Annotated in this window: 223 protein-coding genes, 1 tRNA gene, 2 rRNA genes, 2 pseudogenes and 3 riboswitches (1 of these 231 cut by a window edge); of the genes and pseudogenes, 71 read left to right on the top strand and 157 right to left on the bottom strand. The window is 46.6% G+C overall.

Annotated features, from left to right (window positions below):
- From D2910_RS09070 to D2910_RS09060, 3 genes are all read right to left on the bottom strand, one after another.
- On the bottom strand, window positions 1–341 hold the beginning of the coding sequence (locus D2910_RS09070; RefSeq protein WP_117313274.1) for an AAA domain-containing protein. The gene continues 3,427 nt to the left of window position 1, outside the view; only the first 341 of its 3,768 coding nucleotides appear in the window; it begins with the start codon at window positions 339–341; its stop codon lies off the left edge, out of view.
- 62 nt (window positions 342–403) lie between these two features.
- Complete coding sequence (locus D2910_RS09065; RefSeq protein WP_117313273.1) at window positions 404–610, bottom strand: hypothetical protein; 207 nt, start codon at window positions 608–610, stop codon at window positions 404–406.
- The gene (locus D2910_RS09060; RefSeq protein WP_117313272.1) at window positions 607–942 is read right to left on the bottom strand and encodes a hypothetical protein; all 336 of its coding nucleotides are present in this window, start codon (window positions 940–942) and stop codon (window positions 607–609) included. Before D2910_RS09060 ends, D2910_RS09065 begins: the two co-directional genes overlap by 4 nt.
- A gap of 194 nt (window positions 943–1,136) precedes the next feature.
- Here D2910_RS09060 and D2910_RS09055 point away from each other — a divergent pair, with 194 nt between their 5' ends.
- On the top strand, window positions 1,137–2,336 hold the full coding sequence (locus tag D2910_RS09055) for an MFS transporter (protein WP_117313271.1): 1,200 nt from the start codon (window positions 1,137–1,139) through the stop codon (window positions 2,334–2,336).
- Window positions 2,337–2,419: 83 nt separating this feature from the next.
- Here the strand turns inward: D2910_RS09055 and D2910_RS09050 are convergent, their stop codons facing one another.
- Window positions 2,420–2,656, bottom strand: coding sequence for a hypothetical protein (locus D2910_RS09050; protein ID WP_117313270.1), 237 nt, complete (start codon window positions 2,654–2,656; stop codon window positions 2,420–2,422).
- A 25-nt stretch (window positions 2,657–2,681) separates the two neighbouring features.
- Window positions 2,682–3,434 carry a DUF6920 family protein gene (locus tag D2910_RS09045; RefSeq protein ID WP_117313269.1) on the bottom strand — a complete coding sequence of 251 codons (753 nt, stop codon included), beginning with the start codon at window positions 3,432–3,434 and terminating at the stop codon, window positions 2,682–2,684.
- Window positions 3,435–3,606: 172 nt separating this feature from the next.
- On the opposite strand from D2910_RS09045, the gene D2910_RS09040 reads away from it, so the two are divergent.
- Window positions 3,607–4,086 carry a flavodoxin family protein gene (locus D2910_RS09040; RefSeq protein WP_117313268.1) on the top strand — a complete coding sequence of 160 codons (480 nt, stop codon included), beginning with the start codon at window positions 3,607–3,609 and terminating at the stop codon, window positions 4,084–4,086.
- Window positions 4,087–4,413: 327 nt separating this feature from the next.
- On the opposite strand, the gene D2910_RS09035 is transcribed toward D2910_RS09040, so the two are convergent.
- From D2910_RS09035 to D2910_RS09025, 3 genes are all read right to left on the bottom strand, one after another.
- Window positions 4,414–4,875, bottom strand: a complete 462-nt coding sequence (locus D2910_RS09035) for a hypothetical protein (RefSeq protein WP_117313267.1) — start codon at window positions 4,873–4,875, stop codon at window positions 4,414–4,416.
- A 135-nt stretch (window positions 4,876–5,010) separates the two neighbouring features.
- Window positions 5,011–9,186: a tetratricopeptide repeat protein gene (locus D2910_RS09030; protein WP_117313266.1), complete on the bottom strand. Its 4,176-nt coding sequence runs from the start codon at window positions 9,184–9,186 to the stop codon at window positions 5,011–5,013.
- Between the two features lie 117 nt (window positions 9,187–9,303).
- Window positions 9,304–9,870, bottom strand: coding sequence for a hypothetical protein (locus tag D2910_RS09025; protein ID WP_117313265.1), 567 nt, complete (start codon window positions 9,868–9,870; stop codon window positions 9,304–9,306).
- 331 nt (window positions 9,871–10,201) lie between these two features.
- On the opposite strand from D2910_RS09025, the gene D2910_RS09020 reads away from it, so the two are divergent.
- Window positions 10,202–11,029, top strand: coding sequence for an STAS domain-containing protein (locus D2910_RS09020; protein ID WP_117313264.1), 828 nt, complete (start codon window positions 10,202–10,204; stop codon window positions 11,027–11,029).
- Window positions 11,030–11,111: 82 nt separating this feature from the next.
- Here the strand turns inward: D2910_RS09020 and D2910_RS09015 are convergent, their stop codons facing one another.
- The 9 genes from D2910_RS09015 to D2910_RS08975 form a co-directional block, all read right to left on the bottom strand.
- On the bottom strand, window positions 11,112–11,981 hold the full coding sequence (locus tag D2910_RS09015) for a peptidylprolyl isomerase (protein ID WP_117313263.1): 870 nt from the start codon (window positions 11,979–11,981) through the stop codon (window positions 11,112–11,114).
- A gap of 145 nt (window positions 11,982–12,126) precedes the next feature.
- Window positions 12,127–13,632, bottom strand: a complete 1,506-nt coding sequence (locus D2910_RS09010) for a phytoene desaturase family protein (RefSeq protein ID WP_117313262.1) — start codon at window positions 13,630–13,632, stop codon at window positions 12,127–12,129.
- A 264-nt stretch (window positions 13,633–13,896) separates the two neighbouring features.
- Window positions 13,897–14,217 (bottom strand): hypothetical protein, encoded by a 321-nt coding sequence (locus D2910_RS09005; RefSeq protein WP_084242786.1) that lies wholly within the window; start codon window positions 14,215–14,217, stop codon window positions 13,897–13,899.
- A 107-nt stretch (window positions 14,218–14,324) separates the two neighbouring features.
- On the bottom strand, window positions 14,325–15,719 hold the full coding sequence (gene nhaC, locus D2910_RS09000) for a Na+/H+ antiporter NhaC (protein WP_117313261.1): 1,395 nt from the start codon (window positions 15,717–15,719) through the stop codon (window positions 14,325–14,327).
- Window positions 15,720–16,117: 398 nt separating this feature from the next.
- The gene (locus D2910_RS08995; protein ID WP_117313260.1) at window positions 16,118–16,933 is read right to left on the bottom strand and encodes an STAS domain-containing protein; all 816 of its coding nucleotides are present in this window, start codon (window positions 16,931–16,933) and stop codon (window positions 16,118–16,120) included.
- A gap of 189 nt (window positions 16,934–17,122) precedes the next feature.
- Window positions 17,123–17,683 (bottom strand): MEDS domain-containing protein, encoded by a 561-nt coding sequence (locus D2910_RS08990; RefSeq protein WP_117313259.1) that lies wholly within the window; start codon window positions 17,681–17,683, stop codon window positions 17,123–17,125.
- Between the two features lie 145 nt (window positions 17,684–17,828).
- Window positions 17,829–18,878, bottom strand: coding sequence for a hypothetical protein (locus tag D2910_RS08985; protein WP_117313258.1), 1,050 nt, complete (start codon window positions 18,876–18,878; stop codon window positions 17,829–17,831).
- On the bottom strand, window positions 18,865–19,215 hold the full coding sequence (locus D2910_RS08980; protein ID WP_117313257.1) for a PadR family transcriptional regulator: 351 nt from the start codon (window positions 19,213–19,215) through the stop codon (window positions 18,865–18,867). The genes D2910_RS08985 and D2910_RS08980 overlap by 14 nt, the downstream gene beginning before the upstream one ends.
- Before the next feature lie 189 nt (window positions 19,216–19,404).
- Window positions 19,405–20,469, bottom strand: a complete 1,065-nt coding sequence (locus D2910_RS08975; RefSeq protein ID WP_117313256.1) for a saccharopine dehydrogenase family protein — start codon at window positions 20,467–20,469, stop codon at window positions 19,405–19,407.
- Between the two features lie 135 nt (window positions 20,470–20,604).
- Window positions 20,605–20,704: riboswitch (purine riboswitch) on the top strand.
- A 70-nt stretch (window positions 20,705–20,774) separates the two neighbouring features.
- Here D2910_RS08975 and D2910_RS08970 point away from each other — a divergent pair.
- Window positions 20,775–21,950, top strand: a complete 1,176-nt coding sequence (locus D2910_RS08970; RefSeq protein ID WP_117313255.1) for an MFS transporter — start codon at window positions 20,775–20,777, stop codon at window positions 21,948–21,950.
- Between the two features lie 287 nt (window positions 21,951–22,237).
- Here the strand turns inward: D2910_RS08970 and D2910_RS08965 are convergent, their stop codons facing one another.
- Entirely contained in the window at window positions 22,238–23,173 is a 936-nt protein-coding gene (locus D2910_RS08965) for a nuclease-related domain-containing protein (protein WP_117313254.1), read from the bottom strand.
- Window positions 23,174–23,509: 336 nt separating this feature from the next.
- On the opposite strand from D2910_RS08965, the gene D2910_RS08960 reads away from it, so the two are divergent.
- Entirely contained in the window at window positions 23,510–23,761 is a 252-nt protein-coding gene (locus tag D2910_RS08960; RefSeq protein ID WP_117313253.1) for a hypothetical protein, read from the top strand.
- A gap of 64 nt (window positions 23,762–23,825) precedes the next feature.
- Here D2910_RS08960 and D2910_RS08955 read toward each other — a convergent pair whose 3' ends face one another.
- Window positions 23,826–24,710, bottom strand: coding sequence for a proline iminopeptidase-family hydrolase (locus D2910_RS08955; RefSeq protein ID WP_117313252.1), 885 nt, complete (start codon window positions 24,708–24,710; stop codon window positions 23,826–23,828).
- 182 nt (window positions 24,711–24,892) lie between these two features.
- Between D2910_RS08955 and D2910_RS08950 the strand changes: the two genes are divergently transcribed.
- Window positions 24,893–26,200, top strand: coding sequence for an acetamidase/formamidase family protein (locus D2910_RS08950; RefSeq protein ID WP_240633586.1), 1,308 nt, complete (start codon window positions 24,893–24,895; stop codon window positions 26,198–26,200).
- 56 nt (window positions 26,201–26,256) lie between these two features.
- Here the strand turns inward: D2910_RS08950 and D2910_RS08945 are convergent, their stop codons facing one another.
- Both D2910_RS08945 and D2910_RS08940 read right to left on the bottom strand, forming a co-directional pair.
- Window positions 26,257–27,243: an aldo/keto reductase gene (locus D2910_RS08945; protein ID WP_117313250.1), complete on the bottom strand. Its 987-nt coding sequence runs from the start codon at window positions 27,241–27,243 to the stop codon at window positions 26,257–26,259.
- 179 nt (window positions 27,244–27,422) lie between these two features.
- Entirely contained in the window at window positions 27,423–28,229 is an 807-nt protein-coding gene (locus D2910_RS08940) for an alpha/beta hydrolase (RefSeq protein ID WP_117313249.1), read from the bottom strand.
- A gap of 235 nt (window positions 28,230–28,464) precedes the next feature.
- On the opposite strand from D2910_RS08940, the pseudogene arr reads away from it, so the two are divergent.
- Window positions 28,465–28,881 (top strand): annotated as a pseudogene (arr, locus tag D2910_RS08935) (NAD(+)--rifampin ADP-ribosyltransferase).
- Window positions 28,882–29,277: 396 nt separating this feature from the next.
- Here the strand turns inward: arr and D2910_RS08930 are convergent.
- The 7 genes from D2910_RS08930 to D2910_RS08900 form a co-directional block, all read right to left on the bottom strand.
- Window positions 29,278–29,748: a DinB family protein gene (locus D2910_RS08930; protein WP_117313248.1), complete on the bottom strand. Its 471-nt coding sequence runs from the start codon at window positions 29,746–29,748 to the stop codon at window positions 29,278–29,280.
- 178 nt (window positions 29,749–29,926) lie between these two features.
- A complete protein-coding gene (locus tag D2910_RS08925; protein WP_117313247.1) occupies window positions 29,927–31,357 on the bottom strand; it encodes a carbon starvation CstA family protein in 1,431 nt (476 codons plus the stop codon).
- Between the two features lie 662 nt (window positions 31,358–32,019).
- Window positions 32,020–33,054 carry a zinc-binding alcohol dehydrogenase family protein gene (locus D2910_RS08920; protein WP_276310420.1) on the bottom strand — a complete coding sequence of 345 codons (1,035 nt, stop codon included), beginning with the start codon at window positions 33,052–33,054 and terminating at the stop codon, window positions 32,020–32,022.
- A 160-nt stretch (window positions 33,055–33,214) separates the two neighbouring features.
- Entirely contained in the window at window positions 33,215–33,493 is a 279-nt protein-coding gene (locus D2910_RS08915) for a toxin-antitoxin system YwqK family antitoxin (RefSeq protein WP_117313246.1), read from the bottom strand.
- Between the two features lie 106 nt (window positions 33,494–33,599).
- Window positions 33,600–34,571, bottom strand: coding sequence for an NAD(P)-dependent alcohol dehydrogenase (locus tag D2910_RS08910; protein ID WP_117313245.1), 972 nt, complete (start codon window positions 34,569–34,571; stop codon window positions 33,600–33,602).
- Between the two features lie 165 nt (window positions 34,572–34,736).
- Window positions 34,737–35,168 carry a hypothetical protein gene (locus D2910_RS08905; protein WP_117313244.1) on the bottom strand — a complete coding sequence of 144 codons (432 nt, stop codon included), beginning with the start codon at window positions 35,166–35,168 and terminating at the stop codon, window positions 34,737–34,739.
- Window positions 35,169–35,359: 191 nt separating this feature from the next.
- Entirely contained in the window at window positions 35,360–36,136 is a 777-nt protein-coding gene (locus D2910_RS08900; protein WP_117313243.1) for an Ltp family lipoprotein, read from the bottom strand.
- 198 nt (window positions 36,137–36,334) lie between these two features.
- Window positions 36,335–36,440: riboswitch (SAM riboswitch) on the top strand.
- 89 nt (window positions 36,441–36,529) lie between these two features.
- On the opposite strand from D2910_RS08900, the gene metC reads away from it, so the two are divergent.
- Together metC and D2910_RS08890 are read left to right on the top strand one after the other, a co-directional pair.
- A complete protein-coding gene (metC, locus tag D2910_RS08895; protein WP_117313242.1) occupies window positions 36,530–37,702 on the top strand; it encodes a cystathionine beta-lyase in 1,173 nt (390 codons plus the stop codon).
- A 45-nt stretch (window positions 37,703–37,747) separates the two neighbouring features.
- Window positions 37,748–38,875 carry a 5-methyltetrahydropteroyltriglutamate--homocysteine S-methyltransferase gene (locus tag D2910_RS08890; RefSeq protein WP_117313241.1) on the top strand — a complete coding sequence of 376 codons (1,128 nt, stop codon included), beginning with the start codon at window positions 37,748–37,750 and terminating at the stop codon, window positions 38,873–38,875.
- A gap of 175 nt (window positions 38,876–39,050) precedes the next feature.
- Here the strand turns inward: D2910_RS08890 and ystJ are convergent, their stop codons facing one another.
- The 3 genes from ystJ to D2910_RS08875 all read right to left on the bottom strand — a co-directional run bounded on the left by ystJ (window position 39,051) and on the right by D2910_RS08875 (window position 43,721).
- Complete coding sequence (gene ystJ, locus D2910_RS08885) at window positions 39,051–40,265, bottom strand: NADP-dependent malic enzyme (protein WP_117313240.1); 1,215 nt, start codon at window positions 40,263–40,265, stop codon at window positions 39,051–39,053.
- Window positions 40,266–40,466: 201 nt separating this feature from the next.
- Window positions 40,467–42,485, bottom strand: a complete 2,019-nt coding sequence (locus D2910_RS08880) for an alpha/beta fold hydrolase (protein ID WP_117313239.1) — start codon at window positions 42,483–42,485, stop codon at window positions 40,467–40,469.
- A gap of 435 nt (window positions 42,486–42,920) precedes the next feature.
- Window positions 42,921–43,721, bottom strand: a complete 801-nt coding sequence (locus D2910_RS08875; protein WP_117313238.1) for a hypothetical protein — start codon at window positions 43,719–43,721, stop codon at window positions 42,921–42,923.
- Window positions 43,722–43,911: 190 nt separating this feature from the next.
- Here D2910_RS08875 and D2910_RS08870 point away from each other — a divergent pair, with 190 nt between their 5' ends.
- Entirely contained in the window at window positions 43,912–44,424 is a 513-nt protein-coding gene (locus tag D2910_RS08870) for a site-2 protease family protein (protein WP_117313237.1), read from the top strand.
- A gap of 55 nt (window positions 44,425–44,479) precedes the next feature.
- Here D2910_RS08870 and D2910_RS08865 read toward each other — a convergent pair whose 3' ends face one another.
- From D2910_RS08865 to yiaA, 4 genes are all read right to left on the bottom strand, one after another.
- The gene (locus D2910_RS08865) at window positions 44,480–44,992 is read right to left on the bottom strand and encodes a plastocyanin/azurin family copper-binding protein (RefSeq protein WP_117313236.1); all 513 of its coding nucleotides are present in this window, start codon (window positions 44,990–44,992) and stop codon (window positions 44,480–44,482) included.
- Window positions 44,993–45,163: 171 nt separating this feature from the next.
- Window positions 45,164–46,129, bottom strand: coding sequence for a DMT family transporter (locus D2910_RS08860; RefSeq protein WP_117313235.1), 966 nt, complete (start codon window positions 46,127–46,129; stop codon window positions 45,164–45,166).
- Between the two features lie 68 nt (window positions 46,130–46,197).
- On the bottom strand, window positions 46,198–46,782 hold the full coding sequence (locus tag D2910_RS08855; RefSeq protein WP_117313234.1) for a hypothetical protein: 585 nt from the start codon (window positions 46,780–46,782) through the stop codon (window positions 46,198–46,200).
- Between the two features lie 90 nt (window positions 46,783–46,872).
- Window positions 46,873–47,331 carry an inner membrane protein YiaA gene (gene yiaA, locus D2910_RS08850; protein ID WP_084242828.1) on the bottom strand — a complete coding sequence of 153 codons (459 nt, stop codon included), beginning with the start codon at window positions 47,329–47,331 and terminating at the stop codon, window positions 46,873–46,875.
- Between the two features lie 200 nt (window positions 47,332–47,531).
- Between yiaA and D2910_RS08845 the strand changes: the two genes are divergently transcribed.
- On the top strand, window positions 47,532–47,729 hold the full coding sequence (locus tag D2910_RS08845) for a hypothetical protein (protein WP_117313233.1): 198 nt from the start codon (window positions 47,532–47,534) through the stop codon (window positions 47,727–47,729).
- A 107-nt stretch (window positions 47,730–47,836) separates the two neighbouring features.
- On the opposite strand, the gene D2910_RS08840 is transcribed toward D2910_RS08845, so the two are convergent.
- The 5 genes from D2910_RS08840 to D2910_RS08820 form a co-directional block, all read right to left on the bottom strand.
- On the bottom strand, window positions 47,837–48,124 hold the full coding sequence (locus D2910_RS08840) for a hypothetical protein (RefSeq protein ID WP_084242830.1): 288 nt from the start codon (window positions 48,122–48,124) through the stop codon (window positions 47,837–47,839).
- Window positions 48,125–48,239: 115 nt separating this feature from the next.
- Window positions 48,240–49,454: a DUF1572 domain-containing protein gene (locus tag D2910_RS08835; protein WP_117313232.1), complete on the bottom strand. Its 1,215-nt coding sequence runs from the start codon at window positions 49,452–49,454 to the stop codon at window positions 48,240–48,242.
- Window positions 49,455–49,802: 348 nt separating this feature from the next.
- Entirely contained in the window at window positions 49,803–50,060 is a 258-nt protein-coding gene (locus D2910_RS08830; protein ID WP_117313231.1) for a hypothetical protein, read from the bottom strand.
- A gap of 7 nt (window positions 50,061–50,067) precedes the next feature.
- The gene (locus D2910_RS08825; RefSeq protein ID WP_117313230.1) at window positions 50,068–50,877 is read right to left on the bottom strand and encodes a tryptophan-rich sensory protein; all 810 of its coding nucleotides are present in this window, start codon (window positions 50,875–50,877) and stop codon (window positions 50,068–50,070) included.
- A gap of 160 nt (window positions 50,878–51,037) precedes the next feature.
- Complete coding sequence (locus D2910_RS08820) at window positions 51,038–51,547, bottom strand: YfiT family bacillithiol transferase (protein WP_117313229.1); 510 nt, start codon at window positions 51,545–51,547, stop codon at window positions 51,038–51,040.
- A gap of 189 nt (window positions 51,548–51,736) precedes the next feature.
- Here D2910_RS08820 and D2910_RS16885 point away from each other — a divergent pair, with 189 nt between their 5' ends.
- Window positions 51,737–51,913 (top strand): hypothetical protein, encoded by a 177-nt coding sequence (locus D2910_RS16885; RefSeq protein ID WP_165850162.1) that lies wholly within the window; start codon window positions 51,737–51,739, stop codon window positions 51,911–51,913.
- A 56-nt stretch (window positions 51,914–51,969) separates the two neighbouring features.
- Here D2910_RS16885 and D2910_RS08815 read toward each other — a convergent pair whose 3' ends face one another.
- Together D2910_RS08815 and D2910_RS08810 are read right to left on the bottom strand one after the other, a co-directional pair.
- Window positions 51,970–52,632, bottom strand: a complete 663-nt coding sequence (locus D2910_RS08815; protein ID WP_205854602.1) for a Type 1 glutamine amidotransferase-like domain-containing protein — start codon at window positions 52,630–52,632, stop codon at window positions 51,970–51,972.
- A gap of 354 nt (window positions 52,633–52,986) precedes the next feature.
- Complete coding sequence (locus D2910_RS08810; RefSeq protein WP_117313227.1) at window positions 52,987–53,451, bottom strand: GNAT family N-acetyltransferase; 465 nt, start codon at window positions 53,449–53,451, stop codon at window positions 52,987–52,989.
- A 179-nt stretch (window positions 53,452–53,630) separates the two neighbouring features.
- Between D2910_RS08810 and D2910_RS08805 the strand changes: the two genes are divergently transcribed.
- Window positions 53,631–56,486: a hybrid sensor histidine kinase/response regulator gene (locus tag D2910_RS08805; protein ID WP_117313226.1), complete on the top strand. Its 2,856-nt coding sequence runs from the start codon at window positions 53,631–53,633 to the stop codon at window positions 56,484–56,486.
- Window positions 56,487–57,017: 531 nt separating this feature from the next.
- Here D2910_RS08805 and D2910_RS08800 read toward each other — a convergent pair.
- The 5 genes from D2910_RS08800 to D2910_RS08780 form a co-directional block, all read right to left on the bottom strand.
- The gene (locus D2910_RS08800) at window positions 57,018–57,374 is read right to left on the bottom strand and encodes a response regulator transcription factor (RefSeq protein WP_084242837.1); all 357 of its coding nucleotides are present in this window, start codon (window positions 57,372–57,374) and stop codon (window positions 57,018–57,020) included.
- A 19-nt stretch (window positions 57,375–57,393) separates the two neighbouring features.
- Entirely contained in the window at window positions 57,394–58,791 is a 1,398-nt protein-coding gene (locus D2910_RS08795; RefSeq protein ID WP_117313225.1) for a glycosyltransferase family 2 protein, read from the bottom strand.
- A complete protein-coding gene (locus D2910_RS08790; protein WP_117313224.1) occupies window positions 58,791–59,843 on the bottom strand; it encodes a HEAT repeat domain-containing protein in 1,053 nt (350 codons plus the stop codon). Before D2910_RS08790 ends, D2910_RS08795 begins: the two co-directional genes overlap by 1 nt.
- Window positions 59,840–61,006, bottom strand: a complete 1,167-nt coding sequence (locus D2910_RS08785; protein ID WP_117313223.1) for a response regulator transcription factor — start codon at window positions 61,004–61,006, stop codon at window positions 59,840–59,842. Before D2910_RS08785 ends, D2910_RS08790 begins: the two co-directional genes overlap by 4 nt.
- A gap of 172 nt (window positions 61,007–61,178) precedes the next feature.
- Complete coding sequence (locus D2910_RS08780) at window positions 61,179–62,060, bottom strand: amidase (RefSeq protein WP_117313222.1); 882 nt, start codon at window positions 62,058–62,060, stop codon at window positions 61,179–61,181.
- 45 nt (window positions 62,061–62,105) lie between these two features.
- Window positions 62,106–62,197, bottom strand: a riboswitch (cyclic di-GMP riboswitch).
- A gap of 509 nt (window positions 62,198–62,706) precedes the next feature.
- On the opposite strand from D2910_RS08780, the gene D2910_RS08775 reads away from it, so the two are divergent.
- Entirely contained in the window at window positions 62,707–63,753 is a 1,047-nt protein-coding gene (locus D2910_RS08775; protein WP_101803600.1) for an aromatic acid exporter family protein, read from the top strand.
- 57 nt (window positions 63,754–63,810) lie between these two features.
- On the opposite strand, the gene D2910_RS08770 is transcribed toward D2910_RS08775, so the two are convergent.
- A complete protein-coding gene (locus D2910_RS08770; protein ID WP_117313221.1) occupies window positions 63,811–64,605 on the bottom strand; it encodes a hypothetical protein in 795 nt (264 codons plus the stop codon).
- 220 nt (window positions 64,606–64,825) lie between these two features.
- Between D2910_RS08770 and D2910_RS08765 the strand changes: the two genes are divergently transcribed.
- Entirely contained in the window at window positions 64,826–65,818 is a 993-nt protein-coding gene (locus tag D2910_RS08765) for an MsnO8 family LLM class oxidoreductase (protein WP_117313220.1), read from the top strand.
- Between the two features lie 236 nt (window positions 65,819–66,054).
- Here the strand turns inward: D2910_RS08765 and D2910_RS08760 are convergent, their stop codons facing one another.
- Window positions 66,055–67,710 carry a hypothetical protein gene (locus D2910_RS08760; protein WP_117313219.1) on the bottom strand — a complete coding sequence of 552 codons (1,656 nt, stop codon included), beginning with the start codon at window positions 67,708–67,710 and terminating at the stop codon, window positions 66,055–66,057.
- A 183-nt stretch (window positions 67,711–67,893) separates the two neighbouring features.
- On the opposite strand from D2910_RS08760, the gene D2910_RS16880 reads away from it, so the two are divergent.
- The gene (locus tag D2910_RS16880; RefSeq protein ID WP_117313218.1) at window positions 67,894–68,148 is read left to right on the top strand and encodes a hypothetical protein; all 255 of its coding nucleotides are present in this window, start codon (window positions 67,894–67,896) and stop codon (window positions 68,146–68,148) included.
- Window positions 68,149–68,203: 55 nt separating this feature from the next.
- Here D2910_RS16880 and D2910_RS08750 read toward each other — a convergent pair whose 3' ends face one another.
- The 5 genes from D2910_RS08750 to D2910_RS16875 all read right to left on the bottom strand — a co-directional run bounded on the left by D2910_RS08750 (window position 68,204) and on the right by D2910_RS16875 (window position 73,507).
- Entirely contained in the window at window positions 68,204–69,382 is a 1,179-nt protein-coding gene (locus D2910_RS08750) for a M20 metallopeptidase family protein (protein ID WP_117313217.1), read from the bottom strand.
- A 205-nt stretch (window positions 69,383–69,587) separates the two neighbouring features.
- Window positions 69,588–69,914: a hypothetical protein gene (locus D2910_RS08745; protein ID WP_117313216.1), complete on the bottom strand. Its 327-nt coding sequence runs from the start codon at window positions 69,912–69,914 to the stop codon at window positions 69,588–69,590.
- A 536-nt stretch (window positions 69,915–70,450) separates the two neighbouring features.
- Window positions 70,451–70,906: a hypothetical protein gene (locus D2910_RS08740; RefSeq protein ID WP_117313215.1), complete on the bottom strand. Its 456-nt coding sequence runs from the start codon at window positions 70,904–70,906 to the stop codon at window positions 70,451–70,453.
- A 107-nt stretch (window positions 70,907–71,013) separates the two neighbouring features.
- On the bottom strand, window positions 71,014–72,849 hold the full coding sequence (locus tag D2910_RS08735; protein WP_117313214.1) for a tetratricopeptide repeat protein: 1,836 nt from the start codon (window positions 72,847–72,849) through the stop codon (window positions 71,014–71,016).
- Between the two features lie 487 nt (window positions 72,850–73,336).
- On the bottom strand, window positions 73,337–73,507 hold the full coding sequence (locus D2910_RS16875) for a hypothetical protein (RefSeq protein WP_165850161.1): 171 nt from the start codon (window positions 73,505–73,507) through the stop codon (window positions 73,337–73,339).
- An 87-nt stretch (window positions 73,508–73,594) separates the two neighbouring features.
- Here D2910_RS16875 and D2910_RS08730 point away from each other — a divergent pair, with 87 nt between their 5' ends.
- From D2910_RS08730 to D2910_RS08690, 9 genes are all read left to right on the top strand, one after another.
- Window positions 73,595–73,888 (top strand): hypothetical protein, encoded by a 294-nt coding sequence (locus D2910_RS08730; protein WP_117313213.1) that lies wholly within the window; start codon window positions 73,595–73,597, stop codon window positions 73,886–73,888.
- A 105-nt stretch (window positions 73,889–73,993) separates the two neighbouring features.
- Window positions 73,994–74,893, top strand: a complete 900-nt coding sequence (locus D2910_RS08725) for an oxidoreductase (RefSeq protein WP_117313212.1) — start codon at window positions 73,994–73,996, stop codon at window positions 74,891–74,893.
- 482 nt (window positions 74,894–75,375) lie between these two features.
- Window positions 75,376–75,624 carry an acyl carrier protein gene (locus D2910_RS08720; protein WP_117313211.1) on the top strand — a complete coding sequence of 83 codons (249 nt, stop codon included), beginning with the start codon at window positions 75,376–75,378 and terminating at the stop codon, window positions 75,622–75,624.
- Entirely contained in the window at window positions 75,617–77,011 is a 1,395-nt protein-coding gene (locus tag D2910_RS08715; protein WP_117313210.1) for an AMP-binding protein, read from the top strand. The genes D2910_RS08720 and D2910_RS08715 overlap by 8 nt, the downstream gene beginning before the upstream one ends.
- 147 nt (window positions 77,012–77,158) lie before the next feature.
- Window positions 77,159–78,559 (top strand): MBOAT family O-acyltransferase, encoded by a 1,401-nt coding sequence (locus D2910_RS08710; RefSeq protein WP_240633585.1) that lies wholly within the window; start codon window positions 77,159–77,161, stop codon window positions 78,557–78,559.
- A gap of 84 nt (window positions 78,560–78,643) precedes the next feature.
- Window positions 78,644–79,549: a hypothetical protein gene (locus tag D2910_RS08705; RefSeq protein ID WP_117313209.1), complete on the top strand. Its 906-nt coding sequence runs from the start codon at window positions 78,644–78,646 to the stop codon at window positions 79,547–79,549.
- 280 nt (window positions 79,550–79,829) lie between these two features.
- Window positions 79,830–81,260, top strand: coding sequence for an FAD-binding oxidoreductase (locus D2910_RS08700; protein ID WP_117313208.1), 1,431 nt, complete (start codon window positions 79,830–79,832; stop codon window positions 81,258–81,260).
- Window positions 81,257–81,811 (top strand): MFS transporter, encoded by a 555-nt coding sequence (locus D2910_RS08695; protein WP_117313207.1) that lies wholly within the window; start codon window positions 81,257–81,259, stop codon window positions 81,809–81,811. Before D2910_RS08700 ends, D2910_RS08695 begins: the two co-directional genes overlap by 4 nt.
- Window positions 81,812–82,433: 622 nt before the next feature.
- A complete protein-coding gene (locus D2910_RS08690; protein WP_117313206.1) occupies window positions 82,434–83,963 on the top strand; it encodes an FAD-dependent monooxygenase in 1,530 nt (509 codons plus the stop codon).
- 98 nt (window positions 83,964–84,061) lie between these two features.
- On the opposite strand, the gene D2910_RS08685 is transcribed toward D2910_RS08690, so the two are convergent.
- The 10 genes from D2910_RS08685 to D2910_RS08635 all read right to left on the bottom strand — a co-directional run bounded on the left by D2910_RS08685 (window position 84,062) and on the right by D2910_RS08635 (window position 95,782).
- Complete coding sequence (locus tag D2910_RS08685; RefSeq protein WP_084242860.1) at window positions 84,062–84,244, bottom strand: hypothetical protein; 183 nt, start codon at window positions 84,242–84,244, stop codon at window positions 84,062–84,064.
- Window positions 84,245–84,463: 219 nt separating this feature from the next.
- Window positions 84,464–85,816 (bottom strand): PQQ-dependent sugar dehydrogenase, encoded by a 1,353-nt coding sequence (locus D2910_RS08680; protein WP_117313205.1) that lies wholly within the window; start codon window positions 85,814–85,816, stop codon window positions 84,464–84,466.
- Window positions 85,817–86,143: 327 nt separating this feature from the next.
- A complete protein-coding gene (locus D2910_RS08675; RefSeq protein ID WP_117313204.1) occupies window positions 86,144–86,842 on the bottom strand; it encodes a DUF4085 family protein in 699 nt (232 codons plus the stop codon).
- 132 nt (window positions 86,843–86,974) lie between these two features.
- Window positions 86,975–87,568 (bottom strand): DUF4230 domain-containing protein, encoded by a 594-nt coding sequence (locus D2910_RS08670; RefSeq protein ID WP_117313203.1) that lies wholly within the window; start codon window positions 87,566–87,568, stop codon window positions 86,975–86,977.
- A gap of 153 nt (window positions 87,569–87,721) precedes the next feature.
- A complete protein-coding gene (locus D2910_RS08665) occupies window positions 87,722–88,198 on the bottom strand; it encodes a YkvA family protein (RefSeq protein ID WP_240633584.1) in 477 nt (158 codons plus the stop codon).
- A 557-nt stretch (window positions 88,199–88,755) separates the two neighbouring features.
- A complete protein-coding gene (locus D2910_RS08655) occupies window positions 88,756–89,349 on the bottom strand; it encodes a hypothetical protein (RefSeq protein WP_117313201.1) in 594 nt (197 codons plus the stop codon).
- A gap of 213 nt (window positions 89,350–89,562) precedes the next feature.
- A complete protein-coding gene (locus tag D2910_RS08650) occupies window positions 89,563–90,903 on the bottom strand; it encodes an MATE family efflux transporter (protein WP_117313200.1) in 1,341 nt (446 codons plus the stop codon).
- Window positions 90,904–91,430: 527 nt separating this feature from the next.
- A complete protein-coding gene (locus tag D2910_RS17030) occupies window positions 91,431–92,897 on the bottom strand; it encodes a TerD family protein (protein ID WP_205854601.1) in 1,467 nt (488 codons plus the stop codon).
- A gap of 566 nt (window positions 92,898–93,463) precedes the next feature.
- The gene (locus D2910_RS08640; protein WP_117313199.1) at window positions 93,464–94,813 is read right to left on the bottom strand and encodes a PIN-like domain-containing protein; all 1,350 of its coding nucleotides are present in this window, start codon (window positions 94,811–94,813) and stop codon (window positions 93,464–93,466) included.
- Between the two features lie 66 nt (window positions 94,814–94,879).
- The gene (locus tag D2910_RS08635; protein ID WP_117313198.1) at window positions 94,880–95,782 is read right to left on the bottom strand and encodes a hypothetical protein; all 903 of its coding nucleotides are present in this window, start codon (window positions 95,780–95,782) and stop codon (window positions 94,880–94,882) included.
- Between the two features lie 678 nt (window positions 95,783–96,460).
- Here D2910_RS08635 and D2910_RS08630 point away from each other — a divergent pair.
- A complete protein-coding gene (locus D2910_RS08630; protein ID WP_117313197.1) occupies window positions 96,461–97,450 on the top strand; it encodes a HEPN domain-containing protein in 990 nt (329 codons plus the stop codon).
- Between the two features lie 418 nt (window positions 97,451–97,868).
- Here D2910_RS08630 and D2910_RS08625 read toward each other — a convergent pair whose 3' ends face one another.
- From D2910_RS08625 to D2910_RS08605, 4 genes are all read right to left on the bottom strand, one after another.
- A complete protein-coding gene (locus tag D2910_RS08625; RefSeq protein ID WP_117313196.1) occupies window positions 97,869–98,315 on the bottom strand; it encodes a hypothetical protein in 447 nt (148 codons plus the stop codon).
- An 878-nt stretch (window positions 98,316–99,193) separates the two neighbouring features.
- Complete coding sequence (locus D2910_RS08615) at window positions 99,194–100,354, bottom strand: nucleotidyltransferase family protein (protein WP_117313194.1); 1,161 nt, start codon at window positions 100,352–100,354, stop codon at window positions 99,194–99,196.
- 494 nt (window positions 100,355–100,848) lie between these two features.
- A complete protein-coding gene (locus tag D2910_RS08610; protein WP_240633583.1) occupies window positions 100,849–102,069 on the bottom strand; it encodes a DUF2075 domain-containing protein in 1,221 nt (406 codons plus the stop codon).
- Between the two features lie 685 nt (window positions 102,070–102,754).
- Window positions 102,755–103,051 carry a TIGR04104 family putative zinc finger protein gene (locus D2910_RS08605; RefSeq protein WP_117313192.1) on the bottom strand — a complete coding sequence of 99 codons (297 nt, stop codon included), beginning with the start codon at window positions 103,049–103,051 and terminating at the stop codon, window positions 102,755–102,757.
- Window positions 103,052–103,700: 649 nt separating this feature from the next.
- Between D2910_RS08605 and D2910_RS08595 the strand changes: the two genes are divergently transcribed.
- The 3 genes from D2910_RS08595 (at window position 103,701) to D2910_RS08585 (ending at window position 106,259) form a co-directional block, all read left to right on the top strand.
- A complete protein-coding gene (locus D2910_RS08595; RefSeq protein WP_117313190.1) occupies window positions 103,701–104,189 on the top strand; it encodes a DUF2975 domain-containing protein in 489 nt (162 codons plus the stop codon).
- 96 nt (window positions 104,190–104,285) lie between these two features.
- A complete protein-coding gene (locus tag D2910_RS08590; RefSeq protein ID WP_117313189.1) occupies window positions 104,286–104,651 on the top strand; it encodes a PH domain-containing protein in 366 nt (121 codons plus the stop codon).
- A 132-nt stretch (window positions 104,652–104,783) separates the two neighbouring features.
- A complete protein-coding gene (locus D2910_RS08585) occupies window positions 104,784–106,259 on the top strand; it encodes an IS1182 family transposase (RefSeq protein WP_117313188.1) in 1,476 nt (491 codons plus the stop codon).
- Between the two features lie 145 nt (window positions 106,260–106,404).
- Here D2910_RS08585 and D2910_RS08580 read toward each other — a convergent pair whose 3' ends face one another.
- The gene (locus D2910_RS08580; protein ID WP_117313187.1) at window positions 106,405–107,622 is read right to left on the bottom strand and encodes an aminotransferase-like domain-containing protein; all 1,218 of its coding nucleotides are present in this window, start codon (window positions 107,620–107,622) and stop codon (window positions 106,405–106,407) included.
- A 337-nt stretch (window positions 107,623–107,959) separates the two neighbouring features.
- Here D2910_RS08580 and D2910_RS08575 point away from each other — a divergent pair, with 337 nt between their 5' ends.
- Both D2910_RS08575 and D2910_RS08570 read left to right on the top strand, forming a co-directional pair.
- Window positions 107,960–108,256, top strand: coding sequence for a DUF4190 domain-containing protein (locus D2910_RS08575; RefSeq protein ID WP_117313186.1), 297 nt, complete (start codon window positions 107,960–107,962; stop codon window positions 108,254–108,256).
- 45 nt (window positions 108,257–108,301) lie between these two features.
- Window positions 108,302–108,619 carry a DUF4190 domain-containing protein gene (locus D2910_RS08570; RefSeq protein WP_117313185.1) on the top strand — a complete coding sequence of 106 codons (318 nt, stop codon included), beginning with the start codon at window positions 108,302–108,304 and terminating at the stop codon, window positions 108,617–108,619.
- 483 nt (window positions 108,620–109,102) lie between these two features.
- Here D2910_RS08570 and D2910_RS08565 read toward each other — a convergent pair whose 3' ends face one another.
- Both D2910_RS08565 and D2910_RS08560 read right to left on the bottom strand, forming a co-directional pair.
- Window positions 109,103–109,387 carry a putative quinol monooxygenase gene (locus D2910_RS08565; RefSeq protein ID WP_117313184.1) on the bottom strand — a complete coding sequence of 95 codons (285 nt, stop codon included), beginning with the start codon at window positions 109,385–109,387 and terminating at the stop codon, window positions 109,103–109,105.
- A gap of 3 nt (window positions 109,388–109,390) precedes the next feature.
- Window positions 109,391–110,068 carry a type 1 glutamine amidotransferase domain-containing protein gene (locus tag D2910_RS08560; RefSeq protein WP_117313183.1) on the bottom strand — a complete coding sequence of 226 codons (678 nt, stop codon included), beginning with the start codon at window positions 110,066–110,068 and terminating at the stop codon, window positions 109,391–109,393.
- Between the two features lie 235 nt (window positions 110,069–110,303).
- Between D2910_RS08560 and D2910_RS08555 the strand changes: the two genes are divergently transcribed.
- The 3 genes from D2910_RS08555 (at window position 110,304) to D2910_RS08545 (ending at window position 111,992) form a co-directional block, all read left to right on the top strand.
- Window positions 110,304–110,498 carry a hypothetical protein gene (locus tag D2910_RS08555; protein WP_117313182.1) on the top strand — a complete coding sequence of 65 codons (195 nt, stop codon included), beginning with the start codon at window positions 110,304–110,306 and terminating at the stop codon, window positions 110,496–110,498.
- A 113-nt stretch (window positions 110,499–110,611) separates the two neighbouring features.
- Complete coding sequence (locus D2910_RS08550; protein WP_117313181.1) at window positions 110,612–111,118, top strand: hypothetical protein; 507 nt, start codon at window positions 110,612–110,614, stop codon at window positions 111,116–111,118.
- A 157-nt stretch (window positions 111,119–111,275) separates the two neighbouring features.
- Window positions 111,276–111,992: a 3-ketoacyl-ACP reductase gene (locus D2910_RS08545; RefSeq protein WP_117313180.1), complete on the top strand. Its 717-nt coding sequence runs from the start codon at window positions 111,276–111,278 to the stop codon at window positions 111,990–111,992.
- A gap of 72 nt (window positions 111,993–112,064) precedes the next feature.
- On the opposite strand, the gene D2910_RS08540 is transcribed toward D2910_RS08545, so the two are convergent.
- The gene (locus tag D2910_RS08540; protein ID WP_117313179.1) at window positions 112,065–112,682 is read right to left on the bottom strand and encodes a hypothetical protein; all 618 of its coding nucleotides are present in this window, start codon (window positions 112,680–112,682) and stop codon (window positions 112,065–112,067) included.
- A gap of 791 nt (window positions 112,683–113,473) precedes the next feature.
- Here D2910_RS08540 and D2910_RS08535 point away from each other — a divergent pair.
- Complete coding sequence (locus D2910_RS08535) at window positions 113,474–113,815, top strand: hypothetical protein (RefSeq protein ID WP_084242883.1); 342 nt, start codon at window positions 113,474–113,476, stop codon at window positions 113,813–113,815.
- 342 nt (window positions 113,816–114,157) lie between these two features.
- On the opposite strand, the gene D2910_RS08530 is transcribed toward D2910_RS08535, so the two are convergent.
- A complete protein-coding gene (locus D2910_RS08530) occupies window positions 114,158–115,057 on the bottom strand; it encodes a glycerophosphodiester phosphodiesterase (RefSeq protein WP_117313178.1) in 900 nt (299 codons plus the stop codon).
- Between the two features lie 271 nt (window positions 115,058–115,328).
- Here D2910_RS08530 and D2910_RS16870 point away from each other — a divergent pair, with 271 nt between their 5' ends.
- The 3 genes from D2910_RS16870 to D2910_RS08520 all read left to right on the top strand — a co-directional run bounded on the left by D2910_RS16870 (window position 115,329) and on the right by D2910_RS08520 (window position 116,304).
- Complete coding sequence (locus D2910_RS16870) at window positions 115,329–115,490, top strand: hypothetical protein (protein WP_158241158.1); 162 nt, start codon at window positions 115,329–115,331, stop codon at window positions 115,488–115,490.
- 24 nt (window positions 115,491–115,514) lie between these two features.
- A complete protein-coding gene (locus D2910_RS08525; RefSeq protein ID WP_117313177.1) occupies window positions 115,515–115,787 on the top strand; it encodes a hypothetical protein in 273 nt (90 codons plus the stop codon).
- Between the two features lie 127 nt (window positions 115,788–115,914).
- Window positions 115,915–116,304 (top strand): VOC family protein, encoded by a 390-nt coding sequence (locus D2910_RS08520; protein ID WP_101801886.1) that lies wholly within the window; start codon window positions 115,915–115,917, stop codon window positions 116,302–116,304.
- 333 nt (window positions 116,305–116,637) lie between these two features.
- Here the strand turns inward: D2910_RS08520 and D2910_RS08515 are convergent, their stop codons facing one another.
- From D2910_RS08515 to D2910_RS08495, 4 genes are all read right to left on the bottom strand, one after another.
- Window positions 116,638–117,003: a hypothetical protein gene (locus D2910_RS08515; protein ID WP_101801887.1), complete on the bottom strand. Its 366-nt coding sequence runs from the start codon at window positions 117,001–117,003 to the stop codon at window positions 116,638–116,640.
- A 150-nt stretch (window positions 117,004–117,153) separates the two neighbouring features.
- Window positions 117,154–117,633 carry a DinB family protein gene (locus D2910_RS08510; RefSeq protein WP_117313176.1) on the bottom strand — a complete coding sequence of 160 codons (480 nt, stop codon included), beginning with the start codon at window positions 117,631–117,633 and terminating at the stop codon, window positions 117,154–117,156.
- Between the two features lie 298 nt (window positions 117,634–117,931).
- Window positions 117,932–118,366 (bottom strand): DUF4181 domain-containing protein, encoded by a 435-nt coding sequence (locus D2910_RS08500; protein WP_117313174.1) that lies wholly within the window; start codon window positions 118,364–118,366, stop codon window positions 117,932–117,934.
- Window positions 118,367–118,669: 303 nt separating this feature from the next.
- Complete coding sequence (locus tag D2910_RS08495; RefSeq protein WP_117313173.1) at window positions 118,670–120,739, bottom strand: penicillin-binding transpeptidase domain-containing protein; 2,070 nt, start codon at window positions 120,737–120,739, stop codon at window positions 118,670–118,672.
- A gap of 171 nt (window positions 120,740–120,910) precedes the next feature.
- On the opposite strand from D2910_RS08495, the gene D2910_RS08490 reads away from it, so the two are divergent.
- Window positions 120,911–121,705 (top strand): DUF817 domain-containing protein, encoded by a 795-nt coding sequence (locus D2910_RS08490; protein WP_117313172.1) that lies wholly within the window; start codon window positions 120,911–120,913, stop codon window positions 121,703–121,705.
- A gap of 203 nt (window positions 121,706–121,908) precedes the next feature.
- On the opposite strand, the gene D2910_RS08485 is transcribed toward D2910_RS08490, so the two are convergent.
- Window positions 121,909–122,463 (bottom strand): hypothetical protein, encoded by a 555-nt coding sequence (locus tag D2910_RS08485; protein WP_117313171.1) that lies wholly within the window; start codon window positions 122,461–122,463, stop codon window positions 121,909–121,911.
- A gap of 123 nt (window positions 122,464–122,586) precedes the next feature.
- Between D2910_RS08485 and D2910_RS08480 the strand changes: the two genes are divergently transcribed.
- From D2910_RS08480 to D2910_RS08465, 4 genes are all read left to right on the top strand, one after another.
- Window positions 122,587–123,636, top strand: coding sequence for a hypothetical protein (locus tag D2910_RS08480; protein WP_117313170.1), 1,050 nt, complete (start codon window positions 122,587–122,589; stop codon window positions 123,634–123,636).
- A 113-nt stretch (window positions 123,637–123,749) separates the two neighbouring features.
- Window positions 123,750–124,019: a hypothetical protein gene (locus D2910_RS08475; RefSeq protein ID WP_165850160.1), complete on the top strand. Its 270-nt coding sequence runs from the start codon at window positions 123,750–123,752 to the stop codon at window positions 124,017–124,019.
- Entirely contained in the window at window positions 124,006–124,434 is a 429-nt protein-coding gene (locus tag D2910_RS08470; RefSeq protein ID WP_117313168.1) for an ester cyclase, read from the top strand. The genes D2910_RS08475 and D2910_RS08470 overlap by 14 nt, the downstream gene beginning before the upstream one ends.
- Window positions 124,435–124,469: 35 nt before the next feature.
- Entirely contained in the window at window positions 124,470–124,841 is a 372-nt protein-coding gene (locus D2910_RS08465) for a hypothetical protein (protein WP_117313167.1), read from the top strand.
- 422 nt (window positions 124,842–125,263) lie between these two features.
- Here D2910_RS08465 and D2910_RS08460 read toward each other — a convergent pair whose 3' ends face one another.
- Window positions 125,264–127,633 carry a M14 family zinc carboxypeptidase gene (locus D2910_RS08460; protein ID WP_117313166.1) on the bottom strand — a complete coding sequence of 790 codons (2,370 nt, stop codon included), beginning with the start codon at window positions 127,631–127,633 and terminating at the stop codon, window positions 125,264–125,266.
- Window positions 127,634–128,513: 880 nt separating this feature from the next.
- Here D2910_RS08460 and D2910_RS08455 point away from each other — a divergent pair.
- Complete coding sequence (locus D2910_RS08455; RefSeq protein ID WP_117313165.1) at window positions 128,514–129,320, top strand: alpha/beta fold hydrolase; 807 nt, start codon at window positions 128,514–128,516, stop codon at window positions 129,318–129,320.
- Window positions 129,317–129,949, top strand: a complete 633-nt coding sequence (locus tag D2910_RS08450; RefSeq protein ID WP_117313164.1) for a CPBP family intramembrane glutamic endopeptidase — start codon at window positions 129,317–129,319, stop codon at window positions 129,947–129,949. The genes D2910_RS08455 and D2910_RS08450 overlap by 4 nt, the downstream gene beginning before the upstream one ends.
- A gap of 26 nt (window positions 129,950–129,975) precedes the next feature.
- Here the strand turns inward: D2910_RS08450 and D2910_RS08445 are convergent, their stop codons facing one another.
- The 3 genes from D2910_RS08445 to D2910_RS08435 all read right to left on the bottom strand — a co-directional run bounded on the left by D2910_RS08445 (window position 129,976) and on the right by D2910_RS08435 (window position 132,232).
- The gene (locus D2910_RS08445) at window positions 129,976–130,281 is read right to left on the bottom strand and encodes an RNA polymerase sigma factor (protein WP_117313163.1); all 306 of its coding nucleotides are present in this window, start codon (window positions 130,279–130,281) and stop codon (window positions 129,976–129,978) included.
- Between the two features lie 187 nt (window positions 130,282–130,468).
- A complete protein-coding gene (locus D2910_RS08440; RefSeq protein WP_117313162.1) occupies window positions 130,469–131,125 on the bottom strand; it encodes a DUF4085 family protein in 657 nt (218 codons plus the stop codon).
- Between the two features lie 192 nt (window positions 131,126–131,317).
- Window positions 131,318–132,232, bottom strand: coding sequence for a TIGR01777 family oxidoreductase (locus D2910_RS08435; RefSeq protein ID WP_084242904.1), 915 nt, complete (start codon window positions 132,230–132,232; stop codon window positions 131,318–131,320).
- Window positions 132,233–132,417: 185 nt separating this feature from the next.
- On the opposite strand from D2910_RS08435, the gene D2910_RS08430 reads away from it, so the two are divergent.
- Window positions 132,418–132,639, top strand: a complete 222-nt coding sequence (locus tag D2910_RS08430; RefSeq protein WP_117313161.1) for a hypothetical protein — start codon at window positions 132,418–132,420, stop codon at window positions 132,637–132,639.
- 241 nt (window positions 132,640–132,880) lie between these two features.
- Window positions 132,881–133,618, top strand: coding sequence for a hypothetical protein (locus tag D2910_RS08425; RefSeq protein WP_117313160.1), 738 nt, complete (start codon window positions 132,881–132,883; stop codon window positions 133,616–133,618).
- 48 nt (window positions 133,619–133,666) lie between these two features.
- Here D2910_RS08425 and D2910_RS08420 read toward each other — a convergent pair whose 3' ends face one another.
- Window positions 133,667–134,212 (bottom strand): 2'-5' RNA ligase family protein, encoded by a 546-nt coding sequence (locus tag D2910_RS08420; RefSeq protein WP_117313159.1) that lies wholly within the window; start codon window positions 134,210–134,212, stop codon window positions 133,667–133,669.
- Between the two features lie 125 nt (window positions 134,213–134,337).
- Window positions 134,338–135,165 carry an undecaprenyl-diphosphate phosphatase gene (locus D2910_RS08415; RefSeq protein ID WP_117313158.1) on the bottom strand — a complete coding sequence of 276 codons (828 nt, stop codon included), beginning with the start codon at window positions 135,163–135,165 and terminating at the stop codon, window positions 134,338–134,340.
- Between the two features lie 195 nt (window positions 135,166–135,360).
- Between D2910_RS08415 and D2910_RS08410 the strand changes: the two genes are divergently transcribed.
- The 3 genes from D2910_RS08410 (at window position 135,361) to D2910_RS08400 (ending at window position 136,453) form a co-directional block, all read left to right on the top strand.
- The gene (locus D2910_RS08410) at window positions 135,361–135,579 is read left to right on the top strand and encodes a hypothetical protein (RefSeq protein ID WP_117313157.1); all 219 of its coding nucleotides are present in this window, start codon (window positions 135,361–135,363) and stop codon (window positions 135,577–135,579) included.
- A 104-nt stretch (window positions 135,580–135,683) separates the two neighbouring features.
- Window positions 135,684–135,986, top strand: coding sequence for a TIGR04104 family putative zinc finger protein (locus D2910_RS08405; protein WP_084242913.1), 303 nt, complete (start codon window positions 135,684–135,686; stop codon window positions 135,984–135,986).
- A 23-nt stretch (window positions 135,987–136,009) separates the two neighbouring features.
- Complete coding sequence (locus D2910_RS08400; protein ID WP_117313156.1) at window positions 136,010–136,453, top strand: HIT family protein; 444 nt, start codon at window positions 136,010–136,012, stop codon at window positions 136,451–136,453.
- A 33-nt stretch (window positions 136,454–136,486) separates the two neighbouring features.
- On the opposite strand, the gene D2910_RS16865 is transcribed toward D2910_RS08400, so the two are convergent.
- A complete protein-coding gene (locus D2910_RS16865; protein WP_165850168.1) occupies window positions 136,487–136,681 on the bottom strand; it encodes a helix-hairpin-helix domain-containing protein in 195 nt (64 codons plus the stop codon).
- 36 nt (window positions 136,682–136,717) lie between these two features.
- Window positions 136,718–137,161, bottom strand: a pseudogene (locus D2910_RS08395) (DUF4385 domain-containing protein); the annotation flags it as partial.
- A gap of 541 nt (window positions 137,162–137,702) precedes the next feature.
- On the opposite strand from D2910_RS08395, the gene D2910_RS08390 reads away from it, so the two are divergent.
- Window positions 137,703–138,263, top strand: a complete 561-nt coding sequence (locus tag D2910_RS08390; protein ID WP_133299088.1) for a maltose acetyltransferase domain-containing protein — start codon at window positions 137,703–137,705, stop codon at window positions 138,261–138,263.
- Between the two features lie 338 nt (window positions 138,264–138,601).
- Here D2910_RS08390 and D2910_RS08385 read toward each other — a convergent pair whose 3' ends face one another.
- On the bottom strand, window positions 138,602–139,027 hold the full coding sequence (locus D2910_RS08385) for a helix-turn-helix domain-containing protein (RefSeq protein WP_117313154.1): 426 nt from the start codon (window positions 139,025–139,027) through the stop codon (window positions 138,602–138,604).
- 170 nt (window positions 139,028–139,197) lie between these two features.
- Between D2910_RS08385 and D2910_RS08380 the strand changes: the two genes are divergently transcribed.
- Genes D2910_RS08380 through D2910_RS08370 form a run of 3 tightly spaced genes read left to right on the top strand, consistent with a single transcriptional unit; the run spans window position 139,198 to window position 140,053 of the window.
- The gene (locus D2910_RS08380; protein WP_084242917.1) at window positions 139,198–139,554 is read left to right on the top strand and encodes a DUF1801 domain-containing protein; all 357 of its coding nucleotides are present in this window, start codon (window positions 139,198–139,200) and stop codon (window positions 139,552–139,554) included.
- Window positions 139,555–139,566: 12 nt separating this feature from the next.
- The gene (locus tag D2910_RS08375) at window positions 139,567–139,827 is read left to right on the top strand and encodes a hypothetical protein (protein WP_117313153.1); all 261 of its coding nucleotides are present in this window, start codon (window positions 139,567–139,569) and stop codon (window positions 139,825–139,827) included.
- Between the two features lie 43 nt (window positions 139,828–139,870).
- Window positions 139,871–140,053 (top strand): hypothetical protein, encoded by a 183-nt coding sequence (locus D2910_RS08370; protein WP_117313152.1) that lies wholly within the window; start codon window positions 139,871–139,873, stop codon window positions 140,051–140,053.
- Between the two features lie 148 nt (window positions 140,054–140,201).
- Here the strand turns inward: D2910_RS08370 and D2910_RS08365 are convergent, their stop codons facing one another.
- The gene (locus D2910_RS08365; RefSeq protein ID WP_117313151.1) at window positions 140,202–140,540 is read right to left on the bottom strand and encodes a YobA family protein; all 339 of its coding nucleotides are present in this window, start codon (window positions 140,538–140,540) and stop codon (window positions 140,202–140,204) included.
- Window positions 140,541–140,642: 102 nt separating this feature from the next.
- Here D2910_RS08365 and D2910_RS08360 point away from each other — a divergent pair, with 102 nt between their 5' ends.
- The 3 genes from D2910_RS08360 to D2910_RS08350 all read left to right on the top strand — a co-directional run bounded on the left by D2910_RS08360 (window position 140,643) and on the right by D2910_RS08350 (window position 141,792).
- The gene (locus tag D2910_RS08360; protein WP_117313150.1) at window positions 140,643–140,939 is read left to right on the top strand and encodes a hypothetical protein; all 297 of its coding nucleotides are present in this window, start codon (window positions 140,643–140,645) and stop codon (window positions 140,937–140,939) included.
- A gap of 138 nt (window positions 140,940–141,077) precedes the next feature.
- On the top strand, window positions 141,078–141,557 hold the full coding sequence (locus D2910_RS08355; RefSeq protein ID WP_117313149.1) for a DUF2975 domain-containing protein: 480 nt from the start codon (window positions 141,078–141,080) through the stop codon (window positions 141,555–141,557).
- A 10-nt stretch (window positions 141,558–141,567) separates the two neighbouring features.
- Window positions 141,568–141,792, top strand: coding sequence for a helix-turn-helix domain-containing protein (locus D2910_RS08350; protein WP_117313148.1), 225 nt, complete (start codon window positions 141,568–141,570; stop codon window positions 141,790–141,792).
- A gap of 48 nt (window positions 141,793–141,840) precedes the next feature.
- On the opposite strand, the gene D2910_RS08345 is transcribed toward D2910_RS08350, so the two are convergent.
- The 6 genes from D2910_RS08345 to D2910_RS08320 all read right to left on the bottom strand — a co-directional run bounded on the left by D2910_RS08345 (window position 141,841) and on the right by D2910_RS08320 (window position 145,757).
- Window positions 141,841–142,599 carry a class I SAM-dependent methyltransferase gene (locus D2910_RS08345; protein WP_117313147.1) on the bottom strand — a complete coding sequence of 253 codons (759 nt, stop codon included), beginning with the start codon at window positions 142,597–142,599 and terminating at the stop codon, window positions 141,841–141,843.
- Between the two features lie 127 nt (window positions 142,600–142,726).
- Window positions 142,727–142,942: a hypothetical protein gene (locus D2910_RS08340; RefSeq protein ID WP_117313146.1), complete on the bottom strand. Its 216-nt coding sequence runs from the start codon at window positions 142,940–142,942 to the stop codon at window positions 142,727–142,729.
- Between the two features lie 137 nt (window positions 142,943–143,079).
- Window positions 143,080–143,367 carry a DUF5316 family protein gene (locus D2910_RS08335; RefSeq protein ID WP_084242925.1) on the bottom strand — a complete coding sequence of 96 codons (288 nt, stop codon included), beginning with the start codon at window positions 143,365–143,367 and terminating at the stop codon, window positions 143,080–143,082.
- 72 nt (window positions 143,368–143,439) lie between these two features.
- Window positions 143,440–144,477: an ABC transporter permease gene (locus D2910_RS08330; RefSeq protein WP_117313145.1), complete on the bottom strand. Its 1,038-nt coding sequence runs from the start codon at window positions 144,475–144,477 to the stop codon at window positions 143,440–143,442.
- Window positions 144,474–145,196, bottom strand: a complete 723-nt coding sequence (locus D2910_RS08325) for an ABC transporter ATP-binding protein (protein ID WP_117313144.1) — start codon at window positions 145,194–145,196, stop codon at window positions 144,474–144,476. Before D2910_RS08325 ends, D2910_RS08330 begins: the two co-directional genes overlap by 4 nt.
- A gap of 18 nt (window positions 145,197–145,214) precedes the next feature.
- The gene (locus tag D2910_RS08320; RefSeq protein ID WP_084242928.1) at window positions 145,215–145,757 is read right to left on the bottom strand and encodes a GNAT family N-acetyltransferase; all 543 of its coding nucleotides are present in this window, start codon (window positions 145,755–145,757) and stop codon (window positions 145,215–145,217) included.
- A 245-nt stretch (window positions 145,758–146,002) separates the two neighbouring features.
- Here D2910_RS08320 and D2910_RS08315 point away from each other — a divergent pair, with 245 nt between their 5' ends.
- On the top strand, window positions 146,003–147,481 hold the full coding sequence (locus D2910_RS08315) for a phytoene desaturase family protein (protein WP_117313143.1): 1,479 nt from the start codon (window positions 146,003–146,005) through the stop codon (window positions 147,479–147,481).
- 32 nt (window positions 147,482–147,513) lie between these two features.
- Here the strand turns inward: D2910_RS08315 and D2910_RS08310 are convergent, their stop codons facing one another.
- From D2910_RS08310 to D2910_RS08290, 5 genes are all read right to left on the bottom strand, one after another.
- Entirely contained in the window at window positions 147,514–147,906 is a 393-nt protein-coding gene (locus D2910_RS08310; RefSeq protein ID WP_117313142.1) for a hypothetical protein, read from the bottom strand.
- 777 nt (window positions 147,907–148,683) lie between these two features.
- Window positions 148,684–150,636 (bottom strand): bifunctional 2',3'-cyclic-nucleotide 2'-phosphodiesterase/3'-nucleotidase, encoded by a 1,953-nt coding sequence (locus D2910_RS08305; protein WP_117313141.1) that lies wholly within the window; start codon window positions 150,634–150,636, stop codon window positions 148,684–148,686.
- 1,610 nt (window positions 150,637–152,246) lie between these two features.
- Entirely contained in the window at window positions 152,247–152,954 is a 708-nt protein-coding gene (nagB, locus tag D2910_RS08300; protein WP_377280314.1) for a glucosamine-6-phosphate deaminase, read from the bottom strand.
- Window positions 152,941–154,110 (bottom strand): N-acetylglucosamine-6-phosphate deacetylase, encoded by a 1,170-nt coding sequence (nagA, locus tag D2910_RS08295; protein ID WP_117313139.1) that lies wholly within the window; start codon window positions 154,108–154,110, stop codon window positions 152,941–152,943. Before nagA ends, nagB begins: the two co-directional genes overlap by 14 nt.
- A gap of 30 nt (window positions 154,111–154,140) precedes the next feature.
- Complete coding sequence (locus D2910_RS08290; protein ID WP_117313138.1) at window positions 154,141–155,121, bottom strand: N-acetylglucosamine kinase; 981 nt, start codon at window positions 155,119–155,121, stop codon at window positions 154,141–154,143.
- A gap of 276 nt (window positions 155,122–155,397) precedes the next feature.
- On the opposite strand from D2910_RS08290, the gene D2910_RS08285 reads away from it, so the two are divergent.
- The 4 genes from D2910_RS08285 (at window position 155,398) to D2910_RS08270 (ending at window position 156,809) form a co-directional block, all read left to right on the top strand.
- Window positions 155,398–155,622, top strand: a complete 225-nt coding sequence (locus D2910_RS08285) for an SHOCT domain-containing protein (RefSeq protein ID WP_165850159.1) — start codon at window positions 155,398–155,400, stop codon at window positions 155,620–155,622.
- Between the two features lie 15 nt (window positions 155,623–155,637).
- Window positions 155,638–155,892, top strand: a complete 255-nt coding sequence (locus D2910_RS08280; RefSeq protein ID WP_117313136.1) for an SHOCT domain-containing protein — start codon at window positions 155,638–155,640, stop codon at window positions 155,890–155,892.
- A 113-nt stretch (window positions 155,893–156,005) separates the two neighbouring features.
- Window positions 156,006–156,332, top strand: a complete 327-nt coding sequence (locus D2910_RS08275) for a four-helix bundle copper-binding protein (RefSeq protein WP_117313388.1) — start codon at window positions 156,006–156,008, stop codon at window positions 156,330–156,332.
- 219 nt (window positions 156,333–156,551) lie between these two features.
- On the top strand, window positions 156,552–156,809 hold the full coding sequence (locus D2910_RS08270) for an SHOCT domain-containing protein (protein WP_205854600.1): 258 nt from the start codon (window positions 156,552–156,554) through the stop codon (window positions 156,807–156,809).
- Window positions 156,810–156,923: 114 nt separating this feature from the next.
- On the opposite strand, the gene D2910_RS08265 is transcribed toward D2910_RS08270, so the two are convergent.
- On the bottom strand, window positions 156,924–157,907 hold the full coding sequence (locus D2910_RS08265; protein ID WP_117313386.1) for a F510_1955 family glycosylhydrolase: 984 nt from the start codon (window positions 157,905–157,907) through the stop codon (window positions 156,924–156,926).
- A 163-nt stretch (window positions 157,908–158,070) separates the two neighbouring features.
- Between D2910_RS08265 and D2910_RS08260 the strand changes: the two genes are divergently transcribed.
- Window positions 158,071–158,832, top strand: a complete 762-nt coding sequence (locus D2910_RS08260; RefSeq protein WP_117313135.1) for an SDR family NAD(P)-dependent oxidoreductase — start codon at window positions 158,071–158,073, stop codon at window positions 158,830–158,832.
- A 59-nt stretch (window positions 158,833–158,891) separates the two neighbouring features.
- On the opposite strand, the gene D2910_RS08255 is transcribed toward D2910_RS08260, so the two are convergent.
- From D2910_RS08255 to xylA, 10 genes are all read right to left on the bottom strand, one after another.
- On the bottom strand, window positions 158,892–160,922 hold the full coding sequence (locus D2910_RS08255; protein WP_084242937.1) for a TRAP transporter permease: 2,031 nt from the start codon (window positions 160,920–160,922) through the stop codon (window positions 158,892–158,894).
- A complete protein-coding gene (locus D2910_RS08250) occupies window positions 160,919–161,344 on the bottom strand; it encodes a DUF1850 domain-containing protein (protein ID WP_240633596.1) in 426 nt (141 codons plus the stop codon). Before D2910_RS08250 ends, D2910_RS08255 begins: the two co-directional genes overlap by 4 nt.
- A 28-nt stretch (window positions 161,345–161,372) precedes the next feature.
- Complete coding sequence (locus tag D2910_RS08245) at window positions 161,373–162,362, bottom strand: TAXI family TRAP transporter solute-binding subunit (protein WP_117313133.1); 990 nt, start codon at window positions 162,360–162,362, stop codon at window positions 161,373–161,375.
- Between the two features lie 310 nt (window positions 162,363–162,672).
- Entirely contained in the window at window positions 162,673–163,992 is a 1,320-nt protein-coding gene (locus tag D2910_RS08240; RefSeq protein WP_117313132.1) for a short-chain fatty acid transporter, read from the bottom strand.
- 175 nt (window positions 163,993–164,167) lie between these two features.
- Entirely contained in the window at window positions 164,168–165,244 is a 1,077-nt protein-coding gene (locus D2910_RS08235) for an aldose epimerase family protein (RefSeq protein ID WP_117313131.1), read from the bottom strand.
- Entirely contained in the window at window positions 165,241–166,254 is a 1,014-nt protein-coding gene (locus tag D2910_RS08230) for a Gfo/Idh/MocA family protein (protein WP_205854599.1), read from the bottom strand. The genes D2910_RS08235 and D2910_RS08230 overlap by 4 nt, the downstream gene beginning before the upstream one ends.
- A 98-nt stretch (window positions 166,255–166,352) precedes the next feature.
- Window positions 166,353–167,450 carry an ABC transporter ATP-binding protein gene (locus D2910_RS08225; protein ID WP_117313129.1) on the bottom strand — a complete coding sequence of 366 codons (1,098 nt, stop codon included), beginning with the start codon at window positions 167,448–167,450 and terminating at the stop codon, window positions 166,353–166,355.
- 47 nt (window positions 167,451–167,497) lie between these two features.
- Entirely contained in the window at window positions 167,498–168,481 is a 984-nt protein-coding gene (locus D2910_RS08220; protein WP_117313385.1) for an aldo/keto reductase, read from the bottom strand.
- Window positions 168,482–168,564: 83 nt separating this feature from the next.
- Window positions 168,565–170,064 (bottom strand): xylulokinase, encoded by a 1,500-nt coding sequence (xylB, locus tag D2910_RS08215; protein ID WP_117313128.1) that lies wholly within the window; start codon window positions 170,062–170,064, stop codon window positions 168,565–168,567.
- A gap of 29 nt (window positions 170,065–170,093) precedes the next feature.
- A complete protein-coding gene (gene xylA, locus D2910_RS08210) occupies window positions 170,094–171,416 on the bottom strand; it encodes a xylose isomerase (RefSeq protein ID WP_117313127.1) in 1,323 nt (440 codons plus the stop codon).
- Window positions 171,417–171,984: 568 nt separating this feature from the next.
- Between xylA and D2910_RS08205 the strand changes: the two genes are divergently transcribed.
- Window positions 171,985–172,608, top strand: coding sequence for a YesL family protein (locus D2910_RS08205; protein WP_117313126.1), 624 nt, complete (start codon window positions 171,985–171,987; stop codon window positions 172,606–172,608).
- Between the two features lie 107 nt (window positions 172,609–172,715).
- Here the strand turns inward: D2910_RS08205 and D2910_RS08200 are convergent, their stop codons facing one another.
- From D2910_RS08200 to D2910_RS08190, 3 genes are all read right to left on the bottom strand, one after another.
- Entirely contained in the window at window positions 172,716–173,537 is an 822-nt protein-coding gene (locus tag D2910_RS08200; protein WP_117313125.1) for a carbohydrate ABC transporter permease, read from the bottom strand.
- A gap of 15 nt (window positions 173,538–173,552) precedes the next feature.
- The gene (locus D2910_RS08195; protein WP_084242949.1) at window positions 173,553–174,431 is read right to left on the bottom strand and encodes a carbohydrate ABC transporter permease; all 879 of its coding nucleotides are present in this window, start codon (window positions 174,429–174,431) and stop codon (window positions 173,553–173,555) included.
- Window positions 174,432–174,529: 98 nt separating this feature from the next.
- On the bottom strand, window positions 174,530–175,831 hold the full coding sequence (locus D2910_RS08190; protein ID WP_084242950.1) for an extracellular solute-binding protein: 1,302 nt from the start codon (window positions 175,829–175,831) through the stop codon (window positions 174,530–174,532).
- 515 nt (window positions 175,832–176,346) lie between these two features.
- On the opposite strand from D2910_RS08190, the gene D2910_RS08185 reads away from it, so the two are divergent.
- On the top strand, window positions 176,347–177,555 hold the full coding sequence (locus D2910_RS08185) for an ROK family protein (protein WP_084242951.1): 1,209 nt from the start codon (window positions 176,347–176,349) through the stop codon (window positions 177,553–177,555).
- 81 nt (window positions 177,556–177,636) lie between these two features.
- Window positions 177,637–179,247 (top strand): glycoside hydrolase family 43 protein, encoded by a 1,611-nt coding sequence (locus D2910_RS08180; protein ID WP_117313124.1) that lies wholly within the window; start codon window positions 177,637–177,639, stop codon window positions 179,245–179,247.
- Window positions 179,248–179,300: 53 nt separating this feature from the next.
- Here D2910_RS08180 and D2910_RS08175 read toward each other — a convergent pair whose 3' ends face one another.
- From D2910_RS08175 to D2910_RS08050, 25 genes are all read right to left on the bottom strand, one after another.
- Window positions 179,301–180,305, bottom strand: coding sequence for an LLM class flavin-dependent oxidoreductase (locus tag D2910_RS08175; protein ID WP_117313123.1), 1,005 nt, complete (start codon window positions 180,303–180,305; stop codon window positions 179,301–179,303).
- A gap of 239 nt (window positions 180,306–180,544) precedes the next feature.
- Window positions 180,545–181,597 (bottom strand): D-xylose ABC transporter substrate-binding protein, encoded by a 1,053-nt coding sequence (gene xylF / locus D2910_RS08165; RefSeq protein ID WP_117313384.1) that lies wholly within the window; start codon window positions 181,595–181,597, stop codon window positions 180,545–180,547.
- A gap of 2 nt (window positions 181,598–181,599) precedes the next feature.
- The gene (locus tag D2910_RS08160) at window positions 181,600–183,153 is read right to left on the bottom strand and encodes a response regulator (RefSeq protein WP_117313121.1); all 1,554 of its coding nucleotides are present in this window, start codon (window positions 183,151–183,153) and stop codon (window positions 181,600–181,602) included.
- Window positions 183,146–184,594, bottom strand: a complete 1,449-nt coding sequence (locus D2910_RS08155) for a sensor histidine kinase (protein WP_084242956.1) — start codon at window positions 184,592–184,594, stop codon at window positions 183,146–183,148. Before D2910_RS08155 ends, D2910_RS08160 begins: the two co-directional genes overlap by 8 nt.
- A complete protein-coding gene (locus D2910_RS08150) occupies window positions 184,591–185,571 on the bottom strand; it encodes a sugar ABC transporter substrate-binding protein (RefSeq protein WP_117313120.1) in 981 nt (326 codons plus the stop codon). The genes D2910_RS08155 and D2910_RS08150 overlap by 4 nt, the downstream gene beginning before the upstream one ends.
- 132 nt (window positions 185,572–185,703) lie before the next feature.
- Entirely contained in the window at window positions 185,704–186,879 is a 1,176-nt protein-coding gene (locus D2910_RS08145) for a sugar ABC transporter permease (RefSeq protein ID WP_084242958.1), read from the bottom strand.
- A gap of 13 nt (window positions 186,880–186,892) precedes the next feature.
- On the bottom strand, window positions 186,893–188,413 hold the full coding sequence (locus tag D2910_RS08140) for a sugar ABC transporter ATP-binding protein (protein WP_117313119.1): 1,521 nt from the start codon (window positions 188,411–188,413) through the stop codon (window positions 186,893–186,895).
- Window positions 188,414–188,497: 84 nt separating this feature from the next.
- Window positions 188,498–189,622, bottom strand: coding sequence for a sugar ABC transporter substrate-binding protein (locus tag D2910_RS08135; protein ID WP_084242960.1), 1,125 nt, complete (start codon window positions 189,620–189,622; stop codon window positions 188,498–188,500).
- A gap of 225 nt (window positions 189,623–189,847) precedes the next feature.
- The gene (locus tag D2910_RS08130; RefSeq protein ID WP_117313118.1) at window positions 189,848–190,948 is read right to left on the bottom strand and encodes an ABC transporter ATP-binding protein; all 1,101 of its coding nucleotides are present in this window, start codon (window positions 190,946–190,948) and stop codon (window positions 189,848–189,850) included.
- Window positions 190,949–190,978: 30 nt separating this feature from the next.
- On the bottom strand, window positions 190,979–193,252 hold the full coding sequence (locus D2910_RS08125; protein WP_117313117.1) for a glycoside hydrolase family 65 protein: 2,274 nt from the start codon (window positions 193,250–193,252) through the stop codon (window positions 190,979–190,981).
- Between the two features lie 31 nt (window positions 193,253–193,283).
- The gene (pgmB, locus tag D2910_RS08120; RefSeq protein WP_117313116.1) at window positions 193,284–193,967 is read right to left on the bottom strand and encodes a beta-phosphoglucomutase; all 684 of its coding nucleotides are present in this window, start codon (window positions 193,965–193,967) and stop codon (window positions 193,284–193,286) included.
- 27 nt (window positions 193,968–193,994) lie between these two features.
- The gene (locus D2910_RS08115; protein ID WP_117313115.1) at window positions 193,995–195,014 is read right to left on the bottom strand and encodes a LacI family DNA-binding transcriptional regulator; all 1,020 of its coding nucleotides are present in this window, start codon (window positions 195,012–195,014) and stop codon (window positions 193,995–193,997) included.
- 26 nt (window positions 195,015–195,040) lie between these two features.
- The gene (locus tag D2910_RS08110) at window positions 195,041–195,742 is read right to left on the bottom strand and encodes a YesL family protein (RefSeq protein ID WP_117313114.1); all 702 of its coding nucleotides are present in this window, start codon (window positions 195,740–195,742) and stop codon (window positions 195,041–195,043) included.
- Between the two features lie 24 nt (window positions 195,743–195,766).
- The gene (locus tag D2910_RS08105) at window positions 195,767–196,603 is read right to left on the bottom strand and encodes a carbohydrate ABC transporter permease (RefSeq protein ID WP_117313113.1); all 837 of its coding nucleotides are present in this window, start codon (window positions 196,601–196,603) and stop codon (window positions 195,767–195,769) included.
- Window positions 196,603–197,484, bottom strand: a complete 882-nt coding sequence (locus D2910_RS08100) for a carbohydrate ABC transporter permease (protein WP_084243020.1) — start codon at window positions 197,482–197,484, stop codon at window positions 196,603–196,605. Before D2910_RS08100 ends, D2910_RS08105 begins: the two co-directional genes overlap by 1 nt.
- A gap of 90 nt (window positions 197,485–197,574) precedes the next feature.
- Window positions 197,575–198,825, bottom strand: a complete 1,251-nt coding sequence (locus tag D2910_RS08095) for an ABC transporter substrate-binding protein (RefSeq protein ID WP_084242967.1) — start codon at window positions 198,823–198,825, stop codon at window positions 197,575–197,577.
- Between the two features lie 90 nt (window positions 198,826–198,915).
- Window positions 198,916–201,267: a glycoside hydrolase family 65 protein gene (locus D2910_RS08090; RefSeq protein ID WP_240633582.1), complete on the bottom strand. Its 2,352-nt coding sequence runs from the start codon at window positions 201,265–201,267 to the stop codon at window positions 198,916–198,918.
- Between the two features lie 49 nt (window positions 201,268–201,316).
- Window positions 201,317–201,538 carry a hypothetical protein gene (locus D2910_RS08085; protein ID WP_084242969.1) on the bottom strand — a complete coding sequence of 74 codons (222 nt, stop codon included), beginning with the start codon at window positions 201,536–201,538 and terminating at the stop codon, window positions 201,317–201,319.
- Window positions 201,539–201,554: 16 nt separating this feature from the next.
- Window positions 201,555–202,847: a sulfatase family protein gene (locus tag D2910_RS08080; RefSeq protein ID WP_117313111.1), complete on the bottom strand. Its 1,293-nt coding sequence runs from the start codon at window positions 202,845–202,847 to the stop codon at window positions 201,555–201,557.
- Window positions 202,847–203,812, bottom strand: coding sequence for a formylglycine-generating enzyme family protein (locus tag D2910_RS08075; RefSeq protein WP_117313110.1), 966 nt, complete (start codon window positions 203,810–203,812; stop codon window positions 202,847–202,849). Before D2910_RS08075 ends, D2910_RS08080 begins: the two co-directional genes overlap by 1 nt.
- 299 nt (window positions 203,813–204,111) lie before the next feature.
- Window positions 204,112–204,927 carry a hypothetical protein gene (locus D2910_RS08070; RefSeq protein ID WP_117313109.1) on the bottom strand — a complete coding sequence of 272 codons (816 nt, stop codon included), beginning with the start codon at window positions 204,925–204,927 and terminating at the stop codon, window positions 204,112–204,114.
- A gap of 162 nt (window positions 204,928–205,089) precedes the next feature.
- Window positions 205,090–205,599: a YehS family protein gene (locus D2910_RS08065; RefSeq protein WP_117313108.1), complete on the bottom strand. Its 510-nt coding sequence runs from the start codon at window positions 205,597–205,599 to the stop codon at window positions 205,090–205,092.
- A 118-nt stretch (window positions 205,600–205,717) separates the two neighbouring features.
- On the bottom strand, window positions 205,718–206,560 hold the full coding sequence (locus tag D2910_RS08060) for an ABC transporter permease (RefSeq protein ID WP_117313107.1): 843 nt from the start codon (window positions 206,558–206,560) through the stop codon (window positions 205,718–205,720).
- Window positions 206,557–207,552, bottom strand: coding sequence for an ATP-binding cassette domain-containing protein (locus tag D2910_RS08055; protein ID WP_117313106.1), 996 nt, complete (start codon window positions 207,550–207,552; stop codon window positions 206,557–206,559). The genes D2910_RS08060 and D2910_RS08055 overlap by 4 nt, the downstream gene beginning before the upstream one ends.
- A gap of 225 nt (window positions 207,553–207,777) precedes the next feature.
- Window positions 207,778–207,993, bottom strand: coding sequence for a hypothetical protein (locus D2910_RS08050; protein ID WP_112223318.1), 216 nt, complete (start codon window positions 207,991–207,993; stop codon window positions 207,778–207,780).
- Between the two features lie 243 nt (window positions 207,994–208,236).
- On the opposite strand from D2910_RS08050, the gene D2910_RS08045 reads away from it, so the two are divergent.
- Window positions 208,237–208,470, top strand: coding sequence for a hypothetical protein (locus D2910_RS08045; RefSeq protein WP_084242977.1), 234 nt, complete (start codon window positions 208,237–208,239; stop codon window positions 208,468–208,470).
- Window positions 208,471–208,558: 88 nt separating this feature from the next.
- Window positions 208,559–208,771, top strand: a complete 213-nt coding sequence (locus tag D2910_RS08040; protein ID WP_084242978.1) for a hypothetical protein — start codon at window positions 208,559–208,561, stop codon at window positions 208,769–208,771.
- A gap of 53 nt (window positions 208,772–208,824) precedes the next feature.
- Here D2910_RS08040 and D2910_RS08035 read toward each other — a convergent pair whose 3' ends face one another.
- The 7 genes from D2910_RS08035 to D2910_RS08005 all read right to left on the bottom strand — a co-directional run bounded on the left by D2910_RS08035 (window position 208,825) and on the right by D2910_RS08005 (window position 216,229).
- On the bottom strand, window positions 208,825–209,802 hold the full coding sequence (locus D2910_RS08035; protein WP_117313105.1) for a tRNA dihydrouridine synthase: 978 nt from the start codon (window positions 209,800–209,802) through the stop codon (window positions 208,825–208,827).
- Window positions 209,803–210,002: 200 nt separating this feature from the next.
- Window positions 210,003–211,106, bottom strand: a complete 1,104-nt coding sequence (locus D2910_RS08030; protein ID WP_117313104.1) for an ABC transporter permease — start codon at window positions 211,104–211,106, stop codon at window positions 210,003–210,005.
- Window position 211,107: 1 nt separating this feature from the next.
- Complete coding sequence (locus tag D2910_RS08025) at window positions 211,108–212,379, bottom strand: ABC transporter permease (RefSeq protein ID WP_117313103.1); 1,272 nt, start codon at window positions 212,377–212,379, stop codon at window positions 211,108–211,110.
- Window positions 212,380–212,392: 13 nt separating this feature from the next.
- A complete protein-coding gene (locus tag D2910_RS08020; protein WP_084242982.1) occupies window positions 212,393–213,325 on the bottom strand; it encodes an ABC transporter ATP-binding protein in 933 nt (310 codons plus the stop codon).
- Between the two features lie 118 nt (window positions 213,326–213,443).
- Entirely contained in the window at window positions 213,444–214,076 is a 633-nt protein-coding gene (locus tag D2910_RS08015) for a response regulator (RefSeq protein WP_117313102.1), read from the bottom strand.
- The gene (locus D2910_RS08010) at window positions 214,073–215,215 is read right to left on the bottom strand and encodes a sensor histidine kinase (protein ID WP_117313101.1); all 1,143 of its coding nucleotides are present in this window, start codon (window positions 215,213–215,215) and stop codon (window positions 214,073–214,075) included. The genes D2910_RS08015 and D2910_RS08010 overlap by 4 nt, the downstream gene beginning before the upstream one ends.
- Window positions 215,216–215,383: 168 nt before the next feature.
- Window positions 215,384–216,229 (bottom strand): DegV family protein, encoded by an 846-nt coding sequence (locus D2910_RS08005; protein WP_117313100.1) that lies wholly within the window; start codon window positions 216,227–216,229, stop codon window positions 215,384–215,386.
- A 235-nt stretch (window positions 216,230–216,464) separates the two neighbouring features.
- On the opposite strand from D2910_RS08005, the gene D2910_RS08000 reads away from it, so the two are divergent.
- Window positions 216,465–217,229 carry an SDR family NAD(P)-dependent oxidoreductase gene (locus D2910_RS08000; RefSeq protein ID WP_117313099.1) on the top strand — a complete coding sequence of 255 codons (765 nt, stop codon included), beginning with the start codon at window positions 216,465–216,467 and terminating at the stop codon, window positions 217,227–217,229.
- A gap of 71 nt (window positions 217,230–217,300) precedes the next feature.
- On the opposite strand, the gene groL is transcribed toward D2910_RS08000, so the two are convergent.
- The gene (groL, locus tag D2910_RS07995) at window positions 217,301–218,929 is read right to left on the bottom strand and encodes a chaperonin GroEL (protein ID WP_084242987.1); all 1,629 of its coding nucleotides are present in this window, start codon (window positions 218,927–218,929) and stop codon (window positions 217,301–217,303) included.
- 36 nt (window positions 218,930–218,965) lie between these two features.
- Window positions 218,966–219,250: a co-chaperone GroES gene (gene groES / locus D2910_RS07990; RefSeq protein WP_084242988.1), complete on the bottom strand. Its 285-nt coding sequence runs from the start codon at window positions 219,248–219,250 to the stop codon at window positions 218,966–218,968.
- Between the two features lie 348 nt (window positions 219,251–219,598).
- Between groES and D2910_RS07985 the strand changes: the two genes are divergently transcribed.
- The gene (locus D2910_RS07985; RefSeq protein ID WP_084242989.1) at window positions 219,599–220,417 is read left to right on the top strand and encodes a CPBP family intramembrane glutamic endopeptidase; all 819 of its coding nucleotides are present in this window, start codon (window positions 219,599–219,601) and stop codon (window positions 220,415–220,417) included.
- A gap of 64 nt (window positions 220,418–220,481) precedes the next feature.
- Here D2910_RS07985 and tatC read toward each other — a convergent pair whose 3' ends face one another.
- The 3 genes from tatC to D2910_RS07970 form a co-directional block, all read right to left on the bottom strand.
- Window positions 220,482–221,249, bottom strand: a complete 768-nt coding sequence (gene tatC / locus D2910_RS07980; protein WP_117313098.1) for a twin-arginine translocase subunit TatC — start codon at window positions 221,247–221,249, stop codon at window positions 220,482–220,484.
- Window positions 221,250–221,261: 12 nt separating this feature from the next.
- Complete coding sequence (locus D2910_RS07975) at window positions 221,262–221,456, bottom strand: twin-arginine translocase TatA/TatE family subunit (protein ID WP_084242991.1); 195 nt, start codon at window positions 221,454–221,456, stop codon at window positions 221,262–221,264.
- Window positions 221,457–221,547: 91 nt separating this feature from the next.
- Entirely contained in the window at window positions 221,548–222,183 is a 636-nt protein-coding gene (locus tag D2910_RS07970; protein WP_101801948.1) for a redox-sensing transcriptional repressor Rex, read from the bottom strand.
- A 129-nt stretch (window positions 222,184–222,312) separates the two neighbouring features.
- Here D2910_RS07970 and D2910_RS07965 point away from each other — a divergent pair, with 129 nt between their 5' ends.
- Window positions 222,313–224,253, top strand: coding sequence for an ABC-F family ATP-binding cassette domain-containing protein (locus D2910_RS07965; protein WP_117313097.1), 1,941 nt, complete (start codon window positions 222,313–222,315; stop codon window positions 224,251–224,253).
- Window positions 224,254–224,683: 430 nt separating this feature from the next.
- Here D2910_RS07965 and tsaD read toward each other — a convergent pair whose 3' ends face one another.
- From tsaD to D2910_RS07930, 7 genes are all read right to left on the bottom strand, one after another.
- The gene (gene tsaD, locus D2910_RS07960) at window positions 224,684–225,703 is read right to left on the bottom strand and encodes a tRNA (adenosine(37)-N6)-threonylcarbamoyltransferase complex transferase subunit TsaD (protein WP_117313096.1); all 1,020 of its coding nucleotides are present in this window, start codon (window positions 225,701–225,703) and stop codon (window positions 224,684–224,686) included.
- Window positions 225,696–226,151, bottom strand: a complete 456-nt coding sequence (gene rimI / locus D2910_RS07955) for a ribosomal protein S18-alanine N-acetyltransferase (protein WP_117313095.1) — start codon at window positions 226,149–226,151, stop codon at window positions 225,696–225,698. Before rimI ends, tsaD begins: the two co-directional genes overlap by 8 nt.
- Window positions 226,148–226,843 (bottom strand): tRNA (adenosine(37)-N6)-threonylcarbamoyltransferase complex dimerization subunit type 1 TsaB, encoded by a 696-nt coding sequence (gene tsaB / locus D2910_RS07950; protein ID WP_117313094.1) that lies wholly within the window; start codon window positions 226,841–226,843, stop codon window positions 226,148–226,150. The genes rimI and tsaB overlap by 4 nt, the downstream gene beginning before the upstream one ends.
- The gene (tsaE, locus tag D2910_RS07945) at window positions 226,840–227,292 is read right to left on the bottom strand and encodes a tRNA (adenosine(37)-N6)-threonylcarbamoyltransferase complex ATPase subunit type 1 TsaE (RefSeq protein WP_117313093.1); all 453 of its coding nucleotides are present in this window, start codon (window positions 227,290–227,292) and stop codon (window positions 226,840–226,842) included. Before tsaE ends, tsaB begins: the two co-directional genes overlap by 4 nt.
- Window positions 227,293–227,464: 172 nt before the next feature.
- Window positions 227,465–227,537: transfer RNA gene (locus D2910_RS07940), tRNA-Asp, on the bottom strand.
- A 13-nt stretch (window positions 227,538–227,550) separates the two neighbouring features.
- A 5S ribosomal RNA gene (gene rrf, locus D2910_RS07935) occupies window positions 227,551–227,667 on the bottom strand.
- A gap of 82 nt (window positions 227,668–227,749) precedes the next feature.
- Window positions 227,750–230,683 (bottom strand): 23S ribosomal RNA (locus tag D2910_RS07930).
- Window positions 230,684–230,686: the final 3 nt, after the last annotated feature.

Below are 230,686 nucleotides of genomic sequence, written 5' to 3'. Positions count from 1 at the left end.
GTAACTGATTCCTCACGCTGCCAGTTCGTGCCGACAGATTGAAAGGCCTTCCTGTGCGTCACATTCGTCACCAGCAATTGATGGTTTCGGAACACGCAGTGCAGCACGATCGAGCCTTCCTCCTCTTTCCCGGTCAGCCGCTCCGCTTCATCCGGTCCGAAAAACAGCGCAACCGAAAGCGAGCCATCCGCACCTGTCGGATAGCGTTCCATGAACAATTTGAACGGCTTTGTCCCATTAAAAAACGAGCGTTCGCTGATGCCGAACCCTCTCATTTTCTCTGAAGCGGTTTTGGTTATTCTGATAGACGTTTTATATGTAATTGCCTGTGCCTGAACCATTTGATCACCTGTTCTGAAATCTCAACATATCCTGTAATTATACCATCTATCGGGGTGCGCTATCACATGAAAATAAAAGTCGAAATCTTAAGTGAAGCAACTCCCGAGCCGCTACTTTTTCCGACTGATTTGATGGAATCGACGATATAACTAAAGAAATCGACGATAAAAGGCTGTAAATCGACGATAAATATAAAAAAATCGACGATAAACACCCGAAAATCGAAGATAAAAAACGCATTCCCTCGCAAGGAATGCGTCTGTTTCATTTCTCTTCGTCTTCCAGCTTTTGCTTCATTTCCTCTTCCGATAGCCGCTCAATCGGAAAATAAGTTTCCAGCCGCTCCAATTGGACCAGTGCGTCTTTATAAAAATCCATATCCTCGAATTCGTCTTCGTAGTACATAGAATCTTCCGTGGTCTCAAGCAACAGTCGAATCTTCTCTACGGCTTTGCCGCCGCTGGCATCTTCATCACTAAAGGACGGGCCTCCCTGCGCCGCTTCTTTCTGCTGAAGATAGACGGTCCCTTCCAAACCTTTTTGTTTCGATTCATCCGCAAATTCCACCACTTCCGATAAGGCTACAGCTGTGCTTCGCATTGCACCCACTCCTTTTTAAACTGAATAAACCTCTGTACAGTTGTTATTGACGCCCAGGGTCCATGCTAAACATCCATCACGAGTCACCGTTCACTGTTTGGATTCTGCAGACTTGTACTCCAATGGCTCCTCCGCTATAGTTATTCCCTGAAGAAGTTCAGTAAAATATATTTTGACAGACAAGGAGACACCAGGTGAATCAAACAAAACCAAAGCTCTGGACGAAGGAATTCATCCTTATATCCACAGTCAATTTTTTCTTGACGTTAGTCTTTTTCCTTTTGATCGTGACAATAGCTGTTTACGCTGTTGCAGAATATGGCGCAACCACCAGTCAAGCCGGACTTGTCACCGGTATTGCCATTATCGGGACCATGACAGGCCGGATCATCATCGGCCGGCTGATCGAAAACATCGGCCGAAAGAGGACCTTAGTCATCGGCCTCATTTTATTTGTATTGACCACCCTGCTTTATTTCGTGAATCTTAATCTCAGCTTTTTGCTGATGAACCGTTTCCTTCATGGCATGACGCTCGGCATGGCCAGTACAGCTGCAGGAACGATTGTTGCCCAGATCATTCCGATGACACGAAAAGGGGAAGGCATCGGCTATTTCAGTATGAGTTCGACTCTTGCAACGGCAATCGGTCCGTTCATCGGCCTCTATATGAGCCAGCATACAAGCTTTGATATGATTTTCACTCTTTGTGTCGTATTCGGGATTGTCAGCCTGACTTTTGCTCTGTTCACAAAAGTGCCGCCAGTGGATTATTCCATGAAAACCGGTCAGGCAAGAGGCTTGAAACTGGCTGATTTTCTGGAGCCGAAAGCTTTGCCTATCGCGATTATCACGTTGACATCCGCTCTATGCTTTTCCAGCATTCTTTCTTTCATCAATTTCTATGCGATTGAAATCGACCTGGTGGAAACGGCGAGCTTCTTTTTTGTGGTCTATGCGATTGCCGTTCTATTATCCCGGCCATTTACTGGCCGCTTAATGGACATTCGAGGGGCCAATTTTGTCATGTATCCTGCTTTCGCCTTTCTTGCGGCAGGTTTATTGCTTCTAAGCACCGCCAGCAGCAGCATCATCTTTCTGCTGTCCGCCGTTTTGATCGGCTTAGGTTTCGGTAATCTCCAGTCCACTACTCAGGCGATTGCCGTCAAACTGACTCCGCCGCACCGGATGGGCCTTGCGACTTCGACTTTCTTCATCTTTCTGGACGCCGGTCTGGGCTTCGGACCTTATGTACTCGGATTCATCATCCCGTTGACCGGCTTCAGTTCACTGTACGCCATACTCGGGGTTACCGCCCTCGCCGCTTCCCTCCTGTATTTTGTCCTGCATGGACGGAAGGAACGGGCTCAGCTTTCAGCCGCGTCCAATCAATGAAATCAAGGCTTCCTGATTATCGGGAAGCTTTTTTTAATTATTTCCCCACACAAAAAAGCGCTGCATCGTTATGCAGCACCCGTTTATTTCTTCGTTTTCTCTTTTATCTTATTCGCTACGTCATCTTTCATGACTATGGCTTTATCTTTATAGGTAGATGCTTTTTCTTTGTAATCGTCTTTGTTCTCTTCCCAGTGGGCCTTGCCTTTTTCGATCGACTTGTCTTTTAATGCGGTCAGTTTGTCCAAAAATGCCATTTCGATCATCCTTCCGTTCTTTCCGTCACTGTTGTGGCCGGCGAACTTTGTTAAGCATAACATTTCTACTGCCCCGCTGTCGAAAAGCCTACCTGTCATTAAATCGGATATCGCTGGCTCGGAAACGGTACCACGTAAATGTTCCGCTTTCGAGCAGCCAGCTGATTTCGATCTCCACGGGAACTTTCAAACCGCCGACGCGTTGCTGATCCTTGATCGTGCCGGTACACAACACGAGGCGTGAATCTTCATCGCTTTCTTTGTATCGCCATGCCTCCACTTTCACCAATTCATATTGTTCATCGAAATAAAACGTGGCGGTGCCTTTCAAGCCGGCATATTTCAGCGTAGCCATGGCCGTGTGGGCATCTTCTTCCTCCCAGGAAATATAGGGCCCGAGCGCGGCGGTCGGGTACCAGGCGAGTTCCATCAGGTAGCGCTGCAGCGACGACTGGTCGGTCTTTTCGTTTTCCATCGTTTTCGAAATGGGCATGATGCCGCCGAGCTTGATGCGCATGCTGCCTTTGCCGCCTTCAAAGCTGTCCTTTCCCGTGACATAGATGCCCGGGCCAAGTTTCATCTTCACATCCCAGCGGAAAGCGGGCGGATTGGTGTAGCTGATTTGTTCCGATTCGGAAGCGGTCCAATCCCGTTGCTCCGGTTTCAGCTTGATCGTCCCCGTCTGTTTCAGTCGAACGCTTCGGATCGGCTCATGGTCCAGTGCCCCCGTTGTCTGGAGCCAGTTTTTAACGGCGACCGGCAGTGATTCATGCATCTCCGCTCGTGTTTTATGCGGCAGGCCATGGCTCGCACCCGTTTCAAAATTCTCATCGTTTTTCATTTCCACTCCACCTTCCTGGTTTTCCCTGTTTCCGGAATCTTTATTGACATGAATAAAGGAGTTTGCGCGGGCGTATGGAAATAAGTAGGTATTAAAGAAAAGCCGTCTGGGCTCTCACTTACACAAGACATGGGCACACTTCGAAAAACTGAGTTGAATGGAGGCAGAGGTCATGAAGATTGGAATTATCGTACATTCACAGTCGGGACACACACTGCTGGTCGGTGAAAAGCTTCGCGAAAAACTGCAGAATGGCGGCCATGAGGTTACATTGGAAAGATTTCAAAACACCGAGCCCCCGGAAGGACCGCAAAAACCCGAACACATTCGGCTGGATCATATTCCCAATGCAGCTGGTTATGACGCGCTGATTTTCGGTGCATGGGTGCAGGCATTCAATCTCTGCCCCGGATTTCATCTGTATCTTAAACAAATACCCGATTTCGATACAAATAATGTTTCCTGTTTTGTGACTGAACAATTTCCATACAAATGGATGGGCGGCAGCCGGGCACTGTCCAAGATGAAACAATTTCTCGAGGAAAAAGGCGCAAAGATCAGCGCTTCGGGAGTCATCAATTGGGGCAATAAAAAACGGGATCAGCAAATCGATAAGCTGGTCGCCCGGTTCAGCAGCCAATACCAGACATGAGCTTTTCAAGCCATTTTTTCGCAGGAGGCTGTCAAAATGAATATACTCGAATATTTGCTGGGCAATGCCCCCGCTGTCAGGCGGCAAATCGGGCTGGATAGGAGAAACCCATACAAGGAGCAATGGATTCTACGGACCCAAATGGGTTTCGACATTCTACACGATGCGGGGATTGAGAGTGCTTAAGCATTATTAACAGGAGTGTTATGAAGAGATCTAAAAAAAGAGAATGCCGTTCTTTCAACACCAACCTCTTGAATTCATAATAAAGGCGCACTCTTATGCGAGTGCGCCTTTACAATGTAAAATACGATGCAGCTCTGGTGATTACGGCTGCTCGATTGGCAATTCGATGTCCACTTTGTACAATTGATCGAATTCCCAGTACCTGCCTGTAGTGCCGCCCTCGAAATTTTGGATTGTATTGCAATAGCCAATTTCATACAGAACTTCCTCTTCGTGTTTGAACAGTAATTTGTAATCAGGGCCAGCCCAATCAACGTTGCCGGTGTAATTTATTTCCGCATTTTCCAGTGCATAGACAAGGTCTTCTATTAACAGCTCATCCTCAATCGTCGTAATATATTGATCGCCTTCCCAAGTAAGCACTTCAATTTCCGTCACTTCTTTGCTGACTGCGAATTTTTTTTCGTCAATTTCAACTTCTTCTTTCACTTCTTCTTTTGACTTCTCTTCTTTTATTTCTTCGCTTCCATTTGCATTGCTCTGGCATGCCGCTAGACCAAGCGCCGAAATCAGCAGTAATAAAAGCCACCACTTGATTTTCAATAACATCTACTCCTCTCGAACAGTATGTCTCCACAGATAAGTTCATCTTATCATATACAAAAAAGAGCATAGCTAAAGCAGTGCTTCAGCTATGCGTTCCTCATTGTTACCGAACAGACCTGACTTCAGAACTTTCTAAACTAATTCTGCCACCAGCTCATCGATATCTTCATAAATCTCTTCAAACAACGGCTCTTCGCCGATAGCCATCACAAAGTTTACGCCATCTTCCTTACGGAACAGCTCACGCAATGTTCTGATCGCTCCCGTCTTATTGCCAAGAAGCATTTCGCAGCATGCCAATTCGTAAAAGGCCGGCGAGAAGTCCGCTTCTTCCTTAGTCAAAGCGGCCAAAAGCTCACGTCCTTTTGCCGCTTCTCCCATTTTGATGCAGCTCATCCCCCGAGCCATCCGAATCCACTCGCTGCTTTCGAGTTCCACTGGAATCCGCTCAAGCAATGCGGGCACTTCTGATTTTCTTTCATCAGACAGGATTTCAAGCATCCGGACATACGGTTCTCCGTTAAACGGTTCCAAACGGATGACATGATCGTATTTCTCAAGAGCCTCATCCGTCTCGTTGATGACAACCAGCGCATGGCCCCAATTCATCAATACAACCGCATCATTTGGCTGCTCTCCATGCAGCTTTTCTGCCAATTTGATCGCTTTATGGATCAGTTTTTCCGATTGTTTGTCGGCCGCCAGCTGCAGTGTCGCTTCCAATTGCAGGCTCGCTGCCTCGTAATTACCTGTTCGTTTGACAAATGGCGCGAGCTCTTCAACGGCTTCTTTGGCCATACCGCGTGACAGGCAATACATCGCATGGCGCAGAACTGGCACTTCATGTTTCGGCGCACGTTTCATCGCTTCACCGTAGAGGATGAAAATCGTTGTCGATACCCGTAACCGCTGCCCTGTGTGAAGCAGCTTGCCGAGTCCGCCTTTTTTCTCATGTTCGATTTCCGCTTCTTCTTCAGTCGCAGTAAACCATTGGCCCAGCGCATCTGCGCAAAAGGCTTGCGCAAGTCCGAGCTCTTCGCCCTTCAGAAGCTTTTTCAGGCGCTTATTGATGTCATGGGTTTTGCCCATTTCTGCATAGATTCGGACATATTCTTCGTAAAGGCGTTCGTCTTCCGGATGCTTTCCGATAAGCTCTTCCAACAGCAGCGCGGCGCGTTTCAATTGCCCTCTCCTCACGCAGAATTCGGCATGCTGGTAGTAGGAAGGAAACGCGCCGTTCAGCGCTTTAGCCTGTTCAAACAAGTCTTCCGCTTCTTTGATGCGCCCTTCTTTTTCCGCGCAATGCGCTTTTCCGACAAGCCACCATTCCTCCGGCACTTGTTCTGCCACCTGGTCCAAGGCTTTTGAAATTGCTTCGACAGATTCTTCCGTTACTGCCAGCTCGAATAATTCCTTGAAATCGAGTTCAAGCGGATCGTTCTGCAATAAAATCAGAGCCGCCGCAAAAGCCCGCGGAATGTCTTCCTTTTCCGTGTAAACTTTGACCAGCGCTTCCCGCACAGCAGAATTTTCAGGATCCAGTTCAGCACTGCGGACCAAATATGGAATCGCTTCATCCAATCTGCCTGCTTCCGCTTCAAGCAAGCCGAGTTGGAAATTAGCTTGCGCACTCGGTTCTTTCTCCGATGCCATTTCGTAAAGCATCCTCGCAAAAGGATGGTTCCCTGCCTGCTCATGCAATTGGCCTTCGATGCACAGCAAGGTCGCATCGCTCTCTGTCTCCCGCAATTTTTTGAATGTATTCAATACCCGGTTCCGGAAAAGCGGATTGCCGCCGAAATCCGCATACTGCACCGCCATATCCGCATAATCTTCGAGCTCTTTGTTTTCCAGCCCTTTTTCCAGCAGTGACAAAGCGTGCTGCTGCCCTGCGTATTCCGGCCACTCTTCCCATAGCATCGTCGATGAACGGATGAAATAACCGGTATCACCTTTTGCGCTGTACTGTTTCAAAAATGCAACGGCCTCTTCAAACCGTTCCTGCTTCACAAGTGTATGTGCGATGAACGTCACGGCAAACAAATCTTCCGAATCGAGTTCGAGCGCTTTGCGGTATTCGCTTTCCGCGTCAGCGAACTGATTCTGCTCTGCTGCGATATGTCCGCTGTAAACGTGGAGCACGTCTTTATTGTCTGCATGCTCTAATCCTTTGCTGACAATTACGGATGCCGCTTTCCAGTTTTCCGCCGCCATATGGATTTCGGCAAGACGCAGATAAGCATACGGCAATTCCGGCGCCATTTTGATATAACGTTCAAAAGCTGCGGTGGCTTCCGCCTCTTCGCCCAGCGCCAGCAGGCAACGGCCAATTTCATAGATGAAATAGCCATCTTTCGGATGCTCTTCACTCAGCTTACGGAACCTCTCCAAAGATTTTGCGTAAGCTCCGGATTCGTATTGGATCAGGCTGTGCGTAATTCTGGCTTGCGTATCCGATGGCAGCTGCTCAATAGCAATCAGCGACCATTTATACGCTTGATGAATTTTGCCCACCTCCATATAGCAGCGTGCCAAATGGCTGTAAGCCGCCGGCTGATAATGATCCAGTTCAATCGATTGCTTGAAATATGGAATTGCCTGAGTGTGGCTATCCTGGTTCATCAGGATGACGCCGCGTAAAAACAGCGCATACGGACTGTTCTTTTCATTGACTGCAGCGAGAGATGCCAACGCTTCCGGCAATTCATCCTTCTGGAAATGCAGATGGGCGATCAACAGTGCCAAATCCGAATCCTCCGGACCCAATTCCTGGCGCAGCCGCTCCACCCATTTATCATGAAGAGCTTTAGCCCGGTCGGAAAAAAGGATCGATATCCCGATTACAGCAGCATAGCGTTCTTCCGGATGCGCTTCCAGGAAAGCAAAAAATGCTTCACTTTCAAGCTCCTCTTCCTCATCCAAAAATTCATACATCTTTTCATAGAATTGATGCTCTGCCGGATTCAGCTCCGCCAATACATGTTCTTGCGCCTGATTGACGAAAATCATACTGAGTGAATCCGTCATCTTATAGACGTCTTTCAGTTCTGCGTAAGGAATCAACGATGGTGCCAAGTCATTCGGATCCTGGATGAGCATCACCTGCAGCCGGTCATCATAGCCGACCACCACCTGCACGTGGGCACTGTTCTCAATCATCATCGACAGCAGCACCGGCCGTCCTGCATCAATCAGCTTTTTATAAAGTTCAAGATTCCCTTTGAAATACTGTCCCTTTAAACCGAGCGACTCCATATACGTCATCGTTGTCCGAAGTTTCGAGCCCGTCACGTCAAACACATGCGACGCAATTTCGTCCTGACCGGTATCCATTCCATATGCTTCCAGCATAATCGACAGCGAAGCCGGCACGCAATAATCGAGCTTTTGGACTTTCGGCGTCAGTCTCAATTGTTTGTGAGTTGCTTCACGCTGAATCGTCGTTTTACCGTAGATCGTCTTTTCCAATACTTTTTGATGCTGTGAAATCCAAGCCTCGAGTGCGTCCCACTTCTCAAGCTTATACAGACATTCCGCTGTCAGAAACACGTAATAATCACGATGAGCGTGATACGGATTTTTCGCATTGATATCATTCATCAATGCAATTGTTTCTTCAAACCGATTCAGGTGGAACAGACGTCTTACCTGCTCCATACAGAATGACCAATTGTGCGGATAGAGCTTCTGACCTTCTTTCAGCACCTCAAGCGATTCGCTTTGGCGGCCTGCCATCGATAGATGATCGGCCAATAAGCTGCGGACATAATCACTGCGGTCTGCGTTCGGATCTATCAAAGCGTCTCTTAAAATCGCTTCGCCATCGTCCCATTTGCCGCTGTGAAGATGATAGAGTGCATCAAGATCCGCCCATGCGGCGCTTTTCACTTCTTTGATCTTCTCCAATTGTTCTTTCGCTTCCGGCATCCGGTTCAACTGGCAGAAGACGCGGAATAACAGCATATGCGCCGATACCCGTTCGTCGACCGTGAAGTTCGACTCCGGCACACCGTGCAGCCGCGCTGTCATTCTCTCTTCCGCTTCCAGGCTCTTGCCTGTTTCCAATAACCGTGTACAATGCCAGGAAAACGGACGCAGCGTGCCGAAACGTTTATAGGCATGTGACGCCAATAGATTGCTGTATTTATAAAGCTCTGCCTGATCCGCCATGCGAATCAGCCTGTAATAATCCGCTTCCGTCTCTAATTCCGCTAACCAAATGTGTAAGCGGCTAATTGACCGCTCTCCCCATAAACTACGAATCTCTTCTATCAACTGCTCGATCGTTTTGATCTCATTCGCTCTCATCTGCCGCGTGCCCTCTTTTCTCCCATGTCCCCCGTAAATACGGTTGATTTATTATATGTTGGAAAATTCTAGGGCGCAATGGTTTTCCCACAGATTTTTGCGGAATTTTTGCAATCTTTAAAGTTGCCGATTTTGGCTGTTTTCAACTTGCGGATCAGCAGCACCCGCTTTGCTTTGAAGTGCAGCTAAAAGCGCTCCCCCGATTCCTGCCCATATAAATCCGACTGCCATCATCAGTGAAATCAGCATCATCGTATAAAATTGTTCCTGAAATAAACCCGTTAAAAATGGTGACAGGCAAAAAAGCAGCGTCACCACGAATAATGTACGCGTCAGCCACAACAACACGCGGGGAATTTCTTTATGGAAGCTTATTCGCCTCATCAGCATAAAGGAACCAACCGCCAGCAATACCGTTCCTGAAAACAAAAACAGCAAACCGAACGGTATGCCGGTGTCCGGAAAATAAATCTCAAAAAAATGGAACAACCCATTAAACACGAGTGCCGCACTCAACAGGAGGAGTGGATTCTTCAGTTTCCTGCTATATAGAACATGAAGAACATAAATGCCCCCAAGACAAAGAAGCGGAAACACAAACTTGACGTAGTCCGTCCAATCGCTGGCGAAATATCCTGTGTTGATTTGCCTGCCGATCACCACAAAATCGTATAACGGTTTCATTCCCCAAAGGATTCCTCCAACAATACATAAACAGGCAGCCATGGTTTTCAAAGTGCCTTCTCCCTTTCAGCAATGGATTTGATAATTGTTTATTCCACATGAATCCTTAAACTCCTGCACATTAATAAGACAGCCGCTTCTAAGCGCTCCATAATTGAACTGCTGCTTATTTTTGCCGGGATTAAGGTTTCGCCAAAAAATAGCTTGGGTATAGTTAGAATTGTTCATTTTGTTAGACACAGGTTTACAATCTGAATTTCAATAATGCTATACTTAATTAAAGGTAATGGAAGTATTTATAAAAAATTACTTATCAAAGGAGAAAAAAGGAATGGCTGAGGCATTGCAAAAATCAGAAGAAATTAAGGTTTTCTTTGAAAAATACCGGGAAGCATTTGATGAAAAATTATTGGAAGAAGCCGTTAATGTAAAAGACCGGATTGATGAAATCCTGCGAATCGGCAATATCGATCTCGTTTCAAATGCCCACAAAGTTGTCGGCTATATAGTTGAAGGACAGGAAGAGGAGCTTAAATTATTCGCAAAGCAGGAAGGCATTGCCTGGGCGACGCATTCGATCGAACTTTCCTTTAAGCTGGAATGGATCCAGGCCATCCGCCGCACCCTTTGGACCTTCCTCCAGCAGTACAACGATGCTACATACAATAAATCCGGATTCGACTTCTTCTCCATGGAACAAGATGTGAATACACGCGTGGATACGTTCCTGAATCACTTTTTCATCAACTACTCCACCTATAAAGATTCATTGCTCATGGCACATCGCAAGCTTGTCGAAAATCTTTCGGTGCCGATCATTCCGATCAATGCAGCTGTTTCAATCTTGCCGCTGATAGGTTCAGTCGATTCTTTCCGTGCATCAATTCTGGAAGAAAAAGTGCTGACCGAGGTTGGAGACAGCCATATCGAAACTTTGATCCTGGATATGTCCGGTATTGCCGACATGGAACCAGAGGTCATCCATCACCTGATGAAAATCATCGATGGCAGTGCGATGATGGGCTGCAGAACCGTCATTACGGGCTTGCGGTCAGAAGTCGTCCGGAAAATGATCAATCTTGGTTTATCATTCGATCCTAAAACCAAAACGTTGGGAACGCTGCAGAACGCCCTCAGCGAATATCTTTCAGTCGAATAAAATCGATGCACATAGAAAAACCGTGATTTGGATCAATTCCAAATCACGGTTTTCATTTTCTACTATTCATCGGCAAAATCAATCAGTCTTGGTCTAGTTTGTTTTCAATATCATACGCCGCTTGTTTCTCGGCAATCCAAGCAGCATATTTTGCATTCAATGCTTCATCGAACAGGATCTCTTTGATCTGCTCTTTGCTGTCTTCGTGCGTTGCTTCAGAAGCTTTCGTTTTATCCGTCACTTTGATGATGTGATATCCGAAATCAGTTTGGACCGGATCGCTGACTTCACCCGGTTTCATCGCGAATGCCGCTTCTTCGAATTCAGGCGCCATTTCACCTTTTCCGAAGCTGCCAAGTTCACCGCCGTTTTCAGCATTGGCCGTATCAACGGAATATTCAGCAGCCAGTTCTGCGAAGTCTTCCCCATCCGCCAATTTCTGCGCCACTTCTTCCGCCTGTTCTTTTGTTTCAGTCAAGATATGGCTGGCTTCCACGGTTGCGCTTTGGCCAAGAGCTTCTTTATTCTCCTTGAAATATGTCTCGATCGCTTCATCTGTGATTTCGATTTCCGGACCGATCAATTTCTCGATTCTCAAAAAGTTCTTCATTTCCTCTTCCAGATCCTCTTTGGTTAACCCGCTTCCTTCAAGTGCAGCAGCAAGCCCTTCAGCACCGCCGTATTGCTCTTCGTATTCCGCGAGTTCCGCATCCAATTCTTCCTGGGTGATTTCAATGTCCGCTTTTTCGGCTTCCTGGCGGATGATTTCATTGGAAATCATGATATCCAACGCCTCTGCTCCACTTGTTTTCACCATTTGCTCATAAAGTGCATCCTGTTCGATTTCTGTGCCATCGACTGTCGCCACGACTTCTTCTTTATTGAATCCCACCATCAGGAAAATGGCTGAGGCAACGATAATTCCAATTGCAAAATAGATAGCCTGCTTCATTTTCATCCCTCTTTCTTTTTATCGATAACATCACTTTAGCAAGAGGATATGAACAAACTATGACCGGGACATTAATAATCGTGTAAGTTTTTGTTCAAGGCATTATAAAAAGGAGAAGCGATGAAGCTCCTCCTTAAATCTGGATTTACCGTTTTCCAGTCTGGTCACGTTTCACAATTTTATCGCTCACCTGCTGGCCGCTGAGTGTCACCATCGGCATGCCGCCGCCGGGATTGACGGTGCCGCCGACAAAGTAGAGGTTATCGTAAAGCTCACTTTGCTTCTTATGCTTGAATCCGCCATTGCGTTTCTTGTCCGAAACGGTGCCGTATATCGCCCCCCGGTCAGAACCATAGACCCGTTCAATATCATGCGGCGTCCATACATCACGCGTCACGATATTTTCCCGAAGTCCATCAAGGCCCATGCGTTCCAGCTTATCGATCACCCGGTTTTCAAAATCCAGGTACTGTTCCGGCGTGAATGGCTTGTCTTGAATATAGGGGATATGCGGAAGGATCTTGATGTTTTCGTGTCCTTCAGGAGCCTGTGTGGGATCTGTCTTATTGACATTGACCAGATAAATGGTCGGATCGTCCGGCAGCTCATGTTTTTCGAACACTTTTTCCATTTGTTCTTTCAGGTTTTCAGAGAAGAAAAAATTATGGTGATTCAGGAAAGGATATGTTTTCTTCACACCCAAATGCAGGACGAGCCCGGAACTTGCCGGCTCATATTTCTTCTCGAGCTTCTCGACAAACTTATCGTCTGCGTCCACCATTTTCCGGTAGAATGGAATCACTTCCATATTGGATACATAGTAATCAGCTGTTTTGAATGAACCATCTTCGAGTTCGACACCAGCGATTTTCTTGTTGTGATCAGTGCGGGCTCGGACAACGCCCATACCCGTGTGAATTTGAACGCCTTCTTCTTTTGCCAGTTTCGTCAGGCCTTCCGCAAGTTTATGCATGCCGCCCGGTACATACCAGCAGCCCTGCGCATGCTGCATATAAATCATCATGTTGAGAACAGCCGGCGCACTGTACGGGGAAGAGCCGACGTATTTGACGAAATACGATAGCATGTCACGCAAATGCGGATTACTGATGCGCTTGGAGATGCCCTCGTACATCGTAGAAGTCAAATCGAATCCTCTTAATGTCGCGATGATGCCGTTTTGAGCCACCGCTTCTTTCGGCGATTCGAAGCCTTCCGCCAAATAGCTGTGTTCCGTCGTCTTGTAGATACGCTGTGAATATTTCAGCAGTGAATAGTATTCTTTAATATCCTTTTTGGAAAGAGCAGGATTTGTCCGTTCCATTGTGTGTAGGTTGCGGTATAAGTCCAGTACGGTACCATCGGGAAAGAACGAGCGCCATTCCCGGTTGAGCCGTTTCATCTGCACATAATCTTCCATCCGCTTGCCGCTTCCCCGGAATAATTTATCGAATATATGCGGCATCGTCAAAATCGAAGGGCCAAGATCGAAACCGAACCCATCTTGCTCCAGACGGTTCACTTTCCCGCCAATATGATCATTCTTCTCATATAAAGAGACCGCGTAACCTTTCTGAGCTAGTGAAATAGCCGCTGACAGACCGCCAAGGCCTCCCCCAATCACGATTACGGATTTTCCAGCATTATTCATATATGTACCGCCTCTCTTCCCTACCTTATTTTATTCTATCCAGCCGGCTGAAGTTTGCAGGGACATCTCAGTAAAAGAGCTTTCTTCAGAACGTGGCAATACTCCTTCTTATTCCCTCAATTTTAAACTTGGAAACTCAGTTTGTATAGTTTTTGTGTAAGCGTCATAACTATGTGCTGCCGATCTAGCAAGGTCGCTGACTGTAAATAATAAAAGCAGCAAAACGGTCAGAAATGAAGCTGACTGTTTTGCTGCTTTTATTTTCTACTGAACGTTCCGTTCTTCTTGCCTACTTGAATGTTCATAAGCGAAATAGCCGCCAAGCAATCCAAATCCCGCCCCAAACGTAATGCCCGTCGACATGGCAAAGGGAAAGATCAGGCTTAATACCAGCCCCAGCGCACTGCCAAAGACCATCCCGAGAGGAATCAGACTGTCCAGTAAATCCTGGGCAGCTTTTGTTTCTTTCTTGCCGAGCGTCCCCCGCTTCTGTTTGCCTTTCAATCTGAGAATGACAAAAAGCGATATCGCTCCTACAAGCACAATCGGCCAGACGATGCTTAAAATTTCAATCGCCGATTCCATATGAAAACCCCTTTCATATTCGAATGGTGGATCCGTGCTGTTTACCTTCTGCTTTCAATGGTAAACGAACCCGAGCAAAACAGCCACCCCAAAGGCGTCTTCATTTTTTATGCAGCCTTAAGCTTTTTATTGTACGTCAATGTCTTCCCGCTGATTCCGAATAATACCGTCAATACAGGCGACAAGAGACAGAAGAACGCAAACGGCAAATATTCAAGCGTCGGGACGCCAAGCACGGATGTGATGAAAATCCCGCAGACACTCCACGGAACAAGTGGATTTACAACTGTTCCGGCATCTTCCATGACCCGGCTCAAATTCTTGCCCGCCAGCCCCGCTTTTTCGTATGGCCCTTGAAATGCCTGTCCCGTCAGAAGGATCGACAGATATTGTTCCCCGATCAGGATGTTGATGCCGATTGCCGTCAACGCCGAAGCCGCGATAACTGAAGATACTTTCTTCAGCAGGCTTTCAATTTTCATCAGCAGACATTGAACGATTCCTAAAGTGAATAATAAACCTCCCATGCTGAGTGCCAGCAGCACCAGGCCGATGGTGAAGAACATGCTTTCCATGCCCCCTCTTGACAGGAGTGCGTCGATTTCTTCGATGCCGGTTGCCGAGACATAACCGCCAAAAAGAACACCGAGCGTTTGAGGAACTGTAAGACTGATATGAAGCATCGAAACGGCGATAGCGGCTATCGAGCTCGCAGCAAGTGTCATCAGCGCCGGCACTTTCATGATTGTTAAAGTGATCAGGACGAGGAGCGGAATGATTGAATACCAATGAATCAAACCTGTCTGCAGCAGGCCTTCTTTGAACACCGCAATTTCTGCTGCATTGTCGAGTGTGATGGACGGTGACATGAGCCCGAAGAATATCAATGTCAGCACGAAAGCTGGAACCGTCGTCCAGCTCATGTTCCGGATGTGTTCAAACAAGTCCACACCGACAATCGACGATGCCAGATTGGTCGTATCCGACAGAGGTGACATCTTATCACCGAAAAATGCTCCGGAAACAATGGCACCTGCCGTAACAGCTAGCGACAGATCAAGTGCGCCGGCAATTCCGATAACCGCGACTCCCACTGTGGCAACAGTCGTCAGTGAACTGCCGATGGACAAACCGATGATTGACGTGACGATAAAGACGATGGCAAAGAAAAAGAGTGGTGTAACCAGATTAAATCCGGCAAAGATCAAAGTCGGAATGGTGCCGCTCAACATCCAGCTGCTGATGAGGATGCCGATGAAGAAAAACAGGAATACCGCGCTCATCCCTGCTCCCGCCCCTTCCACTAAACCTCGTTCCAGTTCTTTGTAGGAGATCTTTTTTACCAATCCATAGCAGATCAACAGTAAAATCGCCAAAAGAATCGGCACATGAGGAGGCGCTTCAAAAAAGATGATGCTTGAACTGATGATAGCTGCGATGATGGCTGTGAGCGCAAGCGCTTCTGGAAAACTCGGTGATAAAACTGCTTTGATACGAAACATTGATGATTCCTCCTGGATGCTAAAAAGTATGTGAAACGAAAAAAAGAAAGCCCGCGCCCCTGACAAAGGGACGAAGACTCTCTCCGCGTTACCACCCAATTTGATATTTCCGCCTGTGCCGAAATATCCACTTCATTCATCGCCGAAATTACAGATGGTGTAATTCACCTGAATTGCTGCCTGGATTTGCACCACTCATCCAGTCTCTTCCTGCTGCCCGCAATCAGCCTACTCAATCCATCATTCAACGTTCGTATAGCCGCTTTCAATTTTCATAATCTTAGCATGTTCCACAAACATGTCAAGCGTGTCATTCAAATTCCCCAAAATACTCCCCCTAAATTAGCAGCCGAGCAAAAAGAAAAACCGTCAACTGAGAGTTCAGCCGACGGTTTCCTTCAGTGTTCAGTTAACTCCAAGAATTCTTTTACAGTTCCATAAGTCTGCATGTCACTCATGTTGATCCCCAGGCTCACAGCAGTATGGGCAATCACTGGCCGGATTCCCGTCAATATCGGCTTTATGCCAAGCAACTGCAGAAGGTCCCGAATCTGAAAGATCTGCTGGGCCACATTGGTATCGAAATGATGAATTCCTGAAAAATCGATTACAAGTTGCTCGATATCCAAGTCCACGACCTTCGGAATGACTTCCGTCGACAGATATGCAGCCCTGGAATCGGTGAATTCACCGATGAGCGGCATGACACCGACCCCTCTTCTGATCGGAACAATCGGCGCAGCCAACTCCATGATCTCCTGCTCATTGGAATCCAGCAGTTTCTGATTTTCCAGATTGAAATTCGTTGTCGTTTTCCGAAGCGCATCATCAAAAATATAGATTACGTGATGATAAAGTTTAGAGAGTTCTGCTGCGCTGCTGTTCTCCAGAACGCCTCTCTCCTGCAGTTCATGCAAAAGCGAAAGCCGGAACGTGCTGATGATTTCAACTGTATTTTTCAAAAGCGTCCCGTCATAGTAAAAGTAATGGTCGATATCGTAATCCATTTCCATATCCAGGGTTTCCTGGCGGGTGCTTATTAGTCCCAGTGCCACCTTATCCAAAAGCCGTCCGATCAATTCACAATGTTTTGCAAGCTGTTCATCCGTCAAGTCCAATTGCAGTTCTTCCGTTGCCTGCATCAACAGATTCTTTGTTAAGGATTTATTTTCTTCTCTGATGAATTCCGCTACTTTATGAAGTATAATGTCCATTCCTCTCTCCTTGCAGTCCGTCTCCTAAGTCGTTATACAAAAGCTATATTTTTTATTATTCCCCCGCTTGACACAGATAAACCCTATGATGACCGTACACTTCAATTAAAACGGATTACTTCTTTCCACAATAAAAAAATGAAAGGCATCCCGCCTTTTCAGCGGAACGCCTTTCATTATCGATTACATTCAGGAAGCTGCAATTTCATTTATCCGGTCATCTTCCATCAAATAACTGTGTCTCGTACGCAATTTTTCCTGCAGTCCTGCAGAAACCCGGGTTAAATCATAGGCGCAGACAGCGATAAACTTATTTTCCGATATAAACTGGGTCGCGCTTTTATCGTAGAGGAGAATCTCATCTTCAATATCGTCTCCGCTGCCCCATTCGATATGGCCCCACGTCCGGAAAAACTTTTCTTCGCTAGTAGCCTCATTCAGCTTTGCCTTAAAGTATTCAATGATGGATACAGGCAGAAAATTGCCTTCACTCCAGTAAAACTCGAAGTTATTAGTGAACTGTACTGATTTCAATTCATCTTTGGTTACCAACTGCTCCAACCGCTGATAAATCGCGGGTGTTAGACGAGGATTTTCAACTATAAAAATATAATCGCCATTTTTGATACCATCCAAAATGAAAACTAAAATATTCTTGATATAGGCTTCTTCTTCTTCACTCAGGTAAAAGATATGAACGCCATCTTTTTCGCGAAGTGCAGATGTAAGTTCCGGAATTTTTTTCTCCATCTTATCGCCTCCCGCCTGTTCAGTTGCTCCCGAATTCTCAGAGAATGGGAGACCAATATATATAATTTAACTTACTGGCCTGCCTCAGTCTATTTTGAACCCTCAACTTGGCGAGAGAATCCGGTCTTTATTGCCGTAAAAAGAATCAGCTTGATCCTTTGCCCATTCTCCACTTTTTCAAGGAGGAACCTTCTTTCATGAACGTTTTCCTGAAACCTTGGATCACATCAATAACAGCAAACAGGGCAACGGTGAAAAGCAGTCCTCCGACAATCCAGTTCAATGCGTCCGCTGAGCCGAATATCCTTTCAAGCTCCAAAATGAAGCCCTCTGTAAAGATCTCCGCATTTGTGAATAACAAGATGAAAACCAGCACGGTCAGCGTCTGCAGGGCTAAATTATAAGTTGCCATCCTGAAATCCCATCTTCTGCGTGCCCACTTCCAGACATCCATGATGATTTGAAGGATGACTGTCAGCAGAACAAGCGGCCAATAGGACAACAGCACGGTTTGATTGAATGCCGGCGTCGTAAAGTCAAGGCCGGACGCACTGCCTTCATAGATGCCGATCAATTTATCCGCGTTGAAATAGACTGAAACCCATACAGCAGTCCAAATCAAATCAAAAGCAGGCTCACTTCGTGGAATAACCCGGTTTTTAGGCATCAGCTCCTGCTCGGAGGCCATATCATCCGGTGTCCATCCTTTTTCCGGCAGCACGATTGGCGTCTTTCCAGTTGCACGATTTGTCCGGTCGACCCATTCAATGATAAAGAAGACAAGAGTCACCCAGAAAAAGACATTCACCGCTGTATCAACCACAGCAGCAATCCCATCCGCAAAAAGGCCACCGACGACACTCGCCACTGATGCTTCCCCGGCACTCGAGAAGATGGTAGTAATGATCAGCACCATCAATACGACAGTGACGACGACTGGAATAATAATCTTCAGTAAAGTCACATAAGCATCAAAGAACGCCGGTCCGATCAAATACCTGGGCTGCGATCGATACTTGCTTGCCAATACAGCCGGATCGCCGAATTTCATAAGCAGTTCGCGCTCTTCTTTTTCCGCGTATCCCAGTGGCAATAAATCTTCCAGGGTGGCCCGCAATTCTTTTCCGATATCGTCCCTCTCTTTCGCCGGCACCCTGCGCACCACTTCACCGACATACCGGTCAATCAATGTCATCGGAACCATCCCCTTCAATAAGCTTTTGAAGTTCTTCCGCTACTTTCCGCCACTCCTCTGTCATCTGACTGAATGCGTCCGCTCCTTTTTCGCTTAACGTGTAATACTTTTGCGGCCTGTCTCCTGCCCCTTCCCAATCCCCCAACAGCAGCTTCTGCTTTTCAAGCTGCCGGAGCATAGGCGCCAATGTGCCGGGATTTTCCAACAATCCCCTTTGTTCCAAGATCCGGATCAGGTTTGCGCTGTTTCTCGGTTCATTCAATTGTGACAGCACGGCCAATGCCAGCACTCCGCTCCTCAGCTCGCCTGGCCATCCATCCATTGCTGATTTTCCCAATATTTCCACCTCCCGTAGCTCTTTTTTCGTCCTGAACTATACTCTTTATTTTAATCCTTCCAAATTATCCACACAATAAATAATTGATTATTTTGATAATAAAATAATTATTGTTTATAGAAGTGGATAAAAAAACACACCGAGGGTGCGTGGTGTGTTTGGTGTGGTTCACATATGCTATTCCATTTTTCATCCTGGATAAATCGTCTCTTCTTCAAAATTGCCGGATCCTGGCAACTCCTCTACCAATCCTGAGCCGAAAAGCATCGCCGGCGTGTAGCTTCCTTTCGGAAACTCTCCTTCGAGCAGGCGGCTGACGGATTCAAGTGCGCCATAAACCGTCAAATCGTAGACGTTCGCCGTTTTAATCCGAACCGTTTTTGCAACACCATCCTCATTGCGCGCTTCTCCCCAAATATAAGCGGGTGCTCCGGCGCGACGGGTTTCGTCTGGACCTTTCACACGTCGGTTCACTAAATTCTTGAGGGCTTTCTGGACAGCAGGCAAAGCAAGGATGGCTCCGGCGCTGCCGAAGATGCGCGCACCAAAAATGCGCGATTTTTTCATCGGAATCCAAGTGGCGATATTCGGAATCCCGGTTGTGTGGAATGCGGTCGACACGTCGCCCCAAGGGATGCCCATCGCAGAACGTGAGCCTCGGCCGAAATCGATCGTGCGATGCTGGCTTCCGATCGGCACCGGTATCAATTGGCCGTTCTGCCGCTCCGCACTGCCAGACCCCATCCCTTCGATCATCGTCTTGAATGTCCCCGGTGAAATGCCTGAATCCGAATCAAATCCGAGTGATAGACTGCTCGCATCCGGCAACAGTTCTTTCAATTTAAGCGCTGTGCAGTCTGTTGGAATCACATCAAAACCGACGCCTGAACAGATGGTGATGCCCGCTTCTTTCGCTTTCGCATCCTGCGCGAAGCTGTGTTCGAAAACGGAAATTTCGCCGGTGATGTCCATATAATCGGCACCCGCCTCAAGGCACGCCTTGATCATCGGTCCGCTCGTTTTCTGGAAAGGACCGGCGCAGTGCAGCACAAGGGCGATATCGCTCAGGTTTTCAGCAGCGGACGGTCCTACCGGAAAGACGCGCGTTTCCAGTTCCAGCTCTTTGCCCAGCGGTTTCAGTTTGTCTGGATTACGTCCGGCCAGCACAGGATTCCAGCCACGCTTTTTCGCTTCCCTCGCAATCAATTCCCCCGTATAGCCATAAGCTCCATAAATCAGCCATTTTTTCTGCACTTGCTCCACTTCCTTTTCTCGAAAATTAAGGTTTCTCAAATCATACCTTTTGTCAGGAACACGTTCAAATTTTTATTTCCACTCTTTTACCTGCTTGCACAAAAAAAATTTATGTAGTAAGATTTTCAAAGTAATCAATTGAACGACCATACTCTCTGTATAACCTTAAGAATACGGCTTAAGGGTCTCTACCAGGAACCGCAAAATCCTGATTACAGAAAACGACTACTCGTTTTCTGTAATCAGGATTTTTTTATTTTCTGACAAATAGAGCAATTTTTAATTGGAAAGGAAGCGTAATTGCAATGAACCTGAAAGTCTATATCTTAGCCTTATCCACGGTCGCAGTCGGACTTGTGGAATTGATTGTCGGAGGAATCCTGCCGACGATAGCCGATGAATTCGATGTATCGGTAAGTTCGGCTGGACAATTAATCACTTTATTCGCGTTGATCTATGCGATTGCCGGTCCGGTCCTGCTGGTGGCGACCAGCCGTTTTGAGCGCAAGAAAGTCTATCTGATCTCCTTGTTCATCTTTTTCCTCGGCAATATCATGACATTTTTCAGTCCTGATTTCACCTGGATGATGATTGCACGGATTTTGACGGCTGCGAGTACAGCGCTGATCATCGTGCTGTCGCTCACGATCGCTGCTAAAATCGTCGAACCGCCTTACCGCGCGAAAGCGATCGGCCTGATTTTCATGGGCGTCTCTTCGTCGCTCGTTCTCGGCGTTCCGCTCGGCATCCTCATCTCGGATGCATTCGGCTGGCGCTTCATCTTCCTTGGCATCGCCGCATTGTCCATCGGCTCAATGGCGCTGATCGCGCTTTACATCCAGCCGATTCCGGGCAGTACGGCCATTCCGCTGAAGCAGCAATTAAAAGCGGTTGCCAGCGCAAAAATCGGCACCGCTCACCTGGCAACGATGTTCATGCTGGCTGGCCATTATACCGTCTACGCCTACTTTACGCCGTTTCTCGAAACGACAATGAACTTGAATCCGTTCTGGGTCAGCGTCTGCTACCTCGTATTCGGCCTGGCTGCAGTAAGCGGCGGCGCAATCGGCGGCACCATGTCCGATTCGATCGGCTCGAAGAAAAGCATCCTGATCGTCATTTCCGCATTCGCGGTCTCACTGTTCCTGCTGCCCTTCAGCACATTTTCACTAGTCATCTTCCTGCCGGTGATGGTCATCTGGGCAGCGCTAAGCTGGGCACTCGCCCCGCCGCAGCAAAGCTACCTGATTGAAACGGATCCCACCACTTCCGACATCCAGCAGAGTTTCAATAATTCTGCCCTGCAAGTCGGCATCGCGCTGGGTTCCGCAATCGGCGGCTTCACACTCGCCCAAACCGGTTCCGTCACCAGCACCTCCTGGGTCGGCGCCGTCATCGTGCTCGGCGCACTCGGCTTTGCCGTCTTCTCGTTAACGCGTCCGGCGGTTAAGCGGAATGAAAAGGAAATAGAAAGTATGTAATATGAAAGACGGCCGCGAATGATTTCGCGGCCGTCTTTTTTGGTTTTGATCTTGATAAGGGGCTTTTCGCGAGCGAAAAGCTTCCTTCTTTGGGTTTGTTGGTGAGAGGTGGAGGCTGGGTTTTGGGTTTATCGGCGATTTTTGATGATTTATCAGCGATTTTCGATGTTTTATCAGCGATTTATTCCACTTTATCAGCGATTTTTCACCGTTTATCAGCGATTCTCATGATTTACTCAAAAACACCATTCAACTCTCACCAAAATTCATAAATAATAACGTATTTTTCATCTATTCTTTATTCTATAGACCCGTGTTTTTCTCTCGCCAGTTATCTCTAAGTCATATTTAGTTAAAACACGTCTTGCTGAGTCAGAATTATCAATTCCACTAAACTCCCGAAACTTCCTATTCGTCAGCTCTCCATCTATCAATGAAAAATATTCCTGCACCGCCAGTCGATCGGCACCCGCATCTTTATTTCCGCAGGCCGCACAGATCCAGGATTTCTTTATACGCCGCATGCCGAGGCTGGAGCATTTATTACAATAGACACCGGTCTTCAAGTCACGTAAGTCGATCTTATAAAACTTGCTCAAAGGGGATAATTTAAAGGGGACCTGGTTTGCCGCGATCAGCTTCCCGATGTCCTCAAGCGGACGGGAAACGGCGGTTAGGGGACTGTCCCGAAGAATTCGGTAGAGATATTGGTTCATCTGATACGTTTTGCAAATCAAAGCATCAGAAGGCTTCGTGTGGAATACACAACTGTTTGCAGTGTAAACAATCAAACCGGTGACGGGCAAATTGATATTGTGGAGCTTAAACCATTTCCGGATAAAATGAATATGCTTATTCAGCTGGAACACGGGATTATCCATAGTCAGGATTTCGCCACTCGGCAAGTCCTTCCTGTAATATTCCTCATTCACAAGGTCGTAATGGATTTCACCGCTGACATTCTTGGAATCCATCACTATGGCACAACGGTCAGTCAGCAGCAGACCATCAATCTGAACCGCCCACTCGCCCAACAGCATATTCAGATCCCATACAGGCAAATAATTACCTTCATATGAAAATTCCCGAAACTTCTTGACCATCTTGCCTTCGCCGCGAATTCCTGCAGCCGCTCGGTGCAACTGGTTTTCTAGGTATTCACGCTCCTTGTGGTTGGATGAAATACGCTTCAACAAACACTCAATCGCTAACGCTTTAGGCAATAAATCCAGTTCCGTTTTTATGCTTTACACCTCCCAAAAATTTTAAATTCCGCCTATATTTCTACTGTGAACGAAGCATTATTCACGCTTTAATCGTACCATATTACCAACAGTGTCAATATCAAATTCTGTTCCAAAACTTCAGAACAAAAACACTGGAATGGAACAGTTTGCCACGGCAAACTGCCGGGGCTCGTGAGCTGAGGAACGCTCACGAGCCCGAAAGACCAAACATCCCACTTTCTAGTAATTCCATTTAAACCCATAAAGTCCTGTGATAAGCTTAATCTAGAAAGTAACCAGACCCAGCTACACCTAAAATTTAGGAGGGATTCCTTGAAACTTTTTAAATTTATATCCTGGCTGATCGGCACCCTTTTCTTATTTGTAGCAGCCAATCATTTTTTCAACCCGAATTTCACAGGGAGCATGACTCTTTTTTTCACACTCTCTTTTTTACTGTTCACTTCTTCAGGCATCTATGAGTATCTTGATCAGCGCAAAAAGACAGCAATACTTTACTTCTTTACGAGTACTGTCTGCTTTTTCGCCTTAGTTGTAGAACTTTTCGGTACGAATCAAGTTTGATGATTTCCTTAACCCAAAAACCGTTAACCCTGATAGAAGGTTAACGGTTTTTCTATTACTTATTTTAAGCCCCCGGCTTCATCTCCTGCCGGTTCACCCATTCCCGCACCACTTCGACATACGCTTCCGGCTCCTCAATACCCGGCATGTGCGAGCTGTTTTCAAAGACATGAAATTCCGCATCCGGCACCAGACCCGCATAATACTCGGTGGCTTCTGGCGTCGCTTCATCGTAACGGCCGCATGTGAACAAAGCCGGAATTTTTATTTCGCCCAAACGGTCTGTTGCATCAAAATGCTTCAGCGTTCCGGTCACCGTAAATTCCGAAGCGCCCCACATATAATTGTAGACTTGGTGATTCATCTGCTTCATATCTTCCACCAGCTCTTCAGGCCACGGATCGACGCGGCACATATGGCGCTTGTAATAGGCTGTCATCGCCTCGTTGTATTCGGCAGAATCGGTCGTTCCTTCACGCTCGCTATGCTCAATCGTTTCCTGGATGTTCTTCGGGAACTCTTTCAAAAGATTCCGCTGATCCCGCTCCCAGCGCTGTGCATCGAGAGCCGGTCCCGAAAATATCACACTGCGGACGCCTTTCGGATTTTTGAATAGATAAGAAGCGGCAAGCATCGTGCCCCAAGAATGCCCGAGCAGATGGAATTCCTCCAAGCCCAGCGCCTCGACCACCTGCTCCAGTTCTTCAACAAAACGCTCCACTGTCCACAGCGAATTATCTGTCGGACGATCCGAATTCCCGCTCCCAAGCTGGTCGTATTGGATCACCGGCCGGTCCGTCCCGAGCTGGCGCAGCGGATCACTGTCGCTGCTTTTCGACCCCGGTCCCCCGTGCAGCACCAGCAGCGGAATTCCCGGCCCTTTCCCGGTAATCCGGTACCAGACGTTTCCTCCATTAACTTCAATATGCCCTACTGTAACATCCTCCATTTATATACAACTCCTTTTCGTGTATTCCTTTTATACCCTTTCTGTATAGGAATAAAAATCTCCTTTAAATGAAATCGAAAGTTACTTCAGTTAATTGCCAACCAATCCTCCAAATTGTGATTCCTACCCCCTTCCCACTATAATGAAAATAGTCAGACTATTATAAAATGAGGAGGATCTATGTGAATAAAACAGCTGTGGAGACTTTATTCGTAAATCATTTCGTTGATGGTATTTTGGATCCGGAAAAAGAAATGCTCGGGCCGGTGAAGGACGGCGGCACGATCATCGCCAATACGGCGCCGGGCTGCTGGGGGCCGATGATGACGCCGAGCATCATCGGCGGACATGAAGTGACGAAGCCGGTGTATGTGGAAGGGGCAGAGCCGGGAGACGCCATCGCCATCCGGATCCAGTCAATTACGGTGACATCACACGCGACGGCTTCCGGAAACGATAAAATGATCGAAGACCGGGCGGACGGCGACGGCTATGTGGCGGCGAAATGTCCGGAATGCGGCACGAAGAACCCCGAGACTGTCATCAGAGGCATCGGTATGGAAGCGATACGCTGCGCCAATTGCGGAGCAGACGCGACGCCTTTTGTCTTTACGAACGGCTACACGATTTTCTTTGGTGAAAAAGGCGATGTCGGTCTGACGTTGCCGCAGGAAGCTGCCGAAACGATTGCGCGCGACGGCCGCGCCTATATGAAAACACCGGACGAATCCGTGCAGAATCCGGTCGTGACGTTTGCGCCGCATGATCTGGTCGGCACCATGGCGCGCATGCGCCCGTTCCTCGGACAACTTGGCACGACGCCATCCCGCGCGACCCCCGATTCTCATAACGCAGGTGACTTCGGTTCATTCCTTGTCGGCGCACCGCATGATTATGCAGCCACACAGGAAGAATTGGAAACGCACCGCACGGACGGCCATTTGGATGTGAACCGTGTGCGCGCCGGAGCGGTGCTGATCTGTCCGGTGAAAGTGCCGGGAGGCGGCGTTTACCTTGGTGACATGCACGCCATGCAAGGCGACGGCGAAATCGCCGGCCACACAACCGACGTGTCGGGCATCGCTCATCTCCAGGTCAGCGTGCTGAAAGGGATGAACATCAAAGGGCCGATCCTGCTGCCGAATGTGGAAGATCTCCCTTACACGGCGAAACCTTTCACTGCGGAAGAAAAGCAGTCCGCACGACAAATTGCCGAGACCTGGGAAGTCAGCAAAATCGAAGAATCGTACCCGGTATCATTTATCGGCTCAGGTCCAAATCTCAACGACGCCACCGAAAACGGCTTGAAGCGCGCCGCTGATTTCTTCGGCGTCACTGTACCGGAAATCATGAACCGCGCGACCATCACCGGCGCTATCGAAATCGGCCGCCACCCAGGCGTCGTCACCGTGACGTTCCTTGCGCCTGAGCAGTATTTGCGGAAGACGGATTTATTTGAGATCGTGAGAAATCAATACGGGCAGCAATGACAAAAACCGCCACCCCTTTTATGGGATGGCGGGTTATTTTAATTTCGAATAGAATTTTATTTCCCGGGCAATACCGCTTTCGAAGAAACCAGTTTCTTCTCAACCAGCTCTTCCCAGAAAGCAACCGGAATATCTGCCTGCATCGCCTGCAAATCTTCCTTGATGTGCTCCGGCCTTGTCGAACCGACTACCACTGCTTTTACAGCTGGATGTGCTGCCGAGAACTGGAGTGCGGCATGCTTTAATTTGACATCATGATTTCCTGCCACATCAGTGAATTGCTCGACTCTCTTTTTGATATCTGGAGTGATTTCCTGATAATCGAAAAAGTCTCCGCCGAGCAATGCACCAGAGTTATAAGCCGAGCCGATGACGAGTCCGCCACCTTTTTCCTGCGCCAGCGGCATCATACGCTCAAGGGCGCGTTCGTGCTGAAGCAGCGTGTACTGCGTGGCAGACAGACTGAGATCCGGATGGGCTTCTTCCAGTTCAAGCGCCACTTCGATTGGCGTCGTTGTGTTGACGCCCAGTCCCCAAGCCTTTATGACACCTTCATCTCTCAGCCGGTCGAGTACTTTAAAAGCGCCTTTTCGCGCTTCATCGAATTTTGTAATCCATTCATCACCAAGAAAGTCCGGTGAGAGGTCATGCACATAGACCATATCCAGACGGTCGGTTTTCAGGCGCTTCAGACTGTCTTCAATCGATTGGAGTGTGCCGTCTTCCGTGTAATCTGTTCGGATTTTATTTTTCCGGCCATATTCAAACAAGCCTTCTTTTTCTTCTTCTTCGTCGAGAATGATCCGGCCGACCTTCGAACTCAGCAGGAAATCATCGCGCTTATGCGTGGACAGAATTTCACCTAAGCGGATTTCAGCCAGCCCTGCGCCATAAAACGGCGCCGTGTCAAAATAACGGATTCCTTCGTCCCACGCGGACTGAATCGTTTTCATCGCCTCTTCTTCCGGAACATCTCTGAACATATTGCCCAGCGGCGCGGTGCCAAAGCCCAATTTATGTTTTACCTTCAACTCGTTTTTCATCTGGCTCCACCTCTTTTAATTTTTTTTCATAACCCCTGTCTACCCGCTATGAAAATGGGTAAACGACGGAAACCGATCTGCATTCCAATAAAAAATCCCCCTGCAGGAAAGCAGGAGGAAAATCTTATTCTGTTTATTTTTCATCAATGGCGTGCGGCGTCTTCATAGAGCAATCCCATCTAAAGCCGTTCGTTCATCCACTCCACCACTTCATCATAAATCTTATACTTGGATGGCTCATTAAAGATTTCGTGCATCAACGACGCATAGATTTTCAACGTTTTGTCTGCAGAACCGATCTCTCCGTAAAAGTCGCGTGAATCTTTTTCAGCGACAAGCCCGTCTTCATTGCCATGCAGCACAAGCACTGGGTCCGTAAAATTTTTGGCATTCGCTTTCAGCCAGTCGATGCCGGTTCCAAACTGATTGATAAGGGCGACCGAAATCTTCTTTTCCACCATCGGGTCATTGGCATAGGCTTCGACCACAGCCGGATCGCTGCAGACGCCTTCGCCGAGTTCATTGTCCAGGTACATATCTTCCGGCAAGTCCATCGGCAGCTGACCGAACAGCTGATTGTTGTAGCGGGTCAGCGCACCGGATAAGACGATCCCCGCTGCATGTTCCGGATATTTCGTACCGAACGCTGCTGCTGTGAAGCCGCCCATACTGTGGCCGATGAGAAAAATCGGCGTATCTGAATTCTCTTCCTTAGCCAGGTCCATAATAGTTTTCAAATCATCCGGCATTTCATTGAAATCGTCAAAATGCGTACGCTTTCCGTCAGACCGAGCATGTCCGCGCTGTTCATAGCGGTAGACGGTGAAACCATTGCTCAGCAACGTTTCAGCCAGCGCATCATAACGGCCCAGATGCTCTGCTAAACCGTGAGAAATCACAGCCACTGCCCTTTGATTCTCAGCCGTATCCTTCCGGCTGAACAATTGCGTTCCATCAAAAGATTCAATCATTCGTTCTTCTGCCATCGAATTTCCTCCATTCAATTAAAACTTATCCCCTGTACCATTCTCCATGAAAATGAAAAAACCCTTCTGAAATGGCCGGCGCGCGGTTCATTCAGAAAGGTTTATAATTTTTTAGCTGCCGTTCTCTATACCTTTATTATACACCCAATAAAAAATGATTAACAGACTACTTTTTCGCGAATCCCTGTCCTATACTGTTACATAACCAAGTAAACCAAACAGGAGGCAGACTAATATGAATGAACAAAATGATGTCCTCGATCGTGGCCCTTTCTTCCACGGAACGAAAGCAGAATTAGCTCTTGGCAGCCTGCTCGAAGCGCAAAACCTCTCAAATTACCAGGACAAAAAATCGAATTACATCTATTTCACCGCGACATTGGAAGCGGCCAAATGGGGAGCCGAACTGGCAGCCGATGATGCCCGGGAACGAATCTATCTCGTCGAGCCGCAAGGCGAATTCTAGAACGACCCGAACCTGACCGACAAACGTTTCCCCGGCAACCCGACCCGCTCGTACCGGTCGAAGTCGCCGCTGAAAATAGTCGCTGAATTGGGTGCCTGGCAGCGTCATTCCGATGAAGAGATCGATCACATGCTGAACTCGCTGAAATCATTGCGTGGACAAGGCAAAGACGTCATCATCGATTGACTCGAAATAAAAATTGTCATGCTTGACCCGTTTTCTTCTTAATAGCGAGCAGATTGATAGGGTTTGACCTTTATAAGGGGCTTTTCGCTGGCGAAAAGCGTCCTTTTTTATTTTTTTGTCTTTTATGTTGGGTGGATTGCTGGTGAGTAATGAGGTTATCCGCGGCTGGGTGGCGTTTATCCGCGGCTACGGGACATTTATCCGCGCCTAGAAGTCTTTTATCCGCGCCTAGACATCATTTATCCGGGGCAAAACCCCGTTTATCCGCGCTAGCCTCAAAATCAGCAAAAAAATCCAAAAAAGCTGCCCGCTTCCCAACTAATCGGGAGCATGAGCAGCTTCTGATGAGATAATGACTCTTTCCAAAATAGTATGCAAGCCTGCGAAGCTGGCAATTCAGCTTTCTAGTTCAGTCGGCGGCCAGTCGCCTTTAATTTTCCGTGCAAACACCACTTGCCCGGCATGGTACGTATTGTGCAGAACGATTGTCTGCAAACAGTCGCCCCGGGTGTCTTCCCGTCCGGGAACCACTTTTTCCAGTAAATCTTTTGCGGATTCCTGCTCGGCTTCTTCCAATCCTTTCAAGAAATACGCAATAGCCGAATCCCACTCATCTTCGCTTTCCGGCGACGGCGTATGCGGCCAGGATTCCTCATCGGGATTCTGGCTTTTCGGCGTTTGGCCGTTCAGCAGATCTAGCATATAATCCTGCCAATAATTCATATGGAATAATAATTCCCAGATCGAATGCGGGAAATCACCCGATTTGTCCCCCGCCTCTTGCCAGTCTACCCCGTCAAATACCTTCGCCGTATCGAAGTGAGCCCCTTCGCCGTGCAGACTGTTTTTGAAAAATTGCCCGTTCATGAAATTCCTCCTTCTGTCATCAAATAAAGCTGTCTCCCTTATACTTACCTATTCCACGTTCCACGGAAACATCCTGTTTTCTATAGAAAGATTTTCAGCATTCAATAAAATAACTTTTCATAAGAAAAACCACACCGGATGCAAACATCCGGTGTGGCAGCATAATTTTTATTCCAAGTCAGTCCACCGCAACGACTGTCTCGACATCGTCGGCGCGATTCTTGCGGGCTTTCGCATAGAACAGTGCCACAGTGATGATGGTCAAGACCAGCCCGATTATGAACGACAGGTTGAGGTCAAGGTTAAAGCCGATTTTCTGATTGAGTATATAGACGAAAACCATATAGGTGATGAAGATTGCCGGCGCCAATGACACCAGGTAATTCTTGCCCTGGATATAGAGGTACATCGTCGCGATCCACAAAGCGATGGCGGCTGTCGCCTGGTTGGCCCAGGAGAAATAACGCCACAGCAAGGCGAAATCGATTTGAGTCAGTACCAATGAAACCGCAAATAGCGGAACAGCGATCATCAGGCGCTTCAACACTTTCTGCTGGTCCACTTTGATGTAATCAGCAATGATTGAACGCGCAGCGCGGAACGCCGTATCGCCTGATGTGATTGGCAGGACGATGGCACCAAGAACAGCGATCGTACCGCCGACTGCACCTAACAGCGTCATGGAGACTTCATTGACAACAGCAGAAGGAGTTCCTGAACTGATGATGCTTGAAAGCGTCTGGCCATCGAAGATGCTCATTGCGGCTGCAGCCCAGATCATCGCGATGATCCCTTCCGCAATCATCATGCCGTAGAAAATGTAACGGCCCTGCGATTCATTTTGCGTAGTCCGCGAAATGATCGGCGACTGCGTCGCGTGGAAACCGGACAAGGCTCCACAAGTGATCGTAAAGAATAGCATCGGGAAAATCGGCAAATTGTCCGGATGCAGATTCTCTAAGCGAAGTTCCGGAATTTTGTATTCAGAAAACAGCAATGCAATGCCGACGCCAAATGTTCCGATCAAAAGAACGGCTCCGAAATACGGATACAACCGGCCGATGATTTTGTCGATCGGCAAAATTGTCGACAGGAAATAATAGACGAAAATCAAACCGATCAGAATTCCGACTGCCACTTTTCCATCCAGCAGGATTGCGAGCAATGACGCCGGTGTTGTTACGAACACGGTTCCGACAAGCAACAGCAGCAATAACGCAAAGAAGTTGACGAGATGCTTGGATGCCGCACCAAGGAATTTACCGGCAAGCTCCGGAATATGTGCGCCTTTATTGCGGATGGAAATCATGCCCGTCAGGTAATCGTGCACCGCCCCTGCAAAAATACAGCCGATGACGATCCACAGAAATGCGACCGGGCCATACAGCGCTCCCATGATCGGACCGAAGATCGGGCCCGTCCCTGCAATATTCAGCAATTGGATCAGCGAGTTTTTATGCTTGTTCATCGGCACAAAATCAATGCCGTCCTGATTGGCGTAAGCCGGTGTTTTCCGACTAGTTATTGGACCAAATAGTTTTTCGATATACTTTCCATATGTAAAATAGGCTGCCACAAGCAACGCAATCGAAACGATAAATGTAATCATATTTTCTCTCCTCTTTTATGTAATCGCTTACAGCAGTAAACAAAACTATCCGCTATCCCTGTTTCATTTTTTTAAATGAAGCTACAAGGTAACCGTCATTTTAATACTGCTCTATAGAATATTACAATAATTTTAGAAAGTCAATTTGTTTTTTTGGCGCTTTGAGCTAAAACTTTTGGATATAGATTTTAGAATGTAATGGGATGTCAATTTCCAATTTTATGGATTTACTGTCCATTGGGATGCCGTTACTGTCCGCTATGAACCAAATACTGTCCATTAGAGCCCCAATACTGTCCGTTAGACATCGAATACTGTCCATTACGATTTCTGAACCTCAAAATAGAGCCTCTGAAGTTCGATTTCTGTTCGTGTGACTAGTTTCCAAGAATAATTATTTCCAGTATTAGGCGATACTTTCCAATTCCAGTGAAATACTTTCTTTTTTAACCTAGCGATTAACTAGAAAATATATTGTAAGTTATTTCAAATAAACCCGATGACCTCTCACCATTTTCGCATAAACATTAATTGCATTCTCTTGTACTTTCGCTTTTCGCCCGCGAAAAGCATCCATTCGTCTTTTGATCTTGGCTCTTAAAAAATGGAACAAAAAAACGCCGCCCTCTCTACAAAAAGAGAAGTCGACGCTTTATTTATTTTCACTCGAAAGGACCTTCCAGCACAATCTTTCCAATCGTCTTGCCCGTTAGCAGATTGGTATAAGCCTCTTTCAGATTTTCCACCGATATCGGTGAGAAATGCTGCGTCATCGTCGAGCGGATTTTATTGTCATCCACCCAGTCCGCCAAGTCGTTCAGCATCATGTGCTGATGCACCATGTCAGCCGTCTGGAAAACGGAGCGCGTGTACATGAGTTCGTAGACGAACGTGACACTTTTGCCGAACAGCGCGAGGTCGAGCGGCTTGAACGCCGGCAGGATCGAGCAAATTTTCCCTTGCGGCAGAATCACTTTCGCCATTTCAGCCATGTGCTCGTCGGGGCTGTTCAGGCAGAAAATATAATCCACGCCGTTGATGCCCAAGTTCTCCAGCTGTGGTCCGAACTCTTCGTGATGGTTGATGGTATGGTCGGCGCCGCGATCTTTCGCCCACTCGACCGTCTCGGTGCGGGAAGCTGTGCCGATTACCGTCAAACCGGCGAGTTTAGCGATCTGCACCGCAATTGAGCCGACGCCGCCTGCCGCTCCGAGGATCAGGATGCTTGTGCCGGTGTTGTCCGATGGATCTTTCGAAACGCCAAGCCGCTCGAATAACGCTTCATACGCCGTAATGCTGGTCAACGGCAATGCCGCTGCCTGCGCAAAGTCAAGGCTCGCCGGCTTGCGGCCCACAATGCGCTCATCCACGAGATGGAATTCACTTTGGCCGCCTGGACGATTGTTCGTGCCAGCGTAAAAAACTTCATCCCCGACATTGAAATAAGAACAGTCATCACCCGTCGCAACAACCACGCCAGCCACATCCCGGCCGACAACCGTCAGCGACTCATCGTCTTCTTTTTTGCCATCGCGTGTGCGAAGGTCTGTCGGATTCACCGATATCGCTTTTACTTCCACCAGCAGATCGCGTCCCGCCGCTGTCGGTTTTTCTTCCTCCACCAATTGAAAATCCATCGCTTCATCTTTCGATCCCGGTTTGTAAAAACCGAATGTCTTCATCGTTTCTGAACTCATGCTATTTTGCCTCCCCTTCGTTTGGATGCTCTTCAACTTATGAAACTCATTTTACACATCCTCCCAGATGCTTACAAAAATAAAGGACCGCCTCTTTTTTGAGCAGCCCTTTCCAAAAGCATAGAAAAACCGCCACCCCTCAAAAGGAATAGCGGCCGCCTCATTTATCGCGATTCGTCGTCTTGTAATGGTCGCCCTTACTGTCATAAGTGACCCACTCACCCACTGGCTCACCTTTTTCAAAATGCCCTGAGCGTTTCAGTGTCCCGTCCGTCCTGTACCATTCCCAATATCCTTCCGGCTGGTCATCAATGACTTTCCCTTTTGACCAAATCGTCTTTCCATTGGCATGGTATTTGATGGTCACACCATCAATGACTTCCAGCTTTTTTTCTTTCACATTCTTTGCCGGCTTCAAGTCGCTATTTCCGTCTTTCATAGTGTACCCTCCTGATTCAATTCATGGATTTATATTCTGCCATTTCCGCACATCGGTTCAACCGCTTCTTCTTATTATAGCTGACGTATTTACAGTGGCAGCTTTGTCATTGATTGCTGATTATAACATTCCCCTTTTTCACACCGCTTTCCACATAACGATGTGCATCGCTCAGCTCTTCCAAAGGAAATATTCGGTCAATGACCGGCCTGATCTTGCCGTCTGCAAGCAACCCGTCCAGATAACGTAAATCTTCGGCATTGTAACTGGCCGCTCCGGCTATGATTTTCCGGCTGCCTTTTTTAGTGTGGATGAGGCGTCTAAACATTTGGGAAATGTTCGGATTGCCCATCAGGTAAACGCCTTTCGGTTTTATTGCGTTGACCGTTTTTGAAAAAGGGCTCTTGCCCGCAACATCGAAAATCACGTCATAGGTTTCGCCCGTTACAGTAAAGTCTTCCTTGCGGTAATCAATCACTTTGTCTGCACCAATGGTTAACAGCATGTCCAATTTTTCTCCGCTGTCGACCGCCGTCACTTCTGCACCTGAATTCCTGGCCAGTTGAACCGCCAAGGTGCCGATGCTGCCGCCCGCTCCGATGATCAGCACTTTTTGACCTGCCCGGATTCTTGCTTTCCGCAGAAAAAATAAGGCGTTCATCCCGCCCGTCGGTATGGCTGCAGCTTCCTCAAAACTGACTCCATCCGCCATCCGGGTGAGTGCATAATCGGCGGGCAGACAGAGGTAATCGGCGTAGGCTCCAAGTTTCAATTCAGTTGAACCGAATACACGGTCACCTTCCACGAACAAGGTCTGCTCGCTTCCCGCAGATTCAACTTCACCCGCAAACTCCTGCCCCAGTACTTTCATCCTCGGTTTCCTTACGCCTAAATAAAGCCTCAGTGGAATCCACAACAGTACTGGAAATTTGAAGCTCCGCATTTCGCAATCCCCAGCAGTGACTGTGGAAGCATGGACTTTGATCAGGATTTCACCGGTTTTCGGCACCGGTTTATCAAGTTCCTGAAGCTCCAGCACTTCCGGGGGTCCATAACGGGTGCAGACCATGGCTCTCATTTTCCATCCTCCTTTTCGGTTCCGTGAAGAACCTGAGTTGCATATTGTTCAATCGAACAGATGAAAGAACTAACAACGAGTGTGATATTTCTTCCTTGTTATGTAAAACACAATTTTATTTTCGGCATAAAAGTATTGTTTATTAATTTTAAATAAACGACAAATCTATGCAATGTGCGCCCTTTTTAGTGATAGTAAAGTGGCAATAAATATAATTAAAGATACTGACGATATTGTGATATTTGTAAACAATAAATTTTCCGCAAATATTTCAATCCCATACCACTGAGGCAGCAAAAGTCCTACAAAAGGTATGGCCCAATTTGCAACGAAATACACGGTATTAATGTATACCGATAAGAGTGCAAAGAATAAAGTGAACAACCAGAAGACAGAGTAATATTTTAAAATTTTTCGCTCCTTATGCCTGGAAGCCAATGATAAAACGATAAGCCAAATTCCTATGTACAACACCGTAACGATTAAGTTCTTGATCGTTGCCGGGCTTCCTTTAAAGAACTCCGGCATATTCAGAACAATTCCAATGATAATTGTGAAAGCAGGTAAATAGATTAACACCTGAACTTTTCTTCTCACTTTTCACTCTCCTAACTTCTATATAAGAACTCGCTGCTACTAAATCAATAACTTTACCTTTAAGTATTCGCTGAAGGTTATGGAAAACCTTTTAGTTAGCGTAGTGAATAAAAAGAAAAACACCCGATGACTGAAGTCTCGGGTGTTGATAAGCAGAAATAATATATTGTGGTAAATCTTCATTTCTTATTTTATAATCCTGCAGCATCTACAGCAGCAGTGGCATCTGCATTGCTGAAGCCTTCATACAATAATTGATCAATCAAACCGGACCTTGAAAAAGCAGTATATTCAAGGTAGTCCCTGGCCATGATCACGGCTTGCGCGCTCCAGTCTGCATCGACTGCATCAACAGCGTATGTGGCATCTGCATTACTGAAACCTTCATACACCAGTTGCTCGATTAGCCCACTCCTTGAAAAAGCTGTGTACTCTAAATAATCTTCAGCCATTGCCACTGCTTGATTCTGTGAATTCGTGACTGCAGCAGCTGCTGCTTTTGCTTTAGCTTCTTCTTCAGCCTTAGCTTTTGCCGCTTCCTCGGCCTTCGCCTTTTCTTTCGCCTCGGCATCCGCCTTAGCTTTTGCCTCAGCATCGGCTTTTTCTTTAGCCGCAGCATCTTCTGCCGCTTTTTTAGCCTTTTCTTCATCTTCTTTTTTCTTCAATTCGGCTTCTTTCGCTTCACGTTCTTTCGCTTCCAGCAAAAAGAATGGTTCTGCTTCTTTCACTTTTGCTTCCAGTTCTTTGATTTTTGCCGCTGATTCTTCATTAGCTGCTTCCAGTGTTTTAACTTTCTCAGCCAATTCTGCATTGCTGACTTCAAGTTCTTCCTGAGCCTTTTGGCTGTCATTTGCTGAAGCATCCACATCAGACTGCGAAGGTCCAAAACTTGTTCCAATTATTAGCGCAATTACTGCCACCAATATGTATCTCCATCTTCGTTTAACAAAAGCTTTTATTTTATCCATCTGCTTTTCCTTCTTTCTCAGCTTATCTGCACTAATCATAATTTATTTAGGTCTAAATTCATATATGTTTTTAAAATAAACATGAAAAAATGCTTACATCCTTAAAGTGAAATAAAAAAGTTAAAATTGGCACTTGCATTTGTCTGAAAATTGTCTTATTGTTATCAACAATAACTGACTACCAACTTAATAATCTATTTCTTATCAAGAGAGACGGAGGGATTTGGCCCTGTGATGTCTCAGCAACCTGCCTGCGAAAGGCAAAGGTGCTAATTCCAATAGGTGCGAGCCTAGAAGATGAGAAGAACAGATCTCTTTCGAGGGGCTTTCTTCTTTATTGAAGAAAGCCCCTTTTCTATTGGAAAAGGAGTTCTGTCAAAGGAGGACTTTACAATGACCGACCGCTTAGAAACGAAATTCATCCATTCTGCCGGTGTCGATGCGCAGACCGGCGCCGTCAATGTCCCGATTTACCTGTCGTCGACGTTCCATCAGGAAAGCATCGACGAATTCGGCCCCTACGATTACAGCCGCTCCGGCAATCCGACGCGACGAGCGCTGGAGGAAACCATCGCGAAACTCGAGAACGGCACACGAGGATTCGCTTTCGCTTCCGGCATGGCCGCCATCTCGTCGGCGTTCATGCTGCTGGAATCCGGCGATCATGTATTGGTGTCAGAAGATGTGTATGGCGGCACGTACCGCTTCATTACGGAGGTGCTGGGTAAATTCGGAATCGATCATTCATTCGTCAATATGACGGACCTCGATGAAGTGGCGCGGGCTTTCCGGCCAAACACGAAAGTGATTTATATCGAGACCCCGTCCAATCCGGTGATGAACATCACCGATATCGAAATCGCCGCTAAACTCGCCAAAGCGAACGGTTGCCTGACATTTGTCGACAACACCTTCATGACGCCGCTGTACCAGAATCCGCTCGACCTCGGCGCGGATCTATTGCTGCACAGCGCGACGAAATTCCTTTCCGGACACAGCGATATCGTTGCTGGACTCGCCGTTACAAAAGACGCGGCACTCGGTGACCGTCTCGGCTTTATTCAAAATTCCTTCGGTTCGGTCTTAGGCGCACAGGATTCCTATTTATTGATCCAAGGAATCAAAACGCTCGGCGCACGGCTCAAGCAGTCGAGCGAATCCGCACAGAAAATCGCGAAATTCCTTCATCATCATCCGGTCGTTGAAGAAGTGTATTATCCGGGCTTCTCCTTCCATCCCGGCAATCCGATCCAACAGCGGCAGGCAAGCGGCTACGGGGCCGTCCTATCATTAAGGCTGCCAGATAAAAACGCAGCGCGCATCTTCAAGGACGCACTGCGGATTCCGGTTTTCGCCGTCAGCCTCGGCGCTGTCGAAACGATCCTGTCGTATCCCGCAACCATGTCGCACGCGGCGATGCCTGAGGACGAACGCAAGAAACGCGGCATCACCGACGGCCTGTTCCGCTTCTCCGTCGGCCTCGAGCACATAGATGACCTGCTCGAAGATCTGGAGCAGGCGTTGGAGAAAGTCCGTGTTAAAAGCAAGCTCAGCATTGCGAACTAATATTCACTCCAAATAAAAACTAAAAACAGAAAGCAGGAATTCCCCATGACAAACCCAATTACAGAAACAACGAAATCAGCAGTAAAAGCACCTTTCAAGGCAGATCACGTCGGCAGCCTGCTGCGTCCGGAAAGCATCCATCAGGCAAGAAAAGATTTCAAAGAAGGCGTTATCACTGCAGAGCAATTACGCGAAATCGAAACGACAGAAATCAAGCGCATCGTCGATAAGCAAATCGAAGTCGGCTTGAAAGCTGTGACAGACGGCGAATTCCGCCGCACGTTCTGGCATACCGATTTCATGGCTGGCATCAACGGCTTTGAAGGCTATACACCGGAACATGGCTATAAATTCAAACACGTTGAAACGGAAGCCTACGACGTCCGCAATATCGGCAAAGTCTCATTCAATGAAAACCATCCCTTCATCCAGGATTTTATTGAATTCAAAGAGATTGTCGGCGACCGCGCCATTCCGAAGCTGACGATTCCGAGCCCGAACCAATTCTTCAACCAGGGCATCCGCGACGAAAGCATTTATCCAGACATCGAAGACTACGCGAAAGACGTCATCCAGGCTTACCGCGACGCTTTTAAAACTTTCTATGATTTAGGCGCACGCTATATCCAGATTGACGACGTCTATATCGCCGGGCTGTCAGCGCCGGGCATCCCGTTCAACGACGGCAAGTATAATAGAGAGTTCCTAATCGATCTGGCGCTGCGCGTCGCAAACTGCGTGCTTGAAGACAAACCGGAAGATCTTGCGGTAACCACTCACCTGTGCCGCGGCAACTACCAGTCCGACTGGGCATTCGAAGGCAGCTACGCGCTAATTGCGCCAACCCTATTCGCCAAAGAAAAAGTCGACGGCTTCTTCCTCGAATACGACGACGACCGCTCCGGCAGCTTCCAGCCGCTCGAGCACATTCCAGCTGGCGGCCCGCGCGTTGTTTTAGGCGTCTTCACTTCGAAGAATGGTGAGCTTGAAGATAAAGATGCCATTAAGGCGCGCGTTGCGGAAGCCGCTCAGTATGTGCCATTAGAGCAGCTCTGTATCAGCCCGCAATGCGGCTTTGCGTCAACGCATCATGGCAATAAACTCACGGAAGAGCAGCAATGGGAGAAGTTGCGTTATATTGTGGAAGTTTCTGAAGAGATATTTGGGGAGTGAAATAATAAGGAAGGCAAGCGCTGGGTGCGCTTGCCTTCTTTTTATGTGTCTGGCGTTTTATCAGCGATTTTCATGAGTTTATCAGCGATTCTTCACCGTTTATCGGCGATTTTTTCGTGTTTATCAGCGATTTTTCACGGTTTATCAGCGATTCTCCTAAATCCACTCACATACTCTACTTCTCAGAAAAAACTTCCACCTTCTCAACCACAGGCTTCCTCGCCACCCCAGTTTCAACTGCCGCCCGCGCAACAGCGGCGGCTACGGCCGGCGCGACACGCGAATCGAACGGTGCAGGTATTACATAGTCATCGTGAAGTTCATCTTCACTCAATAATCCTGCAATCGCCCCAACAGCTGCAATCTTCATGGTTTCATTGATATCACTCGCCCGCACGTCAAGCGCCCCGCGGAAAATCCCTGGAAAAGCGAGCACATTATTGACTTGATTGGGGAAATCGGAACGGCCGGTACCGACAACGCGCGCGCCAGCTTCTTTAGCCAGATGCGGCAGAATCTCAGGATTCGGATTGGCCATCGCGAAAATGATCGGCTCGTCATTCATTGACCGGATCATGTCCTGCGACAGCGCCCCTTCAGCCGATACACCGATAAAGACATCTGCTCCCTGGATCACATCTGCCAGCTGGCCATCCTCTTTATTGAAATTGGTGATCTCCGCAACCAGCGCCTTATACGGATTCATGCCGTTCGGGCGACCTTCGTAAATCGCGCCTTTAGTATCACACATGATGATATCCGAAAAACCGTAGCCACTCAGCAGCTTCACGACCGCGATTCCGGCGGCACCTGCCCCGTTGACGACCACTTTCGTTTCCTCCACGGAACGGCCCGTTAATTTCAGCGCATTGATCAAACCGGCCAGCGTGACAATCGCCGTACCGTGCTGATCGTCGTGGAACACCGGAATGTCCATTTCCTGACGCAGCCGTTCTTCGACAATAAAACACTCGGGAGCTTTGATGTCTTCCAGGTTCACGCCGCCAAATCCAGGCTCCAGCAACTTCACCGTCCGAATAATCTCTTCCGGATCCTCCGTCTTCAAAGCGATGGGAAACGCATCCACACCGGCAAAACTTTTCAAAAGCGCAGCTTTCCCCTCCATGACCGGCATCGAAGCATCCGGTCCGATATTGCCAAGGCCAAGCACCGCCGTGCCATTCGTCAGCACAGCGACCGTATTGCCTTTCATCGTGTAATCGTAAGCTGTCGCTTTATCCCGTTCAATCTCCTTACACGGTTCCGCGACGCCGGGAGAGTAAGCCAAACTCAAATCATACTCGTTCCGCAAAGCGACTTTTGAAACAATCTCCAGTTTCCCTTGATGGTCCCGGTGCATTTGCAGCGCTTCCTGCTTCAGTTTCGTCATCGCTTCCACTCCCTCTTCCATAATTGTTCATTATAAAGAAATAAGGAAGGATTAGAAGTGTTTTAACTTAAATTAAAGAATATTCAGACTTTTGTATGAGAAGAATTGAATCGAATACCAGGATGTCGACTTCTTTCTCTTTATTCAAAATAAAAAAGGCTCAGGATTAAGTTCATCCTGAGCCCTCTTCTCGTTATACGATTAGAGGATCGTATAAAGAACCGTATTTGCTAAAGTAATTAACGTTATTAGAATCGTATTCAGGAATGCCCCTACATAGACATTTCCAGTTTTTCTGAAAAAGTAACGATTGTAAACTGCTGCTACCAAAAGGATCGGCACAAGCCCGATTACAATAATCGATGATAATGACTCTGCAGGATAGCCGCCTGTCCCTGTAATGAACAATAAGCCATAATGATAGATCAGATACAGGATCAGTCCACCGATAAAGTGGAGAATGGATATGCCGTAACCTTTCCAACCATCATAAAAACTGCTGGCTGTATTGACATTGACTGAGATACCCACGATGAAAAAGTAGATGAAGAATAATGGTGCATAGCGTAAAAGTGCCCATACATGCTGTTCTTCAAATGTTTTTACTGCTACTGTCCATAGACGGAAATCGACTTGGAAAATTGCATCCACTAAATAGAGGACCGCATAGCCGATAACGACAGCAAGGACAGCGGTAACAAAAGCCGAGATGATCGTTTTGATGTTAGCACGCAATCCATAATTTGCAAAACGTGCTCCTTCCGCTTTTTTCGAAACAAAGTGATAACCAACCAAAATTATCAACGTCACGATCGCAACATTGATCGCCCAGAAGAGAATTGGATTGACAGTAGCTCCGCCAAACCATTCTGTAGTCGCAAAGAATCGCTCCTGCTGACGGAGGAAAATATATTGTACGATACTTAGGCCAAGAATTAGCCCTGAGCCCATTTTTACTGACTTGGCAGAATTTTTTACAAAGCTGAACAATAAAATCAGGGCAGATAATGCAATGGTGATCATGCTGATCTGACGCAGCAAGGTCATCCCTGTTTCATTGGCGCTGTATAATGCCGTAAAGAATAGAGCCGGATAAAGAGCTCCCACAATAAGCAGTATATAACCAGCGAGTTTCGCACCATTTGATTTCGGTGCAGAAAGCGCTGCCGGACGCTCTGTGTAAACCCAATTGAAGAATGGCAGTTTCGTCAATAAGCTGATAACCGGAATGAACAGGAGGAAGAAGCCTATTAAAGCCACAAATGAAAACCATTCTTTCCACATCCACGTTTGTCCATCTTCTCCGATTGCCACTAAATTACCGTAATCCGAAAAAGCTGTATCATAGAAATCGATTGCATATTCAGTAGATTGCTGTGAAAAATGATTCCATGGATGTGTTTCGTTAGGCTGGTAAATAATTCGTTGGCCGCCATCCACTTCATAGAATTCACCAGCTTGCGCTGATTCAAGTCCGCCTAAAAACCCAAGGCCTTCAGCAGTGCTGACGTAGTCTTTCTTGACGACAGACTGGCCTGCCGCAGCTGCTTCTGCATTAAAGAAAAATTCATCATAAACACCTGCAATTTTTCCTGATGGACGCGGACCGTAAGAAGCATTGATTTGTTCGTCCGTGTAACCAAGTGTTTTCACCCACTGATAATCAGAACCCATCGTCAAGGAACTTTGAATTTTGCGGATACCTGATTCCTGGAAATCAACTTCATCCAACATCACTGCGTGCGTTGAAGAGAAGCCTCCCATAGAGTGTCCGGAAACAGCAATAATCCCATTTCCTTCATCATCTTTCAAAACATAATCCTGTTCATACATGTACTGTACCGCATCGTACATAGCTTGCGGCCAGAAAGAGAAGAACGGAATCGGCTTCTCCATCGTTCCGGTAGAATGTCCATGATCATACATATCCAAAGCCAGGACTACATAACCCCGCTTGGACATTTCGATGGCTTGAGCATCCTGCATTTCACCCGAGTTCAAATAACCGTGCGTGGCGATGATTGTCGGTCTTGCCTCTTCGTCTGCCCCTTCTGGTTTATAAAGCAAACCCGACAGCTCTCCCCGCTCAGTGTCAAAATAAATACGGGACACATCTACATCCCCGCCGGCGCTGTTAAAGCTGGCAGCAACTGCACTGCCGATACCAATAAGCAATAATGCAACTATCAATAAAATCAATGGCCTTTTCAAATTCTTCATGATTATCCTCCTTGTTATGTAAATCTCTTTATTTATTGACTCCTTACGATTTCCGGATTTGTTCCCCCTTTTTTATGTATGCCCTTAGCTCAAAAACATAAAAAGACACATCAAATACCTTTGGGGCATGCCCAAAGTACTTAATGTGTCTCCAAATCTCCTCACGAGCTATTAACATATGCCCAGTATAATTTTATATGAAAGCGTTGTCAATTTAATTTCGCTAAATTTACTAATTATTTTTACTTCTTATCCAGCAGCTCTAAACTTGTCTGCCTTCATAGATTGAGATATTTCTAACGAAGGAGGCTAGATTGTCGTAATTGGCAAATAAAAAACGCAACACCTGAAGAATTTACTCTTCAGCCATTACGACTTTATTTTAATCACTGCAGTTCTTCTTTCTCTGAAATCTTGCCCAACTATCGTTCTCTTCTAATTCTTAACCCGCATCATGAACAAATAGCCGATCACCGCAAGCAGACAAGCTTTTTCTTCTTCCGGGATTTCATCGGTCAGCTTCACAATATGATTATGCGAATCCTGAAACAAATCTGTGTACTCGTGCGGGAATATTCCATTGTAGAAATAAGCCCATTGCCGCTCTTTCTCATCGTTCCAGCTGAAATTGCCGGAGAAACCTGACGCTTTTATTGGCAAAATCAACTCGCCCTGCGCATTGAACATTTCGCCTCGGATATGAATAAGTGCTTTCAATTCTTCCTGTATGTATGTGCCGATTTTCCGCTGCTGTGCATCGAAAATTGTCAGCTCGACTTGCTTCAGCCATCCTTTTTTCTGGAACGTAACCAATCTTTCGCCGTTATGCGCAAAGAAACAGTAGGTCATTGGCAGCAATGTGAGGAAGACGGAATGTGCGGAAAGCAGTGTACGCATCCACCAACTGAGGTCCACGGGTTTCACTTCGCCAATAAACTCTCCGCTTTTCTCGAACAGGAACAGCCTCGGAAGGAGTGCTACATCTTTTTTGACGACTATTTCATTTAGCTCCAAAAGCTGCTTCTGCGATTCCGGAATTTCGATATCTTTCACTTTGTTATACTGCTGGCGGCTGATGAACATGATCGAGAGAACGAAACCGATTGGAAACAGGAAGAACAGCAGCTCCCACCGTTCCCGCTCCGTCGCTGGTGGCTGAATGGCCACAAACCCAGCAGCAGCGGCCAAAGTGAACAGCAGAAACAGCCAACTGAATTTTTCCCTTCTTTTATACATTTCAGCTAACAGGGGGCATCTTCCTTTCTTCCAAACAAAAATCCTCTTTCTTCAAGGGTACCATTGATTTCATGATACTGCTGTCAAATCTGGATAAAAATTACTTTAGCGAAATGAAACTTCTCTATGCCTTACTCCGTATTAAAGAAAAGGAATTTTTACACATCGGGAGATGGAAGGGTGCATTTATATGTTTCTTTTAGAAGTGGTTACAGTGCTGTTCGTTATGAATGCAGTACTCTTCATTCATGAAATTGGCCATGCAGTACCAGTGCTTATGCGCAATAAGAAAGCGAGAGTAGAAATTTATCTTGGGCCCAGAAATAAAGAACAGAAACTGGAGCTTCGTCTTGGGAGGCTGACATGTTATCTGACCATAGCCTTTTCAGGACTGTGTCGTGTAGCGAATTCGGATGAATTGCCGTCCGCGACTTCTAAACAAAATCTCTTATTTAGTGCAGGCGGGCCCATCGCTTCGTTAATTGTCTTTATTTTATTCTTGTATCTCTCTTCTATCATTCCAGGTATTCCAGGGAACATTTTTAACAGCGCAGCATTCATGAGTTTATCAGTATTTTTATTTACCGCTATTCCCATAACCTACCCTTCATTCTTCAAAAACCTAGGTGGACACAAGTCTGATGGTTGGTATATTTTAAAGAATATCAAAGAAATAAAAAATCAGGCGAAAACAATTGCATAAAAAGCAAAAAGGACTTCCGCAATTTCCGGAAGTCCTTTTGCCATTCTGCAATCACTTATTCGAAAGCGACATTATGTTGTGCTAAATCCTGATTTGTCCACGTGATCGTTGTACCAGGTGCTACGGTAATTGTCTCTTCACTAAATTCATAATCAGCGATGTCCAATGCCACTTCCCCTGAATTTTCTGCTCCTTCTTCAACTATGACAGTCATTTTCATAACAGGATGTGGTTCACAAAAAATTGAAAACTCACCTGTCTGATTGAAAACGAAACTGGTGCTGTCCCCTTCCGACAGGAGTTCAGAGGCTTCTCCGCTCATGGCTTCAGGAGCATCTGTTGCTGCAGGTGCCTCTTCTTCAGCTTTCTTTTCTTCAGCTTCCTCAGTTTCTTCAACGGCATCTGTTGCTTCCTCACTCGCTGCTTCTTCTGTACTCTCTTCCTGCTCTGCAACCGGCGTCTCTTCAGCCATATCATTTTGCTCTTCGCTTGCCTGATTGCCATCATTTCCGCAAGCTGACAAAATCAAAGCGCCACCTGCTAACAGTAATCCCAATTTTTTATTCATGATTAGTATGCCTCCTTTTCGTTCTTTTCATCTAAACGTTGAAAGAAGAAATTTAGATCATATTCCATGAATATCCGTAAAATTACTGACACTTATCAAACAATATTTTTGACTGAAAATAAAAAAGGCAAGCCCAAAGGATGAACTGACCAGACAATTTCGCCTGATCACCTACACGACCTGCTTAATATACCTTTCCGCCTTCACACCCGAAACATAGCTGTGCAAAATCATTCCCAGAATTACAATGACGATGCCGAGCCACGACATCGGTGACGGGAACAAGATGGACAGAAACAGCAGCTCACCCGCTAAGGCGAACAGAACTTCCATCGACTGCGTGGCTTCGACGGCTGCGAGTTTCGGCATGCTGCCCCTTACCATATCGGTCGCCATGAAGAATAGGACCGTGGCGATGACGCCAGAGAAAATGGCCACCAATAGCGATTGGAAAGCCTGGCTGCCGCTTGGCATGCCGACGGTGAAAATGCCGAATGCTGATAGCAGGAACCAGAGAGGCAGACTGGCGATCGTCATGCCGAGCACCCGTTGGTACGCGTCCAGCCGGCCTTCGCACACTTCCATCATTTTTCGGTTTCCGAGCGGATAGGCGAATGACGCGATGAGAATCGGAACGATTCCGTACAGGACGTTTTCCAATGACAATTGCTTGGCGTGCTCCATTTGCATGAGCGCAACGCCGAGCAGGATGATGAGCGACATGAGCAGCCCTTTGACCGGAATCTTCCCTCTTACTTTCCGTGTGCCGCCCGGTGTATGTATGGTTGTGAAAAATAATGGCGCGAGCAAGGTGCCTGAAACAATCGTGATCTGCCACGTTCCCGCAATCAGCCAGCCTGGTGAATAGGCCGCGGCAAAACAGAGAGGCGCATAGAACAAGCCGAATCCGACAAAGCTCCACAGCAGCCATTTTCCTGGCTGTTTTTTCATTTCACTGAAGACCGGCCGCAAATTTTTCCGCATGAGCACGATGGCGACCAAAAACGGCACCATGAAAAAATAGCGGAGCGACGCACTCCAGATCCAACTGCCTCCGGTGGCTTCCATCGACGCATTCAGGACAAATGTAAATGCGAAAAAGAAAGCTGAAAAGACTCCGATGATGATTGGCCGCAAGTGACTCCCTCCCGTTCCCATCTGTAAATCGCCAAGATGTTCTTTCTATAGTAATAGAACTTCCGATTTTATTCCATAACCGAATTTCCACTGATTTTAAAGTCGAATCCAGCACGCGTAAAAGTGTAGCTGGCGCTTTTGCCTTCGCCGCCGATCACCAAATCATAGGCATAGTATCTGCGCTTGAATTCCAGGATTTCCAAGTCTGCGACTCCGTCGGGACGCGAATTGACGCCATATAAACCCATCGCGTAGGCAGACTCTTTCACAGCAATTTCTTCCGCTTTTGCACGCAATTCGCTCTCGTCAAGATCCAACTCGGCCAACTCAAACAACTGCTCGACTTTCTCAAGACCCGCCGCTTTCAAATACTGCTCCGAATAAAAATGGGAAGCAAACATTTGGTAAGCGAAAAACAATGACATCAACAGGATTGCTGCGGATTGGATCGGAAATTCATACCGGCTTTCTGAAATGATGCGATCCAGTTTGAGCGCTGCCCAGATTGCACCGATAATTGCCACGATGAAAACAAAGGAGCCGGTAATGGAATGCAAAAATAGAAAGCTGACCAAATAACTGTACTTCATGAACAGGTAAAATATTGTACCGGCTCCCATCAGGATAAAAGCCGTCCTAATCGAATTCCTCAAAAAATCCTGCCTCCTTCCAGATAGAACAAAACGCCCGGCACGGACCGGACGCTTCTTCTGCTGTTATCGGATTTCAGCCGAAAGATCAGCTTAATCTTCCATGCTATTCGCTTCTTCGGTATCCCTTACGTTCTTCTGCACAGTTACCACAGCGAACAAACTCAGCACAAACGAAATGCCGTAAAAGCCTTTTTCACTCAAATCGATGCTGCCTGCGTTGAACAAGCCGATCGCCATGAGCGCAATCGCCGAAATCAGCGCGAACCAGCTGATGCCGTAGTAGAGGTTCGTGACTTTCATTCCTTCGTCGCGGTCCCGGACAGCTTTTTGCAGCGATACCGCCGAGTAGAGCCCGAGAATCAGCAACACGATGTAATAGCCTTTTTCGTTCAATTCCATGCCTGCATTATACAAACCGATCAAATATGACGAAACGCCGATCAGCAATGCTCCCCAGGCTGCCCCTTTGAACGCACCCGTCGGTTCACCCAGCCTGCGCTTCTCCGCCGGTTTCTTTACGAACACATCTTCTTCTCTTTCCCCCAACATACATCCAGCCCCTGTCTTTTCATAATGCATATCTTTATTCTAATAAAATTCATTATTACGATTATTCTACCATATGGATATGCCTTTAGAACGGCTGCGGAAAGGAAAATTTTTGCAAGCGGGAATACGGCGATTTCTGAACGTTTACCCTCACACTTACCGGGAATATGAATAAAAAACACCAGAAAGGAGCGATTCAGATGAGCGATCATAAATCATCCGAACACAATAAAAACGTCGATAAAATGAAGGAACTCCTGGACGAAAAGAATCAGGAAACTTCACAAAAACAGGATTTCGATCAGCAGGAGCAAAAGAATCAGTCGCTTAAAGATCGGGCACAGATTCCAGATGAAAACAATAAATTGACCAATGCAGATAATAACCGGAACCCTTAATTTCTAATCTAAAACAGCCAGCAGATCCCATTGTGGTTTGCTGGCTGTTTTTATTGGCATGGAAATCTAAAAAACCGCATCCGCCTTTTTGGCGGATGCGGTTCGGATCAGTTATTCCAGTTTTCATTAGCTTCGAGTTCACGGTGGGTCTGCGGATAGCCGATTGAAACCCATTCCGCGCGGTAGGCTGAATCCAATTCGCTGAGGCCTCTTTCGGCCGGATCAACATCGGCATTTGCACTTTCTCTCAAGTCTGCATCGTCGCTGTTGCGCAGGTCATGATCTTCATATACCCAATACGTATTTTGACGTTTATTGTAAGTTTTAACTAGCATGAACAGGCTGGCTGCAGTTGCGCCGGCATAAATGATCAATTCCAATGTATCTTTTCTCATAAAATCTCCTCCTAAGCGGCAAATGGTGTTTCGGTGTTATCATGTGTTTTCCCGTTTGGCGAAAATTTAATCTTGTCAAATGGATGACAAGTGTTTCAAATAAACCAATATGAAGTTATTTCGGCACATACGCATAGACTTTTTCATCCTCCGCCAGCTCCACCAGCATCTCGAATGGAACTTCTTGCTCTTTGGATTTTTGCTGGCTGATCCGCAGCGGAGCCACTTCTTTCAGGCTCTCCAGATTCCGGTATTTCAGCGCTTTTACACCGAAATTCAATTTCACTTTATAATTTTCTTCGATCTTCCCGACTTTATTTTCAATGATGCTGACAATGTGATTATTTTCGGCAATCACATCATTCAGCGTATCGGACTTCACGGTCGTGTCCTCGTAATTGCGCACGGTGGCCAGGTACGGCGAATAGCATTCTTCGATGAATTTGATGTTCAGCAGCACCAGCTCCTGCTTGCTGTTGAAGGCGTCGATCAGCTTACGGTAATCTTTGATAACCGCGGCTTCGCCCCATTTGCGGATCGTTTCATGCTCCTTTAAACGGTCGATGCTGTCGCCGATGCCTTTCAAATCTTTGTTCAATACCTTCAAATCCTGCAGCGCATCCGTGTAGAAATCCTCAATCTTCTGATCCTCCACTCCGCCCAGCATGATGCCGTTGGTCCGGAAGCGTCCGATGATTTCGCTGAAATAAATAAAACGGGATTCGGTCCTGCCAAAAAAATCGTTGTCGCGGTGCTGGATGAGCGTATCCAATTTCTCTCCCATATTCTTCAGCGAACTTTGGATCTCCATCAATTGCTGCTGGCCGACCACCGCCGTCAGCAGATTCGCGCTCGCCTGCACGACGAGCACCGGATTGGCGTGCTTCACCAGCGTCGCCTGCTTGTAGATGCCTGCCGCGCCTTCTTTCTTGACTGCCGGCAGAAAACCTTTGCCGTCTGCTTTTTGAATCAGCGTCATGCTTTTGTCCTTCAAGCCCTTCACCACTTCCGGGCTGAATTCCACTTTATACGTCTGGCGGTCACGCACAATTGCCGCACCAGCCGACAGCGTCTTCAGGATATCGGCTTTCAGGATGCTCGGAATCTCGATTTTCCGGTATCCGCTTTTAACGTCCTCACCGTTTTCCACTTCCGATACGTGCGGCATGTATTCGGCGTACGGGTCCGGCTCGTCGTCGACAACAGGTTCCGCTTCAGGCTGCTGTTCCTCAACCGGATCCGCAGACTTCCGGCTATTGAAATAAACCAGCAGCCCAACTCCCGCAATCGATAGGATCGCTGCTATTAACAGAATGATTTCCAGAGTCATATTCTCATCTCTTTCTTATGATTGTTTAATTAACCATACCCGATTTTATTGATTGAAAGCGGAAAGGAGAAGAGCCCGACTTGGCGGATGCGCCAGGTCGGGCTCTTGCATTTTGTGATGTGGGGTTTTATCGTCGATTTTTGAGGGTTTATCGGCGATTTTCGAGTGTTTATCGTCGATTTTTTGGGGTTTATCGGCGATTTTTTGGGGTTTATCGGCGATTTTTTGGGTTTTATCGTCGATTCTCGTTTTATCAGCGATTTTTGAGGGTTTATCAGCGATTTTCGAGGGTTTATCAGCGATTTTTTAACGTTTATCAGCGATTCTCTTAAATCGGCGGACTCCGTTTCATTTATAATCCGTCAAACGCTTTATATGTAGGAAGAACGCAAAAATCGCAAGCGGCATATACAATTCACCGGCCGCAGCACCAGTCTCCATATTCATCTGTTGCTTACTCAGCTGACTGCTCGGCAAATAATTCAGCACGCCTAAAATTGAGTAGTCATCTTCAAACGCCAACGCGAATGAAACAGCACCAATCGAAAAAACCACGCCAGATGCTGGTGCATCTGGCGTGGCGGGGCTTGCAGGTTTTATTGCCATAAGGATTTTAACTCGAATGCTGCTCAAACAGCGAATTGCCATTCCTGATAAAACGCCAAACGGCTGCGATCAATAGGATCACGATGCCGGCAATTAAGAACCATTGAATAGTAGTCGCTAATTCGGGATCGACGCGGCCGCTGGTATACGAACCGTAGATGCCGAAGAACGCCCACGCCAATGGAAGCGGGTAGGCCGCATTTTTATACTTGGAGATATAGATCAGCACGAATGCGACGGCGACCGCCAGTATGATCAGCGTCCACACCGAATAGGAAATGCCGAAACCGCCCCAGTCCAGCTGCACCAACAGCAGTGACGTATTGACGACGGTCGCGATGGTCACCCATGCGCAGTAGAGTGTGAAACTGAGTCCTGCCAGCGTTGACGGAACTTCAAAACGGTGCGTATAGATTTTCCCGATGATGAGGAGCAGCGAGAACAGCATGCCGATGATCAAAATCGTGGAAATGCCCAAGCGCTCATACGAGAAGGCCACGATCCAGCTCATATTGAACAGCGACAGCAGGATAAACCACGGCGAGATCAATAAAACCAGTTTGCTGACCCGCGCATCTTTCCGTTTGATGAACAGGTAGACCAAGGTGATCAGCACCAATGTGTAAATGACCCCCCAAATCGAAAACGTGAACGGCGCCGGCGAAATCAGCGTCATGTACTGGTCGGAGATGTCCGCCTGGCTCTGTCCGTTGAAAAATCCCGAAGACCCGAGGTAATTGACGCCAAGCGTCAGGAAATAAATCACCAGATTCACAATCGTGAAGATTTTCGTTTTCTTTAATGCGTTGTCATCCATTATGGATTCATCCTTTCGGTGGATCGTTGCCGTGCCGTGTAACTTGCTCTTCTTTATGTCTTCCCGAATTGACCGGGAGGCGAAACAGGTTTTTGAGAAATAATGCCAAATCAAAACCGCCGAACGGCATCACTCCCGTCGGCGGTTTTGTCGTTCTATTTCAATTCTCCAACGCAATCTGAATATGCGCCAAATGATGTTCTTCGTGCCAGCACAGTTTCGCAAGCTTCGTGGCGACTGTGATCTCCCCGTTCACTTCATGGGTGAAGACGCGGTACAGCACCTCTTCCGGCAGACGCTGCCCCAGCGAAACAATCCGCTCGTTCAGCCCTTCGAGTATCCGAATCGAACTTTCGACCGGCAAATCGTTGTCCGGAAGCGCCGACCATTTTTCCTGATCGAACGCGGGCACCGTCGGATTGTCATCTGTCAAAGCCAGCTTCAGGCGCTGATACATATTGAGCTGCGAATCCCCGACATGATGCACAAGCTGGCGCACCGTCCAGCTGCCTTCCCGGTACTTCTTCTCCAATTGTTCGTCATCCAATCCGTCGACCGCTTCACGCAGCCGCATCGAATAACTGCCGATTTTTTCCAGCCATTCCTGGATATGTTCAGCTTTCACGTCGTCAGGAACCTGCAATGGTCCAATAGGAAATCTCACATCCATTTTTCCAACCTCTTTCCCTAATCCGTATTTGGCGACTATCCTGTTCACGCTCAATATACCAATGCCGCCAGATTTTGTAAACTCGCAGTCCGAGCCCTTAGCTCCACTCCAAATAAAACCTTGTATGACGAAACCAAAACCATTCCTGCCCGTAGAATAAAACAACACGTTTTAAAGGAGCCGTTCAATATGAGAGTAAAAACAATTTATGCCTGGAGCGAAACAGGCATGGACCGCAAAGTGAACGAATTTTTGGAAAGCACGCCCGCAGAAGTCGTCGACATCAAATTCGGCACGCCGATTTTCTTCTTCAGCGCGATGATCATGTACAAGCCGGCTGATTCCAACAAGAGCATTTCGTTTTGATTTTCAGAAATAAGACCCGCCGATTCGGCAGGTCTTATTTTTTTCGACATATTCACTTACGACCAAAGCGTCTCATCCAATTTCTTAATTTCAGAATGTGCAATCAAATAGACATCACCTAAAATATCGAGATGATCTCCCTTTACCCGCAGTGCGCAATCTTTATTCGACGCGTAGACAGGCAGTTCTTCCGATAAAAGAGCCAGTTCGCTTCGGACCATTTCAATATTATTCTCAAGATCGAAGTGGGACAGGACCGAGAAATTGCCTAACCCGATTCCTTCATATAAATTGCTTTCCTCGACATCATAGCCAAAGTTTCGCGAGCACAGCCACTTCGCCGACATATTGATCGCACCGGCGCTCGCCCCTAATACGACGGCGCTGCTTTGCCGGATTGTGTCCGCCAAGCCATATTCTTTTAAAAAGACATTCTGCTCAACCGTATCACCGCCCAGCAGGAAAATGGCGGAAGCGTTTTGAATCAGCGATTGGGCGTCTTCTTTTTGGACGCGATAATTAATCAGGTGATATTCATCAAATTTAATGCCGGCGTGATCGAGCCACTCGCGTTCTGTCGAACCATCAATTTCATGTGTCGTGGGCATCGAACTGATCATCACCAGCGATTTTCGTTCGATTATGTCTTCCTGCAACGATTTCTCCAGTTTCACCGGAAAGTATTCGGTGAACCAGCCTAAATAATAATGAATCTTCATGTCTGCCTCCTGCAAATCACATTATTCCGCTTCTTTATCTAACTTCAAACCTGTTTTTAATCTTTCCGCTCAGAAAACTCTGCGTTTTGCGGCTGTTTCTCAGCTTTTTCTTCGAAATAAAGTCACGCAAGCCTTCTTTTATGGAACTCATCGTGCACGCGGCGGTTCTATGAGCAGTTTTGGCTGCTCTATGATCACTTATTGGATTCTATGATCATTTATCGGATTCTATGATCACTTTTTCGATTCTATGATCACTCAGGAGATTCTATGATCACTTATTCGATTCTATGATCACTTATTCGATTCTATGATCACTTATTCGATTCTATGATCATTCAGATGATTCTATGATCACTCAGCGCCCTGCACCTCAAAATCACGCCGCCACTCATATTTGATATCCGGCAAATTCTCTTCATTCTCATATCCCCGTCCGACTTCGACGAAACCGTGCTTCTCGTAAAAGCGTTGCGCGTTTTTATTCGTTTCAAAGGTATACAGGAACAGACTGCCGCCCGAATGCTCCTTGGCCAGCTTCAATAATGCCGCGCCAATCCCTTTTCCTTGCTGGTCAATGGCTACATAGAGCTGATTGAGCTCCTCCGCGTTGAAGACGGTGATGCCGACGACGCGGCCGTTTTCGAGCGCCAGGTAAATCTCGTAATCCTGCGGAAGAATATGGTTCAAGAAATGGATGTGGCTGTCGAAAGAGTGGATTTCCTTTTGCCCGATCGCCTCTTCTTTGCTGGCTCGCCACATCACCACCGCTTCCTCGGCGTATGAGGATTCATAACGACATATTTGAAAATCCGCCATTTTCTTCCCCTCCTCTGCCTGATGGATTCACTCCTGCCTCCCCCCAGCCTCTTCTACCTATTGAATTGATTATAATGCACAATAAAATAAAAAGCATAATCCTGTAAATTCGATTACAATATAAATACTATAAATCCAAAAATCGGGATTAAAGTAAATAGCATTCAGGAGGCACATGCATGCGGAAGCCAGCAGAAAAAGGGATACGGCGGAAATATTTACGACTGACCATTTCATCATTGATCATCTGTTCGATAGTGGTCGCGGGAATTTATTTTTTTATGAACAAGCAGCAAGACGAACACCGGGCTGAATACATAGAACTCCGGGAGAAACAGGAGATGGTGAAAGAACTGTCCGACTCAGTGAATGAGCTGTTTTTCCGGGTCAGAGGGTTTTACTCTTTCAAGTATGAGCAGGATCTGGAGATTGCTTTTGCAGAACTCGACAATCTGAAGAGCCTGATCGCACGGATGAATACCTTGTCGTTGTCGGAGGATGAGCGGCAGCCGATTGCAGAATTGAGCGAGTTCCTGGGAAGGTATGAAAGCGAATCGCTGCCGAGGTCGATTGCAGCGGTGCGAGCGGATGATTATGCGCTAGTGCGGGAGATTTCACGCAGCGGCACCAACTCGGAGGTCAACTCATTCATCGCTTTTGCCGAAAATTATGAGCGGGCATCTGAAAGAAGCCTGGAGCAATTGAACCAAAGCCTGTTAAGCGAAAGCCAGAACTTTTCCTTTGCGCTGATGCTGCTCTTTCTCCTGCTGTTCCTCATTGTCGCATTTATTATTTTGCGCGCATTGAACGATATCGTGAAACCGCTGGAAGGCATGCGCGAATCGATTGAAGGCTTTGTGGGCGGCGAAGATATCGCTTATAAGCCGCTCGAGCGTTCGGACGAGCTTGGTATTTTATCGAGGACTTTCCATAATATGATTCAGACTATCCGCGGGAATCAGGAAGAACTGACTGCGCAGAACCAGGCGCTGCTGCTGAATGAAGGCGAACTGCAGGAAAAGCAGACGAAGCTGGAAGAATCGCTGGAAGAAACAGAGAAGACCAAAGAGCAGCTGATTCGCTTCAATGACCTGAATCACATCCTGTCGTTCACCTTGGATAAGCAGAAATTGGCCAACGCGACACTCCAGTATTTTATTGATACCTACGAAATTGACAGCGGGGTGCTATGGCTGCCTGAGTCAGGGGAATTCGCGTTGGAAGGATTTACGGAAAGCATGTTCATGCAATTCCGGGAAGAGCGGACCCCTTACCTGTTGGAACGGCTGAAAGACCGCGAATCGTTCACCACCAAGCGGGAAGCAATGCATGAACAAGGGATCGCGCTGGAATCGGTATTTGTGAGCGATCTGTACGCTTCTGTGAAAAACGCAGAACAGGAAAATATCGCACTGATCGGTCTGTCGCGTGTAGGCCGGACTTTCTCGAAAGAAGAAGAGCTTGATATCAGCGGGCTGCTGAACCGCATCCATTTGGCGATCGATCGCATTCAGCTCTATGATGCCGCCATCCATGAGCGGACGTTGAACGAACGCATCATCAACAACATTAACGAAGGAATCCAGTTCATTTCGAAAAACGGCAATATGGTGCAGCACAATAAAACCATGTGCAACATACTGGATTGCGGCGGTATTCCACTGGATGCAAATGTGGAAGCGGAAGTCTGGATCCGCTATATGGCTGAACAGACAACCGATCCTGAAGCGATGCTGAAATTCCTGCACAAATGCATCGATGAAAAAAAGGTGGCTTCGAGCAGTTTCCAATACACCGTCAAAGACCCCGATGAACGCGTAATCGACGTTTACAGCACATCGGTCGTGGTCGACAAAGAGAAAACGGGAACGATTTTCGTACACCGGGACGTTACGCGGGAACGCGAAGTCGACAAGATGAAATCCGAACTGGTCAGCACTGTGAGCCATGAACTGCGGACACCGCTGTCGAGTGTCCTCGGCTTTACCGAGCTCCTGCTGAACAAACAGCTGAAACCGGAAAAACAGGAACGCTACCTGAAAACGATCTATAAAGAAGCCAAACGATTGACCAACCTGATCAATGACTTTTTGGACCTGCAGCGCATGGAATCCGGAAACCAAGTCTACCGAATGGGCAAATTGTCGATGAGCGAGATGATCATCGAGACGGCTGAGAAATTCCGTACGCAATCGACCCACCCGATCATCATCATCGATGATGCGTCCGATGTCGTCATCGAAGGCGACCGCGAACGCCTGGCACAGGTTTTGATGAATGTCATCGGCAATGCCATCAAGTTCTCACCGATGGGCGGCAATGTGACGATTTCCCTGAAGAATGACTCCAAAAATCTGCATGTCTCGGTAAAAGATGAAGGAATCGGCATTCCGACTGAAGATATTCCGAAGTTATTCTCCAAATTCCAGCGCATCGATAACAGCTCGCGCCGGAAAATCGGTGGAACAGGCCTCGGCCTTGCCATCTGCCAGGAAATCATCGGAAAACACGACGGGCGTATTTGGATAGAATCCCAGGAAGGGCTTGGCACATCGGTCCACTTTGAATTGCCGCTGCTGTCTGAAACGACCGAATACGTCTATCCCGAAGGTGCAGAAGGCAATCCGCCGGTGATGATCGTCGAAGACGACATAAGTCTTGCATTGCTGCTGTCTGAGGAATTGAAGCTGAACGGCTTCAAAGTGATCTATCATACGAGTGTGGAAGAAGCGTTCAACGAGGCCAAACGGTCGCGGCTTGTCGGCGCGGTGGTCGATATCATGCTCGGTGAGGAACTGACTGGCTGGGATCTGGTCGACATGATGAAGAAAGACGCGGATACGAAAGATATTCCGATTGTCATTTCGTCCGCCCTGGATCCGGTTTCGGATGAGCAGAAGTTCACCCAGATCAACCATTACTTGACCAAGCCTTATGCATCGGTCGACCTATCGAAATTAATGAAAAAACTGCTGAACGACCAGCACCAGGACGGCGTCATTTTCTATCCTGAGAAAGAAGCTGTGTCGGAGTGAATGGGATGGGAGAGAGTTTTTAAATACACTAAAAAACGAACAGGCCTGTTAGGGGCTGTTCGTTTTTTTTAGCATGTTGAGAAAGAAAAGTAAGGAATCGATATTCCGCAAAACAGCTTCGCTTGCCTGGGGGCTTGTACTGAGCTAACTCGGACTCGGTCCCCTTCGCCCGAGTGGATCTCAGCACTTCGCTCGAAAGGGAGTTGGAAGCCAACTCCCTTTCTACTCCCCTGGGCGTCTTCGCTGTTTTGCTCCATATCTTCAAATCACTTGCTATATAAATGTTTGAAGAAGAATGGTCTTTATACAGAAGCAGATGCTTTATCTCGGACCATCATTAGAATGGAGTTTAAGCCGGTGACTCCTGCAGGAGTAAGAGCGAGTCCTGAGACCCCGCAAGAGCGAAGCGATGAGGAGGCTCAGGCCGCTCCCTGCGGAAAGCATCCGGCTAAAACGGAATAATTATAGAAATTAAAGTTTCTCCACCAACCAAAAACGAACAGACCCGCTCCGGGTCTGTTCGTTTTTTCACTATGAAGCGACTATCTTCTCCACCAGCTCCAACAGTTCCATCGGGCTGAAGGGCTTGGACATGAAATGATTCGCCCCTTTCCGCATTGCATTTTCACGGTCTGCGTCTTGCGCTTTGGCCGTCAGCATCAGGACTTGCGTGTCGATCTGGTCATTCCGGACTTGCTCCAGCACCTCGAGGCCGGTCAGGTAAGGCATCATGTAATCCAGGATGATCAAGTCATACTCGTTCTCCCGAATTTTTTCAAGCGCCTCACGGCCGTCTTCCGCTTCTTCAATGTCAAAATCGTCTTCGAGCGTATCGGCAATCAGGATGCGAAGAATATCTTCGTCATCTGCCACTAATATTTTTTTCATTTATATATGCCTCCTAAAACTAAGATGAGATCCCTTTGCGTTTCATATCGCCCCAATGCGCTTTTTTGCGGAACGCGGCGAAAATTCCCTGGACTCTCCATAGGACCATAAGCGGTCGGTACCAGAACGTTTCGGTCAGCGCCCAGAAATAAAGACGCAGCAAGTGGGAAGCTTTCGGATATTTATGGAGCGTCAATTCTTCCAAGAGCACGGCCAGTGCAGAAATGAGTGAGCCATAAAAAATCGTCACTAAAAAGAGGATGCCTGCCGTGTAAGGATCGATGAGCGAAAAGAAGAAGCCGCCGAAAATCAGGAAATAGCCGACAAACTCGAATACCGCTCCGAGAAGCTCCACAAACAGAAAGTATGGCATAGAAAAAAGGCCGACAGAACCGTATTTGGGATTCAGCATCATCTTCCGGTGAGTCCACAGCGTTTCAAATAATCCGCGCTGCCAGCGGATCCGTTGCGAGCGCAGAACGTCCAGCGATTCTGGTGCCTCGGTCCAGCACACGGGATCGGGAACATATTCGATGCGCTGCTTCGACTTTTCTTCACGGAGAAGCCGGTGCAGCCTGACGACCAGTTCCATATCTTCCCCGACTGTGTTTTTATTGTATCCGCCCGCTTGAATGACGCGTTCTTTATTAAAGACACCAAAAGCGCCGGAAATGATGAGCAGGATATTCAGATGGCTCAATGCGAGCCGGCCGATCAGGAATGCGCGGAAATACTCTACGATCTGCATGAGCACAACCGGGCTTTTCGGCAAATCGATTGCTTCCACTTTGCTCCGCGAAATGGTGGAGCCGTTGGCAATGCGGACAGAACCGCCCGTCACTATGATTTGGCCATCCGATTCGATGATGGGTTTCATGGTTTTCAGGAGTCCGTCGTTTTCGACGATGGAATCTCCGTCGATTGCACAGAAATAAGGATAGGAGGACAGATTGATGCCCGCATTCAATGCGTCCGCTTTCCCGCCGTTCGCTTTCTTGATCAAGCGGATATACGGAAAAATGGACGACTGATAGATAGCCTCGACTTCAGCTGTTTCGATATGCATGCGGACAGCGAACGGAATTTGCTTCATCTGGAATTCTTCAATCATACGCTCGGACGTTTTGTCTTTCGACCCGTCATCAACGACAATGATCTCTTTTTCAGGATATTCCAGTGCCAGCAATGAACGGACCGTGCTGGTCACACCCACTTCTTCGTTATAGGCAGGAACAATGATGGAGACGGGATACGTATTCAAGTTGCCGATCAGGTCTTCAGTGGACTCCGTTTTGTCGAGCTGGTCCTCTCTCTTCACTTTCCTGAATGCCAGCATGAAAAAGCCCAGGTAACTCAGACTTGAAAAAAGCATATAAGCGATAACGATATAGGCTGTAAATTGAAAAAAGGTTTGCATCAGGTTTCACTTCCTAAAAGGGACGCTTTCCACTGGGACGCCATATCGCGGGCAAAGCGGTCTGGATGATTGGCGGACAAGTGGGACAGCAGGATATCGCCATCTGAAAACTGCACCAGCGCTTCTGCTGCCGAATAGCGGACCCACCAAACCGGATCGCCGAGCAGCGTGCTGAGCGTTTCTTTGAATCTGGACAATTGCAGCCTGCCGGCTATGCGGGAAGCATACATCCGCTCAGGCCATGACGATGACTCGAGGAACGGCAGCAATAAGCCGGGATCGGAAAGGTATTGCATATTAAGGATGGCTTTCAATGATTGGATGCGCATTTCGCCTTCCTGAACCCGTAATTCATTTTCAAGATACGGAAGGAATGAAGTCAAACCCGCCAGGCCGATATAGGAAATGGCCGCATGCTTCAATGCGCTATTGGTCTTTTCATTCCGCAATGCGGCATCCAATTCTTTCAATCGGGTACTTTCATCGAGCCGTTTGAACACATCGGTGTACAACCGGACCGGTGCATCTGGATACCGCGCCAATGCAGGGATGGTGGCCGTTTCGTCCAAAGAGGCCAAGGTGCGGATCAGCTGCTGGGTTTCCAGATCCAGCTGGGTGCTCTTATCAAGTTTTTCTTTCAGCACGGGCTTCAAGGACTCCATACGAAAATCTTCAATATAGTACAGTGTATTCATCCGCAGCGCCCAATTTTTGCGCGACAGCTGTTTGGCGTAATGCGCTGACAGGAACTCTTCCGACAATCCTTTGACCAGCGGAGAAGCGACGCCGCCTTTTGTCACTGAAACATAGCCGTTCAGCAAACGTTCCAGAACAACGATTTTATGCGGATTGCTGCGGATTTCCTGGATGAACCGGTCATCGGAAGGGTTCAGCATATAGGAGCTGAACACGTCGATCAACGCTTCATATTGCTGGGTGATCGCTTCCTCTTTAGCCGACAGCCGCTGCTTGCGCCAAGCTAATGCGAGCAACAGGATGAGCTGGCCGGCGAGCAGGGAGATGCTGAGGATCAAATAGAAAATCAGGCTCATTTGAACATCCTCTTAGTAAGCCGCTGGACGCGCGCCACCACTTCCTGGGCATAGAATGGTTTGACAATATAATCATCTGCGCCGCTTTTCAGCGCCAAGACAATATCGGCTTCATTGTTGCGGGAAGTCAGCATGGAAATGATGATATTGTCATGGGGGTACCGGCTGCGGACATGATTCAAGACTTCGAGGCCATCCATTTTCGGCATGACGCCGTCGAGCAGGATCATATAATTCTCTTCCGGTTTATACCAATCCGATTCCACGAAACTGGCGCCCTCAGGGTATTCTGCTATGTGAAGATCGAATTCTTCCGGTTTCCATCCGGCAAATTGCTTCGTGATCAGTTTGCGCACAAGGGAATCATCGTCGACAATGACGATGTTCAGGTGGCGCTTGAGTTCCTTTTCATCCTTTTTGTGGATGATTTGGGCCGCTTCGGTCAATCCGTCGTAAAGCGTCCCTTGTGAAATCGCTTCCTGGCTGCGCAGGCGGTTACGGACATAGGCCGTTAAAAAGTCCATATCGACAGGTTTGGCAATAAAATCAGTGGCGCCAATCTCCATCGCCTGTATCCGGTTCTCAATCCGGTCGTCCGCGCTGATGACGGCAATCGGAAGAAAGCGGGTTTTGGCCGCTTCATGAATCTGGCTTACGAGGTCAAAGCCATCGGTATCGGGCAGATTGCGGTCCACAATGACCATCTGTGGCAGAAGTGTATTGAAAAATTCCAGCCCTTTCTTGCCGTCAAGCGCAATAACGACCGAAATGCCTTGTGCTTCCAATGTTTCTTTTACCGCAGCTGCAAAGTTCGCGTCCGCGTCTATCACCAGGACAAACGATTCTTTAGGCGCCGCATTTTCAGAAGAGCTCACGGCTGCTGCCAACACCGGTTCGTCTGAGGTGAATAAGGCTGTAAATGTCTCCATAAGTGGTGTTAATGTTTGGAATGGCACTAACGCCATGCTGTCTTCCGAATAAAATTCCAGCTGATTTCCGCTGAACACGGAAAGATCCATCAGCCCGATTGTGCCGGCCGTGCCTTTCATTGTATGTAAAAAACGGTATACATCCCTTTCCTGAACGTGCTGCTGCGTCTGCCACCTGGAAAATTCCTGTTCCATTCTATTGGCAAGCATTGTCTTGTATTTTGTCGAAGCCATGCTGATCCACCTTCTTTAACAATTTCTGGATAGTAGTCATTATACTATACATACGCATAGGATATGGTCATAAATATACTATTAAATACTATCTCTGGTATAGTAATTTGTCATTAAAATACATTCCAAATAAAAAGACACTTTGATGTCCGCCATCAAAGTGTCCTGCATGTTATGGCCGCAATGTCAGCCAGCTGCCGACATGGTGCACGGCATTCCCATTATAGGCGGAATTGCCGGCGTAATGCGCAGTGACTTTCGCTAGCTCCTGGTTCATGAAGGCTTCGCCTTCTTCCGCAAACGTGATGATGCTGCCTTCATCGGTCACGCCGGTTTCAACTCCGACAACGACGCTTTTCCCAAGGCGCTGGGCCATCGCCATTTCGTTTTTGACGATGTCGATGATCATTGGCGCCGAATCACGGTAAGCCATGATCGTTACACCCGCCGTATTGCCGATAATCCACTCTGCCAACAGCCCTCTGCCGAATGTGTTCTTGTATTTGATTTCATCAAACCAGAACGGCATATCGGCTTCGAGCGGAATGCCCAGTTTCGCGGTGCTCGTGCCGGCTCTTTTAATGAGTGTTTGGAACGATTTGATCGTTGCTGCCTGATTCGACGTCCAGCCGCTGTACAGATATGGTTCCACGTCCAAATGGACGCCGCCGAATTTCGCATTTTGTGCAGCCGTTGCCTGATAGTCAGTCACCCAGGCCAGAAAACGGTCTTGATTGATATAGCCTTTCGGCGCCACCCATGAAGGGGCTCCGTCAAGCGCGTAAACGGCGATGCCTTTCGCTTGTGCTTTGGCGATGAAGCTGCCGTAAGCCGCTTTTGAAATATCCGGGTCGACCTGGACATAAACTTTGTTCACTTGTTTGCTTTCGATGAATGCCAATGTGCCCGCTTCATCCTGAACGAACATCCAAGGATTCCACAGCCATGTAGCCAAAGCCTGCTCGGGTGCTTCACTTGCTTGGGCCTGCCCCTGTGCGCTGAATGCCATCAATGAGAAAAATACCACGAACATGATCACCACTTTTTTACCCATATTTAATTTCCTCCATTCTGTAGGCCGCGGCTCACAGAATGTGTGCCTGGCAACCTGACAACCGTGCACCAGAAGAGCGGTGGGTAGGCTCATAGCTTTGCGTCCTTACCTTTCGGATAAGTTTGCCTTTTTCAGATTATCATTTCTTATCTTACTGTATTTAAATGGCATATATCTATAGACTATTGAACCATTAATGCGTGGCGGTGTGAAAAAGTTTTGGATATGTGGGATTGGGCATTATTTAAATGAAAAATTGTATTTTGACCAGTTTTTTTATTGATTTCGGCATTGTGGAGGCTACGGCTTACGGAAAGAGGTGGAATTTGGTATGGAAATCGAGTTTTTTCACGGAGCATCTGCTTAATTTCCAGTTTATCCGCGCCTTGGCGACGTTTATCCGCGGCTGCGGGCTGTTTATCCGCGCCTAGCGGGCATTTATCCGCGGCTAGAGCCGTTTTATCCGCGCCTAAACGCGATTTATCCGCGGCAAGCCTCCAACACCCAATTTCCGCTCTCCAGCAGCTGCCAATTCCCCCTCCACCCCCTCCCCCAACAAAAATTATATTGCAGCACAGGCGGAAATCGATGATATACTGGACTACAGTGAAAATACTACATATAAGAAAAGGATGGTTCCCTCATTATGCGATCCTTTCATTTCAACGGCAGTCGGATTCTAAAAACCGGCATAGCCATCTTTCTGACAGCGACGATCTGCCTCTGGTTCGGCTGGCCGCCTGTCTTTGCGGTCATCACGGCTATCGTGACGGTTGAGCCGACCGTCAGCGATTCTATCAAAAAAGGGCTCGTGCGGTTCCCTGCCTCTGCCATCGGTTCCGCATTCGCCGTGCTCTTCATCACACTTTTCGGCAACGCCCCGATTACCTATACACTCGCGGCGGTCGCCACGATTCTGGTCTGTTACCGGCTCAAGCTGCACGCCGGCTTGCTCGTTGCCACATTGACGTCCGTTGCCATGATCGAAGTGATCCATGATCATGTGCTGGTCTCCTTCTTTATTCGACTGGGGACCACGACGGTCGGCCTGCTCGTGTCCACAGCCGTCAACATGCTCGTTTTCCCGCCGAATTACCGGGCGGATATCCTGAAAAGCATTCAAAGCATCAGCGAACGCGCCGGCACGATGCTCGAGCACACTTTCCACACAATCCTTTTTGACGGCGATGCAAACCTGCAGGAAGATCAGGAACTTGTGAAGCGGCTGACGACGGAGATCAGGAAGACGGAGAAATTAATCCATTACCATCGCGACGATTTCAGCCTATATCCCCGCGTCCGTGACCGGGAAACGGAGCTGCGCATGGCGGAACGGCAATTGCTCTTTCTGCATAACCTGGAATTCCACCTCGATGCCCTGCTCCGCATCCCGTTCCAAAGCATCAAGTGGTCGCAAGCCGAGCGCAACATCATCATGCAAGCTGTTTCTGAACTGGCGGACGACCTGCAGAATTCCAATGCTTACGACCGCGAAACCCATCAGGCACAATTAAAGATCATCACCGATTTCTTCTGGGAAGACAGTAAAGGCATCTCGACAAGCGATGCCCTGCATCCGACCCTGTTCCCGCCGGAGTTCAAGATTCTTTACGAACTCATCACCATCTACGACCTGGTCGATAAATTCTTCGACCCGAACAGTGTTAAGGCTGCGCGGGAAGCGGAGAAATAATGGAATAAAGAAACGGCCGTGCCGGAAACAGAAATGTCTCCGGCACGGCCGTTTAAATTATTCAGCATCGCGATACCTGTAAATCGATTCGTAGGAATGGGTGCGGACGTCGGTTTCAAAGGAATGGCGGCTCCAGATGCTCGACTCGTCAGAGGATTCCTCCGTCTCAAGCAGCTTCAATTCGCCTGCCGCGAGCGTCATGATGTCCGATTCGACGACTTCCAGTTCTTTTTCATCAACGTCCAGTGCACGGATCTGCACCTGGACCTCTTTTTGGACATCTAAATTATTTTTGAGGAAAAAGGTGTTTTTATACGAAACGGATCGGCAATTCGAAGTGTTGGTTCGCACGCAATTCTTCTCGGAACTCATGAACACGACCGTGATTTCCTCACCGTCTTGCCGCTGTTCTGCCACATCCAGCGCCTTTTCGACTTTCTGGATATACGAAACTTTTTCGGCGAACGGATAGACCCACATCGTGAAAAATAGCATCGTCGTGCACAGAACGCCGCCCACAATCCATACCGCTTTCGGATTATGGACCGATTTCGGCGCACCTTTGAAGAAGAAGCTGACGATGACGTTGACGATCAGCATCATCACCAGCAGCGCCCCGGCGATGATCAGCGCAACCGTACTTTCAAACCCATTCTGGAAAAAGGCAAGCTGGTAAATATCGGAAAGATAATAATTCACGGCGATGCTGCCAAGAAGCAATGCCAATAAGATGGCCAAAGGAACTTTCCACTTCGGTTTATCGATTTTGCCGGTTTTATTGCTCACACTGGTCCAAATAAACCAGGCAATCGGGATGAAAAAGAGGAAAATTACAAATGTGATGGTAAACATTCAATCATGCCTTTCCCGGATAGTCGGAGAGAAATCGATTCTTACACGCGCAATCGTCTCCGTCGATTTTATTATACGGAAGTTCCGCACATAAAGATTCACAAGTTTTGATTTTATTTCCATCGCAATAAAACCTGAGACAGAAGAAATGATTTCCCCAGGACTGCCTGCTATACTCCTCTATATGCAAAGTTGCAGGCAAAGAAAGGAAGTTATATAGATGAAACTCAGTGTATTGGACCAAGCGCCGGTCACGTCAGGCAACACGGCGGAAGCGGCGATCCAAAAAGCGGTGGAGCTCGCGGTGCTCGCCGACGAATTAGCCTACAGCAGGATGTGGATGGCGGAGCATCACGGCTCCGGCGCATTTTCCAGCTCAGCCCCAGAAGTCACTGCCGCCTATCTGGCCGCCAAAACGGAGAACATCCGGATTGGGACCGGCGGCGTCATGATGATGCATTATTCGCCTTTGAAATTGGCGGAAGTCTTTAAAACCTTGAGCGCACTCGCACCGGGCCGCATCGATTTCGGTGTGGGCCGCGCTCCCGGCGGCGACCACAGTTCCATCTACGCCTTGTCCCAAGGACGCCGGCCGATGACGGACGATATGTACGGCAAATTCGACACAGCGCTTAAACTGATCAACGACGAAACGCCGGAAGACAATATGTACAATAAAACCCTCGCCGCTCCGACAAATATCCAGCTGCCGGAAGCCTGGCTGCTCGGCTCAAGCGGCAACAGCGCGCTCGAAGCCGGACGGATGGGCGTCGGCTATTCATTTGCCCAGTTTTTCCAAGGCAGCATGTCGAACGAAATCCTGGACGCGTACCGAAATAGTTTCACGCCTTCCGCCTTCATGGAGAAACCCGAAATTTCGGTATCCTATCTGGTGACGACTGCTGAAACCGCCGAAGAAGCCGAATACGAAGCCTTGCCGCAGGACATTGCGCGCCTGATGTTGATGAAAGGCCGCATCATGCCGCTCCTGACACCTGAACAGGCGCAGAATTCCGCGCTCACCGAAATGGACCGCATGCAAATCCAGGCGAGCCGCAAAATCCACCTCGTCGGTTCCGCCAAAGACGTCGCGGATCAATTGCAGCGGGAACAGCAGCAATACGGTTTCGAGGAAGCCATGATCTGCAGCATTCCGCATTCGCAGGAGAAGCGGTTGGATGTTTATCGGTTATTGGCGCGGGAGTTATTTTAGGTGAACCTAATAAAGCCGTGTCCGGCAGCCCTTGAGTGGGGTTGTGGATACGGCTTTTTCTTTGAGGCGTTTACCAGAGATCTACACAATTATTCAGAAGATAAACTATTCAATGCAGCTCCATACAGTGGCCGGGCTATTTCATACCCCCATCTAAAAAATCATTTCGTCCCGTAGATTACTCATTTAATGCAATAAATAAGCGGTATCCAGCCTTTGGCTGACACCGCTTATTTCTACTCTATCTTCCCCAACTCATCCAACAGCGCCGTCCGCTTCGGATACATGAACTTCAGTTCTTCAATCAGTCCCCCCGCTGCTTCGGCGCCCAGCGCACGTTTGAAATTTTTGATGATCTGACAGGAGGTCCAGTATGCCTTGCGATTGGAAGCCCGCTCGATCTGCCGGTAAATATAGGCGGTATAGATTTCATTCACTTCATGTGGATAATCGGCCAATAAGTGCGGATAGAGATGCTCGATTGCAGAGACATTAGACCGGCAATAATCCAGCAGCTCTTCCAGCCTCTTTTCATCAATCAGGATTCTGAGATACAAAGGCAGTGCCCGCGGACTGTTTTTCATCTCGGCAAGAAGCTGCTCCAGTACCTTCGGCCATTGCTCCGCATCCACTAAGCCACGGAGTTTAACATAATATTCTTCCTCGCCTTTCAGCGCAAACTCGAAGCTGAGCCCGATTATTTCCTCAGTATTGCCCGTTCCTTCGTAAGCTGCAAAACGCAGCTCTTTCCAATCATGCACCAGTCCCGGAAGACCGGCATCCAGTCTCTCTGACTCTTCACACAACCGGATGACTTTTCCATACTCATCCGCCTCCAGCGCCTGCTGGACCTGCACTTTTCGGATAGCGGGATAGCTGTAGTGCTCCGCGTAAAACGCTTCGACCGCTTTTAAATCCATCTGCTGCAGCAGCACCGATAATTGCATCACACGGAATCGCTCTTCCGCATATGCATATGTCTTATCTTGCATCTCCTTGCTGCCAATCACTTTTTCAATAAAACCATAAAAAACGTCGGCGAAATCATCGTTTTTATTCCATTGCAGTACTGATTCCATCAGATAATCCGCCGCATCCGTCATATCCCGCTCCAGGCCGAACAGGATATGCGGATATAACAGGTCGAGCATCTGGCCGACAGCCGATTCATCCAATTTTCCTGGCCACTCCGCCAGCGTCACGTCAATTTTCTCCAAGCTTTCGTAAATGGCTAAACTGATATCCCCGGATGAACTGTCCGCAATTTCCAGTATTTCCGTACATTCCTTCACGATCATCAAACTCAGGCGGACGATCCGTTCAGCATCGTGCTGCAGATTCAAGCCATTTACAAACTTCTGTACTTCCCACACACCTTCGAGCGCGTCTTCCGTCCGGTCCCAGTCAATAAATCCCTTTCGGCTGGCACGGCTCACCGCTTTCCGGATGATCCGGCGCGCCTTATTTTCATCCATGCCATCAGGATTCGTGAATTTCTCCGTCAAATAAAGCTGGACAGCCGGCTGCTTCTCGGCGAGCTCCTCCAGAATTTCCAGCAGCTCTGCTTTTTTCAGCGCCTTTAATTGCGTCCGCACATCCACTGATGCCGTCGAACCGTTCTCTTCCTTATACTTGCGGATCGCCAGGCACACTGCCACCTCATGCTTGCACAGCGAATCCGATTCGAACGGGCAAGTGCAGTACGAACCCACAATCGTCCCGTCCTTTGTCAAATTGACCGATACGTCGTAATCCCTCGTGCCCGCTACCCGCGCATGCCAGCGATTCGGAGCGTCTTCCGTCAGCTGCTCCACAAAATCCTGCTCAAAATAATCAAGTCCGCGGTTATAAAGCTTCGCCGGCACCTGTTTTTTCAGATTGCTTAAGTTCATGAGAATTCCCCCTGGGTTGATTATAACTTGTTGGGGTGTGAGGTTGAATAGTGAGTTCATTTTGGGGGAAGATGGCGGTCTATGATGTCCTGCTATGCGGCTGCAGGTATGCGGAGGCATTTCTGTGAGTTTTATGTGTTTTTGAAGAGATTTTGCTAACTTTTTGTATTGAGGTGAGTTTTTTTGCCGGAAATCCGCTCGGATAAGCTTCTTTTTGAGGCAGCATCCTCCTTTTATATGCCTTGCCACCCGCTTATCCGCGGAAAATCGCTGTTTATCCGCGGCTGGAGCTTGTTTATCCGCGCCAGCCTCCAGAACTGCTCATTTTTCGAATTCGCCAACTCATCCAGCACCGCTCCCCAATCATCCCAGCCGCCATTTCCGCATTCACAAAATAAAAGCCACACCCAACTGTTGATCCAGTGGGCGTGGCTATGAAAAAACATATTTTTTATTGCCAAAAACGTTCAGATTAGTTTTTGCCGCACCGCCCTTAATTTTGCGATTCCAAATAAGCCGCCGCGAAAACCTTCGCCGTCATGGCCATCGCCGGTTCGTGGAAATCGAATTTCTCGTGATGGTGGGGAAACGGATTTTCAACGCCCACAGGCTTCGCACCCACAAAGAAAAAGGCGCCCGGCACCTGCTGCAGATAATAAGAAAAATCTTCTACCGGCATGATCGGAGCGATGTCCTGGTAGACGCCGTCGCCAAACGAATTGCCGACCGCCCGGCGAACAAGCTCCATCTGTTCGGGATGATTCCACAGGGAGTCATAGCCCTTGCCAATCTCCACGTCCACCGTGCAGCCGAGCCCCTTGCCAACACCCGCAGCCAAATCCTTAATCCGCTGCCCCGCAAGCGAGCGCAAATTCTCATCGAACACACGGATCGTCCCTTCCATAACGGCTTTTTCCGGAATGACATTGTCCGCATCACCCGCATGGAATTTGCCGATCGACACAACGAGTTCTTTCAGCGGATCCGCATTCCGACTGACAATCGACTGCAACGCAACCATGATATGGCTCGCAGCGAGAATCGGATCGGTTCCCGTATGCGGCTCCGCCCCATGCGTGCCGGAACCGTTCACCGTTATCTTCACCGTATCTTCAGCCGCCTGCAGGTAACCGTCCCGCCCGTACACATGCCCGACTTCCATCTGCGACTGCAGATGCGCGCCGTAAATCTCGTCCACACCTTCCAGGCAACCGTCTTCAATCATCGCCCTCGCGCCGCCCGGCGACAATTCCTCGCCGAATTGATGGATCAGCACGATAGTGCCCGGCAGTTCATCCTTCACCTCATTCATCACCTTCGCAAATCCGAGCAGCGCCGCCGTATGCCCATCATGTCCACACGCATGCATCACGCCGGGCACCGTGGATTTATACGCCACATCCTTGGCGTCCTGAATCGGCAACGCATCAAAATCCGCCCGAAACGCAATCGTCTTCCCCGGCTTCCCGCCTTCAATCCTGCCGACGACTCCTCTGCCGCCAACGCCCCGCCGCACCGGAATATTCAGCCCCTCCAAATACTTGGCAATAAAATCGGGCGTCTCCACTTCCTGATGCGACAGCTCCGGATGCATATGCAGATGGCGTCTGATGTCTGTAATTTCGTTTGAAATCTTGTCTATGTAATCAAATATCTGTTGTTGTAATGTCATTGGTTGGGCTCCTTTAATAAAATATGTGCGATTTATAGTTAAGTTTACCATGCATTAATATGCAATAATATAATTATTTATTCCATTATGTTTACAGATAGTTTTTCAACAGCCCTGATATTCTCACTGAATGATAGGAAGACCAACATTTATATTGCTAAACAAAAAGAACCTTGAGCGCATCAAGGTTCTTCTTAAATATATATTAAGCATGTAATCTATATTGTTCTGACTCACCAAACATAGCGTTACTGGCTGTTACGTCATTCAATTCTGCAATCACAATCTTAGGTCTGGAAGGGCCGACTATTGTGGAAATATAACTGACTTTAAATGTATAAGTGGCTTTTCTCCGGAAGTTTCGATATTCAGGCGAATCCACTGTAGTCGTCCAGTAAAAAACATTGCCGTCCGTGTCAGTTAAAGCGACTACCCGATGTTCGTCGTTTTTGAAGCAGGATAAAATCTCAAGATCCTCAGTATATTTTTTTCCTCTTTCATATCCGTTCACTTCTTTGATCGCAAGCACCATCGAAATACACCCCATTCCATAGTGATATGCTTTTACTATAACAGAACCTATGTTCGATTACCAGCCAAAAGATCAAAAAATTATAAAATTTAGTTAAGAAAGCGATAAAAGGATAATTAAAAATAGTTCACATCCTTTATTGCACGTTAAAGCTGGCTGGAGCGGTTGTTAATCCAGACCATCTGCTTGGCAGCATATCTTTTAGGAGACATCCTTTTAAATTTCTCATATTTTGGGTGCGTTTGGGGCAGTTTTCTGTTTATGAGTGAGGGAATTGAGGAAAATCCTTTCAGAAATGCTTGTTTTCGAGGCCAACAGCTTCTATTTAAGCACCTCCACCCCGCTTATCCGCGGCAAATCGGTGTTTATCAGCGCCTGCAGCCTGTTTATCCGCGCCTAAGCCGGTTTTATCCGCGGCTAGACGTCATTTATCCGCGCCAGCCTTCAACTCCCCACAATAAATAAAAAAACGCTCCCAGAGGAAGCGTTTTTCCGACACATCTTTTATTTTCAGCAAAAAATTCCATCGCCAATAATCATTCATGAACCCCGATAATCTGCCGCATTAATTCCATCCAGTCTTCTCTCTTGAAATCATAATAATCCAACTCTGTTTTCCGCAGCACCAGGTGGATGCTGTCAAACTTTTCATCGGAACGGAATCGCCACCAGCTTTTCACCGTGGACGTCTTTTCGCCCGGCGGATAATATGTCAGCGTCGCTTCAGGATCTACGATTTTCACCAACTCATCAAACTCGAAGAAATCATGCGGAAAATCGATGTACAGCCCCAGCGCGAATTTGTGCGGGTTGATGGAGCCGATTTTATGCGCCGACTCCGCGTCGCTCTTTTCGAGCGCATCACTCCACGGAACAGGTTTATGGCTCGCGATCAACAGCCGGTCGCCTTCAGTCTTTTCAATTTTACAATCCGGGAAACTTTCGAACACATCGAGCATCTCGCCTAATTGTTCCTTCACTAATCGGTCCATTATGCCACTCCTTTAAATCTATCGACTTTCTAATCGATACTTATCATTGTAATTTCAATAGTACACTACCTTCGTAGTTATTGAGATTGGAAGATGCCACCATCCCCTTACTCAATAAATGATTTCGTTTCCCCAATCCCATAAATTAGCCAATAAATCAGCTCCGACTCATCCTTATTTCCTTTTTGCAGACTCAAACGCCTCGGAAAAGCACCCGGCTTCTTGCCTTCTTTCAGCAGTTTGAAAAGATGCGGATTGCGCTTCTTGATGAAATCTTTCATTTTACTCTTTTCATGAGGTTTCAGGAGGCCGGTATGCAAGTCATGGAGATAGTGAAAATACATGCCGATTCCTGAATTGTCCTCCAAGGCAAAGCCATCTATGAAATCACTTGCTTGCTTCCATTTGCCCGCATGGATATAAGCGCTCAACAGCAGCCATTTCGCGCCTTGGTGGTCGAGCGGATTTCTATCCATAATTTCCGTCAGCTGTTCAATCGCCTTGTCATATCTGTCCTGCTCCATCAACCAGGCGCCATATGAAAATAAAGCACGGAAGAACGGCCGGTTCGGCACATAACCCCAAGGAATGTCGAAACTGTTATCGAAGGTCCGGTAGCCAGTATTCAAAGCATTTAAATAATGAAGCTCTTTTTCAACATTGTGCTCTACAAATTCCGCCATCAGCAAATTCGCATCGCCGCTTTTCGAATCCAACTGGAGCGCTTCCCGCGCCAGCCGTTCGCGTGCTTTGCCGTCCGTTTCAAACGCTTCATAGCAAAGCAGCTGCGCCCGTTCAGCATCGGTTACCGGCTTATATTTCACATTCGGCTGCTGCAGGATCTTGTTCAATTCAGCTTCCGATCCGGCGTTCGCGGTGCGCTTCATCATTTCCCACAGCCCTTGCTCCGTCACCCGCGGGTCGGTCCCCATTTCGGTGACTACGGCCGGCACCACCGCCGGCTGTGGGGATTGGACACTGTCACTATGACCCACCCGCTCTATCACAAACTCACCGACCATGTCCCTGTATTTCGACAGGGTGCCAACGGTTGTTCCGAGCTCTTCCGCGATGATCTGCTGAGGTACATAAACTTCCTCAAACAGCCCGAAGTCGCTTGCAGCCTGCAGAATTCCCGCCGCTACACCTTCCGGCTTCCGGGCCTTTACGGGCACTTCCTTCAGGAACGAAAACGCAATGCCTTCGATCGCTTCATTTTTCAAGCCGTAGTCATCAATAAACCCGCTGACCAACCCCATGACTTCTTCCTGAAATGCCGATAATCCCAGGTCCACAGCCCCTGTCGCTAACAGTCGGTATAAGTCCAGCGAATCGCTGACCCCTTCTTTCAAGCGGGCTGCCAGCTTCTCAACAACTGACTGCTGGAAAGCTGGAATGGTAATCAACCCCTCCGCCGGCTGCAATATCGGCTGGCCATCCCGCAGGCTGTGCATGACGATGCCAAAAATCCACTCACCAGCTTTCGCATCAGTAATGTTCTTCATTTGATGAATGTCTCCGGTCACTTTATCGCGAATCTGTAGAATGCCATTTTCCACTTCCTGAACTTCGGCAATCAGGTAAAATGGCTCTTCCCACAGCGCCAGCACATCCAATATGCGCTGCCGTTTCTGTGTTTTCATTTTCCGGGCGATATAGTTCCGCCAGATATCCGAACGGTCATGGAAAATAAACGCCTCAAATGCCAGCGCTTCAATCGTATCCCGGTCAAAGACCTTCGCTAAAGCCGAATGCCAGCTGCTTAAACGCTGAGTCAATTGATGAAACTCCTTCGGCTCCAGCCCCTGCTCCGCAAAATCCACCAGCACGGATTCCAGTTCCGCATCAATCACCTGCTGCAGATCCACCGTTTCCTCGCGACCGCAGCATTTCTTATACTTTTTCCCGCTCCCGCACGGACACGGATCATTTCTTCCGACCATGTCATCCCCTCATCTCTTCAGCTTTTCTTTAATCGTAGCTGTGTTGACTGGAGGTGGCAAGAGCAGGTTGATGTTTTGTAAACTCCGCCGCTTTTATATGTTCCGGAGATGATGTCTAAAAAGCTGAATGATCATCGAATCATCTGAGTGATCATAGAACTTCCTGAATGATCATCGAATCATCTGAGTGATCATAGAACTTCCTGAATGATCATCGAATCATCTGAGTGATCATAGAACTTCCTGAATGATCATCGAATCATCTGAGTGATCATAGAACTTCCTGAATGATCATCGAATCATCTGAGTGATCATAGAACTTCCTGAATGATCATCGAATCATCTGAGTGATCATAGAACTCCCTGAATGATCATAGAATTCCCTGAATGATCATAGAATTCCCTGAGTGATCATAGAATCATCTGAGTGATCATAGAATCATCTGAATGATCATAGAACCCCGAAAACCGCTCATAGAAATTTTCACTACAATAAAAAACAAAAAATCCCTGCACCGAGGCTCTTCCTGAGTCCCCATTTCACTGTCTTATCAAAATTATTGAGAATAGTTTCGAATCTGCTCATTTTATCGTCGATTTTCATGGGTTTATCGTCGATTTTTTCATCTTTATCGTCGATTCTTTTATTTCCTAGCATTTCGCTTCCCTCAAAAAATAGCCAGTTGAATGGAAACTATTTCCCGTGCCGGTCGGTCTTTATTACTAATAAAAAGGAGGAATGGCGATGTGGTTCATATTCGGGGTGATTGCAATAATTGCCACTTTTATAAATCTCGGCCTGTTTGCGGCAGGCAAAGATTACAGACTGGCGATGGCCATGGGCTTATCATTTACAGCATTGACACTCGCCGCCGATTACGGCATGGTGGCCGATTGGATCGAGGCGGAAGACTGGTCGGCTCTGATGGACGTCGTACCTATCATGTCAGCAGCCCTTTGGGTGTTGACCAGCCTGTCGATATTACTGAATATCACGCCTATTTTATTGGAGCTGAAAAACAAAAAGGCTACGACTTGAACGGTGGGACGGTGAGCAGAAGCCGGCGGCATCCCCCTTTCTTGCTTAGGCAATTGCGCAATGGCACAATAGAAAAAAGAATCGATCACATCAGGAGCTGAACTTATGGAACAACAGACAATGACAGGAAAAACGGCCATCATCACGGGGGCGAACAGCGGACTCGGACTTGAAACCGCTAAGATATTCGCCGGGCGAGGTGCACGGGTCATCTTGGCTGTCCGTGACATCGAAAAAGGAAATACAGCTGCACAGGGAATCAAAGAAGAATATTCCGGGGCAACTGTCGATGTCATGAACCTCGACTTGGCCGATTTGGACAGCGTACATGCTTTTGCAGAAGCGTTCATCAGCCGCTTTGATTCTTTGGACTTGCTGATCAATAATGCCGGCGTTATGACGCCTCCATATGCTAAGACAAAAGACGGCTTTGAATTGCAGTTCGGCAGCAACCATCTCGGGCATTTCGCCTTGACCGGCCTGCTCCTTCCTCTTCTTATCCGCACAGAAAATTCACGGGTGGTAACACTCAGCAGTCTGGCACACCGCAAAGCCGCCATCGACTTTGATAACCTGGACGGCTCACAGGGCTATAAAGGAATGAAGTTCTATGGCCAAAGCAAACTGGCTAATTTGATGTTTGCAACAGAGCTCGATAACCGATTGAAGCATCACGGCTTATCGACGCTCAGCATTGCTTGTCATCCCGGAATTTCTGCAACCAATCTTTTTAAACTGGGCGGCCGTGAAATGCCTCGAATTTTCAGTGGGCTCATGCACCGCTACCTGCAGCCGGCCACAATGGGAGCACTGCCTACAGTCTATGCCGCAACGGACTCCGCCATAAAAGGCGGCGAATACATCGGCCCGGATGGCAAAGGCAACCGGAGGGGCTACCCGGCTTTGGAGGAACCTGATCCGGCCGTGAAGGATGAAGCCCTCCGCCAGAAACTTTGGGAAGTTTCAGAGGAGCTTACCGGCGTAACTTTTAACTTCAGCAAATAATGCGTTCAAAGTGAAACTGTTTAACCTAACCCCAAAAGCGTATGCGGTCTCCTTCCGGGAAATCGCATACGCTTTTTCAGTATTCACTCCCCCTGAAATTCCATCTGCGCTACAAATCCTTCAGCCGCTGATGTATAAGCGCTGTCAGCAATAAGCCCTTTCACAGCTGCTATGATCAGACGTATTTAAAATCTGTTTTAGTCCACCAATAAAATACATTAACCCGCTTTCAAATCAGGCAATCCATAATTCGCATCTAGTTCTATTGATGACAAAACCCCTGCAGGTTAAAGTATCGAATCTATTCCTGAGTATAAAATTGATTTTCAATACGATATTGACTTTTCTTATCACACCCATATAATTGATTATGATAATCATTTTCAATTAGAGCATTAAAGTTTCGTTCAAACAAGAAAGATAATGGAAATGCATCATATAGGGAACTTGAAAAAGAAACTGGCAGTGAAAGGGTGTTAACGATGAAAAATATCGAAAAATATAGAAATGCGTTTATGGATGCGCTGGAATTGGAAGAAGACGAGGTAAGCGAAGATTTAGCATTAGGGGAAACAAGCGAATGGGATTCACTTGGACATATGATCCTCATTTCAACGATGGAGGATGTCTTTGATGTTTCATTGGATTCCGAATGGATGTCAGAGTTTGATTCGTATAAGTCTGGAATGGCGCTATTGGACCGACTCGGAGTAGATTTCGTCAATGAATAATTTCAAAAAACTTGAGGAGTTTGGCAGCCGCCCCGCAGTATATGCTGAGCGGGAATATTCCTACGCTGAAATGGTGGAAATTGCTGATGCTATCGGCAGTAAAGCAGGTGAAAGAACGCTCGTTTTTTGTTTATGTTCAAATAATAAAGAATCTTTATTCGGATACGTAGGCTTTATGAGAGGACATGTCGTACCTGTCCTTTTGGATGCATCCATCCAGCCCGATCGACTTCAGAAACTGATCGACCTTTATAAGCCGGCATATATATGGGCGAGCAGCGAACATCAAGGCCTGGAAAAAACGATGGAGCCTTCTTTTACATATGGAGCTTACACTTTGTTTGAGAGTCCCACATTTTATCAACATGATCTTGATGACCAGCTTGCGCTCCTTTTAACGACCTCAGGAAGTACCGGCAGCCCCAAATTTGTCCGCTTAAGTTATGAAAATATCTTTGGAAATGCTGAATCCATAAAGGAATACCTGGACATATCGGCTGACGATAAACCGATCACCACGCTTCCGATGAATTATTCCTACGGTCTTTCAATCATCAATAGCCACTTCATAAGCGGGGCGACGATTATTATTACGGATGCATCTATCTTAAAAAAAGAGTTTTGGGATTTATGCAAAGAGCAGGGGGCAACTACTTTCGGAGGTGTCCCCTTTATATATGAAATGCTCGATAAACTGAAGTTCGAACAGTTCGACCTTCCAAGTTTAAAGAAACTGACTCAGGCAGGAGGTAAACTGAATTCGAACCTGTCGTCTAAATTCGCGGAAGTCTGCCATCAAAAAGGCATCCAATTTTTCACCATGTACGGCCAAACGGAAGCAACGGCCCGGATGAGCTACCTGCCTTACGAAAAAAACTTTGATAAAGCCGGAAGTATCGGCATCGCCATACCCGGAGGAGAACTGATGCTGCAAGACGCGGACGGCAACAATATTACCGCGCCTAATGTAAGCGGTGAATTGATCTATCAAGGACCAAACGTTTCATTGGGCTATGCGGAGTCATCAGCCGATCTTTCAAAAAAAGATGAGAATGGCGGTCTCCTGCATACAGGTGACCTGGCATACTTTGATGAGGATGGTTATTTCTTTATAACCGGCCGAACCAAACGAATCATTAAAGTCGCTGGAAGCCGTATCAGCCTCGATGAAGTGGAAGGCATCTTGAATGAGCAGGGCCATGATTGTGTCTGTGCCGGGACTGATGACCGGATGCATGTTTACACATTACAGGATGATGATGTACAGATAAAAAAAATAATCAAGGAAAAATTAAACTTAAAAGGCTTCAAGGTAATGAGAATCAAGGATATTCCGCGAAACCATTTTGGAAAAATACTCTACTCCGAGTTACCTCTGTATGGTTGATCTATAATCAGTCGAACTGGTAACCGGCAGTGTATCATATGCGGCAACACTTCTTTTCATAAAAGATCTTGAGTTTATTTTTTATCAGGTGATCGGATGACGTTTATATCAATTGAGTTCCTCATATTTTTCACAGCAGTCGTTTTTATGTATTATTTAATCCCCCACCGCTTCCGTTGGATGCTTTTGCTGGTCGCAAGCTACAGTTTCTATGCCAGCTTGAGCGGCTATTTCGTGCTGCTGCTGCTGATCAGCACAGTTTTTTCCTATTTCACCGGCATTGCCATCGAAAAACAGGAAACAAAAAAACAGAAGAAACGAGTCATGCTGGCGGGCATATGCGTCCTGCTGTTCTTTCTCGGGTGGTTTAAATATTTCAATTTCGTCAATGACTCCATCCGTGCACTTTCCGGATATATGGGCTGGCATTACGCCCTGCCCTACCAGGAACTTATTCTGCCATTAGCCATTTCATTTTACACATTTCAAGCCGTAAGTTATTTGGTGGACATCTCCCGCGGCAAACAGAAGGCTGAACGGCATTTCGGCTATTTCTCGATCTATTTCGCCTTTTTTCCGCAATTGGTGGCGGGACCGATCGAACGCGCGAAGAAGCTGCTTCCACAGTTCAAAGTGGAACAGACTTTACAGGTTGAAAATATAAGCTACGGCATGAAGCGGATCGCCTGGGGATTTTTCAAGAAGACACTGATTGCTGACCGGCTCGCGCCGATCGTAGCGAGTGTTTACGATAGTCCGGATCCGACCGGTTCACAAATCGTTCTGGCGACCATCCTGTTTTCCATCCAATTATACGCCGATTTTTCTGCACTCAGTGACATTGCCATCGGTTGTGCCAGAATGTTGGGAATCAGATTAACGGAGAACTTCAAGCAGCCGCATTTTGCCGTCTCGATCGCGGATTTCTGGAGCAGATGGCATATCACGCTTTCCACCTGGCTCCGCGATTATATCTTTGTACCGTTGGCAAAAGGGAAAAAGAAAAGAAGTGAAATCTACCTGGTCATTATCATCACTTTTTTGATAAGCGGCATTTGGCACGGAGCTGCCTGGAGTTTTGTGTTATGGGGGCTGATACACGGGATTTACCGCGTTTTTGGCGACCATACGAAGCACACACGCGCTAAAATGGCAGCTTTTACACGACTGGACAGGCTGCCAGCACTGCATACCTGGATGAAAATCGCCGTTACCTTCCTGCTGGTCTGCTTTTCCAGAGTATTTTTCCGCTCGGGTTCTGTCGCCGATGCCTTTCATCATGCGAAGCTTTTCCTGACGCCAAGCGCATGGAACCCCGCAGGCCTCATTCAGGCACTTGAATTGTTTTCATTGCTGGATTTAGTGATTTTCAGTTTCTTCTTTATCATTGTCCAATTGTTCCATTATATCGAACGGAAAAACACTTCCACCTGGAGCTGGCTATCACAACGTCCGGCATTCACCCGCTATGCCGTATATATTCTGATTGTCCTCTCCGTTCTCGTATTCGGTGCCTCGGGCCGCGGATTCGTTTATGGCGGGTTTTGAACAGAAAACCCGCATCGCGGGCGCATGGTTTTCAAGCCTGCCAATTATTTTATTAAAAGAAGTACAGGATCGAAAGGATTTGCTATGGGCCGTTTATTCATTAAGTTAACCATTATCATGACATTGGCTTTACTGCTTTTTTTGCCGTTCAACAGTTTCGTGAAGCAGTCCCGGAGTTACAACATCAATGACGACATCGTTGCCTTCAAGGAGAATCCTCATCCCGTGGACATCATCAACCTGGGTGCCTCCCATTCCATGTATGGGTATTATTTCAAACCGACGGGCATGTCCCATCTGGATCTCGCGCTGCCTGCCCAGTCGATTCAATACGACTTCAAATTGCTGAAAGAGTACGGCAAATACCTTAAGTCTGACGGAGTCGTCATCATGTCCATCTCCCAAATGACTTTTGTAAGCTTCGAAGACCAGAGCGTCGGCAAGTATTATGAGATTTTGGACCGTTCCGAAATAGAGCCGTTCCGACTGCTGGATTATTACAGCTATTTGTACGCACCCGCGACAAACAGTGAAAGCTTTCTGTCTGCACTCTCAGGCAAGTGGAAAAATGTAAAATGGCAGTCCCATCAATCCTGGGCAAATGACGGAAAAAACTACGTCGAGCGAAAATCTGCCCACGTCGAAGAGCAATACCAAAAAGCTGTAGCAGAAAATTCCATTGAAGAGAATTTAAAGCAGCTGGAGGAAATTCTCGATTATTGTAAAGAACAAGGCTACCAAGTCGTGCTGACCATAGAGCCTGTCCACAGAACCTACCAGGAACATTTCGATGAAAAAACGATGGACCGACTGGTTTTTCAACACTTAAACACCCTTGAAACAGATGTACCTTTCTTAAATTACATGAACGATCCTCGCTTCGCTGACCATAAAAAGTATTTCCACGATTCTGATCACCTGAACAGTGCAGGGCGAAAAAAATATTCCTGGATTGTATATGAGGAGCTTAAGAAATTAGGGTATTTTTGAGCGAGTGCAGATTATTCTTTAACTTAAACTTAAGGAGTAGTCTATTTATCTAACGGGAATGGTTAAGCAACTACAGCCAATCCTGCTGAAAACTAATAATAGAAGGAAAAATTTGTATTATTACAAGCGGCAGGTGCTTACATTTCAGCACCTGCCGCTTTTTGCAGTTTGAATAGAAACTATATAATTATGAATATTATAGTAATTATCAGAAAGCTTTGTTAATGTAAAGTCAAAAGCAGCATAAGGCCGGCAACTAAAAGGAGTGAGTGAAACCATTATGAAACGCTATTTGATGCTCCTTGTTTACGTCACTCTCTTATTCGTGTCGCTCCATTATTTTATCGATCAAAGGGCTGAACCTATAACAGAAGACCGAAACCGCTTGCTGCCAGTAAAAATGAAAGCGATAAAAACGACAGACAGTACGGCCGAAATTCAGCAAGTAGTCCTCGATGCCAATTCGGAAGAAGATCCGATAGCCATTGCCGGCATGCAGCACAGCCAAGGCGGACATACAGAGTATCCGGACGGCATCCTTCTTGATATGAAGCCGTATAACAAGATTTTGGCATTCGATGCCGAGGAGAAAACCATTACGGTCCAAAGCGGAGCGACCTGGAGAGACATCCAGGACTATATCAATCCATATGGACTGGCATTAAAAGTCAGCCAGTCCCAGAATATTTTTACCATCGGCGGCTCTTTAAGCGTCAATGCGCATGGCCTCGATATCCGGCACGGCAGCCTGATTGATACTGTTGAATCATTGCGCTTGCTTGATGCAAATGGGGAGATTCTGACGCTCAGTCCGGAGCAGAACACTGAACTGTTCCAAGCGGTTGTAGGAGGCTATGGTTTATTCGGCATCATCCTGGATGTAACGTTGAGGCTGACGGACGATGAAATGTATGAAATACATTCTGAACAGCTTCAGTATGACGATTACAGTGATTATTTTAATGAGAATGTAATAGCAGACGATAGTGTAAAAATGCATTTGGCGCGAATTTCCTTATCCCCTGACTCATATTTAAAAGAGATGTATGTCATCAATTATCAGGCAATGGAGCCGAAAGGCGTTCCCATGGATCCCCAGAAATTAAGGGAGGAGACGTTGATTGCTGTTCCAAAATTTTTCCTTGGACTCGCCCGACTGAATGAGCAAGGGAAGAGGACTTTCTGGAACACCCAGAAAACCTATTCCGCTTCGATTGATGGAAAAGTGATTTCGCGAAATAACGTCATGCGGTCGGATTCCGAATTCATGGAATACAGCCATCCCGAAAACACGGAAGTCCTGCAGGAATATTTTGTTCCGGTGAAAAATTTTGAAGCGTATATCGATGACTTAAGAGAAACGTTGATCGATGAAGAAGATTTTAATTTATTGAATATCACCATCCGTTATGTTGAAAAAAATGAAAAAGCGGTGCTGTCTTATGCGAAGGAAGATATGTTCTCGCTGGTCCTCCTGATCAATCAGGGAACGGACGCAAAGAGCATTGAAGACACCGGAAGGGTCGTCCGCAACATGATTGATGTGACGCTCGACTATGGAGGAAGCTATTACCTGCCTTATTTTGGCTACCCCACTAAAGAACAAATGGCAGAAGCCTATCCAAGGACACGCGAGTTTTTCGATTTGAAAGAAGAATATGATCCGAGCGGGCGGTTTATGAATATCTTTTATGAGGAGTACAAGCAATGAACTATAAACGATTCATAGTCTATCAGGGAACCATCGGCATGGCCTCTAGCATGATTTTTCCTTTTTATATCCTGATGCTCAGAAACGTCGGAAATTCCTATTCCCAGTTTGGCTGGGCATATGGGCTGTTTGCACTCACTGCTGCAATTTGTTACCCAATCATCGGCAAAATCGCGGATAAAGCAGGCGATCAATTGCTGCTCAGCATCTATTCCTGGGGAATGGCGCTAATATTGCTCGTTTTTCCCCTGGCTAATGAAATTTGGCATGTCTATATTCTGCAAATCCTTATGGGTGTGCTTGGCGCAGTCCAAAAAAATTCCGAAAAAACCGTGCTGGCCAGGCATGTCGTAAAAGAAACAGCAGGAAAAGAAATCGGCAATTACCACATTTGGACGTCAATTGCCGCAGCCGCAGCGATCATCGGCACCGGCTATTTAGTGGACTTCTTCACGATATCGAGCATTTTCTATATCGCCTCTGCCCTATTCGCCTGGAGCGGGTTTTCAATTCTGAAAAAAGATAAAACTTTATCGGAGTTTCAGGCTTAAAATCCGTTCAAAGATGGCTTTTTTAGAGCTACGATTCCATTTTATGTGCTTAAAAGATGTTTATCCGCGCCTAGGCCGTTTTTATCCGCGGCTAGGAGTCATTTATCCGCGGCTAGCGCCCGTTTATCCGCGCCAGCCTTCAACTCCCCATAATAAATCGAAAAAACGCTCCCGGAGGAAGCGTTTTTCTGACACATCTTTTATTTTCAGATGAAAATTTCATTGCCAACAATCATTTATGAACCCCGATAATCTCCCGCGTCAATTCAATCCAGTCTTCTCTCTTAAAATCATAATAATCCAACTCCGTTTTCCGCAGCACCAGGTGGATGCTGTCGAATTTTCCATCGGAACGGAATCGCCACCAGCTTTTCTTTAATTGTAGCCGGCTTTCACAGGAGTAGCAAGGAGAGATATTGCTGTTTCACAAAACCTCCAGGGCATCCCAGTAATCAACGCAATCAACAAAGATTCATCATCAAAATCCACCAAATTTTTTTATTCATGAAATGATTTTAATTTTTCAGCCTCATCTGCTTGAAACCCATCGATTAAGGATATAGTAGCTGTACAGGAACTTTTCTTATTCAACAGGCGTGATACTCATTAGGAGGTCGCTATGATGAACCCACAAATCTTAATCGTTGGAGCCGGCCCCACCGGCCTGGCGCTTGCCTATGGGCTGGCGCGCCAAGGCGTGCCGTTCCGGATCATCGATAAAAACGCAGGAACCGGCACTGCTTCCCGTGCGCTTGCCGTGCATGCGCGCATATTGGAACAGTACGCCCAGTTTGGCCTGGCCGAACGCAACATCATCCAGGGGCATCCGATTTTATCGCTGGATGTCAGTGATGGCAATGAAGTGAAAGCCACGGTGAAATTCCATGATTTCGGCAAAGGCATGAGTCCGTTTCCGTTCATCCTGAGTCTGCCGCAGGACGAGCACGAAGAAATTCTCGTGGAAGAGTTAAATAAAATCGGCGTCGAGGTCGAATGGAACACCTCTTTGATTTCTTTTGAAGACAAAGGAGAAGGCGTAACCGCCGTTCTCCAGCAGCAGGACAAGCCGGCAGAAACAGCGGAATTCGCCTATTTATGCGGATGCGACGGAGCCGGCAGCATGGTCCGGAAAGGGCTGGGACTCCAATTTCCCGGCGGCACATACAAGCAATTATTCTTTGTCGCCGACATCGAAACCGCGAAGCCGGCAGAAAATATGCAGAAGATGGACATGTACATGGACGATGAAGGCTTCATGCTGTATATGTCCGTCCGCAACGTCGTAACCAAGCGGATCCTCGGCATCGTGCCCGAGAAGTTCAACGACCGCACCGATCTCCAGTACGATGAAATCAGTGATTATATTGAAAATAAAATCCGTGTCACCGCGGCCAAGGTCAACTGGTTTTCGACCTACCGCGTCCATTACCGCGTCAGCGAGCAATTCGCCAAAGGGCGCATCTTCATCCTGGGCGACGCCGGCCACCTGCACAGTCCGGCCGGCGGACAAGGCATGAACACCGGCATCGGCGACGCCATCAACCTGGCGTGGAAACTCGCTGCGGTGATACAAGGGAAAGCCGCTCCAAGAATATTGAACACGTACGAAAAAGAGCGCATCAGCTTTGCCCGCCGGCTGATCGCGACGACCGACAAAGCATTCTCGACGATCGTCAGCCAAAAACTGCGCGGCACTCTGCTGCGCCAGTATTTCGTACCTTACGGCCTGCCGGCGGTTTTCAAATTCCCGTTCTCTCAAAAAAACGCATTTAAAATCTTGTCCCAAATTCACATCAGTTACCGCGACAGCCCTTTGAGCTACGGCAAAGCCGGCAAAGTCTACGGAGGCATGCGCCTGCCGTGGATCCAAACCGCAAGAGGCGATAATTTCGCGCCGCTGCGCTCAGTCGACTGGCAAATCCATATATACGGCAAAGCGAAGCCTGAGCTCATCAACTTTGCCCGCTCTCAGTCGCTCGAGCTCCATGAGTTTCCATGGAATGCGCAGATGAAAGACGCCGGATTCAAGCAAGATGCGCTGTACCTGATCCGGCCGGATGGCCATGTGGGGCTTGCGGTTGAAAAGCAGTGGCTGCGTGTGTTGAAAGCGTATTTGGAGACTTATGGGATTGTGGCTTTTGGGGTCGAGTGAGGCCACACCCTTGAAGAGAATCTTCACCATAAAAAAATAAGCTTCGGCAACCTTTCAATAAGGATGCCGAAGCTTATTTCCACTTAAGTCTCCAGCTCCTAGAATAAGCCGCCGAGCCCTCCGCCAAGTTTAGATTTTGCCATATCCATCAATTCGTTCTTTTCACTTTCATCAATCTGCCCATCGTCGTATGCCTGCTTGACTTGCGTGATGATTTCTTTCGCTTCTCCCGCGTCAGCATTGCTGATTTTTTCTTTTAATGCGTCAAAAGTTTGGCTCATTAGAAAAATCCCTCCTCAAATTATCTTTCGTAAAGAGTATACCCGCCGCGAAAGGGGACAAACAGGATTCCTTAAAATAGAATTTCAAACTCAACACAGGCAGCAAAAAAGAAGCAGGCATTCATGGAGTTCCATCAATGCCTGCTTCATTACTATTGTTAAGCGCCTTCAGTTAATGACATTGTCATAAGCTGGCTGCTCTTAGAGAATACTAAAACTTTATTCTGCTGCAGAAATCTTGTAAATCAGACCGCCATCCGTGCTTGCAATAAGCGCGCCGTCCTCAGTTACAAGAATATCACGGAAACGTTGGACCTCGTCAGTCAATAGACGTTCTTCTCCAACGATGGTGTCACCTTCAATAATGACGCGTACAATATAGTTCGGCGCTAAACCACCGATGAACAAATTGTTCTCCCATTCAGGAATGGCGTCGTTATTATAGAAGGACATACCACTTGGCGCACTTGTTGGATCCCAGTAATATCTTGGTTCAATAAAACCTTGTGCCTCATGCTCTGAAATACCTTCATTGACAAATTCACCAGAGTATTCGAGACCATAAGAAACTACCGGCCATCCATAGTTATTGCCTGGTTCAACAATATTCAGTTCATCCCCAGCTTGTGGACCGAATTCAACGATCCATAAGTCACCTGTTTCAGGGTTGAAGTCGATCCCTTGAATATTACGGTGACCGTAGCTGTAAATGCCATCCAATGCATCTTCATCTTCGACAAATGGATTCGACTCTACTGGCTCTCCGTCTTGCGTAATGTGGATGACTTTACCTAAATAAGCATCCAAGTCCTGTGCACGATCGCGGCTTTCGACATCTGAACGCTCACCAGTTGTTAAGAACAGGTTGCCATCATCATCAAAGATGATACGTCCACCATAATGCAAGGTACCTTCATATGCCGGTGTCGCCTGGAAGATGACTTCAAAGTTTTCCAGTGAAGTTTCATCTTCTGATAAAGCACCTTTACCGACAGCCGTTACAGTACCACCTTCGATATCTTGAGAAAACGTCAGAAATACCATTCTTGATTCGTCAAAATCAGGTGCAACGGTTACATCAAGCAAACCACCCTGATCTTCGCTGTTCACTTCCGGTGTACCTGTGATCGGTTCTGAAACAGAACCGTCTTCAAGATTTACAATCAGAAGTTCTGCTGCATCTCTTTGCGTCACAAGCAAACGGTTTGGTTCAAACTCCACCATACCCCAAGTCACGCCAAGACCTTCAACAATAACCTCTTCATTCAATTCTGTTTCCGTCTCTACTGCAGGGGCTCTTGTCTGTTCCGGAAATGCCGGTTCAAACTCAGTAACCTTTGGTTCAGTTTCTGCACTGCCATCAGGGGCTTCTTCAGCGCCCTCTCCCGTGCCTTCTTCTGTTTCAGCACTTTCTTCTGATCCAGCTTCCTCTTCAGCACTTTCTTCTGTTGTTGCATCCTCTTCAGCAGGTGCTTCTTCATTTGAAGCATCATCATTGCCGCATGCTGCCAAAGCCAATACAAACATCAGCATCATCAAGAGCATCAGTCTTGACCACGAAAATTTCGTCATCGTATTTCCTCCCCTTTTCTATAATATGTAACTGAATCTAACTTAGAGTTCCTTACCCTAAAACCCAGTATCAAATGAGGCCACACGTTCATATCAAAACTAAAAACATGAAACACCTTCGAGAGTAATGTACCCGAATATACTAAAAATAAAACAATAATATTACTTTTATGTGACATTTGCTAAATCCTTGTAACAATAGCTGAATAAATAACAACCGTGATTGTTGCCAGTTGCTCCATCAGTACTTCGTCAATGTGGTGTCCCGCTCTCGCAATGAAATCGATCTACCTAGCTTAAATTGAAAGATGGAAAAATTAAAACTGACTACCTACCTCTATACCATTTCTTCAGCCTTCGCATCAGCGGCAGTTTCAACGGCTCAATCTTCACATTACGCGCACGAATAACCGTCTCTATCATTGGCGAATCGAACAATGTATGTAGCTCAAAGCCTTCTTCCGTTTTATAAATTTCATCATACAGCCACCATGCACCTTTGAAATCAGCCGGAACGTTCGAATAAGTGACCCCTTCAAAAGTGAACCGGACATCGCTGAAATAATGGAAGCCCCCAGTGCAATCGACCGTCAGGACAAGCTGATCTTCAGACGGTCTCTCGACAGAAAGGACGACCGCATCGTGCAGGCCATTCTCCACCAGCTCAACTGCAGCTGGCGGGAGCTCCGCTTTGATCGATTCGTAATGCTGCATATACCGGTCACTCAGCTCTTCCATCCGCTGCTCGTAATCCCGCTCCCATCGATTGACGAGCATGCGCAGTTCTGGAGTCGGGTATTCCGTCACCAATGTGCCATCGTGGATATACGGATAGAACGTCTCCGGCAAGCAGCGCAGCAAACTTTCCCGCATATCGGCCAGATTGCGTAAGTTCAATTGCCGCAAATCATTTCCTTCCTTGCGGTGATATTCCAATTCTTCCTCCCAATCCTCTTCCGACTCGTGCAATGCGAGAAAACCGGATACCTGCATTTCATCGTACCATTCCTTTGTGAAGTACTTCATCTGTTGATCCTCCGTTATGTAAAATGAAAACCGTAGTCTTCAACCAATGAGGTTTCGGATTACGGCTTCTATTTAATAAAATTTCTTTTATGAAATTGAACTTATTACTACATTGGTAAATGATAGCTATTTCTAATAAAACTCAACAATAACATCATTTTCCTCATAAAGGCTTAAGAACGACTTTAGGACTTCCTCTGTTCTTTTATCTGCTTCAGTTAAAAATCCTTGGCTGATTTTTTCTTCTTCGTATTTCTTTTTCTGAACGTTTATATCATCTATAAGGTCCTGTGTAGGAGGATCAAAAAAGATATTGCCTTTCACATCTTCTATCTCCATGCTTTCGAGATCCACAACATTATCGAGTACTTTTGCCTTGGGAACTCTGACTGTTATTTGTTGGCCCTCTTCGTCATAGTCCACTTTCATCTTTGATAGATCTGATCCAGCTTTTAGATATCCCGTGTATTCTACTAGCTTGATCGTCTCCGCAAATTTAATATCTGTCAGCAGAATTTTCTTGTCGTCCCGATTTACCATTGCATTTTTATACTCATACTTCAATGTCGCCAATTCTGTTAACTCCACGACTCTCTCCTGAAGTAAGGCCGTATTAGAACTTTGGTTGGTAGTATTTCCAAACGGATTGTTTTGAACGAACACAACTAAACCAACGATTCCAATAAGTAACATTGATAACATAATACCTACTAACAGCTTTTTCATCTGAATTTGCTCCTCACATATTGTTGTACTCGATTAGGCAGCGAGATAATTTAACTCCTTGCTTTTAATCGAATGATGCTATATTTGATTTTTTAACTTTTAAAACTTGGGAAGTGCAATCCTATTCGACACTGCTAACATAGATTCGGAACATTATCTTGTAAATGCTTCACCAGCATCCGACTCACCGTTCGACTCTTTCCATACTTTGAACTTCTCTAAATCTGCACTCAACTGCTTAATAGCGAAAGCAATAACTGCTGCATCGTCTACCAAGCCAATAACCGGAATAAAATCAGGTATTAAATCTACAGGAGAAACAAAGTAAAGGATTGAAGCGATGATCATAATAATCGACCCTTTTGGTATTTCTTTATATGTGCCTTTATACCATGCTTGAAGAACTTCGAATAATAACTGGAGTTTTTCCAGTATTTCTTTTAAAGGGATTTCATTATTTTCAGCTTTCTGCTTGGCTTTATTTAGTAAATCTTCCGCTCTTTCTTTATCATTAAAATACTCATGAGCCTTGGATTCGTATTTTTTATAGCCTTCTTCGTAATTTTCACTTTGTATTTCTTTTGGCTTTTTAAAGAAATTAAAATCCTTTTTCTTGAAGTCTTCTTTCACTGTAAACACTCCTCAGATTAGTTAAATTTTCACAAATTAAAAGCTAACGTAAATATACCACTTAAATGAAAAAATGTTTTAGTTTTTTTGTTACAACTTGGCGCTTCCTATACAACAGCAACAATTAAAACGGCGCAACGCCTTCAGGATTTTTCCGTCTTCGCTGCGCTATTATTTCTCAACTGATTATAGAAGCAAGAACCAGCATTATGGATACGGCCCGCGAGTTGAATGTGCCTGAACCGGAAATCCGATTTAACAAGGAGTATTCGGAGGACTTTGAGTGGTGTGGCGATTGTCGCTTTACTTGGATACGTTTTTTAAAGATATGTAGTGTTGTTCATCTTGTTTCCTGTTTTCTGTTACCTTTTTCCAGTAGTCACCTAGGTTTGGTACAATTCCCACACAATTTATAGAGGTGAATAAAATCAGAAAGCCACACCTGCAATGTTGTTCCAGCAGGTGTGGCAATGTATAGAGTATAAATTGTCTTGTTGCGTCAAAATTCTGTAGAATTGTTGCTTTCCTTGGAACGCTATTTCATTCAATTCAAAAATTTATATAGAATCTTCTACTGCTTCAAAGTCTTTTAAATAATGTCTATTTATTTTCAACAAAGTTTCATTTAAGTCTTCTATAGAATCGCAGTTAATAAGTTCATCATTTATCTTTGAATAAGGATTAAAAAATGCCGATTCATTTTTGGATTCGTAAACTATAGTTGCTTCTTTAATAATTCTATTCGCAGCTTCTTTGCGAAGGTTGGCAAGCAAGCTTTTTGCCATTTCGAGCTTATTTAAGGTCACCTTGTACTTTGGTAGTTTGACTGGATTCTTTGAATTCATACTATCTAAATCAAACTGGTAGTGGTTCTGCATATTCTTAACTTCAAATATAGCTTTTTGAAATGATTCTATAGTTGAGTCTGGAGACAAACTGACCTCTCTTAAATTGTTGTACTTATTTTTGAAATTATCAGTAGAAGAGAATATGTCTTTTGTTTTTTCAACTACTTTATCACTTGCACTTTCCGCTCCCTTTTCAATAATTTTCTCGCTTGCTTCCTTGCTTATCCTTTTGATAAATGCATTTGCTAAAACACTTGCTCCTATACTCACTGCTGCTTTTCCTACTTTTTCTGAAAACGCCATTTCTCTTCCACTCCTCGATTATAAATTCCATTACCCTGGAAACGACACAATTTCTAAAGAATTAGTAGATGAATAAAATGTAAAAGCTAAACCCCAAATGCTGATATAGCCCAGGTATTTATGTATCAAGATAAATTATTGCTGATAGCCAAAATCCTTTAGAATTGTTTCTTTCCCCGGGATACTACTTGATTTATTTAATATAACAAAACCTTAGCCCTCACTAATCGCCTTAATCTCCCGCCATTTCCCGTATCGGTAATACAGGAAAGCGAAAAGGCTTGAGATGACGAAGGAAACACCTATGCCGAGCGCGATGCCGTCCGGCCCGTACCAACCCGCGAACAAATAGGTAAGCGGATAGCGAAGCACCCAGAATGACAGGATGTTCAAAACGAGTACCTGGAACATGGCGCCAGCTGCGCGGACTGTACCGTTCAGGATGAAATTAGTTCCAAGGAACGGATAAAAGAACGCGACGCCTCGCAAATACTCGGTGCCGAATTCCACTGCCTCCTCTTCTTTCAGGAACAGCCGGACAGCAGGTTCAGCAAAGATGTAAAGGATGGCTGCAATGATGAACATAACGGCAAGATTATAGAAGAAGCCGTAGCGGGTCACACGCTCCACACGGTCCCATTGCCTCGCTCCGATATTTTGTCCGGCCATCGAGTTGATGGCTGTGCCGAGTGCCTGCGCCGACAGCATGATCAGGCTATCGAGCCTCTGCGCCGCGCCGTAGCCAGCGACGACTGCCGGACCAAAAGAAGCGACGACGCTCATGATGGCGAGCACCCCTGCAGAAATGACGCCCATCTGAAGTCCTGCGGGTATGCCGAGTCTTAGAATATCGAGCACCTCACGCTTTGCCGGAACGGAGGGACGAGTGAATGGAAGAATCATTTTACTGCGTATGTAAAAGAAACCGATGAAAAATGCCGCGCCCTGCGAAATGATCGTTGCATAAGCCGCACCTTCGACGCCCCAGCTGAAGACGGAAATGAAGAGTGGATCCAATAGTGTATTCAACACCACTGCAATCGCCACAAAATAAAGTGGAGACTTAGAATCTCCGACTGACCGGAGTGCAGTGCCGATGAAATTATAGCCGAACAGGAACAGCATCCCAATGAAGTTAATCTTCAGGTAAGCAGCAGCCATCGGCATAATCTCTTCCGGCGTCCCTACAAGCAGGAGCAGTGGTTCCGCAAGAATAAAACCGATAGTGCCAAGGCCGATCGACATCCCTGCGAGAAGGACGACGAATGCATTCAAATAACGGCGCAGCCCTTCCCCGCTTCCTCGCCCTTTTTGCTGGGACAGAATGGTCAGCGCTGCATTGTTCAAACCGATGACAAATGAAAGGACCGTAAACAGCACCGTTCCGGATAAGCTGACAGCAGCGAGTGCGTTTGCACCTATAAGATTACCGATCCACAGGCTGTCGATCAGCTGATAGGAAACCTGCAGCAGGTTGGCCAAAATGATCGGCCCTGAGAAATAGAACAGCTGCCGTGCAATCGGCCCTTGTGTAAAATCATGCTGGATGGCCAATGGAAAGCCCCTTTCATAAAGTTTTGGTTTAATAATTCTATCATCTCTTGGATTCAAGGTCTTTGGAAACACAAAGAGCCTACCCTAGAGATTCTTGCGTTTCTTAGGGTAGACTCTTTTGATAGATGATTGATTTGATCATGTATATCGCTATTATTGTTGGAGGTCTGAAAATTTATGACATGTAAAGAGTTTTGCTGCAGTTAGTGAATAATTATCAATATAGAAGGAATAGGTTCTTAATATATTCACTTTTTTTCTAAAAGTTCCCAAATACCCCCTGTGTTCCGTATAATTCTCTCACAATTTATATAGATGAATAAAATGAAAAAGCACATACAGGGTGCTGATACAGCGGGAGTGCTAATGTATTAGTTCTAAATTATAGTGTATTATCAAAATCGTTTAGAATTGTTTCTTTCCCGGGAAGGTGATTTTATAACGCTAATCGGGAGGCGATTTTCAAGGTGTAATTATTTTACTAATAGAAACTAAAAAGAACAGGGAAGTCCCTGTTCTCCGTTTTTTCATGCTAATTGGACTCCAAAGTTGGTGCATAATTGCTGAATATCAGCCTGATAACCGTTTCCGACTGCAGTGAACTTCCAATCTTCGTTGTAACGATAGATTTCCCCAACTATCAGACAAGTCTCCGGACCACCACCATTGGCCAAATCAAACTGGAACATTTCCTCCCCGGTTTCTGCATTCGTCATCCGGATAAAGGCATTGTTCACCATGCTGAAATTCTGCTCTCGATTTAAAGCATCGTAGATAGTTACAATAAACACAATTTTTTCTACTTCGCTTGATACTTTATCCAGTTCCACGAAGACCGTTTCAGTATTGTTTCCTGCATTACGACTATCCTTCAATAAATTCGTGCTGCCATCTGGCGATTGAGGGTTGTTGTAGAATATAAAAAATTCTTCCTTCGGCACTTTTTGATTTTCATTCAAAAGGAATACATGAACGTCAAGATCGAACTCTGTTCCTTGCTGGCTGCTGACATCCCAGCCGAGTCCGACTTTGAGTTTCGTTAGCGGAGTGTCCTCCATAGTTAAGGAGACACGCTCACCTTTTCGTAATGATGGCCTCTTGGTTGGAGCAGGTGTCGTTTCAATTTCCACCAATTTGGTCGCTGGTTCTTCTGATTGAGGGGCTGACACTTCCGGTTCTTGCTCAACAGGCTTATCTTCTTTCACTCCCGAATCGGCTGGTGTTTCAGGTGCTACTTCTTCAGCCGGCACAGTAGTTGGGCTATCCAATTGTTCTACTCGCTCATCAGACATAATGATGGACTCGTCGATAATGCTCAAATCCAATCTGTTCGCTCCTACCTGCTTGGCAATTGCCGTAGCTTTCTCAATCACTTTCTTTGTAACAGCATGTGGGTAAAAGTCTTTGACAACCAATTTGATGAACTCAGGTGGAAGTTCTTCAAGTGTCTTCTTAAATGAGGTGAGCAGTTTATCCCGGAAGATAATTTCCTCAGTGGCTTCTCGAATGCTGTTTGCTGTTATCTTCGTGTAATTGAGTAAATTTAAGAAGTAAAAATCATAATCCGTGAGATTTAAAACATCTAAGGAGTAAAAGGGTTCAATATCCATGAGATTTTCATAGTAGAAGTCCGTAAAAAAGTGATAATTTCGACCGTCTGTAATGATTCCCAGTTGTACTTCCGGTGTGGAATTATAGTATTTCTGCAGTTGATGGTAATGCCTTTTAATATTGGTGTTTAAAGGCTTGGCCTCAATGATGATTTTGAAGTCACCCAAATCTAACGCATAATCCACTTTGTCGTTGTTCCCCCGTAGGTTGGCCGGCTTGAACTCATGCTTCAAGACATTCGGATCTGTTATGTCGTATCCGAGTGAAGTGAGGAAGGGAAGAATAAGAAAGTGCTTCGTTGTCTGTTCATTAAAGGTCATGTCTTCATCGGTGAGAATCTTCTTTAAATTATCAATTGATTTTTGTGCAGAAATATCGAGCATATACCTCTCTCCTTTAGTTTTACTTGTTCCTACTTACCGTCTTAACTCATTGTAACATTTATCCGACAGAGGGAATTAATGTAAAGCTGTTTTATATAAACAATCCCAAAGAAAAAAGAGGTGGATTAGATTAACGGGTTCCGTTTCCTATCACAAAACCCATATTTAAAAAATTGATAGGATAATTGTTCAAAATTTCTAAAAAGTACTGAACAAAAAAAGACACAGCAACTTAATTACTGTGTCTTTGGTGTAGTTTGATTTTTGATTTTTCGCTTCGCAGGGAACGAAACAATTTCCAAACAATTGATAAGCTTGAATAAAATGCAACACCATCGCTAGTAACGCTGATTTTACAGATCAGTCGGTGTATAAATTATAAATTGCAATGTATAGTCAGAATCTTTTAGAATAGTTTGTTTCTCTGGGAAGCGATTCTCTTTAAGCATCTTATTATTTCAACAGGTTCAATGTCATAATTAGTACTCATCCACTGAATAAAATCTTGTTTCTTCATTGATGCCTCCAATTTGTTTAGTAAATTACAATTTTACCGATTTATGAGGTTACAAATCATTTCTTCTATTAAGCAAATTAAAGTTTTTCCACCAAATAATCTCTGCCTGGAGAATATCTATTAATTTAAAATACCTGTGTACCTTTCCCTCAAGATCATCAATTTTCTCATAGTAATTATAATCATTTAAAAAGGCTTGAGCTAAATCTGATTCATACTCCTCCATCTCTTCAATAAGTGTATGACAATGAAATTTAATATTAGGTAGAGCATTATAAAGTAATTGGTCAAATTGTGATTTCTGAAGTTTTTTATAAATTTCATAATCTCTGTGTTTTTTCAATATACTAATACTGATTTCATAATCATCTATCTCACTCTCACCTACATACTCTGCTAATCTCTCTAATGTAATAATTCCTTGATCTTCTGATTTCAGTTGGGGTACTTTTCTTGTTTCTGTTTCTTCTTCTTTTCTAATACTTTCAACATCTTCTGATACACTTCTTACTTGTTCAGGAGTTAAGTTGATATCAAGATATTTATTAGCAAGTTCCACAAATCTATCAGTACCATACATGTAAAAATTCTGTTGAGTTTCATTTACAAATTCCTGAATCAATTGGGGATGTGGTCTCTTTATTCTGTTACCTTCTTTTTCCCACCAATCTGGTTTTCTATCTTCAGTCATAAAAATAATAGGTATAGAGTCATCTTTAGCTTTATCAATTAGCTGATTCCATACAAGTAAATCTCCATAGACTAGATGATATCTCAACCCACCATAATTCCTAACATCTTGTATTCCTTTACCACCATTTGAATCAGCATCACTAAAGCCAGGCGGTATCTTATGTTTATATCTTTCTTCCCCTTGCTTTTCAATAGTATCAATTTCCTGTTGTGAATAAGGTTCTCCAATAATTCCATCAATCAAACTTAATAAATCTTCTTTTATTATCTGTGAATCAGGTAATTGCACTATTTGCTCTTTAAGTTGGACATCTAACCTTTCATTAAAGCTCTCAAGTCCTTTTTCATAGTACTCATAGTCCTCTATATTTATATAATTATGAGCATTCTTAACAGTTTGAAGAGATTTTCTTACCTCTTCCTTAAACTTTCTAAGCTCTTTCCCTAGGTGCTCATATCCCTCTTTTTGTTTATACATGTTCTTTTCATAGTTAAAGAAATATTCAATAGCTACTTGATGAGGAATCCATAGTTTGTTAGTCTCTTTAAGTTTCTTAAGTATTTGCAGCAAATTCTTATAAGAATCCTTATTTGTGTACTTATAAAAATTTGTTAAGATGTTTGTATCAACTACAAAGATAGCATTCTCCCACAGGGACTGAATTTCAGAATCACTGTAGCCTGTAAAACCTCTGAAATCTTGCATATTAGATTTCTCCTTTGAAAAGATATTTAAGAATTTATTAGCGAGTTTATTTAGATACAAACTTATTTATCTACTTAGTAAACCAATTTTTATTAACACATAAAACAGCATTGGAAACAGTATGAGAAATAACAAAATTTGAGAATTAGAATGGTGGAATAAACCACCTCTAAAATTTTTTGAAGTGTCATTTTCCTGTATACCTTCAAAATAAGTCAGTAAGTAATATATATCTTTACTTAGCTCTTTAAAAACCTCAGAAAATTCCTCTACATTCAAATAAAAAATTGAAATATCAATCTTTGGTGCATAGTCTAACTCAGTAACAAAATAATTACCTTGTAGAGTATCTTCTACTCTAAATAAAATTTCTCTTAGATCCTCGGGAATAACAGAAATATACTTTGTTATAAATAAATCCATGTTTTTTAAATGAGTACTTTTCAAATACTGTATATACCTATGAACAGTCCATTGTTTTTCTTGAAACATTTCAGAAATACTATTAGTTTTTATTTGATCATCAAAAAAAAAGACTTTGACATTCTCTTTATAAAAGTTAGAACTTATGTAGTTTTGCATATTGATTGATAACTCATGAATTTGTTCTTTAACATCTTCAATGTTATCAATACTATTCTTTGTTACAACAGGTTTCTTGGTTATAAAAGTAATATAGTCCTTAGCCAAATTCAATATCATTTTTTCATATCTATTCCCTAACATCTTGTAAACTTGATTCTTTGCCCTTCTCTTTTCACTCTTTCGAAGGAAATAAGCAATGAAATATGAGGCAATTAAAATAAATAAGCTATCAATGATTACACTTGGAATTAAAGAAAGCCAAAAAGTTTTACCTAGCTCTCCAACAGTATGCTGAATATAAATCATGATTATTGACAATACCAATACAAAAGTCCATATAATAATGTGTTCCTTAAATGAGATTAGCCTCTTAAAATTCTGCACTTACCCACCAGCCTTTTACTAATATTTACTTTTTCAAATTGTATCATCTGAAATATCTCAATTTATAAGGAATAAAAAAGAGCTTTTCGGAAGGGCGTTCCCTGTACAGGAAAAAATAATTAACTGTTCGTCACCAGACGAATGATTGGGTTGTACACCGTTTCGATTAACTGCGCGGATTTGTGTTCCATCATTCTTAGGCTCGTAGAGAGAGAATGACTTGAATCCATTTTTCTGTATTCAACTTCTTTTAGATAAACTTCCGCAGCTGTAGATGACAGCTGAACTTAATATTGATCAACCCGTACCAGAGTCGAAAAAACTTCTAAACGGCTGTTATATCCAAAAAGTGTGTTCACAATTTGGCGATACAATTGAATTAAGCTTAATATTACTTCACAGAAATTGTACATTTCCCAAACAGTTCATTTTGATGAATAAAACGCTAAGAACTACACAAGGATAACAATACGACGAAGATCGAAGGTATAATGTATAAATTGTAGTGTTTTGTTAAATCGTTTAAAATTGTTTCTCCCCTTATGAAGCAATTTCCCATCAGTAATCCCTAGATCCCCCATAGGTTCTTACATACAAGAATGCAGTTTGATTTTTCGTATTGTATTTTTTTTGTGTATAGCAATTTATAGTAATGATTTTGAGAAAGGAAGGATAAGATTGATAGTTAAGATTGTCGCTTTAACTCATCACCTGATTTTACCGGATGCATTTAAAAGAAAGAAGTTCTCAGTTCCAAATTTCCCTGAAATCAGATTAGAAAAAAATGGAGATCAATTAAATTTCATTAATGAACATATGCGTTATGAGTTAGGAAATATGCAAATTGAAGAAATCAAAAATAATGCATGTTTTTATACAGTTACTACTCTCGAAGAAAAAGATTCAGGTCATTTTGAACAAGTTTTCAGGAATCTTGTCGGCTCTTTTATAGATTCCTTATGGCTTATAAAAGACAATTCAATCAGCTCTGATTACGAATTTTGCAGATTTGATAATGGAAAATCACATTATACACGTAGAGCTTTTATTAATAGTAATTCCCATTGTGAATATATTGACGTGAAATTTGATAAGAACGAACTAGAGGATGCAATCAAGTGGTTTAATTTATTATCAAAACCCAGAAAGTCTCTTTCTAAAATAAATTCATTCTCAGAAGGGAAACTTGAATATAACGATGGAATTATTAACATGGATAAAAATTTTTCCTACGAGAATACTAATCGATTTGAGCGAGCACTTCGATTTATCTCTGTAGCAAGAAAACAAACAGTTTTACAACCGAGAATAACTTATTATATTTCTGCTATTGAATCTTTATTATCTACTACTGATAGTGAACTAAGAATGCAAGTAGCAGATCGGGGTGCTAGAATATTGGGAGGAGGCTATGAGGAAAAGCTAAGAATTAAAAATATTATTGGGATAGCATATTCTTTCAGATCAAAGTATATACATGGTGCAGTTAGCAGCCAGAAGAGTATGAAAAAAAATCTGAAATTCTTAGAAAGTGTAGAAGAGCTTTCTGAAGAGATGGATGAGATTCTAAGAGAATTAATTAAATTATTTTTGACAGACTTAAAACATGTAGTGCTTTTAGATGAAAGAGAGTTCATTAATTGGGTTGATGAACTGCTATATAAATAATTTAAACTACAACCACTAGTTCTTGGAAGTCCTATGTAGCAAATAATTTCTATACAATTATACCAACGAAGTAAATGAATAAACTACGTCTGTGTTATTACTACACTAAGTGTAAAAATGTAGTGCTGCCTTCCCAGGACCGACTCAATTTCCATACAATTTATACGGATGAATAAAAGAAAAAACCACACCTGACATGAACTACACTAAACTTGTTCGACACAACTAACAATGGCGGGACAATTCAAAATGCTGATGCAGCGGGTGTGGCCATATATAATTATAAATTGTATTGTATAGTCAGATTCATTTAGAATTGTTTATTAAATATGAAAGAGATTTTTTAATATATCCGTTTAGAATTGGGTTTTTCCTCGGTTTGTGAGCCTTAGAGAGTAACACATAAAATTGATGAACATTAATCTTCTTTTTCAATATGACTGTTAATTTCTTTTTCTATCTCAGCAACAATCTCTTGATTCCACCCTTTGAACCTATAAACTCGCTTTACTACTCTTCTCCCTGATCCTCCAACTCCAACATTCACTCCTTTATCACTTGCTTTTACTCCCACGTTACCTTCACCTGTTGAATCAAAATACTCCTCAATTTCAACTTCATCAGCAGTTTCTATCCTTCTTGCTATCGCGAGCTCTTGTAAAACTTTTGCTTGAGATTCAGAGAGTCTGTCTGAAATTTCCTGTTTATCGGCATTTTCTTCCATTTCCTCTAAGCTCTGAACTGAATTTTTTTCTTGTTTGTCAGCCAGAGTTTTTGATAGCATTTCTCCTAGTACATACGAAGTTGGGCTCAAAATATATAAGCCATTTTTAAAAATATTCATATAATCTAATTTATTTTCCATTTAATAACCCCTTCTTAAGTGAACAATATTGATAGTTCTTTGATAAACCGCTTTCTGCTTCCGGGTTCCCTTTCACCAGCCAATGCACCAGCTTTGCCCCGTCTTCGTTTCCGTCCTGCAAGCTGAGCTTTCTCGGAAAAGAACCGGGTATCCTGCCTTCTTTGAGCAAGGAGACAAGGTATGGATTCCTTTTCTGATTTCCTGTTACATGAGTTTTAATTCAGCTTGGCATCTCTTCCCTGGGAACGGTACAATTCATGACAATTCCGGTTTCTGCATAAACAGTGAAACTCCATCTACTGAAATCAGATATTCACAGGGAAGGAGTATTTTTTGTATGCAATTGTCGTGAATAGTCAAAATCGTTTAGAATTGTTTCTTTCCCTGGGAGACGATTTTCAAAGTCATATGTAATTTTAAGGAATTACTTAATTTCCGCTTCCCTGAAACAATATAACTTCCAAACAATTTATACGAATTAGTAATAAGATAAATCACAACCAAAACGTTGATGAAACCTTCATGGCCAAGTATAAACTGCAAATTGTAGTGTATTGGAAAAATCGTTTAGAATTGTTTCTTTCCTTGGAAGCGATTCTCATAAGCTCTTTTAGAAAGTTTAGTTCAACCGATTTAAATAGGCTCAAAATCCACTAACCTTTAAGATTTAATAATAATGCCACATTATTTTGTATTCTTGATAAATTCACTTCTGTTTTTTTAGTAGATATATCAACTATATGAATCCTACGCTTAGCTACGAATTGCGGCCTAGAAAATATCCTTTTTGGCGAAGTCTTTACTTAGAGTTTTATATGCATCTCTCTTAAATAGCTGGCTAGTCAAAATATCTGGTAGTAAAAAAATATTATCATTTATTAATTGTTGTTGCTATCGCTCTCTTCATTGTTATCGTTGTTATCGTTGTTGTCGTTGTCGTTGTCGTTGTCGCTATTGTATAAAGTTCCATCTAAAAAATACTTTATTTTATTCTGGTTATGAAAATCTTCTATTTGTTTTTGAAGTTTCAACCCAGGATTATTAACAATTTTGTTAGAAATATTATAATAGTCCCCATCTATAAGTCTCTTTTTAATATTTATTAAACTTTGATTAAAATTATTTTGTATTTGCGCGTTAAGACTCTCTTTTAATGATATTAATTTAATATTATTTAAATTTTGTAATTCCTCTATTTTGTCATTGAGTGAATTTTGTGTTTCATCGTTCTCAATATTGCTAAATGCTGCTATTTCTTCTTTTAACTCATCAATTATTCTTGTCTTCTCATCATTTATTAATTCCATATTTTCAAAATTAGCTTTGCTTTCTTTTATGGAATTTACCAATTCATCAGCGCTTCCAGCTAAGCGATTAAGAACAAGTAATTGTTCGGTTAATAATTTATTATCAGTATTATTTGGGTATCTTAATTGATGATCAATTTCACTCCAACCTTCCTCAAATAGAGTTCTTACTTGAACTTCTACTAGATGCAGTTCTAATGTTGTTCTTGTTTCAATTAAGTAATGCCATGATCTATATCCGAACATATGCTCCTTATACATAAACTCATTTGTTAGTTGGTCCAATTGCTTTTGAGTAAAGTCCCCTGCCCGATAATAAATAGTAGGAGTCTCATGTTGATCCCATGTTGTTCGGATATAAGAATCGATTTCCGCAGCTGTATTTTTATATAAATGAATTATTCTAACTCCAATTAAATCTGTGATTTCACTTCTGTAATTTTGAATGGTTATTGAATAACTAGGATTTCCCTTCTTTTGTCTTATAATTTTACGGACAATTTTATCAAGTAAGTGATAGGAATCTTTGATTCTTGAACGTACGCTATGAACTTCGGGTATACTTCTAAAATACTGTGATATTACATCTCCAGTTGATTTTAAAGTATTTTTATAGTTTTCATAATCCTCGTAGATTTCCACTAGGTTTTCCCATTTTATTTCTGCTTCATTATATCTTTCCTCATTAATATTAAAATCGCTCAAGAATTGCTTTTCATTTAACTTCTTCATATGTCATGCTCCTCTTAATTTATTTGCTACATGGATTTAATTTAGAACAATTAAATAGCAATTTAATATTTCGCATTTTTAGGTTAATGATTAACGAAATGATAAAAAGTCTATTTGCCAAGAAACAACAAAATTCATAAACGATTTTACAATCGAATAGAACGTTAAGAATTAAACACTAATTTTTGACTCGTGCAGTGATAAAGTTTAGTACGTATAAAATATAAATTTGTTAGAATAGATTTTTTTAAAAAAACAGTACTTTCCCCAAAAATAATTTATTCAAATAAATCTGTCATATCTTACGCTAAAGCAATATTTTTTCCAGTCATTCCTTCCGGTAAATCTGATGGAGTTAAATTGATTATGAAATAATTGAAACGAACGTATTTTCTAGACATATGTTAAACTCTTTTTTAAAAATTAATTTCTCCTCTTCTTCGTGGCAAGTCAAGATAACTTATAAAAAATTTTTACTTTTTGTCTTTTTCTCTTTATAGTTCTAATAGTCTTTTTCTTAATTCCTCATCACTAGCAAAAATATAAAGCCCCTTTATCCCCCTCTTCATCAACACATTAATAGAATTCAATATGATCTGTTCTTTCGCTCTTTCTACATCCTCAATGCCATCTTTCCCTCTGAAAGCTTCGGTGTCGCTGTATTTTTCAGTAATAATCTTCAAGCAATCATTTTGCTCATCATAAGTAACCGACGGCCCCAATATCACTCCTACATAATTCAAATCGAAGCCCTGAATCGTATAGATGGATCCTGCTTCTTTGATTGTCTCTGGCTTTTCGGCCCAGGTGTTTTTCGTATCGGTTGAATTCCAGGGAATTTCGAGATTGTCTTCTCTTATATAGTACTGCTCGCCGTCTTTCTTATGTTCATAGTCGAATGTCGAAACCACTCTGGAGAGGCCGTATTCTTCATTCTTTTCCACTATGGCATCATGCATTTCTTTGGCAGAGTCGTATATTTTAAAATCATACAGCTCATCTTCCGGGAGCTTACCAATGCGCTTCTCTACAAAATTATCGATCCAGTCGATCACATCGTCTCCAGCATTCATGCGGAACTGTTCTCTTAAAACGTAGGGCTCTTCTCTTTGATAGCCTGACACTATTTTCTTGAGCCGATTCTTGTCCCAATAACTTTTCAGTTTTAATACCTGTTTTTCGTCGTAGACAACGATGACGACTTTGCTGTGCCTGATGATTTCTTCCAATTGATTGTCTTCATTGAATCCATTGAAAGCATCCGCTCTGCTCAGCAATAAATGCGCCTCGTCGACCAATACAATGTCGGCTTTTTCTGCAGTTCTCTTTTGTTTGTTAATAAAACTTGTCGGCTTATCGAAGTTATTCTTTTTCAGAAACTTCACATTGGCAGCGATGTTTTTATACGTTTTCAGCATCTCTGAATGATTAACGAGCAGATAATTCTTTGTATTATGGAGGCTAGAGTTTTTGTCGGCCGCCAGTTCCTGGATGCTGTTGAACACGGAACTCAGGACAACACTCTTCCCTACACCCGCTTCGCCCTGGACCATGAAGACAAACGTCTCATCGTCATCGATATGCTCTTCGCATACTTCAAGAATCTTCGCTTTTAGCTCGAGCTGCGTCATCGTCAGCTCTTTAAAAGGAGAAAGTTTGAATATATCCCTATTTTTAATAACATGGGCAGGATTATCGACCATCTTTCTTTCCAATAGCTCTTTCCATATTTCGTTAAAAATCTGTTTGTCATATAGTTTTTTATTATGGTAGTTGTGAGTTGCACTTTGCGCAGTCTGACTTTTATTCAGAAGCTTGTAGCGATTATCACCCAAGAAATAATTAATAAGTTTGGTTTCGATATTATATGTCGCAGAACGGTGAAATTTTTTATGAATGATAAGAGTCATCATTTCTAATTTCTTTCTCTCTTCATTTCTCAAGTGATCCTTCATCCGATTTTTGAAGGCGACAGTTTCTCCAATGTATACCGTCGTATTGTTGTTCAAGAAATAAACCACTGGATAGTCAAAGTAAGTATCATGCTTGATACTTTCCAACGTGGCTTTGTTAAATTCCCAGGTTTTTAGTTCAGTAATTCCCATATGTATTCAGCCTCTCTGGATGCAGCAGATTCAATGATTACTGTCAGATATGTCATTCAAGCGCTTACAATTTCTTTTAAAAATTTTTAGACAAAACGTCCCAACGATACTAATGTCTTAATATTAGCATTATTTGGTTGTTAATTGTCTTCTTTTGGAAAATTTAATGTCTAGATTTTATTGATATATTCGGCTTGTCTTCCTCTGGCACGTATAATTCATTGCATAAAGAAAACGGATCCAATTGGATCCGCAGTTTAACTAATATTAATTCCGCTTCATTCAATAAAATCTGTCACCACAACGGCTCCTGCTCATTCGACAGCTTGATTGTATAAGGAATCAGCATCGTTGCAACGAGGATGAAGAAGAATCCGATGGAAAGAAAAACCGGCGTACTCCAGTCAAAAATAATCCGGGAAAACAGGATGATAGGCAACGGAAGAATATAAAGTATATAAACCCCTTTATTCGCTTGCACATTGATGAATTGCCGCTGCTCGCAGTTCGGGCATTTCTTATTATTCTTGAAGCCGATGATCAGCGTATCGAAACAACTCCACTTATAATTGCAGTTCTGACAGTTCGGCATTGTTTTTCTCCTTTCTAATATTGCTTACGGATTATAATGACATTTCATCTTTATCAGTTAAGTTGATATATAGAGGGAAAAAGATAATAAGCAGCAAGCCCATAACACCGCTCAAATAGCCAAGTCCGATTAAAAATCCTCCATCTTTAAAGGATATGTATTGTCTGGTTCTGCAGTTCGGACATTCCTTTCCATTTTTAGATAGTCCTAGCTTCCAAACATCTTTCGCTTTCCACTTATAATTGCAATTCGTGCAACGAGACATATAGACACTCCCTCTTAAACTTCAGAACATTTCGCTATTTCCATTGTACCCTTTTTCCAATTTAAAACCAATTAAGCATACGGCAAAGTAGTCATGGAAGACTTGTTTTTAAATTGAAATTCCCTGCTGCTGTAACGTTTCTTTATTTACAGATTGAACTTCGGCAACTTGAATTGATGTGCTACAAAATGATGAAGTTGATACATCTGAGGTTGAATCGCATGAGTTCGATTTTACGACTGAGAAGCTGTCCAAGTGAATTAATACAGGATATCTGGCGTATTAAGTTACATTAAAATAAGTTCTTTATCAACATTTTTTTATTGATGTTCAATAAATAAAGTGCTATATTCAATATACCAACAAACGAACGGAGTGTTTCCTATGACACGCAAACAAGCTTCGACGTTCTTCCTGAAAGTAGTTCTGCTGCTGATTGCCGGTGCGGTGCTTGCCTTGTGTGTATTCGGGTTGCCGGGAATGGCAGCAATGGATGCCAAGCTGCATCCGGAGACGGCTTATCTGCAATATCCGTTTTTGATCTCAGCTTATGTGTTTTTCATGCCCATTTTTATTGCCATGTATCAGGCCTTCAAGTTATTGACCTATTTCGACCGCAACCAGGCGTTTTCGGAACTGGCGGTGAAGTCGCTGAAGATCATCCGGTATTGCGCGTATGCGGTCATCGCGTTTATCGTGCTCGGCGAACTGGCGACGATTGCGCTGATTCGGGGTGAGGACATTACGCACATTATCACGCTGGGTGCTATCGGCTCGTTCGCCAGTATTGGCGTGGCGGTTTTCGCGGGATTGCTGCAAAAGCTGTTCAAAGATGCGACCCGTATACGGTCGGATAATGATTTGATTGTTTGAGTGATGAGATTTGTCTTTATTTTCAATCAAATATTCCTTCCCCCTATTTCCAAGTTATGCCATACTGAAGGCAGAATGGAAAAAGGGGGATTTTTAATGGCAGAGTTAAATGCGATGATGGCGTGGACGTTCGTCCAGGAAATTGATGTACCCAAATCGGTGAGCGAGTTGCTGATTGCGGGGGAAGTTGCGCAGATTGCTTACAAGACGATTCGCGATACAGCGGTTGTGACCAATAAGCGCATCATCATTTCAGACAAACAGGGGCTGACGGGCAAGAAAGTTGAAGTCTATACGATTCCGTTCAAGTCGATCATCATGTACTCGTCGGAAAACGCCGGGACGTTCGATTTGAATACCGAGCTCGAACTGTGGACAAAAGCCGGGAAGTTCAAATTGAACCTGGCAAAGAAAGTCGATATCCGCAAGTTGGATCGAGTGATCGCAGAAGCGATTTTATAAATCTATACAGAAAGAGCCCCTTCTTTGCGGGAGGGCACTGAAAAACTTCAAGAAAAAGCACCGAATTTCTGATTTTTAGAAATTCGGTGCTTTTTTGTTGTATACTGGTTCTAAATTCAAGGAGGGATAACCATGATGCCAGACAGACCATCCATGAAACCCAGTCCTTATGTAGCTCTTTATGATATTGTCATTCCCCAAGACCACATTTTCCGCCGCATCAATGAACTGGTCGATTTCTCATTCGTTACCCAGGAACTGGCGGAGAAATACTGTTCTGACAATGGCCGGATGGCCATCCATCCTATTCGCATGTTCAAGTACCTGCTCCTGAAAAGCATGAATCCGCTCTCAGATGTGGATTTGGTAGAACGCTCGAAATTTGATCTCTCCTATAAGTTTTTTCTGGATATGGCCCCAGAGGAATCGGTGATTGACCCAAGTTCGTTAACCAAATTCCGTAAACTTCGCCTTGAAGACAGCCGCCTTTTAGACCTCCTCATCGAAAAGACCATCGCCATTGCGATTGCCCTTGACCTGATTGAAACAGGAACCATTATCGTCGATGCCACTCATACCCAATCCCGTTACCACTTGAAAAAACCACAAGAGATCCTGCAGGATCAGTCCCGGAAATTGCGTAAAAACATTTATTCAGTGAATGAGTCCATGAAGGAACAGTTTCCGAAGAAGAACACAAAAGATGACCTCGAAGCAGAACTCAATTATTGCAAGGAATTGATCGCTTCGATTGAACGGGTTCCCAGTCTTTCTGCCAATCCGAAAATCGGAGAGTCGCTTCGTCTCCTGGAAGAAACGATGGCGGATGACATCGAACAGCTGCGCTGTTCTAAAGATCCAGATGCCCGAACCGGGCATAAATCTGCAGATACAGCGTTTTTCGGCTATAAAACCCATCTCGCTATGAGTGTCGAGCGTCTCGTCACAGCGGCGATCGTGACCACCGGTGAAAAAAACGATGGGAAACTTCTTCAATCTCTCATTGAAAAGAGTTGCGCCGCTGGCGTCAATGTTAATACGGTCATTGGAGATACGGCGTATTCGGAAAAAAGTAATCTGCAGTATGCAGAGAAAAATCACATCTGCCTCATTTCAAAACTGAATCCCCTAATTACGGATGGCTATCGAAAAAAAGAAGACGAATTCGACTTCAATAAAGACGCGGGCATGTATGTCTGTAAAGCAGGCCATATGGCGATCCGGAAAGCTCGACAAGGCAAAAAAGGCGTCGGAAAAAATCAAAAGAACACCTATTTTTTTGATATCGAACGCTGTAAGCGTTGCCCATTACGGGAAGGCTGTTACAAGGAAGGCGCTAAAAGCAAGACTTACTCTGTCTCCATTAAATCCACTGAACACGCAATCCAAAGAGATTTTCAGGAAAGTGAGTTCTTCAAAAAAGCGGTCAAAGAGCGGTACAAAATCGAAGCTAAGAACGGTGAACTGAAGAATCGGCACGGGTATCGAGTGACTTCCGGCGCCGGATTGAGCGGCATGGCCTTGCAAGGCGCCATGGCGATTTTCACCGTGAACCTGAAACGAATTCTTCGATTACTGGATGAACGCAGGCAAGCTGCAGATCAATAAAGGGGCAAAAAAAGAGTCAGAAGGCAGGAAATCCTGCCTTCTGACTCTTTTATTAATCTCCCGCTGATTCCAAGGAAGAGTTTTTCAGTGCCCTCCTTTGCGGAAGGGGCTCTTTCACTATGACTCGCTGCTGGAGTCACAGCGTTTATTTGACTAATTCTTCGATAGGTCGATTCACTGAACTGAATTCACTGTGCAGCACTTCAGCGATGCGCTTCATGCCTTCTTTGATCTGCTCCGGATTTGAATTGGAGAAGTTCAGCCGCATCGTGTTTTTTTGTGGTCCTTTGACGTAGAAAGGTGCACCGGGTACAAATGCCACGTTATTTTTCATGCACTTCAACGCGATGTCACCGGCATTCATGGAGTCAGGAAGCTCTGCCCAAATGAATAATCCCCCTTCTGGTTTATTGAATGAAATGTTTTCAGGGAAATAGTTAGCGATGCAATCCAACATGGTTTCACATCGTTCCCTGTAGACGGCTTTGATGGTTTCGATATGGGCGTCCAGATCATACAGTTCCATGTACTTTGCGGTCATCTGCTGTGCCAGGCCGTCGGTATGCATGTCAGCGGATTCTTTGAAGCCTGCGTACTTTTCGAGTATTTCCTCTTCTGCACAAATCCAGCCTAAACGGAGGCCGGGTGCAAAAATCTTCGAAAAAGAACTGAGGTAAATGACGCGTCCTTCTGTATCAAATTGTTTGATGGGTGGAATCGGGGTTCCTGAAAAACGGATGGCTCCGTATGGATCGTCTTCCAAAATCAGCACATCGAACTGATTGGCGAGTTCAATCATCCGCTTTCTTCGTTCAAGCGCAAGTGTCCTGCCCGTCGGATTTTGAAAATCAGGGATCGTGTAGATGAATTTAGCTTGCGGATTTTCTTGCAGGCACCGCTCCAGCGCATCCATCTTCATGCCGTCTTCATCCATCTCCACGTCCACGATATTTGCATGGTAGGCGTTAAAGGCGTTGATGGCCGCAAGATACGTCGGGCTTTCGCAGATGACGGTATCGCCTTCGTCCAGAAATACTCTTCCTGTCAGGTCAATCGCCTGCTGGGAGCCTGATGTGATCATCACCTGCTGCAAATCCGATTGGATTCCGATGGCTTGCATTCGCTCCATCACCGCTTGGCGAAGCGGGATATACCCCATCGTGGATGTGTATTGAAGAGAAGCAGCTCCCTGATCCGTCAGGACAGCATGGCTTGCCGCCTTCAATTCTTCGATGGGAAACAGCTCCGATGCCGGAAGCCCGCCCGCAAACGAAATCAATTCAGGCCGTTCTGAAGAAGATAAGATCAAGCGCATTTCAGATGGCTCCAGTGCATTGGCTCTTCTTGCATATTTATGTTGCATATTTTATTCCTCCATCCGAAAATCCTTTTTCATATTTCCATTCGATTCATAAGATTGCATTCTTCACTAGTGGCATGCATTTAATGGGCATTGCAAATATAGCAGTATAATTTGCTATTCATCACATTGTACAAGCTTTCGAGTTGAAATGAAATCACCGATGCAGCTGTTCACAGTAGTTATTTTAGAATTTAAATTGAAGCCCCTTCTGTTGAAGGCGCTGTTTTTATTTGAATGAAAATTTAAAATTCTTCTATATTAGATGGATATTATTGGTACAATGAATAGAAGAAGGTTTGAAAAGAAATAGAATATTGAACGAGGGGGAGAGATTAAATTGGTTGAAGAAAATTACAATAGCAGGAAGCTGGAAACCAACAGCAATTCGATCATTACGTTAACATTGGGGATTCTTTCAATCCTGATCCCATTGCTGGGGCTGTTTCTTGGGATCATCGGCTTGGTGGTCTACCGAAAAGCGAGAAACGAGATAGCCTTGACTGGTGAAGGCGGCAAAGGGCTGGCAATTTCCGGCTTGATCTGCAGTATTGTCGGGATTCTTTCACAGCTGTTCATGGTATTGATGTGGTTCCTGTTTTCGTCGATAGCATTCTTTGACATGGCGATTATGTAATTCCGCTTTTATAGCTGTTCCATTAAAATATTGAGGAGAATAAAAATGGTCGATAACACGCCTCCAGATAATAGTTCGGTGACTAATGGCAAAGCTGTAGCCACTTTAATAGTGGGGCTGCTTTCAATCCCGCTGCCATTTTTCGGTTTATTTTTTGATATTTTTTCATACGTTTTACCTTTTTTCGGGATAGCTATCGGCATCTTCGGTATCGTGTTATACGGAAAAGCGGTGAATGAGATGGCGTGGACAGGAGAAGGCGGCAGAGGCATAGCAGTCGCAGGCCTCAATTTCAGTATTGCCGGGATTCTTATACAATTGTTTATGATAATGGGTGTAATAATATTCAGGTCTACTTTTTGATGTTGGGTATTTTATATGGAAGCAAATTAAAAAATTGATTCAGCACCGTCTTCTGGCGGTGCTGTTTTTATTTTTTGTTATGGTTTTCGGTTTTTATCTTATGGTTTTCAGTTTTTATCTTACGGATTGAGTATTTTATCTTACGGTTTCGCCTTGGTATCTAACGAATCCATTTTTGCTCCACTCTCTGATGAAAAGCTGATTGGTCGCCGTCCGCCGGGGCGGACGGCTTTGGGCGGGGCTGCAGCCCCGCCCGTTTTTCGGGTAATAAATGGGGTTGTTTTCGTATAGCGGGGATTTGTTTTCGTATAGCCGGATGATGTTGTCGTATAGACTCTGTTTGTTATCGTATAGAACATTTTTAGTGTCGTATAAGCGGATTCACTTAATATTTACACCTCTCCTTTTCCCTTCCTTCCCTCTTACAAAAAAAATGCAGAACTCCGCAATCGTTCGCGGAGTTCTGCATTTGGTTTTATTGATTTAAAGTACCTTCAGCTTAAAGACTTCCCGCTTTTCCACCAGATCCGCCGTATTCGTGCGGTATTCCTGGTAATGGGCGGAGCCGATGTGGTTCTGCAGGGCGTCGATGTCCTGCCACGTTTCGTGGAGGACGAACGTGTCGTCTTCGATCGATTGGTGGAGCACATAATGCAGGCAGCCGGCTTCAGCGCGCGACGCTTCCTGTACTTTGTTCAGTTCCGCCAATAGCTGTGCTTCCATGTGTTCCTTGGGTTTCAGGATGGCTGTAACGACGATGGGTTCCATCGCTCAGTCTTCCTTCTTGCTGCGTTTATCCAGTGCTTTCACCAATTCGTTGCCCAACTCTTCAGCAGAAAACGGGTCGCGTCCCGTCAACAATTGCTCATTGCCCCAGACCACTTTTTGGTCCGCTGTGTAGTTCCCTACTTTATCCATTTCCTCTTCAAGGCTGAATGGCAATAAAGCTGGAAGACCTTCAGGTTCAACGTTTTCAGGATAGCCTGTTACGTCAAGTCCATCGATGATGCTTTTGCCGTTTGGACGTTTTGTCCAGATCAACGGAGCTGGTCCGTGGCAGACGGCCGACACGATGTTGCCGTTGTCGTAGACGCCATTAATGATGTTGTGCAAGGCTTCGTTTTTCGCCAGGTCAAACATGGCACCGTGGCCGCCTACGATGAACACTGCGTCATAGTCTTCGGGATTGATGTCCGACAGCTTTTTGGTATTGTCAGCCAAGCCCTCTTCATACATTTTCTTGTACTTCCCTTGTGGATCCGTTTCTTCCGTCAGGCTCGCCTGGTCGATTGTCGGTTTGCCGCCGAGCGGTGAAGCCAGTTCCAATTCATGCCCCGCTTCTTCTAAAATTTCCATCGGTGCGAATAATTCTTCACCCCACCAGCCGGTTTCGTAATTGTTTTCCTCGTCTTTGTGTCCGCTTGATAGGACTGCTAATACTTTAGCCATTTATGTTTCCTCCTTTAAATTAAAAATCAACTTGTCTGGTAGTGTTCCCGAATTTTTCAGGAGTAAACAAACTGTGTATTAAGAATACTGACAATAAGATACTTCCTTTATTTGGATGATACGCTTATAATTTATATAAGAATTATTTCAGATGGTGAGATTCTCAAAGTGTTAGGGAATTCTTTAAGTTTTAATTAAGAAGAATCATGTGCTTAATGAAGAAAGGCGGCTAAATATGAAGCTGTTATTCTGGGTTATTATGACGGGAATCAGCGTAGGGCTTACTGTCAGTGCATTGATGGTTTTTTTAATGGAGAGATCAGGAGAATATACCATTTATATTTTGATTGCGGGTCTTATTATGACTGTTATCAGTGCTTGGAGAATGAAGAAATATGCTGGGGCAGCCTATTTCCCCAATAAAAAATAATAGAGGTAATCAGATGAGCAGAATAGAATCGCTCATAAGTTAAGTTCATTACTAAAGGAGGCATTTATCTGAAAAAAATAATACTGCTCTTCGTTGCTATAATTGCTGTAGCGGTGATAGGGTTTTCTATTTATTATACGAATGAATATTATATTGAAGATAATGAAGCAGCCATTCAAGCCAATCTGGATACCTGGCTGAACCGGCCACCCAGCGAAGAGCTTAATCCTGAAGTATTAGAGGTGAAACAAATAGCGGATACCACTTCCCATATCATCTTTTTTCAATTGGATGATGGTGATTTCGGTTATGCGCGCTTGTTGAAAGGGTTGAATGGAAAGTTTAAGATCGACCATGCAGGATATGGCTCCGGTTTCCTTAACTCTTCTTATCAAGTCATTGAAACCAATAAAGGGGAATATTTGATTTTATACGGCGAAAATCCTGATTTGACGGTTGACCATGTTTTAGCAACGGCTCTCAGCGGGGAGTATGATATTACATTCGATATATCGGATGATCAGAGGTTTTTGCAATCCGTGAAGATACCAAGTGACGTGGAACGAGCTTTTCCGGTTGATTTAACCTTTTATGATGAGGGCGATAATTTGATCGAGTAGGTCCCCTCCAGATATATGAACAACAAAATATACTTTCACTGACAGCAGACCTCCCTTCTGCTGTCATTTTTATTCCTCCCCAAGTTCTCCACTTGGATTTTCACCTGCCCTCTTTGCTACACTAGATGACGAAACGATATTAGAGGAGCTGTTCATTATGCAAGATATAAAAGGGAAAAACGCGTTAATCACAGGAGCCGGTAAAGGGATCGGCCGGGCTACGGCGATCGCTTTCGCAGCGGAAGGCATTAATGTAGGATTAGTCGGACGCACGGCTGCAAACTTGGAGAAAGTGGCTGCGGAGCTGGAGCAATACGGCGTGAAAACGGTATTCGCTGTGGCGGACGTCGCGGATATGGAAGCGGTCAACGCAGCAGTTGAACATATAACAGAAGAACTTGGATCAATCGATATTCTGATCAACAACGCTGGCATCGGCAAATTCGGCAAGTTCATGGAACTGTCGCCGGAAGAATGGAAAGCGATCATCGACACGAACCTGATGGGCGTTTATTATGTAACGCGTGCCGTTCTGCCGCAAATGATCGAGCGCGAGTCTGGCGAGATTATCAATATCGCGTCGACTGCGGGCCAAAAAGGGGCACCGATAACCAGCGCGTACAGCGCATCGAAATTCGGTTTGATGGGACTCACGGAATCGTTGATGCTGGAAGTCAGAAAGCACAACATCCGTGTGACTGCCTTGACGCCGAGCACCGTTGCGACTGACCTCGCGATCGAGTCTAATTTGACGGACGGCAATCCGGACAAAGTCATGCAGCCTGAAGATATGGCGCAGATGATGGTTGCCCAGTTGAAACTGCATCCGCGCGTGCTGTTGAAGTCAGCTGGCCTTTGGTCGACGAATCCTTAATTTCAGTTGGATAAATAAAACACCTTCGGTTCGGTACATTTTTTATGTACGCGGATTGAAGGTGTTTTTTCGTTATTCTGTTTCCTGCAACTTGATCAAACGGATGACTTCTTCGTCGTCTCCCGTGTCGATCTCCACAAGTTCGGTATCATTGATAAGCTCTTCATAGAACTCTTCGCCAGCCGGATATTCCCCGTCCCAGCGCAGCGGCACATTGTATACATTGATCGTTCCGTCGCCGTTGCCGCTGTATGTCACGGAACCATCCACAAGGCGCGAGCCCGCCAGCTGGATGACGTCTTCCGGATAGACGCCGCTCGTCTCATCATTCGGATTAAGCGGCGTGCCTGACGGAATTTGCTTCACATACAAACCGTCGATTTCCTGGTTCGGTCCGAGCTGCAGCCACACTCTGGCGTATTCGATCTGTTCGCTGGAGTAGGCGTCCAACTCGGATTCCCCTGTTTCAGAGTCTGTGTCTTCTGATTCGCTAGTTTCGGATTCCTTAGCTGCGGAATCATCCTCTTCCCTACTTTGGTCCGTTGTCGCGCCATCCTCTGTTTCCTCGGCTGGCGTTTCAGCCGCTGGCGTCTGCTCTGAGTCCGTCGCTTCCGGCTCCACATCGTTGCCGCATCCCGCCAACAGAGCAATCGCTACGCTGAAATAGAAAGCTCTCGTTATCTTTTTCATATGTTCATCCGTTCCTTCCGCTATTTTTTGGTGCAATAGATTATGTATGTTCTGTTATAGATGACATGGCGCCTATCTACCAATTTAACCCAAATAAGGGATAGGTTCAAGATGGGTTTAGCATTTTGAGTGACGGATAGAGTGGGCATGTTGACGTATAACTTGATTTTAGTGTCGTATAGAATTGTTTTGTTGCCGTATAGAATATTTTATGTGACGTATAACTCATTTTAGTTAACGTCACCTATTTTTCCTTCCCCTCACTCTGGGGCAAAGAACTGATTGGTCGCAGTCCGCCATGGCGGACTGCTTTGGGCGGGGCTGGTGGCCCCGCCCGTTTTTCGGGTAATATATGGTTTCTTTTCTTTTGAAGAGAATGTTCATGTTTTTTATCAATGTAAGTTGAAATACAGAATTAGCTTAAATTATTCACTTTGGTGCTTTAAGCATAGGTGCTAAGAGAAGTCTCCAGAGATATGGAGCAAAACAGCGAAGACGCCCAGGTGACCAAGCGAAGTGCTGAGATCCACTCGGACGAAGTGGAACGAGGCCGAGTTAGCTCAGTGCAAGCCACCAGGCAAGCGGAGCTGTTTTGCGGAATATCGGCTACTGTAATAATTTAAGATGTACTAAAATAACTTATAATTTGTCCCACTTATCTTACGGTTTCACCTCCTTATCTCACGAATAGGCTGTTGGCGGACTTCTCCGTCAGAAGGTTTCCCGCTCCAGAATCGGGTATAGAACAACATATTGAAAATAGGTTTTTTATTCCCGAAGGAGGACTATACATGCATTATCAATTGAATTTGCACCTGTCGAGTGCGAAGAAGGATTATTATTGGCTGTTCAAGAGCGAGGAAGATACGATATCGGTGTTCAATGAAGTCGTGGAGACGTTCCGCCAGTATGAGCCGCGCGATGTGGATGCGTTCGCGAAGGAGAAGCGGCGTGAGATTGATGAGACCGGCAAGAGCAATTCGGTGCAGATCGAAGTCGTGAAAGTCGATAAGGAAGCGATTATCCGTTCCGCTTCGTATAACGAGATGTTCTACGAAGAGCATCATTTTGATGATATTTACAGAACATTGACGGACCGGCTGGGTACGCCGGAGGAAGAGTCTGTAAGCTAGCAAAGCGATTCAGAAACAGACGGACGCGTTCCGCAGGGTGCTGCCTGCTGCTACATTTTATATCTAAAGAAACACGTGGTTATTTCTCTTGGAAAACAAAAATAGCTTGATTATTTCTTTATAGAAAGCGGTTCTAAGACATGGAACAAAACAGCGAAGACTCCCAGGTGAGTAAGCGATTTACTGAGATCCACTCGGACGAAGTGAAACGAGACCGAGTTAGCTCAGTGCGAGCCACCAGGAAAGCGAAGCTGTTTTGTGGAATGTCGGTTTCCTAGCTTTCTCAATAAGTTGAAACCCCGAGCGGCATTACCACTCGGGTTTTTACTGCTGTATATTTCTTTAATCGCCTCTGCTTTTCAGCACTTCATCCAAACGGTCCGGGAAGTTTGTAAACATGCCAGTGACTCCCCACTCCAACAACCGTTCCATGTCAGCTTTTGAATTCACGAGGAATGGATGAATCAATAATTCATTTTCCCGAATTTTTTCGACGTACTCTTTATCAATACTCGTATAACTGGTCCCAATGCCAAGTGCATATTCTTTAATTGCTGATATCTCCTGATCAGTGATCGTTGCCGGTTCTGAGTAAGAAATCAATTGGATCAAAGGAACTTCAGGATCCAATTCATGGATTTCTAATAAACTGTCAGCACTGAAAGATTGAACCAAAACTTTACTGGACGCCTCATTTGATCCAATCAATTTATGATTATATAGAACCCGCAGTAATTCTTCTTGCATTCCCGGATATACATCCGGAGCCTTGGTTTCGATATAGTATCTCGATCCTCTGCCAAACTCCCCAATAATTTCTTCCAAGGTCGGCACTGTAAGTCCTGCGTAATCCGGTTTAGCTTTATCCGGATAAGCTTCATTGAACCAGGAACCGGCATCAAGCTGCTTAATTTCAGCCAATGTCATGTCTTTAACAAATCCGGAACCATCAGTTGTCCTATCGACCTTTTCATCATGCATGGCGATAAGAACTCCATCTTCAGTCATCTGCAAATCGACTTCTATAAAATCGCCCTTCATCTGCTCTCCCAATTCATATGCGGCTAATGTATGCTCAGGAGCATGACCGGAAGCACCCCGGTGTGCCACATTCAAAATTTCATTGGAATTGAGAGATGAGCGCTCCCCATTTCCAAATTTTAAATTCGAATAAAGTAAAAACACCAGGCTCAACATCAATAAAATAACCAGACTATACGAAATTTTTTTCAAAGAATTCATCTCCTCGTTTGTATTTTTGAAAGCTAAAACAGAGGGAATCTTCTTTTTAAATTTTTACAAAACCACTACTTTTCTATTGTTCTTATAAACACTACTCCGATTATCGTAATAAATAAACAATATTGTATTCCTGGATTTGCACATGAAATTAACCAAAGAATCCTGTTCAACTTTATGTAACCTCACATCATTTTATTAAACTGATGGAGTTTCTTTTTATTGAAACATTTTCCAAGTATAGCCGTATAGTAAGTACTAGGAGGGATGATTGATGATGGGTGACGCGATGTTTACGATATTTCCGGTTATAGGACTTTTACTTTCTTTATTGCCAATCGTAATTGCGATATTTGTAATTGTCATGTGGCTGAATTTGACGAAGGAACGCAATGCATATCTGAAGCAGATTGCTGAGGAGCTGCGCAGACGGTAGATATTCCGGAAGGGGATGAATCGGATGGATTTGATCAGGTTTTTATTTTTCAAGAAGAAGCATTTGGTGTATACGGCTTTTGGGCAAGACAGCTATTACCGCGCGTCGAGCCGTTTGAACGGCGCAGGGATCGACTTTGATGCGAAATTGAAAATAACTGCTAAGACTTACGATTCATCCACGCATATGGCCGACCAGTTTGTGCGGAACGCGATTGTGGATACTACCGAATACGACTTTTTTGTACAGAAAGAAGATAAGTATAAGGCGGAGCAGGCTTTAACGAGAGAGAATTAATGAGCAAAATTTATTGACGTCCGGGCATAAGTTATTGTCCGGACGTTTTTTATTTTCATAGAAGGTTTTTGGCATTGGCATCCCGAATTTTATTTCGTAGAAGATATTTGTCGAAGGAGTGGTTGGGTTGATCAAAAAGCTCGGGCAAGTGATGGTGTATGTGGCAGATCAGGACAAGGCGGTGAAATTCTGGACGGAGAAGGCTGGGTTCACGGTGATTGCGGATGAGGGTTCGGAGGAGATGGGCATCCGTTGGATCGAGATTGCGCCGGCGGAGGATTCAGCGACGACGATTGTTCTGCATGACAAGGAAGTCATTTCGAAGATGTCACCGGAGCTGAATCTGGGCACGCCTTCGCTGATGTTCTATACGGACAATGTCGACAAGCTGTACGCGGATTTCAAGGAACGTGGCGTGGTGACCGGCGAGCTGGTGAATATGGGCATCGGCCGCAGCTTCAATTTTGCGGATGATGAAGAGAATTATTTTGCGGTGATGGAGCTGTTGGAGGAGTGAATTAAAAGGCCTGGACACTTTTGTGTCCGGGCGTTTTAGTTTTTGAATAAAGTAACGTAAAAACGATATTGCGTAAAACAGCTTCGCTTTCCTGGGGGCTTGCGCTGAGCTAACTCGGGCTCGGTCCCCTTCGCCCGAGTGGATCTCAACACTTCGCCGAAATGGAGTTGGAAAACCAACTCCATTTCTACTCCCCTGGGAGTCTTCGCTGTTTTACTCCATATCTCAGGATCCTTTTTATAGTTTAAGAAAATCTGAAAATAAATTTAGAAATCGGCAAATTCTCTACACCTTAATAATTTTCCAGCTAACAACTGCTCAGACGTTTTAACGTCAGAACCGATAATCACGGATGCCGGCGTTCCCTCCTTTTGTGATGTTGCGCGGGATGAAATGCGTTTTCTCCAGCCGGCGCGAGTAGGACCATTCGATTTCGATGACCACCCGGATCAGCATCCAAATGGAGAGAGCTGTCTGCAGCACCATCATACCGATGAATAAAGCTTCGGAAGCGATATTCCACGCAATGAATATTCCGATCAGCAGTAACACTTGTGCCGCCAGCACTTTTCTCACACGCATGAGCAACGACAGCCACAGCACGACAATCGCCGGGATGAACAGCCATAAATTTTCCTGCATAAGTGACAAGAACGGAACGTCCTGGGTTAATGTTGGAATGAAAGATAAGCTGAACATGTGAATCCTTCCTTTCTTATTTTTATGTATTCGTGGAAACGTTCCGTTCTTTAATTTCATCTTATGCCTGTTTGGCGGTGATTCCCTTGATGGGCGTCAAGTTTTTGCATATGAAAAGAGGACAAAGATTTCACCCTCTGCCCTCCCGCTTTATTGATTATCGCTTAATCCCCTGCCCAACAAATCCGCCGACACCGGTTCGCGGTCCAGTTCCCGTGACCAGACCGATAATTGGCCGATGTGATGGATTTCGTGCGCGATGATATGCCGCATCACTTCGCCCCATGGATCGGTGTATTCGGTGCCGTCTTTGCCGGTGGAAACGAGCACGCGGTCTTCCATGCTGCTGTCCCAATTGGCGACAAACTCCTCGACTTCCGGCTTGAACCGGGCATCCAGTTCGCGCACTTTTTCCAAGCTTCGGTAGCCTTCGAAGTCTTCCTTGAAATCGTCTTCCCCTTTTAACACGCGGATCCAGCTCCATTCCACGTCAATGTTGTGGAACAGCGTTTCCAGGATGCTGCCGACGCCCCCTGTCCGTTTCTTCAGCAATTCCTCTTCACTGACTCCTTCGCACCATGCGTACCATTCTTCCCTGACTTTCCAATTGTAATGAAACAGCATTTTCATGAGAGACCTCCATTTGAAGTTGATGTGTTGTTAACATTCTATTCCTTGTGCGAGACGAATATTCCTCTATTTTGCTTTACTCCCAACTTTGGTCCGAATACTCCCAACTTCATGCGATTTACTCCCAACTTTGCTGTGTTTACTCCCAACTTCACCGCTTTTACTCCCAACTCGCAATAAACTGCCCTGGGCCACTTGGGCCAGGGCAGTTTTCGGTCTTTCGCACTTTCGCTTTTCGCCTGCGAAAAGCATCCATTTGGGTTTTGACTGGTGAATAACCCTTAACATCATTCACAGATTATAATAATCCCCAGAAATCAGTCAGGTATAACGTTAAGAAAATGAACATAATAAAGACACTTTCACTGATTGTCACTTTATATCTGTTTCTGTTTTCCGCATACTTACGCTCCATTATTGCTTTCGCTGTTTGTGAACTGAAGATAAAAAGAATCAGAATAAACCAGGTTTGGAAAAACCAGAACCATTCGGTTGGATTCCGAGTGCTGTTTATAGCGAATCCTATGATCAGAAGAGCAATCGTCGAAAGCCTGATCGTCCAATCAACCTTCTTATGCTTTTCATTTATATGGTTATAGGAAAAGAGTTTCTGCCGCTCCACTTTGAATATTTTTCTTGTGATGAAGTTGAATGCCATAGACGACAAGATTACAAATACCAGCAGCAATAAAAATTTCCACCAAAAATCCGGGTCTCCCCCTTGTTCATACATAGATAAATTACCCCTTTACCTCTTATTTCGTCTCCTTCAAGCTTAACATAAGTATTCTGAATAAAATGGTAAAAGAGGAGGATTTATACAGTCATTCTATTATTAAGTTTTATCTCATCTTGAAAACAAACGGCAGGTGCTGCCTCCCAAAATTTTATGCCCAACTTCATGCTGAATATGCCCAACTTTACTCCTTTTATGCCCAACTTTGATCCGAATATGCCCAACTTCACCCGTTTTATGCCCAACTCGCCAAAAACCGCAAAAAAAGAAGCAGCCGCAGCCGCTTCTTCCCACTCATCTTTATTCCTTGTGAGCCTTCAACACGCCCGCCACTTTGCCGGCCACATAATCACTGCCGTTCGACTCATCTTCGATCCCTTCGATCATCATGGCGATGATGGCGTTCGGGTTCTCGGAGTCGTAGCCGACGAAGTAACCGTTTTCCTTGCCTGCGTCACCTGTGCGCATCTTGAGTTCGGCGGTGCCTGTCTTGCCGGCGACAGCGACTTCGCCGATATTGGCGGATTTCGCGTAGCCGTCAGTGATGGCGCTTCGCATCGCTGTCTGCAGCAGCTCCGCGTGGTTGTCGCTCACCAGTCCTTCTTTCCAGACGGTCGGCTCGTCTTCTTCCAGGAAGATTGAGGCTTCGTACATCGTGCCGCCGTTCAGGAACGGCTCGTACATTGTCGCAAGATGCAGGATGTTGACGAGCATCTGACCCTGGCCGTAAGCCGTGTCCGCTGTCTGGCCATCGGAGCCGAGCGAGCCGTTATTCGTAATCTGCGACGGCTGCAGGTTCAGCACGAACGGAATATCTTCCGTGAAGCCGAAGTCCTTGAAGCCGTCGATCATGTCTTCGCGGCCGATATCCAGCCCTTTTTGCGCGAAATAAATATTATCCGAATAGACCAATGCTTTGTGCAAATCGACCGGATTTTTGACGTCATCGTGAAGGCGCGTAATATGGAAGCCGCCCCATGAACCGTTCAGCTGCCAGCGTTTGCCTTCGATGTCGATGCCTTCTTCCGGATCGATGGCACCTGCTTCAAGCCCGATCGCCGCGGTCACCGGTTTGATTGCCGAGCCCGGTGAATAGGAAGCGGCAAAACGGTTGAACAGCGGTTTGTTCTTGGCATCGTTCAGCTCCTGGTAGCGTGAGCCGGTGATGCCTTTCACGAATTCGTTCGGATTGTAGGACGGTGAACTGACCAGTGCCAGGGTTTCACCGGTTTCCGGGTCGACCGCAGCGCTGGCACCGGGCTCACCCGCCATCGATTCGAATATCGATTTCTGCAGTTCGGCATCGATCGTCAGTTTGATGACTTCGCCTTCGCCTGCATCGTTTTCATACAGTGTCACAGGATCCGTGCCCGCTGCCGGTTTATGGGCGATGACCTGCATGCCCGGTTTGCCGCGCAGGCGGTCTTCGAGCGCCCGCTCCAATCCTTGGCGGCCGATCATATCATTCGGGCCGTAGCCTTGGTCTTTCAACTGCTCCAATTGCTCGCCCGTAATCGGCCCGATATAGCCGGTCAGATGCGCAAGCGCTTCGCCGTAAGGATATTCACGGAACTCCGATGGCTCCTGTTTCGTGCCCGGCACCGCGAAGACGCGGTCAAGCATCAGCTGGTCGCTCGACGGCACTTGTTTGATCGGCACGAAATAATGCGGCTGCACCCAGCTTTTATTCATGGCCGCTTCGATGTCCGATACATCCATCTCAAGTGCCCGGGCCAGTTTTTCCTTCTGCTCCGGCGTATTGAAATTCTGTGGCACGACGCCGACCATCATCGCGTCGCTGTTGACGGCAATCGGCTTGTCGTTGCGGTCGACGAGCTCACCGCGCACCGGTTCCGTCAGACGCACCTCGACTTCATCGCCCATTTCAAGCCGCGGCAAAATGTACGTCGGGTTCCATTCGACAAACCAGTCCTCCATCTCCTGATGTGTTTCGTACAGGAGCGTCAGCGTCTGGTCGAATTCAACCGGCCCCGCCATCGTCTCCATCTCCACGTGGATGTCAAAATCCGCCGGCATGTCCGCCGCGTAATCCACCGCTTCTTCCGGCGGCGTATACGTCACATTGACATCGCTGACGCCGAGCTGTTCATAAATGTCTTCCTGCCACGCCACAAAATTTTGGGAGCCGTAGACGTCTTTCGAGCCCTTATTCAGGAAGGAACCATACATCTTCGAAAATTCCTGGTTGTTCCACAGCTCGATGTACTGCTGCGCCCGCGTTTCTGCCTGCGACGTCTCTTCCGATTTCGCTTCGTCCGCCGTCGTCTCTTCTTCCGGTTCTTCCTGACAGCCTGCAAGGAGAATGATCAAAAGTATAAATGCAAAAATCCCGAGAAGCTTTTTGTCCATCCGTTTCCCTCCATTCAATTCTGCTCAAGCGACAATAGCCATATTCTATATAATTATAAATTCTCTGTAAATTCTGATAATCCTTTATTTTTCTGTAGGAAACCTGAGCCCCGGCACTGTCGTCTTCTTAAGCTAAGAGCTTTATTCGAATAAAACCGGAGGTGCCGAACCGTGAAATACCTGATCCATTTTACGTGGCAGCAAGCGCTTGCCTGCATCTTCCCGCTCATCATCTTCGCTGCGCTGGCCGTTTCGAAATTTGTCGAGATTCCCTATTTGCCGCGCTATGATTTCCTGCTGATCGCCTGCCTTCTCGGACAGGTTTTCATGCTGACATCCGGCCTTGAAACGAAAGACGAATTGAAGACGATCTGCGTCTTTCACCTGATTGGCCTGGCACTCGAAATCTTCAAAGTGCATATGGGTTCCTGGGCCTATCCCGAAGACGCCTACAGCAAGGTGTTCGGCGTGCCGCTCTACAGCGGCTTCATGTACGCAAGCGTTGCGAGCTACATCATCCAGTCGTGGCGGCGACTCGACCTGCAGATGATCCACTGGCCGAAAGCCGTCTACGCCGGCGGCATCAGCGCGCTGATCTACCTGAACTTTTTCACGCATCATTTCTCGTATGATGTACGCTGGGTGCTGAAAGCGCTGCTCGTCATCGTGTTCTTCAAAACGTTTGTGTCGTTCCGTCTGCTTGATCGCGTCTTCAAGATGCCGCTCCTGCTGGCATTCGTGCTAATCGGATTCTTCATCTGGATCGCCGAAAACATCACCACCTTTTTCGGCGCCTGGCAATACCCCGACCAGCAAGCCGCCTGGACCATCGTCCACATCGGCAAAATCAGTTCCTGGGCGCTATTGGTCATCATCAGCATCATCATTGTCGCCCAGCTGAAGCGGGTGAAGAGTGGCCTTGGGGAGAGGGAGCTTGTTGGTGAAAGCGAATTGAAACTGGAATGAAAGAAAGCAGCTGCGATTGATTATCGCGGCTGCTTTCTTTTGGACTTTTTGTGGTGGCGATGTCGTATAGATTCGATTTGGTGTCGTATAGATTGCTTATGGTGTCGTATAGCGGCGTTATAGTGACGTATAAACTTTTTTGCCGTATAAATCCAGTCATCCAGTAAAAGATCTGGATGCTCACAGCTGCTTTCTTCCCTTAATTAAAACTGCAAAAATTGCTCATAACCCTCCGCAAAAAAGTTGAATCTGTTTTCGATGGCTGGTTCCGGAAGCACGAATGTCAAAAAGTACTCGCCGTCATATTTATAGGTCACTTTGAAAAACCAATGCTCCTCGGTTTTTTCTTCATTTCTAAAGACAGTCACACGGTGTTTCGAAAGCACTTGGAAATCATCCACATAATCATTTTGGAATGTCTCTTTAGCGGCAAGCTGTTCAATTACTGGCTTGTCGGATTCCGTTAACGCCGCACCTTTTTCAATGACAGCATATTGGCTGGCATAATCGCCGCCTTTATCGAGATACTGCTCAACAACGTAGATATTCTCACTGTCGTAATAGCCATAGTTTCGGGGAGTCAGCAAAAACGCCCCTTCGACTTCCCCAAATTCCACCAGATCCCGTTCGTGCACAATTTCTTCAACTTCTCGCTGATCGGGTGTCGGCTCATATGTTGCGATGAACCACATGGCAAGCCAGCCGACGACAATTACAGCAGCAAGCCCAACCAGGACCATCAAAAACCGTTTCCGCATAACCGCTCCCCCCTTCTGACTCCAGTTTTCACAAGTTTTTTCTTTTCATTAATATTACCAAAAAAATCCATGACAATATACAGAATTGTGGTTTAATTAGAGTAGAGCTGGAGGGGGATAATAGTGAGCAAAACGATGAAAATTATTCTAAGTGTGGTTGGCCTGTTCGTTGCCTTGATTGCAGTCAGTATCGGCTATCTCTATTTTCAATTCTCTCCGTTAATGGAAAATGCTCCGCCTGATTATGTCGTCAAGAATTATATAGAAGAAAAATATGGCTTTGAAATAGATATTATCGAGACACGGACGTATGGAATGGGCGCCTCGCCTGAATTCATCGTATCTCCTGAAACCGATGAAGATATACGCTTTAATGTCATTGTTGATTCTTCCGATCATTCAGTAATCGAAGATGATTATTCATATGCACTGGAAGCGGATAAAGAATTTCAGAAATTAAAAACCGTTATTCCGGTTATCAAGGAAATGGGTTTCACAGGTGAAGAGAATCCCGACATTCGGTTGAATTATAATTATGAATCCATTTCCTTAATCTTGATGGATCATGAAGGTATAAATTTTAAAATGTTTGCGGCAGATGGACTGGACCGTTACTACACCCTCTACCAGTTGATCGTGGAGAGTCAGGCCGACCTTGATAATATTGTTATCGCCGATGAATCCTCCTCCTATTCCCTGGATCTTTTCATGGAACCACTCGCTGAAGCTAAAAATAAAGAAGAGTTTTTGACCATATTAAAGACATACCATCCGCTAATAGTTTCCCATGAATTGGTGCGCCAGCTGCAAGATGAAGCAGCTGCTATTGAAAACGAGCGTTTCTATTTCGGCAATCAATTTGCCAAAGAGCACGGGGATGACGAAGACCCTTGGTTACACTGTATAGAAGTGAGCGAAACTGCAGAATGCACATCTGCTCATATAACAATTACGTACCAGGAAGATGGCTTCACTTCGGGCAACCCTTATTTTGCGGAAGACCTGGAAACAATCTTTGGCTTTATCGCAACGCATCTGGAACCAGAAATCCGGGTGGAAACCATTTCTCTGGAAGCGGACGATCTGTCGGGTGACAGCCTGGAAATTGGATATGAAGATAGGATGAAATATGAGGATGTTGATGAACTGATTGCGTTTTTATTGAATGAATAATAAAATGATGCCTCTCTCCTTAAAAGGAATTACTTCCATTTTTTGAAACTTGAGTGCAGTCAGAACGTATTAATAATCAGTATCTTTTATTAAAAGGAAACGGAGCGATGCCAATGACAAGGGAACGGATGAAAAAGCATGTGCTGCTGTATGGTGGAATTGCCATGATTCTCTTATCCTTCTTGGCAATCCACGAGTTAACGGCCCCGCGAATCGGACCGATTGGGGATGGCAGCAGCATCCCGCCGCCCGCTTTGATATGGAGGATCTTCTCTTTATTCATATTGTGTGGTATAGGATTTATTATTTGGGGAATCTATAGATTTTTGTTTAAAGAAAAACGAACTGATAATTTTATGGAGGTAGACAATGGTGAGCAGTGAGAAAAGAATGGTTGCAGAGCGATGGTTTGCGGAGTATTTTACAAAAGGCGATTTGAGCGTGCTTGAAGAATTGACGACGGAAGATTTCGTCTACCATTCGAGGAACGGCGAAAATTCCCGTGAGCAGATGAAAGGCTTCATGAAGTGGTACCGGCAGGTTTTCCATGACGACGAGTGGACTTTGGACGATGTAATCGAGCAGGACAGTAAGCTGGTCGTGCGCTACACGGGCTGGATGACGTACAAAGGCGGCTGGTTCAATATTCCGGCTGAGGATCAGCGCGTCAAGGAAACGGGTATGATCCTGTTTACATTTACAGACGGAAAAGTCAGCGAGATGTGGTGCGAGAACAGCGATGCGGCGATTCTTTATGAGCTCGGCGCATTAGCGAAAAATACGCATGAAGTGTTCTGATTCACTGTGAATAAATGAAATGGGGAGGCTGGAGTATGGAGAATTTCATAGGCTATATTTTTGTGGCGCTGACGATAGGTGGATTCGGTTATGCGCTGGTGTGGCAGATTCGGGACACATTGGCAATCAAGCGGACGACCAGGTGGGAAACGCGTTTCGATAAAAGAAAATTGGCTGGGCATTATTTGATGGTCATCGCCTTCGCCGGATTCTTCGGTTCGTATCTGCTGAATGTGGCGGTCGGCACGCTGTCTCATATTCGTACGGATACTGTGCAGCACGCGCTCATCAACAGCAATAACACGGCGTTTGCCTGTTCCCTGTTTTTGGCGGCGTTCCTAGTTTCCAAGTTTATGATTGTGCCGAAGGAAGAGGAAGAGCAGCGTTTGTTGAAAGTGAAAATTTGAATAGGATTTATTTCAAAGGAGCTGCGGTTAATCCGTGGCTTCTTTTTTTATGGGGGGCTATGTCGTATGGATACCATTTGTTGACGTATAGCTCTCTTTTAGTATCGTATAGCGTCGGTTTGTTGTCGTATAGACTCAGTATCCTCACGTGCCCCAATTCACATTCCCTCACTCGGCTGGAGATCCGATTGGTCGCAGTCCGCCGCGCGGACTGCTGGGGCGGGGCTTCGGCCTCCGCCCGTTTTCGGCCAATAAGGGGTTTGGTTCTTTGGGTCACGGTTAGATGTCGTATATGGGATTTTTAGTGTCGTATAGATTGCTTTTGTTGTCGTATAACGTCATTTTGGTGTCGTATAAGCCGAATATGCTAACACTAACACCACAAAAAAAGAGAGAAGCCCCATGGCTCCTCCCTCTCATCTTCATTTAGTAAACAATGCATTGGACATCAGACGGAACAGGTAATCCGTATGGTCGCGGAATGCTGGCTCGAGACCGATCAGCGTTACGTCCTTGTCGTTTTCCTGGATTAATACGGGCTGGCTGGCTGCGGCTTCGCTGCCTTTCCAGTGGCCGGCGATGAAGAAGTCACCTTCGTCGTAAGACGCTTGTACTTCATCCGCTTCGACTCCGCTGTACCAAACCGGACGGTAGACGAAACCGATATCGTCCTGGCTGTAGCCGGCTGTCAGGCCGCTGCCGTCGTAGTCGATGGAGACGATGCCGTTGCTGTTGGAGCCGCCGACGTTGACTGTCGCATCCGTCAAGCCGAGCGATTTCGTTGCGCGGGATGCGCCGGCACCTGCTGCGATGTATTTGCCGCCATCAGCAATGAAGCTTTCAACATTCGCTTTGAATGCGTCATACTGTGCAGGATTTTGGAAACCGAATTCTTTATTCCCTTCACGTGACTGAGTCGGTGAAATCAGACTTTCAGTGCCGTTGTAAATGAAAGCATCGAATCCGCTAAGACCCGCTTCTACCACTTCAACCGGCGACAATTCGGTTACATCAAATCCGAGACGCTCAAGTGCCAAGTTCATGCCGGCGTGGGTTTGCTGTTTATTCATCCCGCCGTCTTCAAGCAAAGCTACTTTGACAGAAGAAATTGCTTCAGCGTCAGCGGGCATTTTTGCCGACTCGATTTGCAGGCCGGATTCTTTTACGGCAGCCGCAATTTTATTGGCAGGAGCTGCTGTATAGAAATAGCCTTCCGCACCGCGCTTCACTTCAACGCCAGAAGCGAGCAAGTTGTTGACGAGTTCGACCGCTTGCACGGAAGAATTCGGGATGACGAACGGCCCTTTGCCGGAAACTGCACCTTGGTTTTTCACTTCTTTGACTTTCGCCGCTGCAACATCAACAGCCGTCGTCACAGGATTCGCCTCGAAGCCCCAAAGTTCTGGCAAGCTCCATGCGGAAATGTCATACATAGAAGGCGTATCGTTCGTGATATCCTCGCCATCCCAAAGGAATGTGTTGGCAAGACCGGCCTTCGCCTGATTCATGTGGACGATGTAAGAGCCTTTGTCGTATGTTACGCCTTCAACGGTGAACGCTTTGGAAGCGCGCACGACGTCGATGTCGTTTTTGATCAAATGGTTGACCGCTTTTTCAGTGACAGTCGGATCCTGTTCATCGACCGGCAAAACGTATGCTTTCGGGAAGAAACCTTCTGCGTGGGTCGGGTGGTCGAAATTGATGCCGCGTTCGAACACTTCCATCTGGTCAGAGATCATTTCCTGTTTATTGTCTGTGGCGTATTTCAATGCACCCATCACCGCATCGTACATCCATTTCACGCCGTCTTCATCATTGGTCGGCGCTTCAAGTGTGTGGCCATATGCACCGTGGTACATCGCATACATCGGCGTGAAGATCGGCGGATAATCATCCCAGCCAGCCGCATCGTCACGCTGCGGCACGTAAGTACCCGTCATGTCCTGATAAAGCGCACCTTCGTATCCCGCTTTATTGCCCATGATTTCCGCTTCCATCGCTTCGGCTTGGCCGTAAGCCCATTTATTGTACAGATCGTATTCATAGTTCGGATTATGCGGCGGCGTACATGGCTCGATCAAGCCCTGCTTGTTCGGCGCATAATTTTTCACGTAGCCGTGGGTATCCAGGAACACCATCGGATTCCATTCGGTAATCAACTCAACCGTCTGCTGGGTTTCCGGCTGTGACTGGGTGACGAAATCGCGGTTCAAGTCGATGCCTTCGCCGTTAAAACGCGTCGCGTCGACACGGCCATCCGGGTTTGCCACGACATTGAAAATGAGGACGTTATTCGCCAAAATCTCTTTTGTGGTGTCATCGTTTTGCGTCGCAAAACGTTCGATCAGCTGCAAAGTCGCGTCACTGCCGACAAATTCCGTGCCGTGAATCGAACCGTTGATCATGATCGGCACTTTGAAATCCGGATTTTCCGCTACCCAATCCTGTGCTTTCCCCGGATTTTTGAACATCTGCTTGCGCAAAGCCTGGATCTTGCCGAACTTGCCTTGCGATTCAGGGTCTGCAATCGTCACAACATACAACGGGTGGCCATCAGACGAGGTGCCTGTCACCTCCACTTTTACGCGGTTGGACGATTTTGCGATTTCTTCCAATTTCGGTCCGATTGCCGAAAACTTCTTAAAATCATAGTTTTCACTGTTGAATTTGCTGCCGTCCTGCTCTTCAAGCGCATTTACGTATGTAACTTTCGGCGAGTCCGCCACAACCGATGACCACGGCGCAGACGCCAAAAGGCTTGCTGCCAATAAAACACTGACTGACTTCTTCATATTCCACTCTCCCCTATTTGAATAAAAATGTATAAATATTAACTAATTTTAATAATATACATAATTTATGCATTAATATATCGACCGAATGAATTATTATTGCATGGTCCAAATAGGTTAAATTAAACAATAGTTCTTGTTTTTACATCAAATAATTTATGTATCTGCATCCATTCTCATATCTTGGGTTGCGAGACGCGGGATGAATTGGGGGGTGATGTCGTATAAGCGATTTTTAGTGTCGTATAGATTGCTTTTGTTATCGTATAGCGGCGGTTTGTTGTCGTATAGACTTCGCATACTCACGTATCCCAATCCACATCCACTCACTCGCTTGGAGATCCGATTGGTCGCAGTCCGCCGCGCGGACTGCTGGGGCGGGGCTGCTGCCCCGCCCGGTTTCGGCCAATAAGGGGTTTCGCTCTTTGGGTGACGGTTAGATGTCGTATAAGCGATTTTTAGTGTCGTATAGATTACTTTTGCTGTCGTATAGCGGCGGTTTGCTGTCGTATAAACTCCATCTCCTCACACAAGCTCAACCCAACACGTTTTACCCCTCCCTTTTCAAGGGTATTCCACTTACATTAACTGAACTAGTAACTGATTGTTATCAGTGCTAACTCAAGCTCAACATCCGAGTGAATTTCAACATTCCGCTGCTAAAGCAAGAGTCTTCACTGTTTTTCTCTCTATCTTTAGAAATTTCTCTCAACGCCGGCGCGGCTCAGGAGCAGGCGAATGCCGACCGGAGCAATAAGACGAGTGGTCTTCTCGGCTTATTGCGGGAGGCTTGTCCATAGCGCCGAAGTGAATTATAAAAAGTTATTCTCTAAACAACTAATATAGACAATCATCTATCATTTAGGAGTGATTCCCGTTTATGCCCTATGCCAAAATCGATGACTCGCTGACGCTTTATTACCAGACAAAAGGTGAAGGACTGCCGATTGTCTTCATTCATCCGTTCGTGATGGCGCATAATGTATTTATGCATCAGGAGCCGCTGGCCGAGGAATACCAGACCATCTTTTTCGATATGGCCGGCCACGGTAACAGCACGAAAGGCGACACGCCGCTGACAATCCATCTGCTGGCGGAGCATCTCAGAAAACTGCTCGACCGGATCGGCATCGACCAAGTCGTCGTCTGCGGCTATTCGCACGGCGGCTTGGTGGCGCAGGAGTTTGCGCTCAATTATCCCGAACGGACGATTGCCGTCATCCTGTCCGGCGGTTATTCGGAGTTGAATAATTTTTCACCGAAATTCTTCATCAAATCCGTGATGTACCTTTCGAAATTCCGGATGGTGTCGGTTGCTGCAAAGCTGCAGGCGAAGCTCAATAAATACTATCCCGGTGATGATAAAAAGATTTACCGTCTTGCGCGGAAATCGGATCCGCAGCGTTCGTATGAATTCTGCCGGACCGGCTTGGATTATGTGTCGACCCATTCGCTGCATCGGCTGAAGATGCCGATCCTGCTCGTTTACGGATCTCTCGAAAAACCGATGCATCATTACCGCATCCCATTTCAGCGAGCAGCGCCGCAGACGCAAGTCATGTTCATTGAAGGCGGAGACCATCAGGTGCCGCCGCGGTCGTTCAGGAAATTCAATGCTGTGGTTGATGGCTTTTTAAAGCCGATTGCAGCGGACTACTACGCAGATGATTCGGAGAGATTGCGATGAAAATGATGTTATTGCTGATCGGTCCGACGATCATGATGTACATCGGCCTCTATGTAATAGAAAATGTCGCGGCTACGTTTATGCTTTTTTATGGCTGGCTGCTCGGAGCGCCACTTCTCGGCAAAGCTTTTCCGAAAGAGCGCATGCGCTTATCGAAGCAAGGGCTCCTTTTGGGAATTACCAGCGGAGGGGTTTTCTTCATCTTCATTTTCGGCGGGATGATCTGGCTGCACGAATACCTGCTGGATGTGGAATCCTTGCGGGAACTGCTCGTCGATTGGGGCTTCATCGGACCGGCTGAAATTTTGCTTGTGCTGGTGCTGCTTCTGCTCAATCCGGTGCTGGAAGAAGTCTATTGGCGGGGTTATATGTTCGAAAAGATCCGCACAAAAGGCAGTGCCGCCAACGCCATTATCGTGACTGCCGCCTTTTATACGCTCTACCATGTGCTGACGGTCATGCAGCTTTTCGAAGTCGCCTACACGCTCGTCGCCGTCATCCCCGTGCTGATAGCCGGATTGTTCTGGGGCTATATCCGTGAACGCACCGGTTCGATCACCGCCACCATCATCGGCCACGGCCTCGGCGATCTGGGGATTGTCTGTGTGTATTGGTTTATTGTCCGTTAATGAACAACAAAAAAGCTGCGGAATCGTTATCCGCAGCATGCTTGTGGTTCTATTGGCTTTCCGCAAACCGGCTTCGGCCTGGGACGCTCCTTCATCTTGGCGCGGCAGCATTCAATCAACAGTAATGCCAGCCTTTTATCGCCAATGAATTCATGCGGTTTTTGCCATACGTGTTTAAATACCTGTGTGACAAGCTGCTCGCAAATGTGATGATCGGCTTCGGCTTCAGCGACAATTTTCCACAGCAATAAATGATAGCGGTCGTATAATTCTTCGAACGCTTTTTTATCCTGCTTTAATAAAGCTTTGATCAAACGGTCATCTGCTCGCATTTTGTCACCCCTCTATCTCAAACTACCCGCCTAATCTAAGGCTAAACTCCCAGTTGAAATAAAAGGTGTAATTTTTGTAATAATAATTTAAAAAGAATGATATTTTTTGATTTTGTATACTTTATAGGTTCTATCGGCTTATTAAAAGGAATTTATTAACAGATAAACTCAAAAAGAAAAACTGGTTTTATTCCAATTCCTCAATTTGAATGTCTTTGAAAACGATGGTCACTTCCGTCATCGGGGTATCGAACAGCACATGTAACTCAACTTGATCACCGTTCAAATAAATCTCATTATATAACCACCAGGCACCGGTAATGTCTTCAGGAATTATGGCTTCGCTGACCCCGGTGAATTTCACTTTGACATCCTTGAAGTAATGGAAGCCACTGTTGCAATCGATCACGAGGACGAGTTCGCCGTCAGCTGGATGATCCACATTTTTCACGATGCAATCATGCAGGCTTTTTTCCGTCAGCTGAATCGCACCTGGCGGCAAAAATTCCTTGATGGATTCATAATGCCGACTGTAATCATCCAACAGCGCGTCAAAGCGGGTTTCGTAATCCGCTTCCCATCTGTCCGCCATTTCGCGGAGTTCCGGAGTCGGATACGTTGAATTGAGCGTACCGTCATAAATATATGGATGAAAGGAATCAGGCAAAAACTTCAGAAGATCCCTTTTCTTATCTTCGAGGTCACGGCGGTGCACTTCTTGCGGGTCGATGCCTTGCTCCCGGTAGGCGGCCTGGCCTTCTTCCCATTCTTCTTCGGTTTCAGGGAAGGTCAGAAAACCGGACACTTGCATTTCGTCATACCATTCTTTAGTAAAGTATTTCATCGTCTTCCCCCTTATCTCTTCTTTTAAAAGATTATACTCGGTCTTCTGCAAGAAATGAATTTTTATCTTTAAACGTTTGTTCTTTACTCTCTACTAAACTATGTTCCCCAAACTTAACGGATTTCCTCTTTCCATAGGAAATTCTCTCCTATATAAATCAAAAAACTGCCCCGCCATAAAGCGGAACAGCGCCTAATACTGTTCTTGTTCTTGCTTTTGTTCCTGGAGAATTTGCCATAAGGCGCGGTCCAGGCGGTCATAGCTGAAACGGAAACCCGCTCTTTCAAGCCGCTCCGGCACCACCCAGCGGCTTTTCAAAATCAGTTCCGTTTCGGTGCCGATGAATACGGCGCCCATTTCGAGCATCCATTCCGGTGCAGGCAACCCTCTGCGGCGTCCCATCACTTTCCGCATCTGCTCCATCAATTCTTTATTGGTCACCGGATTCGGAGAAGAAGCATTGAAGATACCGCTCAAATCTTTTCGCTGTTTCAGGAATTCGATGATCCGGTAGACATCTTCGATATGAATCCAGCTGAACATCTGCTTGCCTTCGCCTTGCTTGCCGCCAAGGCCGAAGCGCACCATATTGATGTACGGTTCCATCACTCCGCCGTCCGCTCCGAGCACAATGGCAAGGCGCAAGGCGATTTGACGGGTTTTCGGCAGATTGAAACGGAAGAAGACATCTTCCCACGCTTTTCCGACATCCACTGAAAATCCTGTGCCGAGCTCCCCCGTCGCTTCCGTCATCGGCCGGTCTTCCGCGTGGCGGTATATCGTCGCCGTGCTGGAATTGATCCAAAGCTCCGGCGGGTTCTGGCATTTCCCGATCGCCTTGCCCAGCGCTTCAGTCGTCCGCGTCCGGGATTCATAGATTTCCCGCTTGTTTTTTTCGTTATAACGGCAGTTTACCGATTTCCCAGCTAAATTAATGACCATACCCGCATTTTCCAGTGCATCCACCATCGCCGCCTCGTCGTTCCATGAGATCTGCCCCGGCTGCCTCGAAATGATATGTACGATATAGCCCTGATTTGTATATGTGCGTTCCAAATATTGTCCGATAAAACCGGTACCGCCTGCCAGTACAATCTTTTTCAGCATACAAAAAACCCCTCTGCTTTTTTCCTATATCCTTTAGACGTTTGAACTACTGGAAAAGATTCACTTTTTTACGGATTTATCAGATTTCATTAATTTTTTTGGAATTCGGCTGTCACTCCTGCCAAATTATGTTAGCCTTTAGTTATGTTAATAAAACCATCTAATGTCTGACAGGAGTGTCCCTCATGAAAAACAAATTGAACGCGTGGCAAAAATTATTCCTTTTATTCGCCGGAGTCCTGCTGATTTCAAGCGCCGTCTTCCTAACGCAATCCTATTTCAGCTACCAGCAGGTGAAAACCTCTTCGGATCAATGCTATGACCAGGGTGGCTTCCCGAAAGTCGTGAAGTCCGGCTTTGAAGTGAAAGTGTTTGAATGCAATTTCTATAATGAAGCGGACGAATAAAGAATTATTAATCCAAGAATGACAGCAAGACTATTAACCGGCAGCGCCCTTCGAATCAGCAATAGATTTGAAGGGCGTTTGCGCTAACGTGAAACGTTTTCAGCTGGTTGCAGTCTACTGGGTATATAGACGAATCATTTATTGGCTAACCGTGAGAAGGAAGTATCACATGACACTTAAATGACATAAGAACGTCATAGCCATTTCTTAAAAAAGGCGTCCATTCGAGAGGAGTAAAGAGATGAAATTCAAATCATTGCATGCAGTGAGTCTTTTGTTTATTGCATTAACGCTTTCCGCATGCGGCACCGAAGATACTGTCGAAGAAACAATTTATGAGGATGAACCAGTTGACCAGTCTGCAGCCACTCAATACGAAGACGATAAAATGGTCGGCACATCCGGTCCGCCGGATAAGGAACGCAAGATTCTGGGAGTCGGAATTGCAGAATGGGAAAAACGGCATGACGGGCCAGTTACAACTGAAGAAGGAATCGGCTACGATGCCCATTATGACGACGAAACTATCGTAAGAAATGAAGACGGCACCGAAGCTTCTCTTGATGACATCAAATTCGGGCAAAAAGTGCAGATCAACCCGCCAAGAGGAGACAGTTTTGAAGGCTATGCAGAAGAGATTATTTTATTGGATATGACATACGAAGAAAAATACGAACAGCTGCTGGCGTCCAACGATGGAATAAGGATTGTAATCATGTATGAGTACGGGGAAAGATTGCCTAAAGAGATGAAGGATGCCGAACCCCTATTCGAGAAGGCCAATGAAATACTCGAAGAAATCGGGAAACAGGTTGGTGCTTCCTGGCACGAATACGATAAGGATTTCGTGGTGGATTTCAAAGAAGAACTGGAGATTGAAGAGTTTCCGGTAGTCCTCGTCTTTGACGGAAAAGGCATGCTGTTCAAGTCGGATGATGTAGAGGAAATGTTTGATTTTTTGAGGGGGATGAAAAAGTGAAAAAAGAGATGCTGTTTTGAGTAATATACTCACTACAGCATCTCTTTTTTAGTTAGACATCTTTTTTAGAGGCACTTCCAAATACTTTTCATATCTCCGCTGCTCATCCTGCATCCGGTAAATCCGGATCGAATCCACCTGAAAATCCGGATAAGGCGCAAGTTCCTGACTGGCTGCTGCCGCCATTTTCTTCAGTTCTTCCTGCGATACCCCGTGCGACGTCTTGGCTAAAGTCAAATGCGCCACGAACTGGTCCAGTTCAAAATATTGGGCAATCTGTTCCGGGTTGGAGCCGACCGCTTCGACCAAAACGCTGTGCAGTTCGTTGACTTCCGGTGAATCCATGCTCAGATACAAAACGTCTTCGCCGAAAAAGCGCGGTTCCGCGAGTTGGACCCTGAAAGCCGGAAAGTCAGCAGCCGCCGCTTTCACGTTCTCGAGCCAGCCTTCGTCAGCGCTGAGGCCGCCTTGCGCTTTCAGCGTGATATGCGGTTCGACCAAATCATCGATCCGGTTCGCCGGCCATTGTTTCCTGAATTCCTTCAGTTTCTCCAATTCACTTTCAGGCGGCACAATGCCAATAAAATACTGCATGTCGACATACCCCTTTTTTCCATTTTTGTCATTTTACCATAAGGCTCTCTGTTGACACTGAATTTATTCCATAAAAAATAACGGATCAAGAGCAATCTGCCACTCTCGATCCGCTGGCTTTTATTTTAGAAGAAAACGATGACGATCAGGATTGCCGCGAGTACCAGTCGGTAAATGGCGAACGGCATCAATTTGACTTTCGAAATCAGTTTCAGGAAGAAACGGATGGAAATCAAAGCGAAGATGAATGCGCTGACGAAGCCGACGATGTAAAACGACAGGTAATCCATCGACAATGTGTCCCAGTTTTTCAGGACCGACACAAGGCTTGCGCCGAACATGATCGGCACGGCCATGATGAAAGTGAAATCCGCGGCGGTGCGGTGGTTGAGGCCGAACAGTACGCCGCCGGAAATCGTTGCGCCCGAGCGCGAAAAGCCTGGCCAAAGCGACAGACATTGCACCATTCCGACTTTGAATGCCTGTATATAAGTGATTTCATCGAGACTGTTGACAGTTGGCGTCTTCGGCCCGAATTTGTCGGCAGCGATCATCAGGATCGATCCGGCGATCAAGGCATAAATGACGGTTTCGACGCCGAATAAATGGTCATCGATCAGGTCTTTGAAAGCGAAGCCGAGCACGACTGCCGGCAGCATGCCGACGATGACGTGCAATAAGTTGAAGCTGGTATTGGCAGTTTGCCCTTCGATTTTATACAAGCCGACCAGGCTGAACAGCCGCTTCCAGAACACGACTACCACTGCCAGAATCGAGCCTAATTGTATGACGATCTTAAATGTATTTGCCGGGTATTTCCCGAGGAATTCCTGCGATTTCAGCCACATATCATCGACGATGATCAAGTGTCCCGTTGACGATACCGGCGCGAATTCTGTCATGCCTTCCACAAAGCCCAAAATGAGGGCTTTCAGTAAATCCAACCATTCCATGTTTCATCCTGCTTTCTATTGTTATCTCTTCCTATTAAACGCTTCTTTTCGAGGGAGGTTGCGTGCTCCGCTCCTATTTTTCAATTTATATTTCACAAGAGGAATTCCATGAAACTTCCAAGAGTTCCAATCGTATAAATACTATAGCATGATATTAATGAAACCATTAGAAATTTTTTGCAAGGGGTGAGGAAGTTGGCGGAACGGGTTGACATGAGTTTCAAGAATAAAGAAGTGAAGATGTGGTTTATGATTATGCTCCCTGTTTTTATCCTTGGTACCATCGCTTTGTTCACGAGTGAACCCACATCCAGATATCTGCCCTTCTTAATCATGATGATCGGTTTGGCCATCTATTATAGCTGGCGTTTCCGCTACCGTAAAAAAAAGAAGGAATCGGACACTGAAAAGTGATTCTATTCTTCCCCAGCTTTTATTTCCCGGGAAATGTTGTGGAATTTATTGGCTGCATGCTTTAGCATGAAAAGAAATTATTGGATTCGAATGGAGGACTTCAGATGCCACACTGCGAGAATTGCAACAATGAATGGTCATGGGGAACGACTTTGCGTAAATCGTTTACGCTTGGCGAAGGAATGGAATGCCCGGAATGCGGCAAAACGCAATACCTGACCAGGAAATCACGGAAACGAATGGGGATTGCAAACTTTTTCCCGGCACCGCTTTTAATCGGTTCCGCCTGGCTGTTTGACCTGGAAATCGTCTCAGTACTGGCGGTCGCGCTGTTTCTGTTCGCCGTCTTCATGCTGACGTATCCGCAAATGGCTGAATTGACAAACGAAAACGAACCGATGTGGTAATAAACCCGGAAGGAGCACAGGATATGAAAAAGACAGAGGACTGCCTGGGCTGCAAGCTGGCCAATAACGAATTGGAAACGCATGTGGTTTATGAAAACGAATGGATTACGTGCATTCTTGACCACGACCCGTTCAATGAAGGCCATGTGCTGATTTTGCCGAAACAGCATTACAGATTCATCGATGAATTCGATACAGAAACGGCTGTATCGGTGATGAAGGCGGCGCAATTGCTGTCGCGTGCCATCAAAATGGCGTATGCACCGGACGGCATTTCAATCTGCCAGAACGGCGGCACCTTTGACGACTTGACGCATTTCCATATGCACATCGTGCCACGCCATGAAGATCAGGACTTCTCCAGCTTTTATACGGATGATGTTTGGGATAATGAAGCGATCAAAGACAAGTTGCCGGAGACGCGTGAGCGTCTGGCACAGCTTGTCAGTGAAATGACCGCAGTTTAAAACGCCGTTCCTATTGGAGTGGCGTTTTTGTTTTCACTTTTTAAATTCCAGTCCTTTTGAAGCGAGTTCCTGCTTCAATACTTTAATCGCTTTCGGACCGACACCATGCAGCTCCAGGATTTCTTTTTCCGTGGCGTCTTTCAATTGTTCGACCTTCGTGTAACCCGCTCCGATCAGCGCTCTTGTCGCCGGCTTGCCGACTCCTTTTGGAAAATCGTTCTCGCCCATTGATTGATCCGCCTTTTTATTTTTAGATTTTAACTCACCGTATTTATGCTGGTGCTCCCGTTTGCGCCGGTTGTAATCCTCGTCTTCCCGGATTTCATCCCAGCGCTTCTTGAAAATCGCCGCCGACTCGGCTTTCACCGGATCGATTTGGCGCTCTTTGATGGTGCGGTCTTCATTGTATTTGCGGCCGCCCTTATAATTCGTGTAGCGCCGCGCCCGCGTATAGCCCATCTGGATGAATTTCCGCGCCATGTCCATGCCGACAAAATCATCCTGCTTGCGGTATTCCTCGAACATATCCGAAATCTTGTCACACGACTCCTGTGCAATTTCCGGCGTCTTGAATCGCCAATGCGGCAAAATCTCACTCTTGTAAGGCTCGACCAGCAACACGCCCTGCTCCCCTTTGCCGACCCGGTAAAGCTCCGGATTCTTCCGCAGATCCAATTTCTCATAATCCAAATCATAGTCGAATGCCATCCCTATCACTCCTTATGGAACTCATACCCCGTTTTTTGGTGGAAAATGCCTCCGTCTTGAGAGTGGTTTATTTCAATTGTGAGATGAAAATCTCTATAGGTTAATAAAATCTGTTTAAACGATACTGCCTTCTATCCATACGACAACAAAAGTTTTCTATACGGCAATAAAGCTTCTCTATATGCCATCGAACCTTCAGCCAAAGAGCAGCCCCCTTATTGGCCGAAAGACGGGCGGGGCTCTGGCCCCGCCCCAGCAGTCCGCGCGGCGGACTGCGACCATCCTGCTTTTTTACTGAGTGAGTAGTAGTTAAGAGAGTGTTGTGATGTTAAAAAGCTTATGCGACAACAAAAAACGCTTATACGACACTATCCATCATCTATACGACACTAACATCTTGCTATATGGCAGCTCTCATCCGCTGTCTGTTAAATGAATACAATCCTTCTTTAATTAACGGCATTTCCGGGTTTATTGGAGTGACAGCAAAAGAAACTGCTATAATGGCGGTAGCAAGTTTCAGACAAAGGGGCGATGCAGGGTGAAAAGTGAGAAGCAGAAGATGTTGGACGGGGAGATGTATGATCCGAAGGACAATACATTGCAGAATGAGCGGCTGAATGCGCGGCGTTTGAGTCGGTTGTTCAATAAGTCTTCCGAGATGGATGGTACGGATCGGAAGCTGCTGTTGAAGGAATTGATCGGTTCGACGGGTGACAAATTTTTTGTTGAGCCTAATATCCGCTGCGATTATGGCTATAATATCCACATCGGCGAGAATTTCTATGCCAATTTCGATACGTGCCTGCTGGATGTATGTGAAATCCGCTTTGGCGACAATTGCCTCCTTGGCCCGGGTGTCCACATTTATACGGCTGCCCACCCGCTTGATCCGAATGAGCGCAATGCCGGCAAAGAGTTCGGAAAACCTGTAACCATCGGCAATAATGTGTGGATCGGCGGACGCGCCGTCATCAATCCTGGAGTGACAGTCGGCGATAACGCCATCATTGCTTCAGGTGCAGTTGTCGTGAAAGACGTGCCGTCCAATTCGGTGGTCGGCGGGAATCCAGCCCGTGTTATCAAGGAAATAGAAATATAAAAAAAAATGCCACGGCTGAAATATCAGCCGCGGCGTTTTTTGACGAAACCTTCTTAAAACCATTTTTAATGGATGCATTTCGCAAGCGAAATGCGTCTTTTTTTGTTTTTTGTTTTAGGATCTGCTCTAATCAGGGCTTTTCGCTAGCGAAAAGCGTCCTTTCTTATGCTTTTGACCTTTGTGAGATGCTGGTTTGGCTTCCTTATTTCATATATCCGTGTTCAAAAAATTATATCCGCGTTCAGGAGATTATATCCGCGTTCAAAAAATTATATCCGTGTTCAGCAGATTATATCTGCGCTCAAAAAAATATATCCGCGTTCGAGCTTTTTTGGCAGTCAATTCCCTTTTTCCGCCTTCACCTTCGCTAATGTATATAACTCCAACACATCCTGCTTGGTCAACCCCGACGAAATCGACAGCAGCCTCTCCAAATAATCAGCCTTCGTCAGCTCCGGCACTACCGGCTCTTCCGCCAACACTTTATCTCCCGGCCCGACGCCGTTCATGATGTCGTCCCATTCCGCGTCGCTGTAATGCACGATTTCTTCTTTCGGCGTAATCAGCAGCACATCCACCGGCACATCCAGCACGCTGCTCAGCATCACAATCCATTTCGCCGACGGCACCGAGTCACCGTTTTCCCAACTCTTGATGCGGCTGGCCGACGTCCCCAGCTTTTTCCCCAGCGACAGCATCGACAAGCCGTCATGCTCCCTCAGAAACCGCAGGATCTGCCCAAAATTCTTCGCATTGAACTCCATTTCCTCACACCTCTAGTTTTATTTATAAATAAAATGTAACATTATTTAATTTATAAATAAAACTTAATTTCCGATTTTATTCGCATCAACGATTCTGTAAACTATCCCCAATTGGCTCATCATTAACGTTATAATGAGTATAACAATAGACGAATAAGGGGGCGGCAAGGATGCAAAGCAGATTGGATCCGCAAGTGGACGAATGGATCGACGGGCTGGGCGAACCGGTACAGGCAATCGTCAAACGCTTGAGAGGCGTGGTGTTTGAAGCTTATCCGGAAATCGAGGAAGGGATCAAATGGTCAAAACCGAGCTATTCGAAAGAAGGGCTCGTGTGCTATATGCAGACTGCGAAGAGTCACGTGAATTTCGGCTTCTACCGCGGCACCGAACTGGAAGACCGCAACGGATTGCTCGAAGGCGACGGCAAGAAGATGCGCCACGTCCGGATCCGTAAAGCGGACGAAATTGATGAAGAGAAATTGAAGTTTTTGATCTGGGATGCGGTTGATCTTAACAGGAAGTAAGGTGGAGTTATTATGAAGGTTGGTACGCTTCTTTATATGGTGCTGGTCATGATTTTGCTGAGCGTCTTTTTCTTCGGCATTGAACCAAGGCTTGGTGAAAACCGCTGGGCTGCCTACGCCGTTTATATGGCTTTGTTTTTCGGACTGCTTGTCGTCTCTCAAAAACTTGAGGAACACTTCGAATTTCTGCGCAGAAAAATGGACGGCAAACTCGGGGTCCTAATAATCTTCGGCCTTTTAGCAGCACCATTCTTTTTGAGCATGGTCATGTAAGAAATAAATGCTGTTTTGTGTGCAAGTGTTTGGAGGTGAACCCTTGAACCAGCTCAAAGGATTATACATAAGCCTGATTCTCATCATGTTCGTCAACTTAGCGAATTTCAGTTTCTTTGACGGCGATTATTCAGGGATCGCGACGATGTTGACAGTCATTCTTTTCATCATCGCCACCTTGTTTTACATCAATGCCAGCCACCGCATGAAGGATGCGGGGCAATAATAGAATAGAAAGGAATTTCGGTTTCCTCCCCTTCTTTCTGAACAAATTGTAAAGCTCAGTTCACTGAACTGAGCTTTACTTTCCGTCCTATTTTCAATAGCTAATTAATCAATTTCATTAATACTTTCACTAATTAATAATCAAGAAATCAATCACGGACTATTTCTACATAATCTGCTTTTGCTTGTGCCGGAAAGGATTCTGCCACACTTCCGCTTATCCAAACTCTTACTTTCTGTCCTTCTCTGAATCGGAAAAAGTTATACTTGCTGACCCAAATCGCCTCCACGTTCGAAAGGTTCACAACTTCTTTCTGATTCATATTTTCCGCTTGTTCTTCAGATATACCGCTGACAACTAAAAGTCTGTTAATGTCTGCTTCTACTACATAACCTTCTATATAAGGCTCGAATTCAGGAGGATTATCAAAGTAGAAAAAAATAAAGAAAATAAGTACCACGCCAATCAGGATCAACACCTTTTTCATAATATCCTCCCCCTTTTCAAATATGCCTCTACTATGTAAACTCTGTATTCATTTTACCATTAATAATCAACTTATCTTGTTAACTTAAGTGAGGAGAAAACTATGAACAGATTCGCAAAATGGTTTATCACTTCTTTCGTATTGGGACTTGCGGGGTTATTGGCAGTAATTGTTGCTGAACATACCGCAAGATTAGGCGGCGAACTAAATCAAAATATATTGCTGGGTATTTTCATCTCCATTTTCGTCATAAATCTGCTTTCTCTGATCAGTATCGTTCTGGCAAATTCAAAGAGAGCTAAAAGAGAACTTGTTGCATCTGCATTTATTGCGGCTATACCTTTGCTGGCTTTGGTGATGAATGGGTTCCTGTTCACCGTTTATTTTGGCGGGAAATAAAATCTCAGTTCCATGGGCTGAGATTTATTAATTTGTAGGATTATTATATAAACCAATTCATATTCAATAATTATTTATTGATATTCGATAAAATTTATGGTATCTTCAATATAAGAAATTGTGAACGAGGTGCTGAATATGAAACGGGAAACCATCTTTTTGAAAATCGTCATCGTTTTGATGGCGCTGCCGGTACTGGCAATCTGCATATTCGTCGTGCCGCCGCTCAGCTCATTTGTAGCTGAACTCTTGCCGGAATGGGCTTTCCTGCAATGGATCTTCATGATTGCCCTCTATATAACGGCAATCGCCTATTTTATTGCGCTGTACCAGTCGCTTAAGCTGCTGAGCTATATTGACAAGAACATCGCGTTCTCGGAACTGTCGGTCAAGGCGCTGAAAAACATCAAGTATTGCGCGCTGACCATAACGGGAATCTACATTTTATGCTTGCCGCTCATCTTGTATATGGCACAGGTCGATGATGCGCCTGGTCTTGGCGGACTTGGCATGGTCATTACATTCGGTGCCTTTGTCATCGCCGTTTTTGCGGCAGTGCTCCAAAAGCTTTTTGAAAATGCGATTGAAATAAAATCTGAAAACGATTTAACGGTCTGAGGTGACGATAATGGCGATTATTATCAATATTGATGTTATGTTGGCAAAACGGAAAATGAGCGTGACGGAATTGACAGAAAAAGTCGGCATCACGATGGCCAACCTGTCCATCCTGAAAAATGGCAAAGCGAAAGCGATCCGCTTTTCAACTCTCGAGGCCATCTGCAAAGCCCTCGATTGCCAGCCTGGCGACATTCTGGAATACCGGAATGACGAAGAAACGACAGTGAAATAACCCCAAAGATAAGAGCCTGGAGAAATTTCCAGGCTCTTTTTGCTTCCATTATTTCTCCGCAACCGCTTCAAACGTGATACTCTGCTTCGGACTGTCCGGATATTGTCCGTATTGGTAATCAGCGGAAATCACAATATCGCGATAGCCGTGATTTTCAAGTATCGTGCGGAATTCCTCAACACCATACCAGCGCATCGCAAAACGTTCGAGCTCCGTATCCAGCAGCTTGCCGGATTTCCATCGCTCATAGCGGTTATGCGACACGCTGAATTGATTGATGTGATCGATTTCTTTTATCGTCGTTTCAAGCGTGATCACTTCGCCGTCTTCCAGTTCCCACGAACGCAGCGTCGAATTCCCGACTTCATTGTCCGTCGGCAAATAAAGATCCATGATCAGCTTGCCGCCCGGTTTCAAATGCTGATGGAAATTCTTCAGCGCTTTGATCGACGCTTCCCGTTCATGCAGCAGCAGGAAAGTTCCGGCCGGAACAACGATAGCTTCATATTCCGTGCCAAGTGAAAAAGTGAGCATATCCGCTTCAAACAGATTCGGGGTCAACCCCCGCTCCTCACAATTCTTTTTGCACATCTCCAGCATTTCCGGTGAACTGTCGAATCCGTCCACGCTCAGATTATTCTCAAGCAAAGGCACGAGCATGCGCCCGGTACCGGTTGCCGGTTCAAGAATGCGCCCGGTGATGCCGGCGAGCCGGTCCAGATAGAATTCCACATCGCCGAACGATGTCCCTATCGGTTTATCGACTCCATAGACTTCCGTTGATAGCTTGCTGTAATATCCCAACATCGGATGCCCTCCTTCGCTTCTAAAAAAATTTGTTCCCAAAGTATTCCCCTTTTTCTGAAAATGGAAACCTTGTGGTGTTCTCGGTTGTTTTCGCAAATGAAATATAACCTATAATAGAAATCAAAATCTAACCAAGATTTTTCTTCTCTTTATCCTTATCTTTATTTTTATGCTTATCCCAATCGTAGGGCACTTCCACCCATTCCTTGAACGCGATAACTCCCAAAGCTATGCCGCCGTATATCAGAATATTTTCCAAAACCATTCCTTCACCATTTCTTATATCTTTCATGATGAATCCCAGAACCATAAGTGCGGCAACTATCAGAATCTTCTTTAGCACATCGCGCCTCCTCAATCCTTTTCCAAATTATCTCATATACTCAGATTTAATTCGCCGTAATGTTTTAAAAAACCTTTATGCAAATAAAAAATAACCTCCGAGCCCATTTGGCTCGAAGGTCATTTCGGTAAGTCATATCAGAAAATCCACAAAGCTGCGAGGGCAGCCAATAGATTCGGCAATGCGAATAGAAACGCGTTTCTCATTCTTGCGTTGCGTCTTGCGCTTTCCTTGCGGCGTTCAGAGCTGGTCATGCGCTCCATGCCGCTGTTCCCTTTAAGTACACCTGAAAACAGCAATGCCCACAGGACACCGACGATTCCAAGGATTCCCGCGATCAGGAATGCCAGGTTCCAGTCTTCCAGAAAATAGCCGAGCAACAAGCTGATGGCCGCCGTGACAATTCCGATTCCTAAAAATTTCATTCTGTCTTCCTCCATGCTGTAATTTATTGTTTCTCTATTATTCATGATAAACGGGGACAGGGCTAAAATAAACTATAATTTTCTATATCTCTTCAGCGCCAGGATATTCAAGACGATGAATAATAACGCGAAAAGACCCAATACCAGCAGATCTTCCCATACATCGATGAGCCCTTCCCCTCTATACATCACGGCTTTCAGCGCGTCAGCCCCGTAATAGAGCGGCATGATGCGGCCCAGATTCTGCAGCCAGTCCGCCATGCCGTCGAGCGGAAAAAGGCCGGAGAAAAAGATCTGCGGCACAATGACCAGCGGGATGAACTGGACCATCTGGAATTCAGATCCCGCAAACGTGGACAATAAAATTCCGAGCGACAGCGCCACAAGCGCAAGCATCAAATTGATGACGATGACATGCCAAATTTCACCTTCCATCACCATATCAAGAATCCAGATGGCAAAGAAAACGACGATCGTCGTCTGTATTACCGCGAATATGCCGAAGCCCGTCAAATATGCCGCAACGATTTCCCAGCGTTTGACGGGTGTTGCCAATACCCGTTCCAAAGTGCCGGAAACGCGCTCCTTCAATAAGCCGATTCCTGAAATGAGAAAAACGAAAAAGAAGACGAAGAAGCCGACCAGAATCGGTCCGATCATATCAAAAAATTCCGTGTCTTCATTGCCATAAATATAATCGGTTTCGAGTGCAGGGCTGGAAGTGTTTTGTTCCGCAGATCCTTGCCCCTGCAGCGCCAGAATCTGGCTGATCTGTGCCAACAGCGCTTTCGCTTTCGCCGGATCATCGTTCTCCAGCGTCAACATCGCGCCATCAGCTTCTATTTCAAGCAAGCCGTCCAGCCTATTTTCCAATACTGTGCCGTTGTCAGCCGACTCAAAATCCTCCACTTGAATCCCTTGCGTTTCCAGGGTTTCAATGAGCATGTCATTTCCGCCCACTACACCCAATTTCATTTCTTCCTCATTGCTGTCGAAAATCAGGTACATCAATGTCAGGACCAGCAACGGCGCCAGAAACAGCAGCGCCAATGTCCGTTTGTCCCGGAACATCTGCAGCATGATGCGTTTCACGAGAGCTGTAATTCTCATTTCGCTCCCCTCCCCGCTGCCAGAAAGACGCCTTCCAGATCAGACGCGCCGAATTTCGCTTTCAACTCTTCAGGCGAGCCGCTCGCTAAAATTCCGCCATCACGGACCAGCGCAATCATCTCGCATTTCGCCGCTTCGTCCATGACATGAGTCGTCAGTACGATCGTTTTGCCCTGGGCCATCAATTCGAGCAGCTCCTGCCAAACGGACTGCCGCAATTCGGGATCGATGCCGACCGTCGGCTCATCCAGGATCAGCAGCTTCGGATCATGGACCAATGCAATCGCAAGCGACAGCCGCCGCTTCATGCCGCCGGAATAGGCGGCGACTTTCTTATTCAAAGAAGTTTCCAGATCCACTATTTTTGCCACGTAGTCAATCCGTTCTTTCAGCCTGCTTCCTTTCAAGTTGAATAGCGATGCAAAAAACGCCAGGTTCTCTTTGCCGGTCAATTCAAGATACAAGGCATCCGACTGCGCCATATAACCGATATCCTGCAGCAGACCCAAATCCGGCACCCGTTTGTCCATAACTGTCACTGTCCCTGAATCCGGTGAATCAATGCCGACGATCATCTTGACGAGCGTCGTCTTGCCGGAGCCGGACGGACCGATCAACCCATAGATCTGCCCTTCAGCCACCGTCAACTCGATGTCCTTCAACACGCGCTGCTTTCCGAAACTCTTGCTCAAACCTTTGACCCGGATCATGTGATTCATGTCAGCACCCCGCTCGTTTTACTTTTTCCACTCTGATGCAAGCATTCCGTAAACAATGTGATCGACAAAATGGTCATACAGCCATTCCACCTGGCGCAGCGTCCCTTCTTCCGTATAACCGAGACGTTCCGGAATTCCGCGGCTTTTCAGATTTCCTGTCGCCACACGGATTTCCGTACGGTTCATGCCCAGATGCCCAAACGAAATGTCCGTCAGCGCTTCCGCCACCCGCGTCATAATCCCGTGCCCCTGGTAATCCTGCCCCAGCCAATAACCGATCTTCGCCGTCTTATTCGCCCACGCCAGTTCATTGAACCCAGCCAAACCGACAATTTCCCCTTTATAGACAATTCCCGTATTCAAGGTTTTATTTTCAGCGTAATTCTGTCGGCTCATGCGAATAAAATCGCGCGAATCCTCTACTTTTTTCGTGTAATCCAGCCACGGCAGCCATTCCTTCAAATAAGCGCGTGAACCGTCCGTCAGCTCAAACACACGCTCTGCATCTTTGTCTTCCAATAATTTCAGCGATAACTCTTCATCAATCCGGTATGTAAACATCTTCAATCCCTCCATTTATTGTATTCAGCGTAGCACAACCGGACAGCTGTGAGAATATGGAATATTATGCATCTTTGCAATCCACAGATTTTCTCGCCGCCAGTAATTATGGTACTTTAATAAATACGTTAAGCTTCGCAATTTTTGCCTGGCTATTCCGAAATCCGCATCTTTTCCATATTCAAAAAATTTCATTTCAAATAAATTCGATTGTGTATCAATAAAATTCCCAAGGAGGGGTGGACATGCCGAAAAACATCTTAGTTATAGGCGCCGGCATCGGCGGATTGACCGCTGGTGCGCTGCTGGCAAAAAACGGGGAACGCGTCACACTTCTCGAAGCATCTTCGGAACTGGGCGGATGCGCAGGGAAATTCAAACGGCATCAATTCCTCTACCCTGCCGGTGCCACGCTCGGCATGGGTCTGGAGAGCGGCGGCATCCATGAACGGATTTTCCGGTTCCTCGGGAAGCCGTTTCCGCTCGAACCATTGGAAACGGTAATGGAAATGATCCACCCTGATCATAAATTTGTATTCATCAAAGACCGGGACCAGCATGTCGATCAAATCGTCAGCCACTTCCCCGCCTACGAGTCGAAGATCCGCTCCTTTTACAAAGAAATCTACGAGACCGCTTCAATCGTCCGCACATTGATGGGCCCGCTTCCTGCACTGCCACCGGCAACAGCGAAGGAATGGGCAGCCTTGACTGGCGCCATCCGCCCGGTCCATGTGAAACTTCTTCAGCATTTCAATAAGACGCTCGGCAACCGTCTGAAACACCACGGCCTTGAACAGCTCTCCGCGTTCCGCCATATGCTGGACGGTCTCCTGATCGACAGCATGCAGACCGGCTCCGAAGATGTGTCATATTTGCTGGCTGCCGTAGCGCTCGATATCTATCATGAAGGTGCATATTACGTACCCGGCGGACTGTACCGCTTTGCCGAGCTCATGGGCGACAGCATAACAGAGAACGGCGGCGTGCTGAAAAAGCGCCGCACCGTCACCCAATTGGCGCAAACCGATAAGGGCTGGCAGGCAACCGATCACCGTGGCAATCAATATCAAGCCGATGCAGTCATCGTCAATGCCCCGCTCCACCTGCTGCCTGGCATGCTGACACCTGAACTTGCAAGCAAGTTGAAAAAGCCCCTGCTCGAGGGTGCAACAAGTGAAACATGGACCACCATGACTCTCTATATTGCGATCGATTCCAGTAAACTGACTCAGCCACTGCCTCCTTTCCGGCAGATTTCAACAGGAGCCGGCATGGCTGAAGGTGCCCACTTTTTCATGTCCGCCTCTCTTCCGGGCGACACTTTACGCGCGCCTGACGGCTATCAGACCGTGACAATTTCCACCCATTCCAAAGCCGGCTTTTGGGATACGCAGGAAAAATATGAAGCCACCAGAGAAATCCTAACTGAGCGCTTGCTCCAGGCAATCGAACAGCAAATTCCCGGTTTCCGCGAATCAATTGTGCATCTTGAAACAGGCGCGCCAAAAGCATGGGAGCGTTACACCGGCAGACCGAACGGCTTCGTCGGCGGCTTCCCCCAAACCTTGGACTCCGCCCTGTTCAATTCCATCTCGCATCATTCCGGCATTCCCAACCTCTACGTCTGCGGCGACCACGTCTTCCCAGGCGGCGGCACAATCGGCGCAGCCACAAGCGGCATCCACGCCGCCCGCTCCATTGCTTTGAAGCGGTTGGTCTAGAAGCAGACGCAAGAACCGTTAGATAAAAATTCTCAAACATAAAATAGAATCGCGAAATCGTAAGATAGAACTTCAAAAACGTAAGATAAAAATCCCAAACCGTAAGATAAAAAACAAAAACCATAAGACAACAGAGCAAGAACTGTTGTGATCGGGCGGCGCGCCGCCCCAGGCAGCTGGCGTGCGCCAGCTGTTTCAATACCAATTTTGTCCTCTTTGAGAAAAGAGGTAATTTTATTTAATGTTCGATAAGAAACACAAACCGTAAGATAGCATGATGAAATCGTAAGATAAAAGCGTAAAAACGTAAGATAGAACTTCAAAAACATAAGATTAAAAACAAAAACCATAAGACAATAGTGCAAGAACTGCTTTGATCGGCCGGCGCGCCGCCCCAGACAGCTGGCGTGCGCCAGCTGTTTCAAAACCGATTTTGACCTCTTTGAGAAAAGTGGTAATTTTATTTAATGTTCGATAAGAAACACAAACCGTAAGATAGCATGATGAAATCGTAAGATAGAAACACAAAAACGTAAGATAGAACTTCAAAAACGTAAGATAAAAAACAAAGACTATAAGTCACCCGACCAAGAACTGCTTTGATCGGGTGGCGCGCCGCCCCAGACAGCTGGCGTGCGCCAGCTGTTTCAAACCAATCTCTTGTAGCTTCTTATTTGGCGACATTTTTGATGGAAATGAACTAAAATCGGCTATCCGTCACTAAAACCGATTTATACGACAATAAAGCGACTCTATACGACACCAAAACCAATCTATACGACATCTCCCTCAAGCTATACGCCCCCATTCAATAGAAGGACCCGCAGAAATAAACTCGAAACAACACACTTCCAGAATCCTCTCCTCTTCAACTCTCCTGCTCCCAACCCCATCCCAAGCAAAGGCGCGGCATTGGAGTGGCCGAAGCAACAAGACTGGCATCACTCCAGCCAGGCTTGTTGCGGGAGGCTTCTCCAGAGCGCCAAAGCGGCTACGAACTCCCTCTTACTTTAATGTCCATTTATTATATATGAGGCAAAACCAGCTATCCGTCACCGTTATCAAGTTATACGACATCAAAACGATTCTATACGACATCAAAATAGATTTATACGATAGCTTACATGCCAAAGCGAATATCACCAAAAACCCAGCAAAAAACCCACCCGCTCCCGCGGATGGGCCACTTACTCAAAATTTTATTAGTCGATCGCAATGCCATACTTGGCAAAACCATTCACAGTCGGCGCAATATACGTGATGCCGCTGTCTGCCGGAATTTTGTCCTGAGCATTGTTGGATGTCTCGAAGACGATTGACTGCTCGCCAGCAACCGGCGCGAATGTCCAGTTGTTGTCTGCAGAAGGATCGATGGTGCCGAGTCCTTCCAAATAATCAATGACTACTTGGCGGTTCTCATAAGCATAGTCAATCACTTCCGTTGCGTTGACAACACCCGGGAAGCTGCCGCTTGCGCGGTAATTATTCGTCACTACCAGGAATTCCTGGCTCGGATCGATCGGCTCGCCTGCATAAGAAAGGTTCTTGATGCGGTTTGCGCCTTCATTGATTACATTGCCGGCCAGGTCATATTTCGCCGGCTCCGTAACATCGATTTCATACGTGACGCCGTCGATGACATCGAAGTTGTACGTACGGAAATCGTTATTGATCAATTGCTGCTCACCCACAGCGTTCGGATCGATCTGATTGAATTGGCCAGCTGACATTTCCAGCCATTCCTGCACATCTGCACCCGTCATTTTCAATGCGAATGTCGTGTTGTCGAAAACGTACAAGTCAGCGACGTTTTTAATCGCAATCTGTCCGGCTTCGATATTGGTGTAATAATCGCCGCCATTCCGCCCGCCTGCTTTGAACGGTGCCGCAGCTGAAAGAATCGGCAAGTCCTCGTTCGCCGTGCCTGCTACCTGCTGCTCCACATACCAAGTCTGAGCGTTATTGACCAATTGAATGGATGGATCGTCATTCACCAAAGCAAAATAACTATTGATCGGCGCTGTCGTTTCAGCAACCGGTGTGTTAACGTATTCAATCGTGCCTTCGTGCGCTTCCTTGACCGCTTCCACTACCTCTTCAGCAACTTCTCCAGTCGTTGAATCGATTTCGCGCAGTTCCGCTTTCTCGGAAGTTACCACCCAGCGCTTTCCGTTGCCGCGCGGGCTCAACGTCAAATCAATGACACCCAGATGGCTGCCGAAATTGCCGGCCATGACAACCGGTGTGCCGTTGATAGTGCCTTTTTCCTGATCGACATTCGGCAAATCACCGTATGCACCAGGGAAGACATCGTGGTCGTGGCCCGTGATGATGGCATCAACACCTTCGACTTGTGAAATCTGGTACGTTACATCTTCTTCACCGATTTCATGAGTTGCATCGCCAATTCCTGAATGCGAAAGAACGACAATGACGTCAGCCCCTTCCGCTTTCATTTCCGGAATGAATTTCTCAACTGACTGCACAGCGTCTTCGGCAATGACTTTGCCTTCAAGATGCGTACGGTCCCATTGCATGATTTTCGGTGCAACAACACCGATGACGCCTACTTGCAGCGTACGTGTTCTGCCCATCTCATCAACGACTTCCTTGTCGATTACTGTGTAAGGCTGGTATTTATTCTCTCCCGTTGCCGCATCCAGCACGTTTGCGTTAAGCACCGGGAACGGAGCATCATCCAATGCCTCGTCCAAATAATCCAACCCGAAGTTGAACTCGTGGTTCCCGAGCGTCGACGCATCGAATTCAAGGGATTCGAGTGCCGCATATGCCGGGTGCAATTCGCCTTCCTCAAGCGGATCCACCGACACTTTATACGCGCCGAACGGCGTTCCTTGGATCAAATCTCCGTTGTCCAATAAAAGATTATTCGGGTTTTCCGCGCGGGCTTCTTCTATTAACACACCCGTTTTCGCTAGGCCCAATTCGTTGGACACTTTATCCTGGTAATAATCGTAATTCATGAAGTTCGTATGCAAATCCGTCGTGCCCATTATGCGAAGCGATACATCGATCGGCTTCAATTTATTGCCCTTATCAGGTTTTGCCGCGTCCGCGGCTCCTCCGGTAAACAAACCGCTTAAAGCTAATACCAGTGCCGCCAGCACCATCGCCAATCTTCTATACATTGACATTCTTCCAGCTCCTTCTGCTTAGTTTGCGAATCAATTTAATTATACTAAACAGGCGGCTTTTGATAATCATTATTTGATAATTTAATAAATTTTACCTATTTGTAACAATCATTTTGAAGCCTTTTTCAGGAATAAAACTTGAGTGGAATTGAGTTTGGGGAGGCAACTAGGGCAATGGTCGGCTTTGAAAGTCTGACCAGAGGGATAGAAGAGGCGCTTTTTATAGATATCTGATGGGCCTTCAGCAGTTTCAAGGTTTTATAATTCGTGGAATTGGACATAAATACTGATTGTTGGATACGAAACGCGAAGCGTAAAATAAAAAAGTGAAATCATAAGATAAAAGTTCAAAACTGTAAGATAAATAACAAAAACCGCAAATCAAAAGAAAAAGAGCTGATTTCATCGGGCGGCTCGCCGCCCCAGGCAGCTGGCGTGCGCCAGCTGTTTCAAACCAAGCCCTCCCAGCTTCTTGTAAAGCGTCTTTTGGGCGAAATATGAGTTAAACTCGGCTATCCGTCACTAAAAACAATTTATACGACACCAAATCGATTCTATACGACAACAAGATCCTTCTATATAACATAGCTCTAACGCTATACGACCCTATTCAATAGAAGGTCCGTAGAAATGAACTAAAGACAACAAACTTCCAGAACCGTTCCTTCTTCCATCTTTTTTCCTCTTAACCCCTACTCCGAGCAAAGGCGCAGCTATGGAGTAGCCGAAGCAACAAGACTGGCATCACTCCAGCCAGGCTTGTTGCGGGAGGCATCTCCGAAGCGCCGAAGCGGCTCTTTAAACTCATTTTTATTCGCATAAGCTAAAATTAGCTATCCGACACTAAAAAAGTTTTATACGACACCAAAACGATTCTATACGACAACAAGATCCTTCTATATGGCATAGCTCTAACGCTATAAGTCCCCATTCAATAGAAGGTACAGAAGAAATAAATCTTAATCAACAAACCTCCAGAACCGCTCCTTCTTCCAACTTTCTTCCTCTTAACCCCCACCCCAAGCAAAGGCGCGGCTATGGAGTAGCCGAAGCAACAAGACTGGCATCACTCCAGCCAGGCTTGTTGCGGGAGGCATCTCCGGAGCGCCGAAGCGGCTGCAACTTTACACTCTTCTTTATTCGTATGAGCTAAAATCGGCTATCCGTCACTAAAAACAATTTATACGACACCAAAACGGTTCTATACGACAACAAGATTCCTCTATATGGCATAGCTCTAACGCTATACGACCCTATTCAATAGAAGGTCCGTAGAAATGAACTAAAGACAACAAACTTCCAGAACCGTTCCTTCTTCCATCTTTTTTCCTCTTAACCCCTACTCCGAGCAAAGGCGCAGCTATGGAGTAGCCGAAGCAACAAGACTGGCATCACTCCAGCCAGGCTTGTTGCGGAAGGCATCTCCGGAGCGCCGAAGCGGCCGCAACTTTACACTCTTCTTTATTCGTATGAGCTAAACTCGGCTATCCGTCACTAAAAACAATTTATACGACACTAAAACGATTCTATACGACATCATAATCCATTTATACGACAACTCCATCACACTCTCCGTTAACCTGCTTCAACGCCAACCAAAATCATCTCTATTATTTGCCGTATATCACGGTGACATGCGGATGTTTGTGCAGGACGCTGGCCGGAAACTCTTCCGTTACGGCACCGCTCTTCAGGCGCTCTACCGCATCCGTTTTATTGGCTCCGAAAGCCAGCAGCACAATTTTACGGGCGGACATGATCGTTTCAATGCCCATCGTGATCGCTTTTGCAGGAATACCTTCTTCTTTTTCGAAGTATCTCGCATTCGATTTCCGGGTCGCTTCCGTCAATTCGATAACCTGTGTCCGCGAATCAAACCGGGAACCGGGTTCATTGAATCCGATATGGCCGTTGACTCCGATTCCGAGCAATTGCAGATCGATGCCGCCGCTTGCTTCAATCAGCTTTTCATAACGCACACATTCAGCCGCCAGATCCTCGGCCAAACCATTCGGCAGGTGGTGGCGCGTTTCCGGCAGATCGATTTGACGAAATAAATTCCTGCACATGAATTCGTGGTAGCTGGTAGCATCCCCTGGGCCTTTGCCAACGTATTCGTCGAGATTGAAAGTCGTAGCACGGGCAAAAGATATTTCCTCTGCCTGGCAGCGCCGCACCATCTCCTTATAAAATCCAAGTGGACTGCCGCCAGTTGCGAGGCCCAGCACACTGTCCGGTTTCTTCGCTAATTGCTCCGTGAAAATGTCTGCTGCGATTTCACTCATCTGTTCGTAGCTGCTGACTTTAATCCAATCGATCATGAGCGAAACACATCCTTCCTCCGCAAAAGGTGTTTCGGACACTGAAATCATCTGTGACCAGCACGATATCAGCATCCTTCCCCGGATCCAGGCTGCCTTTCCGGTTGTAAACTCCAAGCCGGCGTGCCGCATTTTCAGACGACAGCTTAATGGCATCACTCCATGAAATTCCTGCGGCCTCACGTAACTGCCGCAGCCCTTCATTCATCTTCAGTACACTGCCGGCAAGCCTACCGTCACTGAGCACCGCTTCCTTGCCCGATACTGTCACATCCTGGTCGCCGAGCGTGTAGGAACCGTCCGGCAATCCCTTGGCGCGCATCGAGTCGGTGATAAGCAATAACCGATCCGGCCCGATCACCTTCACGATCAGTTTCAGCATATCCCGGGACAGATGTATGCCATCCGCGATGATTTCGCAGAATAATTCTCCATTCAGCATGCCCGCTCCAACCACTCCGATCTCCCGGTGGTGCAAGCCGCGCATGGCGTTGCCGTAATGTGTCAAATGCGACAAGCCAGCTGATTGTGCATGGCTGACTGTTTCATAATCCGCCGTTGTATGGCCGGCTGACACGATGACACCGCGTTCAGCCAATTCCCGGATGACTTGAAAATCGGCATCCTGTTCCGGTGCCATCGTGATGATTTTCAAATTTTCAAGGGCGTCACCGAACCATCCGTACAATTTCTCCATTGAAGGTTCGCAGATATAGGCGGAGGGTTGGGCCCCTGCCTGATCCGGATGGATGAATGGACCTTCCAAATGGAAGCCGAGCATCTCTGCTCCTTGTTCTGCATTTTCCATGAAATGCCGGCCAAGCCGAACCGCATTTGCAATTCGGTCGGGCGATTGCGTCAAGGTTGTCGCCAAAAAGGACGTTGTGCCTTCAGCAGGCAAAGCACCTGCAATCTTAGCAGTCGCTGAACGGTCATCATCCATGAAATCCGCTCCACCAGCCCCGTGGATATGTATATCAATAAATCCGGGCAGCGCAATTGAACCGCCGCCATCAAAACAATCGCCTTCCCAATCAGTCATCGGTTCTGTTGAGGCTGCAGCAATTTTGCCGTTTTCAATAAGAATCGTGCCTTCTGCCAATTCGCCTTCCGGCTGGACGAGCTGTATATTTTTTATCAGCATGCGAGTCATCAGGACACCTTCTTTTTAAAATTTATACGATCATTTTTTCTGCAACTGGCGATTTATCCGCTCTGTAATTTTTATGTCGATGCCCTTGAAACCCATTGCCATAAGTCCGCCGACAACCGCGCCGCTGACAGGTGCTGCCTGAGCTTGCCGCCATACAATATTCGGAAGCTTTTTCTTGCTTAACTTCCTCAAACAAGCAAGAAGCTGCAGAGAATTGGCAAATACGCCGCCTGACAGGACAACAAGTGTCTGGTGATCTGCGGTGAATAATTTGTTGTGGCAGGCTTCGATGCATCCCATTATTTCTGCACACGCCTGGCGGATGATTTCTATTGCTACTCGATCACCGCTTTCTGCCGCAGTGATTATCAGGGAAGCCAACGGTGCTATTACCGAGCGCGGATGTGAAGGCCCATGGACTTTGTCGACCAGATTCTTCACGTCATTTACATTGAAGTGCTTGATGATTTCCTTCGTCAATACAGTCTCCGGTCCTCGTCCGTCGTAATTTCTAAAGACAGCGCGCAAAGCTTCATTGCCTAAATGATAAGCACTGCCCGCCTCATCGAATAAATATCCCCAGCCACCGGAACGGGCTGTTTCATTTTCAGAGTTTATTCCAAACGAAATGGATCCTGTCCCCGCAATTTGCACAATTCCTGGCTTACCGAGCGTCTCGGAATAAAGGACATTATACGCATCGTTCTTTACGATGATTACTGCCTGATCCGGCAGGAACTTCTTCAATAATTTTTCAAATTCAGCATCGCGCAGGCTGCTGTCCCCAGCTCCCGACATGCCTGCAAAACAGACTGCCAGTTCTGAGAAAATAACAGGATCCTGTTTTTCCAGGTCCTCCACTAAACCTTTCAGCACTTCTTCAAACTCACTTTGCCCCAAATTATTCGGGTTGCTTGGACCTGTGTGTGATTCCATATAGACTTTACCGTTTTCGTCAGCCACGACTCCCGTAGTTTTCGTGCCTCCTCCATCTATGCCCAACACATACATAACTATGCCTCACTTCCTGCTGCTCATTAAAATCAAGATGCTTTATTCATGTCTCATGCTTGCTACTTCCTATAGTACAATACATCTTTTAAATGCTTAACTAATGTTTCCCCTGTATCTGATTTCGAGAAACTTTCACTACCTGGTTCATTACAAAATAAAAAATTTTATTTCTTAATATTCTGACTAAAGTAGGGTAGACTATGAATAAAGAGCTGATTATTTAATAAATAATAGATGGAATGCCGCCCTAAAAATTATAAAGGAGTGATTGGAATGGATATGTACACCACAGTCCTCGTTATAGTAGTGGCGCTTGCTGCCATTGCCGTTGCATTCTTCGCGGCTAAAAAAGCCCGAAAGACAAAAGGTGTGGATTCTGGCGTGCCGACGACAGAGGAAGCGCAACTGGAAGACCGCTTTGCACGTGGAGAAATAACGGAATCGGAATATCACAGACGATTGAGGGAAATAGAAGAGAGACAGAATAAAAATGTCTAAGGGAGGCTGAAGGTTTTGGAACTTGTTTTACTGACGACTTTCCCCATCCCACTCCGTCTATTAGCCGGTCTTGGCGCATTGATCGTCGGTGTGCTGATCGCCTTCTGGTTCTTCATGGCGAAAAATAACCCGAGATCGCAGAAAGTGGATGAATTGCCCGCGAATAACGATGCGCGCACATTGCAGGACCAATATGACAGAGGCGAAATTACGGAAGAGGATTATCACCGGCGGCTGAGTGATTTGAAAAACGATCCGCATTCCCATTAGAAGATTTGAATCGGAGCAACAGAACATAAAGACCTTTGAGGATGTTTAAATTCACCGCAAGAAGGAAAACTAGGATAATGAGGCAAGAAAAATCTGAAACTGGAGGTTTTAATGTGGCACATGAACAACATGCAGAATTATTGAAGGTTTTGCACGAGTGCATGACCGAATGTAACCATTGTTTCGACGCCTGCCTAAAAGAAGACGATGTGAAAATGATGGCAGAATGTATCCGACTGGACCGTGAATGCGCGGATATGTGCAGTTATCTTGAACAGGCGATTTCCCGCAATTCACCGTTTGTTAAGGAATTGGCACAGGTTTGCGCAACAATTTGCGAAGCTTGCGGCAATGAATGCAAAAAACACGACCACGAACACTGCCAGCGCTGTGCAGAAGCTTGCTTCAAATGCGCAGAAGCCTGCAAAAACATTGCATAAGCTTCAGCATGAATCAATGGAAATATGATATTGTTGAAAACAGAAAATTTCTCGAATCGGCCCTCTTCTCGTTATATAGAAGAGGGCTTTTTTCATTTAACTTCAAATTAAATAGAAAATTCGGACTATTATGTTGTATACTGATTGCAATAGCTATAACTTGTCTGGCTGCGCTCACCGTTTAGAAGAAAAACGAATACAATACCGGAGGTGAACTTAATGTGGAGTTATGGTCCGCATAATGCCAATCCGACGATGTGGATGGGCATGGGCTTCGGCCTCATCGTTCTGCTGATTCTGCTGGCACTGGCTGTTTGGATGATTATTGCCGCGAGCCGTAGACAATCTGCAAACACCCCTTCCCAGTCGTCAAACCGCCCAGTTGAAACGCTCAAAGAGCGCTACGCCCGCGGTGAAATCGGCACGGAAGAATACCGTGAGCGCATGCGGGAGCTTGAAGGAGATAAGCGCGGATAGTGCAACTTGTTTTTCAGGCTCAAATAAATCCCTTGCCGATTCTGCCGGCAAGGGATTTTCGTTTGCACTTTTAAAGATGCTATAACAGAATGATTCAACTTGTCAGCCTAGCGATTATTGAATCTGCCCTTCACTCAAAATTTCCTGCCACGTCTCGCCGCCGTCACCTGAAAGGTAGCTGTCACCCATGGCTGTGTAAAATGCCATTTCTTCCGGTTTCGCCGGATTGGCTGCGATAAAAATCGCACCGTCTTCGCCCAATTCCGGAAGCTCAAGCGATTGCGTCTCACCATCTTTCAAGGAGTAGGATTTCATTGCCGCCGCAGTGCCGTGGCTAGCGTACAGCAATTCCGAGTCCGTAAAGTGAAGCGCTGTGCCAAACTCGCCTTCTGGAGTCAGCCGCTCGAAAGTGGCGCCGCCGTCTTCCGACAGGAATACACCTGCGTTGCTCGCCGCCGCCATTAACTGCGAGTCGTCCGGATGGATTGCGAGTGCCATGATTTCGCCTTCGATACCTTTCGGATCCAATTGCTCCCAGTCTGCCCCGTCGTTGTCACTAAAGTAAAAACCGGCTTCCATTTCCGAATTGGCCTGCGGGTTCATCACGAACAGATCATGGCTGCGGTAGCCTGCCGCCATCAAATGAAAGTCCGTTTCCCCGACTAAGCCGATCTCTTCAAGTGAACGGCCGCCGTCCGTACTTTTCTGAATGCCGATCGGGTTCGGCAAATCCGAATCCATGCCCGGATGCCCCGATGTATAGAAGCCTTCATCGACTGCGTTGAACCCCATATAATCATTGTACATGCCGTCCGTCTCAAACCACTCGCCGTCCCGGTAGACTTTCAAACCGGTATGCGATGCAAAATACAAACCGCCCTCACTTTCCGTATAGCCCATACCATGCACATGCGTCAGGGTTTCATCAAATGGCACAAGGAAATCATCCGTTTCATTTTTTTCTGTGGATGCCGCCTGTTCTGTCGCCTCTTCTTCCGGCGGTGCCGCATTTTCTGCTGCATCATTATCAGAACCGTCACTGCATCCTGCAGCAATCAAACCTGCAGCCAGTGCAACGGTTAAAAATCGTTTATTCATATAAAATCCCTGCCTTTCATTTTCCTTCTGTCCATTATACCGAAAAATTATGCATTTTTTAGCGAGGCTGCTTGTCGATTTGATGGCAGCTGTTTTCATCTTGTTTAAAAAATGGGGTTCAGGGAAGACTTTTATAAAACACAGTAAAACAAGGAGGTTCCAAATGGGCAGATTAGACGGTAAAGTAGCAATTATTACAGGTGCAGGAAGCGGACAAGGCGCAGAAGAAGCACGAATTTTCGCCCGAGAAGGCGCGAAAGTGGTGGCAACTGATATCCAGGTGGACAAAGTCAACGCTGTAGCTGAAGAAATCACAAGTTCCGGCGGAGAAGCACTTTCCTTCAACCATGACGTAACGAAACAGGAAGATTGGGAGATGGTCGTAAAAGAAACTGTCAACCGTTTCGGCAAAGTGGATATACTGATCAATAACGCCGGTATCGGCGGCGCGGAAGGCTTCGGTCTGATTGATACAATCGATCTGGACGGCTGGAATAAATTCATGACGGTCAATGCAACCAGCAATTTCCTCGGCATCAAAGCGGTCGTGCCGGAAATGCGCAAGAACGGCAAAGGCTCCATCGTCAATATCTCTTCCATGGCTGGCATCATCGGCGGTGCTGCCGGCGTCCATTATACGGCTTCCAAAGGTGCGACGCGTTTATTGACGAAAGGAGCCGCTGTGGAACTTGGACCGGATAATATCCGAGTCAATTCCATCCATCCCGGCTTCATCAATACACCGATGACTTCTGTCGTGCTGGACGACGAGGCAATGACCACGAATGCCTTGAAGGATATTCCGCTCGGCATCATCGGCGAACCGGAAGACGTCGCTTATCTGGCACTGTTCCTGGCTTCAGACGAAGCCCGCTTCATCACAGGCGCTGAACATTTGATTGACGGCGGCCAGACCGCCAAATAATTTCCCGGGAAATAAGCAAAGGGCATGCCATTGAGGCATGCCCTTTTTTATCGATCTATTCAGCCTGACGAAACGGCTGCTTTATGTTCTCTTTTATCCTTGATGAAGTTGAGTGCAAAGATGCCGAGCACAATTACCAGCCCAATGATATCCGTGTAAGTTTCCGGAACAATCAGCAGCAGCGCTCCTGCACCGAGCAGAATTGATGTCACGATGTTCAGGCGTGTTTTGAAATACCCTTCGACCGCTGCACTCAGACCGATGATCCCGATAATGGCGGTGATCGTGATCAGAATGACTTCAATCGCCGGAGGGAATGCAAACTCCCTGGCATTGGTGGCTATCCCTTCTGTCTCGATCAGCAGCATGGCCGGATTATAGACGAAGAGATACGGGATGATAAAGCCCGCAATCGACAGTTTCAACGCGTTGAAACCTGTCCGCATCGGATCTCCGCCCGATATCCCCGCACCAGCAAACGCTGCAAGCGCAACCGGCGGTGTGATATTGGCGAAAATGCCAAAATAGAAAACGAATAGATGTGCGACTAGTACCGGAATGCCGAATTCAGCAAGTGCCGGAGCAGTCATTGTCGCTGTAATGATGTAAGCAGGGATTGATGGCAAGCCCATGCCAAGCACGATGGATGCAAGCATTGTCAGGAACAGCGTCCAGAACAATGAACCGGCACCAAACGCCGTGATGGCTGAAGTCATGACTGTACCAAAGCTGGTCAGGCTGACGACACCGATGATGATCCCGACGACCGCACAGGCGATCATGACGGATAACGACTGGCGTGCACCGTTTTCAAGTGCTTCCAAAATATCTTTGAAGCCCATGCGCGTCGATTTGCGGAACGCCGCTACGACCACAGTCAGAACGATTGTATAGAAAGCGGCTTGGGCAATCGGCAAGCCGGTGTAAAGCATGAAAATCAGACCGACGATCGGCAGCAGCAAATGCCCTTTTTCTTTCAGGACTTCTTTTGTCGCCGGAAGGTCCGCTTTCGGAATCCCTTTCAGGTTGCGCTTGCCGGCGCGGAAATGCACCTGCATGATAACGCCGAGGAAATAAAGGACGGCCGGAATCAAAGCAGCAAGCGCAATCGTACCGTAAGCGATGCCCGTTGTTTCAGCCATGATGAACGCGGAAGCCCCCATGATCGGCGGCAAAATCTGCCCGCCCACCGAGGCACTCGCTTCCACCGCACCGGCAAAGTTTTTATTGTAGCCGATCTTTTTCATCAATGGAATCGTGAAGGCACCGGTTCCGACCACGTTTGCGATAGCCGAGCCGTTTATGCTTCCCATGAATCCGCTGGAAATGACCGCTACTTTTGCAGGTCCACCCTGCTTGCTGCCGGCAAGGGCCATTGCCAGGTCATTGAACAATTGCCCCATCCCTGACTTCGCCAGGAATGCGCCGAACAGGATGAACAGGAAGATGAATTGCAGTGAAGCAGAAATAGCTGTGGAGTACAGGCCTTCTGTCTTCAGATACAGTTGGCCGAAAATATCGCCAAAGTCGAACGGACGGGTCATCAGCATATCCGGCACCCATAAATTATGGCTGAAGAACGGGTAGGCCAGGAAAATCAGCGCCAAAATAGGCAAGATCAAGCCCGTAATCCGTCTCGCTCCTTCAAGTACGAGCAATACGGTGAGCACGGCCATGACGATGTCCATGTTATTCGGAATGCCGCCGCGTGTCGTGACGATGTCATTGTATTCATAGATGATGTACCCTGCTGTCGACAAACTGAGAACAAACAGGATCCAGTCATAGATAGGGATTTTCGTGCGATCCTGCTTCTTGAATGTCGGATAGACCAGGAAAATCAGGGCCATACCGACAGCCACGTGGATCGATCTTGCCTGGAGGGCAGGAAGCGGATTAAATGTTACATACAGATGGAACAGCGAATAGGCGATGGCAATTGCTGCAACTACAAGCACCAGCTTGCGATTGGTGAATTTCCGGACTTTCGCGTCAACGTCATATTTCTCAAGGATCTCCTGATTCAGGTTTTTGTCTTCATCATGCGCTGAGACACTTTCAATGTTCAGGTCCCGGTTGTCTTTGTTCATAGCTTCTTCCCTCCAATATACTGCCAAAGATGAATCCGCTGCACGGATATGGTGACGAACTCATAGTCTTCCGTCAGCTCAAACAGCGGAATCGTTCTGTCTTCAGTTATAATAGTCGTTTGCGCATTCTCAGAAACTGTCAGGTTCATTTCCGGAAGGTGCCGGTCGATCCGCATATGGACGAAGCCATCTTCCGCTGAAATGATTTCCCCGTCCGACGGTACACCTGCACCGAATGTCTTGAAAACTGTTTCGGTCAGCAGCAGTTCTTTGCCGTCTCTCTCATACATTTCAAGCCATTCTTCCTTTTCGACTGAATGGATCCATTTCAGCGTAAATTCATCTTCTGTCAGGAAATATTCTTCATCGCTAAAATCGAAATGGATCACCGGCAGTCTGAACAGCAGGAAAAAGAGGAGCACCAGCAAGCATGCTCCCCCCAATAAAACCTTATTGTTCACTGTAATAACGTTCGGCTCCTGGGTGAAGCGGCGCTACAAGACCTTCCTGGGCGGCTTCAAGTGAAATATCTGAAGCTGCCTGGTGGGAATTCTCCAAAGTGTCAAGATTTTCAAAGAAAGTCTTTGTCAGCTTGTAGACATCGTCGTCACTCATATCCGATTTGACGATCAAAGCGTTCATGATCGCTGCTGTCGGAATCGCTTCTTCGTTACCGTAGGTGTCAGCCGGTATTTCAAGAGCTACAAAATAGGATTTGTCTTCTGCAATTTTTTCTACATCTGCAGGGTCGATTGATACCATACGGATATCAAGCGATTGCGATAATTCAAGAAGTGATGCATTCGGCAATCCGCTTGTCAGGAATGCTGCATCGATCTGTCCAGCGCGAAGGCCATCTGCCGCTTCCGCATAGCCAAGGTAGTCGACTTCGATATCGTCATATGTGATGCCGTGGCCTTCCAATAGTGTACGCGCGTTCACTTCAACACCCGAGTTCTGGTCGCCGACAGCAATCCGTTTGCCGCGAAGATCTTCAAATGTTTCAATGCCTGAATCCGCTGTCGTCACGATTTGAACATAGTTCGGATACAATGCAGCAATTTGGCTGATTTTATCCGTCGGCTCTTCAAAACCTTCAGTTCCTTCGACAGCCTGGCTGACCACGTCACTCATCGTGAATGCCATTTCGATTTTATCTTCTTTGATCAAGTTGACGTTTTCAACCGATGCCCCGGTAGTCTGGGTACGGGAGTTGATGTCATACGTTTTGCTGTATGTGTCTGCAAGGGTCGTTCCGATGATGTTATAAGGTCCTGATGCACCGCCCGTTGCAATCGTTACGATATTCGTTTGCAGGCCTTCAGAATCTCCGCCTTCGCCTGACCCGCTGTCAGATGATTCTTCTCCTCCGCCGCAAGCCGCCAATACTAATGCCGCAGCTGCCGACATCATGAAAACGCTTAATTTTTTCTGTTTCATGTTGTTGCCCCCTCTTTTAGTTTTTCTAATTATAGCTTATACATTTAAAAAACAAAAGGAATTTAACGGTATTTTCTTGTTATTCAGTTTTTATCAAATAATTTTAGATCCTAATCTTAGGGTTTATTCATACTTTTGCTTATATCAACATAAGGATTCGTTAAAATAATCGCCTATTTTTAGTGGTTTTATTGATATTCCAGAATAATAAATTCTTATGCCATCGCTTGAAAATCGGTATTTTCGCCTTTCTGCTTGCATCAAAAAAGCCTTGCCGCAATGACGGCAAGGCTGAACCAGCAGTTTCGAATTAAAGGAATAGCAGGCCGAGTCCGATGACGACTCCGCTGACAAACAGGACGATCAAACAGAAGCCCATGATGTCTTTGGCTTTGAGACCTGCAATGGCGAGCGCAGGCAAGGCCCAGAACGGCTGGATCATATTCGTCCAGGCATCGCCCCACGCCACAGCCATGGCGACTTTCGCCGTGTCGCTGCCCAGCATTTCCGCCGCTTCAAGCATGATCGGTGCCTGGACTGCCCACTGGCCACCGCCTGAAGGGACGAAGAAGTTGACAAGCCCTGCACTAAGGAAGGCGAAAAGCGGGAAAGTCTGTGTCGTCGAGATGCCGACGAATGCTTCCGAAATGACAGCTGCCAGTCCCGAAGCCGTCATCATGCCCATGATCCCCGCATAGAATGGGAATTGGACGATGATGCCCCCAGCCCCTTTGACCGCTTCCTGAACGGCGATCAAATATTTCCGCGGCGTGCCGTGGAACAGGATGCCGAGGAACAGGAACATGAAATTGACCAAATCGAGTGTTAACGCAAAACCGTTTTGGACGAAATAATAAACGATGAATGCAATACCGAGAACGCCGATGATCATCGACAGGATCCAGCTGTTTTCAAGCCGCTCTGCAGGCGTCTGATCGCCCTTAGCCGGTTGTTCCTCAACTTCAGGTTCCACCAATACCTTTGGATCCACAGTAACTGTTTCTTCTTTTTTCGGCATCATCAAACGGTTCAATAACGGAAGAATGATGACCAAAGCCGCAATGATGATCAGGTTATAGCTGGCAAAAATCGTTTCTGTGGTCGGAATGATGCCGATCCGGTCCACGAACGGGTGGCCGTCTGTCGCAATTGACAGAGGAATCGAACCCGAAAAGCCGGCATGCCAGATCAGGAATCCTGAATAGGCGCTGGCAATCAGCAGGCGATAGTCGACGTTTTCAACCCGCTTCGCCAATTCTTTCGCAAACAGAGCCCCGATGACCAGACCGAATCCCCAGTTGATCCAGCTTGCTGCAAGTGACACTAAAGTCACCCAAATAATTGCACTTCCCGGTGACTTTGCAAAACTCGCAAGTTTGCCAAGGCCCTTTTTGAAAATCGGGCTGCTGGCCAGTACAAATCCCGTAACCAATACCAGTACCATCTGCATCGAGAACGCCAATAGCGCCCAGAAGCCTTCACCCCAGAAAGCCACCATCTCGACCGGTGAAGAACCGGTCAATCCAAGACCCAGTCCGAAAACGACAAGCGTCAGGATAATGACGAATAAAAACGGATCCGGCAAATATCTTTCCATCAAATTATTTGAAAAACGAATAATCCCCTTCATGTGTTCTGACTCCCCTTTGTCTAATTTTTCATTTCCTATCTAATGCTACCTTATTTTTCAAGTTGAATGTATATATTTTGAAAAATTTAGATTATTCGGCGTAAGTTGTAATTTAAAAAAATCTATCTGAATTGAAGAAGCATGCACCAGGCGGAGAGCCTGCTGCATGCTTCTTTCAGCTTTTTTCTTCTATAGGAGCAGAACCAAGAACGCCAAAATTGAAGATCGTTTCAGATTGGTATCGCTGTCCCGCTTCCAGCACCGATGAACCGAAATTTTTGTGCCGCGATGAATCGGGCAGCTTCTGCGTTTCCAGGCAAAGACCCAGGTGATTTCTCGCTGGCGTGCCGCGCAAACTATAGGGACCGCCGAGCCCGTTGCCGGTGTAAAGCACAACAGCCGGTTCAGTCGTCGCCACCGAAAGCGTGCGGCCGCTTTCTTCATCTGCCAGCAAAATGGCGTTTCCTGCCGCTTGCCTGAGCACAAACGGATGATCATAGCCATGCCCGGCAAGTCGGGTCTGCGGGTGATCCGACTCCGCGGCATGCCGTATTTTATTGCCATCCCGAAGATCGAAAACCGTACCGGCCACCGGCAGCAGAGTGCCTGTCGGCAGCAGGTCAGCGCCGAGCTCCAGGAATTCATCACTTGGCAGCTGCAGATGATGGTCGAGCACATCCCTTTTCAGGTTGCCGCTCAAATTGAAGTATGCATGGTTCGTCGGATTCAGCAGCGTGGGCTGGTCCGAAGTTCCACTATAGGAAATGACGAGTTCGTTGCGGTCATGTTTGACCATATAGCGCACCTTCATCTCCACATTTCCCGGATAGCCTTCTTCGCCGTCAGGGCTCATGTATGTAAAGTCCACACCTGCGCCGGCCGGCTCTTCAAATGGCGCGGCGTTCCAAACCACTGAATGGAATCCGCCAGCGCCGCCGTGGAGATGATGGCCGTTTGCGTTCCGGCACAATTGATGGCTCGCGCCTGCAATGTCAGCTGCACCGTCTTTGATGCGTCCGGCAAACCGGCCAGCCACCGCGCCGAGATAATGGACGTCGCGCTCGTATTCCTCCAGGGAATCAAATCCCAGTACGACATTTTCGGGTTGCCCCGTCTTGTCGGGTGCCAGAATTTCTGTGATGATGCAGCCATAATTGATGCAGGAAACCTGGAACCCCTGTCCATTTTTGATTGTGTAAAGCGTGACCGGCTGTCTGCCTGAATTTCCGAACGCCTGCTGTTCCACTGTCATTTGCTATCACTGCCTTCCGCGGACAGTTGAACCTTCTGACCCGATGAAATCGATTCATAGCAAGCGTCCAGCACACGCATATTGCGGATCGTCGAGTCGCCGCTGATCCACGGTTCCCGGTCCTCCAAAATCGCGGACGAAAAATTCTCCCCCTCAAGCCTGTAACTGTCGCCGTCCACTTCTTCTGTCCGCTGCACGTCGCCCGCTTTGACGATGATCGTCCCCACACCGCCGACAATATCCGGCCGGAACGCGTGTGGCACACGGATGGATCCTTTTGTTCCGATCACTTCATACTCATTGCGCGGCACCATATCGAAACTGCAGTCGAATAAAGCGCGAATACCGCCACCGAATCGCAGCCAGCCGTGAGCCGTCAGATCGACGCCGTCCGTCTTGTCCCTTTCAGCGAATGCCTGCACTTCCAAAGGTTCAGCATCCGTCAGATGGCGAAATACTTGAATCGAATAGCAGCCGAGGTCATACAGGCTGCCGCCGCCCATCTTTTTATCCATGCGGATGTTCGTGTCCCGGTCAGCCAGATAAAAGGAATGGCTCGACCGGATCAGCCGGATGTCGCCGATTTCTCCTGAAGCCATAATTTCCTTTACGCGGCTGTGCTGCGGATGCAGCTGGTACATGAACGCTTCCGCGAATTTCACGTTTTGGCTGCGGCAGAACGCCACCATTTCTTCCGCTTCTGCTGCGGTCAGCGCCGCCGGTTTTTCACACAGCACATGTTTGCCTGCTGCCGCCGCTTTCATCGTCCACTCTTTATGCAGATGATTCGGCAGCGGAATATACACTGCGTCGATCTCGCTATCTGCCAATAACGCTTCGTAGCTTTCATAAGCTGTTGAAATTCCGTGCTCTTCTGCAATCGCATGGACCTTATCGCTCCGGCTCGCAATAGCTGCAAGCTCCGCATTTCCCGCACGTTTAATCGCCGGAATCACTTGCGTCAAGCCGATTTTCGCCGTGCTGAGAACGCCCCATCTGACCTTCTTCATCTCCATCACCCTTTCTTCAAACTAAAAAATGCCGCCAAAGGACAGTTATCCTTCAGCGGCATCCCTATAACTTGTAAGCAAACCGCTCACAGGCAAAATCATTTGATGCGGAGTTCGGAATCCTTATCGAAGAAATGCACTTTATTCATATCGAAAGCCATATCAATCGTCTGTCCGGCTTCCACCGCGAAACGTGAATCGACCCGGGCCACGAAGTCCTGATTGTCCACGACCGAATAAAGAACGATTTCCGAGCCCATCAATTCAGCCACTTCAATTGCCGCACGGATTTTTGTGCCCGGCGAATAATCCAGGAATACGGGCTCGTCATGGATGTCTTCCGGACGGATGCCGAGAACGAGTTCTTTCCCGTCATAACCTTGTTCGCGAAGTACTTTCAATTTCCCTTCCGGAACCAGCACCTTGATATCGCCCATGACGAAATGGCTGCCTTCGAGACGTCCGCGCAGGAAATTCATCGCGGGAGAACCGATAAAGCCGCCGACAAACATATTATCCGGTTCGTCGTATACTTCTTTCGGAGAACCGACCTGCTGGATAAATCCGTCTTTCATGACGACCAGGCGCGTCGCCATCGTCATCGCTTCTGTTTGATCGTGCGTCACGTAAACTGTCGTCGTCTGCAGGCGGCTGTGCAATTTCTGGATTTCTGTGCGCATCTGTACACGCAATTTGGCGTCCAGGTTGGATAACGGTTCATCCATCAGGAACACTTCCGCGTCGCGCACAATTGCGCGGCCCAGTGCAACCCGCTGGCGCTGACCACCGGATAAAGCTTTCGGTTTACGGTAAAGGTAATCGTTCAACCCAAGAATCTTAGCCGCATTGTCGACTCGTTCCTTGATTTCATCTTTCTTCAATTTCTTCAGTTTCAAGCTGAACGCCATGTTGTCATAGACATTCATATGCGGATAAAGCGCGTAGTTCTGGAACACCATTGCGATGTCTCGGTCTTTCGGCGAAACGTCGTTGACACGTTTTTCACCGATGAACAGATCGCCTTCCGTGATGTCTTCAAGTCCGGCGATCATCCTCAGTGTCGTCGATTTTCCGCAGCCGGACGGTCCGACCAATACGAGAAACTCCTTGTCGCGGATTTCCAGGTTAAAGTCCTGAACCGATACAACGCCTTTATCATAGACTTTCTTGATATTGACTAAATTCAACCCTGCCATTTTCATCCCTCCGAATATGTATTGCCTTGCCGGTTATTAGCGGACGCTTAATAAGGTCCTCTGATATTCGCCGCCACTTCTTCTTTATAGAACTGTTCGATTTTCTTCATCTCTTCAGCGCTGTAGGACGCTGCGTTCAGCGCCTGCAGATTGTCTTCGACTTGCGCCACTGTCTTAAAGCCCGGTATCACAGACGAAACCGCTTCGTGCTCCAGGATCCACTTGAGTGACGCTTGTGTCATATTGCCTCTGCCTTCTGCAATCCACGATAATTGATCGGCCAATTCCACGCCTTTATTGAATTCCAGTCCGGCAAACGTTTCGCCGACGTTGAACGCCTGGCCGTCGCGGTTGAAATTGCGGTGGTCGTCTTCTTCGAACTCGGCGTTTTTCTTGAATTTCCCTGTCAATAAACCACTTGCCAACGGCACGCGGGCCAGGATACCGACATTTTTTTCAGTTGCTGCAGGGAAAAGTTCAGTTGCCGGTTTCTGGCGGAATAAATTAAAAATCACCTGCAAACTGCTGACGTTCGGGTTTTCCAGGCACAAGAGCCCTTCTTCCACCGTTTCGACGCTGACGCCGTAATAGCGAATTTTCCCTTGCTCCTTCAAACGATCAAGCACTTCAAACACCTGGCCATCGCGCAGAATTTCAATCGGCGGACAATGGATCTGGAACAGGTCGATATGTTCACGGCCCAGCCGTTTCAAACTGTTTTCCGCATATTGGCTGACGCTTTCCAATGAATAGGTTTTCGGATCATGAATATCGCCAGCGCGTGCAAATTTCGTCGCGATGTGGATTTCGTCATGCTTGCCTTTTGTCGCTTTCGCCAAAAGTTCTTCTGCATGCCCGTCTCCGTATACGTCTGCTGTATCGAAAAAGTTTACGCCCGCATCCATCGCTCGGTCCAGTCCGCGAAGTGATTCCTCATCCTTCGTGCTGCCCCAGGAACCGCCGATTGCCCAGGTGCCAAAACTCAATTCGCTTACTTTCAGGTCTGTACTGCCGATTTGCCGATAATTCATCATTCCACGCTCCCTTGTTTGATTGTCCATCGATTTTGCAAATAAGAGCCTCAATCGAATAGTTGAGACTCTTATTGGATGATTCACTTTCGGAAAGCCGTTAATTTTTCATTCAGTTCTTTTGTTTGGCCATACACTTCAGTATATACCCCAAACAATTTTTCGTATTGCTCCACGTTGACAGGGTTCGGCGTAAACTGTTTTCCTTCTTCCAGGAAAACATCCGCGCATGCCTGCAGCGAATGGAACCAGCCACAGCCGAACGCCGCAAGCATAGCCGCTCCCATTCCGGGCCCCTGTTCGCTTTTCAGCCGGATGATTGTCGCATTGAAGATATCCGCCTGCATCTGCAGCCAGTCTTCATTTTGCGCGCCGCCGCCGATTGAAACGATCGTGTCGATGTGTTTGCCGCTGTCACGGAAAATCGCAATCGACTCGTTCAATGAAAACGTGATTCCTTCGAGTACAGCACGAACGAAATCTTTGCGCTGATGCGAACTGTCCATGCCGATAAAGCTGGCGCGGATTGCCGCATCCGCATGCGGTGTGCGTTCTCCGACTAGATACGGCGTGAACAATAATCCATTTGAACCGGCGGGAACCGTTCCGACTTCAGCCAATAATTCTTCAAACGATTCGCCAGCAGCGAAAACATCCTTGAACCAGGTCAGGCTGTAGCCTGCCGAGAGTGTCACGCCCATCGTATAGAAAGCATCCGGCGCTGCATGATTGAAATAATGCACCTTGCCGCCAAAGTCTTTATTGTCGCTTGCTTCATAAGACAGCACGACACCGGAAGTTCCGATGCTGCACAATGTTTTTCCGTCTTTCAGGATTCCTGAACCGATCGCGCCACATGCATTATCGGCGCCGCCCGCAAAAACGCGTGTCGTTTGTGCAAGTCCTGATTGTTCAGCGAATTCCGCCGTCAACGTGCCCACTTCCGCATGCGAATCAACAAGCGGCGGACAAATAGTCGGGTCGAGGTCCAATAGTTCACAGATCTCTGTGCTCCATTGCTGTTTCGAAATATCCAATAGCAGCGTTCCCGCCGCATCGGAATATTCCATATGGAGTTCACCGGTCATCCGGTAGCGCAAATAATCTTTCGGCAACACGAATGACTGTGCTTTATTGAATATTTCCGGTTCGTATTCTTTCACCCACAGAATCTTCGGCAGCGTAAAGCCTTCCAAAGCCGGGTTTTTCGTTATTTGTAGCAGACGTTCCTGCCCGACCGTCTCCACAATTTTTCTGCATTCAGCGGTTGTGCGGGTGTCATTCCAAAGAATCGCCGGACGCAGGACTTCGTTGCTGCCATCCAGCAGCACAAGGCCGTGCATCTGCCCTGAAAAACTGATGCCTTCGATGTCTTCCGGTGCGCCGCTGAAATTCTGCAGCAGCTCCTGAAGACCGGCAATCGTCCCAGTCACCCAGTCTTCCGGATCCTGTTCGCTGTATCCCGTCTTTTCATGAAATAACGGATACGGCTTTGAAACGGTCTGCACCACTTCGCCCTGCTCGCTGACCAATAAAATCTTTACTGCACTTGTCCCTAAATCCACACCGATTACATATTTCATAGCTCCAGCGCTCCTAGCATCAAAAAATCTTATTTGGCGAAAGCCTGCAATAAATACTGGTTGATTGTTGATTTAATCTGCTCCAGGCGGCCTGAAGTCTGTTTGATGTCCGTCAAGCCAAGCGCGTATTCTTCAAGCTTGTGGAAATCAGTGCTGCCGTTGACGATATCAAGGCCGATGCCTTCAGTGTACGTCTGGTAACGGTTGCTCACTACGTTTTCCAATACTTTATCGTCGATCAATTGCTGAGCAACTGTCAAACCGACTGCGAAAGCATCCATTCCGGCGATGTGCGCATGGAAAAGATCATCCTGCTCGAACGATCCGCGTCTTACTTTGGCGTCGAAGTTCAAGCCGCCGCGGCCAAGTCCGCCGTTTTGAAGGATTTCATACATCGCAAGTGTTGTAGACCAAAGATCTGTCGGGAATTCGTCCGTATCCCATCCAAGAAGCGGATCGCCCTGGTTGGCATCGACAGAACCGAGCATATTGTTGATGCGCGCATAATGAAGCTCGTGTTCGAATGTATGGCCCGCAAGCGTTGCGTGGTTGGCTTCGATATTGAACTTGAACTTATCAGCCAGCCCGTAGCTTTGCAGGAATGCATGAGCAGTCGCCACATCGTAATCGTATTGGTGAGTTGTCGGTTCTTTCGGTTTCGGCTCAATCAGGAATTGGCCGTCAAAGCCGATTTCCTTCGCGTAATCAACTGCCATGTGATAGAAGCGGCTAAGATTGTCCATTTCTAATTTCATATTCGTGTTCAACAGCGTTTCGTAACCTTCACGGCCACCCCAGAATACATAGTTTTCTGCGCCAAGCTCTTTACCGATTTCAAGGCCTTTTTTCACTTTCGCCGCTGAATAGGCGAAGACATCTGCGTTGCTTGATGATGCTGCCCCGTGCACGAAGCGTGGGTGCGTGAAGTTGTTAGCTGTGTTCCAAAGCAATTTCGCTTTACTGTCTTTCATGTATTCTTTGATCATACCGACGATTTCGTCGAGGTTTTTATTGGATTCGCGCAAATTGCTGCCTTCCGGTGCAATGTCGATATCGTGGAAGCAGAAGAATGGTACATCGATTTTGTTATAGAATTCGAAAGAAGCTTCAACGCGCGCTTTCGCCAAATCCATGCCATCGTATTTGTCCCAGTTGCGGATCATGCTGCCAGCGCCGAACGGATCAGACCCGTCCATTGTGAATGTATGCCAGTAAGAAACCGCATAGCGCAGGATTTCTTCCATCGACTTGCCGCCCACCTGTTGTTCCGGGTTGTAGAATTTGAATGCGAATGGATTTTTTGAAGAAGCACCTTCAAATTTGATTTTTTCGATATTCGGGAAATAAGCCATTGTATGTACCTCCAACTGTATTGTTATTTTATTGGTTATTTGGTTATGTAATGAAAAGGCTTTCATCACGATTATAGCAATTACGAATTAGTTTGTCTATTAGTTAAACTAAGTTTAGAATGATAGTGTAAGATAATAAAAAAAGGTATAGTTTGCTAGTGAAATAAATGTCTTAGAAATCGATATTCCGCAAAACAGCTTCGCTTTCCTGGCTGCTTGCACTGAGCTAACTCGGACTCGTTTCACTTCGCCCGAGTGGATCTCAGCACTTCGCTCGAAACAGAGTTGGAAATCCAACTCTGTTTCTAATCCCCTGGGAGTCTTCGCTGTTTTGCTCCATATCTAAGATGCTCTTAAATCCAAAATCACTCACCAAGCGACGGCGCGGCTCAGGACGGGACGGAGCAATAAGACGAATTCTTTTCTTGGCTTATTGTGGGAGGCAAGGTTCGCCATACGAAGATGGCGCATCCTTTGCGACGAGCAGTGCGCAGGAGTATAATCTTCGCACTGTCCTAAGCGCCGAAGCGTTTATGAAAAGTTACTAACTAATAAGGATGGTCAATATATGAATTCAACCAGCGGTTTTATCTATAATGTTTTGGAATGGATCACCCGTTTTGCCTACGTCAATTTGCTGTGGATCCTGTTCACTTTGCTTGGCGGTGTGGTGCTGGGCTTCTATCCGGCCACAATCGCGATGTTCGCTGTTTGCCGCGACTGGCTGCGCGGTGATACCGGCAAGCCCGTGTTTCCGGCTTTCTGGCAATACTACCGGCGCGATTTCGTGAAAAGCAATCTGCTGGGGTTATTCGTGACAGCAGTTGCCGCTTTTATCGCCCTTGATATTTTCTATATCCAGAACAGCTCAGAAGATCTGTCCTGGACGTATATCCCGTTGTTCGCTTTTATGCTGCTGTTTGCGATGTACCTGTTTTACCTGTTCCCGACATTCGTCCATTTCGACATAAAAGTCGGTCAGGTCATCAAAAACGCGTTTCTCATCATGCTCATCAATCCGATAAACACCCTGCTCATTTTCATCTGCCTCGGATCAATCGCAGTCATCATGCAGACGGTGCCGGCGCTGGCCGTCATTTTCGGCGGCAGCACATTTGCCTACATCATCATGTGGCTCGCTCTCCGGTCCTTCAATCGGGTCAATAAAACCGGAGCCGAACTGGAAAACTGAGCGCTCATGATAAACAAAAAGCTTCTCCTGCGAAAATTTTCGCAAAGGGGAAGCTTTTCTATTGTCCGTGTTCTGCAAGCGTTTTTCAGCCGGCGCGACTCTTTTCATTAACCTTTGACGGCACTTGACGAGATCCCTTCAACGACTTTATTGCTGAAGAAGATGAACGCGATGATGATTGGCAGCACACTGATGATCAGTGTCGCACCGATTGCGCCCCAGTCCGTCATGTATTGCCCGATAAAGTTTTGGATGCCGACAGTCAGCGTCTTGTATTTCTCGGAACTGATGAATGTGTTGACGAATACAAACTCGTTCCAGTTGTAGATCATATTGATGACGACAGTGGTCGCCATGACCGGTGTCGTCATCGGCAGGATGATGCGGAAGAACATCCTATGGATCGAACAGCCGTCGATGATGGCCGCTTCTTCCACTTCCTTTGGCAGGGTGTAATAGAAGCCAAGCAGGATCATCATCGTGATCGGCAGATTATACGCTGTATACGTCAGCACGATGGACCACGGGTTGTCGATCATCCCGACACCCATGAACATGCTGTACAGTGGAATCAATGCAGAGTGGATCGGAATCATCAAACCGATCATGAAGAGGCCAAGCACCAAACCACTCAGTTTCCATTTCATGCGGGTGATTGCAAATGTCGCCATGCTGGCGAACAGCACCGTCAGGATGATGGCCACTACGGTGATCCATACGCTATTGAAGAAATAGACGCCGATTCCCCCGTCCCATACCTTCACGTAATTCTCCCAGCGGAATTCACTCGGCAGAGCGAACGGTGAGCCCGCAAAAATTTCGCGGTTGTCCTTCAGCGAAAAGATGAACAGCCAGATCAACGGCAGGATTTGGAACATCGCCACCACGATCAGTGCCAGGTAAAGAAAAAAATAACCAATGCGATTCATGCCCAAGTCCCCTTCCTAATACTCGATTCTTTCTTTTGTGGCAGTCAGTTTGCGGACAATGACCGTTACGATCATCGTAATGATCAACAGCAGGAAGCCGATGGCGCTGCCGTATCCGAAGTTGTAGCTGTTGAAAGCCAGTTTGTACATATACGAGGCCATAACTTCCGAAGCCCCGTTTGGTCCGCCGGCAGTCATCACATAAATCAGGTCGAAGTATTTCAATGAACCGACGATTGCCAGTACGATGGTGACACTCACGACTTCCTTGATCAGCGGCAATTTGATGCGCGTCGCGATCTGGAACGGCGTCGCTCCATCGATGCGCGCTGCTTCGATCAGTGATTCAGGTATATTTTTCAATGCTGCGTAATAGATTAATATGTAGAACCCTGCATATTGCCAGAGGATCGGGATGAATATCGCAAACAGCACGATAGTCGGATCAGCCAGCCAGTTCGGCGGTTCCTCGATGCCGATCGACCGCAGGAATGTATTCAAGATACCGCTAGATGGGTTATAGACTTTTATCCAAAGCTGAGCGATGGCAACTGAAGACAGCAGCATCGGAATCAGATAGATTTTTCTCAGCAAATCTGCGCCTTTGATTTTTGAAGCCAATATAATGGAAACAGCCAGATAGATGGCCAGGCTCAACGTTGAAAACACTGCCAATAGGAATGAATGCAGGGCACTGTCCCAAAACTTGCTGTCCTGGATCCCGGTAATGTAGTTTTCCAAACCGATAAATGTTTTTGCGCCGATTCCATCCCAATCCATCAGGCCATAATAGCCGGAAAGAATCAGCGGAATAAACACCAGTACACTGACCAACAGCAGGGCCGGTGCAATATATAAAGCGATATGAAGCTTATTGGACATAACTTTGTTCATAGCATTCAACCCCATATTCTGAAAAATAGAAAGGGACAATCCGCCAATCAGGATATGTCCCTTTCATTTCATCTGATTTAACCTGTTTTAACTGCTATTTATTCTTTTGACAACGCGTCTTCGTGCGCTTTCGCGAACTCTTCAGGCGTCATTTCATTGCCGAACAGCGCCTGGATTGAATCCAAGTGAACCTGCGCCGTATCCGGGCTCATTTGAACGTCCGCAAACAATGTGATGTTGCTTGCGTTGTTCAATTCGTCCAGGATATCAATGTACATTTGCGGAAGATCAAGTGATGCAGCATCCACTTTCGTAGCCGGGATTACGCCCGCTTTTTCAACTGCCTGCTCACCCCACGCTTTTACAAAATAAGCTGCGAAATCCTTCGCTTCTTCTTTTACTTCAGATTCTTCTGCTACAAACAATCCAACTCCAGGTCCGCCGACAAAGCTGTTCGTGTCGCCTTCACCGTCAACTGTCGGGAAGTTCATGTAATCAACAGAATCACGGAATTCCTGTGGCACTGATTCGTTTGTTGTGTAGTTCGGAAGATCCCAAGTAGCGATCAAGTACATAGGTGCCTGTTCGCTCATGAACATCGACTTCGCTTCTTCGTCAGCCAAACCGTTAAAGCCGTTGACGAATGCGTCTCTGTCAACAAGTTCCTGCACTTTAGCTGCCGCTTCAACCAATGCTGGATCTTCAAAAGATCCTGAACGGTCGATCGCTTTATTCAAAGTATCAGCTCCGCCGAGGCGGTCTGCCAGGTACATATACCATAGGGATCCTGTCCAAGCGTCTCTATTCCCTAAAGCGATCGGCTGGATGCCTTCTTCATTGAATGCATCGACTACTTCAAGCAATTCTTCATAAGTTTCCGGCGGTGTGATGCCGTACTCTTCGAACATTGCATTATTATAGTAGAGCGATACAATATTCAATTCCAATGGCAAGCCGTATGTAGCGCCATCGAGTGCATATGCTTCAGCAGTTCCCGGAACAAATGCGTCGCTCAATTCCTCTTCGATCACATCGTCAAGCGGTGCGAACATATTGCCGCCGACATAAGGCTCAAGGAATCCTGCCGCCCATGTCATCCCCACATCCGGAAGATCTCCTGAAGTTGATAGGACACGTAATTTATCTTTATATTGCTCATTGCTCAATACTTCCAAGTCGATTGTAACGCCTTCATTTTCCGCTTCATATTCAGCGATGATTTCGTTTACAACGTCATAATGCTTTTTCGAACTGCCTTCCGGCCATAAATGCATAAACTTAACTTCAGTTTCCCCCGACGCTGAAGAAGCATCCTCAGATCCTGAACCTGAACAAGCTGTTAATAACAATGAAGCGGCTAAAGCGGACGATAAAACTGTAAGCGTTTTCTTTCCACCCATTTTTTCTCCCCCTAGTGAGTTTATAGTTACAACAATTTTCTGATTGTTGTATGCGTTTTCATTGTATCAAATGAATCCTAGTTAGTCTAGTAGATGAACAAAGTTTTTATTTAAGGTATAATAAAGCCATAAACCTGTGATAATAGCCGAGAAACTCTTTAACCACGCCGATTGTCGAAGGCTTTCTTTATTCCGGCTAAAAAATTATTAATGAGTTGGAAAATAAAATTTTAGAGATTCCTTTCTTTTTTATAGAGAAATCTATTACGATATGGAGCAAAACAGCGGAGACTCCCAGGGGATTAGGAACAGAGTTGGTTTACCAACTCTGTTTCGAGTGAAGTGCTGAGATCCACTCGGGCGAAGTAGAACGAGTCCGAGTTAGCTCAGCACGAGCCCCCAGGAAAGCGAAGCTGTATTGCGTAATATCGTTAATTAAAATTATTATTTATTCAACATAAATAACAGGTTTAATTTGTTAGAATAGAATAAAAACAGAGAAAGAGCTGAAGCTGATGAAAACCGTGGTAACCAGGACTTTTAACCATCATGTAGTTAAAGAAGGAAACAAATCGTTGGTGCTCAATAAGATCATCGATTGCTCCCCTATTTCAAGGGCGTCGGTCGCCAGCGAAGTCGGCCTGAATAAAGGGACGGTTTCCTCTTTGGTCAATGATCTGCTGGAAGATCATCTGATTTACGAATCCGGTCCCGGCGTTTCAAGCGGCGGCAGGCGCCCGGTCATGCTCTTGTTCAATGAAAAAGCTGGCCATTCGATCGGCATCGATATCGGGGTCAATTACCTGCTGGGCATTTTGACTGACCTGAGCGGCAATATCGTCCTGAAAAAAGAAGTCACATTCAAAGATCTTTCTTATGAAGAGATCGAAGCGAAACTGTTTGCGGTCATCGATCATTTGCAGGCATCCGCTCCGCCGAGTCCGCATGGCATCATCGGCATCGGTGTCGGGGTACCGGGTATCGTCGACAACGACGGCAATATCCTGCTGGCGCCGAACTTGAACTGGAAGAACTTGAACCTCCAAGCGATTTTGGAAGACAAATATGGTCTTCCGGTGATCATCGAAAACGAAGCCAACGCGGGTGCTTATGGCGAGAAGAAATTCGGAGCCGGAACGGAATGCGATAATATCGTCTACGTCAGCGCGGGCATCGGTATCGGCGTCGGATTGATCCTGAACGGTGAACTTTACAAAGGATCGAACGGCTTCTCGGGGGAACTCGGCCATATGACCATCCAGATCGACGGTGAAACTTGCCGCTGCGGCAATAAAGGCTGCTGGGAACTGTATGCTTCCGAACAGGCTTTGATCAAGCGGGCGGAACCGATGGGCTTGCCGCTCGCCGACCACGAAGAATTCGACTTGACCAATCTGCAGGCACTGGCTGCAGCCGGCAATAAAGACGTCATCGCCCTGTTTGAACAAACAGGTGATTATTTGGGCGTCGGCATCAACAACATCATCAATACGTTCAATCCCCAGCAGGTCATCATCGGCAACCGGCTGGCATCCGCAAAAGAATTATTGGAACAGCCGTTGAACAACCGCGTCGCCAACCAGGCGCTGTGGTTCCAGAAAAATGATCTGGAGATCAAATTCTCAGAGCTGTCCACGTTCTCGACAGCCCTTGGCGTGGCTGCTTTTTCAATCGAAAACTTCCTGCAGGTCAGCATCCGCCAGAAGAACGTGCTATCTGTCTAGGCTGGTCCGCTGCCGGATCTTTTCCGGCAGGATTTTTGTAAGCACTTACATGTGAAAATATATTGCAAAGGATGGATTATTTTGACGAAGATTCTTAACCCGATTTTGCCGGGATTCAATCCCGACCCAAGCATCTGCCGTGTGGGGGAAGATTATTACATAGCCGTTTCCACTTTTGAATGGTTCCCCGGCGTCGGCATTTACCATTCCAAAGACCTGAAAAACTGGCGTCTCGCTTCACGGCCGCTTAACCGTGTCAGCCAATTGAACATGATGGGCAACCCGAACTCAGGCGGCGTCTGGGCTCCTGCGCTATCCCACAGCGACGGCCAGTTTTGGCTCATCTATACAGACGTCAAAGTGACCGAGGGCCAATGGAAAGATTGCCATAATTACCTGGTGACATGCGACACCATCGATGGTGAGTGGTCCGAACCTTCCTATTTGAACAGTTCAGGTTTCGACCCTTCACTGTTCCATGACGAGTCAGGCAAGAAATATTTCGTCAATATGTATTGGGACCACCGCAAAGGACATCATAATTTCTACGGCATCGTGCTGCAGGAATTCGATCCGGAGCAGCGCAAGCTTGTCGGTGAATCCAAAATCATCTTCAAAGGCACCGACATCAAATTGACGGAAGCGCCTCATCTTTATAAAATCGGTGAGTATTATTATTTATTGACCGCAGAAGGCGGCACGAAATACGATCACCAGGCGACCATCGCCAGGTCGAAAACGATTGACGGCCCGTATGAAGTGCACCCTGAAAATCCGCTGATCACGTCGTTCCCTTATCCGCGGAATCCGCTGCAAAAAGCAGGGCATGCTTCCATCGTCCAGACGCATACCGATGAATGGTTCCTTGTCCATTTGACGGGCCGTCCGTTGCCACAGCAAGATCAGGCATTGCTGGATCCGCGCGGTTTCTGCCCGCTTGGACGTGAAACAGCGATCCAACGGTTGGAATGGAAAAACGATTGGCCCTATGTTGTCGGCGGCAACCAGCCTTCACTCGAAATCGACGGACCGGCAATCGATGAACATGTGTGGGACGAAGACTTCCCGGAAAAAGACGATTTCGATTCCGAGCAATTGAACGCGCATTTCCAGACTTTGCGCATCCCGCTCGGCGAAGAAATCGTCTCGCTGAAGGAAAATCCAGGCCACTTGCGCATCCACGGACGCGAATCACTGACGTCGAAATTCACCCAAGCCTTCGTCGCGCGCCGCTGGCAGCATTTCAACTTCACAGCCCAAACGAAAGTCGCGTTCAATCCGACGACGTTCCAGCAAGGCGCTGGCCTTGTCAATTACTACAATACTGAAAACTGGACGGCCCTCCAGATTTCATGGAATGAAGAAAAAGGCCGCATCCTCGAATTGACGGTCTGCGACAATACCGATTTCGACCAGCCGCTGCAAGGCGAGGAAATCGAAGTGCCCGACCATGTCGACTACGTGCATATGCGCGTCGATGTCAAAACGGGCACCTATCAGTATTCCTACTCCTTCGACGGTGAAAACTGGAAAGGGATCCCGGTCCCTTTCCGGTCGCATAAATTATCGGATGATTACATCCAGGGCGGCGGCTTCTTCACCGGCGCATTCGTCGGCATGCAATGCCAGGATACGTCCGGAGCAGGGTTAGCTGCTGATTTTGATTACTTTATTTATAAAGAAAATAAATAACGGACACATTAAAGCCGCTTGAAAGTATTTATGCTTTCAAGCGGCTTTTTCTTCTATTCTTCCAGTTCAAATGCTTCCGACAACAGACGGATTCCTTTCATCCTATTTTCTGCGCCGGCAACATTCGGTATGACCAAAATTTCATCGGTCTGAAAAACTTCGGCAATTTCTTCGATCTGCCGCTTTACATCCTCCGCTGTACCGACCAGCATGCGCTTCCGGTTGCGTTCGACTTTCTCTTTTTCGCTAGTGCTGAAACCGCGCTGCGCTGCCGTTTCCACAGACGGATAATAGGGCGGCGGTGTTTCCGATTCGATGAACAGCAGCCATAGGTCGAACGCCCTCGCCAGTTCCTGCGCTTCTTCTTCCGTCTCCCCGACAACAACAAAAACAGAGACCATAGTTTTGGGCGCATCCTGCAGTTTCGTCGGCTGGAATTGCTCCTCATACGCCCTGAACAATCGGGCACTCGATTTCAGCGGTTTCGCAAAATGGGCATAGACATAACCTGCTCCAGCTTCTGCCGCCACTTTTGCGCTGCCTTCCCCCGTGCCGAGCACCCACATGTCAGGGGCGGTTCCGCTTACCGGAGTAGCGCGGAGTTTCTTAAAGCGATGCTCCGATTCTGTATCGTCCGTGAAATATTTTTGGATATCAGCGATTTGCTGTTCATAGGAAACCGGTATCCCTTTGGACTCGTTCAATGCTTTATTGACCAACCGGTAGCTGCGCGAGCGGCCGATGCCGAGGTCGATGCGGCCCGGATGGAGCGCCTCGAGCAGCCGGAAGTTTTCCGCCACTTTATAGGAACTGTAATGCGGCAGCATGACGCCGCCGGAGCCGATGCGGATTTTTTCGGTCGCGCCGGCGAGATGCATCATCAGCATTTCCGGTGAACTGCCGGCCACCGAAAACACCTGGTGATGTTCAGCCACCCAGAAGCGCTTAAAGCCAAGCTGTTCAGCCATTTGCGCGAGCCGGGTCGTCTGCTGCAGTGCCTCTCCGGCCGCCATACCTTCATCGATCGGCGAATAATCCAGAATGCTTAATGAAATCATGAGTTTCCCGCCTTTTTTTCAAGTTGCTACTAGTTTAGCATGCGAGTTGCGGCAGACTGGAATGGTTTGTTTGCGGTGAAATGGATTTATTTGCGCAGATTTGAATTTGTTTGCGGAAAACGAATTTTATTTGCGCAGATCCTGATTTATTTGCGCAAAATCGTTTTTATTTGCGCATTGTCATTTTTCTGCTTCCGATACAAAATTTACATCAAAAAAGCCTTAGCACCCGCTAAGGCTTATTCTTTCCCGTAAACTTCTTCTTCCGAATGGAATTCATCGGCAATGATGACTTCTTTAAGATTGTCCGCAGTGACAGCTATCGGTTCAAGCAGCACAGAAGGCACTTCACTTTTTCCGTTATTGATGCTGACGGTCGGTTTAAACTCGTTGTTCTGTGCCAGATGGATAGCCAAAGCCGCCACCCGTTCGGACAAATTTTGAATAGGTTTGTAGACGGTCATGGTCTGGGTGCCTTCGACGATTCGCCGTACTGCCGCAAGTTCGGCATCCTGCCCGGCAACCGGAATAGTTCCGGCTAGCCCCTGATCAGTCAACGCTTTGACCACTCCGCCAGCAGTCGCGTCATTAGCTGCAATGACTGCGTCGATTTGATTGTCATTGATGTTCAGAGCTTCTGACATATGGGCATAAGCCGCTTCCGGCGCCCAATCGGCTGTCCACTGGTCATAGATGATCCGGATATCGCCGCGGTCGATTGCCGGCTGCAGCACATTGAAAACCCCTTTTTTCAGCAGATGGGCGTTATTGTCGGTCGGAGCGCCGCCGATGTAGACGTAATTGCCCTTCGGAACACGCTTCAGCATTTCTTCTGCCTGCAGCTCGCCCACTCGTTCATTGTCAAAGGAAACATATAAATCGATATCGGCATTTTTCACAAGTCTGTCATAGGCGATGACTTTAATGCCTGCACCGTGGGCTTTATGGACAATCGCAGCCGTCGCTTCAGCATTATGGGGCACAATGACGAGAAGGTCGATGCCTTGGTGGATCATTTCTTCGGCCTGGGCAATCTGCAGCGCATCATCTCCGTTTGCGGCCCTGATTTCCACTTCAAGACCATGCGATTCAATAGCTTCCTGGAACAGTTTCCGGTCCTTCAGCCAGCGTTCTTCTTTCAGCGTATCCATGGCAAAGCCAATTTTCAGCGGTTCATTATCCTCCGTCAAATCATCTTCTTTAAATACAGCCTTTTCAGGGACCTCAACTGTGTCCCGGCAGGCAGCAAGCGACATGGCCAGCATCAGCAGCAACATTATCCTTACATGCATCTTCACGTCCCAACTTCCTCCGTTTTTCCAGCCTTGAATAATGTCATACGATATTCGGTCGGAGATAGATCATTCATCTTCCTGAACACTTTGCTGAAATAGTTCGGTTCGTGATAGCCTACTTCGAGCGCAATTGCTTTCAGACTTTTTTCAGGGTCGGCCAAAAGTTTCTTCGCTTTTTCAATCCGGCATTCTGTCAGGAAATCGATGTAATTGATGCCGAGTTTCTCCTTGAACATTTTGCTGATGTAAATCGGACTTAGATCCACTTGCCGTGCAAGCGCATCGAGTGAGATATCTTCATGTGAATGTTCGGTGATGAACTGCTTGATCCTGTGGATTTTGTCGACTTCAAGCCGGCTGTAATGGCTCATATAAATTTTTTTCAGGTCTTGGATCAATTTCAGCGTTTCCGAAATCAATTGCCGGTGATCTTTTGCGGGAATCGAATAAAAAGGTGCTTCCGCCTCGATTCCGATTTCCGCCATGACCCGCGTCGTCAGCCATAAAAATTCAAGCGACCGCTGCTGGGTCCGCAGCACTTTTTCCCCTGTATGCTCCAGTTGCCGGATAAGATCAAGCACCAGCGCTTCGACCGCTTCCCATTCACCGAGCCGCACAAAATCAGCGATGCGTTTCTCCTGCTGTTTGATAAATGCCGGAACGTCCTCTTTGATAGGCTCCAATTCATCAGAATAAAATCGGTAGCGTGAAGGAACCTTGATGTCCAGCATGGCCACCAAAGATTTCTGGTAGGAAGTGCGGATTTCATCCAGCGATTGGCACACTGTGCCGATGCCGACAAACCAGCCTTCCTGTCTTCCTGTGACCGCCAGAATTTCTTTGGCGAGCGTAATTGCCTGTGAACGGAAAGAGTGGACCGGATTCCGAAAAACGATGAACGGCAATTGGCTGCCGTAGCAGGCACCCATCCAGACATTATTGCCATTGCTGATGCGCCCTTTGATGTCCGAGTAGATTTGCTCTCCGCCTTCCGGTACAAGGATCGTCATGACAAACTTCTCTTCAGCCGGCTGGGTATCGAGCATTTCAACGAGCAAGTCAATGTGCATTTCATGGACATGATCGAATAACAATTGGGTGACGATATCCGTTTCAACAATTGCCAGTGCTTTCTGAAGCGCTCCCTGTTCCTGCCGGCGCTCCGCTGTTTCCTTCACTTTCTGCCGCAACACGGCGAAAAGCTTATCAGTAGTGGCGACAATTTCAGTTGCTTTGCTGGGCTTCAGCAGATAATCTTTGACACCCAATTTCAAAGCCTGGCGCGCATAGTCGAAGGTGTCGAAAGCGGTCATCATGACGAACTCAGTATCATTGTTTGCCTGTTTTATCTTCTCTATCGCTTCCAAACCGTTCATCGCAGGCATCATGATATCCATAAAGACGATATCCGGCTTCCACTGGGACGCAATTTCAACAGCCGTCTTACCGTTTTTCGCCTGTCTGATTTCGATTTCCTGGAATGCATGCTGAAGAATGGCCTGCATTCCGTCACGTTCAACCGGTTCATCATCAACGAGCAGGAGTTTAAACATAATTTTCAACCTCCATTACTTTTGGCAGTTTCAAGATGATTTTCGTTCCTTTTCCTGGTGCGCTTTCGATAGTCACCACATCTTCACGGCCGTAAAACAATTGCAGTCGCTTGACGACATTCGCGAAGCCGATGCCTGTCGAATGCCCTTCCTGCGGATTGATGCCGCCTTCCAGCAACGCTTTTTTCCTGGTTTCATCCATTCCCTTGCCGTTGTCTTCGATTTCAATAAAGACATTGCCCTCAACATCTTTGATACGGAACCATATCCGTCCGTCTTCTTCTTTCGGTTCAATGCCGTGAATTACTGCATTTTCGATAAGCGGCTGAAGCGTCAGGCTTGGCATCTGATACAATAATGCGGATTCATCAAGTTCAATATGGAAGTTGAGCCGATCGCTGAAGCGGGCTTTCTGGATTTCCATATATTGTTTCAAGACATAGGCCTCTTCCTGCACTGTCACGGTATGATCCATCCGCTTCAAATTATAGCGGAGCAATCCGGCTACACTGACCAGCAGATCACTCGTTTCTTCCGCACCGTCCAAATAGGCTTTCTTCGATAATGTATTCAATGTATTGAATAAAAAATGAGGATTTATCTGGCTTTGCAGATGGCGCATCTGGCTTTGCTGCAAGAGCAGTTTACTTTCCTGCAATTCGCTTTCCACCTGGGCCTTCTGCTGGATTTCAAGAATAAGCTTATTGATATTGACCCTCATATGATCGAATGTTTTTGCCAAAAAGGAAATCTCATCATTCGAATCCACTCGGATCGGCTGATCAAACCGTCCTTTCGCCAATTCGTTTGCCGCTTTGGTCAATTGGTGGACTGGTTTGGTGATGCTCAGCGAAAACAGGTAGGTAAACAACAGCAGCAGAATGCTGGTAAGGGATAATAATAATATTCCCATGGTGTCGAGATCTTCCGACTGCCGGATGATGTCACGGTAAAACCGTTCGTAGGTTTTAAGTTCGGAATTGAAAATGGATAAAGTCATTTCGGAAATATAGATCGAGATGCGGTTGGCTTCTGTAAATTCCGTCAAAGCGGCTTCGTTATCAGCCTGGCCGCTAAAAGCGACGGACCGCTCCACTGTCTCATTAAAGCTTTCAATCATATTGCTGTAATTGGTCAATGTAAATTCGTTTTCGCCGTTGCGTAATCCGAGCATGGCAGCCTGTGCATCCAGCAGCCTGTCCTGGCTCCTTTCCAATCTATTGGCAGTCCGTTCTGTCGGCTCCGTCAAATAGCCATTCAAATTCGTCACGGTCTGCTGGCTTGCATCGGATACTTCGTGCATCTGCAGATAGCGCTGCAGAATATCATTGTATTGGTCCTGCATTTTCTGATTATAGAAAGTCAGCATCAGCCAAATGGCGAACATCATGACGATTACGACACCGGCAAGCATCCAAATCTTTTTTTGGATCGTATTCACGGCAAACCGTCCTTCCCTTCCACGATCCTGATATCTGTAATATAGCCTGCCGAATCGAGGGGAACCACTTCATTGCGCAGCCATTGCATCATTAAGGCAACACTCATTTCGCCCATCTGTTCAGGCGATTGTTCGACGATGCCATCAAGCTTTCCTTCAGCTAAAAGCTGTGAAGCATCCGAGCCATCATCGAACGAGTAGATGTAATAGGGTTCAAGCTCTGTACGGCTGCTGATTTCCTGCATGACCGTGCCAGCCTGGCGTACATTTAGCGCAATGAAAGCATCGACATTTGGATGTTCATTGAGTGCCTGGCGGGTTGCAGCCGCCGCCTCTTCGACTGTAGAGCCGCTGTCCACATAGAAAGAAGTGATCTCCGGATATTTTTTGAGACTGTCTTCCATCCCCTGTAAACGCAGACGCTGGCTGTATTCCAGATCTGTACCGCCAAGCAGCACGACTTCACCCTGTTCACCCATATCACTGACCAGCTGTTCCATCAGCAGCTTTCCTGCATTCTGATGATCTGAGCCAACATATGTTTTGCGCAAGCTCTTCTCCACCGGCACATCATTTGCGACGGTGATGATCGGTATGCCATAGGAAGCTGCCTTGATGCGGGTCAATTGCTGAAACTCTTCTGTATCAAGCCCCTGGACAATGATGCCGTCCACTTTTGAATGTAGGGCAATTTCAACTTGTTTTAAGAAATCTTCCTGATTTTTGCTGTAACTGCCCCATAATTCGAGGCTGATTTCTTCTTTTTCCGCCTGCTTGGAGGCGCCTTCATCCACCAGTTTCCAAAACGGCGTGTCGAGTTCCTGGGAGATGACTACAATACGGAAACGCTCCTGTCCAGACACAGCAGTTTCGGGAAGTTCCCATTCGGAATGAAGCACTTTATTCACTGAAAGAACAGTAAAGAAACCAAGGACGGCACATAGTGAGCAAAGGACAAAGATGACTTTTCTTCTCACATTTCGATCCCCTTTTTGTGTTTAAACTCATTTCATCTTACCACTTGATGGAAAATTCTCAATACTCGTTATGAGACGGAGAAAGCACCTTCAAATTCGAAGGTGCTCATTCTTAGATTATGAAAGGATTCTCTACGCACGTTGTCTGCGTGTCATCACATCAAAAATAACTGCCGCCGCCAACACGCCGCCGCGAATCATGTACTGATATGAAATGCCGACACCCAAAAGGTTCATGCCGCTTGATAAAGACGCCATAACAATTGCCCCGATGATGGCACCGGTCACTTTACCTACACCGCCGGCAGAAGAAACCCCGCCGACATAGGCTGCAGCGATTGCATCCAGTTCAAATAACGTTCCGGCAGTTGTTGTGGCGGATTGCAGGCGCGCTGTGAACAGGATGCCTGACAATGCCGCGAGCATCCCCATTGAACCGAAGACGATCAACGTGATTTTTGTGACGTTGATGCCGCTCAGATGGGCAGCTTCCGGATTGCTCCCGACAGCATAGATGTTGCGGCCAAGGACAGTTTTGGTCGACAGGAAGTGATAGACGACAACGACCAGCAGCATGATGACCACGGTCCAGGAGAAGCCGTTATAGCCTGCCAGAACCCACGTGATATAGCCGATGATAAAAGAAACAAATACCAGTTTGAAGATGAAGATCTTTGGAGATATAACATCAAAACCGTATTTCGCTTTATTGCGGCGATTCGAAATTTCACTGTAAATGTAAAGAATTATACCGATCAAACCGACAAGCAGCGAAAGCAGGTGCAGGCCGTTGACCTCCATCAGCGAAGGGATGAACCCGTTCCCCAATGAGTTGAAAAGATCATCATTGACGATGATTGTGCCGGTGGACTCGGTTACATTCAACAAAGCCCCACGGAAGATCAGCATGCCTGCAAGTGTAGCTACAAATGAAGGGATCCCGATTTTCGCAACCAGAAAGCCGTTGAACAGTCCGATGAAAATCCCGAAAACCAAAACAATCGGAATGACAAGCCAAACGGACAAGCCGATTTGTGTCAGGAAGATTGCCGCAACCGCCCCGAGAAACCCGGCAACGAAACCGACCGACAAGTCGATGTGGCGGATGACGATGATAAGCGTCATCCCTACTGCAAGAACAGCGATGTACCCCGCTGAATCCAGCAGGTTGCTGATGTTCCGGGAAGACATGAATAAACCGTCCGTCAATATGGCGAACGTCAACATGATGACGAACAAGGCGATATACATGCCGTAGTCGCGAATGTTCGATTTGATCAGGAATTTTGCTTCATTAAAAAAACTCATTGATATTTACCTCCTATTGCGTTGCCAGTTCCATAATGGCTTCTTGGGTCGTTTCTGCTTTGGATAATTCCCCGGTGATTCTGCCTTCCGCCATCACGTAGATGCGGTCGCTCATACCGATGATTTCATTCAATTCGGAAGAAATCATGATGATGCTCATACCTTCTTTGATCAATTCGTTCATGATAGTATAAATTTCAAACTTCGCCCCGACATCGATTCCACGCGTCGGTTCGTCGAGTATCAGGATTTTGGGTCCTGTGAACAGCCACTTGCCCAGCGACACTTTCTGCTGGTTGCCGCCGCTCAAATTGCCGACGATCTGTTCAAGCGAGCTTGCCTTGATGTGCAGTGAGTCCTTGTATTGGGAACCGACCATCACTTCTTCGTTCAAGTTGAGGACACCGCGTGCCGAAATCCCTTTTAAATGCGCTGCGGTCACGTTGCTTTTGATGTCTTTGATCAAAAATAATCCGTTCCCTTTCCGGTCCTCTGTCACATAGGCAATGCCCGCTTTGATCGCGTCGCTCGTATGCTTGAATGAAACCGGCTGCCCTTGCACTTTCATGCCGCCCTGCAATTTATAATTTTTAGGATTCCCGAAAATGCTCAGTGCCAGCTCAGTCCGGCCAGATCCCATCAGTCCAGCGACACCGATAATTTCACCTTTTTTCACGTGGATATCCGCCTTCTTCACTACTTCACGGCCAAGCTGTGAGTCGTAGGCCGTCCAGTCATTGATTTCGAGCACTGTATCACCGAATTGATGATCCAGGCGCTTAGGATAAATATCTTCAATCTCACGTCCCACCATATTTTTAATAATGACGCTTTCTGATATTTCCCCTTTATGTGCGTCCAATGTACAGACCGTTTGGCCGTCTCTCAGAATCGTCGCCTTGTCGGCAATTGAAATGACTTCCTTCAGTTTGTGGGAAATCATGATGCACGTAATGCCTTGAGAGCGTAACTCCTTCAACAGCTCCAACAGGTTTTCACTGTCGTTTTCATTCAATGCAGCTGTCGGTTCGTCCAGGATCAGGAGTTTGACATTCTTGCTCAGTGTTTTCGCGATTTCGACCAATTGCTGCTTGCCTACACCCAGATCCTTGATCAATGTTTCAGGATCCACATTCAGCTTCACTTTCTTCAGCATTTGCGATGCCTGGATGATCGTTTCATTCCAGTCCACAAACGGACCTTTTCTGATTTCGTTGCCTGCAAAAATATTTTCGTATACTGTCAGGTCCGGAAACAGCGCCAGTTCCTGATAGATGATGGCAATGCCGGCTTTGACACTGTCATTGATTTCGTTGAATTTCTGCACTTCGCCTTCGAAGACGATGTCCCCTTCATATGTACCGTATGGATAGACTCCACTCAGCACTTTCATGAGTGTCGATTTGCCTGCCCCATTCTCTCCGATCAAACAATGGATTTCTCCTCGTTCCACTTTAAAATTCACGTCATCCAGAGCTTTGATGCCTGTAAATTCCTTCGTGATGCCATTCATCTCTAAAATATAGTCGCTCATTTCTTAGCCTCCCTTACGAAAACGTCAAGGAATGGAGAAATAGTGATAGAAAGTTCTATCACTATTTCCTGGATCCTATTGTTTTTATTCGATTCCTGTAAATTCGCTTGCTTCATAATAGCCGGAGTCGATCAATTCCGCTTTTACGTTTTCTTCATCTACAACAATGACATCTGTTTGTTTCGCTTTTACTTCGCCAGCTCCATTATCATAAGAACCTGTCGTTTCAGGATCGTTGCCGTCAAGCACGTCAACAGCCATGCCCATTGCATCTTCAACCAATGTGCGGACATCTTTGAATACAGTCATCGATTGCTTCCCATCAATAATGTATTGGATCGAAGCTTTCTCAGCATCCTGCCCTGTGATTGTGTAATCCGTCACAGCTGAATCCGATGCGAATACGTCTGCAATCGAACGGGCAGTTCCATCGTTCGGCGCCAGAATCGCAACATCGCCTTTCAACTCTTCACCAACTGAAGTCAAATGCGTCTGTGCTTTGTTCTTCGATTCGTTCGGATCCCAGTTTGTTGTAACCTGGCCGATGATTTTGCTCAACTGGTCGCGGTCCAATTCTTTTGTATCCGATAAAGCTTCCGCTTCACTTGAATTGGCGATTTTGAATGTGCCGTCAGCAATTTTCGGCTGAAGCACTTCCCATGCTCCCTGGAAGAACAGGAAGGCGTTGTTATCAGATGAAGCTCCTGCATATAAATACAGCGGCACATCTTTTCCTTCTGCGTTATCCACCAAATACTGAGCCTGTGCCGCACCTACTGCCAAAGAGTCGAATGTTACATAGTAATCTACTGCATCCGTATCTGTGATCAAACGGTCATATGCGATAACTGTTACGTCATCCGCTTTCGCCGCTTCAACTGCCGCAGCAGCTGCTGCACCATCATGCGGTGTAATGATCAGAACTTTAATCCCTTTATTCAATAACGCTTCCACGTTTTCTTTTTCTTTAGCCGAAGAACCCTGGCTGAATAGAATTTCAGTTGAATAATCCGAATCAGCTAATGCATCTTTGAAGCGCTGTTCATCCTGGACCCAGCGTGGTTCATCTTTAGTAGGCAAAACGATTCCGACATCCACCCCTGAACCCGAACCGGAACCTGCTTCCCCTTCGTCACCGCATCCTGCGGCCAACAATGCAAACAGTGCCAGGACCAACAGGAACATAAATCCTTTGAAATTCTTTTTCATATTCTTTCCCCTCTCCCTTTGTAAATATAAGTAAGTACTTTTTAAGTATAAATTCTGAAAACTTAAATGATAGCGCTTTCACTAGCATTCTTTTAATATCATCTGTACTTTTTTAATTTTTGGGGAATTCAACACAAAAGCACCTGAGAGGTCAGAGAATTTCTAACCTTTCAGGTGCCTGGTCCTGTTCATTCAATTTAGGTGGAGATGAAGTTTCCATCCATTCTATCTTTTAATCCGAAGTTCCGTTTCCTTGTCGAAGAAATGCGCGCGGTTCATGTCGAAAGCCATATCGATCGTCTGCCCGGCCTGGACGTTGAACCGGGAATCGACACGGGCGATGAAATCCTGGTTGTTTACGATCGAATAAAGGACGATTTCCGAACCCATCAATTCAGCCACTTCGATATTCGCCCGGATTTTCGTTTCCGGTGAATGGTCCAGGAATACCGGTTCATCATGGATATCTTCCGGCCGGATGCCGAGCAGCACCGGTTTTCCGTCGTAGCCTTTTTGACGCAATAGCTGTGCTTTGCCTTCAGGCACCTGGACACGGATATCCCCCATCACGAAATGACTGCCTTCCAGCCGTCCGTCCAAAAAGTTCATTGCCGGGGAACCGATGAAACCGCCGACGAAAACATTGTCCGGTTCATCGTAAACTTGTTTCGGCGAGCCGACCTGCTGGATAAAGCCGTCTTTCATGACAACGAGACGCGTCGCCATGGTCATCGCTTCCGTCTGGTCATGCGTCACATAAACCGTCGTCGTCTGGAGACGGCTGTGCAATTTCTGGATTTCCGTCCGCATCTGGACGCGCAGCTTGGCGTCGAGATTGGACAGCGGCTCATCCATCAGGAATACTTTCGCATCGCGCACAATTGCGCGGCCGAGTGCGACACGCTGCCGCTGACCGCCGGAAAGCGCCTTCGGTTTGCGGTAGAGGAAATCTTCCAGGCCTAAAATTTTTGCGGCCCGGTCCACCCGTGCTTTGATATCATTTTTTTTCATTTTGCTCAGCTTTAAACTGAACGCCATATTATCGTAGACATTCATGTGCGGATACAAGGCGTAGTTTTGAAACACCATCGCAATGTCACGGTCTTTCGGCGAGACGTCATTGACGCGTTTATCGCCGATGTACAAATCACCTTCCGTGATGTCTTCGAGTCCCGCAATCATCCGAAGCGTCGTCGATTTTCCGCAGCCGGACGGTCCGACCAATACAAGAAACTCCTTATCCCTGACTTCGAGATTGAAGTCCTGAACCGACACGACTCCCTTATCATAAACTTTTTTGATGTTCACCAAGGTTAAGCCAGCCATTTTATTTCCTCCCGCCATGTGGTTTTGAACTTATCCAATCACAATTTCCTTTCCGCTCTCCAGGAAAAGCGGCTCTCCGTTATGCGTAATATTCAAATCTTCCCCTTCAAGAACGGTGTAGCCAACCTTCTCGCGGGTTATCCGGAATCTCAGCACCCTGCCCTGGTAGCGCAGATGAAACTGGAGTGAATTCCACTCTGCCGGAAGAACCGGCGCCAGCGACAAGCCGTCTTCTTTCAGCCGCAGTCCCGCGAATCCATAGACGATGCCGAGCCATGTGCCGCCCATATTGGCCATATGCAATCCGTCTTTCGTATTCTTATGGGTGTTGTCGAGATCGAGGCGCGCGGTTTCATTGAAATAACTGTAGGCTTTTTCCGGATAGCCGAGCTTCGACGCCATAATGCTGTGGACGCATGATGATAATGAAGAATCATGTGTCGTGATCGCTTCATAATAATCATATGAATTTTTGATGGTCTCGAAATCCTGTTCATCTTCGAGAAGAAAATGAGCGAGCACGGTATCGGCCTGTTTCAGCACCTGATACCGGTACAACGTCAATGGGTGGTAATTCAGCAATAATGGAAACTTCTCAGGCGGTGTATTTTTCAGGTCCCATCTCGCCTTTTGAAGGAAACTGTCATCCTGCGCGTTGATCTGCAGGGTTTCATCATATGGAAGATACATGCTGTCGGCCGCTATCTGCCAATTGCCGACTTCTGTTTCGGTCAATTCGAGCCGGCTTGCCACCTCTTTCAAATGGTCGCTGTCTGTTTCATCCAATAGATAATAGATTTTGGCGGCCCAGCTTAAATTGTGCTTGGCCATGACATTCGTATAATAATTATTGTTTACGATACAGGTGTATTCATCGGGACCTGTTACATCATCGAGCCGGAATTTGCCGTTCTGCAAATGGCCGGTGTCTTCCCATAGGCGTGCTGTTTCAAAGAGCACTTCCGCCATATAGCGTTTCATGAAGTCTTCATCTTTAGTCGCTAAATAAAATTGGATATAACTGTAGGCGATATCCGCGCTGATATGGTATTGCGCAGTGCCGGCAGGGAAAAAGGCGGAACTTTCTGTTCCCGTAATCGTGCGCCAAGGGAATAACGCACCTTTTTCGTGCCCCATTTCCCTTGCCCGCTCCCTCGCGTGATCCAAAATCGAATACCTGTGCAACAGCAGATTTTTCGCAATCTCCGGGTTCGTCATTAAAAAGACCGGGAAAATATAGATTTCGGTGTCCCAGAAATAATGCCCTTCGTACCCTTCGCCTGACAGCCCTTTCGCCGCAATATTGCTCGCAGGATCTTTGCCGACGGATTGGAGCAGCTGAAAAAGATTGAAACGGATGCCTTCCTGGACCCGCTGGTCTCCTTCGATAACAATATCCGAAATTTTCCAGTAAGCGTCCAAATAAGCTTTCTGGTCTTCCAGAAGTTCTTCGAAACACTTATCCTGAACTTGTCGAAGGAGGACCAGCCCTTCATCGACAACATTTTCACCATGCCGCAAGGTTTCGGTATAAATTGCGTATTTTGTGAAATGAACCGTTTCATGGCCTGCACATACATAGGTTTCTTCCAGGGCGGTCTCTGTCAGCCTGCTGTCGTAATCGTAATTTCCGGATGCAAGAGCGGAAGAAGAAACGCACGCCACCTCGAGTTCAGTCACGTATGTAGTGTCTTTTACAATAGCGACTCCATCTTCCAGCCCGGTTTCAGTGACTTGCAGCCTTTTGGCATGACCGGATGCCACACGCGGATCGTCTTTGTCCACAAAATTAGTTACATCGCCATTGACCGTGGAAACGATTTTTACCTCTTCGACCGGCGTGATGGTTTCCACTTTAATATCGATGGCGAACAGTTCCTTCACATTGAACGATACCAGACGCCTGAAGTGGATTTTAACTTCTTTGCCCTTAGGCGATATCCAGTGTACGATCCGTTCAGCAAAACCGCTGTCCAGATGCAAATTCCGCTCAAAGGACAGAACCTCTCCCTCAAATAACGAAAATTTCTCGCCGTCCAGGTAAATGAAGACCGTCTGGGCATCGATGATATTCAGCACTTTTTGCTGCGTTTCCGGAAAACCGTATAGTTTTTCGCCGTACGTGATTTCCGTTTCATCGTGAAAGGCGTTGATATAAGTGCCTCGAATGGATTTACTCCCCTCGCTGTAGCCTTCTTCAAAATTTCCTCTGACTCCCAGATAGCCGTTCCCCAGCGACAACAGACTTTCATTGATCAGCAGATTTTCATTGTCCATTTCGTACTTGGTCAATTTCCAAGCCATTGCTCACCCTCCTTTTCGGAACTGACGCTTTTCAGCTTTGCTTCCGATTATTTTCAAACTCGTCAAGGATCTTTTGAAATTCCAGTTCCTGCGTGTTTCCCACCAGGTAATCGGCATGCGAAAGATGCGCATCGTCACCCACTCCGACCGAAAACATGCCCGCCCGGTTGACCGCTTCCACACCTGCCGCCGCGTCTTCAATGCCGACACAATCAGAATAGGGGATATTGAGCGCATCTGCCGCAGCCGTAAACGTTTCAGGATCGGGTTTGCCTTTCGTTATCTCCGCCGCGTTGACGATATAGTCGAAATAACCGGTCAGTTCCAGTTTATCCAAGATGCGGGCAGCATTTTTACTGGCGGAACCGAGAGCGATTTTGATGCCCGATTGTTTATTGGCCTCCAGAAAATCGCCGATTCCGGGGAGTATATAATTGGGGTTGATCGCTTCGATCAGCTCAAGGTAATAGCCATTTTTGCGGGTCGCAAGCCCGATTTTTTCCTGTTCTGAAAAATCGATCGGCGAAGTTGCCTGCCCAAGAATCCGGTCAAGCGAATCCATGCGGTTGATGCCTTTCAATTGTTCGTTGAAATGACGGTCGATTGGAATGCCAAGCTCATCAGCCAGTTTTTTCCACGCCAAATAATGGAACTCCGCCGTATCCGTAATGACGCCGTCGAGGTCGTATATAAAGAGTTTCGGAGACTGTGCCATAAAGTTAATTCCTTTCTTTTTAAGTAATTACCCTGACAGCGTTTTTACACTGCCCCGCTCCATCAGCTGATGTTCAATCCAGACATGATGATTCGCGGCTTTGTTTTCCTTTATTGCCTGGAGCAGCACTGCTGCACTTTTTCCAATTTCAATAAAATCCTGGCGGATCGTTGTCAGGGCAGGTTCCGTATAACTGCAGAAGATCAAATCATCAAATCCTGTTATGGAAATATCCTCTGGAACCTTCAATCCCGTTTCTTTCACCGCTTTCATCACCCCGATCGCCATCAGGTCACTAAAGCACAGAAAGGCTGTCGGCCGCTCCTTTTGTAAATGTTTTTTCGCGAGGAGATAAGCGCGTTCTTCTGAAAAATCCGCTTCCAGAACAGGCAAATCAGTCAACTTCAAATCGCGGGAACGCAAAGCTTCTTCCACGCCTTTTATCCGTTCTTTATTGACATAAGTCTCGGAAGTCCCCGCCATAATTACAATATCGCGGTGATTCCGCTCAAGGAGATAGGCCATAATCTCTTCAGCCGCTTTGGCGTTGTCGATTGAGACGCTGCCAATCATCCCGTTCCCGCTTTCGTTCATGATATCGAGGACGACACAGGGCAGGCTGGTGTCGATCAGCTCTTTGTAATAAGGGTCATCCGTCCGGATCCCTTGCAGAATCGCCCCGCCAATATTCCGTTCGCGGCAATATTGGACATAACTCTGCTGTTTCTGCCGCTTCGAGTCGATCAGATTGATGGACAGGTCGAATCGGCTGTCGGCAACCGCCCGGTAAACGCCTTTGAAGATATCGAACGCGTTGCTGTCCTTGACGTTGTCGTTGAGGACCCCTGAAGAAATCAAACCGATGGTCATCTGCTTTTTGGAACTCAGATTTTTCGCGTTGATATTCGGTGTATAATTCAGTTCCTTCGCAACGGCAAATATCCGCTGTCTTGTTTCTTCTTTTACATCCTTATAATTATTGAATGATTTTGAAACAACACTGACGGAAACATTCGCTTTTTTCGCAACTTCCTTTATTGTCGCCATTCTTAATCCACTTCCTCCATTGATCATCAGCCGGCATCATCGGACACCGCTTTTTCTGTAATTTTTTGTGTCGTTCTATAGAATGCGGAAAATGACAGGAAGGCTGTCAACGAGCATGTCAGAAGTGGAAACAGCAGCTGCAGCTGGGTGGTGCTGAGCCATATCAGCACAGCGCTGACCGCGGCGATGAAAAGACCTGTCAGCGGTCTGCCGGCCGACAGAAAAAACGCGTTTTTCATTTTCGCTGCGGCATTCATCCTGTAATGGGAGCTGATCAGCAGGAAATTGACTGTATAGATGTACAAGGCGATTCCAATCACCAGAAACATTAATGCCGCACTGCTCTGTTCCGTATATAAATAGAAGTAGGCGTAATACCAAACGAGCCATACCGCTGCAAAAATCGCTCCCATCTTCGCATTTTCCCGATAATCCGCCTTTAAATGAGTAAAATATTTCTTCATGATCGAAGAGTAGTCTTCTTCCACAATCCAGTCCCTTGTTATCGAAAAGACCGCTGCTGTAGCAGGGAAAAACAGGAACGATGCGAAGAGCCATCCCGCTAGTCCGAAAAAGACCAGTCCGGCGGCGCTGCTCATTTCAACTGTCACAAAAAGGATGAAGAACGGCAGGGACAGCATAAACCACAGCAAATTGACGCCTGAAAATCGCATGACCCATTCGCTCATTCCATAAAAAACACCGGCGAGCCCTTTAAATTCAACCATGATATCCCTCCAGTCGAAAAGAGCTTATTTGACAGCCCCTTCACCGATTCCTTTGATGATGTATTTCTGTGCGAGCACATAAAAGATGACAACGGGTATGATCGTTAACGTCAGCCCTGCCATCGCCAGATTCCATTCGATGGTGAATTCACCGAAGAAATAGAATACCGACAGCGGAATCGTCCGCAGCTCTTTATCGATTAATGTAAGTGACGGCAACAGGAAATCATTCCAGATCAGGATGACATTCAAAATCATCACTGTGGCAGTAATCGGTGTCAATATCGGGAAGACAACCCGCCAGAACACACCGAACTTCGATGCACCGTCAATCGTAGCTGCTTCTTCAAGCGATATCGGAATGGATTTGATGAATCCGTGATACAGAAAGACGGAAAGAGCAGCGTGAAAACCGATATTCATGAAAATCAATCCACTGAGCGTATTATACAAAGGGATACCTGTCGTTCTGGAAATTCCGGTAACCAATTGCATCAACGGCATCATGATCGTCTGGAACGGAATCAGCATCGTCGCGATCAAGGTCATGAAGATGACGGTACTGACCCAATTGTCCGACCGCGCAAGCATCCAGGCGGTCATCGAAGATAGAATCACGATGAATATCACAGACACCACCGTCACATAAATCGAGTTCGCAAAAGCATTGAAAAAATCCATCCGTTCCATAGCGGCGGTGTAATATTGGAGCCCGAATTCCTCCGGAAACGCCAAAGTGTTTTCATACAGCTCGCGCCGGTTTTTGAAGGAGTTGATAAAGATGATATAGATGGGAGAAAGAAATACAAGCGCCATCAGAATGAGCAGGATTTCTTTCGACCAGTTTCCTATGGCCTTCATCACATTTCAACCTCCTTCTTCTTGGTGATGTAAACTTGCGTCAATGTAATGGCTGCGATGATGACAAAGAAAACGATCGCTTTCGCCTGCCCGTAACCATAATTGCCGTAACCGAAGATTTCATTGTAGATATTCATCGCAAACAGTTCCGTGGCATTTGCCGGTCCGCCGCCTGTCAGCGACAAGTTAACGTCGTATATTTTAAAGCCGTATGACAAGGTAAGGAATAGACTGATGGTGAACGCTGGCATGAGCAGCGGCACTGTGATCCGCAAAAAACGCTGCCATCCGCTGGCGCCATCGATTCTCGCAGCTTCGATCACTTCCCCAGGAATCCCTTGTATCCCTGCAATATAAACAATCATCACATAGCCCGCCATCTGCCAGGTAAAGACAAATACCAAAGCGAATAACGCAAAATCTTCATTGTTCAGCCAGTTAAAGAAAATCGACTCGAGACCTGTTACGTCGCCGATCAAAGTGAAAACATCCAGAAAGACGAATTGCCAAATATAGCCGAGTATCAGTCCGCCAATTAAATACGGCATGAACAGCATCGTTCTTGCCAAGTTCGCCAGCTTCAGCTTGGACGTCACCAATAGCGCAAACGCCAGACCGGCCGCATTGACCGTGATCACCGACAGAACGGTGAACAATACGGTAAGCCAGGCCGAACGGAGAAACCGTTCATCTTCCATAAGCCTGACAAAATTATCGAGTCCATTGAATACCATCGGATTGGCTCCGATGCCATCCCATTGGAAAAACGCGTAATAGATTCCGATAACAAATGGAACAAGTACTATAAGAGTAAAAATGAGTAATAACGGCACTGTAAAGATTAGATACCAGCCGACTTTTTTCCTGTTCGCCACGCTCATCCCCACTTTCATGACATTGCTGATTTTTCGCGTACCCAGAAAAAGCAGAACACGCCGTTGCAGGCGTGTCCCCTCTATTCCTGGCCATTCTTATTGGGCCGCGTTTTCCCATGCGGCCTGCAGATTTTCAACCAGTTCTTCGCCGGTCATGTCTTCATTAACGAAGAAACTTTCGGCTACTGGCGTAAAGTCATTCGGAACCACGTTCGCAGGATAGTAATTATGCGCCCATGGAATTGTTTCCCCACTGTTTGACGCTTCCAGTACAGCTTGCGATAACGGATCCAGATCGCCGGCTTCGATATTAGTCATCGCCGGAATAAAACCGAATTCCTCTACAATGAACCGCTGGCCGGTTTCGCTGTTGTGTAGCCAGTCCAGGAATTCGATTGCTGCATCAATTTCTTCTTGATCTTTCTCTGCGTTGACTGCCCAGTTGCTGCCTACGCCAACCGCCAATTTGTCATTGCCTTCAAGCGGGAATGGTGCCATTGCGTACTCAAAATCCACTTCAAAGTCTTCAAGCATGCCTGCCGCCCAGTTTCCCTGATGGATCATGGCAGTCTGGCCAGCCGCGAAATCACCGACTTGCGTATCATAAGTCGTATTCAACGGCGTCGGTGTGTTGGCTCTGATTGCTTCCATAAATTCACCGAATCTCAAAAATTCCTCTGTTTCCGTCAAAGTCACTTCACCGTTCGTTAATTGCTCCATGAATTCAACCGGTTCCTCCTGCAGTGAGAATGGATAGTTGCTGATATGCCCAATCAGGAAGTAGGCTTCAGAAGAAAGGCCAAATCCGTTGATGCCTTCTGCGTTAAAATCTTCCAATGTACTGACAAATGAATCATAATCGGCAATATCCGCCGGGTCGACCATTTCTGTATTGTAGACAATGCCGAATCCTTCCACGCTGTAAGGGATTCCAACCAATTTGTCATCCAGCATCAATCCCATGTCCGGAGCGAGATTGCTGACAAAATCCTCGCCGCTCAAATCATATAAATACGATTCTAAGCGTTCCGCAACCTCTGCGTTTTGAACACTCATAATGGATGGACCTGTTCCATTGTTCAAGCGAATCTGCAATTGCTGGGCATAATCGTCACCGGTCGTCCCAATTACTTCCACGGGAACTCCCGTCTCTTCCGTATAAGCCTCGGCAGCAGCTTCCAATTGATCAGAAATTTCCACCTTAGTCTGGAAAATAGTGATGCCTTCCGATTCTTCTCCTGACCCGCCTTCCGAACCGCCTTCATCTCCGCCGCCGCCACATGCAGCCAAGAGCGAGATTGTCGCGGCAAATGTCATGCCTGTAACAAATTTCTTATTAAACGCCATTGTTGGTGCCCCCTTCAAATTTTGGAATTATATAGCGAACAAAATGATCAGCTCATTTTGTGACTACCAGTTTCATCAAGCGCTGACTCTTCAATGTTTAAGCTGGACTTCAATCGAATCCTCGAAAGTATAAACGACACCATTTGTTTCAAATTGGATCTCTCGTTGAGAGTCCGACCTGATTTTCAGCCGTTTTTCTGTTATATCCAATTGCAGCAATTCACCTTGCCAAAAAATCGAAAACCGCATGTGCCGCCATTCTTTCGGCATCCGCGGATTGATCTGCAGACTGCCATCTGCCTGCCTTACCCCTGCGAAACCGAACACGGCAGCTTTCCAAATCCCCGCAATCGCCGCTGCATGAATTCCGTCGTCAGAGGAATGCATATTCGGCCCCATATCGATTTCACATGTTTTCCGAAATAAAGAATAGGCAAGCTCCTGTTCACCGATTTGACTTGCTGCAATCGCGTGCGTCGAGAGGCTGAGAGAAGAATCATGCAGCGTGCGCGCTTCGTAATAAATGAAGTTCTCTTTCTTTGCCTTCCGCGAAAAACGCGGATCGTCTTTCAGGAACGTCTGCTCCATCAGGAAAAACAACAGCACAATATCGGCTTGCTTCGTCACCTGGATGCCATTGATCTGCTCCGGGTTATAGTCGCGGTAGATCGTCCTGGCTTTCGTTTGCGTCTTATACTTATCCAGTTTGATTTCCGGCAATTCGAGATAGGTGTCATCTTGCGGCAGTACCAAATCCTCTGAACGCGGTTCCGGCAAAAACAGCTGCTCCGCCTTCGACTGCCAATTGGCATGATCCCCTTCCCCGACAAGCGATTTCCAAAGTGCCGGATTTTCCTTCGCCAGTTTTTCCGCGTAACGCATCGCAAGCATCAGATTAAAATAAGCCAGGTAATTCGTGAATGTGTTATTGCTGACATGTTCTTTATATTCATCCGGACCGATGACATCCGTAATTTCAAACCGCTGCTCCTCTTCATTCCATTCGAAACGGCTTGACCAGAATCGGGCTGTATCAAAAACCATCTCGTAACCGCAGAGTTCCAGGAATTCTTCGTCACCGGTGACGTTCACATATTGATACACCGCAAAAGCGATGTCAGCCGAAAGGTGGTGTTCAATCAACCCCGACCAGATTTTCGTCCGTTCTCCGGTGACAATATCGATATCGCCCCATTCCGGAGTCACTTCGCCATCCGTCGGCCACGCCATTTCCCAGGGGAACATCGCTCCAGCATAGCCAAATTGCTCCGCTTTTTGCCGGGCACCGGCCATTCCGTGATAGCGGTATTGCAGCAAAGACCGCGCTGTGTCAGGATTCGAATAAATGAAAAAAGGCAGGATAAAGATTTCAGTGTCCCAGAATGAATGCCCTTTATACGCTTCACCACTCAACGCCTTCGCACCGATCCCCATTCGGTCATCATGCGCCGGAGCCATCGCGGTCAAATGATACAGCGAAAAACGGATTGCCAGCTGGTCGTCCGGATTTTCACTCTCGACTTCAAATTCATAGGCATTCCATACGTTTTCCTGCCAGGCAAGGCGGTGTGAGTCCCTCAACCGTTCGAATCCTTCTTTATCGAAATCCTTTAGTTCACCCATAGACTGTTTCTGCATTTCGGCCAGACTGTACTGCTCGTGATCCCTTTCTTTATCTCGGCTTGTATGCACAGTTGTCAGCTTTTCCAGGTCAAACCTGTCACCTTGCTCAACTTTGCACTTATAGGACATCCACACTTTTCGGCGTTCCATGTATTTATCCGCTTCCGCAGTTATTTCTTCATCATTAAGCTTTAATGTATGTACAGTGTTGTGGACAAAATCAATACCGGATTGAGTGGTCGTCTGGACAAGCTGGATAAAACGTCCTTCCGAAATCTTCCGGTCCCCTTCCAGAAAATGCTGGACGCCGGAATTTGTCACTTGCGCGCTAAGGCCGCTTTCAATCGAAACTTCGACAGCACCCGACAGGCTTTGAATTTCCATTTTCATGCCAATCAAATGAGGATGCGCTAATGATACAAAACGGCTGAAATGAAATTGAAGCTTTTTGCCTTGCGGCGATGTCCAGACAAAAGAGCGGGTAAGTTCCGCGTCTTTCAAATTCAGCTGTTTGCTGTAATCCCCGGTTTCGCCAAACTCAAGACTGAAACGCTCGCCGTCAATCAGAATGTCAAGGCGGGTGGCATCTGCCACATTCGGCAATTCCGTCACTTCATTTTGGTCCGCCTTATTGAATGTCCCATTGATGAAAAGGTTCCTCTTTTCATTTAAATAAGGTTCTTCGGCCGCCGAGCGCAGCCCCATATAACCGTTCCCTAATAACATCACCGTTTCGGTCTTTCCAAGATGAAAAGCGGAAAAATCCTGATCGCCTAATATCCAATTTTCATATTTGTCTTTGCCAATTGAATAATCCATCACCACAGCCACCTCCTTTGCCGGTGTTGTCCAGATTTCCGAAAACGTTTTAGTTTTGTCCTAAAAAAGAGAGATGGGCTGTCGAGGTTTTGCTGGACCGTTTTAATTGTCTGTAAACCATACCATCTCTCTTGTCAGTTGAATCAACTATGTATTTAGTATTTTCTGTATAGTAAGCGTTTTCATTTAGTATAAATCCTTCTTTTTTAATAGTCAATGGATACTTCTTTTTACCTGCTGGGAAAAATTGAAAAAGAGTTGCCCATTTCAACCGGCAACTCTTCCTGTTATTTGTCACGATCTTGTGTCCATTCGTCCGCTTCCGTCCCGGGAACCGGACCTTTCAGCAGCGGATCTTCCGTCTCCGCCATCCACTTGTCGACCTGTTCCCGTAATTCCTGCAGCACATTCACATGTTCAGGATCTTCGGCTAAATTCTGTTGTTCCAACGGATCTTTTTTCAAGTCATATAATTCTTCTTTCACATTTGGAACGGAATATTCCTCGCGCACTTCTTCGCCTGAAAGACTGGTATACAAATCATATGGCAAATAAACTTTCGGCCCGTCTTCAAAATTCCGGATATATTTATAATCCTTCGTCCGTATGCCGCGCATCGGATGGTAGCGGTCGTGCCAGGTCAATTCACAGAAAAAATGATCCCGCTCCGTATAATCCCGTTCTTTCAATAAAGGCAGGAAACTGTAGCCGTCGATCCCTTCCGGCACTTCGCCCCCAGCAATTTCAAGCAACGTCGGCATCAAATCGATATTGCACAGCAATTCGTCCTGCCTGCGCCCTTCTGTCATCATCCCTTTTGGAAACCGTATGAGCAAAGCCGTTTCCAGCCCGGCATCTGTCAGTGTCCCTTTGGCCCGCGGAAACGCGATGCCGTGATCCGTTGTATAAATCAATACCGTGTTTTCGGCAAGTCCCGTATCATCCAGCACTCTTTTAATCCGTCCCACCGATCGGTCGAGTTCTTTGACCGACCCTTGAAAACGGGCGATGTCTTCTCTTACTTTTTCTGTATCCGGCAGATACGGCGGCACTTCAACGCTATCAATCGGATCCGGCTCAAAAGCATCAAACGGCCGATGCGTTTCTTCAAATCCGACTGACGCATAAAAAGGTTTGTCATTTTGAGAAGCGGTGCGTTCCTTCAGAAAAGCTTCCAGCTGATCCGTGACTTTTTCCGCCGCGTTGCCGGGCACTTTTACAACGTGGTCGTAGCCCAGCTTTTCCCCTTCATAGACGCCATCGATCGATTCATGGAAAAAGCCGAAGAGCGCTGTATCGTAACCCGCTCCTTTCATTTCGGATGGAATCGTTTTAACGTCGCTTTTCATCGTGTGCCCCAGGTGAGTGAGTCCCATCAGACCGTGATTATGGCCGTACTTTCCTGTCAGAATGCTGCCGCGGCTGGGACTGCACTGGGGCTGCGAACAAAAATAATTATCAAATCGGACTCCTTCTTCCGCAATCTTATCCAGTTCCGGTGTTTCGACTTTTCGTCCGTATGTCCCCAAATGGCGCCCCGTATCATGTGAAATGACCATCAGAATATTCATTTTCTCCATTAAATCGATTCCTCCATTTCAATATCGGCTGCGCACCTGAATCCGATATTGCCAGCCGAACTGTCCATTGTATTCGACGTGCGCGCCGCCACCCTGTATCTGTTGCAATAGGATTCATGGCATAAATAGGATCCGCCGCGCATGGCCCGGTGGATATTTTCTTGTGATGATTCTTTATCATTCTGCGGTGCAAATGGATCCGAACACCATTCCCATACGTTGCCCGCCATATTATAGAGTCCAAATCCATTCCTTGGAAATGAAACAGCGGGTGCCGTTCCGATATAGCCATCTTCCATCGTATTTGTATTCGGAAACGCACCTTGCCAGATATTGCAATAATGTTGCCCGTTCGGCGTCAGCTCATTGCCCCACGGATATTTCTGCTGCACCAGACCGCCGCGCGCCGCAAACTCCCATTCACTTTCACTCGGCAATCGCTTGCCTGCCCAGCTGGCGAAAGCCTGCGCATCGTTCCACGACACATGGATCACCGGATGGTCCATCCTGTCTTCTATCGATGAATCCGGCCCTTCCGGCTGGTGCCAATACGCCTGCTCCACCGCGAACCACCACGGCGTCGCCGCCACTTGCTGCACTTCCACTTGAATGTCCCGGTCAATAAATTTATAAAACACGAACGACCAGCCGAATCGTTCAGCCTCCGTAATGTAACCTGTTTCCTTCACGAATTGCGCAAACTCTTCGTTGGTCACTGTATGGCTGTCCAGCAGAAAAGGTTTTACATTTTCTTCTCTTACCGGCCCTTCGTGATCAGCCGGAAAACCGTCTTCATCATCAGTACCCATTAAGAATGAGCCGCCTTCGATACGCACCATCTTTTCGTGAAAGCGCAACTTCTTCTTTTGGCGGATGGATGGGAATCCGTCCATTTCATCCGATTTTTTAGTTGTCTCAAAATCTTGCCGACTGGCTGAACAGCAAGTTGCCTGATTCTGTTCCATTGGGCTTCTCCTTCCCAGTTTCAGGATTAGTTAGTGTCGATTGTATACCTGTCGGCCGGAGAGTTAAAGTTTTTAAGGGAAACTAGTCGTCATTATGGAATTTTCGGTCGTTATTGCTTGTTCGGGTTGATTTTGAATTCTTTTTAGTCGAGTTTAGACATATTCAATAGAGTTTTTGATTTATTTATTTCCATTTTATGGATTTACTGTCCATTAAAGCTACAATACTGTCCGTAATGGATGAATTACTGTCCGTTACAGGCCATTTACTGTCCATTAGCAATTCCACTTCAACATTTCTACCAATCCAAACTTTTCAGCCGCTCAACTTCCCCGTCCATCCCCATCTTCTTCAGTTCTGACATGATGAACCCTTTCAATGGTGTTTGATTATCGATTAAATTCGCATACTGCGCGTCGCGAATAAAAGCCAATTTGCTTTCCAAAGGAGCCGACGCGAAAAATGCCTTCGCTTCATCCAGGTTAATATCATCATCTTCTGAAACTTTATAAATCGGTAAATCAGCATCGGTTTTATTGAGTAGAGCTACACCTATCCCGTCGTTGGTAGGCAGCACTATCTGCCTTCGACGCGACGCCGCTACATCTTCAACGTAATCATAGACATTTTCAATCCGCTCACAGCCCATATATTCCTTCATCATTGTCAGCACCTGATTACGCGCCTCCGCCAGCTCAGGAGATTCCTCATAATTTTTATCCGATTCATCCACCATCGCCTGATACTGCTCAGCCGATTCGATCATCATGAAATTATACAGCATCATCAAATGCCGGTCGCTGTAAAGAAAGTCGACGAATTCCTTTGAGTTGCGCGCCAGCAATTTGAGCGAATCCGGTGCTTCCATCGGATGCACACACACGACAAACGCTTCTTCCAGATCGGTCACTTTGCCAAAATCCGTCAGCAACCCGACATGAATTCCGTCCACCCCTGGACTCATGAACGGCAGCACATCGTACGGCGTCTGGTCATACGCGATCGAACTGTCCGCCCACTGCAGCCCAATGCCTTCATCGAGCGAGAAGCCTTCCTTATGTAATAACTCATCAAACGCCTTCAGCTTCTTCAAAGTCGGCGGCAGAAAATCCATCCCTCTTCATCCCCTTTTCCAAATCGGATCATTTCCATAATCATACCGATTCCCGCGAATAAAAACATCCTCGTCCCATAGAAATTATTGCCTTTTATTCCATATAAATTTGCTGATCAGTCCAAAACAAAAACCGCACCAAAAAGATGCGGTTGACTCAGCTTATTTTCTGTATTTGATGGCAAGTCCTTTTAAGAAATTACGTGCATAGCGGTCGCCGCAGAGGCTGTAGTTTTTATGTCCTTGTTTACGCAGGATTCCGCTCAGTTCACTTTTCGAAACCGTGACGCCTGCAAGTTTCAGAATCTCAATCATATCTTCGCTCGTCAATTGCAACGCGATCTTCACTTTTTTCAGCAACAGATTCTTCGATGGCTCGTTTGTCAGCGGCGGTGTGCCCGTCTGTCCTTCCTGGCGCCCACGTTTATGGATGATGAAGCCGTTCAGGAACGACTCAAGCATCGCATTGTCCACAGGAATATGATCTTCGTTCGTGCTTTCGGTGAAAATGCTGTCGTCTCCATCTTCATCACGCTCCGGCGACTTTGTCAGCACCTTCTGCACATCTTCCTTCGTCAGCTGGATGCCGCCCAGTTTGAAAATCTCCACCATATCATTATTTTTAATATCCAGCGCGTAGCGCAGCCGGATCAGAATATCGTTATTATCCATCGTAAAACCTCCTGTAGCCTAAGCAAATTTATCTTCTATCATGATAGCATATTCAGCTGAGGCAGGGCTTATAATACAAAACGCCAATCCCCCACAAGGGAATCAGCGTTTCTTCAACTCATTTTTTATTGCGGTACAAGTAAACGGTAATCGGTGCGAATATTGCCGTCATGATGACGGAAACAATGAGCACCCATATCACTTGCTGTGTGGTAACCGTTCCGTGCATAGCGCCGCGCACGGCCGTAGCCAGAATCGAAATCGGATTGACATCAACAAAGCTCTCCAGCCAGGATGGTAAAGTCCGCGGATCGACGAATACGTTACTGACGAATGTCAGTGGGAACAGCACCATGAAGCTGATCATCATCAAGGCTTTCTCCGAGCGTACGATCAAACCGCAGACTGTCCAAATCCATGACAGGCTGAAAGAGAACACCAAAATCAACGCAATGGCACCCAGTACACCCATCAAACCGCCTTCCGGACGGAAACCGAGCGCAAAACCAAGCGTGATCATAATCACTGATGCCATCGAGTAACGGATCACATCGACCAGCAGCGAGCCGATCAATGCAGACGGCAGCCAGATTGGTAATGTACGGAAACGGTCAAATATTCCTTTACGGATATCGTTATTCAAGTCAATTCCGGTATACATCGTAATTTGAGCTACAGTCATCACCAAAATCCCTGGCAAAAGGAATTGAAGATATTCTTCCGTTGACCCAGCGATGGCGCCGCCAAACAGGTAGGTGAACATCAATAAAAAAATGACCGGGAAAACCGTCACATCAAACATCTGCTCAGGAACATGTTTAATGCGCAACAGAGCCCTTGTAGCGAATGTCATTGTCGAAGCCACCGCACTGGGCGGTTTCGGCCTGTCACTTGAAGCGATCGATTCGTTAAGCCGCAGTTCATTTGCTTCTTTTTCTCTTTGTTCGATATAACCTGTCATGATACGCCCTCCTCGGATTGTGCCTCTTGCGCGGCTTCATGTCCGGTTAATGTCAGGAATACTTCGTCGAGGCTTGGCCGTCCGAATGAAAAATCACTTACGGCAATTTTGTTTCGCGCCAGTTCACTTAAAGCGTCCGCGACCAGAAACGAATCGTTGATCTGAGCCGTCAATGAGGTGGAATCAAGCATTAAGCGGACAGCAGCGGAAAGTTTATCTTCCAGGATATTCACTGCACGCGGACGGTCTTCCGCGTTGACCAGTTGAAGGCTCAGCGTGCCAGTGCCGACCGAAGCTTTCAGCTCACTGCTTGTTCCTTCGGCGATGATTTTGCCTTGGTTGATGACAGCAATGCGGTCTGCCAGCTGGTCTGCCTCTTCCAGATACTGCGTCGTCAGCAGCACCGTCGTGCCGCTTCCGACCAGTGCGCGAATAATATCCCATACCTGGTTCCGGCTTCTCGGATCCAGCCCCGCCGTCGGTTCGTCCAGGAACAGCAGTTCAGGGGTCACAACTATGCTGGCCGCGATATCGATGCGACGACGCATACCACCGGAGTAATTCTTCACTTGCCGTTTCGCCGCTTCCTGCAGCCCGAATGCTTTTAAAAGTTCTGCTGCCCTCGCCTTTGCGGCAGCTCGCCCGTACCCCATCAGCCTGCCCATCATGACCAGATTCTCCATTCCGGTCAAATCTTCATCAATGGAGGCATATTGGCCAGTCAGACTGATGCGGCTTCGGATTTCATCTCCTTCTTTGCTTAAATCATGGCCGAATATCCGTGCCGATCCACCGTCAGGCTTCAGTAAAGTGGCAAGTAAACGGATTGTTGTCGTTTTGCCAGCTCCGTTCGGTCCCAAAAACCCGAATACAGTGCCTCTTCGTACGGTCAAATCCACGCCATCCACGGCCCGATGTTTGCCAAAAATCTTCACAAGACCTTTCGCTTCAATTGCCCAATCAGGTGCCGCTTCCAAACTTACACCTCTCACTCTGCTCACCCTTTCCTCTGAAACTAAGGAATAATCCGTGGCTAATGAGTCCGGTCAACGAAAAATTACAAGAACGCCAAACACTCTCGATAAGAACACCTGTTCCGTATATTCTACACCCATCTCAAGTTAAAGTAAACAATTATTATCTAATTATTCAATCTTTTTAAGTTAAAAGAAAACGCTGATCTCCACTTACGGAAATCAGCGTCTTTCCCCTTAATATCATGCGCCGCGCGGCTCTTTCGGCGGTTGGCATACATCACATTTGCGTTGGTTATTCTTGTTGAACTTCGTAAAAGTCTTTTCAAAATTATTGCCGCATTCACATTTGAACAACAGCTTTTGCGAAAATCCGTGATATTCCTTCGACAATAACGTGCTGGTTGAGTTCTTTTCGGTAAACTCTCTTATTTTATCGATCGTCCATCTTTTGTTCATTCTATTACACCTCTATAATTTATTGGTAATTCCATTTTCCAGGCATCCACTTGCTGTGATATTCCCAAGTTCCTCATTATAGCACGGTCCGGCCATCTCTGCCCGTGCCCCTGTTTTCAATAAAAACCGTTCCTGCTGTTCATTGTCCCTTCATAGTGTTACTGTTGGTCCATAGGGTAATAAAAAACCGTGGATTCTACAGACTTTCTTTAGTCACTTTCCATTTAAGGGAGGAGAATCCTATTGAAAATAAACCATATCAGTGACTTGCTCAGCACGATTTGCCAATACAATAACGTGCGCATCACCCAGACATTCACTTTTGAAAACAAGGATTTAATCATCGCCCGCTGCGTTCCCAACACAACGGTACTGGAATTGACGTTCCTTGAAACTTCCGTAGTCGAACGTTACAACACAATCGAAGAAGCAGCTGTCGTGATCGATCTTCAGCTCAACCAAAGCAAAGTGATCTGACTCCCGATTCGCGGGAGTTTTTATATTTACTTCATTCCCATATCATGGCATAATATTTTAAAAATCCCTCAGTAAAGGCGGCCATCAAGTGATATCTCCAAATTGGTTTCTTACGGATCGAACCCGTTTCAGTGTTATTGATTTTAATGATAAAAAATACATGATCTGCTTTTCAAATACAGTACGCCGGGAGATTATATTTGTTGAAGACGTACAGACCGGCAAAAGGGCTTTGCCATTGCCAAACGAGAAGAATATGCTCAATGAAACATTGATAGAGAACCTGATCGGCCGAATCTGAATCAATCCAAAACAGCGCATTTCCTGAACTCCAGGGAATGCGCTGTTTTTTGGTCAACTTTTCACTTTAGACATTGCTTCGAATTTATTGAGGAGTTCACGGACTTCATCCGTCGTCTCGGTGTACATCAATTCGTTCCGCAATTCACCGGCGCCGCGGACACCTTTAACGTAAATCTTAAAGAAGCGGCGCAGCGGCTTGAACGCGATAGGTTCGATATCCGTGGAATACTTGTCATGAAGATCCAGATGCAGACGCAGCAGATCGAATAACTCCTCGCTGCTGTGCTCTCTCGGCTCTTTTTCGAATGCGAACGGATTGTGGAAAATCCCACGCCCGATCATGACGCCGTCGATGCCATATTTCTCAGCAAGCTCCATACCCGTTTTGTGGTCCGGGATATCGCCGTTGATCGTGATAAGTGTATCCGGCGCGATTTCATCACGCAATTGCTTGATTTCAGGGATCAATTCCCAATGCGCGGGAACTGCGCTCATTTCCTTTTTCGTCCGCAAGTGAATCGACAGATTGGCGATGCCCTGTTCAAGCACATGTGTCAGCCAGCCTTTCCATTCGTCCACGCTCGTATAGCCCAGACGCGTTTTGACGCTGACCGGCAATCCGCCAGCTTTCGCCGCCTGGATAATTTCGGCTGCGTTGTCCGGGTAATTGATCAGGCCGCTGCCTTTTCCTTTAGCGGCAACGTTCGGCACAGGGCAGCCCATATTGATGTCGACACCTTTAAAGCCCTGCTTCGCCATGCCGATGCTCATTTCACGGAAATGCTCGGGTTTATTGCCCCAGATATGGGCGACCATCGGCTGCTCATCTTCCGTGAACGTCAATCGGCCGCGCACGCTGAAGATCCCTTCCGGATGGCAATAGCTTTCCGTATTCGTAAACTCCGTGAAAAATACATCCGGACGAGCCGCTTCAGCCACTACATGGCGAAAAACGACATTCGTCACATCTTCCATCGGCGCCAATACAAAAAACGGCCGCGGCAGATCCTGCCAAAAATTCTCTTTCATAATTCCATTCCAATCCTTTCGTTCCTGACTCTTTTTGCATCTATAATTGCATTCAATAAAATCAATTTACATTTCAGTCATTCTTAACCTTATACAGTTTACACGAATCAGGCGTTTGTGGAAAGTGAGCTGTTTAATAAATGAAAAGGCAACCCATCCAGCCGCCGTCCGGACTGGATGGATTGCCTATTCCTGGTTTATCAATACGTGCGCCGCTCCATCAAATTGATGCCGATTCCCATGCAGGCCACGCCGAACAGCAGTAAAATCGAAATCGGTTCGCTCAGTTCCTGCCAGCTGCGGTCATAGATTGCGACGCCTTTCAACGCCTCAAGACCGTAAGTGATCGGCAGGACTTTGGAAATTGCCAGCAATAATTGATTGCTGACCAGTTCAATCGGCCAGAACGCACCGCCGATCATCGCCATACCCGTTGCAATGATCGGCACAACTGCCTGCAGCTGCTGCGGCCGGCTGACGAGGCTCATCACGAGCATGCTGAGCGCCACAATTGCGAAAGTGTAGCAGGCGATGATCAGTAATATCGCACCGAAGCGGTCGCCGATATCGAAGTTGAAGACATATTGGAATAACAGGAATATCATCACGATCTGCAAATAACCGATGGTGAAGCTGTATGCCAGATGCCCCAGATAAATTTCCCATTTAGCTACCGGGGACAAGATCAGCCGATTCCACGTACCCTGTTTCTTCTCTTCGACGATTTTCATCAGACTGAACATAATCGTATACACAGAAAAGAACAAAGTCATGCCGAACAGAAGCTGCAATTGGTTGTCATATTTAAACTCGTCTATGCCACCCAGAGTGGAAGTGGTTACCCGCAGTGCAGGCTCTTCCATCTCTGCAGCCGCTTCTGACCGGATGTCGTCCGCGCCTGGTTGCTGTTCGAGTTGCTGCAGTCGCAGCTCTTCCCGGTATTTACGGTCGAGAAAGGCTTCGATGACAAAGCGGCTCATATCGTCTGCGGCAAGGACAATCCGGTAATCATCTTCCAAAAGACGAACTGCCAGTGATGTGTCGCCGCTCGAAACCGCTTCACGCACTGCGTCTTCATCCATCAATTGAAATTGGAATTCTTCTGCTTCATTGAGCGAAGCGACCCAGTCCTCAGCTTCATTTTGCGCCAAAGAGTCATCCGCATAAGCCATGACTGCCGGCCGTTCAGCCGGATTATTGCCTGCCAGCGCCCCTACAAAGATAATGGTCATCACAAAGAATGACAGAACCATAATGGGAGCTCGGCGAAATCTTTGCCATTGCAATAAATACACAGATTTCATGCTAAGCCTCCCCCTTTCTCGGAAACAGCAGCAGACCTAAAGCGAGCAGCAGGATTGTAATCAGCAAGAGCCGCCCCAGTGGTTCCCACAGCAAGCCGAGTTCCAAATTCTGAACCCACAATAGAAAGGCATTCAATGCTGCGCCGTTCGGCGTCCAGCTGCCGAGCTTCTGTATGAAGACCGGAAGCCCTTCGGTCGGCGTAAAACTGCCGCCGAGAAATGCGAAAATCGTCACGACTCCGCCAGAAAATACCGTAGTGATCGTGTCATTATCAAAACGCATCGTCAATGCAGTTAGAAATGCCGCTACAGCGCCCACGCAAATGGACAGACTGAAGGCAATGAGCAGCATCCCTGGCCAAAATGCCCCTTCCGTCAGATCGAATGCACCGAAAATCAGCGACGATAAGAAGAATAGAATACAGAACTGCAGGAACGTTATGATTGCCGCTGAAATGGCTTTGCTGCCCAAATAGACTAACGGATGATGGTCTGACAGCAAAATGCGGTTAAAGACGAATTGCTGCTTCTCGACATAGGCCATCCCCGAAATCGTTGCACCGACAAATAACGCAAACATGACCGCCATACCGATTGTGTAATACTGGAACGAACTGATCGGCTGCACAGCTGACACACTTTCCACCCCGCCAAACTGGGTCTGCTCCGCTACCGGCAGATCACCTTCGCCATTCGCCGCTCTTGCAATGGCGCTTTCGAAATTCAGCGACCAGACGAATTCATCCAATATGTCATGAAAAACTTCTGACTGTGTTGCCGCATGATCCGAAATCATCAATTGCAATTCCGCCCCGTCCCCCGCGTCCAACATCATTTTCTGCAGAGCTTTGAATGTGAAATTTTCAGGAATCGTCAGGATGGCCACCACTTCTTCCTCTTCCAGCGCTTTAGTTGCCGATGCCGTGTCCATTTCCTGGGCCGTCACCAAGCCGCTTAAACTGTCATCCGTCAAAATTCCCTGAAGAATGGAAGAAGGGCTGCTTTCTTCAGCTGCCGCCATGATTCCGGCTTGGGCTTCTGCCGGGATTCCTGCACTCCCCAACTCTTCCGCAAAACGGTCCAGCCCTTGCTGCTCATCGTCTTCCTGCACTATGGCCACGTCCATCGACAGCACTTCCGAATTGCCGCTGAGCAATCCGCTCAGTGCAAAGCCCAGAATCGCGATCAATATGAACGGCATCGCCAATAGCACCGCCAGTTCCGTGCGGTCGCGAATTAAGATCAGCATATCTTTTTTCATAAATGCAAACATGGAGCCTGCCTCCTTAATCTCTCAGTTTCCGCCCGGTCAAATGCAGAAATACATCTTCAAGGCTTGGCGTCTGAACATTGACGTTGATGATCTGGACATGATGACGTTCCGACGCCTGAAAAACTTTGCCCAGTACGCGGCTGCCTTTCGGAAGGATCAGCTTAATGCCTTTTTCCGTTTCAATCGCCTGCTTGATCGACTCAATTGATTGCAGTTCTTTGAAAAACGCCGGATAGGGACGGTCGAGCTCGATCCAGACCGTTTCCTCGCTCGACAGGATGCTTTTCAGCTCGTCTTTCGTTCCGCTGGCGATGATTTTGCCGTGGTCCATGATATAGACTCGGTCACAAAGACGTTCCACTTCTTCCATGTAATGGCTGGTGTAAAGCACCGTCAATCCCTTTTCTTTATTAAGTTTGCGCACCATTTCAAGGATATGGCTGCGTGATTGCGGATCAATGCCGACAGTCGGTTCATCCATGATGATCACTTCAGGTTCATGCATCATAGCGGCGGCAATATTGACCCGCCGCTTCATGCCGCCGGAATAGGTTTTGACGATTTCTTTCTGGCGCTCCACCAAACCAACCAGCTCCAATGAATGTTGGATTGCCGTTTCCAGCGCTTTTCCTGTAAGACCATAAATCCGGCCAAAGAACTTCAGGTTTTCATATGCCGACAGCTCTGCATACAAGGCAATTTCCTGCGGCACGACACCCAGCACACGCCGCATGTCACTTGGATTTTTAATGACGCTTTTACCGTTCAGCCGAACATCTCCGGAAGTAGGTTTCAATAGAGTCGAAATCATGGAAATCGTGGTCGATTTCCCGGCACCGTTCGGGCCGAGCAATCCAACCGATTCGCCTTTGTCGATATAAAGGCTGGCTCCTTCCACTGCCGTCTTGCCTTTGAACACTTTCTTTAGTTCCTCTGTTTCAAGCATGGTCTCCTTCTCCTTTCAATCTGCGTTCCATTAAGCTCAGTGTATGTAAAAAAAGACAGTGTACCCACTGCCTTGCGTCATAACTTTCATCGATAAACATGACTTCCGTCATATCGAGTCAAACCAGTCCATGGCGGATGGCGTAAATTGCGATTTGTGTACGGTCCCGCAGCTCCAGTTTATCGAGTATGATGCTGATATGATTTTTTACTGTGCCGACTGACAGCGCCAATTCATCGGAAATTTCCCGATTGCTGCGCCCTTCACCGATCCGGTAAATGATGTCCAATTCCCTTGGCGTCAAAGACGCATCCGCTTTTTCCTGTACTGCGCCTTTCATCAATTTCGGCAGGATATTGGCCGCCACTTGATCTTCAAGCACCAAACCGCCTTCCATACAGCTATGGATTGAACGGATTAACTCTGACGTATCGGCATCCTTTAACAAATATCCACAAGCCCCGCTTTTCAACGCTTCCAATGCGTATTCATCATCATTGAAAGTGGTCAAAATCAGCACTTTGCTCTCCGGACGCCGCGACAGGATGATGCGTGTCGCTTCCAAACCGTCCATCACCGGCATCCGGATATCCATAATAATCAGATCGAATGCCTGGCTTTCGCATAACGCCACCGCTTCTTTACCGTTTACAGCTTCTCCCGTCACCTGAATTTCCTTATCTGTTTCAATCATCATCTTCAAGCCTTGCCGCACCATTGCCTGGTCTTCGGCCAATAACACTCGAATCATTCCAAATCACTCTCCTTAACGATTAAAGGAAGGGAACCTTTTACGATGAATAAACCATTTTCCGGTCCCGCCTTAAAGGCACCACCTGACTGCTCAACCCGCTCCCGCATTGACGACAGGCCGAAACCTTCACGAAACGGTGAAGTTTCTCCGGTTTTATTGCTTACCGTAAACCTGAAAATACTGCCCCCTGGCGCTTCAAATACGATCTCCGCTTCGCGCGCTGGACTGTGCCGCATGATATTCGTCAGCGCTTCCTGCACCGCCCGGTACACAATCACCATCTGTTCGTTGCCAAGAGGTGCTGACAAAGCACCATGCTTCACGGAAAACTGGATGCGCAGAAAACTTTCCGCCTCCAGTTTCCGGATCAGGCCAATAATAGCCGTGACTCCCCCAGCTTCGTCATGCTTCAGGGTCTTCACGGCGCTGCGCGTTTCCTCCAGGCTTTCTTTCGCCAATGATTTCAGGTCCTGCAGCCCTTCCGCGGTATCACCGTCCGCCTGCAGCCGGAATACTTCAAGCTGCATCAGCAGCGCCGTCAGCTTATGGCCCACCGAATCATGGATATCCCGGGCAATCTGCGTCCGTTCCTCCTGCCGCGCCGCCCGCTCATCCGTCAGCAAACGCCGTTTCATCTTGCGGTATTCACTCAATAACGCTTCGTTCCGCTCCAGCAGTCCGTCTTCGAATATGTAACTTTTCCTGAAAAACAATAATGCCGCGCCAAGCAATAAAGCATAGAGCAATATGAAAATTGGCGATATATCTGAATCTCCGGCCAAGCTATGGAGCAAAGCACCAGCCAATAAAACGATGCCTATGATGACTGAGCCTTGCACGGACAGCCTGTACACCGCTTTTCCTGCAATAATCGGAAAGATCAGCAGCGGATAAAGGTTCATAGGTGATCCCGGTGCCGGCCAGAAAATCCAGATGGCCAAAGCAGCCATGCCCATTAAATTCAGCAACGCTAAAAGCGGCATCCTTTTCAGCAATGGCATCAGGAAGAACAGCCCGAAAAAAATGGCGCTGCCAAAAATACGGAATGGCATTTCACTGACATCCATCGATAATTGAATCAGCCCCAGCGTCCAGGCTGTGCCGAGCATTAAAATCCAAAACCAGTATGACCGCATACGTCATTCTCCTTCCGCCCCAACTTTCATTTCTTTTATGGTTTCTATACTACGTCATTGAAATTCGTTTATCACCAAGTTATTTACGAAATATTCGCTCAGTGCGTTTCATGGGATACAAAAAAAGCGATACAACAATTTAGAATTGTCATATCGCCTCTATATATTTTATTTCGCCAGCCAACTTAAACCCGTAGTGCCTTCGCCCGCATGGACCCCTACGCAGACACTCAGCTGAACCACTTCGACTTTCAAATCCGGGAACTCCTCCAGAATTTCTTTCTTCCAAGTTTCGGCGTCAGCGGCGTTATTGCAGTGGATCGCTGCAACTTCGGTCACGGTGCCTGCCGCCATATCCGCGCGAAGCGCATCAGTCACATTATTTTTAGCCCGCTTGATGGAACGGACTTTCTCTTTCATCACAGTGATGCCATCCACAAAAGTGATGACCAGTTTAATATTCAATAGGTGGCTCAGGAAATTCTGCGTTCCGGAAACACGGCCGCTTTTATGCAATTGGTTCAGGCTGGACGGAATGAACGATAAATGGGCTTTAGCTGTCATCCCTTCAAGAGCCGCAACCACTTCTTCAACTTCTTTGCCGTTTTCCAAAAGCTCGTTTCCGGCTTCGATCATCTTGACCATCGGGAATGAACCGATTTTTGAATCGATGGGGTAAACTTTTAAGCCTGTCATTTTCGAAGCGGACTGGGCGCTTTCGAATGTACCGGAAAGTCCCTTGGACAAATGAAGCGCAATCGCCGCATCATATCCTTCCGCCTCTAGCTTTTCATATAAAGCAAGCATCTCGCCGATTGCCGGCTGCGACGTTTTCGGTGAGACTTTAGCTGATCGCAATTTATCGTAGAATTCTTTCTGTGTAAGATCGATGGATTCTCTGTATGTCCCGTCGGCAAATACAACACTGAGCGGCAGGACGTGGACGTTATATTCCTGGATGAATGCTTCATCCAGCTGTGCGGCTGTATCGGTAATCCAAGCTATTTTTTTCATTAGATAAATCTCCTTTACAGTCTGTATCCTTTAAGAATCTGTGGACTATCGCTAATTTACAGTAACGCATCCCAGGTGGACAGTGACAGCTGTCATATAAAGAGAAAACTTGAGGCAGGCCGACATAATATGAACATATTTCATTTAACTGACGGTTCGTACAATATTTGCTTTCCGTATAAAGTTAACAGTACGATAACTGTGTATCATAATAAATTTCACTGGAGGAATTCTTATGAAATACACTGTCATCACTGGAGCCAGCTCAGGCATCGGATACGAAACCGCGTTAGCTTTTGCGGCTCGCAATAAAAACCTCATTCTCGTTGCAAGACGCGTTGCGCAGCTGGCTGAATTGAAAGAAGCCATCCACGGCATCAACGCTGAGCTGGATGTCGTCATCAAACCCGCAGACCTTTCCGAAAGTGAACAAGTCCACAAATTATACGACAGCCTCAAAGAATACGACATTGAAACCTGGATCAATAACGCCGGCTTCGGAAACAGCGCGCCTGTGGCCGAGCAGGATGTTAAGAAGATCGAAAAGATGCTGCGTGTAAATGTTGAAGCCCTTACCACCCTCTCCACGCTATATGCACGCGATTATTCCAATAAAGAAGGTGCACAATTAATCAATGTATCGTCTGATTTGGGCTACCGGATCGTACCGAATGCCGTGTCGTATGCCGCGACCAAGTTCTATGTGAGCGCCTTTACAGAAGGGCTCGCCCAGGAATTGCAGGATCATGATTCACCCATGAAAGTGAAAATACTGGCACCGTCCATGACAGAAACGGAGTTTGTAAAAACCGCCCGTGAGCTGGACGACTTCAGCTACAGTGACAATGTTCAAAAATACCACACCGCAAAAGAAATGGCCCAATTCATGCTGGATCTCTACGACAGCGACAAGACGATCGGAAAAGTGGACAGCGACAGTTATGACTTTGAATTGATGGGTCCTATTTTCACTTATACTTCAAAACGGACAGCTGAGTGATTTAATTATTTTTCTCCAAGAAAAAACTCCTCCCACTATGTGAGAGGAGTTTTCTTTATGATTGAACGGGATTACATCATGCCGCCCATGCCGCCCATATCAGGCATGCCGCCGCCGTTGTTTTCTTCCGGAATGTCTGCCACTACCGCTTCAGTAGTCAGGAACATAGCCGCAACGGATGCTGCGTTTTGCAGTGCAGAGCGGGACACTTTCGTTGGATCGACGATGCCTTCTTCAAGCATGTTGACCCATGTGCCGTTCGCTGCGTTGAAGCCGATGCCGACTTCTTCTGATTTCAGACGGTGAACGATGATCGATCCTTCAAGGCCAGCGTTTGTCGCGATTTGGCGAACCGGCTCTTCAAGTGCGCGAAGAACGATTTTAACGCCTGTCGCTTCGTCGCCTTCAGTTGTTTCAAGGATTTCTGCGACGTTATTGTAGACATTGATATACGCTGTACCGCCGCCTGCCACGATGCCTTCTTCAACTGCTGCGCGAGTTGCGTTCAACGCGTCTTCGATGCGCAGTTTGCGTTCTTTCAATTCTGTTTCAGTAGCCGCTCCAACTTTGATGACTGCTACGCCACCTGAAAGTTTAGCAAGGCGTTCCTGCAATTTCTCTTTGTCGAATTCAGAAGTTGTCTCTTCCAACTGGCTGCGGATTTGCGTAACGCGTGCCACGATGTTCTGTGGATCTCCAGCGCCTTCAACGATTGTTGTGTTTTCTTTTGTTACGACAACTTTCGCCGCGCGTCCAAGCTGTGCAATGTTCGTTGTTTTCAATTCAAGTCCAAGGTCTTCCGTGATTACTTCTGCGCCAGTCAATGCTGCGATATCTTCAAGCATCGCTTTGCGGCGGTCACCGAATCCTGGTGCTTTAACCGCTACCGCATTGAATGTGCCGCGGAGTTTATTGACCACCAAAGTAGCCAATGCTTCACCTTCAACATCTTCAGCGATGATCAATAAAGGCTTGCTTTGCTGAACAACTTGCTCAAGCACTGGAAGGATTTCCTGGATGTTGCCGATTTTCTTGTCAGTGACAAGGATGAACGGATTATCAAGAACCGCTTCCATTTTATCTGAATCCGTTACCATATAAGGAGACTGGTAACCGCGGTCGAATTGCATACCTTCCACTACGTCAAGCTCTGTAGTGAAACCACGGGATTCTTCCAAAGTGATGACGCCATCGTTGCCGACGCGCTCCATCGCTTCAGCAATCAGTTTACCTACTTCAGCATCGCCGGATGAAATCGCTGCAACCTGTGCAATCGACTCTTTTCCTTCGATTTGCTGAGAAACGGATTTCAAGCCTTCAACCGCTTTTTCAACTGCTAATTCGATACCGCGGCGGATGCCCACAGGGTTCGCGCCAGCTGTAACGTTTTTCAGGCCTTCACGGATCATTGCCTGCGCAAGAACTGTCGCAGTTGTTGTTCCGTCACCAGCTATGTCATTTGTTTTAGAAGCGACTTCAGCCACGAGTTTCGCACCCATGTTTTCAAAAGCGTTCTCAAGTTCGATTTCTTTTGCAATCGTTACACCGTCATTCGTAATAAGTGGTGAACCGAATTTTTTCTCAAGCACGACGTTGCGCCCTTTTGGCCCAAGCGTAACTTTTACCGCGTCCGCCAATTTATCTACACCCTGCAGCATGAGGGTACGTGCATCTTCACTGAACTTAATCTCTTTTGCCATGTTTAGCTTCCTCCTATATCAAACTGAATTTATTAATTAGCCAATTACTGCTAAAATATCGTTTTCGCGCAAGATCAAATACTCTTTGCCTTCGTATTTCAATTCAGATCCTGCATATTTTGAGAAGATTACGCGGTCGCCTTCTTTAACATCCAGCTCCGTGCGTGCGCCGTTTTCGCGGATCAAGCCATTTCCTACCGCGATGACATTGCCTTCCTGCGGTTTTTCCTGAGCCGATCCCGGCAATACAATCCCGCTTGAAGTTTTTTCTTCCGCTTCGATGAGTTCAATGATAACTCGGTCTCCTAATGGTCTTAACAATTGAAACACCCTCCTCTGAATAAGTAAATGCAATTATTAGCACTCTCACTCTTCGAGTGCTAACCCATTTTCAAGTTTAATAAAAACAAAGAATATTTGCAAGCGGGAAGGTTAGTACTTTTTGAAAGAAAATTTGTCTAGACTCCAGCGGCCAACTCCTCGAGTCGTAAGCCAACTCAGCTATACGGCGAAAATGCTGCTCCTGCATCGCTGCGCTGCTTCGTCGCAAGAGATGGCCTTAAGAACCCGGGCCATCTCTCGCTTCCGCTTTTCGTTATTTATTTGTGGTATTTTTTTGAAACCACTACAATAGAAGAGAGATCTGCAAACGAAAGGAATTATGCATACATGGCCAACAAGAAAAATCCTTTGATAGATACATTCTTCAAAAATTCCGGCACGAAAACAAAAGGGAAGAAAACTAAAAAGACTTCATTGTATGTGCTGCTGATTTTCATCGCTATCCAATTATCTCCTGTCCTGTTCATCAACTCCACTTATGATTACTTCATCGGCCAAGGGATGGAACCTGATACTGCCCAGGCGGCAACTTCGGGCTGGCTGATTTTCCTGGCTATGGGCATCGGTTTTGCTATTGCCCTCATCGTCGTTTTCCGTGATAAGAAGTTCTTCGATATCTGGAAAGGCAAAAAATTGGGTATCGGCTGGGCGATCTTATGGGGTTTTTTCGGTTTCCTGCTGCTGATCATCGGACAATCGTTGGCTGCCTTGATCGAACTTGCCATCGGCATTGACCCGGGCTCTGAAAATACATCCAATTTGGTGAGCATCGCTGAAGTTGTGCCAGCCGCCATTTTTGCGGTCGTCCTTTTCGGACCGGTTATGGAAGAACTTGTTTTCCGCCGCGTCATTTTCGGTTCCATGATCCAGACAACGAATTTCTGGATCGCTACTGCTGTCAGTGCCCTCGTTTTCGCAGCCGTCCATTTGGAATTCACGCATCTCCTGCTGTATTTCACGACCGGCCTGATTCTGGCGTTCCTGTACCAGAAGACAAAACGCATACTGACGCCAATCATCGCCCATATCCTGCTGAACGGCTACGTTATGCTCATCCAGCTGAATATGGACAAAATCAACCGCTTCATCGAACGCATGGAACAATTGGAGCAGATTCAATTCATCACCCAAATTTTCTTTAGATAAACAAAGCCCGGCTGCACTTAGCAGTCGGGCTTTTAACATAATAAAAAACAAGACCCCTCAGCGTTTATTCCCCTGAAAGGCCTTGCTGTTCTTCGATTGCCTGCTGCTGTTCGGCTTTTACAAATTTGCGGTAGCCGATTTTCGCGATGACAATACTGAATTCATATAACAGAATCAATGGCAGCGTCACGATGAGATGCGAAATGATATCCGGCGGTGTGATGAAAGCCGCGATAACCACAAGGATAAAATATGCATACTTACGGTATTTCGTCATCAGCATCGGAGTAATGATTCCAAGCCTGGTCAGGAACAGCATCAGCACCGGCAGCTGGAAAATAAAGCCGAATGGCAGCGTGATCTGGAACAGGAACTGGAAGTATTCATTGATTCCGATTGTTTCCTGGATGGAAAGATTGTCGGATATATTCAGCATAAAGCCGATTACATAGGGGAACAGCACCAAATAGGAAAAGGCGATCCCTCCGACAAACAGCAACAATGAAAACGGGATATAACTTAATGTCGCCCGCCGTTCTTTGTCATGCAGGCCGGGACTGATGAATGCCCAGAAATGGTACATGATCACGGGTGAAGTGATAAAAAGCGCAAGAATCATCATGACCTGCATATAGATTTTCAGCGGATCTGTAATCTTAAAGGCATTCAATGTCAGATTCTTCGCTTCCTCCGTAAACTGCAGATAGTTAATCAGCGGCTGAGCAAGGAAAAAGCTGACAATCACGGCCAATAGAAAGAAAACGACTATAATCGTCAGCCGTTTTCTCAATTCACCTATATGTTCAACTAATGTCATATCTTTTTCATTCATCGGATTAACATCCTATCGTAGTTCTTTTTGCTCTTCTTTCTTCTTTGTTGCAACGTCATCGTCGTCATCATCAACAAGCCCTTTAGTGGCATTCTTGAATTCGCGAAGTGAAGAACCGAACGCTTTACCCAATTCCGGCAATTTCTTCGGCCCGAAAATCAACAATGCTACAACTGCAATAACGATCAAACTTAGTGGACCTGGCATAATTGACACCTCCTGTAGTATGCGTCTTATTTTACATCATATAATGCACTTTGGCTATTTCCTTGGGCTGTTCAAATGTGAAGGTTTTGAGTCATGTTTGCTTGATCAGATAGATCAGCGTCTGCAGTTCGACTGACAAATCGATGGTCTGCACATGGATGTGCTCAGGAACGGCGATGCGCACGGGTGTAAAGTTCAAAATCCCTTTGATGTTTGTGGCAGCCAGCCGATCGGTGACTTCCTGGGCAGAGCGCGACGGCACTGTCAAAATGACCACTTCTACGCCATATTCCTTAATCTTTTCTTCGATCATATCCGGATGATAGGTATCGATGCCGCTGATTTTTTCACCTTCACGCGGGCTGTTCGAGTCGAAGGCAAGGATGATTTTCGTATTGTGATTGCGGTGGAAATTGTATTTCAGAAATGCGTTCCCGAGGCTGCCGACACCAATCAGCGCAACGTTCGTCGCTTCGTCCTGGTCCAGCGTCTTGCGGAAAAACTCGAGCAGCTCCTGGACATCATAGCCATAGCCTTTCTTGCCGAGAGCGCCGAGCTGGGAAAAATCCCGTCTGATGGTTGCCGAATCTATTTTCATCGCTTCGCTCAATTCCTGTGATGAGATCCTCTTCTGTCCGGCATTGGCGAAATTCTGAAGGAAACGATAATAAAGCGGAAGCCTTTTGGTAGTGGCTTGCGGAATTTTGGATGATGGTTCCTGTAACATGCAATGTTACCTCCTGGGTCTTGTCAAATCGCCTTTATCTTACATTAGGCGGCCCGATATGTAAAGGTCCGGCCGATTGCGAAGCCCGCTTCTATCGGCTACACTTAGAAAGAATAGAGGTGACCCAAAATGATCGTATTACAAGTAAACCAAATCCATAAATCGTTCGGAGCAGAGGAAATTCTCTCCGGCGTTAAATTAGAAGTCCAGCATAGGGACCGGGTCGCTCTTGTCGGGCGAAACGGCGCCGGCAAATCGACGCTGCTGAAAATTATTTCCGGGGAAATATCGTATGACAGCGGCGAAATCATCATGCCAAAGGGGCTGACTGTCGGCTATCTCGAACAGCAGTCGAAACTCGAATCAGATATGACCATCTGGGACGAAATGATGACCATATTCAGCGGTTTCCGTGAGCAGGAAAATCAATTGCGCCGTCTGGAGGAACAGATGGCCGACCCTGCCGTCTACAACAATCAGGAAATGAACGAGAAAGTGATGCAGGAATACGATGCCTTGCAGCATGCTTTCAAAGATGCCGGCGGCTATCAATACGAAGCCGATACCCGGGCCATCCTGCACGGCATGAAATTCTATCCCGATGATTACAGCAAGAAAGTGGTTTCATTGTCAGGCGGCCAGAAAACACGCCTGATGCTCGCCAAACATCTGCTGACCAAGCCTCAGCTGTTGATCCTCGATGAGCCGACCAACCACCTGGACATTGAAACGCTGAGCTGGCTGGAGAATTATTTGAAGAACTACCCGGGCGCGATTTTGGTCGTTTCCCATGACCGCTACTTCCTCGACCAGGTCGTCAACACCGTCTATGAAGTGTCGCGCCACCAAGTCCGGAAATTCACCGGCAACTACAGCCGTTATCTTGACGAAAAAGCGAAACAGTACGAGCTGGACCAGAAGCAATTCGAAAAGCAGCAAAGCGAGAAAGCGAAGCTCGAAGATTATGTCGCACGCAACCTGGTCCGCGCGTCGACGACGAAAATGGCGCAGAGCCGCCGCCGTGTGCTTGAAAAGACCGATTGGATGGAAGCGCCTGACGGCAATGAAAAATCAGCCCGCTTCGGTTTCACGATCGCCAAACAAAGCGGCAATGATGTACTCAATGTACGGGATCTGAAAATCGGCTACAGCGGCAAACCTGTCTCCGAAAACATCCATTTGAAGCTGTACCGCCAGGAAAGCCTGGCTCTTGTCGGCCCGAATGGCGTCGGCAAATCGACGCTGCTGAAAACGATCATGAAGGAGATACCGCCGCTTAATGGCGATATCCATTACGGCACCGGCATCCAATTCGGCTATTACGACCAGGAACAGGCAAACCTGAAAGGCAATAAACTGGTATTAAACGAGTTATGGGACGACTATCCGATGGTCAATGAGAAGGACATCCGCGGCATCCTTGGCCGCTTCCTGTTCTCAGGCGACGACGTGCTGAAACCTGTCTCTTCCCTTTCCGGTGGCGAAAAAGCGCGAGTGGCCCTCGCGAAACTGATGATGCAAAAAGCGAATGTATTACTGCTCGATGAACCGACCAACCACTTGGACCTCGACAGCAAGGAAGTTCTTGAAAATGCGTTGCTCGACTATCCCGGCACCATCCTTTTCGTTTCCCACGACCGTTATTTCATGAACCGCATTTCCACAAAAGTGGTCGAATTGATGCAAGAAGGCACGACCGAATACCTCGGTGATTACGATTATTATGTGGAGAAAAAGCTGGAAACGGAAGAATTGAAAGCATTGGAAGAAGCCGAAAACCCTTCTGTCATCAATAAACCGGAACCTGTCGCCTCCACCTCGCAAATTGATAAGGAAGCAAAAAAGCTGGAACGCCAATTGACGCGCCAGCTTGAAGAAGTCGAACAGGCTATGGAAAAACTGGACCTCCAGATCGCAGAAACAGAAGAGCAATTTACCGATCCTGAAATCTTCCAGGATCACGAACGCCTGCTGCCTCTTCAGCAGCAATTGGAGGAACTGAAAGGCCAGCATGAAGAAACAATGGCCCTATGGCTTGAACTGCAGGAGAAACTTGAACAAATGAGTTAATGACCGTATACTTTTGTATACGGTTTTTATATGTCCATATCTTGGTCAATACCTTTTAGTAAAATATTTATTTCCACAAAGTTGTGCACAACACTTCTCCTTTTAAATCAGCTATCAACAGTGTTATGCACATTATCCACAATAAACAAAAATGTTATCCACATATTATATTACGATATGGTACACAAGATATAGGAAATCACCAAGTTATTCTCGACTTACAAACAGCTTACTAACAATTTGTGCATAAGTACAAATGTTCTCTATTGACAGAATTCGAGTGATTTGTTTATAAACAGTGGATAAGTCCATGGAATTTTCGCATTTTTTCATTAAATGTCCCATTTGCAGCTTACTTATGCACAAATAGAAAAAGCTCTTCCTCCGTTGTGTGGATAAAGAGCTTTTTTCGCATTTATTTATTAACAATTCAAATCCAGGAGTCCATTTCCATTCCTGGCCGGCCATTCATAGCCATATTACCGCGAATGCCTTTTTCGAACATCACTGTGCCAGCGGCTGCAATCATTGCTGCGTTATCCGTACATAGTTTCAAAGGCGGGATAAAGAAAGGAACCCCTTTTTCTGCGAATTCTCTTTCCAGTGAAGCACGCAAGCCTTTATTGGCCGCTACTCCCCCTGCCGCAATTACTTGGCGCACCTTGAATTGTTCCGCAGCCCGCAAGGTTTTGGACGTTACCACTTCGACTACACTGTTCTGGAAACCGGCAGCAACATCTTCAGGCTTCACCTGTTCACCGCGTTGCGCCGAATTGTGCATAAAGTTCAACACCGAAGATTTCAAACCGCTGAAACTGAAATCATAGGTGCCTTCTTCCAGCCAGACGCGTGGAAAATCGACTGGATTAATGCTTTCATGCGCCAATCTGTCAATATGAGGTCCGCCCGGATACGGCAAATTCAACGTACGCGCGACTTTGTCGTACGCTTCCCCTGCTGCGTCGTCACGGGTCTCCCCAATAACCTCGAAATGACCGTGTTCCTTCATATAGACCAATTCTGTGTGGCCACCCGAAATTACCAAAGCAAGCAATGGAAATTCCATCTCCTGCGCTAGCCGGTTCGCATAGATATGGCCTGCTATGTGATGGACGCCGATAATCGGCAATTGATGGGCAAAAGCAAAAGCTTTCGCAGCATTTACACCGATCAATAAGGCTCCGACTAACCCTGGTCCCTCTGTTACCGCTACAGCACTCAACTCAGCAGGAGCCATGTCTACCTGCTGCAACGCTTCTTCTATCACCAGTGTAATCTGTTCGACATGATGCCTTGATGCGATTTCCGGTACGACTCCGCCAAAACGCTTATGGCTTTCAATCTGTGAAGCCACAACATTCGAGATGATTTCAGTACCGTTTTTTATTACAGACGCTGCGGTTTCATCACAACTCGTCTCTATTCCCAATACGTAAATATCCTCATTCATCAAAATTCACCCACATTACTATGGCATCTTCGAAATTATCCGAGTAATAACTCTTACGAATGCCTCCATTTTTAAATCCAAGTTTCTCATAAAGATTTCGTGCAATAGTATTGCTGACTCTCGCTTCAAGCGTCATCGCTTTTGCTCCATTTGCCTTCGCCGTTTCCATCGCTGCAACCATGAGTTTCTCCCCCAATTTCTTGCCGCGTTGTTCGGGCCGAATGGCGATATTGGTGACATGGCATTCATCCATGACAATCCATAATCCGCAAAAACCGACGATTCCATCCTCTGTTTCAGCCAAAACATAATAAGCATGCCTGTTTTCCATCATTTCGTAATGGAATGCTTCTTTCGTCCACGGTAAAGAAAAGGATGATTGCTCAATATCAAATACCGCATCTACATCATCGACAGTCATTTTACGGAAATTCACTTCATCATTCATGATTCCCCGCCGCCTTGCGCTTTGTTATAATTCGCTTCTGCCTCAGTAATCCTGCGATATTCAGGTACTGCATGATGCACATCCTGCTCAGCCGATTGTTTCGCCAGCATGATTAAATTCGAAGCACGAGGCAAGCGGTTCTGTAATGCTGCAAAAACCGCCTGGCTGCCTAAAATCTCTTTAATCGCTTCCTTATGGAGTTCAATATCCGTCCCAACGAATAAAACAGGCCGTCCTGTTTCTTTTAATTGCAGAAGGAACTCCCGTACATCACTGTGCTGATCAGGAATAAGCGACTCTAAGCTTTCCCCATCGTAAGCCCCCATAAAGGCAGTGCCTCTTCGTGCATCCATCAATGGGCAAATAAGGCCATTAAAGGATTGGCCATTGGCAGCGAGCACTTTTAAACTCGAGACCATATGCAATGGAATCTTTAACGACCAAGCCAAAGTTTTGGCGATTGTTAGCCCGATACGCACGCCAGTGTAGGATCCCGGACCTTCCGCAACAGCAATATGAGTCAATTGTGCCGGGCTCACTTTCGCTTTTGCCATCAACTCCTCTACGGCAGGCATGGCAGTTAACGAATGATTTATTTTGAGATTCGATGTTTCTTCTATTAGAATGGTATCATCTTTCGCCAACGCAATACTTAATGGCGAATTTGATGTGTCAATACCCAAGTAAATCATGGCATAAGCTCCTTGCAAAGAGTTTCATATCGGTGTCCAACCGCCTGTAATCGTATAGAACGGCTTTCTTCCGACAGACGCTCTATCGTGATTTCCAGACGTTCACTAGGTAAATATTCTTCTATAAATTGCGCCCATTCGACAACAGAAACCGCTTCACTGGCGAATAATTCATCAAAGCCGATGTCTTCATCACTGTGTTCAAGACGGTAGACATCGAAATGGTTCAGTTCCAGATTGCCTGAATACTGTTTCAAAATGGTGAACGTCGGACTGTTGACCATCTTTTTTATTCCGAGGCCTTTCGCCAATCCTTTGGTGAACGTCGTTTTGCCGGCGCCCAGACCGCCTTCAAGTGTCAGTATATCGCCAGGCTCCAATTTTTCAGCCAGTTTTATTGCAAACGCTTCTGTTTCTTCCGGAGAATTCACTTCTATAGTATAAGTCATTCTTTGTCACCTCTATTGAGTCTTAACATAGTTTAGCGAAGATATCGCGGTAAATCAAAATATATTATCCGCGGCTTGCGGCTGGATAAAATTCATTCTTAGAGCTCACATGAAATTAATGCTTTTAGGCAAAAAAAATAAACACAGCGGCTTGGCTGTGTTTATCATAAGACGGTCCCGACCGGGATCGAACCGGCGATCTCCTGCGTGACAGGCAGGCATGTTAACCGCTACACCACGGGACCATAAAAAAAATCAGACCAGCGACGTCCTACTCTCACAGGGGGAGATCCCCCAACTACCATCGGCGCAAAAGAGCTTAACTGCCGTGTTCGGGATGGGAACGGGTGTGGCCTCTTTGCCATCGTCACTGGACTGGTTTTTTTGAGTGCTTGCGCCCTCAAAACTGGATACAACGGACATTGAAAGATGAAAGTGAAGCAATCCATAAAAGTAATTGGTTAAGTCCTCGATCGATTAGTATTCGTCAGCTGCACGTGTCGCCACGCTTCCACCTCGAACCTATCTACCTCATCGTCTTTGAGGGATCTTACTTGCTTGCGCAATGGGAAATCTCATCTTGAGGGGGGCTTCGTGCTTAGATGCTTTCAGCACTTATCCCGGCCACACATAGCTACCCAGCGATGCCCCTGGCGGAACAACTGGTACACCAGCGGTGTGTCCATCCCGGTCCTCTCGTACTAAGGACAGCTCCTCTCAAATTTCCTGCGCCCGCGACGGATAGGGACCGAACTGTCTCACGACGTTCTGAACCCAGCTCGCGTACCGCTTTAATGGGCGAACAGCCCAACCCTTGGGACCGACTACAGCCCCAGGATGCGATGAGCCGACATCGAGGTGCCAAACCTCCCCGTCGATGTGGACTCTTGGGGGAGATAAGCCTGTTATCCCCGGGGTAGCTTTTATCCGTTGAGCGATGGCCCTTCCATGCGGAACCACCGGATCACTAAGCCCGTCTTTCGACCCTGCTCGACCTGTACGTCTCGCAGTCAAGCTCCCTTCTGCCTTTACACTCTGCGAATGATTTCCAACCATTCTGAGGGAACCTTTGGGCGCCTCCGTTACTCTTTAGGAGGCGACCGCCCCAGTCAAACTGCCCGCCTGACACTGTCTCCCACCCCGATCAGGGGTGCGGGTTAGAAGTTCAATACAACCAGGGTAGTATCCCACCGACGCCTCCCCCGAAGCTGGCGCTCCGGGTTCATTGGCTCCTACCTATCCTGTACAAGTTGCACCAAAATTCAATATCAGGCTACAGTAAAGCTCCACGGGGTCTTTCCGTCCTGTCGCGGGTAACCTGCATCTTCACAGGTACTATAATTTCACCGAGTCTCTCGTTGAGACAGTGCCCAGATCGTTACGCCTTTCGTGCGGGTCGGAACTTACCCGACAAGGAATTTCGCTACCTTAGGACCGTTATAGTTACGGCCGCCGTTTACTGGGGCTTCGGTTCGCACCTTCGCTTGCGCTAAGCACTCCCCTTAACCTTCCAGCACCGGGCAGGCGTCAGCCCCTATACGTCACCTTACGGTTTTGCAGAGACCTGTGTTTTTGCTAAACAGTCGCCTGGGCCTATTCACTGCGGCTCTCTCGGGCTATTCACCCTACCAGAGCACCCCTTCTCCCGAAGTTACGGGGTCATTTTGCCGAGTTCCTTAACGAGAGTTCACTCGCTCACCTTAGAATTCTCTTCTCGCCTACCTGTGTCGGTTTGCGGTACGGGCACCTCCCGCCTCGCTAGAGGCTTTTCTTGGCAGTGTGAAATCAGGGACTCCGGAGAATACTCTCCTTGCCATCACAGCTCAACGTATCAGGAATGGGATTTGCCTCATTCCACGCCTCACTGCTTGGACGCGCACAACCAACGGCGCGCTCACCTTATCCTTCTGCGTCCCCCCATTGCTCAAACGGCGGGGAGGTGGTACAGGAATATCAACCTGTTGTCCATCGTCTACGCCTATCGGCCTCGACTTAGGTCCCGACTGACCCTGAGCGGACGAGCCTTCCTCAGGAAACCTTAGGCATTCGGTGGACGGGATTCTCACCCGTCTTTCGTTACTCATACCGGCATTCTCACTTCTAAGCGCTCCACCAGTCCTTCCGGTCTGACTTCAACGCCCTTAGAACGCTCTCCTACCACGGAGCTCATACGAGCTCCATCCACAGCTTCGGTAATCCGTTTAGCCCCGGTACATTTTCGGCGCAGTGTCACTCGACCAGTGAGCTATTACGCACTCTTTAAATGATGGCTGCTTCTAAGCCAACATCCTGGTTGTCTAAGCAACGCCACATCCTTTTCCACTTAACGGATATTTGGGGACCTTAGCTGGTGGTCTGGGCTGTTTCCCTCTTGACTACGGATCTTATCACTCGCAGTCTGACTCCCAATCATAAATCACTGGCATTCGGAGTTTGTCTGAATTCGGTAACCCGGGATGGGCCCCTAGTCCAAACAGTGCTCTACCTCCAGGATTCTCAAGATTGAGGCTAGCCCTAAAGCTATTTCGGAGAGAACCAGCTATCTCCAGGTTCGATTGGAATTTCTCCGCTACCCACACCTCATCCCCGCACTTTTCAACGTGCGTGGGTTCGGGCCTCCAGTAAGTGTTACCTTACCTTCACCCTGGACATGGGTAGATCACCTGGTTTCGGGTCTACAACTGCATACTCATTCGCCCTGTTCAGACTCGCTTTCGCTGCGGCTCCGGCTTCTCACCTTAACCTTGCATGCAATCGTAACTCGCCGGTTCATTCTACAAAAGGCACGCCATCACCCATAAACGGGCTCTGACTACTTGTAGGCACACGGTTTCAGGATCTGTTTCACTCCCCTTCCGGGGTGCTTTTCACCTTTCCCTCACGGTACTGGTTCACTATCGGTCACTAGGGAGTATTTAGCCTTGGGAGATGGTCCTCCCGGATTCCGACGGAATTTCACGTGTTCCGCCGTACTCAGGATCCACTCTGGAGGGGACAAACTTTCAGCTACGGGGCTGTTACCCGCTGCGGCGGACCGTTCCAGGTCGCTTCGCCTAATCTGTCCTTTTGTAACTCCGTATAGAGTGTCCTACAACCCCAAGAGGCAAGCCTCTTGGTTTGGGCTGTTCCCGTTTCGCTCGCCGCTACTCAGGGAATCGCATTTGCTTTCTCTTCCTCCAGGTACTTAGATGTTTCAGTTCCCTGGGTGTGCCTTCGCATGTGCTATTGATTCACACATGGATACTGCCCCATTACAGGCAGTGGGTTTCCCCATTCGGAAATCTCCGGATCATCGCTCACTTACAGCTCCCCGAAGCATATCGGTGTTAGTGCCGTCCTTCTTCGGCTCCTAGTGCCAAGGCATCCACCGTGCGCCCTTCCTAACTTAACCAAA

The sequence above is a fragment of the Planomicrobium okeanokoites genome, assembly GCF_003428875.1.
In the GTDB taxonomy this organism is placed as follows: Bacteria; Bacillota; Bacilli; order Bacillales_A; family Planococcaceae; genus Planococcus; species Planococcus okeanokoites.
The sequence above is the reverse complement of the archived record's forward strand: the minus strand, read 5'-3'. Positions and strand labels throughout refer to the sequence as shown.

Coding starts and splice junctions, on each gene's coding strand:
- D2910_RS09065 (WP_117313273.1), bottom strand. CDS start 610: ATGAAACAGACGCATTCCTTGCGAGGGAATGCGTTTTTTATCTTCGAT.
- D2910_RS09060 (WP_117313272.1), bottom strand. CDS start 942: ATGCGAAGCACAGCTGTAGCCTTATCGGAAGTGGTGGAATTTGCGGAT.
- D2910_RS09050 (WP_117313270.1), bottom strand. CDS start 2,656: ATGTTATGCTTAACAAAGTTCGCCGGCCACAACAGTGACGGAAAGAAC.
- D2910_RS09045 (WP_117313269.1), bottom strand. CDS start 3,434: ATGAAAAACGATGAGAATTTTGAAACGGGTGCGAGCCATGGCCTGCCG.
- D2910_RS09040 (WP_117313268.1), top strand. CDS start 3,607: ATGAAGATTGGAATTATCGTACATTCACAGTCGGGACACACACTGCTG.
- D2910_RS09030 (WP_117313266.1), bottom strand. CDS start 9,186: ATGAGAGCGAATGAGATCAAAACGATCGAGCAGTTGATAGAAGAGATT.
- D2910_RS09025 (WP_117313265.1), bottom strand. CDS start 9,870: ATGAAACCGTTATACGATTTTGTGGTGATCGGCAGGCAAATCAACACA.
- D2910_RS09020 (WP_117313264.1), top strand. CDS start 10,202: ATGGCTGAGGCATTGCAAAAATCAGAAGAAATTAAGGTTTTCTTTGAA.
- D2910_RS09015 (WP_117313263.1), bottom strand. CDS start 11,981: ATGAAGCAGGCTATCTATTTTGCAATTGGAATTATCGTTGCCTCAGCC.
- D2910_RS09010 (WP_117313262.1), bottom strand. CDS start 13,632: ATGAATAATGCTGGAAAATCCGTAATCGTGATTGGGGGAGGCCTTGGC.
- D2910_RS09005 (WP_084242786.1), bottom strand. CDS start 14,217: ATGGAATCGGCGATTGAAATTTTAAGCATCGTCTGGCCGATTGTGCTT.
- nhaC (WP_117313261.1), bottom strand. CDS start 15,719: ATGTTTCGTATCAAAGCAGTTTTATCACCGAGTTTTCCAGAAGCGCTT.
- D2910_RS08995 (WP_117313260.1), bottom strand. CDS start 16,933: ATGGACATTATACTTCATAAAGTAGCGGAATTCATCAGAGAAGAAAAT.
- D2910_RS08990 (WP_117313259.1), bottom strand. CDS start 17,683: ATGGAGAAAAAAATTCCGGAACTTACATCTGCACTTCGCGAAAAAGAT.
- D2910_RS08985 (WP_117313258.1), bottom strand. CDS start 18,878: ATGACATTGATTGACCGGTATGTCGGTGAAGTGGTGCGCAGGGTGCCG.
- D2910_RS08970 (WP_117313255.1), top strand. CDS start 20,775: ATGAACCTGAAAGTCTATATCTTAGCCTTATCCACGGTCGCAGTCGGA.
- D2910_RS08955 (WP_117313252.1), bottom strand. CDS start 24,710: ATGGAGGATGTTACAGTAGGGCATATTGAAGTTAATGGAGGAAACGTC.
- D2910_RS08945 (WP_117313250.1), bottom strand. CDS start 27,243: ATGAAAAACGAGTTGAAGGTAAAACATAAATTGGGCTTTGGCACCGCG.
- D2910_RS08940 (WP_117313249.1), bottom strand. CDS start 28,229: ATGGCAGAAGAACGAATGATTGAATCTTTTGATGGAACGCAATTGTTC.
- D2910_RS08930 (WP_117313248.1), bottom strand. CDS start 29,748: ATGAACGGGCAATTTTTCAAAAACAGTCTGCACGGCGAAGGGGCTCAC.
- D2910_RS08925 (WP_117313247.1), bottom strand. CDS start 31,357: ATGATTACATTTATCGTTTCGATTGCGTTGCTTGTGGCAGCCTATTTT.
- D2910_RS08920 (WP_276310420.1), bottom strand. CDS start 33,054: ATGAGTTCAGAAACGATGAAGACATTCGGTTTTTACAAACCGGGATCG.
- D2910_RS08915 (WP_117313246.1), bottom strand. CDS start 33,493: ATGAAAGACGGAAATAGCGACTTGAAGCCGGCAAAGAATGTGAAAGAA.
- D2910_RS08910 (WP_117313245.1), bottom strand. CDS start 34,571: ATGAGAGCCATGGTCTGCACCCGTTATGGACCCCCGGAAGTGCTGGAG.
- D2910_RS08900 (WP_117313243.1), bottom strand. CDS start 36,136: ATGGATAAAATAAAAGCTTTTGTTAAACGAAGATGGAGATACATATTG.
- metC (WP_117313242.1), top strand. CDS start 36,530: ATGACCGACCGCTTAGAAACGAAATTCATCCATTCTGCCGGTGTCGAT.
- D2910_RS08890 (WP_117313241.1), top strand. CDS start 37,748: ATGACAAACCCAATTACAGAAACAACGAAATCAGCAGTAAAAGCACCT.
- ystJ (WP_117313240.1), bottom strand. CDS start 40,265: ATGACGAAACTGAAGCAGGAAGCGCTGCAAATGCACCGGGACCATCAA.
- D2910_RS08880 (WP_117313239.1), bottom strand. CDS start 42,485: ATGAAGAATTTGAAAAGGCCATTGATTTTATTGATAGTTGCATTATTG.
- D2910_RS08875 (WP_117313238.1), bottom strand. CDS start 43,721: ATGTATAAAAGAAGGGAAAAATTCAGTTGGCTGTTTCTGCTGTTCACT.
- D2910_RS08870 (WP_117313237.1), top strand. CDS start 43,912: ATGTTTCTTTTAGAAGTGGTTACAGTGCTGTTCGTTATGAATGCAGTA.
- D2910_RS08865 (WP_117313236.1), bottom strand. CDS start 44,992: ATGAATAAAAAATTGGGATTACTGTTAGCAGGTGGCGCTTTGATTTTG.
- yiaA (WP_084242828.1), bottom strand. CDS start 47,331: ATGTTGGGGGAAAGAGAAGAAGATGTGTTCGTAAAGAAACCGGCGGAG.
- D2910_RS08845 (WP_117313233.1), top strand. CDS start 47,532: ATGAGCGATCATAAATCATCCGAACACAATAAAAACGTCGATAAAATG.
- D2910_RS08840 (WP_084242830.1), bottom strand. CDS start 48,124: ATGAGAAAAGATACATTGGAATTGATCATTTATGCCGGCGCAACTGCA.
- D2910_RS08835 (WP_117313232.1), bottom strand. CDS start 49,454: ATGACTCTGGAAATCATTCTGTTAATAGCAGCGATCCTATCGATTGCG.
- D2910_RS08830 (WP_117313231.1), bottom strand. CDS start 50,060: ATGGCAATAAAACCTGCAAGCCCCGCCACGCCAGATGCACCAGCATCT.
- D2910_RS08825 (WP_117313230.1), bottom strand. CDS start 50,877: ATGGATGACAACGCATTAAAGAAAACGAAAATCTTCACGATTGTGAAT.
- D2910_RS08820 (WP_117313229.1), bottom strand. CDS start 51,547: ATGGATGTGAGATTTCCTATTGGACCATTGCAGGTTCCTGACGACGTG.
- D2910_RS16885 (WP_165850162.1), top strand. CDS start 51,737: ATGAGAGTAAAAACAATTTATGCCTGGAGCGAAACAGGCATGGACCGC.
- D2910_RS08815 (WP_205854602.1), bottom strand. CDS start 52,632: ATGAAGATTCATTATTATTTAGGCTGGTTCACCGAATACTTTCCGGTG.
- D2910_RS08810 (WP_117313227.1), bottom strand. CDS start 53,451: ATGGCGGATTTTCAAATATGTCGTTATGAATCCTCATACGCCGAGGAA.
- D2910_RS08805 (WP_117313226.1), top strand. CDS start 53,631: ATGCGGAAGCCAGCAGAAAAAGGGATACGGCGGAAATATTTACGACTG.
- D2910_RS08800 (WP_084242837.1), bottom strand. CDS start 57,374: ATGAAAAAAATATTAGTGGCAGATGACGAAGATATTCTTCGCATCCTG.
- D2910_RS08795 (WP_117313225.1), bottom strand. CDS start 58,791: ATGCAAACCTTTTTTCAATTTACAGCCTATATCGTTATCGCTTATATG.
- D2910_RS08790 (WP_117313224.1), bottom strand. CDS start 59,843: ATGAGCCTGATTTTCTATTTGATCCTCAGCATCTCCCTGCTCGCCGGC.
- D2910_RS08785 (WP_117313223.1), bottom strand. CDS start 61,006: ATGGCTTCGACAAAATACAAGACAATGCTTGCCAATAGAATGGAACAG.
- D2910_RS08780 (WP_117313222.1), bottom strand. CDS start 62,060: ATGGGTAAAAAAGTGGTGATCATGTTCGTGGTATTTTTCTCATTGATG.
- D2910_RS08775 (WP_101803600.1), top strand. CDS start 62,707: ATGCGATCCTTTCATTTCAACGGCAGTCGGATTCTAAAAACCGGCATA.
- D2910_RS08770 (WP_117313221.1), bottom strand. CDS start 64,605: ATGTTTACCATCACATTTGTAATTTTCCTCTTTTTCATCCCGATTGCC.
- D2910_RS08765 (WP_117313220.1), top strand. CDS start 64,826: ATGAAACTCAGTGTATTGGACCAAGCGCCGGTCACGTCAGGCAACACG.
- D2910_RS08760 (WP_117313219.1), bottom strand. CDS start 67,710: ATGAACTTAAGCAATCTGAAAAAACAGGTGCCGGCGAAGCTTTATAAC.
- D2910_RS08750 (WP_117313217.1), bottom strand. CDS start 69,382: ATGACATTACAACAACAGATATTTGATTACATAGACAAGATTTCAAAC.
- D2910_RS08745 (WP_117313216.1), bottom strand. CDS start 69,914: ATGGTGCTTGCGATCAAAGAAGTGAACGGATATGAAAGAGGAAAAAAA.
- D2910_RS08740 (WP_117313215.1), bottom strand. CDS start 70,906: ATGGACCGATTAGTGAAGGAACAATTAGGCGAGATGCTCGATGTGTTC.
- D2910_RS08735 (WP_117313214.1), bottom strand. CDS start 72,849: ATGGTCGGAAGAAATGATCCGTGTCCGTGCGGGAGCGGGAAAAAGTAT.
- D2910_RS16875 (WP_165850161.1), bottom strand. CDS start 73,507: ATGCTAGGAAATAAAAGAATCGACGATAAAGATGAAAAAATCGACGAT.
- D2910_RS08730 (WP_117313213.1), top strand. CDS start 73,595: ATGTGGTTCATATTCGGGGTGATTGCAATAATTGCCACTTTTATAAAT.
- D2910_RS08725 (WP_117313212.1), top strand. CDS start 73,994: ATGGAACAACAGACAATGACAGGAAAAACGGCCATCATCACGGGGGCG.
- D2910_RS08720 (WP_117313211.1), top strand. CDS start 75,376: ATGAAAAATATCGAAAAATATAGAAATGCGTTTATGGATGCGCTGGAA.
- D2910_RS08715 (WP_117313210.1), top strand. CDS start 75,617: ATGAATAATTTCAAAAAACTTGAGGAGTTTGGCAGCCGCCCCGCAGTA.
- D2910_RS08710 (WP_240633585.1), top strand. CDS start 77,159: ATGTATTATTTAATCCCCCACCGCTTCCGTTGGATGCTTTTGCTGGTC.
- D2910_RS08705 (WP_117313209.1), top strand. CDS start 78,644: ATGGGCCGTTTATTCATTAAGTTAACCATTATCATGACATTGGCTTTA.
- D2910_RS08700 (WP_117313208.1), top strand. CDS start 79,830: ATGAAACGCTATTTGATGCTCCTTGTTTACGTCACTCTCTTATTCGTG.
- D2910_RS08695 (WP_117313207.1), top strand. CDS start 81,257: ATGAACTATAAACGATTCATAGTCTATCAGGGAACCATCGGCATGGCC.
- D2910_RS08690 (WP_117313206.1), top strand. CDS start 82,434: ATGAACCCACAAATCTTAATCGTTGGAGCCGGCCCCACCGGCCTGGCG.
- D2910_RS08685 (WP_084242860.1), bottom strand. CDS start 84,244: ATGAGCCAAACTTTTGACGCATTAAAAGAAAAAATCAGCAATGCTGAC.
- D2910_RS08680 (WP_117313205.1), bottom strand. CDS start 85,816: ATGACGAAATTTTCGTGGTCAAGACTGATGCTCTTGATGATGCTGATG.
- D2910_RS08675 (WP_117313204.1), bottom strand. CDS start 86,842: ATGAAGTACTTCACAAAGGAATGGTACGATGAAATGCAGGTATCCGGT.
- D2910_RS08670 (WP_117313203.1), bottom strand. CDS start 87,568: ATGAAAAAGCTGTTAGTAGGTATTATGTTATCAATGTTACTTATTGGA.
- D2910_RS08655 (WP_117313201.1), bottom strand. CDS start 89,349: ATGGCGTTTTCAGAAAAAGTAGGAAAAGCAGCAGTGAGTATAGGAGCA.
- D2910_RS17030 (WP_205854601.1), bottom strand. CDS start 92,897: ATGCTCGATATTTCTGCACAAAAATCAATTGATAATTTAAAGAAGATT.
- D2910_RS08640 (WP_117313199.1), bottom strand. CDS start 94,813: ATGCAAGATTTCAGAGGTTTTACAGGCTACAGTGATTCTGAAATTCAG.
- D2910_RS08625 (WP_117313196.1), bottom strand. CDS start 98,315: ATGGAAAATAAATTAGATTATATGAATATTTTTAAAAATGGCTTATAT.
- D2910_RS08615 (WP_117313194.1), bottom strand. CDS start 100,354: ATGAAGAAGTTAAATGAAAAGCAATTCTTGAGCGATTTTAATATTAAT.
- D2910_RS08605 (WP_117313192.1), bottom strand. CDS start 103,051: ATGCCGAACTGTCAGAACTGCAATTATAAGTGGAGTTGTTTCGATACG.
- D2910_RS08595 (WP_117313190.1), top strand. CDS start 103,701: ATGACACGCAAACAAGCTTCGACGTTCTTCCTGAAAGTAGTTCTGCTG.
- D2910_RS08590 (WP_117313189.1), top strand. CDS start 104,286: ATGGCAGAGTTAAATGCGATGATGGCGTGGACGTTCGTCCAGGAAATT.
- D2910_RS08585 (WP_117313188.1), top strand. CDS start 104,784: ATGATGCCAGACAGACCATCCATGAAACCCAGTCCTTATGTAGCTCTT.
- D2910_RS08580 (WP_117313187.1), bottom strand. CDS start 107,622: ATGCAACATAAATATGCAAGAAGAGCCAATGCACTGGAGCCATCTGAA.
- D2910_RS08570 (WP_117313185.1), top strand. CDS start 108,302: ATGGTCGATAACACGCCTCCAGATAATAGTTCGGTGACTAATGGCAAA.
- D2910_RS08565 (WP_117313184.1), bottom strand. CDS start 109,387: ATGGAACCCATCGTCGTTACAGCCATCCTGAAACCCAAGGAACACATG.
- D2910_RS08560 (WP_117313183.1), bottom strand. CDS start 110,068: ATGGCTAAAGTATTAGCAGTCCTATCAAGCGGACACAAAGACGAGGAA.
- D2910_RS08555 (WP_117313182.1), top strand. CDS start 110,304: ATGAAGCTGTTATTCTGGGTTATTATGACGGGAATCAGCGTAGGGCTT.
- D2910_RS08545 (WP_117313180.1), top strand. CDS start 111,276: ATGCAAGATATAAAAGGGAAAAACGCGTTAATCACAGGAGCCGGTAAA.
- D2910_RS08540 (WP_117313179.1), bottom strand. CDS start 112,682: ATGAAAAAGATAACGAGAGCTTTCTATTTCAGCGTAGCGATTGCTCTG.
- D2910_RS08535 (WP_084242883.1), top strand. CDS start 113,474: ATGCATTATCAATTGAATTTGCACCTGTCGAGTGCGAAGAAGGATTAT.
- D2910_RS08530 (WP_117313178.1), bottom strand. CDS start 115,057: ATGAATTCTTTGAAAAAAATTTCGTATAGTCTGGTTATTTTATTGATG.
- D2910_RS16870 (WP_158241158.1), top strand. CDS start 115,329: ATGATGGGTGACGCGATGTTTACGATATTTCCGGTTATAGGACTTTTA.
- D2910_RS08525 (WP_117313177.1), top strand. CDS start 115,515: ATGGATTTGATCAGGTTTTTATTTTTCAAGAAGAAGCATTTGGTGTAT.
- D2910_RS08515 (WP_101801887.1), bottom strand. CDS start 117,003: ATGTTCAGCTTATCTTTCATTCCAACATTAACCCAGGACGTTCCGTTC.
- D2910_RS08510 (WP_117313176.1), bottom strand. CDS start 117,633: ATGAAAATGCTGTTTCATTACAATTGGAAAGTCAGGGAAGAATGGTAC.
- D2910_RS08500 (WP_117313174.1), bottom strand. CDS start 118,366: ATGTATGAACAAGGGGGAGACCCGGATTTTTGGTGGAAATTTTTATTG.
- D2910_RS08495 (WP_117313173.1), bottom strand. CDS start 120,739: ATGGACAAAAAGCTTCTCGGGATTTTTGCATTTATACTTTTGATCATT.
- D2910_RS08485 (WP_117313171.1), bottom strand. CDS start 122,463: ATGCGGAAACGGTTTTTGATGGTCCTGGTTGGGCTTGCTGCTGTAATT.
- D2910_RS08475 (WP_165850160.1), top strand. CDS start 123,750: ATGACAAGGGAACGGATGAAAAAGCATGTGCTGCTGTATGGTGGAATT.
- D2910_RS08470 (WP_117313168.1), top strand. CDS start 124,006: ATGGTGAGCAGTGAGAAAAGAATGGTTGCAGAGCGATGGTTTGCGGAG.
- D2910_RS08465 (WP_117313167.1), top strand. CDS start 124,470: ATGGAGAATTTCATAGGCTATATTTTTGTGGCGCTGACGATAGGTGGA.
- D2910_RS08460 (WP_117313166.1), bottom strand. CDS start 127,633: ATGAAGAAGTCAGTCAGTGTTTTATTGGCAGCAAGCCTTTTGGCGTCT.
- D2910_RS08455 (WP_117313165.1), top strand. CDS start 128,514: ATGCCCTATGCCAAAATCGATGACTCGCTGACGCTTTATTACCAGACA.
- D2910_RS08450 (WP_117313164.1), top strand. CDS start 129,317: ATGAAAATGATGTTATTGCTGATCGGTCCGACGATCATGATGTACATC.
- D2910_RS08445 (WP_117313163.1), bottom strand. CDS start 130,281: ATGCGAGCAGATGACCGTTTGATCAAAGCTTTATTAAAGCAGGATAAA.
- D2910_RS08440 (WP_117313162.1), bottom strand. CDS start 131,125: ATGAAATACTTTACTAAAGAATGGTATGACGAAATGCAAGTGTCCGGT.
- D2910_RS08435 (WP_084242904.1), bottom strand. CDS start 132,232: ATGCTGAAAAAGATTGTACTGGCAGGCGGTACCGGTTTTATCGGACAA.
- D2910_RS08430 (WP_117313161.1), top strand. CDS start 132,418: ATGAAAAACAAATTGAACGCGTGGCAAAAATTATTCCTTTTATTCGCC.
- D2910_RS08425 (WP_117313160.1), top strand. CDS start 132,881: ATGAAATTCAAATCATTGCATGCAGTGAGTCTTTTGTTTATTGCATTA.
- D2910_RS08420 (WP_117313159.1), bottom strand. CDS start 134,212: ATGCAGTATTTTATTGGCATTGTGCCGCCTGAAAGTGAATTGGAGAAA.
- D2910_RS08415 (WP_117313158.1), bottom strand. CDS start 135,165: ATGGAATGGTTGGATTTACTGAAAGCCCTCATTTTGGGCTTTGTGGAA.
- D2910_RS08405 (WP_084242913.1), top strand. CDS start 135,684: ATGCCACACTGCGAGAATTGCAACAATGAATGGTCATGGGGAACGACT.
- D2910_RS08400 (WP_117313156.1), top strand. CDS start 136,010: ATGAAAAAGACAGAGGACTGCCTGGGCTGCAAGCTGGCCAATAACGAA.
- D2910_RS16865 (WP_165850168.1), bottom strand. CDS start 136,681: ATGGGCGAGAACGATTTTCCAAAAGGAGTCGGCAAGCCGGCGACAAGA.
- D2910_RS08385 (WP_117313154.1), bottom strand. CDS start 139,027: ATGGAGTTCAATGCGAAGAATTTTGGGCAGATCCTGCGGTTTCTGAGG.
- D2910_RS08380 (WP_084242917.1), top strand. CDS start 139,198: ATGCAAAGCAGATTGGATCCGCAAGTGGACGAATGGATCGACGGGCTG.
- D2910_RS08375 (WP_117313153.1), top strand. CDS start 139,567: ATGAAGGTTGGTACGCTTCTTTATATGGTGCTGGTCATGATTTTGCTG.
- D2910_RS08365 (WP_117313151.1), bottom strand. CDS start 140,540: ATGAAAAAGGTGTTGATCCTGATTGGCGTGGTACTTATTTTCTTTATT.
- D2910_RS08360 (WP_117313150.1), top strand. CDS start 140,643: ATGAACAGATTCGCAAAATGGTTTATCACTTCTTTCGTATTGGGACTT.
- D2910_RS08355 (WP_117313149.1), top strand. CDS start 141,078: ATGAAACGGGAAACCATCTTTTTGAAAATCGTCATCGTTTTGATGGCG.
- D2910_RS08350 (WP_117313148.1), top strand. CDS start 141,568: ATGGCGATTATTATCAATATTGATGTTATGTTGGCAAAACGGAAAATG.
- D2910_RS08345 (WP_117313147.1), bottom strand. CDS start 142,599: ATGTTGGGATATTACAGCAAGCTATCAACGGAAGTCTATGGAGTCGAT.
- D2910_RS08335 (WP_084242925.1), bottom strand. CDS start 143,367: ATGAAATTTTTAGGAATCGGAATTGTCACGGCGGCCATCAGCTTGTTG.
- D2910_RS08330 (WP_117313145.1), bottom strand. CDS start 144,477: ATGAGAATTACAGCTCTCGTGAAACGCATCATGCTGCAGATGTTCCGG.
- D2910_RS08325 (WP_117313144.1), bottom strand. CDS start 145,196: ATGAATCACATGATCCGGGTCAAAGGTTTGAGCAAGAGTTTCGGAAAG.
- D2910_RS08320 (WP_084242928.1), bottom strand. CDS start 145,757: ATGTTTACATACCGGATTGATGAAGAGTTATCGCTGAAATTATTGGAA.
- D2910_RS08315 (WP_117313143.1), top strand. CDS start 146,003: ATGCCGAAAAACATCTTAGTTATAGGCGCCGGCATCGGCGGATTGACC.
- D2910_RS08305 (WP_117313141.1), bottom strand. CDS start 150,636: ATGTCAATGTATAGAAGATTGGCGATGGTGCTGGCGGCACTGGTATTA.
- nagA (WP_117313139.1), bottom strand. CDS start 154,110: ATGACTCGCATGCTGATAAAAAATATACAGCTCGTCCAGCCGGAAGGC.
- D2910_RS08290 (WP_117313138.1), bottom strand. CDS start 155,121: ATGTATGTGTTGGGCATAGATGGAGGAGGCACGAAAACTACGGGAGTC.
- D2910_RS08285 (WP_165850159.1), top strand. CDS start 155,398: ATGGATATGTACACCACAGTCCTCGTTATAGTAGTGGCGCTTGCTGCC.
- D2910_RS08270 (WP_205854600.1), top strand. CDS start 156,552: ATGTGGAGTTATGGTCCGCATAATGCCAATCCGACGATGTGGATGGGC.
- D2910_RS08265 (WP_117313386.1), bottom strand. CDS start 157,907: ATGAATAAACGATTTTTAACCGTTGCACTGGCTGCAGGTTTGATTGCT.
- D2910_RS08260 (WP_117313135.1), top strand. CDS start 158,071: ATGGGCAGATTAGACGGTAAAGTAGCAATTATTACAGGTGCAGGAAGC.
- D2910_RS08255 (WP_084242937.1), bottom strand. CDS start 160,922: ATGAACAAAGACAACCGGGACCTGAACATTGAAAGTGTCTCAGCGCAT.
- D2910_RS08245 (WP_117313133.1), bottom strand. CDS start 162,362: ATGAAACAGAAAAAATTAAGCGTTTTCATGATGTCGGCAGCTGCGGCA.
- D2910_RS08240 (WP_117313132.1), bottom strand. CDS start 163,992: ATGAAGGGGATTATTCGTTTTTCAAATAATTTGATGGAAAGATATTTG.
- D2910_RS08235 (WP_117313131.1), bottom strand. CDS start 165,244: ATGACAGTGGAACAGCAGGCGTTCGGAAATTCAGGCAGACAGCCGGTC.
- D2910_RS08230 (WP_205854599.1), bottom strand. CDS start 166,254: ATGAAGAAGGTCAGATGGGGCGTTCTCAGCACGGCGAAAATCGGCTTG.
- D2910_RS08225 (WP_117313129.1), bottom strand. CDS start 167,450: ATGGCAGGGTTGAATTTAGTCAATATCAAGAAAGTCTATGATAAAGGC.
- D2910_RS08220 (WP_117313385.1), bottom strand. CDS start 168,481: ATGAATTATCGGCAAATCGGCAGTACAGACCTGAAAGTAAGCGAATTG.
- xylB (WP_117313128.1), bottom strand. CDS start 170,064: ATGAAATATGTAATCGGTGTGGATTTAGGGACAAGTGCAGTAAAGATT.
- xylA (WP_117313127.1), bottom strand. CDS start 171,416: ATGGCTTATTTCCCGAATATCGAAAAAATCAAATTTGAAGGTGCTTCT.
- D2910_RS08205 (WP_117313126.1), top strand. CDS start 171,985: ATGAATTCAACCAGCGGTTTTATCTATAATGTTTTGGAATGGATCACC.
- D2910_RS08200 (WP_117313125.1), bottom strand. CDS start 173,537: ATGAATCGCATTGGTTATTTTTTTCTTTACCTGGCACTGATCGTGGTG.
- D2910_RS08195 (WP_084242949.1), bottom strand. CDS start 174,431: ATGAACAAAGTTATGTCCAATAAGCTTCATATCGCTTTATATATTGCA.
- D2910_RS08190 (WP_084242950.1), bottom strand. CDS start 175,831: ATGGGTGGAAAGAAAACGCTTACAGTTTTATCGTCCGCTTTAGCCGCT.
- D2910_RS08185 (WP_084242951.1), top strand. CDS start 176,347: ATGAAAACCGTGGTAACCAGGACTTTTAACCATCATGTAGTTAAAGAA.
- D2910_RS08175 (WP_117313123.1), bottom strand. CDS start 180,305: ATGATTTCATTAAGCATTCTGGATTATTCGCCGATCGATGAAGGTATG.
- xylF (WP_117313384.1), bottom strand. CDS start 181,597: ATGCATGTAAGGATAATGTTGCTGCTGATGCTGGCCATGTCGCTTGCT.
- D2910_RS08160 (WP_117313121.1), bottom strand. CDS start 183,153: ATGTTTAAACTCCTGCTCGTTGATGATGAACCGGTTGAACGTGACGGA.
- D2910_RS08145 (WP_084242958.1), bottom strand. CDS start 186,879: ATGAGTTTTTTTAATGAAGCAAAATTCCTGATCAAATCGAACATTCGC.
- D2910_RS08140 (WP_117313119.1), bottom strand. CDS start 188,413: ATGAGCGACTATATTTTAGAGATGAATGGCATCACGAAGGAATTTACA.
- D2910_RS08135 (WP_084242960.1), bottom strand. CDS start 189,622: ATGAAAAAGAATTTCAAAGGATTTATGTTCCTGTTGGTCCTGGCACTG.
- D2910_RS08130 (WP_117313118.1), bottom strand. CDS start 190,948: ATGGCTGGCTTAACCTTGGTGAACATCAAAAAAGTTTATGATAAGGGA.
- D2910_RS08125 (WP_117313117.1), bottom strand. CDS start 193,252: ATGGCTTGGAAATTGACCAAGTACGAAATGGACAATGAAAATCTGCTG.
- pgmB (WP_117313116.1), bottom strand. CDS start 193,967: ATGGCACAGTCTCCGAAACTCTTTATATACGACCTCGACGGCGTCATT.
- D2910_RS08115 (WP_117313115.1), bottom strand. CDS start 195,014: ATGGCGACAATAAAGGAAGTTGCGAAAAAAGCGAATGTTTCCGTCAGT.
- D2910_RS08110 (WP_117313114.1), bottom strand. CDS start 195,742: ATGGTTGAATTTAAAGGGCTCGCCGGTGTTTTTTATGGAATGAGCGAA.
- D2910_RS08105 (WP_117313113.1), bottom strand. CDS start 196,603: ATGAAGGCCATAGGAAACTGGTCGAAAGAAATCCTGCTCATTCTGATG.
- D2910_RS08100 (WP_084243020.1), bottom strand. CDS start 197,484: ATGAGCGTGGCGAACAGGAAAAAAGTCGGCTGGTATCTAATCTTTACA.
- D2910_RS08095 (WP_084242967.1), bottom strand. CDS start 198,825: ATGGCGTTTAATAAGAAATTTGTTACAGGCATGACATTTGCCGCGACA.
- D2910_RS08090 (WP_240633582.1), bottom strand. CDS start 201,267: ATGGATTATTCAATTGGCAAAGACAAATATGAAAATTGGATATTAGGC.
- D2910_RS08080 (WP_117313111.1), bottom strand. CDS start 202,847: ATGGAGAAAATGAATATTCTGATGGTCATTTCACATGATACGGGGCGC.
- D2910_RS08075 (WP_117313110.1), bottom strand. CDS start 203,812: ATGGAACAGAATCAGGCAACTTGCTGTTCAGCCAGTCGGCAAGATTTT.
- D2910_RS08070 (WP_117313109.1), bottom strand. CDS start 204,927: ATGGATTTTCTGCCGCCGACTTTGAAGAAGCTGAAGGCGTTTGATGAG.
- D2910_RS08065 (WP_117313108.1), bottom strand. CDS start 205,599: ATGGATAATAACGATATTCTGATCCGGCTGCGCTACGCGCTGGATATT.
- D2910_RS08060 (WP_117313107.1), bottom strand. CDS start 206,560: ATGACAGGTTATATCGAACAAAGAGAAAAAGAAGCAAATGAACTGCGG.
- D2910_RS08050 (WP_112223318.1), bottom strand. CDS start 207,993: ATGAACAAAAGATGGACGATCGATAAAATAAGAGAGTTTACCGAAAAG.
- D2910_RS08035 (WP_117313105.1), bottom strand. CDS start 209,802: ATGAAAGAGAATTTTTGGCAGGATCTGCCGCGGCCGTTTTTTGTATTG.
- D2910_RS08030 (WP_117313104.1), bottom strand. CDS start 211,106: ATGAAATCTGTGTATTTATTGCAATGGCAAAGATTTCGCCGAGCTCCC.
- D2910_RS08025 (WP_117313103.1), bottom strand. CDS start 212,379: ATGTTTGCATTTATGAAAAAAGATATGCTGATCTTAATTCGCGACCGC.
- D2910_RS08020 (WP_084242982.1), bottom strand. CDS start 213,325: ATGCTTGAAACAGAGGAACTAAAGAAAGTGTTCAAAGGCAAGACGGCA.
- D2910_RS08015 (WP_117313102.1), bottom strand. CDS start 214,076: ATGATTCGAGTGTTATTGGCCGAAGACCAGGCAATGGTGCGGCAAGGC.
- D2910_RS08010 (WP_117313101.1), bottom strand. CDS start 215,215: ATGCGGTCATACTGGTTTTGGATTTTAATGCTCGGCACAGCCTGGACG.
- D2910_RS08005 (WP_117313100.1), bottom strand. CDS start 216,229: ATGAAAAAAATAGCTTGGATTACCGATACAGCCGCACAGCTGGATGAA.
- D2910_RS08000 (WP_117313099.1), top strand. CDS start 216,465: ATGAAATACACTGTCATCACTGGAGCCAGCTCAGGCATCGGATACGAA.
- groL (WP_084242987.1), bottom strand. CDS start 218,929: ATGGCAAAAGAGATTAAGTTCAGTGAAGATGCACGTACCCTCATGCTG.
- D2910_RS07985 (WP_084242989.1), top strand. CDS start 219,599: ATGGCCAACAAGAAAAATCCTTTGATAGATACATTCTTCAAAAATTCC.
- tatC (WP_117313098.1), bottom strand. CDS start 221,249: ATGAATGAAAAAGATATGACATTAGTTGAACATATAGGTGAATTGAGA.
- D2910_RS07975 (WP_084242991.1), bottom strand. CDS start 221,456: ATGCCAGGTCCACTAAGTTTGATCGTTATTGCAGTTGTAGCATTGTTG.
- D2910_RS07970 (WP_101801948.1), bottom strand. CDS start 222,183: ATGTTACAGGAACCATCATCCAAAATTCCGCAAGCCACTACCAAAAGG.
- D2910_RS07965 (WP_117313097.1), top strand. CDS start 222,313: ATGATCGTATTACAAGTAAACCAAATCCATAAATCGTTCGGAGCAGAG.
- tsaD (WP_117313096.1), bottom strand. CDS start 225,703: ATGAATGAGGATATTTACGTATTGGGAATAGAGACGAGTTGTGATGAA.
- rimI (WP_117313095.1), bottom strand. CDS start 226,151: ATGAATGATGAAGTGAATTTCCGTAAAATGACTGTCGATGATGTAGAT.
- tsaB (WP_117313094.1), bottom strand. CDS start 226,843: ATGATTTACTTGGGTATTGACACATCAAATTCGCCATTAAGTATTGCG.
- tsaE (WP_117313093.1), bottom strand. CDS start 227,292: ATGACTTATACTATAGAAGTGAATTCTCCGGAAGAAACAGAAGCGTTT.